This window comes from Mesorhizobium ciceri biovar biserrulae WSM1271 (assembly GCF_000185905.1).
Taxonomy (GTDB): Bacteria; Pseudomonadota; Alphaproteobacteria; order Rhizobiales; family Rhizobiaceae; genus Mesorhizobium; species Mesorhizobium ciceri.
The window spans coordinates 5,471,588-5,702,273 of sequence record NC_014923.1 but is presented as its reverse complement, the minus strand read 5'-3'; the positions used below and the strand labels follow the sequence as shown (position 1 = coordinate 5,702,273).

The 230,686-nt window shown below is 61.8% G+C and carries 203 protein-coding genes and 2 pseudogenes (2 of these 205 cut by a window edge); 107 read left to right on the top strand and 98 right to left on the bottom strand.

What is annotated here, in order from left to right:
• Nucleotides 1-1,342: the 5' portion of an oxygen-independent coproporphyrinogen III oxidase gene (gene hemN, locus MESCI_RS27600; protein WP_013533260.1), read on the bottom strand. Its footprint begins 5 nt before the window's first position; the window shows 1,342 of its 1,347 coding nt (coding positions 1-1,342); the start codon lies at nt 1,340-1,342; the stop codon falls past the left edge of the window.
• A gap of 155 nt (nt 1,343-1,497) precedes the next feature.
• Between hemN and MESCI_RS27595 the strand changes: the two genes are divergently transcribed.
• The 12 genes from MESCI_RS27595 to MESCI_RS27535 all read left to right on the top strand — a co-directional run bounded on the left by MESCI_RS27595 (nt 1,498) and on the right by MESCI_RS27535 (nt 13,498).
• On the top strand, nt 1,498-2,247 hold the full coding sequence (locus tag MESCI_RS27595) for a Crp/Fnr family transcriptional regulator (protein WP_013533259.1): 750 nt from the start codon (nt 1,498-1,500) through the stop codon (nt 2,245-2,247).
• Between the two features lie 443 nt (nt 2,248-2,690).
• Nucleotides 2,691-4,319, top strand: coding sequence for a cytochrome-c oxidase, cbb3-type subunit I (gene ccoN / locus MESCI_RS27590; protein WP_013533258.1), 1,629 nt, complete (start codon nt 2,691-2,693; stop codon nt 4,317-4,319).
• Nucleotides 4,310-5,041 (top strand): cytochrome-c oxidase, cbb3-type subunit II, encoded by a 732-nt coding sequence (ccoO, locus tag MESCI_RS27585; RefSeq protein ID WP_013533257.1) that lies wholly within the window; start codon nt 4,310-4,312, stop codon nt 5,039-5,041. The genes ccoN and ccoO overlap by 10 nt, the downstream gene beginning before the upstream one ends.
• Before the next feature lie 10 nt (nt 5,042-5,051).
• Nucleotides 5,052-5,201: a CcoQ/FixQ family Cbb3-type cytochrome c oxidase assembly chaperone gene (locus MESCI_RS27580; protein ID WP_013533256.1), complete on the top strand. Its 150-nt coding sequence runs from the start codon at nt 5,052-5,054 to the stop codon at nt 5,199-5,201.
• A 2-nt stretch (nt 5,202-5,203) separates the two neighbouring features.
• Nucleotides 5,204-6,067, top strand: a complete 864-nt coding sequence (gene ccoP / locus MESCI_RS27575) for a cytochrome-c oxidase, cbb3-type subunit III (protein WP_013533255.1) — start codon at nt 5,204-5,206, stop codon at nt 6,065-6,067.
• Between the two features lie 138 nt (nt 6,068-6,205).
• Nucleotides 6,206-7,765, top strand: a complete 1,560-nt coding sequence (gene ccoG, locus MESCI_RS27570) for a cytochrome c oxidase accessory protein CcoG (RefSeq protein ID WP_013533254.1) — start codon at nt 6,206-6,208, stop codon at nt 7,763-7,765.
• Entirely contained in the window at nt 7,762-8,259 is a 498-nt protein-coding gene (locus tag MESCI_RS27565; protein WP_013533253.1) for a FixH family protein, read from the top strand. The genes ccoG and MESCI_RS27565 overlap by 4 nt, the downstream gene beginning before the upstream one ends.
• On the top strand, nt 8,256-10,541 hold the full coding sequence (locus tag MESCI_RS27560) for a cation-translocating P-type ATPase (protein WP_013533252.1): 2,286 nt from the start codon (nt 8,256-8,258) through the stop codon (nt 10,539-10,541). Before MESCI_RS27565 ends, MESCI_RS27560 begins: the two co-directional genes overlap by 4 nt.
• Entirely contained in the window at nt 10,541-10,696 is a 156-nt protein-coding gene (gene ccoS, locus MESCI_RS27555) for a cbb3-type cytochrome oxidase assembly protein CcoS (protein WP_013533251.1), read from the top strand. The genes MESCI_RS27560 and ccoS overlap by 1 nt, the downstream gene beginning before the upstream one ends.
• A gap of 433 nt (nt 10,697-11,129) precedes the next feature.
• A complete protein-coding gene (locus MESCI_RS27550; protein ID WP_013533250.1) occupies nt 11,130-11,417 on the top strand; it encodes a hypothetical protein in 288 nt (95 codons plus the stop codon).
• Nucleotides 11,418-11,540: 123 nt separating this feature from the next.
• The gene (gene ubiM, locus MESCI_RS27545; RefSeq protein WP_013533249.1) at nt 11,541-12,728 is read left to right on the top strand and encodes a 5-demethoxyubiquinol-8 5-hydroxylase UbiM; all 1,188 of its coding nucleotides are present in this window, start codon (nt 11,541-11,543) and stop codon (nt 12,726-12,728) included.
• Nucleotides 12,729-13,291: 563 nt separating this feature from the next.
• Nucleotides 13,292-13,498 (top strand): hypothetical protein, encoded by a 207-nt coding sequence (locus tag MESCI_RS27535; RefSeq protein WP_013533248.1) that lies wholly within the window; start codon nt 13,292-13,294, stop codon nt 13,496-13,498.
• 419 nt (nt 13,499-13,917) lie between these two features.
• Here MESCI_RS27535 and MESCI_RS27530 read toward each other — a convergent pair whose 3' ends face one another.
• The 12 genes from MESCI_RS27530 to MESCI_RS27475 all read right to left on the bottom strand — a co-directional run bounded on the left by MESCI_RS27530 (nt 13,918) and on the right by MESCI_RS27475 (nt 21,574).
• Nucleotides 13,918-14,586, bottom strand: coding sequence for a uracil-DNA glycosylase (locus MESCI_RS27530; protein WP_013533247.1), 669 nt, complete (start codon nt 14,584-14,586; stop codon nt 13,918-13,920).
• On the bottom strand, nt 14,583-15,731 hold the full coding sequence (locus MESCI_RS27525; protein WP_013533246.1) for a nucleoside triphosphate pyrophosphohydrolase family protein: 1,149 nt from the start codon (nt 15,729-15,731) through the stop codon (nt 14,583-14,585). The genes MESCI_RS27530 and MESCI_RS27525 overlap by 4 nt, the downstream gene beginning before the upstream one ends.
• Nucleotides 15,732-15,894: 163 nt before the next feature.
• The gene (locus tag MESCI_RS27520) at nt 15,895-16,485 is read right to left on the bottom strand and encodes an Nmad2 family putative nucleotide modification protein (RefSeq protein WP_013533245.1); all 591 of its coding nucleotides are present in this window, start codon (nt 16,483-16,485) and stop codon (nt 15,895-15,897) included.
• 3 nt (nt 16,486-16,488) lie between these two features.
• The gene (locus MESCI_RS27515; RefSeq protein WP_013533244.1) at nt 16,489-16,905 is read right to left on the bottom strand and encodes a hypothetical protein; all 417 of its coding nucleotides are present in this window, start codon (nt 16,903-16,905) and stop codon (nt 16,489-16,491) included.
• Complete coding sequence (locus MESCI_RS27510; protein ID WP_013533243.1) at nt 16,906-17,571, bottom strand: dCTP deaminase; 666 nt, start codon at nt 17,569-17,571, stop codon at nt 16,906-16,908. It lies immediately after the preceding gene.
• Nucleotides 17,571-18,107, bottom strand: coding sequence for a hypothetical protein (locus MESCI_RS27505; RefSeq protein ID WP_013533242.1), 537 nt, complete (start codon nt 18,105-18,107; stop codon nt 17,571-17,573). Before MESCI_RS27505 ends, MESCI_RS27510 begins: the two co-directional genes overlap by 1 nt.
• Nucleotides 18,088-18,357 carry a cell division protein ZapA gene (zapA, locus tag MESCI_RS27500; RefSeq protein ID WP_013533241.1) on the bottom strand — a complete coding sequence of 90 codons (270 nt, stop codon included), beginning with the start codon at nt 18,355-18,357 and terminating at the stop codon, nt 18,088-18,090. Before zapA ends, MESCI_RS27505 begins: the two co-directional genes overlap by 20 nt.
• Nucleotides 18,358-18,449: 92 nt before the next feature.
• Nucleotides 18,450-19,226: a hypothetical protein gene (locus MESCI_RS27495; protein WP_013533240.1), complete on the bottom strand. Its 777-nt coding sequence runs from the start codon at nt 19,224-19,226 to the stop codon at nt 18,450-18,452.
• A complete protein-coding gene (locus MESCI_RS27490; RefSeq protein ID WP_013533239.1) occupies nt 19,219-19,890 on the bottom strand; it encodes a C1 family peptidase in 672 nt (223 codons plus the stop codon). Before MESCI_RS27490 ends, MESCI_RS27495 begins: the two co-directional genes overlap by 8 nt.
• The gene (locus MESCI_RS27485; RefSeq protein ID WP_245262908.1) at nt 19,890-20,876 is read right to left on the bottom strand and encodes an ImmA/IrrE family metallo-endopeptidase; all 987 of its coding nucleotides are present in this window, start codon (nt 20,874-20,876) and stop codon (nt 19,890-19,892) included. The genes MESCI_RS27490 and MESCI_RS27485 overlap by 1 nt, the downstream gene beginning before the upstream one ends.
• A gap of 31 nt (nt 20,877-20,907) precedes the next feature.
• Nucleotides 20,908-21,282, bottom strand: a complete 375-nt coding sequence (locus MESCI_RS27480; RefSeq protein WP_013533237.1) for a helix-turn-helix domain-containing protein — start codon at nt 21,280-21,282, stop codon at nt 20,908-20,910.
• 1 nt (nt 21,283) lies between these two features.
• Nucleotides 21,284-21,574, bottom strand: coding sequence for a hypothetical protein (locus tag MESCI_RS27475; protein ID WP_245262907.1), 291 nt, complete (start codon nt 21,572-21,574; stop codon nt 21,284-21,286).
• Nucleotides 21,575-22,474: 900 nt separating this feature from the next.
• Here MESCI_RS27475 and MESCI_RS27470 point away from each other — a divergent pair.
• The gene (locus tag MESCI_RS27470; protein ID WP_013533235.1) at nt 22,475-23,551 is read left to right on the top strand and encodes a helix-turn-helix transcriptional regulator; all 1,077 of its coding nucleotides are present in this window, start codon (nt 22,475-22,477) and stop codon (nt 23,549-23,551) included.
• 57 nt (nt 23,552-23,608) lie between these two features.
• Here the strand turns inward: MESCI_RS27470 and MESCI_RS27465 are convergent.
• Nucleotides 23,609-23,722: pseudogene (locus tag MESCI_RS27465) on the bottom strand (IS1595 family transposase); the annotation flags it as partial.
• A gap of 337 nt (nt 23,723-24,059) precedes the next feature.
• Between MESCI_RS27465 and MESCI_RS32440 the strand changes: the two are divergent.
• From MESCI_RS32440 to MESCI_RS27415, 10 genes are all read left to right on the top strand, one after another.
• Nucleotides 24,060-25,751, top strand: a complete 1,692-nt coding sequence (locus tag MESCI_RS32440; protein ID WP_210161354.1) for a helix-turn-helix transcriptional regulator — start codon at nt 24,060-24,062, stop codon at nt 25,749-25,751.
• A gap of 191 nt (nt 25,752-25,942) precedes the next feature.
• Complete coding sequence (locus MESCI_RS27455) at nt 25,943-26,731, top strand: hypothetical protein (protein ID WP_210161353.1); 789 nt, start codon at nt 25,943-25,945, stop codon at nt 26,729-26,731.
• A gap of 69 nt (nt 26,732-26,800) precedes the next feature.
• Nucleotides 26,801-28,096 carry a methyltransferase family protein gene (locus MESCI_RS27450; RefSeq protein ID WP_164919972.1) on the top strand — a complete coding sequence of 432 codons (1,296 nt, stop codon included), beginning with the start codon at nt 26,801-26,803 and terminating at the stop codon, nt 28,094-28,096.
• A 146-nt stretch (nt 28,097-28,242) separates the two neighbouring features.
• Nucleotides 28,243-35,655, top strand: a complete 7,413-nt coding sequence (locus MESCI_RS27445; protein ID WP_013533231.1) for a YncE family protein — start codon at nt 28,243-28,245, stop codon at nt 35,653-35,655.
• Nucleotides 35,656-35,687: 32 nt separating this feature from the next.
• Nucleotides 35,688-36,212, top strand: a complete 525-nt coding sequence (locus MESCI_RS27440) for a hypothetical protein (protein ID WP_013533230.1) — start codon at nt 35,688-35,690, stop codon at nt 36,210-36,212.
• The gene (locus tag MESCI_RS27435; protein ID WP_245268573.1) at nt 36,199-37,188 is read left to right on the top strand and encodes an OmpA family protein; all 990 of its coding nucleotides are present in this window, start codon (nt 36,199-36,201) and stop codon (nt 37,186-37,188) included. Before MESCI_RS27440 ends, MESCI_RS27435 begins: the two co-directional genes overlap by 14 nt.
• 12 nt (nt 37,189-37,200) lie before the next feature.
• Nucleotides 37,201-37,809 carry a hypothetical protein gene (locus MESCI_RS27430; protein WP_013533228.1) on the top strand — a complete coding sequence of 203 codons (609 nt, stop codon included), beginning with the start codon at nt 37,201-37,203 and terminating at the stop codon, nt 37,807-37,809.
• Nucleotides 37,810-37,959: 150 nt separating this feature from the next.
• On the top strand, nt 37,960-38,163 hold the full coding sequence (locus MESCI_RS27425; RefSeq protein ID WP_013533227.1) for a CsbD family protein: 204 nt from the start codon (nt 37,960-37,962) through the stop codon (nt 38,161-38,163).
• Between the two features lie 538 nt (nt 38,164-38,701).
• The gene (locus tag MESCI_RS27420; protein WP_013533226.1) at nt 38,702-39,025 is read left to right on the top strand and encodes a hypothetical protein; all 324 of its coding nucleotides are present in this window, start codon (nt 38,702-38,704) and stop codon (nt 39,023-39,025) included.
• A 70-nt stretch (nt 39,026-39,095) separates the two neighbouring features.
• On the top strand, nt 39,096-39,521 hold the full coding sequence (locus MESCI_RS27415) for a c-type cytochrome (protein WP_013533225.1): 426 nt from the start codon (nt 39,096-39,098) through the stop codon (nt 39,519-39,521).
• On the opposite strand, the gene MESCI_RS27410 is transcribed toward MESCI_RS27415, so the two are convergent.
• From MESCI_RS27410 to MESCI_RS27375, 9 genes are all read right to left on the bottom strand, one after another.
• The gene (locus MESCI_RS27410; protein ID WP_210161352.1) at nt 39,493-40,944 is read right to left on the bottom strand and encodes a c-type cytochrome; all 1,452 of its coding nucleotides are present in this window, start codon (nt 40,942-40,944) and stop codon (nt 39,493-39,495) included. The two genes, MESCI_RS27415 and MESCI_RS27410, sit on opposite strands and share 29 nt — an antisense overlap.
• Before the next feature lie 20 nt (nt 40,945-40,964).
• The gene (locus MESCI_RS32495) at nt 40,965-41,306 is read right to left on the bottom strand and encodes a hypothetical protein (protein ID WP_013533223.1); all 342 of its coding nucleotides are present in this window, start codon (nt 41,304-41,306) and stop codon (nt 40,965-40,967) included.
• A gap of 1 nt (nt 41,307) precedes the next feature.
• On the bottom strand, nt 41,308-41,910 hold the full coding sequence (locus tag MESCI_RS27405) for a cytochrome c oxidase subunit 3 (RefSeq protein ID WP_013533222.1): 603 nt from the start codon (nt 41,908-41,910) through the stop codon (nt 41,308-41,310).
• Nucleotides 41,907-43,847: a cytochrome c oxidase subunit I gene (gene ctaD / locus MESCI_RS27400; RefSeq protein WP_013533221.1), complete on the bottom strand. Its 1,941-nt coding sequence runs from the start codon at nt 43,845-43,847 to the stop codon at nt 41,907-41,909. The genes MESCI_RS27405 and ctaD overlap by 4 nt, the downstream gene beginning before the upstream one ends.
• Nucleotides 43,844-44,920 (bottom strand): cytochrome c oxidase subunit II, encoded by a 1,077-nt coding sequence (gene coxB, locus MESCI_RS27395; RefSeq protein ID WP_164920082.1) that lies wholly within the window; start codon nt 44,918-44,920, stop codon nt 43,844-43,846. Before coxB ends, ctaD begins: the two co-directional genes overlap by 4 nt.
• A 152-nt stretch (nt 44,921-45,072) precedes the next feature.
• Nucleotides 45,073-45,954: a cytochrome c oxidase assembly protein gene (locus tag MESCI_RS27390; protein WP_013533219.1), complete on the bottom strand. Its 882-nt coding sequence runs from the start codon at nt 45,952-45,954 to the stop codon at nt 45,073-45,075.
• Nucleotides 45,955-46,048: 94 nt separating this feature from the next.
• A complete protein-coding gene (locus MESCI_RS27385; protein ID WP_013533218.1) occupies nt 46,049-47,803 on the bottom strand; it encodes a thiamine pyrophosphate-dependent enzyme in 1,755 nt (584 codons plus the stop codon).
• A gap of 106 nt (nt 47,804-47,909) precedes the next feature.
• The gene (locus MESCI_RS27380; RefSeq protein ID WP_013533217.1) at nt 47,910-48,920 is read right to left on the bottom strand and encodes an ATP-dependent DNA ligase; all 1,011 of its coding nucleotides are present in this window, start codon (nt 48,918-48,920) and stop codon (nt 47,910-47,912) included.
• 22 nt (nt 48,921-48,942) lie between these two features.
• Entirely contained in the window at nt 48,943-49,098 is a 156-nt protein-coding gene (locus MESCI_RS27375) for a hypothetical protein (RefSeq protein ID WP_164919970.1), read from the bottom strand.
• Between MESCI_RS27375 and MESCI_RS27370 the strand changes: the two genes are divergently transcribed.
• The 3 genes from MESCI_RS27370 to MESCI_RS27360 all read left to right on the top strand — a co-directional run bounded on the left by MESCI_RS27370 (nt 49,067) and on the right by MESCI_RS27360 (nt 51,854).
• A complete protein-coding gene (locus MESCI_RS27370; RefSeq protein WP_245265305.1) occupies nt 49,067-49,732 on the top strand; it encodes a LysE family translocator in 666 nt (221 codons plus the stop codon). The two genes, MESCI_RS27375 and MESCI_RS27370, sit on opposite strands and share 32 nt — an antisense overlap.
• 244 nt (nt 49,733-49,976) lie before the next feature.
• The gene (locus MESCI_RS27365) at nt 49,977-51,272 is read left to right on the top strand and encodes an Nramp family divalent metal transporter (RefSeq protein ID WP_013533215.1); all 1,296 of its coding nucleotides are present in this window, start codon (nt 49,977-49,979) and stop codon (nt 51,270-51,272) included.
• Nucleotides 51,273-51,359: 87 nt separating this feature from the next.
• On the top strand, nt 51,360-51,854 hold the full coding sequence (locus MESCI_RS27360; RefSeq protein WP_013533214.1) for a hypothetical protein: 495 nt from the start codon (nt 51,360-51,362) through the stop codon (nt 51,852-51,854).
• A gap of 74 nt (nt 51,855-51,928) precedes the next feature.
• Here the strand turns inward: MESCI_RS27360 and katE are convergent, their stop codons facing one another.
• Nucleotides 51,929-54,040 (bottom strand): catalase, encoded by a 2,112-nt coding sequence (gene katE / locus MESCI_RS27355; RefSeq protein ID WP_013533213.1) that lies wholly within the window; start codon nt 54,038-54,040, stop codon nt 51,929-51,931.
• 291 nt (nt 54,041-54,331) lie between these two features.
• Here katE and MESCI_RS27345 point away from each other — a divergent pair, with 291 nt between their 5' ends.
• Nucleotides 54,332-54,895, top strand: a complete 564-nt coding sequence (locus MESCI_RS27345; protein WP_013533212.1) for a sigma-70 family RNA polymerase sigma factor — start codon at nt 54,332-54,334, stop codon at nt 54,893-54,895.
• Here the strand turns inward: MESCI_RS27345 and MESCI_RS32375 are convergent, their stop codons facing one another.
• From MESCI_RS32375 to MESCI_RS27300, 10 genes are all read right to left on the bottom strand, one after another.
• Nucleotides 54,896-55,072 (bottom strand): hypothetical protein, encoded by a 177-nt coding sequence (locus MESCI_RS32375; RefSeq protein ID WP_013533211.1) that lies wholly within the window; start codon nt 55,070-55,072, stop codon nt 54,896-54,898. It lies immediately after the preceding gene.
• 305 nt (nt 55,073-55,377) lie between these two features.
• Nucleotides 55,378-56,292 (bottom strand): class I SAM-dependent methyltransferase, encoded by a 915-nt coding sequence (locus MESCI_RS27340; protein WP_013533210.1) that lies wholly within the window; start codon nt 56,290-56,292, stop codon nt 55,378-55,380.
• Nucleotides 56,293-56,295: 3 nt separating this feature from the next.
• Nucleotides 56,296-57,282 carry a GNAT family N-acetyltransferase gene (locus MESCI_RS27335; RefSeq protein ID WP_013533209.1) on the bottom strand — a complete coding sequence of 329 codons (987 nt, stop codon included), beginning with the start codon at nt 57,280-57,282 and terminating at the stop codon, nt 56,296-56,298.
• On the bottom strand, nt 57,279-58,427 hold the full coding sequence (locus tag MESCI_RS27330) for a glycosyltransferase (protein ID WP_013533208.1): 1,149 nt from the start codon (nt 58,425-58,427) through the stop codon (nt 57,279-57,281). The genes MESCI_RS27335 and MESCI_RS27330 overlap by 4 nt, the downstream gene beginning before the upstream one ends.
• 7 nt (nt 58,428-58,434) lie before the next feature.
• Nucleotides 58,435-59,367 carry a glycoside hydrolase 5 family protein gene (locus tag MESCI_RS27325; protein ID WP_013533207.1) on the bottom strand — a complete coding sequence of 311 codons (933 nt, stop codon included), beginning with the start codon at nt 59,365-59,367 and terminating at the stop codon, nt 58,435-58,437.
• The gene (locus MESCI_RS27320; protein WP_013533206.1) at nt 59,360-60,121 is read right to left on the bottom strand and encodes a TIGR04290 family methyltransferase; all 762 of its coding nucleotides are present in this window, start codon (nt 60,119-60,121) and stop codon (nt 59,360-59,362) included. Before MESCI_RS27320 ends, MESCI_RS27325 begins: the two co-directional genes overlap by 8 nt.
• Before the next feature lie 2 nt (nt 60,122-60,123).
• On the bottom strand, nt 60,124-60,927 hold the full coding sequence (locus MESCI_RS27315) for a sugar phosphate nucleotidyltransferase (RefSeq protein WP_013533205.1): 804 nt from the start codon (nt 60,925-60,927) through the stop codon (nt 60,124-60,126).
• Complete coding sequence (locus tag MESCI_RS27310) at nt 60,927-62,027, bottom strand: CgeB family protein (protein ID WP_013533204.1); 1,101 nt, start codon at nt 62,025-62,027, stop codon at nt 60,927-60,929. The genes MESCI_RS27315 and MESCI_RS27310 overlap by 1 nt, the downstream gene beginning before the upstream one ends.
• 14 nt (nt 62,028-62,041) lie before the next feature.
• Nucleotides 62,042-62,638, bottom strand: a complete 597-nt coding sequence (locus MESCI_RS27305; protein ID WP_013533203.1) for a histidine phosphatase family protein — start codon at nt 62,636-62,638, stop codon at nt 62,042-62,044.
• Nucleotides 62,635-63,738: an inositol-3-phosphate synthase gene (locus MESCI_RS27300; RefSeq protein ID WP_013533202.1), complete on the bottom strand. Its 1,104-nt coding sequence runs from the start codon at nt 63,736-63,738 to the stop codon at nt 62,635-62,637. The genes MESCI_RS27305 and MESCI_RS27300 overlap by 4 nt, the downstream gene beginning before the upstream one ends.
• Nucleotides 63,739-63,893: 155 nt before the next feature.
• Here MESCI_RS27300 and MESCI_RS27295 point away from each other — a divergent pair, with 155 nt between their 5' ends.
• Entirely contained in the window at nt 63,894-65,636 is a 1,743-nt protein-coding gene (locus tag MESCI_RS27295; RefSeq protein WP_013533201.1) for a hypothetical protein, read from the top strand.
• Nucleotides 65,637-65,646: 10 nt separating this feature from the next.
• Here the strand turns inward: MESCI_RS27295 and MESCI_RS27290 are convergent, their stop codons facing one another.
• From MESCI_RS27290 to MESCI_RS27250, 9 genes are all read right to left on the bottom strand, one after another.
• Nucleotides 65,647-65,832: a hypothetical protein gene (locus MESCI_RS27290; protein ID WP_013533200.1), complete on the bottom strand. Its 186-nt coding sequence runs from the start codon at nt 65,830-65,832 to the stop codon at nt 65,647-65,649.
• A 93-nt stretch (nt 65,833-65,925) separates the two neighbouring features.
• Nucleotides 65,926-66,972: a UDP-glucuronic acid decarboxylase family protein gene (locus MESCI_RS27285; protein ID WP_013533199.1), complete on the bottom strand. Its 1,047-nt coding sequence runs from the start codon at nt 66,970-66,972 to the stop codon at nt 65,926-65,928.
• Between the two features lie 23 nt (nt 66,973-66,995).
• Nucleotides 66,996-68,099: a CgeB family protein gene (locus tag MESCI_RS27280; protein ID WP_013533198.1), complete on the bottom strand. Its 1,104-nt coding sequence runs from the start codon at nt 68,097-68,099 to the stop codon at nt 66,996-66,998.
• A complete protein-coding gene (locus tag MESCI_RS27275; protein ID WP_013533197.1) occupies nt 68,096-69,190 on the bottom strand; it encodes a CgeB family protein in 1,095 nt (364 codons plus the stop codon). Before MESCI_RS27275 ends, MESCI_RS27280 begins: the two co-directional genes overlap by 4 nt.
• The gene (locus MESCI_RS27270; protein WP_013533196.1) at nt 69,187-70,317 is read right to left on the bottom strand and encodes a CgeB family protein; all 1,131 of its coding nucleotides are present in this window, start codon (nt 70,315-70,317) and stop codon (nt 69,187-69,189) included. The genes MESCI_RS27275 and MESCI_RS27270 overlap by 4 nt, the downstream gene beginning before the upstream one ends.
• A 2-nt stretch (nt 70,318-70,319) precedes the next feature.
• Nucleotides 70,320-71,420, bottom strand: a complete 1,101-nt coding sequence (locus MESCI_RS27265) for a glycosyltransferase family 4 protein (RefSeq protein WP_013533195.1) — start codon at nt 71,418-71,420, stop codon at nt 70,320-70,322.
• On the bottom strand, nt 71,405-72,697 hold the full coding sequence (locus MESCI_RS27260) for a TIGR04295 family B12-binding domain-containing radical SAM protein (protein ID WP_013533194.1): 1,293 nt from the start codon (nt 72,695-72,697) through the stop codon (nt 71,405-71,407). Before MESCI_RS27260 ends, MESCI_RS27265 begins: the two co-directional genes overlap by 16 nt.
• Complete coding sequence (locus MESCI_RS27255; RefSeq protein ID WP_013533193.1) at nt 72,694-73,767, bottom strand: NAD-dependent epimerase/dehydratase family protein; 1,074 nt, start codon at nt 73,765-73,767, stop codon at nt 72,694-72,696. The genes MESCI_RS27260 and MESCI_RS27255 overlap by 4 nt, the downstream gene beginning before the upstream one ends.
• Entirely contained in the window at nt 73,764-74,870 is a 1,107-nt protein-coding gene (locus tag MESCI_RS27250; RefSeq protein ID WP_013533192.1) for an NAD-dependent epimerase/dehydratase family protein, read from the bottom strand. Before MESCI_RS27250 ends, MESCI_RS27255 begins: the two co-directional genes overlap by 4 nt.
• 204 nt (nt 74,871-75,074) lie before the next feature.
• Here MESCI_RS27250 and MESCI_RS27245 point away from each other — a divergent pair, with 204 nt between their 5' ends.
• The gene (locus tag MESCI_RS27245; RefSeq protein ID WP_013533191.1) at nt 75,075-75,347 is read left to right on the top strand and encodes a hypothetical protein; all 273 of its coding nucleotides are present in this window, start codon (nt 75,075-75,077) and stop codon (nt 75,345-75,347) included.
• Nucleotides 75,348-75,449: 102 nt separating this feature from the next.
• Here MESCI_RS27245 and MESCI_RS27240 read toward each other — a convergent pair whose 3' ends face one another.
• Complete coding sequence (locus MESCI_RS27240; protein WP_013533190.1) at nt 75,450-76,106, bottom strand: response regulator; 657 nt, start codon at nt 76,104-76,106, stop codon at nt 75,450-75,452.
• 271 nt (nt 76,107-76,377) lie between these two features.
• On the opposite strand from MESCI_RS27240, the gene MESCI_RS27235 reads away from it, so the two are divergent.
• From MESCI_RS27235 to MESCI_RS27220, 4 genes are all read left to right on the top strand, one after another.
• Nucleotides 76,378-79,488, top strand: coding sequence for a CheR family methyltransferase (locus MESCI_RS27235; protein WP_013533189.1), 3,111 nt, complete (start codon nt 76,378-76,380; stop codon nt 79,486-79,488).
• Entirely contained in the window at nt 79,485-79,862 is a 378-nt protein-coding gene (locus MESCI_RS27230; protein WP_013533188.1) for a response regulator, read from the top strand. The genes MESCI_RS27235 and MESCI_RS27230 overlap by 4 nt, the downstream gene beginning before the upstream one ends.
• A 299-nt stretch (nt 79,863-80,161) precedes the next feature.
• The gene (locus MESCI_RS27225; RefSeq protein WP_013533187.1) at nt 80,162-80,425 is read left to right on the top strand and encodes a hypothetical protein; all 264 of its coding nucleotides are present in this window, start codon (nt 80,162-80,164) and stop codon (nt 80,423-80,425) included.
• Nucleotides 80,422-80,640 carry a hypothetical protein gene (locus MESCI_RS27220; RefSeq protein WP_013533186.1) on the top strand — a complete coding sequence of 73 codons (219 nt, stop codon included), beginning with the start codon at nt 80,422-80,424 and terminating at the stop codon, nt 80,638-80,640. The genes MESCI_RS27225 and MESCI_RS27220 overlap by 4 nt, the downstream gene beginning before the upstream one ends.
• An 84-nt stretch (nt 80,641-80,724) precedes the next feature.
• On the opposite strand, the gene MESCI_RS27215 is transcribed toward MESCI_RS27220, so the two are convergent.
• Nucleotides 80,725-83,025, bottom strand: coding sequence for an FdhF/YdeP family oxidoreductase (locus MESCI_RS27215; RefSeq protein ID WP_013533185.1), 2,301 nt, complete (start codon nt 83,023-83,025; stop codon nt 80,725-80,727).
• A 218-nt stretch (nt 83,026-83,243) separates the two neighbouring features.
• Here MESCI_RS27215 and MESCI_RS27210 point away from each other — a divergent pair, with 218 nt between their 5' ends.
• The 6 genes from MESCI_RS27210 (at nt 83,244) to MESCI_RS27185 (ending at nt 86,287) form a co-directional block, all read left to right on the top strand.
• Complete coding sequence (locus MESCI_RS27210) at nt 83,244-83,462, top strand: hypothetical protein (protein ID WP_013533184.1); 219 nt, start codon at nt 83,244-83,246, stop codon at nt 83,460-83,462.
• Between the two features lie 84 nt (nt 83,463-83,546).
• On the top strand, nt 83,547-83,777 hold the full coding sequence (locus MESCI_RS27205) for a hypothetical protein (protein ID WP_013533183.1): 231 nt from the start codon (nt 83,547-83,549) through the stop codon (nt 83,775-83,777).
• Nucleotides 83,778-83,920: 143 nt separating this feature from the next.
• Complete coding sequence (locus tag MESCI_RS27200; RefSeq protein WP_013533182.1) at nt 83,921-84,376, top strand: hypothetical protein; 456 nt, start codon at nt 83,921-83,923, stop codon at nt 84,374-84,376.
• Nucleotides 84,373-85,593, top strand: coding sequence for an Nramp family divalent metal transporter (locus tag MESCI_RS27195; protein ID WP_013533181.1), 1,221 nt, complete (start codon nt 84,373-84,375; stop codon nt 85,591-85,593). Before MESCI_RS27200 ends, MESCI_RS27195 begins: the two co-directional genes overlap by 4 nt.
• Nucleotides 85,593-85,952, top strand: coding sequence for a hypothetical protein (locus tag MESCI_RS27190; protein ID WP_013533180.1), 360 nt, complete (start codon nt 85,593-85,595; stop codon nt 85,950-85,952). Before MESCI_RS27195 ends, MESCI_RS27190 begins: the two co-directional genes overlap by 1 nt.
• On the top strand, nt 85,952-86,287 hold the full coding sequence (locus MESCI_RS27185) for a hypothetical protein (RefSeq protein ID WP_244506918.1): 336 nt from the start codon (nt 85,952-85,954) through the stop codon (nt 86,285-86,287). Before MESCI_RS27190 ends, MESCI_RS27185 begins: the two co-directional genes overlap by 1 nt.
• A 30-nt stretch (nt 86,288-86,317) precedes the next feature.
• On the opposite strand, the gene MESCI_RS27180 is transcribed toward MESCI_RS27185, so the two are convergent.
• From MESCI_RS27180 to MESCI_RS27170, 3 genes are all read right to left on the bottom strand, one after another.
• On the bottom strand, nt 86,318-86,704 hold the full coding sequence (locus MESCI_RS27180; protein WP_420845283.1) for a hypothetical protein: 387 nt from the start codon (nt 86,702-86,704) through the stop codon (nt 86,318-86,320).
• Nucleotides 86,705-86,734: 30 nt separating this feature from the next.
• The gene (locus tag MESCI_RS27175) at nt 86,735-86,989 is read right to left on the bottom strand and encodes a DUF982 domain-containing protein (protein ID WP_013533177.1); all 255 of its coding nucleotides are present in this window, start codon (nt 86,987-86,989) and stop codon (nt 86,735-86,737) included.
• A gap of 152 nt (nt 86,990-87,141) precedes the next feature.
• Entirely contained in the window at nt 87,142-87,321 is a 180-nt protein-coding gene (locus MESCI_RS27170) for a hypothetical protein (protein ID WP_024502377.1), read from the bottom strand.
• Between the two features lie 163 nt (nt 87,322-87,484).
• On the opposite strand from MESCI_RS27170, the gene MESCI_RS27165 reads away from it, so the two are divergent.
• From MESCI_RS27165 to MESCI_RS33105, 16 genes and pseudogenes are all read left to right on the top strand, one after another.
• The gene (locus tag MESCI_RS27165; RefSeq protein ID WP_013533176.1) at nt 87,485-88,228 is read left to right on the top strand and encodes a DUF4142 domain-containing protein; all 744 of its coding nucleotides are present in this window, start codon (nt 87,485-87,487) and stop codon (nt 88,226-88,228) included.
• Nucleotides 88,229-88,248: 20 nt separating this feature from the next.
• Nucleotides 88,249-88,851, top strand: coding sequence for a general stress protein (locus MESCI_RS27160; RefSeq protein WP_013533175.1), 603 nt, complete (start codon nt 88,249-88,251; stop codon nt 88,849-88,851).
• 840 nt (nt 88,852-89,691) lie between these two features.
• Nucleotides 89,692-90,870: a VCBS domain-containing protein gene (locus MESCI_RS27155; RefSeq protein WP_164919968.1), complete on the top strand. Its 1,179-nt coding sequence runs from the start codon at nt 89,692-89,694 to the stop codon at nt 90,868-90,870.
• Nucleotides 90,867-95,129 (top strand): beta strand repeat-containing protein, encoded by a 4,263-nt coding sequence (locus tag MESCI_RS27150; protein WP_013533173.1) that lies wholly within the window; start codon nt 90,867-90,869, stop codon nt 95,127-95,129. The genes MESCI_RS27155 and MESCI_RS27150 overlap by 4 nt, the downstream gene beginning before the upstream one ends.
• A 63-nt stretch (nt 95,130-95,192) precedes the next feature.
• The gene (locus MESCI_RS27145) at nt 95,193-96,887 is read left to right on the top strand and encodes a type I secretion system permease/ATPase (protein ID WP_013533172.1); all 1,695 of its coding nucleotides are present in this window, start codon (nt 95,193-95,195) and stop codon (nt 96,885-96,887) included.
• A 19-nt stretch (nt 96,888-96,906) separates the two neighbouring features.
• Entirely contained in the window at nt 96,907-98,244 is a 1,338-nt protein-coding gene (locus tag MESCI_RS27140) for an HlyD family type I secretion periplasmic adaptor subunit (protein WP_013533171.1), read from the top strand.
• A 197-nt stretch (nt 98,245-98,441) separates the two neighbouring features.
• Nucleotides 98,442-98,690: pseudogene (locus MESCI_RS27135) on the top strand (IS481 family transposase); the annotation flags it as partial.
• A 296-nt stretch (nt 98,691-98,986) separates the two neighbouring features.
• Nucleotides 98,987-99,967, top strand: a complete 981-nt coding sequence (locus MESCI_RS27130) for an AraC-like ligand-binding domain-containing protein (protein ID WP_013533169.1) — start codon at nt 98,987-98,989, stop codon at nt 99,965-99,967.
• 102 nt (nt 99,968-100,069) lie between these two features.
• Nucleotides 100,070-102,097, top strand: coding sequence for a hydantoinase/oxoprolinase family protein (locus MESCI_RS27125; RefSeq protein ID WP_013533168.1), 2,028 nt, complete (start codon nt 100,070-100,072; stop codon nt 102,095-102,097).
• A 3-nt stretch (nt 102,098-102,100) separates the two neighbouring features.
• Nucleotides 102,101-104,068: a hydantoinase B/oxoprolinase family protein gene (locus tag MESCI_RS27120; RefSeq protein ID WP_013533167.1), complete on the top strand. Its 1,968-nt coding sequence runs from the start codon at nt 102,101-102,103 to the stop codon at nt 104,066-104,068.
• A 161-nt stretch (nt 104,069-104,229) separates the two neighbouring features.
• Entirely contained in the window at nt 104,230-105,087 is an 858-nt protein-coding gene (locus tag MESCI_RS27115) for an FAD binding domain-containing protein (protein WP_013533166.1), read from the top strand.
• The gene (locus tag MESCI_RS27110) at nt 105,078-105,575 is read left to right on the top strand and encodes a (2Fe-2S)-binding protein (protein ID WP_013533165.1); all 498 of its coding nucleotides are present in this window, start codon (nt 105,078-105,080) and stop codon (nt 105,573-105,575) included. The genes MESCI_RS27115 and MESCI_RS27110 overlap by 10 nt, the downstream gene beginning before the upstream one ends.
• Nucleotides 105,568-107,916 carry a xanthine dehydrogenase family protein molybdopterin-binding subunit gene (locus tag MESCI_RS27105; RefSeq protein WP_013533164.1) on the top strand — a complete coding sequence of 783 codons (2,349 nt, stop codon included), beginning with the start codon at nt 105,568-105,570 and terminating at the stop codon, nt 107,914-107,916. The genes MESCI_RS27110 and MESCI_RS27105 overlap by 8 nt, the downstream gene beginning before the upstream one ends.
• A gap of 12 nt (nt 107,917-107,928) precedes the next feature.
• On the top strand, nt 107,929-108,660 hold the full coding sequence (locus MESCI_RS27100) for a LamB/YcsF family protein (protein WP_013533163.1): 732 nt from the start codon (nt 107,929-107,931) through the stop codon (nt 108,658-108,660).
• Between the two features lie 96 nt (nt 108,661-108,756).
• Nucleotides 108,757-110,139 (top strand): aspartate aminotransferase family protein, encoded by a 1,383-nt coding sequence (locus tag MESCI_RS27095; protein ID WP_013533162.1) that lies wholly within the window; start codon nt 108,757-108,759, stop codon nt 110,137-110,139.
• Nucleotides 110,136-110,804, top strand: coding sequence for a nuclear transport factor 2 family protein (locus MESCI_RS33105; protein ID WP_013533161.1), 669 nt, complete (start codon nt 110,136-110,138; stop codon nt 110,802-110,804). The genes MESCI_RS27095 and MESCI_RS33105 overlap by 4 nt, the downstream gene beginning before the upstream one ends.
• A 114-nt stretch (nt 110,805-110,918) precedes the next feature.
• Here MESCI_RS33105 and MESCI_RS27085 read toward each other — a convergent pair whose 3' ends face one another.
• The 10 genes from MESCI_RS27085 to MESCI_RS27040 all read right to left on the bottom strand — a co-directional run bounded on the left by MESCI_RS27085 (nt 110,919) and on the right by MESCI_RS27040 (nt 120,121).
• On the bottom strand, nt 110,919-112,112 hold the full coding sequence (locus MESCI_RS27085; RefSeq protein ID WP_013533160.1) for an ABC transporter substrate-binding protein: 1,194 nt from the start codon (nt 112,110-112,112) through the stop codon (nt 110,919-110,921).
• Between the two features lie 42 nt (nt 112,113-112,154).
• Entirely contained in the window at nt 112,155-113,246 is a 1,092-nt protein-coding gene (locus tag MESCI_RS27080) for a branched-chain amino acid ABC transporter permease (RefSeq protein WP_013533159.1), read from the bottom strand.
• Nucleotides 113,247-113,250: 4 nt separating this feature from the next.
• The gene (locus MESCI_RS27075) at nt 113,251-114,156 is read right to left on the bottom strand and encodes a branched-chain amino acid ABC transporter permease (RefSeq protein ID WP_013533158.1); all 906 of its coding nucleotides are present in this window, start codon (nt 114,154-114,156) and stop codon (nt 113,251-113,253) included.
• A gap of 1 nt (nt 114,157) precedes the next feature.
• Nucleotides 114,158-114,892 carry an ABC transporter ATP-binding protein gene (locus MESCI_RS27070; protein ID WP_013533157.1) on the bottom strand — a complete coding sequence of 245 codons (735 nt, stop codon included), beginning with the start codon at nt 114,890-114,892 and terminating at the stop codon, nt 114,158-114,160.
• The gene (locus tag MESCI_RS27065; protein WP_013533156.1) at nt 114,889-115,641 is read right to left on the bottom strand and encodes an ABC transporter ATP-binding protein; all 753 of its coding nucleotides are present in this window, start codon (nt 115,639-115,641) and stop codon (nt 114,889-114,891) included. The genes MESCI_RS27070 and MESCI_RS27065 overlap by 4 nt, the downstream gene beginning before the upstream one ends.
• A gap of 247 nt (nt 115,642-115,888) precedes the next feature.
• A complete protein-coding gene (locus MESCI_RS27060) occupies nt 115,889-116,860 on the bottom strand; it encodes a 5-oxoprolinase subunit C family protein (RefSeq protein WP_013533155.1) in 972 nt (323 codons plus the stop codon).
• On the bottom strand, nt 116,850-117,725 hold the full coding sequence (locus MESCI_RS27055; protein ID WP_013533154.1) for a 5-oxoprolinase subunit B family protein: 876 nt from the start codon (nt 117,723-117,725) through the stop codon (nt 116,850-116,852). The genes MESCI_RS27060 and MESCI_RS27055 overlap by 11 nt, the downstream gene beginning before the upstream one ends.
• A gap of 9 nt (nt 117,726-117,734) precedes the next feature.
• Nucleotides 117,735-119,099 carry an acetyl-CoA carboxylase biotin carboxylase subunit gene (locus MESCI_RS27050; RefSeq protein WP_013533153.1) on the bottom strand — a complete coding sequence of 455 codons (1,365 nt, stop codon included), beginning with the start codon at nt 119,097-119,099 and terminating at the stop codon, nt 117,735-117,737.
• Nucleotides 119,099-119,332, bottom strand: coding sequence for an acetyl-CoA carboxylase (locus tag MESCI_RS27045; protein ID WP_013533152.1), 234 nt, complete (start codon nt 119,330-119,332; stop codon nt 119,099-119,101). The genes MESCI_RS27050 and MESCI_RS27045 overlap by 1 nt, the downstream gene beginning before the upstream one ends.
• A 66-nt stretch (nt 119,333-119,398) precedes the next feature.
• Nucleotides 119,399-120,121, bottom strand: coding sequence for a LamB/YcsF family protein (locus tag MESCI_RS27040; RefSeq protein ID WP_013533151.1), 723 nt, complete (start codon nt 120,119-120,121; stop codon nt 119,399-119,401).
• Between the two features lie 135 nt (nt 120,122-120,256).
• On the opposite strand from MESCI_RS27040, the gene MESCI_RS27035 reads away from it, so the two are divergent.
• Nucleotides 120,257-121,162, top strand: coding sequence for a LysR family transcriptional regulator (locus MESCI_RS27035; protein ID WP_013533150.1), 906 nt, complete (start codon nt 120,257-120,259; stop codon nt 121,160-121,162).
• 224 nt (nt 121,163-121,386) lie between these two features.
• Here MESCI_RS27035 and MESCI_RS27030 read toward each other — a convergent pair whose 3' ends face one another.
• On the bottom strand, nt 121,387-122,127 hold the full coding sequence (locus MESCI_RS27030) for an NADPH-dependent F420 reductase (RefSeq protein WP_013533148.1): 741 nt from the start codon (nt 122,125-122,127) through the stop codon (nt 121,387-121,389).
• Between the two features lie 353 nt (nt 122,128-122,480).
• On the opposite strand from MESCI_RS27030, the gene MESCI_RS27025 reads away from it, so the two are divergent.
• Complete coding sequence (locus MESCI_RS27025) at nt 122,481-123,080, top strand: TetR/AcrR family transcriptional regulator (protein WP_013533147.1); 600 nt, start codon at nt 122,481-122,483, stop codon at nt 123,078-123,080.
• A 253-nt stretch (nt 123,081-123,333) separates the two neighbouring features.
• Here MESCI_RS27025 and MESCI_RS27020 read toward each other — a convergent pair whose 3' ends face one another.
• From MESCI_RS27020 to MESCI_RS27010, 3 genes are all read right to left on the bottom strand, one after another.
• On the bottom strand, nt 123,334-124,473 hold the full coding sequence (locus MESCI_RS27020; RefSeq protein ID WP_013533146.1) for an alpha-hydroxy acid oxidase: 1,140 nt from the start codon (nt 124,471-124,473) through the stop codon (nt 123,334-123,336).
• Between the two features lie 101 nt (nt 124,474-124,574).
• Nucleotides 124,575-125,675 carry an isocitrate/isopropylmalate dehydrogenase family protein gene (locus tag MESCI_RS27015; RefSeq protein ID WP_013533145.1) on the bottom strand — a complete coding sequence of 367 codons (1,101 nt, stop codon included), beginning with the start codon at nt 125,673-125,675 and terminating at the stop codon, nt 124,575-124,577.
• A gap of 25 nt (nt 125,676-125,700) precedes the next feature.
• A complete protein-coding gene (locus tag MESCI_RS27010) occupies nt 125,701-126,444 on the bottom strand; it encodes a glucose 1-dehydrogenase (protein WP_013533144.1) in 744 nt (247 codons plus the stop codon).
• A gap of 141 nt (nt 126,445-126,585) precedes the next feature.
• Between MESCI_RS27010 and MESCI_RS27005 the strand changes: the two genes are divergently transcribed.
• On the top strand, nt 126,586-128,082 hold the full coding sequence (locus MESCI_RS27005; RefSeq protein WP_013533143.1) for an aldehyde dehydrogenase family protein: 1,497 nt from the start codon (nt 126,586-126,588) through the stop codon (nt 128,080-128,082).
• 100 nt (nt 128,083-128,182) lie between these two features.
• Here the strand turns inward: MESCI_RS27005 and MESCI_RS27000 are convergent, their stop codons facing one another.
• The 9 genes from MESCI_RS27000 to MESCI_RS26960 all read right to left on the bottom strand — a co-directional run bounded on the left by MESCI_RS27000 (nt 128,183) and on the right by MESCI_RS26960 (nt 139,885).
• A complete protein-coding gene (locus MESCI_RS27000; protein WP_013533142.1) occupies nt 128,183-129,079 on the bottom strand; it encodes a LysR family transcriptional regulator in 897 nt (298 codons plus the stop codon).
• 124 nt (nt 129,080-129,203) lie between these two features.
• Nucleotides 129,204-130,703: a sugar ABC transporter ATP-binding protein gene (locus tag MESCI_RS26995; RefSeq protein ID WP_013533141.1), complete on the bottom strand. Its 1,500-nt coding sequence runs from the start codon at nt 130,701-130,703 to the stop codon at nt 129,204-129,206.
• 3 nt (nt 130,704-130,706) lie between these two features.
• Complete coding sequence (locus MESCI_RS26990) at nt 130,707-131,801, bottom strand: NHL repeat-containing protein (protein WP_013533140.1); 1,095 nt, start codon at nt 131,799-131,801, stop codon at nt 130,707-130,709.
• Complete coding sequence (locus tag MESCI_RS26985) at nt 131,798-133,915, bottom strand: ABC transporter permease (RefSeq protein WP_013533139.1); 2,118 nt, start codon at nt 133,913-133,915, stop codon at nt 131,798-131,800. The genes MESCI_RS26990 and MESCI_RS26985 overlap by 4 nt, the downstream gene beginning before the upstream one ends.
• Nucleotides 133,916-133,927: 12 nt before the next feature.
• On the bottom strand, nt 133,928-134,944 hold the full coding sequence (locus tag MESCI_RS26980; RefSeq protein ID WP_013533138.1) for a sugar ABC transporter substrate-binding protein: 1,017 nt from the start codon (nt 134,942-134,944) through the stop codon (nt 133,928-133,930).
• 34 nt (nt 134,945-134,978) lie between these two features.
• The gene (locus MESCI_RS26975) at nt 134,979-135,932 is read right to left on the bottom strand and encodes an ABC transporter permease (protein WP_032809776.1); all 954 of its coding nucleotides are present in this window, start codon (nt 135,930-135,932) and stop codon (nt 134,979-134,981) included.
• A 393-nt stretch (nt 135,933-136,325) separates the two neighbouring features.
• Nucleotides 136,326-137,150: an alpha/beta hydrolase gene (locus MESCI_RS26970; RefSeq protein WP_063173599.1), complete on the bottom strand. Its 825-nt coding sequence runs from the start codon at nt 137,148-137,150 to the stop codon at nt 136,326-136,328.
• Between the two features lie 10 nt (nt 137,151-137,160).
• Complete coding sequence (locus MESCI_RS26965) at nt 137,161-138,642, bottom strand: NAD-dependent succinate-semialdehyde dehydrogenase (RefSeq protein ID WP_013533135.1); 1,482 nt, start codon at nt 138,640-138,642, stop codon at nt 137,161-137,163.
• Between the two features lie 16 nt (nt 138,643-138,658).
• Nucleotides 138,659-139,885 carry an iron-containing alcohol dehydrogenase gene (locus tag MESCI_RS26960; protein WP_013533134.1) on the bottom strand — a complete coding sequence of 409 codons (1,227 nt, stop codon included), beginning with the start codon at nt 139,883-139,885 and terminating at the stop codon, nt 138,659-138,661.
• A gap of 176 nt (nt 139,886-140,061) precedes the next feature.
• Here MESCI_RS26960 and MESCI_RS26955 point away from each other — a divergent pair, with 176 nt between their 5' ends.
• From MESCI_RS26955 to MESCI_RS26910, 10 genes are all read left to right on the top strand, one after another.
• A complete protein-coding gene (locus MESCI_RS26955) occupies nt 140,062-140,763 on the top strand; it encodes a GntR family transcriptional regulator (RefSeq protein WP_013533133.1) in 702 nt (233 codons plus the stop codon).
• An 11-nt stretch (nt 140,764-140,774) separates the two neighbouring features.
• A complete protein-coding gene (locus MESCI_RS26950) occupies nt 140,775-142,367 on the top strand; it encodes a sugar ABC transporter ATP-binding protein (protein ID WP_013533132.1) in 1,593 nt (530 codons plus the stop codon).
• Nucleotides 142,355-143,353 (top strand): ABC transporter permease, encoded by a 999-nt coding sequence (locus MESCI_RS26945; RefSeq protein ID WP_013533131.1) that lies wholly within the window; start codon nt 142,355-142,357, stop codon nt 143,351-143,353. The genes MESCI_RS26950 and MESCI_RS26945 overlap by 13 nt, the downstream gene beginning before the upstream one ends.
• Nucleotides 143,354-143,407: 54 nt before the next feature.
• The gene (locus MESCI_RS26940) at nt 143,408-144,358 is read left to right on the top strand and encodes a substrate-binding domain-containing protein (RefSeq protein WP_013533130.1); all 951 of its coding nucleotides are present in this window, start codon (nt 143,408-143,410) and stop codon (nt 144,356-144,358) included.
• Nucleotides 144,359-144,430: 72 nt separating this feature from the next.
• Nucleotides 144,431-145,024, top strand: a complete 594-nt coding sequence (locus MESCI_RS26935) for a DJ-1/PfpI family protein (protein WP_013533129.1) — start codon at nt 144,431-144,433, stop codon at nt 145,022-145,024.
• Between the two features lie 1,436 nt (nt 145,025-146,460).
• Entirely contained in the window at nt 146,461-149,055 is a 2,595-nt protein-coding gene (locus MESCI_RS26930) for a non-ribosomal peptide synthetase (RefSeq protein WP_013533126.1), read from the top strand.
• Nucleotides 149,052-150,035 carry an NAD(+) synthase gene (nadE, locus tag MESCI_RS26925; protein ID WP_164920078.1) on the top strand — a complete coding sequence of 328 codons (984 nt, stop codon included), beginning with the start codon at nt 149,052-149,054 and terminating at the stop codon, nt 150,033-150,035. Before MESCI_RS26930 ends, nadE begins: the two co-directional genes overlap by 4 nt.
• A gap of 3 nt (nt 150,036-150,038) precedes the next feature.
• Entirely contained in the window at nt 150,039-152,060 is a 2,022-nt protein-coding gene (gene asnB, locus MESCI_RS26920) for an asparagine synthase (glutamine-hydrolyzing) (RefSeq protein ID WP_013533124.1), read from the top strand.
• A complete protein-coding gene (locus MESCI_RS26915) occupies nt 152,057-153,610 on the top strand; it encodes a class I adenylate-forming enzyme family protein (protein ID WP_164919967.1) in 1,554 nt (517 codons plus the stop codon). The genes asnB (MESCI_RS26920) and MESCI_RS26915 overlap by 4 nt, the downstream gene beginning before the upstream one ends.
• A 39-nt stretch (nt 153,611-153,649) precedes the next feature.
• Nucleotides 153,650-153,916, top strand: coding sequence for an acyl carrier protein (locus MESCI_RS26910; RefSeq protein WP_013533122.1), 267 nt, complete (start codon nt 153,650-153,652; stop codon nt 153,914-153,916).
• A gap of 59 nt (nt 153,917-153,975) precedes the next feature.
• Here MESCI_RS26910 and MESCI_RS26905 read toward each other — a convergent pair whose 3' ends face one another.
• From MESCI_RS26905 to MESCI_RS26875, 7 genes are all read right to left on the bottom strand, one after another.
• On the bottom strand, nt 153,976-154,668 hold the full coding sequence (locus MESCI_RS26905) for a N5-glutamine methyltransferase family protein (RefSeq protein ID WP_164753432.1): 693 nt from the start codon (nt 154,666-154,668) through the stop codon (nt 153,976-153,978).
• Nucleotides 154,669-154,778: 110 nt separating this feature from the next.
• On the bottom strand, nt 154,779-156,041 hold the full coding sequence (locus tag MESCI_RS26900; RefSeq protein WP_013533120.1) for a polysaccharide biosynthesis/export family protein: 1,263 nt from the start codon (nt 156,039-156,041) through the stop codon (nt 154,779-154,781).
• A gap of 16 nt (nt 156,042-156,057) precedes the next feature.
• Nucleotides 156,058-157,287 carry a hypothetical protein gene (locus MESCI_RS26895; protein WP_013533119.1) on the bottom strand — a complete coding sequence of 410 codons (1,230 nt, stop codon included), beginning with the start codon at nt 157,285-157,287 and terminating at the stop codon, nt 156,058-156,060.
• Entirely contained in the window at nt 157,284-158,288 is a 1,005-nt protein-coding gene (locus MESCI_RS26890; RefSeq protein WP_013533118.1) for an SDR family NAD(P)-dependent oxidoreductase, read from the bottom strand. The genes MESCI_RS26895 and MESCI_RS26890 overlap by 4 nt, the downstream gene beginning before the upstream one ends.
• 87 nt (nt 158,289-158,375) lie before the next feature.
• Entirely contained in the window at nt 158,376-159,050 is a 675-nt protein-coding gene (locus MESCI_RS26885) for a sugar transferase (protein ID WP_013533117.1), read from the bottom strand.
• A complete protein-coding gene (locus MESCI_RS26880) occupies nt 159,047-160,183 on the bottom strand; it encodes a DegT/DnrJ/EryC1/StrS family aminotransferase (protein WP_013533116.1) in 1,137 nt (378 codons plus the stop codon). The genes MESCI_RS26885 and MESCI_RS26880 overlap by 4 nt, the downstream gene beginning before the upstream one ends.
• Nucleotides 160,184-160,222: 39 nt before the next feature.
• Nucleotides 160,223-160,945, bottom strand: a complete 723-nt coding sequence (locus tag MESCI_RS26875) for a nucleotidyltransferase family protein (RefSeq protein WP_013533115.1) — start codon at nt 160,943-160,945, stop codon at nt 160,223-160,225.
• 480 nt (nt 160,946-161,425) lie between these two features.
• On the opposite strand from MESCI_RS26875, the gene MESCI_RS26870 reads away from it, so the two are divergent.
• Nucleotides 161,426-162,100 carry a LuxR C-terminal-related transcriptional regulator gene (locus tag MESCI_RS26870; protein WP_013533114.1) on the top strand — a complete coding sequence of 225 codons (675 nt, stop codon included), beginning with the start codon at nt 161,426-161,428 and terminating at the stop codon, nt 162,098-162,100.
• On the opposite strand, the gene MESCI_RS26865 is transcribed toward MESCI_RS26870, so the two are convergent.
• A complete protein-coding gene (locus MESCI_RS26865) occupies nt 162,093-163,835 on the bottom strand; it encodes a PAS domain-containing protein (protein ID WP_013533113.1) in 1,743 nt (580 codons plus the stop codon). The genes MESCI_RS26870 and MESCI_RS26865 overlap by 8 nt on opposite strands.
• Before the next feature lie 213 nt (nt 163,836-164,048).
• Between MESCI_RS26865 and MESCI_RS26860 the strand changes: the two genes are divergently transcribed.
• Nucleotides 164,049-164,756 carry a helix-turn-helix transcriptional regulator gene (locus tag MESCI_RS26860; protein WP_013533112.1) on the top strand — a complete coding sequence of 236 codons (708 nt, stop codon included), beginning with the start codon at nt 164,049-164,051 and terminating at the stop codon, nt 164,754-164,756.
• Between the two features lie 81 nt (nt 164,757-164,837).
• On the opposite strand, the gene MESCI_RS26855 is transcribed toward MESCI_RS26860, so the two are convergent.
• From MESCI_RS26855 to MESCI_RS26820, 8 genes are all read right to left on the bottom strand, one after another.
• Nucleotides 164,838-165,878, bottom strand: coding sequence for a glycosyltransferase family 2 protein (locus MESCI_RS26855; RefSeq protein WP_013533111.1), 1,041 nt, complete (start codon nt 165,876-165,878; stop codon nt 164,838-164,840).
• Nucleotides 165,875-167,242: an oligosaccharide flippase family protein gene (locus tag MESCI_RS26850; protein WP_013533110.1), complete on the bottom strand. Its 1,368-nt coding sequence runs from the start codon at nt 167,240-167,242 to the stop codon at nt 165,875-165,877. Before MESCI_RS26850 ends, MESCI_RS26855 begins: the two co-directional genes overlap by 4 nt.
• Nucleotides 167,243-167,426: 184 nt before the next feature.
• Nucleotides 167,427-169,658 (bottom strand): GumC family protein, encoded by a 2,232-nt coding sequence (locus tag MESCI_RS26845; RefSeq protein ID WP_013533109.1) that lies wholly within the window; start codon nt 169,656-169,658, stop codon nt 167,427-167,429.
• Between the two features lies 1 nt (nt 169,659).
• Nucleotides 169,660-171,657 carry an asparagine synthase (glutamine-hydrolyzing) gene (gene asnB, locus MESCI_RS26840; protein WP_013533108.1) on the bottom strand — a complete coding sequence of 666 codons (1,998 nt, stop codon included), beginning with the start codon at nt 171,655-171,657 and terminating at the stop codon, nt 169,660-169,662.
• Nucleotides 171,658-172,917: an O-antigen ligase family protein gene (locus MESCI_RS26835; protein WP_013533107.1), complete on the bottom strand. Its 1,260-nt coding sequence runs from the start codon at nt 172,915-172,917 to the stop codon at nt 171,658-171,660.
• Nucleotides 172,914-174,122 (bottom strand): glycosyltransferase family 4 protein, encoded by a 1,209-nt coding sequence (locus MESCI_RS26830; protein WP_013533106.1) that lies wholly within the window; start codon nt 174,120-174,122, stop codon nt 172,914-172,916. The genes MESCI_RS26835 and MESCI_RS26830 overlap by 4 nt, the downstream gene beginning before the upstream one ends.
• Before the next feature lie 417 nt (nt 174,123-174,539).
• The gene (locus MESCI_RS26825; RefSeq protein WP_013533105.1) at nt 174,540-176,309 is read right to left on the bottom strand and encodes a calcium-binding protein; all 1,770 of its coding nucleotides are present in this window, start codon (nt 176,307-176,309) and stop codon (nt 174,540-174,542) included.
• Between the two features lie 327 nt (nt 176,310-176,636).
• Complete coding sequence (locus MESCI_RS26820) at nt 176,637-177,620, bottom strand: ATP-grasp fold amidoligase family protein (RefSeq protein WP_164745800.1); 984 nt, start codon at nt 177,618-177,620, stop codon at nt 176,637-176,639.
• Nucleotides 177,621-178,334: 714 nt separating this feature from the next.
• Between MESCI_RS26820 and MESCI_RS26815 the strand changes: the two genes are divergently transcribed.
• Together MESCI_RS26815 and MESCI_RS26810 are read left to right on the top strand one after the other, a co-directional pair.
• Nucleotides 178,335-180,086, top strand: a complete 1,752-nt coding sequence (locus MESCI_RS26815; RefSeq protein WP_063167497.1) for a type I secretion system permease/ATPase — start codon at nt 178,335-178,337, stop codon at nt 180,084-180,086.
• Complete coding sequence (locus tag MESCI_RS26810; RefSeq protein WP_013533102.1) at nt 180,079-181,455, top strand: HlyD family type I secretion periplasmic adaptor subunit; 1,377 nt, start codon at nt 180,079-180,081, stop codon at nt 181,453-181,455. The genes MESCI_RS26815 and MESCI_RS26810 overlap by 8 nt, the downstream gene beginning before the upstream one ends.
• Nucleotides 181,456-181,630: 175 nt before the next feature.
• On the opposite strand, the gene MESCI_RS26805 is transcribed toward MESCI_RS26810, so the two are convergent.
• Nucleotides 181,631-182,581: a LysR family transcriptional regulator gene (locus tag MESCI_RS26805; protein ID WP_013533101.1), complete on the bottom strand. Its 951-nt coding sequence runs from the start codon at nt 182,579-182,581 to the stop codon at nt 181,631-181,633.
• A 93-nt stretch (nt 182,582-182,674) separates the two neighbouring features.
• Between MESCI_RS26805 and MESCI_RS26800 the strand changes: the two genes are divergently transcribed.
• From MESCI_RS26800 to derI, 34 genes are all read left to right on the top strand, one after another.
• The gene (locus MESCI_RS26800) at nt 182,675-183,580 is read left to right on the top strand and encodes a dioxygenase family protein (protein WP_013533100.1); all 906 of its coding nucleotides are present in this window, start codon (nt 182,675-182,677) and stop codon (nt 183,578-183,580) included.
• 3 nt (nt 183,581-183,583) lie between these two features.
• Nucleotides 183,584-184,543 (top strand): VOC family protein, encoded by a 960-nt coding sequence (locus MESCI_RS26795; RefSeq protein ID WP_013533099.1) that lies wholly within the window; start codon nt 183,584-183,586, stop codon nt 184,541-184,543.
• On the top strand, nt 184,540-185,199 hold the full coding sequence (locus MESCI_RS26790; protein ID WP_013533098.1) for an alpha/beta hydrolase: 660 nt from the start codon (nt 184,540-184,542) through the stop codon (nt 185,197-185,199). Before MESCI_RS26795 ends, MESCI_RS26790 begins: the two co-directional genes overlap by 4 nt.
• Nucleotides 185,196-186,260, top strand: coding sequence for a maleylacetate reductase (locus tag MESCI_RS26785; protein WP_013533097.1), 1,065 nt, complete (start codon nt 185,196-185,198; stop codon nt 186,258-186,260). The genes MESCI_RS26790 and MESCI_RS26785 overlap by 4 nt, the downstream gene beginning before the upstream one ends.
• 27 nt (nt 186,261-186,287) lie before the next feature.
• On the top strand, nt 186,288-187,562 hold the full coding sequence (locus tag MESCI_RS26780) for an ABC transporter substrate-binding protein (protein WP_013533096.1): 1,275 nt from the start codon (nt 186,288-186,290) through the stop codon (nt 187,560-187,562).
• A 59-nt stretch (nt 187,563-187,621) separates the two neighbouring features.
• Nucleotides 187,622-188,338, top strand: a complete 717-nt coding sequence (locus tag MESCI_RS26775; protein WP_013533095.1) for an ABC transporter ATP-binding protein — start codon at nt 187,622-187,624, stop codon at nt 188,336-188,338.
• The gene (locus tag MESCI_RS26770) at nt 188,338-189,039 is read left to right on the top strand and encodes an ABC transporter ATP-binding protein (protein ID WP_013533094.1); all 702 of its coding nucleotides are present in this window, start codon (nt 188,338-188,340) and stop codon (nt 189,037-189,039) included. The genes MESCI_RS26775 and MESCI_RS26770 overlap by 1 nt, the downstream gene beginning before the upstream one ends.
• 67 nt (nt 189,040-189,106) lie before the next feature.
• The gene (locus MESCI_RS26765) at nt 189,107-189,970 is read left to right on the top strand and encodes a branched-chain amino acid ABC transporter permease (protein WP_013533093.1); all 864 of its coding nucleotides are present in this window, start codon (nt 189,107-189,109) and stop codon (nt 189,968-189,970) included.
• A gap of 10 nt (nt 189,971-189,980) precedes the next feature.
• Nucleotides 189,981-191,030: a branched-chain amino acid ABC transporter permease gene (locus tag MESCI_RS26760; RefSeq protein WP_013533092.1), complete on the top strand. Its 1,050-nt coding sequence runs from the start codon at nt 189,981-189,983 to the stop codon at nt 191,028-191,030.
• The gene (locus MESCI_RS26755) at nt 191,030-192,784 is read left to right on the top strand and encodes an FAD-dependent oxidoreductase (RefSeq protein WP_013533091.1); all 1,755 of its coding nucleotides are present in this window, start codon (nt 191,030-191,032) and stop codon (nt 192,782-192,784) included. Before MESCI_RS26760 ends, MESCI_RS26755 begins: the two co-directional genes overlap by 1 nt.
• Before the next feature lie 10 nt (nt 192,785-192,794).
• Nucleotides 192,795-193,685 (top strand): intradiol ring-cleavage dioxygenase, encoded by an 891-nt coding sequence (locus MESCI_RS26750; protein WP_013533090.1) that lies wholly within the window; start codon nt 192,795-192,797, stop codon nt 193,683-193,685.
• Nucleotides 193,685-194,503: an SDR family NAD(P)-dependent oxidoreductase gene (locus tag MESCI_RS26745; RefSeq protein ID WP_013533089.1), complete on the top strand. Its 819-nt coding sequence runs from the start codon at nt 193,685-193,687 to the stop codon at nt 194,501-194,503. Before MESCI_RS26750 ends, MESCI_RS26745 begins: the two co-directional genes overlap by 1 nt.
• A 63-nt stretch (nt 194,504-194,566) precedes the next feature.
• On the top strand, nt 194,567-195,874 hold the full coding sequence (locus MESCI_RS26740; protein ID WP_013533088.1) for an ABC transporter substrate-binding protein: 1,308 nt from the start codon (nt 194,567-194,569) through the stop codon (nt 195,872-195,874).
• 25 nt (nt 195,875-195,899) lie between these two features.
• Nucleotides 195,900-196,628 (top strand): ABC transporter ATP-binding protein, encoded by a 729-nt coding sequence (locus MESCI_RS26735; protein WP_013533087.1) that lies wholly within the window; start codon nt 195,900-195,902, stop codon nt 196,626-196,628.
• Entirely contained in the window at nt 196,625-197,353 is a 729-nt protein-coding gene (locus tag MESCI_RS26730; protein WP_013533086.1) for an ABC transporter ATP-binding protein, read from the top strand. Before MESCI_RS26735 ends, MESCI_RS26730 begins: the two co-directional genes overlap by 4 nt.
• Nucleotides 197,340-198,203 carry a branched-chain amino acid ABC transporter permease gene (locus MESCI_RS26725; protein ID WP_013533085.1) on the top strand — a complete coding sequence of 288 codons (864 nt, stop codon included), beginning with the start codon at nt 197,340-197,342 and terminating at the stop codon, nt 198,201-198,203. Before MESCI_RS26730 ends, MESCI_RS26725 begins: the two co-directional genes overlap by 14 nt.
• Complete coding sequence (locus MESCI_RS26720; RefSeq protein WP_013533084.1) at nt 198,200-199,246, top strand: branched-chain amino acid ABC transporter permease; 1,047 nt, start codon at nt 198,200-198,202, stop codon at nt 199,244-199,246. The genes MESCI_RS26725 and MESCI_RS26720 overlap by 4 nt, the downstream gene beginning before the upstream one ends.
• The gene (locus MESCI_RS26715; RefSeq protein ID WP_013533083.1) at nt 199,243-200,259 is read left to right on the top strand and encodes a zinc-dependent alcohol dehydrogenase; all 1,017 of its coding nucleotides are present in this window, start codon (nt 199,243-199,245) and stop codon (nt 200,257-200,259) included. Before MESCI_RS26720 ends, MESCI_RS26715 begins: the two co-directional genes overlap by 4 nt.
• A 12-nt stretch (nt 200,260-200,271) precedes the next feature.
• Entirely contained in the window at nt 200,272-201,060 is a 789-nt protein-coding gene (locus MESCI_RS26710; RefSeq protein ID WP_013533082.1) for an alpha/beta fold hydrolase, read from the top strand.
• Nucleotides 201,061-201,089: 29 nt separating this feature from the next.
• Nucleotides 201,090-202,310 (top strand): acyl-CoA dehydrogenase family protein, encoded by a 1,221-nt coding sequence (locus MESCI_RS26705; protein WP_013533081.1) that lies wholly within the window; start codon nt 201,090-201,092, stop codon nt 202,308-202,310.
• Nucleotides 202,311-202,371: 61 nt separating this feature from the next.
• On the top strand, nt 202,372-202,920 hold the full coding sequence (locus MESCI_RS26700) for a flavin reductase family protein (RefSeq protein ID WP_013533080.1): 549 nt from the start codon (nt 202,372-202,374) through the stop codon (nt 202,918-202,920).
• A gap of 363 nt (nt 202,921-203,283) precedes the next feature.
• On the top strand, nt 203,284-204,819 hold the full coding sequence (locus MESCI_RS26695; protein WP_013533079.1) for an FGGY-family carbohydrate kinase: 1,536 nt from the start codon (nt 203,284-203,286) through the stop codon (nt 204,817-204,819).
• Nucleotides 204,816-205,592: a DeoR/GlpR family DNA-binding transcription regulator gene (locus MESCI_RS26690; protein ID WP_013533078.1), complete on the top strand. Its 777-nt coding sequence runs from the start codon at nt 204,816-204,818 to the stop codon at nt 205,590-205,592. Before MESCI_RS26695 ends, MESCI_RS26690 begins: the two co-directional genes overlap by 4 nt.
• Nucleotides 205,589-207,301 carry a glycerol-3-phosphate dehydrogenase/oxidase gene (locus MESCI_RS26685; RefSeq protein ID WP_013533077.1) on the top strand — a complete coding sequence of 571 codons (1,713 nt, stop codon included), beginning with the start codon at nt 205,589-205,591 and terminating at the stop codon, nt 207,299-207,301. The genes MESCI_RS26690 and MESCI_RS26685 overlap by 4 nt, the downstream gene beginning before the upstream one ends.
• 423 nt (nt 207,302-207,724) lie before the next feature.
• Nucleotides 207,725-208,735, top strand: coding sequence for a sugar-binding transcriptional regulator (locus MESCI_RS26680; protein ID WP_013533076.1), 1,011 nt, complete (start codon nt 207,725-207,727; stop codon nt 208,733-208,735).
• A gap of 33 nt (nt 208,736-208,768) precedes the next feature.
• Nucleotides 208,769-209,425 (top strand): DUF2291 family protein, encoded by a 657-nt coding sequence (locus tag MESCI_RS26675; RefSeq protein ID WP_013533075.1) that lies wholly within the window; start codon nt 208,769-208,771, stop codon nt 209,423-209,425.
• Nucleotides 209,422-210,963 (top strand): sugar ABC transporter ATP-binding protein, encoded by a 1,542-nt coding sequence (locus MESCI_RS26670; RefSeq protein ID WP_013533074.1) that lies wholly within the window; start codon nt 209,422-209,424, stop codon nt 210,961-210,963. Before MESCI_RS26675 ends, MESCI_RS26670 begins: the two co-directional genes overlap by 4 nt.
• 26 nt (nt 210,964-210,989) lie before the next feature.
• Nucleotides 210,990-212,120 (top strand): ABC transporter permease, encoded by a 1,131-nt coding sequence (locus tag MESCI_RS26665; RefSeq protein WP_013533073.1) that lies wholly within the window; start codon nt 210,990-210,992, stop codon nt 212,118-212,120.
• A gap of 37 nt (nt 212,121-212,157) precedes the next feature.
• A complete protein-coding gene (locus MESCI_RS26660) occupies nt 212,158-213,099 on the top strand; it encodes a D-ribose ABC transporter substrate-binding protein (RefSeq protein ID WP_013533072.1) in 942 nt (313 codons plus the stop codon).
• A 96-nt stretch (nt 213,100-213,195) separates the two neighbouring features.
• Nucleotides 213,196-214,755: an FGGY-family carbohydrate kinase gene (locus tag MESCI_RS26655; protein WP_013533071.1), complete on the top strand. Its 1,560-nt coding sequence runs from the start codon at nt 213,196-213,198 to the stop codon at nt 214,753-214,755.
• Nucleotides 214,752-216,269 carry a glycerol-3-phosphate dehydrogenase gene (locus tag MESCI_RS26650; RefSeq protein WP_013533070.1) on the top strand — a complete coding sequence of 506 codons (1,518 nt, stop codon included), beginning with the start codon at nt 214,752-214,754 and terminating at the stop codon, nt 216,267-216,269. The genes MESCI_RS26655 and MESCI_RS26650 overlap by 4 nt, the downstream gene beginning before the upstream one ends.
• Entirely contained in the window at nt 216,269-217,207 is a 939-nt protein-coding gene (locus MESCI_RS26645; RefSeq protein ID WP_013533069.1) for a sugar phosphate isomerase/epimerase family protein, read from the top strand. Before MESCI_RS26650 ends, MESCI_RS26645 begins: the two co-directional genes overlap by 1 nt.
• 57 nt (nt 217,208-217,264) lie before the next feature.
• On the top strand, nt 217,265-218,032 hold the full coding sequence (locus tag MESCI_RS26640; protein WP_013533068.1) for a triose-phosphate isomerase: 768 nt from the start codon (nt 217,265-217,267) through the stop codon (nt 218,030-218,032).
• Nucleotides 218,033-218,127: 95 nt separating this feature from the next.
• A complete protein-coding gene (gene derI, locus MESCI_RS26635) occupies nt 218,128-218,565 on the top strand; it encodes a D-erythrulose-4-phosphate isomerase (protein ID WP_013533067.1) in 438 nt (145 codons plus the stop codon).
• A gap of 23 nt (nt 218,566-218,588) precedes the next feature.
• On the opposite strand, the gene dhaL is transcribed toward derI, so the two are convergent.
• From dhaL to oiaX, 4 genes are all read right to left on the bottom strand, one after another.
• Complete coding sequence (gene dhaL, locus MESCI_RS26630) at nt 218,589-219,230, bottom strand: dihydroxyacetone kinase subunit DhaL (protein WP_013533066.1); 642 nt, start codon at nt 219,228-219,230, stop codon at nt 218,589-218,591.
• A 26-nt stretch (nt 219,231-219,256) separates the two neighbouring features.
• A complete protein-coding gene (locus tag MESCI_RS26625; RefSeq protein ID WP_013533065.1) occupies nt 219,257-220,264 on the bottom strand; it encodes a dihydroxyacetone kinase subunit DhaK in 1,008 nt (335 codons plus the stop codon).
• Nucleotides 220,265-220,394: 130 nt separating this feature from the next.
• Nucleotides 220,395-221,729, bottom strand: coding sequence for a four-carbon acid sugar kinase family protein (locus tag MESCI_RS26620; RefSeq protein ID WP_013533064.1), 1,335 nt, complete (start codon nt 221,727-221,729; stop codon nt 220,395-220,397).
• A gap of 4 nt (nt 221,730-221,733) precedes the next feature.
• Complete coding sequence (gene oiaX / locus MESCI_RS26615) at nt 221,734-222,984, bottom strand: 3-oxo-isoapionate-4-phosphate decarboxylase OiaX (RefSeq protein WP_013533063.1); 1,251 nt, start codon at nt 222,982-222,984, stop codon at nt 221,734-221,736.
• Between the two features lie 174 nt (nt 222,985-223,158).
• Here oiaX and MESCI_RS26610 point away from each other — a divergent pair, with 174 nt between their 5' ends.
• On the top strand, nt 223,159-223,872 hold the full coding sequence (locus tag MESCI_RS26610) for a transcriptional regulator NanR (RefSeq protein ID WP_013533062.1): 714 nt from the start codon (nt 223,159-223,161) through the stop codon (nt 223,870-223,872).
• Nucleotides 223,873-223,874: 2 nt separating this feature from the next.
• On the opposite strand, the gene apnL is transcribed toward MESCI_RS26610, so the two are convergent.
• The 6 genes from apnL to MESCI_RS26580 all read right to left on the bottom strand — a co-directional run.
• Nucleotides 223,875-225,713, bottom strand: coding sequence for a D-apionate lactonase (gene apnL, locus MESCI_RS26605; protein WP_013533061.1), 1,839 nt, complete (start codon nt 225,711-225,713; stop codon nt 223,875-223,877).
• Nucleotides 225,710-226,744 carry a Gfo/Idh/MocA family protein gene (locus MESCI_RS26600; protein ID WP_013533060.1) on the bottom strand — a complete coding sequence of 345 codons (1,035 nt, stop codon included), beginning with the start codon at nt 226,742-226,744 and terminating at the stop codon, nt 225,710-225,712. Before MESCI_RS26600 ends, apnL begins: the two co-directional genes overlap by 4 nt.
• Before the next feature lie 2 nt (nt 226,745-226,746).
• A complete protein-coding gene (locus MESCI_RS26595) occupies nt 226,747-227,811 on the bottom strand; it encodes an ABC transporter permease (RefSeq protein ID WP_013533059.1) in 1,065 nt (354 codons plus the stop codon).
• A complete protein-coding gene (locus tag MESCI_RS26590; RefSeq protein WP_013533058.1) occupies nt 227,804-229,360 on the bottom strand; it encodes a sugar ABC transporter ATP-binding protein in 1,557 nt (518 codons plus the stop codon). The genes MESCI_RS26595 and MESCI_RS26590 overlap by 8 nt, the downstream gene beginning before the upstream one ends.
• The gene (locus tag MESCI_RS26585; protein ID WP_013533057.1) at nt 229,357-230,001 is read right to left on the bottom strand and encodes a DUF2291 family protein; all 645 of its coding nucleotides are present in this window, start codon (nt 229,999-230,001) and stop codon (nt 229,357-229,359) included. The genes MESCI_RS26590 and MESCI_RS26585 overlap by 4 nt, the downstream gene beginning before the upstream one ends.
• 93 nt (nt 230,002-230,094) lie before the next feature.
• Nucleotides 230,095-230,686: the 3' portion of a D-ribose ABC transporter substrate-binding protein gene (locus tag MESCI_RS26580; protein ID WP_013533056.1), read on the bottom strand. Its footprint extends 350 nt past the window's final position; only the last 592 of its 942 coding nucleotides appear in the window; its start codon lies off the right edge, out of view; its stop codon occupies nt 230,095-230,097.

Below are 230,686 nucleotides of genomic sequence, written 5' to 3'. Positions count from 1 at the left end.
CTCCCACGGAGTGCCTGGCCTTTCCCGTTTTGAGATATTTGTCGAACTTCGCAGCGACGCATCTGACAAAGGGACGACTTTCCAGCGGTACGACGAAACGATCGCCGTCGAGTTCAAGTCGGACCGACTTGTCGAGGGCCACGGTACTCGACCGAAGAAGGAGCTTCTGGCCGGCTTTGCCGAAGCGTTCCACCAAATCGACTGCCGAGAAGCCGAAATCGCACATCAGGCGCTCGATGACCCAGCCGCGGGCGCGGTCGTCGTTCGAGAAGGCAATCCCGCGGACCGAAGCCAGCCCACCGTCATCCACCATGCGGCCATACTCGGCGGTCGAAGGCATGTTCTGTACATAGCCTTGCCGGAATTGGCTGATGGATGACGGCCCGAGACCGATCAAGGTTTCGCAGCGATCCTCGGTATAGCCCTGAAAGTTGCGACGTAAAGTCCCCGCTCGCGCGGCAAGCGCCAGCGCATCGTCCGGTTTGGCGAAATGGTCGAGGCCGATTGGTTCGTATCCTTGGTCGAGTATGGCGCGTGCTGCCAGTTGCGATTGGGCAAGCCGCTCCTCCGGGCCTGGCAACCACGCCTGGTCGATCATGGTCTGATGTTTCTTGAACCATGGCACATGGGCATATCCAAAAAGGGCGATCCGGTCGGGCTCAAGCGTCAGCGCCTGCCTGACAGTGGACAAGACGATCTCCCTCGTCTGGTGCGGCAAGCCGTAGAGCAGGTCGAGGTTGACCGATTCGACGCCGCGCGATCGAACGCCGTCGACAACCGTTTTGGTCTGCAAGAAGGTCTGCTCGCGATTGATCGCCCTCTGTACCTTCTGATCGAGATCCTGGACCCCGAGGCTGGCCCTCGTCATGCCGATTTCGGCAAGTGCGTCGAGGCGGGCTTCGTCCATGTCGTTGGGTTCGATTTCGACGCTGATCCTGGTGCCGGGAAGAAATGAGAAGCTGTGGCGCAATGCGGTCCCGAGCGCCACCATGTCGTCGGGCCTGAGCATTGTCGGCGAACCGCCGCCCAAATGGACGGCACGCACCCGGCCCTTGCCTCCGGCGAGACCTGAAACGGTGGCGATCTCCGCATGCAATGATCCCAGATATCTGGTCACCGGTTCATAGTGGCGTGTCTGCTTGGTGTGGCAGGCACAGAACCAGCAAAGCCTGTCGCAGAAAGGGATGTGCACGTAGAGCGATATCTCATCGTCCTCGCTGAGCGCCTCCAGCCAGCCACGATAATCCGCAGCATCGACGCCCACGTGGAAATGCGGTGCGGTCGGATAGCTGGTATAGCGAGGGACGTTTTCGACAATCCGAGCAGCTACTTTCGACTGCATCTCGTAGTCACCATGTTTGCACCGCTGGAACTCTTGACTGGTTGGCCGGCCAATGCCCTGATTTCGATCAAGTGCAGCTCGGACAAACTGCCGCAAGGATTTTTCTACCCTGGATTGCTACCCTGTCGGTGCTTGGAAGAGGGTACAGCGAACGCATGACATTACGGCAGGACATTCACAGTTCCGGCATTCCCGTTCTTTGCCGCTCTTGCGAGGGAAGGCGTCGCGGTATTTGCGGCGCGCTCGATCCAGACCGTTTGGCTGCGCTTGCCAGGAGTTCATCGCGGCACAAGATCGAGCCAGGAGTCGAACTGGTCGGAGACTGCGAGGCCGTCAACAGCTATTCGAATGTGCTTTCAGGCGTGGTCAAGCTGACGAAGAGCCTTTCGGACGGGCGCCAGCAGATCGTAGGGCTCCAGTTTGCACCGGATTTTCTGGGGCGACCCTTCAAGGTCGAAAGCGAGATCAGTGCGGAAGCGGCAACCGTTGTCACGCTGTGTTCGTTCCCCAAGGCAGCCCTCGAACGGATGGTGAAGGAATCACCGGAACTCGAGCATCGCCTGCTCAAGCAGGCGCTGGACGAACTTGACGCAGCACGCGAATGGATGGTGACGCTCGGGCGCAAGACCGCATCGGAAAAGGTGGCGAGTTTTCTCGTCATGCTCGCCCTGAACATCGATACCAGTGTTGATTCGGCCGCCATATCGGCGTCCTTCGATCTGCCACTGACTCGTGCCGACATCTCTGATTTCCTTGGCCTGACGAATGAGACGGTGAGCCGCCAGCTGACTCGACTGCGAGCTGAAGGCGTGATCCGGATCGAGAACAAGCGCCATGTGAGGGTGGAGAGCGTCGGCCGGCTGGAGCAGCGTTGCGGCGGCCGAAGGCCGCGGCAGTTTGGATAAGCCCAGGCGGCGGGCGCTGCGCCGCCAACTCCGATCCGCGGCAGGACATGCTGCGTTCGAACACAATGTATTGCTGTAGCCTCGAGCGTCGCGGTAGCGTAGACCCAAGAGCATCCGCGACCCTTGTCGGATAGCGAGGCAGCCGGCAAGAGTTCCGGAAAGATCGCCGGTGAAGCATTGATCCTTGAGGTCCTCGTGCCCGCAAGGCTGGCGGCGATGTCACTGCGTCTTTCCCGAGCCATTCCAGGCGACCTTAGCAGCGCTACTTCCAACGTCGCGGAGGCCGCGCTTCGACACATCCGCCCGCCCCAACGTCCGCTCTTCGCGAACTCGATTCTACCGCACAAACCTGGCACCTGACATGGATCAGGGCGGGCAGAGGGCAGCTGCGCAATTGATGCCGAGCGGATTGGCGTCCGCCCGATTCGGGATCAGGATTTGCGATGAAATTCGGCACAGCGATCGTCGTGGTGGGCTTTTTTGCCTTTGCAGCCCTGGTGGCTGCTGGCTTCGGCATTGATGGACCTTTCCGCCAGCATATGGGGGTGCTGTCTTTTGCCCTTATTGCCTTTATCGGGATCTTGTTGCGCAACTCGGAGTTCAAGCCGGCCGCTCCGATCGGCCCGTCCGCCTATATGGACGGTCCGATCCGCTACGGCGCCATCGCCACCATGTTCTGGGGCGTCGTCGGCATGCTGGTCGGCGTCGTTATCGCGCTGCAGCTGGCCTACCCCGATCTCAACGTTCAGCCTTGGTTCAATTTCGGCCGCTTGCGGCCGCTGCACACGTCCGGGGTCGTCTTCGCCTTCGGCGGCAACGCGCTGCTGTGCACGTCATTGTACGTCGTGCAACGCACTTGCCGCGCTCGCCTGTTCGGCGGCGATCTCGCCTGGTTCGTCTTCTGGGGCTACCAGCTTTTCATCGTCATGGCGGCGACTGGCTACCTGCTCGGCATCACCGAAAGCCGCGAATACGCCGAACCCGAATGGTACGTGGACATCTGGCTGACCATCGTCTGGGTCGCCTACCTCATCCTGTTCCTTGGCACGATCCTGAAGCGCAAGGAGCCGCACATCTATGTCGCCAACTGGTTTTACCTCTCCTTCATCGTGACCATCGCGATGCTGCATGTGGTCAACAACCTTTCGATGCCGGTCTCTTTGCTCGGTTCCAAGAGTTACTCCGCCTTTTCCGGCGTCCAGGACGCGCTGACGCAGTGGTGGTACGGCCACAACGCCGTCGGCTTCTTCCTCACCGCCGGCTTCCTCGGCATGATGTATTATTTCGTGCCCAAGCAGGCGAACCGGCCAGTCTATTCCTACCGGCTCTCGATCATCCATTTCTGGGCACTGATCTTCCTGTACATCTGGGCCGGGCCGCACCACCTGCATTTCACCGCTCTGCCCGACTGGGCACAGACGCTCGGCATGGTGTTCTCGATCATGCTGTGGATGCCGTCCTGGGGCGGCATGATCAACGGCTTGATGACGCTGTCCGGAGCCTGGGACAAGTTGCGCACCGACCCGATCATCCGCATGATGGTGATGGCCGTCGCCTTCTATGGCATGTCGACCTTCGAAGGCCCGGTGATGGCTATCAAGGCGGTCAACTCGCTGTCCCATTATACCGACTGGACAATTGGTCACGTGCACTCCGGTGCACTCGGCTGGGTCGGCATGATCTCGTTCGGCGCGATCTACTACATGGTACCGAAGCTCTGGAACCGTAACCGGCTCTATTCGCTGCGGCTGGTTACCTGGCACTTCTGGCTGGCGACGCTCGGCATCGTCGTCTACGCCGCCGCCATGTGGGTGTCCGGCATCACGCAGGGCCTGATGTGGCGCGAATACGACGGGCAGGGCTTCCTGGTCTACTCCTTCGCCGAGACCGTCGCTGCCATGCGCCCCTACTACGTCATGCGCGCCATAGGCGGCGCCATGTATCTCTCGGGCGCCCTGATCATGGCCTGGAACATCGCGATGACAATCCTCGGCCATCAACGCGAGGAGAGGCCGATGTCGGGTGCCCCGCCTGTCCTTCAGCCTGCCAGGGAGCCAAACCAATGGGCTTGATCGACAAACATGCCATTATCGAGAAGAACGCCACGCTTCTTCTCGTAGGCTCCCTTCTTGTCGTGACTGTCGGCGGTATCGTCGAAATCGCGCCGCTCTTCTATCTCGACAACACGATCGAGAAGGTGGAAGGCATGCGTCCGTACTCGCCGCTCGAGCTCGTCGGGCGCAACATCTATGTGCGCGAGGGCTGCTACCTCTGCCACAGCCAGATGATCAGGCCGTTCCGCGACGAGGTCGAGCGCTACGGCCACTACAGCCTGGCCGCCGAGTCGATGTACGATCACCCCTTCCAATGGGGATCGAAGCGGACGGGGCCGGATCTGGCCCGGGTCGGTGACCGCTACTCGAACGCCTGGCATGTCGCGCATCTCTCCGATCCGCGTTCCGTTGTCCCGGAATCGATCATGCCGAGCTACGCGTTCCTGAAAGACACGCCGATCGAGGTGAAGGACTTCTCGACGCATCTGGTTGCCAACAGGCGCGTCGGTGTCCCCTACAGCGATGACATGGTCGCCAACGCCAACGCCGATCTGATGGCGCAGGCTGATCCCAACGCCGACACATCAGGTCTTGAGGCCCGTTATCCCAAGGCCAAGACCGGCGACTTCGACGGCAACCCGCAACAGGTCACCGAAATGGATGCGCTCGTTGCGTATCTGCAGATGCTCGGCACGCTGGTCGATTTTAAGAACTACGACGAAGGCGCCGGTTACCGCTGAGGAGTTTTCCATGAATTACAATCTTATGCGGGAGTTTGCCGACAGCTGGGGTCTGGTTGCCATGGCGCTTTTCTTTGCGGGGGCAAGTGTCTTCGTCCTGCGTCCCGGCAGCCGTAAGTTGGCGGACGAAGCTGCCCGAATTCCGCTTCAGGACGAGTGATCATGAGCGAGGAGCACATCGATGAAGTCTCTGGGGTCTCGACCACCAGCCACGAATGGGATGGCATCCGCGAGCTGAACAACCCGCTTCCGCGTTGGTGGATCACCATCTTCTACGTCACCATCGTGTGGGCGATCGGTTACACAATCGCCTATCCGGCATGGCCACTGCTGCATTCGGCGACGACGGGTGTTCTCGGCTATTCGAGCCGCAATGACGTCAAGAACGAACTGGCGGCTGCGGAAGCAGCGAAGAGCAAATACCTCGCGGCGGTGAAGTCGAAAAGTGTCTCGGAAATCGAATCGGATGATGCCTTGCGCGAATTCGCCATCGCCGCCGGCGGCGCCGCATTCAAAGTCAACTGCATGCAGTGCCACGGCTCCGGCGCCGAAGGATCCAAGGGCTTTCCCAACCTGAACGACGACGACTGGCTGTGGGGCGGCAAGGCCGAGCAGATCCAGCAGACAATCACGCATGGGATACGCTTCGCGGCCGATCCAGACACCCGACTCTCAGAAATGCCCGACTTCGGCGACATCATCACCGCCGACGAGATCCAGCAGGTTAGCGCATATGTCGTCAGCCTCTCCGGCAAGGTCGCCGATGCAAGTCTGATCCAACCCGGTGCCAAGGTCTTTTCCGACAATTGCGTCGCCTGTCATGGTGAGAACGCGGAGGGGAACAGGGAATTTGGGGCCCCCAATCTCACCGACGCCATTTGGCTGTATGGGGCCGGCGAGGCAGCGGTCGCAGCCCAGGTCCGCGGGCCAAAGGAAGGTGTCATGCCGGCCTGGCTCGGCCGTCTCGGCGAGATCAAAGTCAAGGAGCTTGCGGTTTATGTCCATTCGCTTGGCGGCGGAGAATAGGAAGGAAGCCCTATTCTCGGCCTCCCCCTGCCAAGCGACGAGGCCCGGCGCGAGCCGGGCCTCGACACCATTTCGGCTGCGTCGCTTATCGATGCGGCACGAATACCCCTTCTGACATCGGATGGGAGTGGCACGCACGTGCGCAATGATACGCGAACAGAACGGCTCGAAGGCTCGGCCCCAAATTCCTCGAATACCCGCCAGCCGCATTATGCCGGACGCAAGAAAATCTTCCCAAAGCGCGCCTCGGGCAACTTTCGCCGCTTCAAATGGCTGGTGATGGCGATCACGCTTGGCATCTACTACCTGACGCCGTGGCTGCGTTGGGATCGCGGTCCATTTGCCCCGGACCAGGCCGTGCTGCTCGACGTTGCCAATCGGCGTTTCTACTTCTTCTTCATCGAGATATGGCCCCAGGAATTCTTCTACGTGGCCGGTCTCCTGGTCATGGCCGGCGTTTGCCTTTTCCTGATCACGTCGACTGTCGGCCGTGCCTGGTGCGGCTATACATGCCCACAGACGGTGTGGGTCGATCTGTTCCTCGTCGTCGAACGCGCGATAGAGGGTGACCGCAACGCCCGCATGAAGCTCGATGTAAGTCCCTGGACCGCCCGCAAGCTGATGCTGCGCGTATCGAAGCACGCCGTCTGGTTGGTCATCGGTGCGGCGACCGGCGGCGCCTGGATTTTCTATTTCGCCGATGCACCGACACTTGTGGGCGAGCTTTTCACCGGTACCGCCGCGCCTGTCGCCTACATCACCATCGCCGTGTTGACGGCGACCACCTACACGTTCGGCGGGCTGATGCGCGAGCAGGTCTGCACCTATATGTGCCCATGGCCGCGCATCCAGGCGGCCATGCTCGACGAGAATTCGCTCACCGTCACCTACAATGACTGGCGCGGCGAACCGCGCTCGCGTCATGCGAAGAAGGTGCAAGCCTCGGGGCATTCCGTCGGCGACTGCGTCGACTGCAATGCCTGTGTCGCGGTCTGCCCGATGGGGATCGACATTCGCGACGGCCAGCAGCTCGAATGCATTACCTGCGCGCTGTGTATCGACGCCTGCGACGGTGTCATGGACAAGCTCGGCAAGGAGCGCGGGCTGATCGCCTATGCGACGCTGTCCGACTACAACGCCAACATGATGCTGGCGACCGCAGGCGGCTCCAGCCCAGTCAGTCCATCGCTCGTCAGGACCGCTGGCGGCACCTTCTCCGATCAGGTGGCGCATTTTCACATTCGCAAGATCTTCCGGCCGCGCACCTACGTCTACATGGGCCTGTGGTCGCTGATCGGGCTGGGCCTGCTCTATTCGCTGCTGACGCGCGATCTGCTCGAACTGAACGTGCTGCATGACCGCAATCCACAATTCGTCACGCTATCCGATGGCTCCATCCGCAACGGCTATACCGTCAAGCTGCTCAACATGATCCCCGAGCCGCGGACGCTCGTCGTCACCATGCAGGGCCTTGAAGGCGCCGACATGGTCGTCGTCGGCGACGACATCCCGGCACGCCGCTCTTTCGCCATTCCGGTGGAACCCGACCGCCTGAAAATGCTGAAGGTCTTTGTGCGCCAGCCGGCGGACCAGATCCGCGCGCCGGCGCAGACTTTCAAGTTCCGCGTCGAGGACAGAGCCAGCTTCGAGTCGAACGAGTACACCGCCACCTTCAACGCGCCGGAGGCCCCCAGATGACTGCCAATGTACAAAAGCCTCGTGAATTTACCGGCAGGCACATGCTGGCCATCATTCTCGCCTTTTTCGGCGTGGTCATCGCGGTCAATCTGACCATGGCGACGCTCGCCAGCACAAGCTGGACTGGCCTTGTCGTCGAAAACACCTATGTGGCGAGCCAGCAATTCAACAAGAAGGCCACGGAAGGACGGGCACAGGCAGCCCTTGGCTGGACCGGCAAGCTGACCATCGCATGGGGTGAAGTCCGCTACAGCCTCACCGATGCCGCTGGCAAGCCAGTTCCCCTGCACGGCGTCAAAATGCTGTTTCGTCATCCGGCTTACGAGAAAGAGGACGAGTCTGTCATGCTCGAGCTCGGCTCCGGCCAGGAATTCGCCGCGCAGCATATGCCCAAGGACGGCGTCTGGATCGTCGAGATCGACGCCGACGCCGGCCTGGATAAACCGTATCGCGACATCCGCCGGATCATGATCTCCCATGGAGCGCTACAATGAGCTGTTGTGCACCGGGCGCCGAAATGGCGCTGGACCTGGGCAGCGCGGCATCGGTGCTGCCATCCAGCCAGGAAATCAGGCTCGCGAGCCGCTCGCTTGGCGACGATCTTCGTCAGACCGATCTTTCAGTGCCGATGGTTCATTGCGCAGCCTGCATCCGGACGATCGAGACGGCGCTGGCGAAACTCGATAATGTCGAAGGCGCGCGTGTCAACCTGTCGACGAAGCGGGTCGCGGTCCGGTGGCGTGGAGACAAGGTGCCGCCTTTCGTCGCTTCACTGGGACGGCTGGGCTACGAGGCGCATCTGTTCGCCGCCGAGATCGATAAAAATGACAAGACGCTTGCCGAGCTGATCCGCGCCGTTGCTGTCGCGGGCTTTGCCGCAGGCAACATCATGCTGCTTTCGGTCTCGGTCTGGTCCGGCGCCGAAGGGGCTACCCGCGACCTGTTTCACTGGGTCTCGGCGCTGATTGCCATCCCGGCGCTCGCCTTCGCCGGCGGCATCTTCTTCCGTTCGGCCTGGAATGCACTGCGCCATGGCCGCATGAACATGGACGTGCCAATCGCGGTTGGGGTGTCGCTCGCTTACGCGATGAGCCTCTACGAGACGATCAACCATGGCGATCACGCCTATTTCGACGCGTCGGTATCACTGCTGTTCTTCCTTTTGATCGGCCGCACGCTGGATCACGTGATGCGCGAACGTGCCCGCACCGCGGTGAAAGGCCTGTCGCAGCTCGCCGCGCGTGGCGCCATGGTGCTGCGCGGCGACGGCGCGCGCCACTACCTCCCGGTCGGCGAGATCGAACCCGGCATGCGGTTGTTGATTGCAGCCGGTGAGAGGATCCCCGTCGACGGCAAGATCATTCAAGGGGCGTCGGATCTAGACTGCTCGCTGGCCTCAGGCGAAAGCACGCCGAAAAACGTGGCGCCGGGCGAAGTCGTGCAGGCCGGTGTGCTCAATCTTACCGGCCCGTTGACCATCGAGGCGATGGCTGCCGTAAAGGATTCGTTCCTGGCAGAAATGGTTCGGCTCATGGAGGCCGCCGAGGGCGGCCGCGCGCACTATCGCCGCATCGCTGATCGCGTTTCGGCGCTCTACGCGCCCATGGTTCATCTCACCGCCTTCGTGACATTCCTGGGCTGGATAGTGGCAACCGGCGACTGGCACCGGGCGACAACCATCGCCATTGCCGTTCTGATCATCACCTGCCCGTGCGCGCTCGGCCTCGCTGTGCCGATCGTGCAGGTGGTCGCCGCAAGGCGCCTGTTCGAGAACGGCATCATGGTCAAGGACGGCTCCGCCATGGAACGCCTGGCAAGTGTGGACATTGCAGTGTTCGACAAGACCGGAACGCTGACGCTTGGCCAGCCCCGGCTGGTCAATGCGGGCTCGATTGATCCGGGCATGCTGGCAGTCGCGGGAGGCATGGCCGCGCATTCCCGCCATCCGTTTTCAAAGGCCATAGCCGGCTTTGCCATTCCTGGCGGGCAGCTCAAATTCGATGCCGTCACCGAGCATCCGGGATTTGGAATCGAAGCCACTGACGCGGGAAGCACCTGGCGACTGGGCCGACGCGGATGGGCTGGCTGGAAGACTCGAACCGGCGGTGAAGGCAAACACGGCTACGGCGGAACGGTGCTGACGAGAAACGGGATGATCGCCGCATGCTTCGTTTTCGAGGATGCATTGCGCGCCGACGCCAGAGCGGCCATCGATCAATTGAGCGACGCCGGGGTTCCCGTGGAGATGCTGTCGGGCGATACCGCGGCAGCCTGTGCCGAGGTTGCGAAGTCACTCGGAGTCGACGACTTCGTTCCGTGCCTGCTGCCATCCGGCAAGCTCGAACGCATCGAGACCCTCGCGAAAGTTGGGCACAAGGTTCTGATGGTTGGCGACGGCCTCAACGATACGCCGGCGCTGAGCGCAGCGCATGTCTCGATCGCACCGGCCACCGCCGCCGATGTTGGCCGCAACGCGGCGGATTTCGTCTTCCTGCGCGAAAGCCTCCTGGCGGTGCCGCTCGCACTGGACATCTCGCGCAAAGCAGGAAATCTGATCCGGCAGAACATCGCAATCGCAATCGTCTACAATGCGGTGGCAGTCCCGATCGCTATCTCGGGGCACGTCACACCGTTGATCGCCGCAATCGCGATGTCCGCCTCGTCGCTGCTAGTCATCGGGAATGCATTGCGCCTGGAAGGCTTTGTTCGGCACACACCAGCGGAAACTGTTGCCGATGATAGACACTCCAACAATGGCGGATGGGCACAGCTGTAATGACGACGCTTGCCTATTTGATACCTGGGACCCTGCTCCTCGGCGCGCTTGGGCTGTCGGGCTTCCTATGGGCGTTGAAAAGCGGTCAATACGAGGATCTCGACGGGGCAGCAGAGCGTATCCTTCTCGACCATAACGACAAGCCAGAAGGCTGATTCAAGCCGCTCCGCAGACGACCGCGCGGAATGAGGTTGCATAGGGCAGCTTCACTGCCGCCGGTTGACGCTGATCTGTGAAAAGCCTGTGTCGCGGCAGGATTACGTCGCCCCTTCCGCCCAATATGCAGGCGTTGATCGTCTAACCGCGGTCGCCGGATTTCTCACGCCCATTGACCCAGATCAGGGTTATCTACTCATCGGTGTGGTTTCATGGGTCAGTCTTTCAAGGAGAAACCATGCCTAGGTCGACTAATCGCGCCGCCGAGCGCCTCGCGATCGGTCTGGATCAACACCCACACATCGAGCCTTTTGCCCGATTGTTCCACGGGTATGGCAGGGCGTCTCTTTCGGCTGAGCGAGCGTGGCGAAGTCGAGGTGGATGCTGAACATGGCATGCGTATGCCAACGTTTTGTTTGCAGGAGTGAATGGATGTCGCGATTTCGCCTATTGACAATCTTTATGTCGGGAATGCTGGGAACGGCGGCGTTGCCGGGTCCAGTCGCCTCGGCACCAGTCCTTAACCCCGCCAATCGCAATGCGCTGGTCGAGCAGAACGAATCACTGATGCTGGAGAACAGGCTGAGGCGGCAGCAATTTCAGCAGCAGCAGCACTTCCGTGCCCAGGATCGCGAGATCGCGCCGCTGCAACGGCGCGATCGTATGCTTATTTGCCAGCTTCAGCCGTCAAGCAACGGCTTTGTGAGCATCTGCCGCTGATGAGGCGGCTTGCCACCTATTTAGGCGGCCATAGCTCGCGCGCGTCGTGCTTAAACTAGCATCAAAGGCGTCTTTGATTTCGCAGTTCGTGCTTGGGCACTGGAGAGCCTACGCGATGGCGCCATGTTGATGGCCGAGTCCGATTACAGCTTCGACATCATTGTCGTTGGAGCGGGGCCGGTCGGACTTTCCTTCGCCGCGTCGCTTGCCCAGAGCAAACTCAAGGTGGCGCTTGTTGAAGCGCAGGCCCTGGAAAGACTGGCCAATCCGGCTTTCGACGGTCGCGAGATCGCGCTGACTCATGCCTCGATCAGAATCCTTCGGGAGCTCGGCGCCTGGGATATCATTCCCGCTTCGGACAAATCACCACTTCGAGGCGCGCGCGTGCTTAACGGTTCGAGCGGTTTCGCACTGCGTGTTGATGCTCCAAGGGCGTGTGGAGAACCACTCGGAATTTTGGTCCCGAACTGCCGCATTCGCGATGCGCTGTTCAAAATCGTTCGGATGCGTGATCAGCCAGAGCTCCTGTGCGGCCACTCGGTCATCGATGCAACGACCAGCCACAAAGGAGCCGTGGTAAGGCTTTCCGACGGCATGCAGTTGAGCGCCAGGCTTGTTGTTGCCGCGGACTCGCGCCTGTCCCCCACGCGTGATCTGCTCGGCATCGGCGCCGACATCAACCGGCTTGGCCACTCGATGCTGATCTGTCGGGTGCGGCACGAGCGCGACCATCACCATGTGGCAACCGAATGGTTCGATCATCATCAAACGATAGCGATGTTGCCTCTGGGGGAGGGGGTGTCCTCGCTGCTGCTCACTCTGCCCTCAAGCGACGTCGACAGACTGCTTGCCTTCAGCGACGAATTGTTCGTCAGGGAATTGACGAAGCGGTGTCGAGGCCGTCTCGGTGAAATGACATTGGCAAGCAACCGCCACACCTATCCACTGGTCACCACTTGGGCGCACGAATTCAGGGCTCCGAGCGCCGCACTCATCGGTGACGCTGCTATCGGAATGCACCCCGTGACGGCGCATGGCTTCAACATCGGCCTCAGCAGCCAAAAGCAACTCGCCGATGCAATCCTGACTGCAAGTCGGGACGGCCGTGACATTGCCGATCCCGACATGCTGCACGGATACGAAAGGCGGCTTCGCCTGTCCGCGGCGCCGCTCTACCATGGTACGAATATGCTCGTCCGACTCTACTCAAGCGAGCGACTGACGGCACGGCTTGCACGCCATGCGGCTCTTAGGTTCGCCCAACATTTTCCTCTTATCCGGCACGGCATTTCGGCCATGCTCAAACGCTGAAAGCAACCAGCAGCTCTGGAGCTCGTGGACTTGTTGCGACGACCGCTCGGCAAAGGTGGCATCACCGCCCAAATCATCAGTACCGCCGCGTCAGCGAACGCCTGTTCGGTGAGGTTGTGGTGAGACGAATGAGCGGTATTTCGGCGCGGATCATCGGCCGGCGGCGAGCTGAATGACCTCAATGGTCCGGGTTTGAATCGGATTCCACAAGGCTGATTCCTGGAAAACCACTGCGCAAGATCCCGTGCCGCTGCAACTGCAAAACAAGCGGACCCCGTGCGCTTGGGGCGGAGAATCCTTCGATGCGGCCTAGGAGCGCTCCGTCGGTTCAGGCAAGGACGTGACTGCGCGCGAACGGGCCGGGTGAGGGGAAAGGCTCCCCCGGTCCGAGCACAAAGCGCCCAGCGGGATGGCGGCGCGTTAAGGAGCAAACTTCCCTGACGCCGATGCTCTCGCGCCGCAAATTTGATCGGTGCCCAGGTGAACGGAACTTTTCTCAAGAACCATGGTTTCGCATCTGCGAAGCACGTATCTGCTCCCCGCATGTGCCAAGGAGATTCGCCATGAATGTTCGCGAGTTGCTGGACCAAATAAAGGACCTACCGCCTGAGACTTTGGTCTGTGTCGCCGAGATCGATGAGGCTTTTGCGGCCAATGCCGCCAATGTTGAAGCCGTTGAGAGCGCCAAAATCCAGAGCCGCAAGCAAGATGGCACCGAGGCTGTCGAACTCGCCAACGGGACTGAAAAAGTCGTCGTGATCCGCTGGTAATACCCGCGGTAGATGTACCAGCCTTTCGGCGGGCAGGTCTGGCTTCCTGCGCCGGCACGTGGTCGGCTTCGTGCAGTAGGAAGTGGCAACGAAACGATTGTCCCCGCCTTCGATGCGAACTCCCGGAACGATGCAGACTGCAGACGTCCTCTGTTTCCCTTCGGCCGGCTCGGGGAAAAACGCGGAACTGAGGCCTCAATTAGACAGCCTCACGCGAGCCACGCGTCGAGAATTCGCCTCCCCAGCATCGACGAGGCAGACCAACGTCATCAGGTCAATACTGCCGCGGTCAACGCTCCGAATGTTCTTCCGAGGTGAACTCTACTCTGAAAGTCCAGCCCTGCGCCAGGCGTGTTCTACACCCACATGGCGACGCACTTTGTTTCGGCCCCGGCACGCCGGTAGAGAGAACGAAACGGTTAGAGCAGATGTAGCTGGGTTTCCCGGGCGGGCTTAGAGCGGACGCAGTAGAATTCCTCAAGGCGGCCTATAAACTCGCTCTGCCCTCCATAGCTAGGGTGACGAACCGCAGTTGCCTCAAGGCCGAGGTCCACCAAAGCTGCTTGGGCATCGCGTCCAATGGCAACAAGATGTTTCGGCTGCAAGGTGTCGATCAGCGCTTCCAAAAAGGGTTTGCATGCCAATCGCTCGCTACGGGTATGACACCGATTTGTCATCGGCTCATTGGGGCCATGCGGATGAAACGGAAAGACGTTCCAGAGAAAGATCGGTTGTTCGATTGAGCGCAGCATCTGCCATACAACGGTGGCGGTGCGCTCGGCCACGGGGGGGCCTTTAGTCGCTCTCATGAGTGGTTCAGTACCGAGAAGTTCTGAGTGCCAATCAAGATGCGCCTCGTCAGTTAATGCCAGGCCCGTTCGGCGACCGCCCCGATAGCCAAGATCTCGAGCAATCCAGAAGGAATCAACTCCTCTCTCGATTGCTGCACTTAAGACGGCTTCCAGGTTCCGCCGACGGACTCCTGGCGCATCTTCGGCGTCAAATTCTGGGCACGCATCGGCGTAGGGATTGAACGCGTTGGCAAACTGGTAGGACGCGAGTTCTTCGACAAAGTCAGCTGGTTTCATGGCGCAAGCTCTTCCACCATCATATCACGTTTGTCCAGATCAAGGATGAGGCGCCCACGTCGATGCTGTCGCAAAAAGCGATAGGCGGCGTTTCCTTTCAGGATCGCTTCTTCCCAAAGCCACAGCGGGCACTGCTCCGCTTCAAAACCCTGGACGAAACTCCTGACCGTCTTCAGCAGGTTGAAATCAACCTCATCGCGTCCCTCGAAGAACTGATGTTCTTTGGCTCTCGCGAAAACGTAGGCCGCAACACCTTCTTCGAGAATAATCGCGCGGGCACCGTCCTCGCCGTCATCGACTTTGGTCTTGCTCTTCCGTTTGAGCTTCAATAGGGCCCGCGTTACCGGCGACCAACCAAGGATGGCTGCATAGGCATAGTGAAAAGCGTCGTGAAAGCGATAGAAGTCTTCCACGACACTATTGTCGGTGAGGCGGTCCCCGATATTGACGCCGTTGCAGCGCTGATAAACGTATTGTTTGGGGCCAGAATTGCGCTCGAAAATCTCAATCGCGAGTTTTCGAGGCAGCTGCTCCTCAGAGGGGAATTCCAGATCAAACAGCGGAGGGGGAATGCGGTCCGTTGGCCAGCGATCCTGCGCCTTCCGCAGATTGTGAACCGCCGCGTCCCCCAAGGTCACGCCTGCCTCGTTGGCCGCGTGCACCAAATTGCGGAAAATCATTTTTAGCTTTTGTGCAAAAGCGATTGGGTCGCAGTCTGACAGAGCTTCACCGTCGCTATTGGTAAGATTGCCTACCGAATTGGCCAGTTTCAGAAGCGTTCGTGCGAATTCCGTCGTGGGAGCTGCGAGGTTAAGCGTTTGTTGCGGTTGCAGATTCACGAAGCGAAGCGCCTCGTTAGGACCGAACTCGAATTCCTCTGCAATATCAGCTAGCCGGATATTTGCATGGGCTGCAATGACCGCCAGGTACCAAAGCGCATCGCCGAATTCCTCGATCACACCGCTTTCGTACGAGTCGTAGGCTTTGGAGTCCCGCTGCTTCTTTTTCACCTCGCTAAGTAAACTGCCGGTTTCACCAAACAATCCAAGGATTGGCAGGCTCAAATTTCTGGATTTCAGGCCTGTTCGATCCGTCTTGAGCGCTAAATCTTGATATTCGTTTAGTGATAGAGTCGATCCATCCATCGCGAATCCCCCACCAGGGCAGATTGCCAGATGATCACGATATAAGGAATCGCAGCGGCTGAACTTCCTCCCGCTGTTGCTCGTCGGCAACAGGTAATTCGGGGCAAAACGCTCGGTTGATCAGAGAACTGCAGCTGCGCTGAAGGCGCCAAACGCTTCAGCGTCACCAATGTCCAGGTTCACCGACATACCCGCGTTCGGGCAACGTCTTCAGCCAACCCTCAATAGCGGCCCGCTGCCCGTCGGGAAAACGGCATTTGTGGCTTGGCCCTTTTTTGATCAGAAAACGCAGGTGTCCAGGGATAACCGGAGCCGATTTTCCGAAGTATGCGAAGTCGGTCGCAAGCATGACTTTTTCCGTGTTACCGGTATCGCGTTTCCGATTTCTGACACTCAGAGTACCATCGTCTTCACTATGGAAAGAGTCGATCTGCTGGAATGTGCCGTCGTGCGCCGTGTGGTAGATGTTGTCGCCGTAGCGATGCATCATGCTGCCGTTCATGTTTGGCTTTTTGCGCGCGAAGCGCGGGTCTGACCAATAGCCATCGAAGGAGGTGATTTCCGATATTCGCATCCAGTAGACGAGGTAGCCGGTAGCCCGCAGGTCAGCCGAACCTGTTCCGATTATGAGGTCGCCTGCGCTAGCGAATTTTCGGATTATCGGTTTGCAGTTTGCTAGCGTACATACACCCCAGAACGGGTTCGGTGCAAAGCCAAGGTCATGTTCGACGACGTAGGAGTAGATTCGGCTCACGGCTCAACACTTGTTGCGTTTGGTGTGAGGCTTTGGTCTTTTCTCCCCGCCTGGTTGTTCCCAGACATCGGTCTCGCCCTTTAGAGTCGGCATCAAGACTTCAGAATCGCGGTCAACTGTGGTAGCGTATTTCCCGATCGAAGCGGGAACACCGCCTGTGCCCTCCTGGTCCGTGTGCAGCCAAATCGCCACGACCCGAATGCCAGCACCGGCAAACGCCATCGTTCGCGCATCTATGGTGCCGAGATCTCCTGGGACTGCTGGGAGCCCGACGACGCCGATGTCAGTGTCCGGGTCGACTGAGGACATGTCACTCGGAACATCGTATCGTGGATTGAAACCTGCCCCTTGCAGGATCGTCTCGATTGTAGCACGGTCGCCACCGTTGAAATGTTCATTAAGAATGAAAGCGTCTGCCATTCACGGTCCTCCTAAGGCTTTAAAAGCCATGCTCGCAATGACGCCGGCAACCGCAGCAACCGCAACACCGCCAGCAAGTGTCATTATACCGAATGCGTAGGAAATGCGTCGCTCGATTTGATCCATCCTTTTGTTGATGGAGTTCAGCGATGCGGTCTCGGCGGGGAGTAATCCCATCAAAGTCGTGTCGATCTCCCGAAATCCCGGTTTTTGCCGGGCGTATTGTTCCGTCGCGCCTTCGAGACGCGCAAACCAGATCAGGAATGCGTCCTGATTGCACCGCACCGTCACTGTCTGCGGTCCTGCGTTGAAGACAGCGAACAGAAGCTTTCCTTTGTAGCCCGGATCGACGTGAAATCCGCTTACATTCACAAGACCGCTGTTTTTTAGCGTACTCTTCATGTTGATGAAGCCGAGAAGGTCATTCGGGAGCGTTACGAACTCTCGCGTGGTCAAATAGGCGAACTGCCCGGGCGGTATTACGATAGCCGCCTTGTGCCCTAAGCGTTGAACCAGGCCCGGCTTGCGGGTGTCTCGACCTTCCGGGCTGATGAAAGCTTCGTCACCGATCCGCAGTGTATAGGCTGCGCAATCGACCCGCTGCGGGGCGAATGGTGCGATCCAGCCGCCGCCATGTTCAGCGATGAGCTTACCCGATAGAAACATTAAGTCTCCTGAGCGTAAACCTGCCTGCGCGCAAGCTGTCGTCGACGATCGTCCACGAGAGCGTCGAGATCAAAATCAGCCGCTTTTGCGCTGTGAACGATCCACTCTGAAAGCGCGGCGTTTGCAGCAAGGGCGATCGCACGGAATTCCTCGAGATGATCGATCTTCTCGCATGCATCGGCAAAACGTCCGGCGTGGTCGGTAAAGGCGAGGTCGGAGGTCGCACCACCGACCAATCCCCCGGTTCCTACATCCGGCAATCGTTGGTTCAGCGCATTTGCAGCGCTCAGCACAACGAGAAACGCGTCGACGAGCGTTTCGCTTCTGGTTTTGACTTCGGCATCACCCCGGGCAAACCGTCCCGCGTATTTCGCGAAATGTAAGCCGTAATGCTTCAGGCGATCCGCGCGCGACAGCGACAATATGTCCAAGTGATTGTGCAGATCGTGCTCATACTGTGCTCGCTGTCGCGACCGCATCGAAATGCGGGGCTTCTCCGGGCTCGCCTTTCGATTCTTAGCTGTGATCGGCGCCATTGTTATAGCCCGCCTCCGCCTGCTCAAGTTGCTCATATGCCAAGATGCCGGCCATCAGCATCGCCTGGATCGGCTCGATTTCCGCGGAGACCGCTTTAGTCACTTCGCCAGCGTCAATTTCAAAGCGTTTGGCAAGCCGAAGAGCCTTTTCTTGTTCTCCCTCGATGCATCCGATAACGATGCGTTGGCCGAGAAAGTCCACCTCGATCTGTCCGATATCCTCAAAGGCGGGGAGCTTTGCGTCGTTCATAAAATCATTCCTTTGATTGCAGCCCCTAAATTTCGTATACGGGCGCAGATTTATCGAGCGCCAACCCGATGTTGCATACTGCTACGGCTCGACTAGGCCGCCAGGCCTGTTGGACCGTCGCAAGCTGTTATCAACTCGAAAATCTCGCCGCGTTGCAGGTCTGGATCGAGACACGCATGCGTGGACTGGATTGTCAGCGTCCCAATCTCAAAACCCGTTTCGTTGGCGATGAACTGCAGCAGGCGGCCGAGGCCAATGAGATTACCAAGCGTACGCTGGACGTAATAGTGGTTGCGATAGACGGCCATCATGCTGAGCCGCCAGATATTTCCCTGGCGCTCGGGCTTTAGCTCGATGAAGCTCAAGCATTGCCGGTTCATTTTCTTTCGCAGATCGCGAGCCGGATCGAAGAGGGCGATCTCTGTCACGTTGCCGAAGAACTTTGCTTCTCCGCTTCTCATCGCCCGCAGCGTCTCGATATTCGCGGAAAGCTGATTGACGGTTCCCGCACCCCTTCCGCCGCCGTTCGGCCAGGCGACCATACGCTGAAAATAGCGACCCCACTCGCCCTGACGATGCATGCGGCGCTCGTAGACCTGCATGTAACGCTTCGTCAGCGCGTCGATGCCGTCGCCTCTATCAAGGGCGGCAGGGAAGATCGTATTGGCGACCGTGCTGACGCAGCATCTGTCATGATCGCGCAGAAACGCGTCGACCTGACACACAATCTCGTCCTCTCCTGGCGAAAATCCGGTCGGATTTTCGATATGGAGCATAAGCCCGTGTTGATCACCGTCGGCCTTGAGCCGGCGGGCTGCCCTAACCCATGCGGAGACGGGGGTGGGTGCGGGCGTCATAGGATTATACATCGTCGGATGCTCCATGTTGGATGACGAAGGCGCCAGCAAAGCGGCGGGTGAGGTAGGTTTCGGAAAACCAGGCGTAGCCCGCCCATCCCCATCTCAGTCCCCAGGAGTTGCGGACCAGAAAATGCGATGCGCCGTTAACGTAGCCGTATCCGGCTAGGACGACCGCGTGCGCCAGTGTAGGATCGATTGGAATATGATCTTCCGCCATCAGCGCCTCCGGTCCGATGAACCGTGCTGGCTGGTAAAATGCGGACGAAATGAACAATGTGATGACGACAGGTGACCCCGAGTCGATCTCAGAGCGCCAGCGATCAGAATCGCTGCTTCGTTGACCGGTATCACAGCGGACGACGACTGGGCGTTGCCCGGCCGGTTGATAGGGATTGAGGCAAACTTCGCGATCTTGATAAGGCCAGAACTCCTCATCTGGTTGGCCGTCATTCAAGATCGCTGTACACGTCGCTTCAATCGTCGAGCCTTGGTCCGGCTGCAACCCATCACGTCGCGTTGCGTGGTAATAAAGCCATTCAGGAGACAACTGGGTCGGGTGCTTATGCGCCGCTCGGTGGGTCGCGCTCGCCGCGAAAGACAGGCAGGTTGGGCGGCGACCTTGATCGCGAGCCGGCTCAAGCTGGTTTCTGAGATCGGCGACGACATTCAACATCAGCGCGCAACGCCCGCGTGTCTGAACGAGGGGCGAAACAATCCTGCATCGTGCGAATAGACAGGTCTGTAATCGAACGACCATCGTTTAGGATTGTCGTCCGGAGCCCACTGCCGGCGCTCCCACAAAGTATAGACTCCGTGCACGGTCGCATCTGAAGCCCGCGCGAGCACATGCCGGATCGCGGGAGCCCCAACCACCCCTTCGGTGACCTGTTCGCGGCCATCTTTCAGTATCGCGAAGCCGGCCATTTCCAGTTCGTCGAAATTCCAGACGTAACCGGCGTTGCTATCTTCGCGCAGCTTGACCACGAACAAGTCGTCTCGGCCGGCTTCGATCACCGTACCCTCGTCTCGCTCCGTCAGGTGCCACACATCGATGTTTTGCGTGGACCCAATTGGATAGTCGGGCACGAGTGCACGCTTGATCGTCGCTGGTTGCGCTTTGACAAGCTGCGTCCGGATTCCGGCCCCAATAACCCTGTTGCGCACTAGCGCGTAGAGTGTCGCGCGATAGCTTGCGCCAACGCGCAAAGCCAATTGGTAGACGACGTCTGCCTTCTGAAGATGCTGCGGCGTCCAATGGTGACGCTGCATGAGTGCCGTAATCAGCCAGTCAGGCACGAGGAAGTATGACGCGAAAGCATCGGCTTCTTGCTCGGCGGGTGGAAGGTTGATGTAGTCCCGAGCATGATCCGGCGACCGGCGCAGAATACTATCATCATCCGCATGGGGATCGTGGTTCAGCACATGGTGGCCAAGCTCGTGCGCAGCAGTGAAGCGCTGTTGGCCAAGCGGACGGCGCGTCGTCAGAATGATCCCTGGATTGCCGCCCTCGCGCAGATAAGCCCCCAAGAGCGGTTCAAGCTTCCGGAAAAGCAAGGGGACGTTCTGTCGGTAGATCGAACCGAATACGTCCACGCGATGCCCTCGCGCGGCGCCTTGATCCAGGCCGAGGTCGCGCTGCAGGCGAAGCGCTGCCCGCATGCCTTTCAGGACTGCGTCGCGCGTGGGCGCCCTAGCCATTCTTGTTCACCTTCGAACGGGAGCGCAGGAATTCCGCAAAGCTTGCCAGCTCACCCCTGTCGTTCTCTGACAGATCGCTTACTGTGCGCGCCAGAAATGCGACGTCTTCGGGCACGTGCAGCTGCTCGGATTCGCCGGTAAACCAGGATGTCGGCCGCTCGTACAGAACGGCTAGGCTTTTCATTTCGAGGGCGCCGACCCCCCTCTTGCCCGCCTCCATTTCCGAAATTGCCGAGCGGCGGACTTTCAGGTGGTTTGCCGCTTCTTCTTGTGTGATGCCCACATATTCACGCGCGTCCTTGAGGCGCTTGCCGAGCCGAACGGCCTCCGGGTTTGGACCTGCGAATCCAACAGGGGTCCGTGCCATATTACACCTCCTCGGTTTCGGGCTGGCTCACTCTCCACGCTTCACGACATGTCTCCATGACGGTCACGACGCAGTGTTCGACACTACGGAAGCCACCAGCTGGCATTACGTCGTCCGGAAGGTCGAGTGCGAACTCTTCCTCGATGCGCAAAACAACCCGGACCATCACGAGCGAGTCGACCGCAGGCTCCCATGCCGCACGTGGAGCAGGACGGTCATTGATGGCCGTACTGATTTCATTTCGGATTGCGTCTTCAAACGCTTGAGCAGGGAACATGATGATACCTCGCATGTCCATTTATCCGACTCGAATCTAGCACATGTCTGAAAAACAGACAACGGGGGCTCTGCGTGGCGCGGTTTATCTAAAGTTTGCTGCGACCCTAGAGCAGCGGTGATAGCAGCTTTTCTGGTTTGGGCCGAAGGAGACCGAATTGGGCATTACCCCGCCGGCCGGATTCAAATGACTGCAACCTGCGGGATCGCAACCAATGTCGTTGCGGCCAATGGGGTGCCAGCGGAATGGCCTTTCTGGCTAGTTCGTCCCAGGACCGGCTCGTCCGCTTGCGGCACCAATGCGGTCATTCGCCAACAGGCTGCGAATAGTCCAAAGCTCGTATACAGTCGAATTGTAGGAAATTCGTCGGTGCTCCGTGGGCCAAACGGATGCGAAACCAAGCAGCCGTTGTCCAGTCTCGGTTTGCATACCGGGTCCGATGGATCCGCCGAAATGGCGTCCACGCGCCTTTCTGTTTGGCGCTGCGAAGGCGCTACCGGAAATGATGCAGTCAAAAGGATGCATGCTGCGACAGCGACTACATTGTTGTAGCGTTTTCAACAGCGTAAGAATCCGACGGTATTTGGGACGGTATTATAGAATTTCGGAAAAAAATTGGGTAGCAAAATCAGTGTGTTGAAATTCCGGTTGATCATCGAGTGGGAGTAGGGGGATTAGGCGGCAACAACGTGGTTTCGGCTGGCCTCGCCCTATAGGATGCCGTCGGTTCGATCATCAGGCGGATTCTCCCAAGCCGAATGCGAAACTACTTCAAGGCAGCAGCTTATGATCCGGATGGAGCCAGATGTGTTCCAAATCTGCAAGTTTCGCTGCCGGAGACTTCAAATTTGGCTGGATTTATGTTAGTGTAAGTGCAATGTAGCACAAGACATACGCTGCCTGAAGATATGGCACATGCTCACGGAAATTGTCGACTCGCTTTATGAAGCAGCGTTCATTTCAGAAAAATGGCCCGCCGTTCTCGAGGGGGTCACCGGTGCTGCGGCGTCGAAGGGTGGGGCACTCTTTGTTTTCGCCGATGGATTGCCTGTCCGTGGCAAGGCGGTTCCGTCCCTGCAGGGCCTGATGAAGGAAGTCACGGCAGACGAGACGTTGCGGCTTTCCACCGCCGCCACGCGCATGAGCGAACTGCGGCCGGCAAGCTTCATCGATGTCGACAGCTTCATGACCCCACAGGAAATTCGGGACGATCCAGTGCGTATCCGGTTGCGCACACTGGGGCTCGGGGCAAATACCTGCGCGGCGATCCCGATGCCTAGCGGCGAGCTCGTTATGTTCGTATTCCAGCGCGGTCTGGAAGATGGCGCCTATGCACCGGAGCATCTTGGATTGCTCGACCGCTTGCGGCCCGACATGGCGCGCGCCAGCCTTGCCGCCACGCGCCTTGGCCTGGAGCGCGCCCGCGGCACGGTGAATGCCTTGGCCACGATCGGACTTCCGGCGGCCGTCCTCGCCAGCAATGGTCGCGTCAGGGCAACGAACACGCTGTTCGATCAGGAAAAGACGCTCTTCGTGGCGACGGCGTTCGGCGGTATCGCCCTTGCCAATCCGGAAAGCAACCGTTTGTTCCAGATGGCCGTGCAGGCTCGCGACGGCGAACCCGTTTCGCGCTCCATTCCGCTGCGCAGCGCCTTGCCTCCGCCGGTCGTGGTGCATGTCCTGCCGCTCAAGCGGGACGCGCATGATCTCTTTGGCGGCTGCGATCTGCTCATTGTCGCCACCGCGATCAGCGCCAGCGCGCTGGTGCCTTCGCCGACCATATTGACCGGCCTGTTCGACCTGACGGCGGCGGAAGTTCGGCTCGCCACCGCGCTGGCCAAGGGCCTTAACCTGCAGGTGGCGGCGGCTGAAGCCGGCCTGCAATTCTCGACCGTGCGCACTTATTTGAACCGTATCTTTCGCAAGACGGGAACGAATCAACAAAGCCAGCTTGTTGCGCTTTTGAAATCGGCACATCCATTCCAGCAATGAGTTATCGGATCTAGGCGATTGCACGTGATGTCCGACTTGCACGGCGCGGCCCGGAGGCGGGCACACCACACCTTCCAGGAGCCGCCGGCAATGCTCTTCATCCCGGAAGGCGACGATCATTTCCTCAACCGTCCGAATGTTGGAAAGCGTTGCCAGCAGCATTTCAGACATCAAGCTCTCCTTTTCCACGCCCCAAGAACCGCATAAAAAGCACAGATTGCAATGCGGAGAACATCCACACACCACCCCTGTTTGCGCCGGAAGACGGCGAATGGAAGATCTATGGGCTTTCGGTGAACGTGAGCAGAGCGTGCCGCCAGCGCCAAGCGGTCAGGAAGAAAAGCCCGCAAAGCCCGTCACGCCAGCGCCTCCGCCCAAGCTTCCATCCACGTCGGCAAAAGCCGGCAAGCGTCAATGGGAACCCCTAAGGCCAGAGCCGGGGGGCACCTTCATTTTTGCTAATTGACGATGGGCCGGAAACGAGGGCGGCATCCCAGGCTCAGCACCAGTGCAACTTGCGCGAGAGCTTCCATGTGTTAGGCTTCTTCACGAAAACGTGAGCATTCGAAGGATCGAAGGGCCCCCCATGGCTGACGTCACCACCGAAGCGGTATCCGCCGTTGTTGGCAGGGTCTACGAAGCCGCCTACGACCAGGAACGATGGTTCGACGCGGTCACCAGCCTGCGTGACCTGTTCGGCGGTTCGCGCGCGTGCATCCTGCACGTCAGCCCGCGGACGGCCAAGGCGGTCGCATCCGACCTCGACCCGGAATTAAGTTCGCAAAAGGCCATCGACACGTTGATGCGCGATCCTCTGACAGCGGCGTCGGCGGCCTTGCCCGTCGGCAAAGTCTATCGTTGGCCGCCGCCACCTGATGAGCCGGCGTTCCGCCGCAGCGAACTCTGGCAGGACTGGCTAAGGCCGCGTGACATCTATAAGGGGCTCGCCTGCAACCTGATCGCCGCCAACGGGTCGCACTGGATTTTGAGTGTCGATCGCGGTCCGAGGCAGGACGCGTTTGGCAAGGAAGACATCGAGCTGTTGCAGAAGATCGTGCCGCATGTCCTGCGCGCCGGGCAGATCGGCCGGCGGCTTGAAAACACCTCGGCGCTGGCATCGGCGTTCGCGCGTCTGCCCTTCGGCGTCCTTCTGGTCAACGGTCACTGCCAGATCGCGCAGATGAACGAGGCCGCCGAAGCGATACTGGCACGGCGGGACAGTCCGTTGACTCTCAAGGACGGCACGATTGTCGCCACCGGTGTGCAGGATACGCAGGAGCTGCAGCGGCTGGTCGTGGATGCTTGCTCGTTGGTGGACGGTGTCATGCGGGGAACCGGCGGGACGCTGCTAGTGCCATCGGATCGCCAACGATCCGACTTGGCACGGCTGGTGCTGTCGGTGGCGTCTTTCGTCGATGCCCGCGCCTACAGCCTGGCATCCGAGCGCTGCGCGATGATCATGATGACAGAGGTTGCCTGCCGCATTCCCGAGGGCTTCGAAATGCATGTTCACGGCCTGGAAGACGGCGCCCACGAACCGGAGCATTTTGCGTTGCTCGACCGCCTGCGACCCGACATGGCGCGCGCCAGCCTCGCGGCCACGCGCCTGGGCCTGGAGCGCGCCCGCGGCACGGTGAATGCCTTGGCCACGATCGGACTTCCGGCGGCCGTCCTCGCCGGCAATGGTCGCGTCAGGGCAACGAACACGCTGTTCGATCAGGAAAAGACGCTCTTCGTGGCGACGGCGTTCGGCGGTATCGCCCTTGCCAATCCGGAAAGCAACCGTTTGTTCCAGGTGGCCGTGCAGGCTCGCGACGGCGAACCCGTTTCGCGCTCCATTCCGCTGCGCAGCGCCTTGCCTCCGCCGGTCGTGGTGCATGTCCTGCCGCTCAAGCAGGACGCGGACGCGCATGACCTCTTTGGCGGCTGCGATCTGCTCATTGTCGCCACCGCGATCAGTGCCAGCACTCTGGTGCCCTCGCCGACCATATTGACCGGCCTGTTCGACCTGACGGCGGCGGAAGTGCGGCTTGCCACCGCGCTGGCCAAGGGCCTTAATCTGCAGGCGGCGGCGGCTGAAGCCGGCCTGCAATTCTCGACCGTGCGCACTTATTTGAACCGTATCTTTCGCAAGACGGGAACGAATCAACAAAGCCAGCTTGTTGCGCTTTTGAAATCGGCACATCCATTCCAGCAATGAGCTATCGGATCTAGGCGATTGCGCGTGATGTCCGACTTGCACGGGCTTTCCGCAAGCGCGATCGCGGCCCCGACTCCGAGTCATTTTAGCATCATATGGTGACTAGGCGGCTCGCACTCTTCCCGGCAATGTTCTGCATTGGAGTTGACCGGTGTGGTTCCCGGATGGGCCCGGACCTCTTCCACCGAAATATGGCCAAAGAGGCGTTCATGAAGACGGCGATCTATTTCATCGGAGTGGCGGCGGCCGCGGCCGTGGCGATCGTGGGCTTTCCGCAATTCATAGCGACAGCGAAGACAACCTATGATCGCTGCCCAGGCACCCTGGAGCATGGAAGGTGCGGAGGTTCACGCTTTTTTGTGCTCGTCACGGATTCGGGAAAACACAAAAAGCTCCGTTCCTCCTCCAGCTCGTCTGGACACTCGAGCTCAGGCATATGGGGTACCTCCGGACAGAGCCCACGCTCTTCCGGGCAGGGCGGCAACACCAGTGGCGGCACGTCGGGCGGTACGTCCGGCGGCACATCGGGCACTTCCGGACAGAGTTCCGGTACGTCAGGCAACACCAGTGGCGGCACATCGGGCGGCACGTCGGGCACTTCCGGACAGAGTTCCGGTACGTCCGGCAACACCAGTGGTGGTACGTCCGGCGGCACCAGTGGTGGTACGTCCGGCAACACCAGTGGTGGCACGTCCGGCAACACCAGTGGTGGTACGTCCGGCAACACCAGTGGTGGCACGTCCGGCAACACCAGTGGTGGTACGTCCGGCAACACCAGTGGTGGCACGTCCGGCAACACCAGCGGTGGTACGTCCGGCAACACCAGTGGTGGTACGTCCGGCAACACCAGTGGTGGCACGTCCGGCAACACCAGTGGTGGCACGTCCGGCAACACCAGTGGTGGCACGTCCGGCAACACCAGTGGTGGTACGTCCGGCAACACCAGCGGCGGCACATCGGGTGGATTGGGCGGCGGATAATCCAGCTCAGTCAGCTCGGCAGGACTTGATCGAATGGACGTCCGGCGGCAGACGTGTATGGATGTTCCAGTGGACCAGAGTGTCCATGCCCAAGGCGGCGAAAAGAACCCTGCCGCCCCGGTCCCGGCATGTCCCCGCTCGGCCAGCGGCCAGTGGACCGGTATGGCAGGCGTGCTCATGGCCCTCGCAAACGTATGGCTTTTGCGCGACTGGACTGAAGCTGCCCATCTCAAGACGCTCGCCGTGTTGGTCTTGTCGGCCGCCGTCATGCTGGCCGTGGACTTGCTCGTCCACCGTGTCCAGCTCAATCCCACCACGGAACTGGCGCGGGACGCGATCCGGCCTGTCGATCCGCTGCGGCTTGTTCACAAGCTCGTCGGCTTCTGGATGACCATTGGGTGCATTGCGGGGCTATACGCCCTCCTGCCGGAATATGGCGACGCCTTCTATCAGCCGTTCAAGGACGCCGCTCTGTATCTGCTGCCGGGCCTCATTGTCGCTTCGCCTTTCTACATTCTCCATGTCGACCGCCGGCAGCGCGATCCCTTCGATGCCTACGCGCAGCTTCCTCTGCTGCTCGCCGGGAACCGTCCGGCGAACTGGAGCATGCTGGCCGCCCACGCGCGGGGTTGGCTCGTGAAGGCTTTCTTCCTGCCCTTGATGTTCGTCTATGCCAATAACGATCTCGGCGCGCTGTGGTCGGCGCCGCTGTTCCCGCAGTGGGACTTCCGGGATGTCTTCGCCCGGCTCATCGATGTCTTCTACCTTCTGGATGTGCTCTTGGCGGTGATTGCCTATACGCTGACGTTGCGGGTGATCGACAGTCACATAAGGAGCACCGAGCCGACGATTGGTGGTTGGGCCATCTGCCTCATCTGCTACCGGCCGTTTGTGGACGCGCAAGGGCACTACATTCAATATGAACTGGACGAGCTCCATTGGGACAAGGTCCTGGCGCCCTATCCCTGGCTCTATGTACTATGGGGCAGCGCCATTCTGCTCTTGGTTTTCATCTATGTCTGGTCGACGGCGGCCTTCGGCCTGCGATTCTCCAACCTCACCCATCGTGGAATCATCACCAACGGCCCCTATCGCTGGGTGAAACATCCGGCCTATCTGAGCAAGAATCTTTGCTGGTGGCTGATCTCGGTGCCGTTCGTCGCTGGTGCGGGCTGGCTCACGGCAGTTCAATCCTGCCTGATGCTGGGCGCCGCCAATCTTGTCTATTACCTGCGCGCCAGGACCGAGGAACGGCATTTGAGCGCCGACCCGATCTATCGGGACTACCAGGCCTTTATCGCCGAGCATGGCCTCGTGGCCCGCGTGCTGAAGTTGGTGCAGCCCCCTGCCTCGCGCTCATTTTAGCATCATATGATGACTAGGCGACCCTGGCTTTTAACGGCATTTTTCAGCTCGGCTCTGGATCGATGCCGTGCCTTGCGGGGGAGAGGCGACACTCCTCGCGGTTGATCCGGAAGAGCAAGGACAGTCGCTAAGTCGGGGTCTCGGCAATGCCGAAAGCATTACCTTTCGCGCGCTCCTTCCTCATCCTTGGGTTTTGGCTGGCGATTGCATCGCTTGTCGGCACAGTGGCATTGCTGTCGATGCCCCCCGCCTCTCGTGCCGAGGACACCCAGACGGCCGAGGACACCCAGACGCAGAATGTTTTGAAGCCGGGCGATATCGCGGCCTCCGGCTTTGCCGGGGTCAGGCTTCAGGTCGAGGGGCTGCCGCCAGGCGTGGATCCCCTCTCCAAGACCGTCATCGATCCCGACGGGGTCACGCTGCGCATCTATGACGGAAGCCTCGTTGCCGCGCCGCTGGCCGGCCAGCAGCTTGATCTGCCTCTGCGCAAGGACTTCAAGGCCGGGAATATCGGCCATGTATTCGGGCTGGTTTTCGACACGCTCCCGGCCGACGAGCGCGGCACGCCCGGCCTCTATGCGGCAGCCACGTCCGCCTTTGGCCTCTATATTGTCGGCCCCGACAAGGATGGCGACGGACAGCCCGACCGGCTGACGAGAGGGGCTCCCGGCGCCCAGTTCATGGAGGGTCTGTTCGGCAAGGCCCCCTTTGGCGGCGCCGGGGCGATCTGGAAGATAGACAGCGCGACGGGCGAGGCCAGCCTCTATACGGAGCTCTCCAAGGAAGGCGCGATCAACAGCGGGCCCGGCATCGGCGGCCTTGCCTTCGATCCCGCGAGCCGTTCGCTCTATGTTTCCGACCTTGACACCGGGCTAGTTCATCAACTCAAGGGCCCGACTGCCGGCACCGATGCCGGCCAGTTCGATCATGGACTGCAGGGCGGGCCGCTGGCGGGCAAGGAGGCCGTCGCCGATGATGCAAAGCAGCTCGACGTCACGTCTCCGGACTTCGACGCGGCCAATCCGTCGACCTGGGGTTTTACGCAGAATGCGCGCCGGATCGACGGCATGGCGGTGCACGGGAAGCGGCTCTATTACGCTGTCGCGGAAGGTCCTGAAATCTGGTCCGTCGGCCTCGCCGAGGATGGCTCCTTCATGCAGGATGCCCGCATCGAGGTCGGCGTCGACGCCTCGCAGCCCGGCACGGTCACAGCGATAGTCTTCGACAACAGCGGCGACATGGTCCTGGCGCTGCGCAATGCGGTGCAGAATGCAGGTGATTTTGCGGCACTTGTCAGTGGCGGCCCCACCGATGTGATCCGCTATGCGCCCGAAGCCCCGGACGATCCGCAAACAGCATCGGCCTGGCAACTGGATACGCTCACCTATCCCGTTGGTCAGTCCATCGAGCGGCGCGATGCCAGCGGCGGCGTGGCGCTGCAATATGCCTACAAGCCCGACGGCAGCCTCGACCTCACCGCCTGCGGCGGAACGCTGCTTGCTTCCGGCGATGTCCTGGATCGGCAAAAGCCTGTCCATGGTCTGCAGATTGGTGCGGCAAGCCAGTTTCAGGCTGCTGCCGGCGCAGACGTTCCAACTGCCTTCGTTGCCCTTGATCCGGCTCAGGATGATGCGGCGGCGCGCGGCCATGCCGGCGGCGTTGCCGTTCTCTCGCAATGCGAAGGCGGCAGCGGATTCCCAGCCGTAGCCTCGGACGAACAGTTTCCCGGTATACCGGGAGGCGGCCAAACTGGCTTTCCCGGTGTCGAGGGCGGCGGCGGCCAGCCCGGCTTTCCAGGCGTTGACGGCGGCGGCGGGACCGGCTTTCCGGATGTCGACGGCGGCGGCGGCGGGACCGGCTTTCCCGATGTTGAAGGTGACGGCGGCCAGACCCGCGGCAAGCTCACGCTGACCAAGACGGGCACCGTGCCGAAATGCTCCCCCAAGGGCGGGTGCGCCTTCAACATCGAAGTCAGCAACGACGGGCCAGAAGTTCCAGGTCCCATCACGATCAACGAGCAGATCGAGGCGCCCCAGGCGACGCTGACCGGCGAACCCAACGCACCTTGGCAATGCAGCAAGGCGGCGCCCTTCACCTGTACGCATCCGGGGCCGGTGCCCGCCAACGGCAAGCTCGATATGCGCCTTGTCTTCGCGCCGAATACCCCGCCGGAAACGAAAGAGGTCAGGAATTGCGCGGTCCTCGCCGGCGGGACGCCGCCTCCCGGCAATCAGCAGAAAGCGAACAATCAACAGCCGGCCGCGCTGCCGCCGCCGACGGCCAGCAACGCGAACGGTCTTGCGGTGCAGGCCTCGGGCGTGCCGGCGAGCTGCTCGCCCAAGGCTGGGACCTGCGAGTTCGAGGTCAAGGTCACCAACACCAGCGCCAATGCAGTCACTGGACCCTTCCGGGTCATACAGACCCTGTCGGTCGGAACTCAGAGCCAGGCGAAGAATTCCCCTACCAGCCTGAATGTGCCGGCCGGCCTGCAATGCAAGCCCGATGGGCGGGAGCTCGATTGCCAACAGCCGGAGCTCACCTTGGCTCCCGGCGAAAGCCGCTCCATGAAGATCGCCTTTACCATCGACACGACCGAAGGTGGCGAAGCCGATTTCGTGCAGAGCAAGGCCGCTGTCACCTTTGGACCGCTGGCCGGCGAGGCGACGGCCGCGATTGCCTTCGACGAACCCCTCAACAACAAGCTGCCAGAGCCTGGCGCGCCAGAGGCGGGCGGCAACCCGCCGGACGGAGACGCCGGCGGACAGCCGGCGGCGCCGGCCTGCGCCACCTTGCCGCTCGATCCGGACATGCCGGTGCAGACCGGGCCGGTGGTGATTTCGAAGAAAGGCCCGGCAAGCTGCCCGCTCAAAGGACCGTGCACCTTCGAGATCACGCTCACCAACACCACCGATGCGCCGGTGCCCGGTCCGATACCCTTCACCGACACGATCGATGTCGCGGGCGCCAAGCTTTCCGACGATGCTCTGCCCCCACCCTTCGCCTGCGAGAAGGGTGGCCCGCCGGTCAAATGTTCGTTCGGCAATGCGGCCACGGCGCTCGGGCCGAAGGAATCAAGAAGCGTTTCGCTGCGCTTCGACCTCGAACTGCCAGCCGGCACCAGGACGGTGAAGAATTGCGCGATGACGTCCCCGGCCGCGGTGCCGCAGAAGAAGGCCGAGCTTACGGGACCGATGAGCCGGCGCCCGCTGATTACTTATGCGGCCTTCCGATCAGCATCGCTCGCCGACGGCAAGGGCCTTCTGCATTTCATCGACAATCCCGGCGGCAATATCGGCGGCGTGTCGAGCGTTACGAAAGACTGTACGAAATGGGGGATGAAGAAGAACGGCTTCGTCGTCATGCAAAGCAACGGCTTGCAGATTTCATTTAACCATATGGAAGTCGATCCGAACGGCAATGCCATCGGCCAGGCCTCTTTTTTCCCAAAGGATGGTGGCGGTGCCATTAGCGGCGTGGTCAGGGGCACCATATCCGGCACCAGGTTCACTTTGAACGTGACCTGGAACACCGGCGACACCGGTCTCTATAAAGGCGACATCACCGCTGACGGGAGCGTCCAGGGCGATCACATCAATCGAGCAGGTGTCATCGACACGTTTCGGAACGACGGCAGTTGGTGGACCTGCAAAGCGAGCCGGTTTTGCGAAGGCTATGCCGGCATGGCCATGTTGTCGGCAAAGACACTCGGCGAGGAGGGATGCAGGCCGACTGGTCCCGAAATTCGCTGGTCGATGGACAACCAGAAACATATCGATTTTTGCATGGCGCGCGCCAGCACGGCTGATCCCATGCTTGAGGCGGAGAACAAGGCTCGCTTCGACAGGCATGTGGAATGTGCCCGCGAAAAGCAGGTGAGACTGACTTGCCCCACTCTCGTCAAAAGCACGGTGGCCCTGAATGACCAGATGAAGGCTCTGAACTGCAAGAACGCCATTTCCTTCACCCCCAAGACCGTGATGGATATGTGCGTCCGTTCACCTTTGGTCGTGGTTGCTGTCGAACGAAGCTTTCAGAACAAGCTCGCCGCCTGCAAAGCTGAGCTTGCCGCCAACGGGAATGCGGGTGCCGGCGGAGCCGATCCCGGCGCGGGCGGAGCCGATGCCGGCGGCGCGGACGAGGGCGATGGCGTCGGTGGCGGTGGCAAGGTGCGGGAGCCGGCACCGGAACAATGCGCTGTGGTCAACATCGAGGAGGTCGATCCGCCGGGCGGCGGCGGCCAGGTCGATCCGCAAGCCTCGACCGCGGGGCCGCTCAGCCTGGTGAAGACATTCACCACCTGCGTCGAAAACCGCTGCGTTTTCAACGTCACGATTTCCAACACAAGCGATGCCGAGGTCAAGGGACCGGTCGAATTCACCGACGACGTGACCGGCGACGGCGCCGTCTTCAACAGCGCCACCGTCTCGGCCGCCTCCGATCCCAAATTCAACTGCGCCAGGCAGGGGCAGGGTTTCATCTGCTCCAACCCGGCGGTCACGCTCGCGGCGAAAAGCTCCGTCAGCATCACTCTCACCGCCGATCTGGGCAAGGGCATCGGCGCGGTCAAGGAAATGAAGAACTGCGCCACGCTGAAAGGCGCGGCTGCACCGTCCTGCGCCACCGCCCGGCTGCTGCAGCCCGCGCCGCAGCCCGAACAGCCCAAGAACCTCGCGCTGGCGCACAATCCGGCGGTGGCGCAATGCTCGGACATAGGCGGCGGATGCGTCTTCACGACATCAGTCAGCAATCCCGCCGACGCGCCGGAGTTCAATGGGCCGCTCTCCTTCACCGTCCATCTATCGCAGCCGGACGGCAGCGCCTTCCCCAACATCGCGATGGAGGGCGGCGGCGAGGCAGCAAGTGTCCCCGGTGTGACCGCGCCGATCTCCTGCAAGAAGGACGGCAATGACGTAACCTGCACCTCCGCGGTGACGGCGAAAATTCCGCCCGGCAAGACTGTGCCCGTGTCGATGACGTTCAAGCCCGGCAGCGGAACGAATGCGACTGCGATCAAGACCTGCGCTTCGTTCGCGGGCGGCGAACAGACATGCGCCAGCATTCCGCTGGTCAAAGGCCCGCTGCTCAGGGCCCAGAAATTCACCGCGGCCACCTCTTGCGTGCCGAGTTGCGCCTTCGGAATTTTGCTGAAGAATGTCGGAACTGACGCTGCTTCCGGCCCCTTTGTCATCAAGGAGGATTTCAAGCCCATCACCGACACCACGATCGAGACCGTCGATGGCGACTTCGCGTGCTCGACCACCAATGGCACCGTCGGATGCATCTCGACCAACAAGGGCACGAATGTTCTGAAACCCGGCGAAACGCTCAGCGGCCGGGTGCTGGTCAAAACCTCGAGGGTTTCTCCGACCTACACGAACTGCATCGACTATAATCCGGCCGCCAACGCCAAGCCCAGTCCGTTCGACAGGGATTTCGCCGGCCGCTGCGTCACCATCAAGGACGAGGTGCATAAGGGCGCTAATCTGATGGTCGAGGTCCTCCCTCCCAACGGCAAACCGAACGGCGTTGGCGAATGTGGCATCAACGAAGTGTGCCGCTTCAGAGTCAGCGTGAAGAGCAATGGGTCGGATACGGTCGTCGGCCCGCCGCCATTCAACGCCAAGGTCCGGAATGGCATCGTTCAGTTCATCAATGCCGGTCTCACAGTAAAAGGCACCGGCGCCTGCAGCAAGAAGGATGGCGACACCCAGACTGTCGCGTGTCAGAGCGCCGTGTCGATGCCCCCGGAAACATTCCTCGATGCCGATGCCGTGGTGATCGCCGGGGCGACATGGAAGAAGAACGATACGCTCACCTTATGCGCGACAGTACCGCCGGTTGACAGCAATCCGAATGACAATGAAGGCTGCGCGTCGGTCAAGCTCGACCCCTTCAGCGTCAAGGTCACCAAGACCGGCGATCAATCCTGCACCCTGGGCGGCGATTGCCACTTCGCCCTCAGGCTGTTCAATCCGGGGCCGATCGACCACAACGCGCCGGTCACCATTTCCGACAAACTGACGGGGCTTGCCTCGGCGCAGATCGTCTCGATCACGCCGCCACTGCCCTGCGCGACGCAGCCGACGCAGATCCCGTTCTCCTGCACATCGCCCGGCCCCGTGCGCCTCGATCTCGATGCCCCCGAAGGCAGCGAGTTCGGCCCGCGCAACTTCAACATGGTCGTGCGCCTGCCGAGCGATGCCTCGGCAGCCCGGTTCTCGAATTGCGCCGACGTCTCGGACGGAACGCCCGGCATCAATGATCAGTCCTGCAAGACGGTTTCCCTGACCCCGCCCGTGCAGACCTGTCAAGGCGGCATGGTGCTCGCCAATGGCATCTGTGCCTGTCCGCCCAACACCAGATGGGATGGCAAGAGCTGCAGCGGAACCGGCGGCGCTTCCACCTCGAAGCCGATCACGCCCGAGGCGGCGCCGGTCCTCGCCGTCCCGTCCGCCACCTGCAAGTTCGGCATGATCCTCGCCGGCAATGGCCTGTGCGCCTGCCCCGCCAACACCAAATGGACCGGCAAGGCCTGCGAGGCCGCCGGCCCAGGAAGCGGCGGAATTGGCTTGATCAAGCAGGCTCCGCAGGTGCAGGCCAGGGTCTGCCCCGCCGATCGGCCGATGGGGGCGTACCCCAATTGCTGTCCGCAAGGTACGGAATATCGTAATGGCAAATGCCGTTCTCAGAAGACGGCACCCATAGAGGTCAAGTGCGGCAGCGGCCTTGTGAAGGATGCAAGGACCGGACGGTGCATCGCCTGCAAACGCGGCAGCCATGCCGAGGGCAATGCCTGCGTGCTCAACAGGATCAAGCAGCAGCCAGGAATCTGTCCCGCGGATCGGCCGGTTGGTGCCTATCCCAATTGCTGTCCGCAAGGGACCGAGTACCGCAATGGCAAATGCCGTTCCCCGCAGCCGGCCCAGGTAAAGTGCCGCCGGAGTCAGGTGCTTGATGCCGCGACCGGCGTCTGCGTCGATCGCGCAAGGCAACGGTTCTGTCCCGCTGACCGCCCTGTCGGGGCCTATCCGAATTGCTGCCCAGAGGGCTACCAGTTTGGACGCGGAAAGTGCCGTCCGATGCGCGATCAACAGCAGGAACAGCAATCTTGTCCCGCCAACCGGCCCGTTGGGGTCTATCCGAATTGCTGTCCGGAAGGATACCAATTTGGGCGTGGCAGGTGCCGCCCGGTGCGCGATCAACATCAGGAACAGCAATCTTGTCCCGCCAACCGGCCCGTCGGGGTCTATCCGAACTGCTGCCCGGAGGGATATCAATTTGGGCGCGGCAGGTGCCGCATGATCCGCGACCAGAATCAGCAGCCACAACAGCCGGATCAGGGCACCAGGCCTGTCCGCAAGAAGACCTGTCCGGATGGCACGGTCGTCTATGGCCGGTATAGCAAGTGCCCGAACGACAACCCCGCGCCACAACCACAACCACAACCGCAACCGCAACAACAGCAATGCAGAGGCGACCAGGTCAGCACGTCGTCCGGCTGCGTGTGTCCGACCGGCACGCGGGAATCCAGTGGCCAGTGCATCGATCGCGTCAATTGAGCCAAGTGAAATGACATCGGGAGATTGCATCCGTGAAACCCTCGTTCTTCGCGACACTGGCGGGCATGGTGGCCATGGCGGGTGTTTCGATCTTTCACCCCACTGAACTCCATGCCGGAGCCCCGCTGACCGACGTCTGCTATGAAGCGCCTTGCTCCGTCCAGAAAGCGGAAAGCAAAAACGGCAAGCTCGATCAGGCGCCGCAGATGCTCGCCTTCGAGATAAAGATAAGGTTCGGATGCCCGGACGGCTTTCGCAAGGAAGACGGCGAATGTGTGCGCGACCGAAGAGGCAAGAAGAGAAGGTTTGAATGCCCCGACGGCTTCCATCGGCAGGACGGTGAATGCGTGCGCGACCGAAGGGGCAAGAAGAACCAGGCGAGAGGTTGCCCGGAAGGCACGGAGTTCCGCCGCGGCAAATGCCGCGAGAGCGAGTTCCCCCCTGTGGAGCAAGAGGAGGAGCAGACCTGCTCGCATAATGATCACTTGGAGAACGGCCGGTGCGTGCCGTGCCGACAAGGCCAGCATGTCGAAGGAGACGAATGTGTACCGGACTAGAATTCTTCGGATAGGCCTGACGGCTCTTGGCCTGGCGCTCTCCTCTTTGCTGGCGCAGGCCGAAGATGTCGAAGGCTGCACCGACAATCCGTTCGTCGGACGTTTCCAGGGCGCGACGATCGCCTATTGCAAGGCGAAGGATTTCGATGAGCTGGTGTTCCTGCAGTCACCGCATGATTATGGCGCGCTGCTGGAGCGCAATGCCATGAAGGACAGGTCGGGGCCGGAATGGCTCAAGCAGCAGGGAAGAGCCAGCGAGTTGCGCTATGAATTGCCGCCCGGCAGTTCTTCGCTGGAGGTCGCGAGCAGCTATGAGGCCGATCTCAAGGCGAAAGGCTTCAGCATCCTTTTCTCCTGCGCCGATCAGGAGTGCCTGGTCGGCAATCTGCGCGACCTCTACCTGCTGGGCGAACAGCTCGATCCGACCAATGGCATATCGACCGCCTATGCCGACCATGTCCGCTACCTCCTGGCCAAGCTCGAGCGGCCGGAAGGTGCCATCTATGTGAGCGCCATGGCCGGCGAGGACAAGGACAGGGCCGTCGTCTTCGTGCGCGTGCTGGAAGCCAAGGGCATGGATCCCGCAAAGGTGGCGACGGCGGCTCCCGAGGATCTGTCGGATTCACTCGCTTCGCAAGGCAGCGTCAATCTCTATGGCATCCTGTTCGATTACAACCAGGACGCCGTGAAGCCGGAATCGAAGCCGGCTTTGGACGAGATCGCCAAGGTGCTGACCGACAAGCCGGCGCTGCGCCTCAAGATCATTGGCCATACCGACAATGCGGGCAGCGCCGCCTATAATCTCGATCTCTCTACCCGCCGCGCCGCCAATGTGTCCGCGGCCTTGGTGGGCGGCTACGGCATCGATCCCGCCCGGCTCTCATTCGAAGGGGCGGGCCTGTCACGCCCGATCGAATCCAACGACACCGACGAAGGGCGCGCCAAGAACCGCCGCGTCGAGCTTGTCGTGCAATAGCCGGTTCGGATCATGAAGCCTGTGCACGACTTCAAAAGATTTGGCCACACCGGGCTGTGCGCGCTCATGGCGCTGGCCTGCGCTTCCCGCATCGCCGACGCCGCATCCATCACCATCGACTGCGCGCGCGAAGACAAGTTGGTCGTGGGCTGGACCGCACCGCTCGCCCTTTCATATCCCGGCGGGGCCAGCGGCGACCTGGCGCTGACGTCGGAACATATCACATTCACTTTGCCCGCCGCGCAAACCCTGACGACCGGCGTCGTCGACGGGACCGATGTGACGGCAACCTCCATATACGGTTCAGGCGAAACATCTTCAGTGATGCCCGACCCGGCGGCGCTCATGGCGTGCGTGGAGAATTCACTGCAGCCGGAGCTCAAGGATGATGCGGATGCGCAGGCCCTTGCGCTGCTCGGCTGCGCGCCCAAGGTGGCAATGAGCACGTCTCCGATTGCCGTCCACGCAAGCGTGTCGGTTGGTCTCTTTCCGGGAAACGAGCCGACGGTGCCGGACGTGAACGTCGAGATCAGACGCAGCTATAGGAACGCGAAAACCCCGGCGGGCGATGCCATCACCATCGAAACCTATCCCAGCAACTGCAAGCTTGCTGGGCAATGAGCAGCGACCCATCGCTTTCCGGGGACCGCAAGGGGCGATAACTCTGGCAACCGATTCGGCATCGGGCAGCGCGTTGGCTGTTTCCAGGAACATCCTTGACTGGATTGCGTTTCCTATTCCGGACCTTTCCAAAACAGGGAGAACGGTGTCATGGACTGGAACCGCGTGGAAGGAAACTGGAAACAGGTGAAAGGCAAGGTCAAGGAGCAGTGGGGCAAACTCACCGATGACGACCTTGACCGCATCGCCGGCAAGCGCGATCAACTCGAAGGCAAGATCCAGGAGCGTTACGGCATCGAAAAGGACCGCGTGCGGCGCGATGTCGACGATTGGTACGGGCGGCAGGGTTGGTAGGCATGTGAGCCCGGCTGTGGCCATTCCAGGACGCGGCCCAACAGTCCGGCAGGACCATGCGGGCGCTGAGCCTTGTCGTCGGTTGAGTTTTGCAGCAAGGATTTCGTACTGTGGCTGAAAATATCTCTCGCAAGCAGGAGCAACGGGGGACAAGAAGAATTGTCACGTGGGCGATCGCAGTTATCGCCGTGATTTTTCTTGCTCTACTGGCTATATTCGTGTTCGGCCCGTTGCTATGACTTTCATGGCGATGATTGAGCTGTCTCCGATCCGGGGATGATCGGGCATTGGTCGGGGACGCGGGCAGCGGCCACCAGTGAGCAACTATGCTTCAGGCGAGGGCATGCGGCCAGCGCTGCTTCCGCGGCCGGACGACGCCAAGGCGGCGCACCTATATCGACCGCCGTCGCGCGGCTAGCCGGTCTGCAGTGCCGGCACAAAAACCTGTTTCACAAGAATCTTGCTGAACACGATTTCGCCGGGAACATATCAGGAAACGATTGGTTTGGTGGCGGTACACCCAACCAGGAGATCCACCATGATCGTCAAACTTCTGTCCGCCGCTGTGCTCGCGCTCACATTGGCCACATCGGCAGTGGCACAGTCGAACAGTTCCGGCTCCAACAGCGGTTCGGGCTCGAACGACGGCACCGGCGCTACGTCTGGAAATACCGGCGGCAACAGCGGCACCGGCTCTGGAACGTCCGTGAATCCTTCCGATCCGAGCACTACAAATTCGACAAATTCCACAACGAAATCAGGTGGCATGACTGACCGCTGCAAAGATTCGGCAGGCAACGACATCGACAACAACACCGCGACCGGCACGACAACATCGAATGTGCAGAACTGTAATAAATGAGCCGGCTCCTCAATCCGTTGCCGGACCAGTGCTTCGGCAGCGCATTGAGCGCTGAGAGCGGTAAGCGCAGATGAACCGGCAGGCCGCCAAGCAAGCGCCGCCCCGATTCTGGTGGTTGGCAGGAGCATCGGCGGCTGTCGTCATCGGTTTTGCCGTCTTCGCCAGCGGATCGGTTCGCAGCAACAGTCTGCGAGAAACCACGCTTGTGCAGGCGATCGGCGGCGACCCTCAACGAGCCGTCCCGGCCATGATCCGCAACGGCTGTGGCGGATGTCACGAAATCCCGGGGGTGCCCGGCGCCCGTGGTACCGTCGGTCCCTCCCTGCAGGGCGTCGTCGAAAGAGGATATATCGGGGCATCGCGAGCCAGCCCGGATGCGATGATGCGCTGGATCAGCAGAGCGCGGGACGTAGACCCGAACACGGCCATGCCCAATACAAATCTGTCGCCTCAAGAGGCGCGCGACATCACCGCCTATCTCTATGCGCGGACATGAGGCGCACTGAACTGGTCCGACGGCGCAGGCGCCTTGCCAGCAGAAGCAGCAGCCCAGGCATCAACACGGCGGCGCACGCCACAAGTGATTGAGCCGCCAGAACCATGATTGTCTGGCCTGTTGTCGAGCCGGCCCGCATCTGGCGTATATCGGCCGCGGTAACGCTGACGTCGGGATTTCCGAACCGAGCGGTGACGTAATTTGCAAGGGCTGCCACCTGGCCATCGTCCAGCCAGCCGCCGAAGGCCGCCATCGATTTACGCCCCGCCACGTCGCCAGCTTTGACGCCTTCAAGGATGGTCATGGCGACATCCTCGGGCGTGGCCGCGCCGGGGGTGCTGTTGTGGGTCAAGGACGGATAGGATCCGTCTGACGATCCGCCTCCGTTCGCCCCATGGCACGTCGAACAGAGCGATCGATAGAGATCATCGCCGGCTGCGGTCCCGCTGCCTTGCGTCATCCCTTCGGTTCCAGCATCGCCGTCGACCGTGGCCGCGTTACCCCATGAGAACCGCGGCTGCTTTTCGTCTCCCGATTGGGCGGGCACGTCCCTGAGATAAGCGACGATGGCCTGGATATCGTCATCGGAAAGATGTTGCAGGCTGTTCATGACCGTTTCCGCCATCGGCCCGCCCGCATAAGCCTTCCCGGGAACGGCGCCGGTTTTGAGAAATCGAGACAGCTCTTCGTTGCTCCAGCCGCCGACGCCTGCGATCTTGTCGCTGGTGATGTTGAAGGCCTGCCAGATGCCGGCGGTGCCGCCGGCAAGCTTGTGGTCTTCATCCATGCCGAACGTCGCATTCCTTGGCGTGTGGCAGGCACCGCAGTGGCCGAGCACCTCGACCAGGTAGGCTCCCCTGTTCCATGCGGCGGTCCGGTTCCGATCGGGCGTGAAACTGCCGGTATGCAGGTTCGCGAGCTTCCACAGCGCAACTGTCCAGCGCTGGTTGAATGGAAAAGGCAGGATGTTTCGCGGCTGCGGCTGCGAGATCGGCGGCTGCGCCAGGAGGTAGGTCCGGATCGCAAGCACGTCCTCGCGGCTCATCGCGGCGAAGCTGTCATAGGGCATGGCGGGATAGAGATCGGCTCCGTCGCGCCTGACACCTTTCTGCACGGCCCGCACGAACTCGTCCGCGGAGTAGCGTCCAATGCCCGTGTCAGGATCAGGTGTGATGTTGGTCGAGTATACGTCGCCGAAGGGTGTCGGCACGCGATAGCCTCCAGCGAACGGGCGGCTCGGATTGGACGTGTGGCAGCCGATGCAGTCGGCCGCTCGGGTAAGGTATTCACCCTTCTGGATTTCGCTCGCCCGCAGCTCAGTGCAAAGCGCCAACGATGCCAAGACGAGCGCGACCGCCCGGGAGGTGACGGCCGGGAATGGAATTCCCGCGGCAGGCCAAGGCGGGCACCGGCGGACGGCCAATCTCCGGGTCTTTGACCTCGTCACAGTTCGCACCCGCTGAAGATCAGCCCTGCCATCAGCTGCGCCAGCAAGATGAGCGTGAACAGCGCCCCGATGCCCACGGAAGTCCTGGCAAGGAATGCGCGCGTGCACGCCTTCCGGGGCGGAACCGTACCATGTCCGCGGTCATGAACGGCGTGCCATGACAGCAGCGCGCCTGCCAGGGCGACAGCGGCGCCTGTCAACGAGAACAAGGCAGTGGGACGAAAGCCGGCGTGGCATTGCCAGGATGCAATCGAATAATCGAGCTGCAGCGTTATTGCCCACGCAACTGGTCCGCTGACCAGGCCTGCCCAGGAAACGCCGGTACGGATCGCCTGCATCTCACATCCTCGGAGCCCAATAGATAACAAGATAGAGCACGACCCATGAGACGACGACGAAGTCCCAGTAGAAGGCGTTGTCCGAGACGTCGCTGAAGCGGCGGCCTGCCTTGCCTTTTTGCGTGAACATGAGAACCGCCAGGACGATCGTGTCGCCGACATCGGTAAGGAGATGCGTCGTATGCAGCCCGAGCAGGAACCAGACGATCGATCCGTAAGCGTTCTGATCCCAGGAAATCCGCAGAGCCGGAAATTCCCAGATGCGAACGATCAGCGGAAGAATGCCGACGATCGACATGACGACCATGCCAAGGCGAACTTTCGCCAGGTCCTGGCGACGTGCCCAAACCTCGATCATGTGGTTGGGCACGACGCTCGCAACCAGAATAACCAGTACTGCCGTCCCCGGCAGCAGATCTGGCGCAGGGGCCCCAATGGGCCAATGCCGGGCCAGCACGGCCAGATAGAAGTAAGTGCCTATCGCCAAGGCAAAACCGGTTGCCTCGAGGGCAATGAAGGCAAGGGTTCCCCACCACATCGGGCTCGCTGACCCGAAATCGTATGTGGGCAGGTGACTGACGTCGGCGACGGGGCGGTGCCTCATTCCTCGTCCTCCGGTTCGCCTTTCGGCCAGAACCAGCAGATGAAGCCGATCGAAACCGGGATCGCTCCCCAGACCACCGCCCACGGCGTGTATATCGAACCGAGAAATGCGCCGCCGACTGCGATGGCCGACAGCAACGGCCAGATCGAGTTGTCAGCCGATGGTACCCTTACTTGCGGCATCGCATCGGCGACCGTGCCGGCGAGCACCTCGCGGGCGTCGACACGCAGACCTTCGACCACTGGGAGCACATCGGGCTCGGCCCAAAGCGGTTCGCGGTGAGTTACCACGGGCAGCCGCGAAAAATCGTAGGAGGGCGGCGGCGACGTCGTCGCCCATTCGAGCGTGCTCGCGCCCCAGGGATTGCCTCCTGCAATGCGGCCGTTGCGGAGGCTGAGAAAGAGATTCAGGAAGAAAAGCGCGAAGCCCGCGAACACCACCAGCGAAGAGAGGCTGATGAAGAGGTTCATCTCGCCCCAGCCGCTCGCCGGCGGATACGTATAAACGCGGCGCGGCATGCCTTGCAGACCGAGAATATGCATGGGGAAGAAGGTGAGATTGAACCCGAGGAAGACCAGCCAGAAATTCCAGCGGCCGAGCCTCTCGGACAGCATGCGTCCGGTGATCTTGGGAAACCAGTAATAAACGGCGCCGAGCAGGGGGAAGACGGCGCCCCCGACCAGCACATAATGGAAATGGGCAACCACGAAATAGGTGTCGTGCACCTGCAGGTCGAGCGGCACCGAGGCGACCATGACGCCGGTCAGGCCGCCGATCACAAAGGTGAAGATGAAGCCGAGAACGAAAAGCATGGGCGTGGCGAAGATCGGCCGGCCGCCCCAGATCGTCGCAATCCAGCAGAAGATCTGAACGCCGCTCGGAATGGCGATCATCATCGAGGAAGCGGTGAAGAAGCTCTCGCCGAGTTGCGGCAGGCCGGTAGCGAACATGTGGTGCACCCACAGGCCGAAGGAAAGAAAACCGATCGCGATCAACGACAGCACGATCCCGAGATAGCCGAACACCGGGCGGCGAACGAAGGTCGGCAGGATCGCGGAAACGAAGCCGGTCGCCGGAATGAAGATGATATAGACCTCGGGATGGCCGAAGAACCAGAACAGATGCTGCCACAGCAGTGCATCGCCGCCTGCTGCGGGGTCGAAAAATTTTGTGCCGACCAGGCGGTCGAGGATCAGCATTGTGCTCGAGACCATCACGGCCGGCATGGCGAACAGGATGACGAAAGCCGTAACGAGGACGGACCAGACATAGAGCGGGATGCGGTCGAGCGACATGCCGGGGGCACGTTGTTTGAAAACTGTCGCGATGATCTCGACCGCTACCGCGAGGGCGGACACTTCGGTGTAGGTCACCATCTGCGCCCAGAAATCGGGGCGCTTGCCGATGCCATATTCGGGTCCGGCGAGCGGCACATAGGAAAACCAGCCGGCATCCGCACCGGTTTCGAAGGCGAAGGCGATCCAGATCATCAGCCCGCCGGAAAGATAGACCCAGTAGCTGAATGCATTGAGCCGCGGAAAGGCGACATTGCGAGTGCCGATCATCAGCGGCACCAGGTAAATGGCGAAAGCTTCCATCACCGGCACGGCAAACAGAAACATCATCGTCGTGCCGTGCATGGTGAACAGCTGGTTGTAGAGATCGGGACCGATATGGCCGGCCTCAGGCTGGGCAAGCTGGAAGCGCATGGCGAGCGCTGACAGACCCGCAAGGATGAGAAACAGGAAAGCCGTCACGATATAGCGCCGTCCGATCAGCTTGTGATCGACCGTGACCAGCCAGCCGTAGAAGCCTTTCGGCGTTCGCCAGGCATGCGCCAGAAAGGCGCGCAGTCTCACCTCTTCGAGACCGGTGTCACGGATGCCTTTCAGGGCCTCCTGAGTGTGCTCGGCCGGCTTTCCCGCAAGGCCACTCATTCGAGGCTTCCGAGATAGGTGACGACCGCGTTGAGATCGTCGGCGCTAAGGGCAATGCGCGGCATCTTGGCGCCGGGCTTTATCGACTGTGGATCGGCGATCCAGGCGGCGAGCGCGCCAGGGGTCATGGCGAGCGTATCCGCGGCCAGTGCGCGTCGGCTGGCGAGATGAGTTAGGTCAGGTCCCACCGTTCCGCTGGCAGGCGTGCCTCTTATCGTGTGGCAGAGCGCACAGCCGGTGGACAGAAATGCCTGTTGGCCGCGGCGCTCTTCGTCGCCGCCAGGCGCGGATGCGACGGCGTTTTGCCTGGATTGCCATGCTTCGAACGCTTCGTGGCTTTCCGCGATGACGGTGATGGCCATATGGGCGTGCTGATAGCCGCAGAATTCGGCACACTGGCCACGATAGATGCCGGGCTTATCGGCGATGAGTGTGAGCTCACTCGGCCGGCCCGGAATGAGATCGCGCTTGCCGGCAAGGTTCGGCACCCAGAAGCTATGAATGACATCGAGCGAATCGAGTTCGACCTTGACCGGTTCGCCAACCGGCACATGGATTTCATTTGCCGTGACGATCGATTGGGACCGATCATCTCCGGGATACCGAACCTCCCACCACCATTGGTGCCCGGTGATGCGCACGGCAAGCGTTTCCGTTCCGCTCAGCGAAGCAATGGATTTGCCAGCGAAAAAACTCGCTATCGTCATCATGACGAGCACCAGAACGGTCAACGCAATGGCGCTGCCGACAGCGCGGGCAAATCGGCGCTCCTGACGAGAATCGATCTCGAGCGGCGAGCGCGTTGTCTCGGACAGGCGACGACGCAAAAGCGCTGCCGCCAGGATCAACATGACAAGCAGCCACGTGGCCACTGCGATTGCGCTGAAAGACCAGATCAGATCAAGGATTCTCCGGGCATTCGCACCGTGTGCATGGAGGGCCGATTGCTTGTCGCCGCATCCTGCCAAGGCCAATATCGGCGCTGCGCTGATCGCCCTCAAACGCCGTTGCGCGGCCGTTCCCTGAACGGTGCCAGGCAAGATTTGCCTAGGACATGTGGGGGCAAGCGACATTCGCGGTCGTGTCAGCCTGCGAGAGCTGGCCAACGGACTCATGCACCTCGCCATGAAGGATCCACCATCGTTGCCAAGGCCATAACGCGGCTGACTGAAAAAGGATGCTTGGCAACACCGCCCGGCTGAAAACCGACGCGAAGCGGTGCGGGTTAGACGATGCGCAACTGCTGGAAAGCCTGTTGCTGCCGACTGCTCGTTTGAATCCAGAAAGCGACCAGGAGCAGTGCGGCTCCGCCATAGATCAGGCCGGCGGGAATCCACATGATCAAGCCTGCAAGTTGCTGGTCCTCGAGCGGGTTGAGCCCCCATAAATCCGAGCCGATCGCATTATCCGGATACCACAGCCTGGGCGAGACGACGAGCAACACCCCGAGCAGCCCGGTGTGGAGGGAGGTGAAGAAAAGATGCATCACGGCATTGCCGCAAGCCTGCTCGCGGCCAAGGCGAGGCAGCAGCACCCACCAGAACAAAAGCCCGGTACCGAGGAAACTCGCGTGCTGGGCATAATGCAGGAAGCCCTGCTGGAGGGCAGCCTCGAACAGCGCCGGGACATGCCAGATCCATATCGCGGCTCCGTGCAGGACGGTCGCGACCACAGGACGGCTGATGAACGCCCAGACCGCCCGAAGCGCATTTGCATGTCCGGCCGCTCCGAATATCTGGCGCAGCTGTACCGGCAGGGCCCACATCATCGCCGCCGTCGGGCGGGAGGCAACCAGCAGAGGCGCTGCGACCGCCATCAGCAATTCGTGCTCGATCATGTGCGCCGCAAACACATGTTCGCCCAATGCATGGATCGGGCTTACAAGGGCGAACGCCAGGACGGACCAGCCGGCAGCAAACAGCAAGGCCTGCCGGGATCGCAAGCGACGTCCACGTCCGCTCCGTCGCCACAGCCGGCCAGCGCCGGCAACATACAGCAAAAGGATTGCCGCCAGTGGCAATGTGATGGGTAGCGCCAGAGTCCAACCAGCCTGCGGAGCGCCGTTGCCATAGCAAATCGAGGTCGAAAAGAGCGCGTCGAAGCTCATGATCCGCATCCGTCACCCGGAAGAGCGCGGGTTCATCTGGAAAGATTCAGAATGAAGCCACTGAGGCGCGCTGTTCCACCTCCCTGCGCCGCCTCTAGGCATCCATCATCGATTTCGCCGGCTCACGGGCGATATTTTCTTCTATGCGTTCGTGTCCCGGCGTCCGCGGCAGGGCCTGGCGGAAGTTCTTGGCGTAGTCTGCCGGCATTTTGGGCGGCATCAGCGGCTCATAGGCATCTACCAGCGCTTCGATCACGACAGGGCTTTGCGTGGCGAAAGCCTGGTCGAGAACCGTCTCGATCTGATCGGGCCGCTCGATGCGAAAACCCTTTGCGCCCATTGCTTCTGCCGCCTTGGCAAAATCGATCGGCTGCAATTCGCAACCGAATTGCGGGTTGCCCAGAAACATCATCTGCTCCCAGGCGATCTGATTGAGCATGTTGTTCTTGATCACCAGAACCTTGAGCGGGATCTTGTAGCGCACCGCCGTCGAGAATTCGCCGAGCTGCATGGCAAAGCCGCCATCGCCGACGATGGCGGCAATCGGTCGACCGGGAAACGCTATGCCGGCAGCGATGGCGTAGGCCAGACCGCAAGCCATCGACGCCAGTGATCCGGACACCCCAAATGCCTGGCCGCTGCGAAGATCGACATGGCGGGCGGCCAGCTCCGTATTCTGACCGGAATCCGTGGCCAGCACTGTGTCGTCGGCCAATCTTTGTCCGAAAGCCCGGGCAATAGCTTGTGGCTTCAATGGTTGCGCCTGCATGTCTTCCGACTGCCGCATCATCTCGCGCCATTTTCTCATGGTCTCCTGGGAACGGCGCAGGAATTCATCCGAGGGCTTTTGCGTCAGGCGCTGGTTGAGCGCGCGCAATGTCTCGGCCGCGTCGCCGACGAGGCCGGCCTCGACCGGAAAGCGCAAGCCGATCCGTTGCGCATCGCAGTCGATCTGGACGCCACGGGCCTGTCCGGGCTGCGGGTAGTATTCGATGTAGGGGAAGGTCGAACCGACAATCAGCACCGCGTCACAGCTCTCCATCGCTTCTTGCGAAGCCAGGGTTCCAAGAATGCCGATCCCGCCGGTGGTGTAGGGATGGTCGTCCGGCAGCACCGCCTTGCCCAGCAAGGCCTTCGCGACAGGCGCCTGCAGCAGGCGCGCCGTATGTTCGAGTTCGGCTGCCGCGCCGATGGCGCCGCGTCCGGCCAGGATCGCAACCCGCGAAGCGTCATTGAGAATGGCGGCGGCTTTGTCGAGCTCAACGTCCAGCGGTACGCTGTGACCGGCGAACATATCCTGCGGCGTGTGCGCCGGGCGATTGCGCTTGGAGCGCTTCGACGGATCACGCTCCTGCTCCTGGATGTCGCTGGCAATCGAAAGATGGGCGACGCCCTTGCGCGCCAGCGCGGTTCGACAGGCAAGGCTGGCGACGTTTTCCATATGCGCGGCGTCGGCAACATGGGCGTTATAAACGGAGACATCGTTGAACACGCGCGTCAGATCGACATCCTGTTGCGTGAACGTCTCGATCAGATCGTGGAACTGCATGCCCGTAATCGCCAGCACTGGAGCCTGGTCGAGCTTGGCGTCGTAGAGGCCGGTCAGAAGATGTGTTCCGCCGGGGCCGGACGTCGCAAGGCACACGCCCAGCTTTCCTGTCCACTTGGCATATGCACATGCCATGAAGGCAGCCGACTCTTCATGCCGGACCTGAACGAAGGCAATTTTGTCGCGCCGCGTCCGCAACGCTTCCATGACCCCGTTTATGCCGTCTCCCGGCAAGCCGAACACCACCTCCACGTCCCAGGCGACGAGTGTGTCGATCAGAATTTCTGCTGCATTCGGCATATCAGGGTAGCTCCGGGTGGATGGTGTCCGAACCGGTGAATCCCGAGTTGGTTCCTTCGTCGCAATAAATCGTGACAGGTTTCTGGGGCGATCTTCCTGGGGCGGTCTATTCGATCTGCTCGAACGTGCATTGCCGTGGCGCCTTGTCGGGGCGCCAGCGCAGCAGTTTGGTGCCATGGCGAAACCGATTGCCGGTGACGTGGTCGAAGCGGACCTCCACCACCAGTTCAGGTTCCAAAGGCTCCCATTGTCCGCTGCGCTCCGTGCTCCAGCGGCTCGGGCCGCCGGGCGCCTTGCCAGTGAATCCGGGCTCTGACCGCAGCCCTTCCAGCCGGCGCGTGAGCGCTCCTCTGTCGGTCCTGGCGATGGTCGACGTGAAGCCGACGTGATCGAGCTTGCCGTCGTCATTGTAGAGGCCGAGGAGCAGTGAGCCGACCTCACGGCTACCCGCGAGATAGCGGAAACCGCCGACAACGCAATCGGCGGTGCGCCTCGGCTTTACCTTCACCATCGCACGTTCGCCGCACAGATAGTGCTCGTCGAGCACTTTGGCCACGATGCCGTCGGTCGATGCATGGCCGGCCCCGTTCAGCCATCGAGCCGCCGTCGCTGCATCATAAGTGCACTTCGACAGGCGAAGATCCGGACTGTTCGAGGAGGTCACGAAGTCCTCGATCGCTCGCCGCCTTTCGACAAGTGGTTTGCCCGTGATGACCTCGCCGCCCGGCCTGGCAAGCATGTCGAAGAGGATCAGACTGGCAGGCGTCTGCGAACTCAGTTTGCGGATTCTGCTTTGTGCCGGGTGAAGACGCATCTGCAGCGCCTCGAAGGAAAGCTCACCGTCCACCTCGATGACAATCTCGCCGTCGATGACGAAATGCCCGCGCTTGAGGTCACGCAGGATCTCCGTGATTTCCGGAAAATAGCGGCCGAGCGGCTTGCCGGATTTGGCGCGCAGGTCAACGGTGTCGTCGCTCTTGAAAGCAAGGCAGCGGAATCCGTCCCATTTAGGCTCGTACTGCCAGCGGTTCCCATCCCTTGGGATTGCATCGGCAAGCCTGGCCTCCATCGGAGACGTATCCAGCGGGAGCGGGAAGGCGTTTGTCGGTTCATGCACGGATCAGGCCTCCAAAACCGGTTCAGGAACGGCTCCGGCTTTTCAACTTCCAGGACTGCACCGCGTTCCATCTGACGGTTTCATGGAGGTTCTTCACGATGGCATTTTCATTTGCCGCCGGAACCCGGTGACGGCTGGCCGCTTTGATGTCATCGGCGGCGCGAAAGGAGATGCCCATCGACCTCTCATTGTGGACAGCTTTTGTCGGAACCGTCATTCTGATGCAGGTGCCGCCAGGCCCCGACAGCATGCTGGTGATGGCCCGCGGCATCGGACACGGGCGCGGCGTGGCGTTGTTCACGGTACTCGGCATGACGCTGGGCGCCGGACTGGTGCAGCTTCCGCTGATTGCATTCGGCCTGTCTTCGCTTGTCCACGCCTCGCCGGTGGCGTTCAATCTGCTTCGATGGGCCGGGGCGGCCTATATCATGTGGCTGGGTTTCCGGCTGCTGCTTTCAGCCTCGGCAACCATTCCCACAGGTGACATCAAGGCCCTGCGGCCGCTCGCCGCCGCCCGGGAAGGAATGATCGCCAATCTGAGCAATCCCTGGCCTTTGATGTTCATGGTTGCGTTCCTGCCGCAATTTGTCGACCCGCATAGGGGCTCCGTCACGTTGCAACTGGTGCTGCTCGGCGCAACACAGAAGATAACCGGTGTGCTGGTGCTGGGAGCCTACGCCTTGGCATCGGGCGCGGTCGGCGCATGGGTCATGCGGCATCCTCGCGCAAGGCTTTGGCAGCAGCGGCTCGCCGGCTGTCTCATCATCGGCCTCGGCGTGCGGATGGTGATCGGCGGCAGTACGAGCCGCTGACTTCAAGAAATAGCTTTTGTGCCTGAAGGACTGGCTTTGACACATGCATTCTCTTCTTCAGGCAAACGGAGCATTCGCTTTGACGTCGGCTCCGCCGCCGTCGCGGGCCGGGACCGTGTCCAGGAACAAAAAACCTGACCGGAGGTTCGAACCTCGATCTCAATGCAGCTGCAACGCTTCATCGCCATCCGATTGGAATGTTCGTCATGATTTCTTGCGTGGCCTCGGTAAAGACGCGCCTTCAATGAACAAGCCGCCTGAGAATGCTGGCCAAAGGGAAAGCAGGCGAAAAGGGGGCGGCGTCGTTCGGGCGCTTGGGCTTGGCCTGATCACCGGCGCGGCCGATGACGACTGCTCGGCCATCGGTACCTACGCAAGCGCCGGAGCGCGGTTCGGCCCCGACCTGCTGTGGACGGCACCTGTCACGCTGCCGATGATGTATCTCGTCGTCTACCTTTCATCCAAACTTGGCCAGGTTTCGGGTCGCGGGCTTTTCCAGGTCATATCGGACTTCTATCCGCGTTGGCTGCTATGGTTCGTGCTGGTGGGCGTGCTGATCGGCAACACGATCGAGGCAGCCGCCGACCTTGGCGCCATGTCGGCGGCTATTGTGCTGTTCGTTCCGCTGCCTGCTCCGTTGGTCGTCACTGCCGTTGCGGTCGTCATTTTTGCCCTGCAGGTGCTCGGGTCGTACAAATTGATCCGAAATGTGTTCCGGTGGCTGGCTCTGGCTCTGCTTGCCTATGTGGTCTCCGCAGTGCTTGCCAAACCGGATGCCGCTTCCGTCCTGCGTGGCACGCTGTTGCCACAAATCGAGTTCAGCCGAGAGTACCTGTCCATCCTCGTCGCCATCGTCGGGACCACTCTCTCCGCATACCTTTACACGTGGCAGTCCAATCAGGAGGTGGAGGAGGAGATCGCCAAGGGTCGAACGAGCCTCGAAGAGCGCAAAGGCGCCACCGAGGGTGAACTGCGCCGATCCCGCCGCGATATCCTGATCGGCATGACGTTCTCCAATCTGATCATGTATTTTATCATCCTTTCGACCGGGTCGACGCTCTACAAGGCCGGACACACGCAGATCGAGACAGCGGCACAGGCGGCCGAAGCGCTGCGGCCGCTTGCCGGCGACGCTGCCGGCATTCTCTTTGCGGCCGGTGTAATTGGCGTCGGCTTCCTGGCCGTGCCGATCATGACCGCTGGCGCTGCTTTCGATTTCGCCCAGGCGATGGGATGGAAGAATAGCCTGCATGCCAAACCCCGGCAGGCTCCCAAATTCTACATCGCGATCGGGGTCATAACGCTGGTGGCGGTGGGTCTCAATTTCTTCGGCTTCAACCCGATGAAAGCTCTCGTCTGGTCCGGCATCGTGCAAGGATTTTCAACGCCGCCGCTGCTGCTTCTCATCCTCATCATGACCAACAATCGCAAGATCATGGGCGACAAGGTCAACAGCACAAGCACGAACATCCTGGGCGGCGTGACGACCTTGGCGATTTTTGCGGCGTCGGCGGGATTGGTGGCAAGCTGGTTCTTGTAGCTCGCATGGCATGACAGATGTTCAGGCACGGTGGAACATCGGCGGTCAAATCCCGTTGAGACGCTTGTGGGAGAAAGGAGGTTGTCCATGTCAAAGTTGCAGGCCGCAACTCCGGACCGTTTAAGGCAACTCAGGCTTGAAGCTTCAGCACATTTCGCTCCGTTGATGCTGAACGAAGCCCTATTGCGCCTTTCCCATGCCTGCGGAGGCGACAGCCTCGACCGCTTCGAGAAAGCCATGGTTGATCAAATCGAGGCTGCCAAGGACGATCGGGCCGATTTCGAAACGATCAAGGAACTCGCGATCGAGCAGCTTTACGCCCTGGTCCGGAACGCCAACGATTCGCCGAAAAAGAAACAGTCGCTGGAGAAGATCGACACGCGCAGAACGCCCGGCCGGTCCGAAGAACCACGCACGCTCGAGGACCAACTGCAGGCGGGGTTGGAGGATTCCTTTCCGGCGAGCGATCCGCCTTCGGTGGTGTCCACGACCATTTCAGGCGGAGCAAAGAAGCTGGTCGGGACCGACGAGGTCCTGGAGAAGCAGCGGCGACAAGCGTCCAGCAAGGAAGATCGCTCGTAGACCGCGGTGCCGGCTGGGTTGGCGGCAAACCAAAGAGTGCGGACGCGCCAACGGAAACAGCTGACGCCATCGCATCAAAGTTTGACAGCCGCCTCCCGCGCCCAGAGCCGCAGTTTGCGGCATGACTGCACAAACGCAGCTACCGAAGCTGCCGAATCCAGCCGCCTCAGCCCCTCATCGGCATCGGGAGCGACGCCTGCTTTGATCAGGAGCGGCTCGGCCCCGGAGGTGAAGCCGATGAACTTGCAATGCGCAAACGCATCAGACACGAAATCCTTCGCAGCGGCCTCCTTGACCAGTAGCCCGGCGCCCGCCTCGGAGAGGAGCAGCACTACCGCGTCGAACAAAACGGATGGACCGCCGTCGATCATGTGCCTTGCTTCGATGTGGGTGCCGTCGGCGGCTTCGACGCCGCCCACCTTGGGCGCAACCACCTCCATCACCGCGCCTTCCGCTTCGATGGCGGAACGAAGTTCCTCGAACAGCGCGACATCGGCTCCATCGCTGAGCATGACACCGACTTTGCGGCCTTCGAAACTGTCGGGCCCGTTTTGGATGATGCTGAGCGCCGGCGACGGCGGCAAGTCATCGCGCGGTGGAACGGCGGCTTCGGCAGGTTCGGGCATGTCACGGATGCCGAGCTTGTCGGCGACCGTGGTCGCCAGCGTTTCATCGATGTTCAACAAATGCGAAACCATGCGTTCGCGGATCGCCGGGGCCTGGACCTTGCTCAGTTCAAACGTCAGCGCCATTGCGATGTGACGCTGCTCCGGTGGTGTCTGGCTGTTGAAGAATTGCCGGGCCTGGCTGTAGTGATCGGCGAAGCTCTCCGCGCGCAGACGTACTTTCTGCCCTTCTTCGGCATCGGAGAAAGAACGGAAGCCACGCTGCGGATCCTCGCGCGGTCCCAGTCCCCATGAGTTCGGTTCATAGTTGGCGCGACCGGCCGGATTGCGCATGGCCATGTGCCCGTCCTGTTGAAAATGGGCGAACGGGCACTTCGGTGCATTGATCGGCAGATGGGTAAAGTTCGGGCTGCCCAGTCGTTTCAATTGGGTATCGAGATAGGAGAAGTTGCGGCCCTGCAGAAGCGGATCGTTGGAGAAATCGATTCCGGGCGGCACATTCTGCGTCATGAATGCAACCTGCTCGGTCTCGGCGAAGAAATTATCCGGCATCCGGTCGAGCACCAGCCGACCGACCGGAATTGGTTCGAGAACCTCTTCGGGAATGATCTTCGTTGCGTCCAGGATATCGAAGTCAAAACTGTCGGCAAACGCCTGATCGAACAGTTGCACCGTCAACTCCCATTCCGGGAAATTGCCGGCCTGTATGGCCTCCCACAGATCGCGGCGATGGAAGTCGGGATCGGCGCCGTTGATCTTGACCGCCTCGTTCCAGACCACCGATTGCATGCCGAGCTTGGGTTTCCAGATGAACTTGACGAAGGTGGATTCGTCCTTGGCGTTGACGAGGCGGAACGTGTGCACACCAAAGCCTTGCATGAAGCGGAAGGAACGCGGGATGGCGCGATCCGACATGATCCACATCACCATGTGCATCGATTCCGGCATCAGGCTGATGAAGTCCCAGAAATTGTCGTGCGCCGTCTGTGCCTGCGGAAAAGCACGGTCGGGCTCCTGTTTGGCGGCGTGGATCAGATCGGGAAACTTGATGGCGTCCTGGATGAAGAAGACCGGAATGTTGTTGCCGACCAAATCCCAATTGCCTTCCTTGGTGTAGAGCTTGACCGCAAAGCCGCGCACGTCGCGGGCGAGATCGAACGAGCCCTTGTTGCCGGCAACCGTCGAGAAACGAACGAATGCCGGCGTCTTTTCACCAGCTCGCTGGAAAATGTCGGCACGTGTGTATTTGGCCAGTGAGTCGTAGGTCTCGAAATAACCATGCGCGCCATAGCCGCGGGCATGGACGACCCGTTCCGGGATGCGTTCGTGGTCGAAGTGGAAAATCTTCTCGCGAAAGTGAAAGTCTTCGATCAGCGATGGTCCGCGTTCACCGATCCGCAATGTGTTTTGGTCGTCGGAGACAGGCGTTCCGAGCGCCGTGGTAAGGACAGGCGTGTCGTCTCCCGCGATCTGGTGCAACTCGCCGCCATTTCCGCGCGCGCTATTCTGATCCAGTCCACTTGCCGATTGGCGAGCGGAGGGGCGAGCGGATTTGGCCATGACAGGTCCTCGATCGATACTGGAAGGTTGAAGTGGCAAGCCATCAAACTGCCGGTGAACGGCTTTGTTCCCGTAAAAAAGCGGACGCTGTTAGATACCACTGTCGAAGGAGGCGTCGCTGCTGCGGCGATGGTATGCGCCGATCGCATGACAGACATCTCCGCCCGCGAAGAATTGTGAAGAGTTGTCTCCAGCAAGAGGAACGAACCAAACTTCCATGCATTTAGCTGAGGCTGCGTTCACACACTCTTTCTGCTGGGAGCTGGACCATTGTCATCCGGAGGCTGCCTTTTGGCCGACCAGGAAACCAATGAAGTTTCCATCGTTGACCTGATACCCGCCCTGCGGGCATTCGCCCGCACCTTCTGCCGCGTCCCCGACGATGCTGACGATCTCGTGCAGGAGACACTGACCAAGGGTCTCGCCAACATCGACAAGTTCGAACCCGGTACGCGAATGAAGTCGTGGCTCTTCACCATCATGCGCAACACCTATTATACCCGGGTCAAGATCGCTGCCCGGGAGGCGCCAGGCCTGCTCGACTGCGCCTCTTCGAGACCAATTTCGGAAGCCACCCAGGAATGGACTGTTCAGAGCAGGGAAGTTCACGGCGCCATTCAAAGACTGCCTGAACACCAACGCGAGGTGCTGATGCTGATCGGCGTTTTGGGAGTGAGCTACGAGGAAACCGCCGATATATGCGGTTGCGCGGTCGGGACGGTCAAAAGCCGCCTGAACCGTGCGCGCGCCAACATCCTTGAACTCCTAGGGGAGAGTTCGCTGGAGACATTGATGGAGAGGAGAAACCAGCTGTCGGACGGTCAGCTCGACGTCGAGGTCGACAGCCGCAGATAGTCAGTTGTTCGCGTCGCGCCGACGTTTCTCGACGAGCGCGTTCTGCAATTCGATCGCCAGCTTGGTGAGGCGGTCCGGAATCTTTTCCTGCTCTATGGCTGCCAGCAGGGAGGCAATCTCCCGATCCACCGCCATCTCGACATGCGGATCCGCGGTATCGTCGCTCGAACGAGACATCACATTCTCTTGATAGCGGTCCCTTGATCGTAGTGTGGTGATAAGCGCCCGGCATTACAAGCCTGTGTCCACCGCCGAGAAGCTGACCGGCGGACCCTTGCACAGGTTTATTTCCTTGCTCCTTGGTCGCCCCGCGGACCACAGGCCCGCGCGGTGGCGTTCAGTCCTTCGGCAATCGATTAGCGGCGTAATCCTTCGGACTTGATCCGATTGCCGTCCAGCCCGCGCTCCTCCTTCGAATCGAGGACACTCGTTGGTGCCCTTTGCTCGACGTCCGAACTGGCATCGTGCTGTAATGTTCCGTCTCACCGAGCGAGCAAAAAAGCGTTGCCATCCCATGATCGAAACGGCTTCTCACCGTCGATGAGGACCCGCAATTGATGAGCTTGCGCCAGACGGCCGATATCGTCGCGGTCTGAGAAAAGCGATCCGCGATAGGAATAGTTCAGCAAGGCGAGCCAGCCCGGCCGTTTCAGAACGCGCGCAATTTCTTCGAAATGCCGCTCTGCCATGCCGGCCAGAACCAGATAGGGAAAGCTGTCGACCGCCAGCACGCAATCGAAACTGGCATCGTCGAAATCGGCCAGATCGAGACCGGAGGTTGGTCGTAACTCGACATTGCCGAGTGCGGCGCATTGCTCTGAGGCGATGGAGATCATTCGCGACGATATATCGATACCGACCATCCGCTTGAAGGATCTGCACAGCGCACGCTCGAAACGGCCGATGCCGCAACCGATGTCGAGAATGCTCCGTTCCCTTCCGGTGAATTCTCGGGCTTCCAGCCATGCGACGATTTCGTTGGTCGTGGCTGTGAGCCTTTCCACATCGCCGAGGGATGCCAGTTGGACACTCGCGGCTCCCGAAATCGCTGCCGCGGCATCGAAGCTGGACGCCAGCCGCATGACGACATCGGCATTCGTCTCGTCCTCATTGCGCTCATGGCGAACGGCGCCGCCCGTCGCTCGCAACATGGCAAAGACGTCTGGTTTGCAGCGCAGCAGTCCGGCGACCTTCCGCAATCTTGCCGCGTCGCCGGTATCCGCCGGACGGACTTTCAGCACGACCTCCGCCAATTCCGCTGCCCCAATTGTGGGCGGCAGGTGGAGCGCCAGCCTGACGAGAACACCTTCGGCGCAAATACCGTCGGCCATGCAGTCTTCAACCGCCAGCCTGACCGATGTCCGGCGCTGGGCGCCTTTCGGTGCGGTTACACTCATGGGTCAACTCCGCGTCCAGACCCTGCGCATCGTCCACCTGTCGGCGGCGCCCCAGCCATATTTGTAGGCCTCCTGGCCGCGCAGGAAATCGAACTCGCGCGCATCTTCGCGGATCGACTCCACGATTGCGTGGCCAATCAGGATCGCGCCCGGGCTCTCCTCGGCATAAGCAGGGTCGAACCCACCCAGATAAGCGTAGGCACGGCCGCGGTGGTGAAATCCGTAATAGGCACCGATGGTCCTGTCATCGATCGCGAGCAGCCAGCATCGCACCAGACCATGAGCATCGAGCAAGGGAAGCGAGAGCCGATGGAATTGCTCGACGGCGGGGTTGGCCAACACACCCCCTCCGTGTTCGGCCCATCGCACATTGTGCAGGCGGATCAATTGATCGAGGAAGGTTTGCGGACTGCCGTTTGCCGATGACAGCGCAATCCGGCCGCATCTTGATGCCGCCTGGCGCGCCCGACGCAACTGGCGTCTGCGTCTTGCGGGGACGCAGCCTGCCAGCGTTTCGTCGCCGGCGATGGCGAGCACGGGGCAGGCGGCATGGGCGGTCGGCCGATCCATCTCGGGATGCTTCATCGCAAGGGCGACGCTGTCCTGTGGCAAGTCCGACAAGATCCATTGCGCCCACCCGATCGTGAAGATCGACTCGGTGATAATGCCGACAACCTCGGCTTCGATACCAGGGACAGCCAGGATGTCCAGATAATCGCTGAGCGAAATGCCGACCGGAAGCAGCTTCGAACCAGCCGTCCCATGCTCCAGGTAACACGGCGCCAGCCCGACCAGATCCCCGCCGTGCCAGACCGCGACTGTCGCCAGTTCACCGGGTGCGAATGCGTGCCACCATGGCACCAGCCAGGCGGGAGATTGAAACGGCGTCGCCGAGGGACTCTGCTGCCACAGTTTCCACCAGTGCGGCGTCAAGGCGTCGAACTGCGCGGGGTCACCGATGATTTCGCAGCGCAGCACCGCTTTGCTCACGGCGTCGCAGCCAAGCGCCGGCGACCAGTGCCAAGCTGTGCCAGCGCCTGATAAGCGTCCATGTAAGACGAGATCATCCGTTCCAGCGAAAACCGCCGTCGCGCCTCCGCCCTGCATGTCTCGGCATCCAAGCTGGGCGCCGCAAGAATGGCTTGGGCCATCTCGTCGACCGTGTCGACGAGAAAGCCCGTCCTGCCGTGCTCTACGACATCGGGAAGCGCACCATTTGGAAAGGCGACTACCGGGGCACCGCAGGCGAGGGCCTCCATGGCCACAAGCGAGCTGGTCTCGGCTGCGAGGCTCGGAATGACCAGACAGCGCGCTGCGTTGAGAAAGCGTCGCTTGGCGGTGAAGCCGAGCGGACCAAGGAAGCGGCGGCGGCCATCGAGGCGAGATTGGACCTCGTCGCGAAAGTACCGCGTATGTGTTTCGTAGGGATAGACCTTACCGCCGACGACCAGCGGAACGCCTGCTAGTTTGGCTGCATCGAGCGCCAGGTGAATGCCCTTCTCCGGGCAAACCCGGCTCAGAACCAGGGCAAAGTCGCGCTTCGGCTGCGGCAGGTTCAGTGCTTGGATGTCGACGCCGTTCGGAATCGGTGCCGTCAGCCTGGCGCCTGATGGCGCGGTTTTCTGCTGGCTGGGTGAGACCGCATGAAGCCAGAGGTCGCCACGCGTCGGGCGCAATGCCGCGGCCGGATACCAATCCAACGGCAGGTGGAGGGTCACCAAGGTCGGACCATCGTCGGGCAGATAAGCGTCGAAATCGATGCCGTGCAGATGAACCACATCGATGGGCCATCGGGCGCGGGCAGCGGCGATCGCTTTGCGATGGGCCTCTTGCGCGCGGCGCTTCGCCGCCTCGTCGAGCATGCCGTTTTCGGCCGGTATTTCCACAAGCGTGCCGCTCGTGCTGGAGCCACGGCAAGCAATGACGATAGATCGATGGCCGGCGTGAACCAATGCCCGATCGAGCATCGACAGAACCTGTTCGGCACCGCCGACAGCGTCGGGTCCGACGGGCGCGAGAGGGTAGGCGACATTGAGGACGGTGAGTGTCGCGGCCGGTTGCGTCCCGGTGCCCTGCGCCGCATCCCCACCTGTCAGTGGTGTTGCGAAGTCCGGCATCTGATGCATGGGCAGCATGACGATTTCACGCGGCCGAGGCCCGCCGCGTGGGGAGCGAGGCGGATGTCATGCCAGGCGCATAGCGGCGGATCATGGTTGAGCAGAATTCCGCGAACTCCTCCGGCACCAGTGGCGGGCTGGTGTGGTGGGGCATCATTCCGCGATGCTGAGGTGTGAAGCAGAAGGTGACCGTCACGTCGAAATCGGCGAGTGCTTCCATCTGCCGGTCGAACCAGTCCAGCGCATTCGGCCGAAAACTGTCCGCCCAGGAAAGCCCGGTACGCATATAGGTGACACCCAGCCGCTTCATCCAGGCGACAGCGTCGTCCAGCCGCGGATCTTCGAAATGAAACCACTGCACCAGTCCCATTGCGGGTGTATAGCGCAGGAATTCCTCCAGCGCGGGCTTTGGCGTGCCGTCCTGGCGCAGCAGCCCCATATGGAAATGACGGTAATAAGAGGAGCCTTCGGCTTCGCGGTGACGCGTCGTTGCTTCCCATTCACGCGGAAGATCGTAGAGGCTGTACCACTGGACGCGTGGTGCATTGCCGAGCAGCAATTCAGCTGTTCGCTTGAGCCCCCAGACCTGGATTTCCTCGGCGCCGAAGGTCGATACGCCGACTTCGCTGACCCAGATGGGAAGGTCGGTGACGGTCGCGATCTCGCCGATCTTCTGCGGCCATTCCTGGATTTGCCACAGGTTCCAGTCGAGCGGAAAGCCGTGCACGGCGACGGCGTCGACATGATCCAGCACGCCGAATTCCTTCATGCGGGTGATGAATCCCGGGTCTATCGGCGAGATGCCACCGAGCACTTTGGTCAAAGCCGGGTTTTCAGATGCGATTGCGTCCGCCGCCAGGATTGCCATCCTGGCGAAGCGGCTCCAGTCGGGGTCGAGCTCGGGATCCCAATGCGATTTGTTGTTGGGCTCGTTCCAGATCATCGCGGCTTCAATCATGGCGCTGTCCTTTCGAGGGGTAGACGGGACCGCCACTGGCCGGGTCGCCTGCGGCCCGGCAGAAATAGACCTCCTGCTCAGGGTGCAGAACGATCTCGAAACCGGCGCTGCGCAGCATCGCTTCGGTGCAGGCTCGATTGGGTATCCACCAGTTGGTCGGGTCGTCGGCATAGCGGTGCTCGATGAAATGGAGCTTGGGAAATTCCGGCCGGTCGAACAGGTCATGCGTCCAGAAATGATAGTTCTCTTCCATCTCGGGAAGATCGGTGCTGCCGCGCTGCATGGACTGAAAGATCATCAGATCACCGGCGACATGCTCACGGATAAGGTCGAGCGCAAGCAACGGGTGGCGCAAGTGATAAAGCACCCCCATGAACAGCACGATATCGAATGTTTCGCGCAGGGCGCCGACGTCGTAGACCGACAGTTTCTGGAATTCGATCTCGCAATTGGCGATCTCGGCGGCAAAGCGGGCCTGCGCCAGATAAGCCTCATCGAAATCAATGCCGAGGACACGGGCAGCACCTCGCCGTTTCATCTCGATGGAATAGAAGCCGGCATTGCAGCCGATATCCAACACCGTCTTGCCTGTCAGATCCGCGGGAATGGCCTCGGCGAATTTGCGCCATTTGATCAGCGGGTAATTGCCGAGAAAATGGTTGGGAGCGGTTTCGACACCGGCCAGTTCCATGTTGTGGAACCATGGGCCGAGAGCATCGATACGGCGGCGGATTTCGGCATGGGAATGCAGCATGGTCAGGCTCCTTCGCCGGGAACGACAGGCACATGCGGGTGTGCTCCACCCACAAGCATGGCGGTTTGGCGTTGTTCGGATGCGACGCCCTCTTCGAGCAGCCGAAGAGCCGTGCGATAGCCGTTGAAGGTGCCGACATCGACGTAGGAGACTCCGGCCCTGACACCGTAGGCTTCACCGCCGGCAGCCAGATAGGCATTGATCAGGGTGCCGATATATTCGTCACGCCGGTCCCGTTCACGCCAGAGTGCAGCGAGCTGGTGCAAGATCCGGCCCGGCATCTTGAACGCCCCCCAGATCCAGTTCGTGGCAGCGTCTTGCCGCTTGACCTGAATTTCCTTTACCCGATCTCCCTCGTCGAGAACCACGGCATCGAAAAATTCCGGGCGGTCCACCGGGAAGAGCAGAAACGATAGGGAACTATCCGGCAGGCAGGAGAAGCCGTCCTCGGGGAACCAGATCGTATCGGGCAAACCAATCAAAACCGTCTCCTCGGGCGCGACGAGAGGCGCTGCCCGAAAAATCGCATCGCAAAGTCCAACAGGGTTGGGCTGCACCACGAACAGAGCGGCAGCGTCACCATAGCCGGCGGCGTAATATTCGAGAATGTCGGATTTGCCCGATCCGATGATGAAACAGATCTTGTCGACGCCGGCGCGCACCATCCGCCGCACCAGGTACTCGCTCACCGCGCAGGGACGCTCCGTCTGTCCATCGATCCGACTGCCTACCGGCAGCAGCTCTTTCGAGAAGCCGAGCGGTTGAATGCGGCTGCCGCGCCCGGCAGCGGGCACGATGCCCAACATCAGACTGCTTCCATCATCGGTTCGCGGGGAGATCTTTGAAAGGCGTCGTTTAGAATGTGGTCCAGCTCCGCCGCGCGCCGGGCAGAAGTGTGTTCGTCCAGAACCCGTTCGCGCGCACGGGTTTTGATGGCATCGAGTTCATCTGCCGGCAAGGCGAGCGCCGCGACCACGTCATCGGTGTCGTGGGCCAGCAGGATCTCGCTGCCGGGTTCGAAGAAGCTGCTCAGGCCAGGCCAGGTGTCGGTTATGATCGGCACCCCGCATGCCGCCGCTTCGAACAACCGGCCCGAAGGACACCAGCCTTTTTGCACCATCGCCTCGCGGGTGACATTCAGCGTCAGTCGGGAGGATGAGAAAAACGCCGGATGATCGGCCGGTGGCAGATGCCTGACGAAGAAGATGTTGTCGCCCCACGGGAATTCCTGCGGATACTGTGCGCCGCCGATGATGAAGCGTTGATCCGGTAGACGCGCGGCGGTGCGGACCAGAAGCTTTTCGACGCCGGCCTGGCGATCCGCCGCGTAGGTCCCGAGATAGGACAGATCACCGGCGAATTCGGCCCGCTTCTCTGCCGGCCGGTGTTGGTCGGGATCGACGTGCCCATAGAGCGGCACCACATGGCGCGCACCCAGAACCGTCTTCAGCGCGTCGACCGCCGAGCCGCCGGTGTAACTCAGGACGAGGTCGAAATCGGCAAGACCCTCAGGGCCGAAATAGGGTGGACGCTCACCTTGTTCGATGCGGGCAAGCGTGACCGGAGTGTCCAGATCGTAGAACACACGCAGTCCGCGGCCTGCCTGCTGCGCCAGCCGCGAGGCGTCCACGGCGTCGGGACAATAAGAGGTGACGATAATGACATCCGATTGCTTGACCGTTTGCTCCGCGACCCGGCGGATGTCCTCCCAGTCCGGGTAGAGCACGACGTTGCCGCCGTCCAGGCGATCAAGATCGCGCGCTCCGGCATAGTAGGGCGTGTCGCGTTCGAAGAAGGTAACGGACCAGCCGCGCCGGGCGAGGGCTCGGATCAGTCCCCTCCATAAGGTGGCATGGCCGTTGCCCCATGAAGACGTGACGGTAAGACCGAAAATGACCATCTGCATCCGGCAAATCCTCGTCAGGCAACTTCGTTCAATCGGATCAGCTTCGCCCCCCAGTCCCCCGACACGATCGTCGTGATCGAAGCGGGATCGATGTCGAAGCGAAAGCAGTCGCCGGCCGGCAAGCCAAGGACCTTGCAGACGGCGGCCTTGATCACATCGGCGTGGCTGACCAGGGCGACACACTGATTCGGATGCTGCTCGTGGACAGCATTCATCACCGCGACGACGCGCTGCTGGACATCGTGCATGGTCTCGCCACTCGGTGTCCTTGCCACTTGCCGCTGATCATTCCAGGCTCGCCAGCTGGCGTCGCCATTCAGCTCATCGAAAGTCTTTCCCGACCAGTCGCCGAAGTCGATCTCGTCAAGTTCGGCGCAGATCGCGATTTCTCCGACACCGCAGGCGAGCGCAACTGGCAGCGCCGTCTCTCGGGTACGCTCGCGCGGGCTGCACAAGATCGCGACGATGGGCTCCCGGGCCATGCGGCAGCCAAGCTGCGTTGCCTGCGCCTTACCGGCATCGCCGAGGCAAACGCCGTCCATACGGCCTGCCAGATAGGAGCCGACATTTTCGTGTGCCGCATGGCGGATCAGAAAGAAGGTCGTCGTCATTCTGCGGCATCGAGCAAAGGCTCGTCCTTGCCTGCGATAAAAGCGAGCGTGCGCTGCCGCGCTTCGGCGTCGGTGAACTGTTCGGGAGGCGACTTCATGAAATAACTGCAGGGACCGGTCAGCGCGCCGGCTATGCCGCGATCGAGCGCCAGCTTGGCGCAGCGTACCGCATCGATCACCACGCCGGCCGAGTTGGGCGAATCCCAGACCTCCAGCTTGAGCTCGGCATTGAGCGGCACGCCGCCGAAGGTCGTGCCTTCGACCCTTATATAGGCCCACTTGCGATCGGTGAGCCAAGGCACATGGTCGCTCGGGCCGACATGGATGTTGCCCGGCTCCAGGGGAACATCGAACTGGCTGGCCACGGACTGTGTCTTGGAGATTTTCTTCGATTCCAGCCGCTCGCGTTCCAGCATGTTGAGAAAATCGGTGTTGCCGCCGAAATTCAGTTGATAGGTGCGGTCGATGCGTACGCCGCGTTCACGGAAGAGATTGGCTAGCAACCGATGCACGATGGTCGCGCCGACCTGGCTCTTGATGTCGTCGCCGACCAGCGGCAGCCCGCGCTGCTCAAAGCGCCGTCGCCATTCCGGACGTGAGGCGATAAAGACCGGTATGCAATTGACGAAGGCGCAGCCGGCCTCGAGTGCGCATTCGGCATAGAAGCAGGTCGCCTCCTCGGAACCCACCGGCAGGTAGGAAACCAGCACGTCAGCGCTGCTGTCACGCAGGATCTCGGTGACATTGGCAACCGGCTCGGGAGCTTCTTCAATCTCGTCGCGCAAATATTTGCCGATCCCGTCCAGCGTCGGTCCGCGCTCGACGCGAACGCCGGTTGTCATGGCGTCGGCAAAGCGGAACGTGTTGTTGGGGGCGGCGTAGATCGCTTCCGCGACGTCGAGGCCAACCTTGCTCTTGGCGACATCGAATGCGCAGACAATCTCGATGTCGTCGACATGGTAACCGCCGAGGTCGGCATGCATCAGCCCAGGGATTGGTTCGTTGCTTTTAGCGTGACGATAGAACGAGAGGCCCTGCACCAGGGAGGATGCGCAATTGCCGACCCCAACGATACCAACACGAACCTTTTTCGATCCCACGAAACCGCCACCCTATGTTGTTCAAAGGTAAGTTCCTGGCGCCGAACCATCAGCTTGCCGGAATGTTCCTCCGCCCATCGAAAAATTGCGCGAGACAGCATGGATCGAAGCCGCATCCGATGCGTTCCCGCACGGCAAGCATTGGAAACCGATCGATGATCGTCTACGGCGACCACAAGCGGACGCAGGACGCACAACAGCTTCGCGAAGCAGCAGGCGAAATGGCCGTAAGACTTGATCGGATGTCTCATGGCATCCGACGCCATGCTGCATTGGTCGGACTGTTCATCAGCGTGTCGGAGCTGGTTCAGGCGCTTGCCGACGTCGATTTCGAAACCTGCGGCATCGACATTTTTTCGCCACGGCAACAGCAAGGCGCCAGGCTGCTGGTCGGGCTTGCCGCCGAGGTAGCGAAGTCGTGGCGAAGCGGTTTCAACGTTGGCGGTGGCATCGATCCGGGACTTCTCAAGCTGCTGGCCGGGCTCGACTGTCAGGCCGAGGTTCTGACCGGCTCCGCTGAGGGTTATGCGCATTATGCGCTTTATCCCGAAAGCTATTTGGACGCGGCGCAGAAGTCGGGGCTCGATGCGAACACATGCGTTATCGGTGTCCGCAGCATTGGCCTTGGGCTCGCAGCTATGGTGGCGGCCTCGATTGGCGCGCCTGCGCCATTCAGCGTTCGTCCGATCGGCCATCCCTTCCACAGGCACATCAACGCCGATCCGCGGTCGATCACCGCTTGGAAGAACAATCCATCGGCGCGTTTCGCCGTTGTCGACGAGGGTCCCGGCCTGTCCGGCAGTTCGATGCATGCCGTTGTCGTTTGGCTGCGTGAACTGGATGTCGATACGGACCGCATTCACCTGTTTCCCAGCCATTCAGGCGGCCCGGGCAGCGAAGCGTCGCCGGAGGCTCGGGAAACGTGGTCGCGCTGTCCGAAACATGTGGCGACGGCGTTTGAATGCACCTTCTCCGAAAACTCGAAAATTCCCACGCTGCGCGATTGGGTGGCCGAGGCTGTCGGCAGGCCGGAATTAAACCTGACCGAACTATCTGGTGGCGAGTGGCGGGCCGCCCACTATGCCGACGAAGGACGCTGGCCGCCGAGCCCACGCGGTACCGAGCGGCGTAAATTCCTGGCGTCCGCAGGGCGTGACCGCTGGCTCGTCAAATTCGCCGGCCTCGGCGAAACCGGACTCCGCAAGAAACGAGCCGCGGCGATGTTGCATGAAGCCGGGTTCGGATCGCAAGTTGTCGCGCTTTGCCATGGCTTTCTGGTTGAACGGTGGATTGATGGCAGCACGATGGATCAGGCGCCGCTGCCCAGGGAAAAACTGATCGCGGAGCTCACAAACTACCTGACCTGGCGTGCGCTCAATCTTCGAACTTGCGAACCGGGTGCATCATTGCTTGCGCTCGCGGAGATGGCTGTTTCCAATGCGTCGGAAGCCTTGGATGAGAAACGCGCAGCGACGTTGCGCGGTTGGCTCTCGAAACGGACCTCCGCGCATGTGCTGCAGCGCGTTGAAATCGACGGAAAGCTTCAACCGTGGGAGTTTCTCGTTCGTGCAGATGGCACGGTGCTCAAGACAGATGCTGTTGACCACTGCCGGGCACATGATTTGATCGGCTGCCAACCGATTGAGTGGGACATTGCCGGCGCCCGCGTCGAGTATGGACTGTCCGACAGCGATGTGAGGACCTTGGTCGAGGGAATGGAACTTGCCATCGACCATGACCACATCGGCTTTTTCGAACCATGCTATTTGGCATTCCAACTCGGGCTCTGGAGCACGGCTGCGCAATCCGAAAACGGCGGGGAAAAAACAAGGCTGGCCGAGATGGCAGACCGATATAGGATGCCGCTGATACGGTTCCTGGACGAATGCCGGATATGATCGTTTCCGATCAGTCCAGCCTTCGCAGCATGTCTGCTTCCTGCTCGAGAATAGTGGCCACTTCCTCGCGCTGCAGATGCGTCATCATCAGGCTGACGCAGCACTCGAGATAGGTAATCGAGGCGCGCCGCAGATAGGCAGCGGTCTCGCGTTCGGCCATCTGGTCGATATCCCTCGAGGGGCGCTTGGGTTGCATGAGGGTAATCCTCCGTATCGGGTCCTCCTGCCAAACCACAAGCCTGGGCGGATGTTCCGCACGATTTCGGGAAAGGTTCGGCGCCATCTCGCATCACGCCGGAAGGTTCTGCAGCCCTCCGGGTGCGGGCCTCGCTCTTTTGGCAAAGCCCGTCATCTGATCGCCGATGCGGCTGCCTTCGAGAGCTGCGAAATAATCGATCGTCAGCTTGAGCCCTTCGTTAAGGGGCACCTTCGGCGTCCAGCCGAGCAGCGCTTTTGCACGCGAAATATCGGGCTGCCTGCGCCGAGGATCGTCTTGCGGCAGCGGTAGAAATCTCAGATCCGATTTGGTACCCGTCATCGCCTTCACCAACGCAGCCAGTCGCACGATGGTGAATTCTCCGGGATTGCCCAGATTGACCGGCTTGCCTGGATTGGGATCGATATCCATCAGGCGCCTCAATCCATCGATCTGATCGGAGACATAGCAGAAGGATCGCGTCTGCAAGCCGTCGCCGAAGATCGTCAGGGGACGTTTCTCGAGCGCCTGCATGATCAGGTTCGAGACGATGCGGCCGTCCGCCGGATCCATTCTCGGGCCGTAGGTGTTAAAGATGCGCGCGACGCGCACGTCGGCTTTGCCGGCTCTCAGATAGTCGAAGCAAAGCGTTTCGGCGGTGCGTTTGCCCTCGTCGTAGCAGGCGCGCGGACCGGTGCAGTTCACATGGCCAACATAATCCTCCCTCTGGGGATGCTGTTCCGGATCGCCATACACTTCGCTCGTCGAGGCCTGTAGCAGCCGCGCGTCATATCGGACAGCGAGTTCGAGCAGGTTGAGCGTTCCAATCACGCAGGTTCGCGTGGTGTGGATAGGGTCGGCCTGGTAACGCGGCGGCGAGGCAGCGCATGCCAGGTTGAAGATACGCTCCACGGGCTCGCCGAGATCCAATGGCCGGCAGATATCCTGCTCGATCAACCGGAAACCCGGATGGTCCATGATCGAGATGATGTTCTCCATGCGCCCAGTCAGAAAATTGTCGGCGCAGATCACGCGCCAGCCGTTGCGGAGCAATGTTTCGCAAAGATGCGAACCGAGGAATCCCGCACCGCCGGCAACAAGCACTGCCTTTGCCCTTCGCGCGTTTCGTGTTTGTCGCATCGCCGTTTTCTCCTGTCTGCTGGTCATGCTGCGCTTCCGATGTCGAAATCGAGGGCCGCCGCCCTTGGCTGTGTCAACGCCGCCACGAATTCGCGGGCCCTGGCCGCACCGGTGTGGGATGCGAGGACGCGTTCGCGGGCCCGGCGGGCCATGGCGAGGCGTGTGCGCTCGGACTCGCCGAAAAGGATCTCGACGACATCGTCCGTTTCCCCGGCGGTGTGGATCGCGGAAGCGGGAAAGAAGCTGTCGAGCCCTGGCCAGCGATCGCTGATGATGGGCGTGCCGCAAGCAGCCGCTTCGAACAGGCGCACACTGGGCGACCATCCCGCGGCGATCATGGAACTGCGTGTGACGTTCAGCGTGTAGCGCTGACGGTTGTAGAACGCGGCATGATCGGCGGGCGGCAGATGTTCGATACGTTCGACATTGTCCGGCCAGATGATGTCGGATGGGTATTGCGAACCGGCCACGACGAAACGCCGGTCCCGCATATGCCGTGCGGGCTCGAGCAGCAGCGCGTTCAGCATTGCCTGCCGGTCGGCACTGTAGGTGCCGAGATAGCCGAGATCCCAGCGGATCGGATCGCCGGTCCGGTGGTGCCGTTCCGGGTCGACCGAGCAGTAGAGCGGTTCGGCGCGGCGCGCGCCGAAGTCCTCCACCAGACGGCCAAGCATCGGCCCGCCGGTGAACGAGAAGTAGACGTCGAAGTAAGGAATCTGCCGCCAGCTCAGATAATCGCAATCGTCGGCTGAAAGCTGCGCCACGGTCACCGGCGTGTCGATGTCGTAAAAGCAGAAGCGCCCTTTGCAAAGTGAAGCGACGATGTCGATGACCACGCGCCCTTCCGGCACGAACGAGCCGATGACGACGATGTCGGCCTGCTCCAGGCACCGGGCGTAGTCGCGTTGTAACTCCGCGGTGGTTTCGTAGTAGCGCAAGGCGCAGAAATCCGGATCGCGCAGATCGCGGTGGTTTGCGTACCACGGCACCTCGCGCTCCAGAAAGGTCACGCCGTGGCCGAGTTCGTGCAGACCTTTCAGCAGGCCTCGAAACGTCGTGGCGTGGCCGTTTCCCCAGGATGAGGACAGCGACAGGCCAAGAAAGACGATGTCCAATTGCTTGGTCATTCCGCTGCCTCCACGGTCCCCTGCTCGAAGTGACGTTTGAAGACTGCATCGGCCACGTCCGCCCGCAACGCGTAGGTGTGATCGGCCAGCACGCGGCAAAGTGCGGCCTGGCCGATTGCCTTTGCCCGACTGGAGGTCAGCGAGCACATGATCTCGGCGACATCGCCGCCGTCGCGCGCCACCAGGATCTCCTCGCCTGGTTTCAGGAACAGTTCCACGCCCAGCCACGCATCGGTGATGAGGCAGGCGCCGGCGCCCGCCGCCTCGAAGACACGCGTGGCCGGTGAAAAACCGTTTACGGCCATGCTGTCGCGGCTGATGTTCAGAACCGCCTTGGGTGTGACGTTGAAGGCATTGTGATCGCGGGTGCCGACGTGACCGAGCCAGCCGACATTGGCGGGAAGCGGCTTGTCCCCCCAGCCCGATCCACCGAGCAGAAAACGCTGTTTCGGCAGCTGGCATGCGGGATCGAGGAAAAACGCTTCGACCCGTGCCTCACGATCCGGCAGCCTGTTGCCAAGGAACGCCAGATCGCAAGCGAAACGCGCATTGCTGGTGACCGGATAATGCGTTTGGGGATCGAGCGCATTGTAGATCGGCACGCATTCGTTCGCCCCCATGGCACGGTAGGCCCATACCACGGGGTCGCCGCCTCCATAGGTCAGCACAAGGTCGATTTCTTGCAGGGCGCTATGGAGCGGATGGTCCGGTTCGTCGCGCAACTGGGCAAGGGTTGCCGGAGCGTCCACGTCCCAGAATACCACCAGCGCGTCGCTGCGGGCGTGGTCGAGAACGGCGCGCAGCAGCGCCTCGTCCTCGAAACCGACGCCACTCGCCTTGACGACGATGTCGGCGCTGGCGGCACGTGCCGCGACCTGCATCAGCGCGTGCTGGGTCGCTTCATAAACGACGACAGTGCACCAGTCAGGCGCCTCGATGTCGCGATTCTTCTGCCGGTCGTAGACGTCGGGTTCATAGAAGGTGATTTCGTAGCCCAATTGGGAAAGCGCCTTCAGCAACCCGCGATAGTAAGTCGCGGCACCGTTCCAGTAGGACGACAAAAGACTCGATCCGTAGAATGCCATCTTCATGCGGCGGCTTCCTTTGCGGTGGTGTTGTTGATGGTATGTTCGGTCGTGAATGCCGTGAGCACGCGGAACAGCTCGTCAACGCGGTGCTGGCAGGTATGCCGGGAGCGAATGGTCTCGAGGCCCGAAGTCACCAGGGAAGCCGCGAAATCCGCATCGGCCAATACCGCCCGCAAGTGTTGCCGCATCTGAGAGCCGTTCTCCGCAAACAGGAAGTCGACGCCGGGCCTGAACAACTGCTCGACATCGGACCAGGGTGCTGAAATCAGCGGAATGCCGCAGGCGAGCGCCTCGAACATCCGGATCGTCGGAATTCCAGGCAATCCCTCACGATAGGGGCGCCGTGGGATGTGAACGGTGACACGATGCGCGGCGAACGCCTTCGGCACATCGGCATTGGCGATCCACCCATCATAGCGCAGTCCGGCGGCGGCCAGGTCCGCAAGTGCGGGCTTGGGATAGCGTACGCCGTGAACAGTGGCCTCGAGACCGAGATCGTGTACTGGCTCGATCAGAAATTCCTTGAGTTCGGCAGTCCGCTCATCGTCGCCCCAGTTTCCAATCCAGACCAGATCGGACATGGGATGGATCTCTGGGTGCGGCTTGAACAGGCGATCGTCCGCGGCTTCATGCCAGGTGAAGACGCGCTTGCCCCAGCCGGCGCGCAGATAGCTCTCGCGCAAGGCCTCGCCAAAGGCGAGGACGCCGTCATAGTGCTCCAACCGTAGCGCCGAGATTGCCTCGGTTGCCGATACGGCCCGGTGATGGGTGTCATGAAACAGAAGGATGAAGTTGCCGCCAGCGGCCCGGGCATGACCGATGCGTGCGACAAGCTCCGGATCCGTCCACTCATGAACGATCACAACGTCGGCCTCGGCGATCCAGGCCTCGTGATCGAACCCGGCATCGTAGGTCACCGGCATCAACTCTGGGAAATCCTTGCGGAAGCGTTCGATGGCGAAGGATCCCTTCTCGGCCAACAGGTTCGAACGGCTCCAGCCGTCGGACGGCTCCAGCGCGACTGCCTGGTGCTGGCGCGCGATCAGATCCCGCATGATACCGCGCAGGAAATGGGCATTGCCGTGGTTCCAGTCGGATACGACCGAGTGGGTGTAGAACAAAAAGCGCATGGTCAACGCCCCGCCATAGCCAGGGCCGCCTTGTCGTAGACGCCTCGCATGGCTGCCGCTTGCCTGGCCAGTGTAAACCGGCGGCTCCGCCGCATCGCTGCCTGGCCGAGCTCTCGCCTGAGTTCGGCATCGCTGGAAAGACGATTGAGGCCGGCAGCGAGGTCGTGCGGATTGCGCGCGTCAAAGAACATCGCGGCCCCGTCCCATAGTTCGCGATAGGTTGCGATGTCGGAAAGCACCAGGGGCGTCGCCGACATGGCAGCTTCTAGCGCGGCCAGACCGAATGGCTCATAGATCGACGGCGACACGAAAATGCCGGCGCGCGCCATCAAGGAGCGCACCTCGTGAGACGGCAGTGCTCCCAGGGGAACAGCATAGCTGAAGCTGGTACGCCCGCCGTTCGGACCGTGCATCGAACCGGCGGCAAAGACGGGCCATTGCGTCAGCGACGCGGCCTGGTCGATCACCGCCGCATTCTTCCCCTCGTCCCACCAGCGGGCAGCGGCGAAGACGAGCGGTTGGCGCTTTTCGGCCTTCGGCACCGGACTGGCACTATTTCCCACCACACTCAGACGCGCGATCGGGCCGTAGCAGGTCTCAAGCATGTCGGCGTGGCTGCGGCTCGGCACGATGACTGCGTCGGCCCGATTGAAGCCACGCCTGTTGCGCTCCTTCTGCCAGGCCCATGCGCCATCCACTGCCTGTTTCCTGACGGCATGGAACCATGTCGTCACGCAGGAATGGGAGACCGCCACGGCTGGGCACGGCGCATCGAATCCCGCCGCCTGCGTCGGCGCGTTGAAATGGACTAGGTCGATGGCGTGGTCGCGCATGGGCGCAAGCAATTCTCGCGGTAGCGCATCCAGGTCGCCGCCGTTGCGGGTCATCCAATCCGGCGGCGTGTTCAACCAGATCAGCGTGGTGAAAGCCTCTGCCTCCGCAGCCTGCTGCCTCGTCGGCTGGGGACCGAGCCCGGCAAGCACCACACTGTCGCCGCCGTTCACAAGTTCCCTTGCCAGATCAAGCGCATAGCGCCATACGCCGCCCACGGCATCGACGGTCATCAGGATGCGCCACGAGCGCGGCGTCAGTGTCCGCAACATGTCGCCTCCAGTTCCGCCAGCGGCCGGGGCCGCTTCTCCTGGATGTCACTGAATTTCTGGAAGGATGCGAGATAGTGGTCATGGGCGCGCTCCCAGGCAAGGTCGTCGGGTTCGCCCCAAAGCTCGCGATAGCTGGGCGAACTCGGATACGGATAAAGCGGAACAGGTTCATTGGCCCATACGCCGTGGTCGATCAGGTGGGTTCGCCAGTGCTCGACCAGGGCGGGATCATCCTCGACCACGCCGATCAGATTGGCTTGAACGAATGGAACGTGACGTCTAGCATCGACGAGCAGCGCGGCAAGTTCCTCGGTGCCCAGCCGGCAGCGCTTGGCCAGCATCGCCCGGCCTTCAACCGTCAGGCTTTCGAGCCCTGCTTCAATGGAGACGCAGCCTGCGGCGCCCAGCAATTCCAGCAGCTCGGGCTTCCACAGATCGATGCGGGTCTGTACGCCGAATTTCACATTGCGATCGACCAAGGCTTCCAGCAACGCTTTTTGCGGCAGGAAGATTTCGTCGATGAAGTAGATGTAGCCGACACCTTGGGCAATCAGCCGATCGATCTCCGCGACCACCGCTTCGTGGTTTCGACGGCGATAGGCATCACGGAAATCGATCTTGGCGCAGAAGCTGCAATTGTAGGGACAGCCGCGCGATGCCTCGACTTCCGCGCCGAACCCGACCTGATTGTCATCGAACCTGTGATGGTGGTGCGAATGGGCTGCGATCCAGTCCGCAGGCCATTCGAGGGGTGGATGATCGACAAACGAGCTGGCGTGGACGCCGCCGTTCGAAACCACCCTGGCATCCCGCAGATAAGCGGTTGAGGGCACTGCGCTCCAATCGTCGCGCCGGGCAAGTTGCTCGACGACTTCTTCGCATTCGCCGCGCACGACGATGTCGACGCCGAGCTTGCGCAAGGTTGGCGCCGGCGTGGCCGAGCCGTGCGGCCCGACGGCGACCGTGCGTCCACCGCGCCCGGCGAGAAGGTTGAGGAAATCGGCCGGCACGCGCAATTCCGGCGGTGCGCAGCGCCAAAACAGATAGGTCGGCGCGGTACTGACGACAGTCATTGCCGGGGCGAAATCGGCCACCCGCTCGCAAAGACCGGAATTGTCGAGCTTCTGCAACTGACCATCCAGCATCAGCACCTCATGTCCGGCGGCTTCGAGCAGGGCCTTCGAATAGCCGAGTTCCAGCGGCAGATGTGGTTGGCGGCAGCCGAAATAGATGCTGTCATCGTAGGTCCAGAATGGGTTTACCAGAGCGATTTTCATGCGACGTACCTCACGGCTTCGGGGTGAGGCTCGAGCCGGTGGCGCTGCAGCCAGTCGGCCAGGTCGCGGACGCCTTCGCGCCATGAAACCTGGGCCATCCAGCCAAGCGCGGTTTTGATCTTGCGGGTGTCGGCGACGAAGAAGGGCTGGTCGCCGGTGCGTTCGCCATCATGGCGGATTGAAAGCTCATGGCCGGTCAGGCCACGGATCTCGCTCAACAGCGTGCGCAGGCTGAGCGCATTTTCCGGGCCGCCGCCAAGATTGAATGCCTGGCCTTTGGTCGTCTCGATGCGGTCGAGTACGGCCCTGTAGGCGGCGACGGCATCGGAAACATGCAGGATATCGCGCACTTGCCTGCCGTCACCGTAAATGGTGATGGGGCGTCCCGTCAGCGCGCTGAGCAGGAAGTGCGCGACCCAGCCCTGGTCCTCGGTTCCGAACTGGCGCGGTCCATAGATGCAGCTCATCCGCAGCACCGCCGTCGGCATGCCGTAGGATTTGGCGTAGTCGAGCACATACTGGTCCGCCGCGCCCTTGGAGCAACCGTAGGGCGTGCAGAAGTCCAGGCCCCGAGCCTCATCGATGCCGTTCGCCTGGATGACGCTGTCGCAAGGCACATAGCGGTCGCCGTCCTCGCGGACCGCGACGTCGGGCAGGCTGCCATAGACCTTGTTGGTGCTGGCGAAGACAACAGGAATACGCTCACCGCTCAGTCGCGCCGCCTCCAGTACGTTGAATGTTCCGCGAAGGTTGATGTCGAAATCCTCGCGCGGCTGGACCAGGCTTGTGGTGACGGCGGTTTGCGCGGCCAGATGGAAAATTGCCTTTGAACCCGTCAGAGCCGGCGCCAAGGCGTTGGCGTCCCGCACGTCGATGGTCTCCACCGTGAGGCGACTGGCGTGTTTTTGTGCCAGCCATTCAAGGTTCTGCTGGACGCCCGGACGGCTGAGATTGTCGATCACCAGCACCGGTTCGCCATCCGACAACAGGCTGTCGGCGAGGTTCGATCCTATGAAGCCGCTGCCGCCGACGATGGCGACCGGCGCGTCGCGTCGATTGCGTGTGTTCATGACACCAGCCCGCGTTCTTCGAGCTCGCGTTTCATGTCGGCGCCGCGGTCGACGGCGGACGTGTTACGCACCCAGGAAACGAAATCGCCGAGCGAATTCTCCAGTTGCCGCACCGGCTCGAAACCGAGCAGCTCACGGGCCTTGGAAATATCGGCGAAGCAGTTGCGGATATCGCCGGAGCGCGCTTTGCCGAGCAGTTCGGGCGAGCGGTTCGGTGTCCCCATGGCCTCGGCCAGCAATCGTGCGACTTCGCTGATCGCGTAGGCTCGGCCGCTGCCGATGTTGATGACATGACCCTTTGCCTGGCGTTGCTGCAGTGCAAGGCGAAAGGCGCGGGCGACGTCATGCACATGGACGAAATCGCGCTTCTGTTCGCCATCCTCGAAGATCATTGGCCGTTGGCCGTTGGCGAGACGCGAAGCGAAGTTGGCCAGCACGCCGGTATAGGGGTTCGACAATGCCTGGCCGGCGCCGAAGACATTGAACAGGCGCAACGCGACAGCATCGATGCCATAGGCCTCGCCGAAGATCAGCACAGCGCGTTCTTGTGCGTATTTTGTCAGCGCATAGATTGAGGCGAGATCGACCGGCTTTTCTTCGTCCGTCGGCAGCGGCGAGAGGGGGGCTCCCTCTGGCGACAGCGGATTCCATTGCCCGCTTTTGATGTCGCTCGCCTTGCGCCGGGCATTGTCGATGCGCCGGCCGTCTGGCGTTGCATAGAGCCCTTCGCCATAGACGCTCATCGACGAGGCGACGACGATCCGTTCGACCGGGTGCTTGATCAGTGCTTCAAGTAGCGTTGCGGTGCCGAGATCATTGGCGCTGACATAGCGCGCGATCTCGTACATCGATTGTCCGACGCCGACTTCCGCCGCCAGATGAATGACCGCGTCAACACCTTCCAGCGCACTGGCGACCGCCTCCCGGTCTCGGACATCACCCTTGATCAGTTCGGTCCCGGCGGGAAGCGCAACGGCTTCGCCCGAATGCACCTGCTCCAGCAGCGCATCGAGGATGCGAACCGAATAATCCTGCTCGACGAGTTCCTGTGCGACATGCCGGCCGATGAAGCCGCAGCCTCCTGTAACCAATATGCGTTTCACGACGACTCCTCAGACAAGTAACCTCGGCGCCCCGAACTTTTCGGCAAAAGGTTTGTTCCCTTGCTTCAACAAAGTTCCTTTGGCGGACTTCGTTGGGCCGGCATCGCGATCACGGCGCGGTGCTGGAACATTGACGCCCTTGTGCTGTTAGGACGCCCGACAGCCCGCGTGTCCATGGGGCAACGCCGATCAAAGGAGATTTCAATGTCTCAGTCGCAAACGACCACCGACCACGACGAAATTCGCAAGTGGGCCGAGGAGCGGGACGGCCGGCCGGCAGTGGTGCGCACAAAAGGCGAGGGCGGCATCCTGCGGATCGACTTCGGTGAGCCTGAGGAAGCATTCGAGCCCATCGAATGGGACGAGTTCTTCCGGATATTCGACGAGAACGATCTGGCCTTTCTGTATCAGGCCAAGACCGGGGAGGGGAAAGCCAGCCGTTTCAACAAATTCGTCGAGCGCGATCAGAAGGACTGATGACACAAGCCAAGCGGCTGATCTGTACGGCCCAGTTTTCGAGATGTGGTCAACAATGACGGCCCCGCGGCTTACCACTTCAGCCTGAGAGGGAGGGTAAAACTAATGCATCAGGTTTGCGCCGCGGGTTTTCGCCATCTCTCGCATGATGCCGTTGAGCCAGTTTTCAGTGGATTGACCAAGCTGTCTGCGGTCGACATCCCGGATCGCTTGCTCGAGCGTCCTCTCGACGAGCCGATCCGATGCGTCGACGTCTCCCAGCAAAAGGCGAGCCGCAAGTCGCAGTTTAGGCAAAAGCGCGAAGACATCGTCGCACGGGTCCGGCATGGAACTCGCCCGCCCCGGTGCCTGCGGGGGAAAAAGTGCGTTGAACACCGCCTGGCTGCCCGAGGATTTCCGCAAATTGCTGGCGTAGCGGAGATGATCGGGAATGGCGATGTCGTCATCGCCACTGAAGAACACGAAGGGGATACCCCGGCGCATCAACTCATCGGCGATTGGAAACACACGTCGGCCATTGAGATTGACATCGAGGATTGCAGCTTCGGCCGTTTCGGTATGTTTGGATGCCTGTTCGACGGTTGCGGCGGGCCCGAGAATGATGGCGCCCATATTGCTGAAGAACCGCGCAAGATCTCCCGCCAGCGTCCATTCGTCTTCGACTATCAGAATATGCAGCCCCCGCAGGTCGCGCACATCGTCATCCTTTCTTGCAACGGAGGTTAGCATGCAGCGCATTCGCTTCCCGAATTCTGTCATCCAAGGCCGCCTGCAACCGCTTCGCAAGCATCAGCATGCGATCCGGGACGGGCCCCGCATCGGAATCTGCTAGCGATCCAGGCGCCCCTGACACCACTGGCGCTCGGAGTTTTATGTCAGCAGAGCGTTTCGTCATTGAACCACCATTGATATCGGGTTCAACGTCATCCCTGACGTCTTGTTCCATACGTCTTGCGCGCTATATGGTTGTGTCCTGTTCGATCCGGCCTTGAGGAGACTTCATGTCGGGTCGGCGAAAGGGGGACATGCCGTGACTGCCCGATCGACTAGATTTCCCATCGTTGGCATCGGCGCGTCCGCGGGTGGCATTCCCGCGATGGAAGGCTTGTTCAAAGGCGTTACCAGCCAGCCCGGCATGGCGTTCATCATCATCACGCATCTCAGCCCGAAGCGAGAAAGTCTGTTGCATGAAGTTGTCAGCCGCTACACCGAGATGCCTGTCGTTGTGGCCGAAGATGGCATAGCTGTTGTACCTGACCACGTCTACGTGATGCCACAAAACGTCACTCTGGCGATCGCCAACGGTGTGCTGCGCCTGCGGCGGCCCAACGGGCTTACCCAAGAGCGCAAACCCGTCGACATTTTCTTTAGTGCGCTCGCTGAAGACCAGGGCGAATATGCCGTGGGCGTCATTCTGTCGGGCGGTGATTCCGATGGAACGCTGGGCGCCAAGGCGATCAAGGAGCGGGGTGGCCTCACTGTCGCGCAAGCGCACGACGGCTACGGGCCGCGCAATCCCGACATGCCACAGAGCGCTATTGCCAGCGGGCTCGTCGACGTCGCTGTGCCCGCCGAGGAGATCGGGGCGAAGCTGGAGGCTTTCGCCCGCGGCTTCGACACGCTGAAAGGGCTGGCGGAAGAAGATGGCGACCATACGGCCGACATCGATAAGGTGCGAGAACAGATATACGCCATTCTGCGCAGCCACTCCGGCCACGACTTCTCGGGCTACAAGACCAAGACGTTCCTGCGCCGCGTGAAGCGACGCATGCAGATCGCCCAGGTCCATTCCATCAGCGCCTATATAGACTGGCTGAAGAAAGATGCTCGCGAGGTGATGAACCTTTTTCGCGATCTGCTGATCAATGTCACCAACTTCTTTCGCGACCCCGATGCCTTCGAGTTGCTCGAGCGAAAGATCATACCGCAGTTGTTCGAAGGCAAGACCGCCAGTGACACCGTCAGGGTCTGGGTTCCCGGATGCGCCACCGGCGAGGAGGTGTTCTCCATCGGCATCCTGCTGCGCGAACACATGGAGACGCTTACGGTCGTTCCGCGCGTCCAGATATTTGCCACCGACATAGACGAGCCTGCGCTGGCGGTGGCCCGGGCGGCACGCTATCCCGAAGCCTTGCTGCAAGGGCTTTCACCCGAACGCCGACAGCGGTTCTTCAACGGCGACGGAGAGAGCTATGTCATTAGCAACGAGATACGGGAACTGTGCATCTTCTCGCCGCACAGCGTCATTCGCGATCCGCCTTTCTCGCGCATGGATCTGGTCTCCTGCCGCAATCTGCTGATCTATTTCGGCCCGAGCATCCAGAGCCGTGTCATCCCTGTCTTTCACTATGCATTGAAACCCGGCGGTTACCTGTTCCTCGGCACCTCCGAAAGCGTTGGGCAGCACGACAATCTGTTTGCCACTGTCGACAAGAAACATCGTCTCTTCCAGGCGCGCGAGCATGCCTCGCCGCATATCAGGCTGCCCGCCTTGATCGGTGAGAGCCGTTCCGGCGTCTTTCCCTCTGAAAGCGCCGGCTTAAGGAAGGGAGCCGCCGGTTATCCGCTGCGCCAGGCTGTCGAGGCGCAGGTACTGGAGCGCTTCGCTCCGCCGCATGTCCTGGTCAACGCTGAGGGCGATGTCGTCTATTATTCGGCCAGGACCGGCAGATATCTCGAAGCGCCGCAAGGGATTCCCAGCCGGCAGTTGCTGACGATGGCTAGGCGTGGGCTGCGACTGGACCTCCGCGCCGCGTTGCGGGAAGCGACGACGACGCGCCGCACAGTGGTGCGGGAAAACCTCATCGTAGAGGAAGACGACGAACGGGTCCAGCCGATCAAGCTCACGATCGAACCGCTCACCGAACGTGGCAATGGCGAGCCGCTTTATCTCGTCCTGTTCGAACCGTCGGGGCCGACCCAGGCCCGCTCAGAGGAAGACGGCGGCGGCCGTGACAGTGACAGCACCGCCGATCTCGAGCGGGAGCTGCGCGACACCAGGGAGCGCCTGCAATCGACGATCGAGGAATACGAGACCGCGCTGGAGGAGGTCAAATCGTCGAACGAGGAACTCGTCTCCGTCAATGAGGAGGCGCAGTCCACCAATGAGGAACTCGAAGCCTCGAAGGAGGAGATGCAGTCGCTCAACGAGGAGCTCAACACGATCAACGCCGAGTTGACGGCCAAGATAGAGGAGCTCGACCACGTCAACGGCGATCTGCGCAACCTGTTCGAAAGCACCGACATCGCGACCATTTTCCTCGACCGCAGCCTTGTGGTCCGTACCTTCACGCCGGCGGCGTCATCCTTCTTCAGCCTGCGTCCCTCCGATGTCGGCCGGCCGCTGACGGATCTGTCTAGCCAGCTCGACTACCCCGAGTTGAAGCAGCACATCGACAAGGTCTTCGAGACAGGCGAGATCCTGAATCACCATCTGGCACGCGATGCCAGGGGCCTGTTCCACATGGTCCGCATCAATCCCTATCGCGACAAGGGCAACAGGATCCAGGGCGTGGTGGTGACACTTGTCGATGTCACCACTCTGGCACAGGCGGAAGAGCATCAGCAGGTGCTCATCTCGGAACTCAACCATAGGGTCAAGAACATGCTTGCGGTGATCGCCAGCATTGCAAGCCGCACGCGGGAAAGTTCTGATACGAAGGAGGAGTTCGCGGATGCGCTGATCGGCCGCCTGCATGCCATGTCGCGGGCCTACGGCCTGCTGACCCGGGAGAGATGGAAGGAAGCCTCGGTCAGGGAAATGCTCCAGCAGGAGCTCGAACCATTCGGCATCGATCGGATCGAACTCGATGGCAAGGATGTCAAACTAGGTCCGCAACAGGGGCTCTCCCTGAGTATGGCCATCCATGAACTGGCCACCAACGCGGCCAAGTATGGCGCTTTGTCAAAAACCGACGGCAAGGTCAGTGTGCAATGGTCGATCGACGATGACAGTTTCACATTTGGCTGGCGAGAAAAGGACGGCCCTCCTGTCAAGGCGCCGTTGGACAATGGCTTTGGGCTGACCTTGTTGCAGGGTGAAATTGATTACAGGCTGGGCGGCCATGTCGAGACCGCGTTCCACAAAGACGGCCTCAGCGTCCAGATTGCGTTTCCGGCAAACCACAAGGAGGCGCCGTGAGCGACAGGCCGCGCGTTCTGGTGGTCGAGGACGAATGGCTGATCGCCGAAGACGTCGCGTCTCGCCTGCGTGCGGCGGGTTATCCCGTGATCGGCCCGGTCTCGTCGGTCGCCGCGGCTCGTCAACTTATCGATGCAGGCAAAGTCGACGTGGCGCTGCTCGACATTCAATTGAACGGTGAAACGAGTCTGCCCGTAGCCGAAACATTGCTGGCTCGCGGCGTCCCCTTCGCCTTCATGACCGGATTTGGGCCGCGTGATGTTCCCCAACCCTTCCGAAGCTGCAAATTCGTGCCAAAGCCGGCAGGCGACGCTGCCCTTCTCAACACCCTGGCCGACCTGGCATTGCTTCGTCCCGACACGCACTCGTCGTGATTTCAGGCAGTGCTGGCCTCGATCGATCCGGTGACTCCGGCCCGCCCGATTTAGGGTTCATTCGACTGTGAACACCTCAGGGACCGCGAAGTGGAACAACTCAAGTCCGTGCGAGTTCGGTAGCCGTGCAGCGTCATCGCTCCCCTCGTTTGATGCTGGACGATCGGGTCCCCCTCAGCCTGACCCGCTCGCGCTTTCTGTTGGAAAGCGCGAGCCTTTAATGATCTCGACGATCATGTTTTTGGACCGGGGTGGGAACAACGTACCGGTTCGGCAGTTCGGCGTGCAGGAGGAACAAAATGCAATTCGCCGAAGAAATCGCGCTCAGGCGCGTAAAAATGCTGGTCGAACAATATGTTGTCGCCAGGAGCAGGAGATATGATTTCGTCTCGACGGAACTTGCCTGCAAAGCCATCCGCCAGGTCGTACGAAGTCCGATTGAAGATGCCGAACTGGACCATCTGCTGGCCAGAAGCGCCGTCAAGCAAGGGCTTTCGGTGCGGTTCGACCGAATAGGTCATTGGCAGGCGGCTTCGCCCGAACTCCAGGAGAAGTCAGCATGAGAGCAGTGCTATTGATGTCGGCGGCATTGCTCGCCTTGGCGGGGTGCAACGATAATGCCGATCCAGCCAAGTCCAAGACGGATACTACGAACAGCCAACCGGTCGACAAGAATCCCACGACCGACACCAACCCGACACCGCAGACCAGCACCGGCGGCGAGCAGCAAGGTACGCAGCCAACCCAGCCGGCATCTCCAAAGCCAAGTGGCGGCTAGGCCAAGTGGCGGCTACGGTCGCTTCTGTGCCCAACGGCGGGGTCGCCGGACACGTCTCTCCGGCCGGAACCGAGGCCTCCGGCCTCAGCAAACAATTCTTACGGGAACGGACTTGACGGCCGGAACGTGGGCCTCCTTGGCGCGATGCCATAGGGGCACCAGGGGATTGAGTTCCGGATAATAGCCGGCGCAGTTGCCTTGCCGCACGGAATAGGGTGTCACGCGAAGGCCGCGCACACGCCGCTCCACACCGTCATCGGCATGCGTTTCGAGATCGATCTGTTGCCCCGCGGTCAGTCCGAACCGCTGGATGTCGGCCTCATTCATCAGCAACACCATGCGTGTACCGTGGATGCCGCGCAACCTGTCATCATAACCGTAGACGGTCGTGTTGAACTGGTCGTTGGATCGCACTGTGATCAGCGTCAGCACCTTTTGGCCCGAGACATCGATATCGGGATCTGTCTCCAGCGTGGTGGGCGGCTTGAAATTGGCCTTCTTGTTCGGCGTCTCCCAAATTCGCTTCGATGCCTTGATGTCACGATGGAAGCCTCCGGGTGTCAGGAACCGCTTGTTGAACTGGCGGAAATGCTGTGGAAAGCAGCGCTCGATCTCATCACGGATGCGAGAATAGTCGGCAATCCACTTGTCCCACGGGATCGAACTCATGTCTGGCACGGTGGCCTTGGCCAACTCCGCGACGATCTTCGGTTCCGAAAGCAGGTTTGGCGAAACCGGCGGGCGCGATCCAAAGGACCCATGGATGCAGGCGGTCGAATCCTCCATGGAAACGGTCTGATCGCCGCTTGCCTGGCGATCTCTTTCCAACCGGGACAGACAGGGCAACAGATAGGTCACTGCCCCCGGCAGGAGATGACTTCGGTTGAGCTTGGTCGCGATTTCGACATGCAGGCCAAGTCTGCGCCAGGCTTTCTCAACGAGGCCGGTTTCGGGCACGGCGCGGACGAAATTACCACCCAGGCCGATAAAGCCTTTCACCGAGCCGGCGATGACGCCTTCGCAAGTCTCGACCGTATCGAGACCCTTCTCGCGCGGGGGCTCGAATGCATAGAACTCGGCGAATTTGTCGAGCGGAACGAGTTCAGGTTTTTCGGATATGCCGACGGTGCGCTGGCCCTGGACGTTGGAATGACCTCGCAGGGGCGAAATGCCGGCGCCGGGTTTTCCCATATTGCCGCGCATCAGCAGCAGATTGCACAACATCTGCACGTTTTCGGTGCCATGCCTGTGCTGTGTCAGACCCATGCCATAGTTGCCGATCACCGCATTGGACCGGCTGTAGACTTCGGCGACATGCTCCAGATCCGGTCGCGCAATGCCCGACCGGGCGACGATGTCATCCCACGCGGCAGCGCGCAGATAGGCCTCGAATTCGGCGAAACCATGCGTATGTTCCGCGATAAACCCGATATCGAGGATACGCGAGCTTCCCTGCTCGCGGGCCGCATCGTCGAGCGCGAGCACAGCCTTGGCGATGCCGGTCATGGCGGCGATATCGCCGCCGCCGCGGACCTGGAAGAAGTCGCTGGACATTTTCGTGCCGGGCCCCGGCGACAGCATGTCAACGGGATTCTGCGGGTTCTTGAAGCGCTTGAGCCCTCGCTCCGGCAAGGGGTTGAAGGTGAACACCGGCACATTGCGTTCACGGGCCTCCTGCAGCGGGTGCAACAGCCGCGGCGCCGTCACCCCGGTGTTGTGGCCGAAGAAGAACATCATGTCGCATTGCGAAAAGTCTTCGAGTTGTACGGTTCCAACCGGCGAGCCGATTGATCTGGGAAGCCCGACCGAGGTCGATTCGTGACACATGTTGGAAGAATCGGGCAGGTTCGACGAACCGTAGATGCGCGCGAACAGCTGATACATGAAGGAAGCCTCCAAAGAGGCCCGGCCGGACGTATAGAAAACCACCGATTTCGGATCGAGGCGCCGAAGTTCCATGCCGATCTCGGCGAAGGCTTCATTCCAGGACACCGGCTCGTAGCGGTCGGTGACGGCATTGTAGCGCAACGGATCGGTCAGCCGGCCCTGCTTTTCCAGCTCGCAATCCGGCCAATCGAGCAGTTCGGTGACGGAATGTCGTGCAAAGAAATCGGGGCCGCAGCGCAGCTTCGTCTGATCCCACAGCGTGGCCTTGGCGCCATTTTCGCAAAACTCGAAAGGCCGCGGCTCTGCCGGCTTGGCCCATGAGCATGAAACGCACATATAGCCGTCTGCCTTGTTCTGCTTGAGCAGAGTGCTCCATATCCCAGACATCAGAAGGCCTTCGCCATAGGCTTTACGGATCAAGGAAGACAGGGATCCCCACCCGCCCGTCGGGTGGTCGTATTTCTTGATTTCGACATGATCGGTAACGGCAGGTTTCATGGCAGAACCTCGCAAGTGCGACTACCAAACCTCGCCGCTCGTTGATTGTTCCCCGCTGCCGGGATGGGAACGTCGCTGGTTCAATCCAATCCCGCCAATCCCGGATCGCCCCACCGCTGGAGGCCAGGCCGGCAAGCGCCAGACCCGGTCCTCACTGAGGGCGCTTGCCTGTGGAACTATTTCCGTCATGGGCTGTTCGGCGATGGAAGGAGCCGCAAATGGAGCGACGCAACGCAATAATCTCGCTGGTGATAGCGGCGGTCATCATTGTCGGTTTCGTCGTCGGCTTCTTCTACGTTGACATGGGATGGCAGACCTCGCCGCTGAAACGCGCGCCGGAGCAGAACCAGGGCGGCAATGCCCCGGCGGATACCGCCCCGGCTGCCGGCGTCCAGAAAAATCCCAGGGAAAACACGGAAATGCCGGGGCAACAGTGATCGATGGCTGGCAGCAACAGGGGAGGGTGACCTGGCAGTAACGCTGTCGAACTGAGATCAACACAGCACCGATCTGGAGTGCGGATGATGGGCATCCTTTCCGACCTCGACAAGAAGCTGACGGACAATATGTACGAGCATGGCAGCGAACTCACCGATGCGGTTTCGGATCTGCCGGAAGCAGTTGTGGAAGCGGTCGAGCGGCTGATGTTTTTCATCCAGCCCGACGCGCGCGACACAGTCAGAAGTCAGGTTCTCGGCCTCATTCACGAATACGGAATCCAAGACGCTTCGAGCGGGGATCGCCCCGATTGACGTTCAGCACCCCACTAGCAACCGAAACCCGATTGAGACCGCCTCGTGCTCCGGATCGGGAGCCGCGGTTGTTGACGGACTCGTCGAGCGCTCTAGATCAGATTCACGCCGGCCGCGGTTTGTTGGGTCGGGGAGACTATTCTGTGGCGCACCAAACGCCTGATTTGATCGTTAGCCGCCGCTATCTCAGGCTCGATTGCCTGTGCCTGCTTTTGCTGATGCTCTCGGCATGCTCATCTTCCGATCAGATCGAGCAGCAATCACGAACCGTGGCGTCCGCATCGCAGACCGTGTTGATGGCGCTGGACGCCTGGGCGGCAGGGGCGGCGCCGACCGCATACACGGTGGACACGCTGCAATCGATCGGCAAGACGCTTGCAGATACGGGAGCGCAAATCCGGTCCGCCGAAACCAGTGAACCCACCGAGCAAGCTTCTCTGACAAAAGCAGTCAATGATTTGTCGGTCGCGGTGACGCGTGCCGAGGCCGGACTGCAGGCAGATGACCGGCTGAAGGTCCAAGACGCGCAACAGGATTTACGGCTGGCGTCGCGTGCGCTCGCTACCGCCTACGCCAAATATTTCGCGCCGAAGCCATGAAAAAGCTCCTCGAAATATCCCTCGGCGTCGTCACCAGCGTCGGCGGCTTTCTCGAAGTTGGGTCCATGGCGACGGCGGCGCAGGCAGGCGCGATGTTTGGCTTCCAGTTGATCTGGGCGGTGGTGCTTGGCACCGTCTGCATCATCTTCCTTGTCGAAATGTCCGGCCGGTTCGCGGCCGTGAGCCATCACACGATCTCCGACGGCATCCGCGAAAGGTTCGGTTTCAACGTCTTTCTATGGCCGTTGCTTGCCGCCTTGCTGGTCAATTTCCTGGTGCTGTCCGCCGAGATCGGCGGCGTTGCCATTGCGCTCGAACTTGCCACGGGCATAGGCTTCCAGTGGTGGGCACTGCCGGTGGCTTTGCTGGCGTGGCTGCTGCTCTGGAAAGGCACGTTCGGCGTCATCGAGAAGGGCGTGTCGTTTCTCGGTCTGGTGACGCTGTGTTTCGTCGTCGGAGCGGTGATGCTGAGACCTGATTGGACGGCAGTCGCAAGGGGCGCCGTGCCTTCGCTGCCGGTCCACGATGCCGCCAATTACTGGTTCATGGCGGTCAGCATTCTGGGCGCCTCGATATCGCCCTACCTGTTCATGTTCTATTCCTCGGGGGCCATCGAGGACCGGTGGGACAAAAGCTATCTCGGCGCCAATCGGGCGATAGCGGGGTTGGGCATGACCTTCGGGGGCACCATCTCGATCGGCGTGTTGATCGTGGCCGCTCTCGTGCTCGCCACGCATGGCGTCACCCAGGTGGACGACTATCACCAATTGCCGTTGATGCTGATCCCCATATTCGGCTTCTGGGGCTTCGTGCTGTTTGTTGCTTCTCTCGCCATCGCCTGCTTCGGCGCCGCACTCGAGGTCGGGTTGCAACAGGCCTATCTTGTGGCCCAAGGGTTCGGCTGGAATTGGGGCGAGGATCGCAAGCCGCGCGACGATCCGGGTTTCAGCGCCACCTACACGATATCATTGCTGTTGGCGGCTATTCCCATCGCGCTTGGTCTTGACCCGCTGAGGCTCACCATCTTTTCCATGGCGCTGACGGCTGCCAGCCTTCCGCTGACCGTCGTTCCGTTCCTGTTTCTGCTGAACGACAAACGTTATGTCGGCGAGCATCGCAACGGCATTTTGTCAAATGCCGCCGTCATCTTCATCATCGCGCTTGGCTTCGTACTGGCGGTGGTGACCATCCCGCTGCAGATATTCGGAGGCACATGATGAAGTTGCTGCGTGATCTCCTGGACAAGCAGGTGGTCGACCGCGAGCAGGTCAAGGTCGGTAAGGTCGACGGTTTGGTGGCGCAGTTGCGGCCTGGCAAGCCGCCTCGGATCATTGCCATCGAACTCGGCTCCATCACCCTGGCGCGTCGCCTCGGCGCACGGCCCGGGCGCTGGATGGCGCGGCTCGCGGTCAAGCTGGGTGGCACGCAGCATGGCGAACCTCATCGGATCGCCTGGCGCAAGGTGAAAGATATCGGCATCGATATCGAGTTCGACATCGATGTGCGAGAAACGTCGATCTTCGCCTGGCAGGACTGGTTGCGCGACCATATTATCGGGCGCATTCCGGGAGCTTGATGATGATCACGGTCAATCTCGAGCATCTGGCGGGGCGGCGCGTACTCTCGCAGCGCGGCAAGAATGTCGGTTATATCGAGGAGATCCGCGCCGAACGGGATGGTGACGATTTCGTCGTCACCGAATTCCACGTCGGGGTCTACGCTGCTTTCGAGCGTCTTTCGGCTTCGGCCATAGGCGTGGCGGTGCTGGATCTTTTCCGATTGCGCCGCCGCGACGGTCTATACCGCATTCCTTGGGACAAGCTCGACATCTCCGATCCCGCGCGACCGCGGCTGCTGTGCCCAATGACCGAACTCTCAGGCATGAAGGACGCGCCGGACCTCCAGGAATAGGTCGTGGGTGCTGCATCGTCGGGATTATTCTCATCGCAGCATGCTTGCCGCCAGGAAGACCACGGCTGCTGTCAAAACGACAGCTGCAATCACCAACACCGGCCAGTTGCCGCCAGGCCGCAGTTCCGGCTCGCCTTCGACCGGACGCATGGCATTGGCAAAGCTGGCATCGTTTTCGAATTTTGGACGAGTGCGCAGCGGACTTGTCTTAGCGACCGGATTTTGTGTGTCCGCGGCCTCTGCGTCTGTCTCAAGCGGGGCAATGGCGGGATCGAACCCCGGCGTCTTGTCGTGCGTTGCTCCTGCCTGAACTTCGCCTCTGGCCGCGGCAGGCGTGAGACCTGAAACCTTAGCCATAATCTCTCCCCTTCGAACCAATCTCGGCAGTATCGCACTTGCAGGCGCCAGCGGAACCAAGCTTGCATGCACTGAGGCGACCCGCCACGGTCAGACTTGCTCGCTCAGCAGAATCCTGGCGTCCTTGGCCGCAACGATGAACGCCTGTCGTGCCGCCCTTGTCGGCTTTTCGCCTCGCATGACGGCAAGGCACGCTCTGATCGCGGCAAGACGCCGCTCGGATGTCGGCTTTGGCCAGTCCCGCAGCAGCACTTCGGCTGCGTCCGACACCGAAACCACAACCCTGTCGCGGTCTATCCGGCCAGGTTGAATGACAATCGGCTTTCTGAAATGTCCAGTACGCACATGCCTCTCCAGCGGGATGCACTCTATTCGACACGCGACTGCAAGACTGCGCGTCGCGACGCGCTTTAACTCCGCAACCGTCGATTTGTTCCAGAGCACCTGGCGTTTGAAACAACTAGCCGATGGCCATCCGTGCGCGCCCGTCCCAAGACTTACAACAGGTCCTTGCGAAGGAAGATGCGTGCGTGCCCTGGAATTCCGAATTCGACTTTGCCGAATTCCTCGAACCCATGCTGCATGTAGAATAGCGGCGCCTGGAAACTGCTTGTCTCGACCACGGCTTTTTTGCAGCCACGCTGGTTCATGGTGCCGGCGTTCCTGTCGCCTGTCACTTCTCCACATTTTCCGTCGATGTGGCAGATCTCACGCGAGATAATTCGGCAGCCTCATGCGTGGATCGTGGTGCTGCCGGGCCTGCAGGCATGTCGTCTGGGTATCGGAACAAAGCGCATCTTGGCCTGTTAGGGCGACGCATCCCAGGCAAGGACAAAGCCGATGAAAACACGACAATTTTTCGCATCGCTCGCCGCTGCTTCCATTCTTCTCGCCGTGCCTGCTTTTGCTGCCGACAGCGCCCAGGCCTTCGTCGACAAGGCTGCCATCGGCGGCAAGTTCGAAGTCGACTCGAGCCAGATTGCCTTGGGCAAGGTTCAGGACCAGAGCATCAAGGACTTCGCCCAGATGATGATCCGCGATCACGGCGCGGCCAATGCCAAGCTGGCAACCGTGGCCGGCGAACAAAAATTGAAAGTGCCGTCGGCGCTTGATGCCCAGCACCAGGGCGATCTCGACAAGCTCAAGAATGCGCAGGCACCGATCGATCCAGCCTATGTCGACATGCAGCGCAAGGCGCATGCCGACGCCGTCAAGCTGTTTGAAACCTATGCCAGCGGCGGCGACAACGCCGGGCTCAAGACATTCGCCCAGCAAACGGTCGATACGCTGAAGACGCACCAGCAGATGATCGAAAAGATCGCAGCCGGGCAGGACGCTATCACGGGAGCGACAACACCGGCGGTGAAGACCGACAATACCCCCAATGCTGCCGCTCTCGTTCCCGGCGCAAACAGCTTCACCGAAGCCCAGGCCAAGAGCCGCATCGAGGGTGCAGGCTATACCAACGTGTCGAAGCTTACCAAGGACGACCAGGGCATCTGGCGGGGCCATGCCACCAAGGCAGGCGAAAGCCTCGCCGTCGGCCTGGACTATCAGGGCAACGTCGTTGCCGCCAGCAAGTGAGCACGGATCAGGAGAAATCAATGAAAACGGTAACTGGACTGTTCGACAACTATGACGACGCGGCCGACGCGGTCCGCGAACTTGAAGCCACGGGCGTCCCGCATGCGAACATCAGCATCGTCGCCAACAACTCGGATGACTGGTACGAGGGCGACCGTTCGGAGGCTGCCGAGGATGCCGGGGCTGGCGCGGGGATTGGAGCCGTGATCGGCGGTGCCGGCGGATTGCTGACAGGGCTGGGGGTCATGGCCATCCCGGGCGTCGGACCTGTGGTCGCGGCGGGTTGGCTCGCCGCCACCGCGACAGGTGTCGTTGCCGGGGCGGTGGCAGGCGGTGCGGTCGGAGGCATTGTCGGCGGTCTGACGGAGTCCGGCGTGCCCGAGAACGATGCCCACGTGTATGCGGAGGGCGTACGCCGCGGCGGCACGTTGGTCACGGCCAGGGTGGACGATGAACTCATTGCAAATGCCGAGGAAATTCTGGGGCAATCCAGATCGGTCGATCTTGCCGAACGCCGCAGGGCTTACGAGGCTGGCGGCTGGACCGGCTTCGATGCCAATGCCGGCGAATATATCCCTGACGAGACCGATCGCGACAGCGCTCGGACGATCAATCGGCCTTGAACGAGGAGGTGTGGTCGCACGTACCGAACGACGAGCTTTCACGAAGTGCTACGGAGCGTGTGGGACAGATGTTCGAGTTGCCCGGCTTCAAGATCTCCGTGATCAAGGGCATGAAGCTTCCCGGCTGTCCGGCGCGTTAAGTGACCGTTCAAGCGAACTGGCTGGCTGTCGGGTTGGCGTGCTGCACGAAAAGTACTCAGCGATCAAGGTGCGGTGTTGGTATGGTGGTGCGCTGGCGGGCTCTGGTCACGCTGAGCCGCACGTCTGCCGCCTGGCTCATATCGGGCGTGCGCCTGTTCGATCTCACAACTCGATTCTAGTGACTGTGGCTCCCCTTATGTTCGACTATTAACTGTTCGGCCAAGTTGGGCGTTGACGCTTCCTCTCTATAAGAGTTAATAATCTCCTAATATAAGAGGCATCTAAAGTTCGTGGTCGAAAGCCACGAGTTTGACGATGTAGGTTGGGTAGGGAACGTAGCGTGACGACCAGTCGTCACGTCCAGCAGCATCGGGTCAATATCCGTCCGTGAATGGCCAGCTTGAGGCGGCTGTTCCAAGCGCGGCGGTGTGCCTGGATGAGGGCGAAAATTCATGCCTGCCTGGATTCGCGCGGTTTTTCTTCGGCTGGAAGCAGCCGGTCGTTCAGTACTGTCGATAAAACAGATGAGGCGTCTGTTCTTAAAAGGGGGGTTGAAAAATGGCTACTCAGGTCACCGGTGCCGGCGGCACCACGACGTCTTTCTCCAACACGCCGCAGGCGAAGGATGACCTGTTCAATCTCACCGAGGATACGGTCGTCCTCGCGTCAGGTTCGCAAACCATCATAGTTCTCGATGTGATGGCGAACGATCTGGGTGGAAACGCAAAGTCCCTTTTTTCGGTGGACGACGGGATTTCCGCGTCGACGGCCACGAAGCAATACGCGCCGATCGACCTGACGAACCAGGACGTCCAGTCAACAGGCATTTCAAACTGGGAAAGCATCGGCGACGGCGTTTTGATTCGCATCAACAACGGCAAGGTCGAAATGGACCTCAGCGGGTATCTGGCGGCGCATGGTTTCGCGAACCTGCAAGCCATGGGTGCGGGCGACCAGATCAACGAGACTTTCACCTATGCGATCAAGCTTGGTGGCGGAACGCTGAGCTGGGCCAGCGTGTCGGTCAACATTCAGGGAACCAATGACGGCGCAATCATAACCGCCGTCCCCGGCGCAGACCTGGCTGTGGTGGAGGCCGGCGGTGTTGCCAATGGCACGCTGAATGATCCCAACGCCAGTGGACAGCTGATCATCACCGACCCCGATGTCGGCCAGAATCATTTCCAGACTCCAACTTCCTCAAGCCTGCAGGGCACTTACGGCGCCTTCACCTTCGATACGACAACTGGTGTGTGGGCCTATACGCTCAATCAGGCACTTGCGGATCCATTGACGCAGGGCCAGCATGTCACCGACACTCTGACGGTAAAATCGGCGGATGGAAGCGCCAGCTACAATATCGTTGTCAATATTACCGGTACCAACGACGCCGCCGTTCTGTCGGCCGATGTGCGCGACCTGACCGAAGCCGATACCGCAGCGGCGATCTCGACCTCGGGTACGCTGACCATCTCCGACGTCGACAGCGATCCCCACTTCGTGCCCCAGGTGGCTGCCGCAGGCAGCTACGGCACCTTCGACCTCGATGCCAACGGCAACTGGACCTACACGGCATCCTCGGCCCATGACGAGTTCGCCGCCGGCACCACCTACACCGACACCTTCAATGCCGTCAGCGCCGACGGCACCGCCACAACGGTGACCATCCACATCCTGGGCACCAATGACGCAGCCGTGATCACCGGCGTCAGCACCGCCGCGCTGACCGAGACCAATGCGGCGCAGAGCACCGGCGGCACCCTGGTCGCCACCGATCCCGACAGCTCGAACGCCTTTGTCGTGCAGACCAACGCGGCCGGCAGCAATGGCTTCGGCACCTTCTCGATCGACGCGGCGGGGTCTGGACCTACACCATGAACAACGCCCACGACGAGTTCGTCGGCGGCACCGACTACACCGACAGCATCACGGTTGCGACCGCCGACGGCACGAGCCAGCTCATCACCGTCACCATCCACGGCACCGACGACGCCACCGTGATCACCGGCACCAGCACCGCCGCGCTGACCGAGACCAATGCCGCGCAGAGCACCGGCGGCACCCTGGTCGCCACCGATCCCGACAGCTCGAACGCCTTTGTCGTGCAGACCAACGCGGCCGGCAGCAACGGCTTCGGCACCTTCTCGATCGACGCGGGCGGGGTCTGGACCTACACCATGAACAACGCCCACGACGAGTTCGTCGGCGGCACCGACTACACCGACAGCATCACGGTTGCGACCGCCGATGGCACGAGCCAGCTCATCACCGTCACCATCCACGGCACCGACGACGCCACCGTGATCACCGGCGTCAGCACCGCCGCGCTGACCGAGACCAATGCGGCGCAGAGCACCGGCGGCACCCTGGTCGCCACCGATCCCGACAGCTCGAACGCCTTTGTCGTGCAGACCAACGCGGCCGGCAGCAATGGCTTCGGCACCTTCTCGATCGACGCGGGCGGGGTCTGGACCTACACCATGAACAACGCCCACGACGAGTTCGTCGGCGGCACCGACTACACCGACAGCATCACGGTTGCGACCGCCGACGGCACGAGCCAGCTCATCACCGTCACCCTCCACGGCACCGACGACGCCACCGTGATCACCGGCACCAGCACCGCCGAGCTGACCGAGACCAATGCGGCGCAGAGCACCGGCGGCACCCTGGTCGCCACCGATCCCGACAGCTCGAACGCCTTTGTCGTGCAGACCAACGCGGCCGGCAGCAATGGCTTCGGCACCTTCTCGATCGACGCGGGCGGGGTCTGGACCTACACCATGAACAACGCCCACGACGAGTTCGTCGGCGGCACCGACTACACCGACAGCATCACGGTTGCGACCGCCGATGGCACGAGCCAGCTCATCACCGTCACCATCCACGGCACCGACGACGCCACCGTGATCACCGGCACCAGCACCGCCGCGCTGACCGAGACCAATGCCGCGCAGAGCACCGGCGGCACCCTGGTCGCCACCGATCCCGACAGCTCGAACGCCTTTGTCGTGCAGACCAACGCGGCCGGCAGCAATGGCTTCGGCACCTTCTCGATCGACGCGGGCGGGGTCTGGACCTACACCATGAACAACGCCCACGACGAGTTCGTCGGCGGCACCGACTACACCGACAGCATCACGGTTGCGACCGCCGATGGCACGAGCCAGCTCATCACCGTCACCATCCACGGCACCGACGACGCTCCGATCGCTGCCAACGACACCAGCGCCAATCTCGGTGCTGTCGCCGCAACCGAGAAGAGCGGCACGCTGAACGGATCCGGCGGCAACAATGGCTCCGGCAACGTGCTGACCAATGACACCGATGTCGACAGCGCCAGCCTGACCGTGAGTGCGATCCGCACCGGTGGCGCCGAAGGGGCCGGCACGGGCGGTTCGCTGGGTGTCGGCCTGGTTGGCGCGCACGGCACACTCACCATCGCCGCCAACGGCAGCTACACCTACGTGGTCAACGAGAACGACTTGACGGTGCAGGCGCTCAACACCGGCGGCTCGACCACCGATACGTTCAACTACACGGTCAGCGATGGCAGCCTGACCGACACGGCAGTACTCACCGTTACCATCAATGGTGCAAATGACGCGCCTGTCGGTGCAAATGACACCAGCGCCAGCGCGGGTGCGATTGCCGCAACTGAGAAGAGCGGCACGCTAAACGGATCCGGCGGCAACAATGGTTCCGGCAACGTGCTGACCAACGACAGCGATGTCGACAGCGCCAGCCTGACGGTGAGCGCCATCCGCACCGGTGGCGTGGAAGGGGCTGGCTCGGTCGGCTCTGTGGGCGTCGGCCTGGTCGGCGCGCACGGCACGCTGACGCTTAACAGCAACGGCAGCTACACCTACGTGGTCAACGAGAACGATGCCACGGTGCAGGCGCTCAATACAGGCGGTTCGACAACCGACACCTTCAACTACACAGTCAGCGACGGCAGCCTAACCGACACTGCTGTGCTCACTGTCACCATCAACGGTGCCAACGATGCCGCGGCGATTTCAGGCACCAAGACCGGAACGGTGGTCGAGGCTGCCGCAAGCAATGGGTCGGGTACACCAACCGCCACCGGCACATTGACTGACACGGATGTCGACAACACGCCCAACACGTTCATAGCCTCCTCAGGGACAACGGGGCACGGCAGTTATACGATGACAGCAGCCGGCGTATGGACCTACACGCTCAACAACGCGGACCTGACAGTAAATGCCCTCAATACAGGTCAGAGTCTGCCGGATGTGTTCACCGTAACGACGGTGGACGGCACGCAACAAGTAGTCAACATTACCATCCAAGGAACTAGTGACGCCCAGCTTATCAGCTCTGTAGTAAATTCGAGGCAGGGCGATGCAAATACGCCGACCATTGTCACTATACAGTTTAGTGCGACTGGTGTTACGCAAACATTTGCGAACGTTAGTGATCCTTCAAGCGTCGTAACGCTGAGCAATCCGTCTAAAGGGACGCTATCGCTGGTTGCGAATTCAGGTGTGTTTGACGCGGCACATGGTACGTATAGTTTTCAAGTCGATAAAGTCGGCGGGAACAACGGCAGCAGCTTCGACGTTTCGATTGCCGCAGGGGCGTTCAAAGACGCAAGCGGAAACACGAATTCGATCGCAACGGGCATCGGCCTCAAACCCGCAGGCACTTCCGGCGAGCCCATCAACCTCGCTCTCACCGATCCCTCGCATGAAGGTGCGCTCATCACCGTCACGGTGAAGGACGTACCTTCGGGCTGGACCATCGACGGCGCGACGCATAACGCCGATGGAAGCTGGACGACACAGACCAACGACCTGCACGGGCTGACCGTCACCACACCGGTCAGTTTCACCGGGGCAGCCGTGCTCGACGTTCAGATGACCTGGACCAATGCCGACGGCACCTTGGGCAGCGCGTCGATCGCCGACAATGTCGAGGCCTACGCTCCGGGTTCGCCGATCTTCGCCTGGTCCGGCGACGACGTGCTGACCGGCTCCAGCGGCAACGATCTCTTCGTCTTCTCGCAGCCGATCGGTGCCGATACGGTGCATAATTTCGACGCCGCGGCCGACCAGATCGACCTTATCGGCTACAACGGACTGGCGGACTTTGCCGACCTGCAGACCCATATCGCCGACGATGCCCACGGCAACGCGGTGATCACGCTGGGCGATGGGCAGTCGATCACGCTGGATGGCGTGCACTCGGGCGCGCTGACGGCAGGCAATTTCGTCTTCGACCAGACGCCGGTGGTCAACAATGCCGGCACCATGACGATCGGCGACGGCGCCTTGCTGCCGCTGAGCGGCATGATCAACAATAGCGGCCTCATCTCGCTGGACTCGACCGGCGGTGAAACGCTGCTGCAAATCATCCAGCATGGCGTGACCCTGCAGGGCGGCGGGCAGATACTGTTGTCCGACAGCGCCGCCAACGTGATCTCCGGCACGGGGCCGGACGTCACTCTGGTCAATGTCGACAACACGATATCGGGCGCCGGCCAGTTGGGCGGCGGGATGCTGAGCCTCGACAACCAGGGCACCATTATCGCCTCCGGCGCGAATGCGCTGGTCATCGATACGGGGGGCAGCGTCGTCACCAACTCCGGAACATTGGAGGCGACCGGTTCAGGTGGACTGACGATCACCGGCGGGCTGGCGAATTCCGGCATGCTGTTGGCCAATGGCGGCGACATCGTCATCCATGGCCAGGTCACCGGCGACGGCGATGCCACGATCGGCAACCTGTCGAAGCTTGAGTTCGGCAGCGCCTCGTCGACGGATGTCACCTTCGCGCACGATGCGGCCGGCACGCTGCAGCTCGACGATTCCTTCGATTTCAGCGGGCGGATCGGCGGCATCACCAATGACGACAGGCTGGAGCTAGAGGACATCCTGTTCGGTGCGGGAACGACGGCCGTCTACCAGGCAAACCAGGATGGCAGCGGCGGAACGCTGACCGTTTCGGACGGGACCCACGGCACCGCGCTGCATCTGGTCGGCAGCTACGATGCAAACGGCTTCAAGCTCGCCGATGACGGCCAAGGCCATACCGCCGTTTCGTACAATCCGGCGGAATTCACGCTGACGGGCGTTGGCAATGGAGCAATTTCAAGCGACTTCGTGGTGTGAACCAAAAGGCCGCCGCCAGCGGCGGCCCACCTGGCCTGACGCGTATCGAGTGGGGTTCTGGACGTGGATAGCAAATCTCGAATTGTGAAGGATGCGCTTCGGGCCTGCCGCCGCTATTTCCTGGTAGCGGCGGCGTTCAGCCTGGCGATCAATCTGCTCTATCTCGCGTCCCCACTCTACATGCTGCAGATCTACGACAGGGTCGTCACCAGCGGCAGCGAAACCACGCTGGTGATGTTGACCTTGGTGTTGCTGGCGGCCTTTCTTTCATTGGCCGGCCTCGACCTGGTGCGCGCCTCCATCCTGACGCGTGCCAGCGCGCGGCTCGACCGGCTGCTGTCGGCAAAAGTCCTGGCCGCGTCGGTCGAGACCCCATCGCCCGGCTCGTCGCCGAGCCAGCCCATCCGAGACTTCGACACGTTCAGGCAGGTCATCACCGGCAGCGGCATCCACGCTTTGTTCGACCTGCCATGGTCGCCCATCTACATCGGCATCATCTTCCTGCTGCATCCCTGGCTCGGCTTCTTCGCGCTGGGCTGCTCGCTGCTTCTGGTCGCCATGGCGGTGCTAAACGAATATATCGTGCGTTCGCCGCTGAAGCAGGCCAACGACCTGGCGACGACCAACTATAATTTCACCGAGATGAGCCTCAGAAACGCTGAAGTCGTTCGCGCCATGGGGATGATCGACGGCCTCATCCGCCGCTGGGGACGCGACCGCAATTTGGCGCTGCGGCGCCAGGCGGAGGCAAGCGATCGCGCCGCACTGATGTCGGGTCTGATCCGTTTTCTGCGGCTCACCATGCAGTCGCTGATCCTCGGCCTCGGCGCCTATCTGGTGATCGAACGGCAGATCACCGGCGGCACCATGTTCGCCGCGAGCCTCTTGCTGGGCCGGGGGCTACAGCCGGTCGAGCAGATCGTCGGCCTTTGGCGCAGCCTGATCCTGGGGCGGGCGGCGTTGGCAAGGGTCGAGAAGCTGGTCGACGGGGGCGCGCAGAGCGAAAGATCGTTCAACCTGCCCAAGCCCACCGGCAAGATTTCGGTTGAGCAGGTCAGCTTTGCAATTGCAAGCCAGCAGAAAGTGCTTCTGCGGGACGTATCGTTCCGGCTGGAAGCAGGCGAGACGCTGGGAATCGTCGGCCCTTCCGGCGCCGGCAAGTCGACGCTGGCGCGTCATCTCGCGGGCGTCATGCAACCCAGCCGTGGTACCGTCAGGCTGGACGGCGCCGACCTGTCGCAATGGGGACACGACGCGCTCGGCGACCACATCGGCTATCTGCCGCAGGATATAGAACTCTTCTCCGATACCGTCGCCGCCAACATCGGCCGCTTCAAGACCAATGTCGACCAGGAGGTCATCGAGGCCGCGCGGCTCGCCGGCGTGCATGAGATGATCATCCGCCTGCCGCAGGGCTATGAGACCCAGATCGGCGAAGGTGGCGCAGTGCTGTCGGGAGGATATCGCCAACGGATTGCTCTTGCCCGCGCAGTGTTCGGAACGCCGAACCTGATCATTCTCGACGAGCCCAGCTCCAATCTCGATGCCGATGGCGACCGCGCGCTGAGCGACTGCGCGATCGAACTCAAGCGCCGCGGCAGTACGGTGATCATCGTCTCTCACCGGCCCTCGACCCTGGCGAATGTCGACAAGATCCTCCTGTTGCGCGATGGCGCCGTCGAGGCCTTTGGCATGAGAAACGAGATCGTGGCGCTCCTCAACCAGCGCGCGGCTCCAATGGCGGTGGCAACGCAATGAGCCGTGTTTGGAGAGAGCGATGAGCGACGGCGCCCTTACCTACCGGAGCCTGCCTGGCGACGCCGGTATTCTGGCCCCGGATTCGATCCGGGTGCCGGCCTATATAGGTCTGCTGATCATCGTTGCTTTCTTTGGCATCTTTGGCGGCTGGGCGGCCTTTGCCCCGCTGAACGGCGCCGTGCTTGCCGACGCCATCGTCAAGGTGGATGGCAATCGCAAAAGCGTACAGCACTTCGACGGCGGTACGGTGAAGGAGATCCGCGTCAAGGATGGCGACGTCGTCAGGAAGGGCGACATAATGCTGAAGCTGGACGACACCAGGATTCGGTCCGAGTTCAATCTTTATGCCCAGCAATATGCGCTGTTGCGCGCAACCGATGCCAGGATCCGAGCCGAACTGGACGGCAGCGAGGTTGTTGCCTTTCCCAAGGACATTCTCAAAGAGCACGAAGACTACCTTAGGGATGCAATGGCAAACCAGATCGCCGATCTGGAAAGCCAACGCGCCTCGATGGCCGGCGCCAGGCAGATCCTCGAGCGGCGCATTGCCGAACTCGAGGAGCAGATCCAGGGCAAGCAGTCTCGGGTCGAATCTTACCATGCCCAGTTGCAATCGACGATCAACGAGAAGGCCAGCCTGTCGAAGCTGCTCAAGGCCGGATTGACGACCCGCCCACGCATCCTGGAGCTGGAAAGATCCGCCTCGGATCTGCAGGGCCTGATCGATGAGAACCTCGGCGCGATCGGCGGCAGCCAACAGAGCAAAGCCGAACTCGAAAGCCAGATCGCACAATTGACAAATGAGCGCCGAGCCAAGCTGTCGGCCATGCTGATCGATACGCAATCGAGCCTTTCCGACCTCGTGCCCAAGATGTTTGCCGCCCAGGCTGCCATGGACCGAGCCGAGGTGCGCGCGCCGTATGACGGCCAGGTGATAGATCTCAGCGTCTTCTCGATAGGCGCGATCGTTTCGCCGGGCCAGACCATCCTCGATATCGTGCCGACCGAAAATTCGCTGATCGTCCAGGCCCAGATTCGCGTCGAGGACATATCGAACCTGCGACCCGATATGGCTGCCGAAGTTCGTTTCACATCCTACAAGCAGCGCTCAATACCCATAATTCATGGCCGCGTCTCCCGCATTTCGGCGGATCGCATTACCGACAGCAAGACTGGGTTTCCCTACTATCTTGCCGACGTAGCGGTCGATCCGGTGGAATTGGCAGCAGCCCCACAGATTGCGCTTTATCCGGGCATGCCAGCGTCAGTCATGATCGTCACCGAGGAACGCACCGCGCTCGACTACATTCTGGGCCCGCTGGTTGTGTCGTTCCACTCCGCCTTTCGCCAGAAATGACGGATTAGCCAAGCGACTTCGCTTTTGAGGCGATTCTGACGCAGAGCAGTCGGAGACAAGCCGACAACCAGTCGCTCATGGTCTGCATGTTCCCTGCCGACAGCCCCTCCGTTTCTTTGGTGCTGGATCTGATCATCCTAGATGTTTGATCCCGGGCCTTATGGAGCATCCTTGTCTCCCGAATCAAAGGATGCGCTATGGGCCAAGTTCTGCATGGGAGCGCCAAAACGACAGAGGCGGTCCGTCGAGCGATACAGCATAGTCAAGAGAGCCTGAGGGGGCTGGCCAAGCGCTACGGGATCAACCGGAAGACGGTTGCGAAGTGGAAGAGGCGAGCTTCGGTCGCCGATCTATCGACTGGTCCGAAGGAACCGAGATCGACGGTGCTCTCGATTGAGGACGAGGCGGACATTGTCGCTTCCCGCCGCTACACGCTGCTGCCACTCTTCCGTGCGGTGCGCACGGAACTGCAGGACATCATTTCCGCCCACATCTGGAAGCCGACAACTTTTCCTGAATGAGTGTGCGAACAGAATGCATGGTTCCAAATCGGCTGGCGGTTTGCGCGCCAAGGCTGGTTTGATCAGCTGCACACTGATCGTGACGACAACTGCAACCGTCGCGAGCTCCGGTCCTGGGCCGACCGCATAAGTTTATTCGTTTTTGACCAATACGCGCCGGTGAATTCCTGTAATCTTCGGAACAACACCGGGACAACCGGGTCAACCAGAAAGGTCGGGGAATGAAATACGTCGTCGATACGATCGGCGGTCCCGCAGGCGGTGATGCCTGGCAAGCCGCTGTTACCGAAGCCTATTTTCCGCTCGACACCGAGTATCGGAACCGTCGCGAATTTTCAGGCACGCTGGAAACCTTCTCGCTTGGGCTCGTCAGCGTGTCTAAAATGCGCTGCGATGCCGTAAGCTATCGTCGCCACCGCCGCCACTTCCTCAACGAGCGTGACGCCAGCCTGCTCATCACGATCCCGGAGATGTCGGAGGTGAATTTCTCGCAAGGGTCGAGAACCGTCAATTGCAGGCCGGGGGGCTTTCTCGTCGAGCGGGGAGATGCGCCTTACGAATTCTGGCACGGCAAGCCAAACGCGCTGTGGGTCCTCAAGGTACCATCATCGAGCGTTCGGGCACGGATCGGATCCGCCGAACGGCTCAGTGCGCTCAGTTTCGACGCGACCCAAGGCATCGCCGCGCTCTTCCTCGACACGGTGCGAACCACGATCGGCCATCTCGATGAGATCACTGAAGTCGCTCGTGAGATGATGGGCAGGCACATCCTGGAAATGCTGTGCCTGTCGATCGTGAGCGACGATCGCGTGCTGGACAGCAGCATCTCGTCGATCCGGGCCGGCCATTTGCATCGTGCCGAGCAGTATATTCGCGACAATCTGAAGAATTCCGACCTCGGCCCGCAGGCGGTGGCTGATGCCTGCGGCATCTCCCTGCGTTACCTGCAGGTCCTTTTTCAGGACAGCAACCAGTCGATCAACGGCTTCATCCGCGACGCCCGGCTTGAACTTTGCGCCGAGGAGCTGATGTCGGTGACCAACATCAGCAGCGTAGCCGAGATTGCTTACCGCTGGGGCTTCGCCGACCAGTCCCAGTTCTGCAAGCACTACCGGACGCGGTTCGGCTGCGCACCGACGGATACCCGTCGCGAAGCAGCGAACCGGGCGGGCGGCTCTTCGGCCTCGCGAGAGCGCCACTAGTCCCGACGAAATCCGGGCCAATTCCACCATTCATGCAACGTCTCCCCGGCAAGGGGCGACGAAGGCGGGGCTTTGCCCGCAAGACCTAGCGAAGGAACTGTCATGAGCCGAATCAGAGTTGCCGTCGACGTCGGAGGGACTTTCACCGACATCTGCATCATGGACGAAGACAATGGAGCGATCCGCATCGAAAAAACCGCCTCCACGCCTGACGATCCCATGCAGGCCATCATGAATGGCGTGGAGCAGGGGCGCATCGATCTTTCGGAGGTAACGATGTTCTCTCATGGTACGACGGTCGCCACCAATGCGCTGATCACCCGCCGTCTGCCGCGCACCGCAATGGTCTGCAGCGAGGGTTTTCGTGACGTTGTAGAGATCCGTCGCGCCAACAAGGAAGATCTCTGGGACACCTACAAAGATGTCGCCAAGCCCTATATCCCGCGCCGCGACCGGCTGACCGTCCGGGAACGGGTCAGTGCCGAGGGCACGATCCTGGAAGCGTTGGACGAAGAGGCCGCGCGCCGTGTCGCGGAGATTCTCAAGAAACGGCAGGTCAAGTCCATCGCCGTCTGCTTCATGAACTCCTATGTCAACGGCGCCAACGAGCGCCGCATGCGTGAGATCCTGAAGGAGGCAATGCCGGATCTGCCGGTCTCGATCTCCTCGGAGGTGATGCCGGAAATCTTCGAGCACGAACGTTTTTCCACCACCATGGCGAACGCCGTCTGCGCCCCGGTCGTCGTCGACTACGTGTCGCGTCTCGGAGAAAAGCTTGCCGACGCCGGATACAAGCGAGATCTCCTGTTGCTGCACAGCGGTGGCGGGGTCATGACGCCCGCGAGCGTCAAGGATTTCTCAGCCCGGCTCGCGGGATCCGGCATCGCCGCCGGAGCGATCGCAAGCCGCTTCATCGGAAATCTCTGTGGCTACCCGAACTCGATCGGCTTCGACATGGGCGGCACCAGCACCGACGTCTCGCTGGCCTGGAACGGGGAGTCGCGCATCACAAAGGACTGGTACATCGAATTCGGATATCCGATCCGCTTCCCCTCCATCGAGGTATTGACCATCGGTGCGGGCGGCGGGTCGTTGGCATGGCAGGACGAGGGCGGCAGCTTGCGCAACGGACCGCAGTCCGCTGGCGCCTTTCCAGGTCCGGCCTGCTACAAGAATGGCAACCGCATTGCCACCAACACCGATGCCAATGTGGTGCTCGGCCGTCTCGGCACCAGCCTTGCGGGCGGCAAGATCACGCTCGACCCCGCTCTGGCCGCCGAGGCGGTTCAGGAGACGGTGGCGGAACCCTTCGGCATGGAACTCCACCAGGCGGCCGAGGCGATCATCGCCGTCGCCAACGCCAATATGGGCAATGCCGTCCGGCTTCTCTCCATCAGCCGAGGCTACGACCCGCGCGACTTTGCGCTGGTCGCATTCGGCGGTGCTGGCGCTTTGCACGGAGCGGCTGTGGCCAAGGAGCTTTCGATTCCAACCGTGATCGTACCGCCCAATCCCGGCGTTACCTCCGCGCTCGGTTGCCTTCTCGTCGACGTGCAGCACGATTTCTCCGAAAGCTTCATGGCCGATGCTTCGACTGTCTCGCCCGCCGAGATGCAGGCAGCCTTTGTTCTGATGGAAAAACAGGCGGTTGAGCGTCTGGGCCATGAGGGCGTGGCGCAGGAAGACATGGCGCTGCAGCGCACGGTCGAGATGATGTACCAGGGCCAGTGGCGCTCGCTCGCGGTGTCAGCCCCGGCGCGCATCGAGAGCATCTGCCCGCTGATCGAGGCATTCCACAACGAACACGAACGCGAGTTCAACTACCGCCGCGAAGACGCGCCGGTATCGATCTTCCGCATCGCGGTCAAGGCGATCGGCATCGTCCCGAAAGCCGAGATACCGCGACACGGAGTCTTGCCTCATGTGCCCGAGCCGCTCGGCCGCCGCGGCGTCTGGTTCGACGGCGTATCTCATGATGCGGCTGTCTATGAACGCGATCAACTCAGCGCCGGCGCTGCCTTTGCGGGACCCGCCATCGTCGAACAGTTCGATTCCACCACCGTGGTTCCGCCGGGAATGAGCGCGACCGTCGATGGCTTCCTGAACATTCTCATCGTGACGAAAGGCTGAAACATGACAAAGCTGATTGAAACGAGCCCTGGCCTCGATCCGGTAACGTTCGAGGTGCTGAAGAACTCCTTCATCACCACCGTCGACCAGATGGCCGAACAGATGCTTCGCACCTGCTATTCCTTCGTCATCTACAACCGAGACTTTTCGAATGCCCTGCACGACGCCGATGGCAACTCCGTCGCCCAGGGCAACTACGACATCGCGGTCCATGTCGGCACATTGCACAACACGTGTAAGGAAGTGATCCGGGTCTTCGAAGGCGATATGGCACCCGGCGATGTCTACGCAATCAACGATCCTTATGCCGGCGGTACGCATTTCAGCGACGTTCGGCTCGTCCGGCCGATCTTCGATGAAGACAAACTGATCGGCTTCTCCCAGTCGAACGGACACTGGTCGGATCTCGGCGGCTCGGTGCCGGGCTCCTTCGACGTCACCGCCCGCGACATGTTCCGCGAAGGGCTGCGGATAACGCCGCTGCGCCTTTTCCAGCGCGGCCGCTTCTGCTCCGATGTTGCCAACATGATCGCGGCCAACACGCGCGATCCCGCATCGATCATTGGCGACATCCATTCCCAGGCGCAAGCGACGCAGGCGGCCGAGCGCGAACTGCTGCGGCTGGTCAAGAAGTACGGACGCGGCCAGGTCATGCGCGGTATGGAGGAGGTTCAGGACTACGTCGAACGTGCCGTGCGAAAGCGTCTGGCGGAGCTGCCCGACGGCACCTGGGAGACGGTCGACTACATCGACCGGGATCTCGGTGCCGGCGAGGGCATGATCCCGATCCGCATCAAGATGACGATCAAGGGCGACACGATCCACTACGATTTTACGGGAAGCCACTCGACCATTGCCTCGATGTATAATTCCGCACCGGGCGCAACCTTCTCGGCCGTGGTCGCCGGCATGAAAACCTTCTTTCCGGACCTCCCGCTCAACAGCGGGTTTTACCGGATGATCGAGGTGACCGCGCCGAAGAATAGCATCGTCAGCGCGGAATGGCCGGTGGCGGTGACCGGGTTCCTGATGCCGTTTGAAAAGATCATGAACGCGATCTTCGAGATGTGGTCGAAGATCATGCCCGAACGCGCTATCGCCTGCGCCTTCAACCTCGAATATCTGCTGGCCGGGGGACGGGATGCGCGCAAACCCGAAAAGCCGATCTTCATGTTTTACGAATGGCTGCCTGGCGGCTGGGGCGGGCGCAACGGCAAGGATGGTGCCGATGTCACAACCGCCTGCTTCGGAACCGGGCTGATGTCGCAGCCGAACGAAGGCAACGAGCGGGTCAATCCCACTCGGACGCTCGAGTTCCAGATCAAGCAGGATTCAGCCGGGCCCGGCAAGTGGCGGGGCGGCGTCGGCGTGCAGAAGACCTCATTGCTGCTTGAGGCTGAAAATGCCGTCATGTCCTATATTTGCGACCGCGAGCGTGCTGTCGTCTGGGGTGTCGAAGGAGGCCTGCCGTCGATGCCCCACGGCTTGACCATGAAGCGCGCCGGAGAAGAGACCGAGATCTGGCTCGGCTCCGTATTCTCCGATTACTCCGTCCACACAGGCGACCAGTTCGCTCGTCCGACGGCCGGCGGCGGTGGTTTCGGCGATCCACTGCAGCGCGAGCCCCGCAAGGTGATGGAGGACGTGATCGACGACTACGTTTCCCTGGAGCGTGCCAGGACTGACTACGGTGTGGTGATCCGCGAAATCGACCGCGACCTGTGCCAGTACGAAATCGACGAGATGGCGACCGAAGCCTGCCGTGCCGACATCCGGGCGAAACGGAAGGGCTGGGCACGCATGGATCCCGAGGAGGTCGCGCGCAAATATCGCTCCGGCGAGATCGATACGCTCGATGCGGTTCGGCACTATGCCGTGATCCTCGACTGGGAGACTGGCGAACTACTTCCCAAAACCACCGCCCAGTTCCGGGAGAGTTTTGAGAAACGGACCGTCACCCACTGGGTTTGAGCGCCAGCGAGCGCGCCGCAATCTTGCGGGCGCTCGCGGGATGCCAGAGTTATCTGTTTTTTCGATACCATATTCAAAGAATTACTATTTCACAGGAACCTAAAGCTGGAGCAACAATGTCGCAGCGCCGCGAAGGTTGGCTGCTCCGAGGGGTATGACAGATGGCACCAGGCGTGGGACGATCGTTCACCGCGGCCAGCACACTTGAAGAGGCAATGGCCGCACGCCGGCAGGGCGCGGTGGTGCTTGCAGGCGGCACCTGGATGATGCGTGATCCCCAACGCGGGGTCGACCTTCCCGACGCTGTGGTCGCACTCGACCGAATACCGGCCTTGTCCAAGGTCGAAATCGACTCGGACCATGTCGTGATAGGTGCAGCTGTTACCCACGCAGTCCTTGGCCGCGCGTTGCATGGGGCAGCGGGCTTCGAAGGTCTGGTTGCCGCGGCGGAGAACGCGGCCAATCCCGGTATCCGAAGGGTCGCCACCGTGGGCGGCAACATTTGTGCCCTCGACTTTGCCGCCGCCGATCTCGCCCCTGCGCTTCTCGTCTGTGAGGCGACGGTGGAGCTGGAGACGTTCGAAGGCCCAAAACTCATCGGTATTTCGGATTTCCTCAAAGACAGGCATGCGCTGCTGGCAGAGGCGATTGTGACGAGAATTCATCTGCGCCGCGACCTTGTCGCAAGCGCGCATATCCGCCTGCCGCTTCGGAAGGCTGGCGACTATCCGGTCGCCGTCGTCTCGCTTGCGGTGGACAAGGACAAACGATGTCGCATCGCCGTCGGCTCGGTGGAGCCGGTAGCGCGGCGCTGGACGGCGCTCGAACAGGCGATGAGGGCAAGCCAGGCCTCCGCGCTCGATCCGGAGCGCGCTGCCGGGCTTGCACTGGAGCACAATGATTTTCAGGGCCGCGACGGCAGGGAAGCGGAGGGTTGGTACCGGCGCCAGGTTCTTCCGCCGCTGGTCAAGCGCGGTGTTGCCGCACTTCTCAAGACCGAGGGCCTGGCATGGTTGTGACATTCCAGCTGAATGGCGAGGACTGCAGCTTTCACGGCGATCCGATGACGCCGCTCGTCGACATCTTGCGGCGGGAACGATTCCTGACGGGGACCAAAGCCGTGTGCCGCGAAGGCTTCTGCGGCGCCTGCACGGTGCATGTCGACGACGAAGCGGTGCCGTCCTGCCTGAAGCCGATTGGCCTGGTCCAGGGATGCGCGGTCACGACCATCGAGGGATTGAGTTCCGGAAACCAGGCGCTGCATCCGCTCCAGGCCAATCTAGAGGCCGCCGATGCCGTGCAATGCGGCATGTGTTGTCCGGGAATAGTTATGAGCCTTTCGGCGTTCGTGCGTGACAATCCGCATGCGAGCCGTCCCGAAATCAAGGCCGCGATGGTCGGCAACATCTGCCGCTGCACCGGATATGAGCGGATCGTCGACGCCGTGGCCGACTGCCTTGACCAAGCGCGGAAGGCTGGCCAGTCGGTGGGAGGCCTCCATGTCTGAGCTGTCCGCCACCGTGATGAATCTTCCCCGCCGCGATGCGCAGGACAAGCTGCGCGGGCGGACGAAATACACCAACGACCGGGTTCGCCCCGACATGTTGCATGCCGTGCTGCTGCGGTCGACCGTTTCCGCGGGGCGTATCCGCAAGCTCGACCTTTCGGCGGCACTTCGCTGTCCTGGCGTGCGCGCGGTGGCGACCGGCGCCGACGCGCCAGGCCTCTACGGCATCGGCATTGCCGACCATCCGCTCCTGGCCATCGACACCATCCGCTATCATGGCGAGCCAATCGCCGTCGTTGCCGCCGAAACGGAGAAGCAGGCGCGGGCGGCGCTTGCCGCCATCGTGCTTGAGATCGAGCCGCTGGCACCGGTGTCCACCATGGCCGAAGCGCTCCAGCCCGCAGCCCGTCTCGTCCACGAGGGCTGGCGCGGCTATGAGGTGATCACCGAGGGCGGCGCACGTGCCGGCAACATCGCATGGGAGGCAAAATCCAGCCGCGGCGACGTCGATGCGGCCTTCGCCCGTCCCGACATACGCATAGTCGAGAGCAGCTTTACCGTCGGCCGGCAGAGCCATGTGCCTTTCGAACCGCGCGTTGCCATCGGCTCCTGGGAGGACGGCCGGGCTCACATCCAGACCTCGACGCAGGTGCCTTGGACAGTTCGCAACGTCACCGGAAGGGTCATGCAGCTTGCGCCCGGGCGTGTGCGGGTCACCGTGCCGCCTGTCGGAGGCGGGTTCGGCCTGAAATTCGATGCGTCCATCGAGCCGATCACGGCACTTCTGGCGCGGATGACCGGGCGCACGGTGGTCCTGGAAAACACCCGGCAGGAAGAGATGGCAACTTGCCTCTGCCGCGAGAATGCGGAAATCCGCATCCGGTCCGCTGTCACTGCCGAAGGATACATCGCCGGACGCGAGGCGGTCGTGCTGATGGACTGCGGCGCGTATGGCGGCGAACAGGTTTTCCTGACAACGATGACGGCGCACACGCTGGGCGGCAATTACAGGGTTGGCGCAACGCGGCTCGTCAGCCGCGCCGTATACACCAACACACCACCCAACGGCGCTTTCCGAGCTTGCAACGGCGTCTACAACACCTTCGCGTTGGAGCGACACACCGACGAAATCTGCGATGCGCTAGGCTTCGACCCAATGGAGTTCCGGAAGAAAAATGTCCTGGGAGATGGCGATCTCGGTGCCACGGGGCAGGTTTTCGAGGCCGACGTGCTGGGTCCGATGCTCGATCGCATGGAGACACTGCGCGCCAGCACCGGTACATCAGAGGCCAAGGCCGACAGCAGGCTCTATGGAATTGCGACCACGGTCGGCACATGGTTCGTTTTCGTCGGGCCTTCGGCGGCGACGGTGAATTTGAACGCCGACGGCAGCGCAACGCTGGTCACCTCGGGTGTGGAGATCGGATCCGGCACGATGGTGCAATCCCTGCCGCAGATCGTGGCTGGGCAGCTCGGGCTTGCTCCCGACCAGGTGATCGTGCGCGAAGCCGATACGGATGCCGCCGGTCTCGATGTCGGCGTTGGCGGTGGGCGCACCACCGTGTCCATTGGTGCCGCGAGCATCGCCGCCTGCGCGGAGGTGCGGGAGAAGCTGCTTCGGACCGCCGGCGAGATGCTCCAGACCCGACCGGAAGACCTGGTGCTGCGGGACGGTCGTGTCGAGATCACGGGACGTCCCGGTTCCGGCATGTCGATCCCCGCTGTCGTCGCCCATGCACAGGCAACCACTGGCCCGATCACCGGAAGCGGGGCCTTTGCCGCCAGGAACACTCCGGCAATGTCCGGCTGCGCGATGGGGCATTTCATCGATGCGCTCGACATTCCCGTCTTCGTCGTTCACGAGGCCGAGGTGGCGGTTGATCCGGACACCGGCCATGTCGAGGTGCTGGCCTATCGCGTAGTTCAAGATGTCGGCCGCGCGCTCAACCCGCGCGCCATCCTGGGCCAGATACAGGGCGGCGTGGTACAGGGGCTCGGCTATGCGTTGCACGAGGAGGTGACGCTCACCGCCGACGGACGCATCGCGCAGGACGATTTCGAGACTTATCGCCTGCCGCTGGCGCAGGATGTGGTTCCGGTCGCCGCCGACCTTTACGAGGGCGCGCCGTCGATGGGGCCTCTAGGCACCAAGGGTGCGGGCGAGGTCCCGATCCTGGCAGTGGGCGCGGCAATCGGCTGCGCTGTGGCACGCGCCATCGGCAAGCCGGTACGGCAGCTGCCACTGACGCCGCCACGCGTGCTTCGACTGCTGCATGAGCGCGAACCACCGCCGGAATTCCCGCACGTCGCCCCCGGCTGGGCGTTGAACACTCTGGGCTGAGGCAAGTAAACCATGGTCACCCTGAACTGCGACATGGGCGAAAGCTACGGCAACTGGCGCTTCGGTGACGATGCCGGCATCATGCCTCATATCGATTGCGCCAACATCGCCTGCGGCTTCCACGCCTCCGATCCATGGACGATGCTGAAGACCGTGCGGCTCGCCCTTTCGCATGGCAAGCGGGTCGGCGCGCATCCCTCCCTTCCCGATCGTGAGGGGTTCGGCCGGCGCGAAATGAGACTTCAGCCGGAGGAACTGACAGCTGCCTTCCTCTACCAAATCGGTGCTCTGACAGGGATGCTGGCCGCCGAGGGCGGGCAACTCAGCCATGTCAAGCCGCATGGCATCATTTACGGCATGGCCGCGCACGACGTCGACACTGCCCTGGCAATTGCCGCGGCGGTCAAGCCGTTCGGCGTCCCTCTCTTCGGCATGGCGGGAACCTGTCACGAGACGGCGGCAGCCGAACTCGGCGTTGCCTTCGTGGGCGAGTTCTTTCCCGATCTTGCCTACGCTCCCGGCGGCAGCCTGATCATCCCGCGCGTCCAGTCGGCCATCGACCTGACGCTTGCCGAGCACCGCATGGTGGGAGCGCTTACCCGACGCGAACTCGTCACGACAGACGGCACGATCCGCCCGGTCGACTTCGACACCGTCTGCATCCACTCCGATCCGCCGAATGCGCGCGACGTCGCCGCGCTGATGCGGCGGATCATCGACACTCATTCCAACGGCCTGCCATGATTCATTCTCCCGAATCGTGAAAGCTCCACGCAAGGGACTCGAGGACTATCTCGAACTCACTGCCCGAACCATTTCTCCAAGCCGCTGAGGACTTCCATGGATGCGCTTTCCAACTCTCTCGCCGCCGCCGACATCGCCACCACCATGCACCCCTACACCAACCTGCGTCAGCACGAAGAAACCGGGCCGCTGATCATCAGCCGCGGCGACGGCATCCGTGTGTATGACGAACGCGGCAAGGAATACATCGAAGGGCTGGCCGGGCTCTGGTCGGTGGGCGTCGGCTTTTCGGAAAAGCGGTTGGCCGACGCTGCCTATCAGCAAATGCTGAAGCTGCCCTACTACCACACCTTCTCCTCCAAGGCGCATGAGCCATCCATCCGGCTCGCGGAGAAACTCGTGGAGATGACGCCGGAAAACCTGACGCGTGTCTTCTTCACGTCGTCGGGCTCGGAAGCCAACGACACCATCGTCAAGATGATGTGGTTCATGAACAACGCGCTGGGCCGGCCAAAAAAGAAGAAATTCCTGGCACGGACCAAGGGCTATCACGGCATCACCGTCGCCTCCGGCAGCCTGACAGGCTTGCCGGTCAACCATCGCGACTTCGATCTGCCGGCCATTCCCGTTCGCCACCTGACCTGCCCGCACTTCTATCGCTTCGGCATGGCAGGCGAAGACGAAGCCGCCTTCACGGCGCGCCTGCTCGCCGAGCTGGAAGCGGTGATCGCGGAAGAAGGGGCCGACACCATCGCAGCCTTCATAGGAGAGCCGCTCATGGCAGCCGGCGGCGTTCTGCCACCGCCGGTCGGGTACTGGGAAGGCGTGGAGAAAATCTGCCGGGCTCATGATATCATTCTAGTAGCGGACGAGGTGATCTGTGGTTTCGGGCGGCTTGGTACGCCCTTCGGCGCTCAGAAATACGGCTTCACGCCTGATATCATGACGGTCTCCAAGCAAATCACGTCGTCTTATATGCCGCTTGCCGCCGTCATTTTCTCCGATGCGATCTATCAGGCGATCGCCGACAACACCGCCACGATTGGCAATTTCGGCCACGGCTTCACGGCGTCAGGTCATCCGGTCGCGACGGCAGTGGGTCTCGAAAACCTGGCCATCTTCGAGGAGCGGGACCTGATCGGAAACGCGGCCCGCCTCGAGACGTCGTTCCAGGCCGGCATCCGCTCATTTGCCGATCACCCGCTTGTCGGCGAAGCGCGGGGCACCGGTCTTATCGGCGCCGTTGAGCTGGTGGCAGACAAGGCGACGAAACGCCCCTTCGCCAAGGTTGGGCGCGCAGGGGGTATCGCAGCAGGGATCGGCCACGAGGAAGGCCTCATCTTCCGCGCCATCGGCGATCAGCTCGCGCTCTGCCCGCCGATGATCTCGACAGAAGACGATGTGAAAGAAATCATGACGCGCATGGGCCGGACGCTTGAGCGCCTGACCGGTGCGGTTGCCAAGGAGGGACTCGAATGACCCGCATGAAAGCCGAACCGGTCGTCCATATCGACGACGAACGCTTTCGGGTCACCGAATGGCGCTTTGCCACCGGGGCCGAGACCGGCTGGCACATCCACGGACATGACTACGTCATCGTGCCGCTTACGGACGGCAAGCTCGGTCTCGAAGGTCCGGACGGCGCGCAGGCGCAAGCCGCTCTCACCCAAGGGGTGCCCTATTCGCGGCGGACGGGTGTGGCCCATAACGTCATCAATGCCGGCGATGCGCCGCTGGCCTTCCTGGAGGTCGAGGTCGTTGAGGCCGGCGACCTCGCAGCCAGGCGGCTCGCCGTGCTCGACCGGTTCCTCGCAGCCTGGAACGCCCGCGACGTGGGCGCGCTGATGGACTGCATGGCTGAGAATTGCGCTTTCCACGGCTCGGCTGGACCCGATGCCGAAGGGCGCAAGCATATGGGGCGTGACGCCGTGCGCGCCGCCTATGCAGCGCTGTTCGATGCTTTCCCGAAGGCCGCGTGGACCAGGGGACGGCACGTCGTGACGGGCGACACCGGGCTTTCATCATGGCGCTTCGTCGGCACCACGGCAGCGGGGCAGCAAATCGAAGTCGACGGCTGCGATATCTTCGCTTTCTCGGGGGAGCTCATAGCGCTCAAGGATTCCTACCGCAAAGCGCGAGGGTAGCGAAAATCTGAATTCATCGGGCGACGAGGGCGGTCCAAGCGGGCCGCCCTCGTTTTTTGTCCAAAGGCAAGATCCTCAAAAGATGAAAGGGCCGGGCTTACCCGGCCCATCTTCTTACTTGAGCAAGGCTTCCATCGGTACCGGCTCGGAAATCGTCCAGTTGCCTACAACACCCGGCTTGCCGGCCTTGGTCTCGACGATCAGGTACCGCGTCTGGTTCTGGTGATGCAGTTCCGGCGTGAAGGTACGAGGCCCGAACAGCGTCGGCTCGTTCTTCATCTTCTCCAGTTCCGCGACGACGGCGTCGGCATCGGTCGTGCCTGCACGCTCCACCGCCTTGGCCCAGACGTCGACCATGACGTAACCCGGAAAGACATACTGGCTCGAGGGATCGGCGCCTGTCTTCGCCTTGTAGGTGGCATTGAACTTCAGCACTTCCGGATTGGGATCGTCGCCATAGATCGATCCCTGAACGGGGACGTAGAAGTTCGTCAGATCGGGCACAGCGGATAGCCAATAGCTACCGTCGACGCCCGAGCCATTCAGGATCATGGAGTTGATGCCCGCGGCACGAAGCTGCTTGATGGCCGAGACAGCGCCCGGCATCATTGTGCAAAGCATGATCGCATCCGGCTCCTTCGGCAGAGACTTGATGCGAGTGATCTGCGCGGCGATGGAGGCGTCCTCGTTCTTGAAGGTGTCTTCACCGACAAGCTTCGCGCCTTGGGCTTCGAGCTTCGGCATCATCCAGTCGAAGCCGTCGCAGATGCCCTTGTTGTAGGCCGTCCAGGTATCGAGCAGACGGTAGAAGTCCTTTGCGCCTTTTTCCTTGAATGCCCACTCGGCCATGGTCGCGCCCTGCACGGGCGCCAGCACCGACGCGGAGAAGCTGTGCGGGCCGACACCCTGGATACCGGCCTTGACCGATTCCGCGCACAGGAAGAAGGAGATACGGCCCGCGTCCTCGGCCGCGAGCGCAGCCGGCGATCCGAAGTCGTAGTCGCACGAGACGACCACGAGATCCGCGCCCTGGTCGAGCACGGAGAGGCCCGCCTTGGCGCCTTCGGCCCGGTCGGACTTGGTGTCGGCCTTGACGACCTTGATCTGCTTTCCAAGCAGACCGCCAGCCGCATTGATCTCGTCGATGCGGATCAAGGCCGCCTCCTGCGCAGGCTTGTCATAGGCTTCCATGAAGCCCGACTCCGCAGTGGCGAAGCCGATGACGATGGTCTTGTCATCGGCCAGGGCCGGGTATGCGATGGACATCGAGGCCAGAGCGGTTGCGACAATTCTCATTTTGTATGTCATGCACGTCTCCTTTTTGTTTTCCGGTCGGGCTTGTGCCGCCGGTCACTTGTTGCGACTGCTGCGGGGTAAGGTGATCTCGCGGTTGCCCATGAGTCCGGATGGGCGAAGCGCGAGGATCACGATCATGATGACGCCGAGGGCTATTTCCTGAACCCCTTTCGGGAGGGCGAAAGTGGACTCGCCGAGCGATACGCCTGCCTCCAGCCAGCGCAGCGCCTGGATGAGGGCGGACAGCAGGACGACACCCACCACACCCCCCGACAGGCTGCCCATGCCGCCGACAACGAGCATGGAAAGGGTGATGAAGGTGAGACCGAGATAGAATGTGTCGGGTGTGACCACGCCGATGGAATGAGCCATGAGCGCACCGCCCAGCCCCATCACCGCGCCTGATATGACGAATGCCACCAATCTTTCCCTGGGAATGTCGATACCGGAAGCCGCGGCGGCGGTGGGCTCGTCGCGGGCAGCACGAAGGGCCAGGCCGGACCGGGAGATCGCGTGCGCCCAGGCGATGAAGATCGCGACCACGGCGCCGATGAGATACGGCCAGATCACGCGTACGATCGGAATGCCGACGACCGATGAGGTCGCTCCGGTCACGCTCTCCCAGTTGGAATAAATTGTGTTGATCATGGCGAGCATCGCGAAGGTCGCGATCGAAGCCGCGATGCCCGATAATCGCATCAGCACCCGCCCGAAGATGAGAGCGGCGAGGGCGGCGAACAATGCTGCCAGCGTAGCCGATTGCCAGTACGGCAATCGGGTCGCCAGCAGCCATTCGGGCAGTCCCGGCAGCGAACCGCGTTTCATCATCGGATTGATGGTGAGCCACGCGGCCGCGTAGGCGCCAAGGCAGGTGAAGCCGATATGCCCGAAGCTGAGAACGCCCGAATTCCCGATAAAGATGTATAGGCCCACGACGAGGATGACACGGACGAATACGTCGATCACCGTCTGGTTGAAGGGCCGCGATCCGGTCATCACCGTGATCAGCGCGATGGCCAGCAGCAGCAGAGAAAGCAGGACCGGTGTCAGGATTGTGCGGCGGGCAAGCGCGAAGCGGGCGGGCTTTCGCTCGGCAGCCGGGGCACCGGCAGCGGTAGAGTTGGTGAGGGAGGCGGCGACACCCATGAAATCAGATCCTTTCCTTGGTGCCGCGCGCGGCAATAAGACCCTGTGGGCGGAAGAGGAGGACGAGGATGACCGCTCCATAGACAAAGGCATCGCGGAATGGCCGGGCGTCGATGGGCAGCATGACTTGCATGATCACCGAGGCGGCACCCAGCAGGAAGCCGGCGAGCACGGCTCCCCCGAGGCTGCCGAGGCCGCCAATGACGGTGGCGATGAAGGCCATCAACATGATCGAGGCGCCCATCTGGATGTCCAGCGTGCCTGTCTGGGCGCCAAAGATCAGTGCAATGGCGGCGGCCAACGCGCCGGAGAGGGCGAACGCGCCCATGATAACCCGGTTCGCACGCACACCCAGCATTCGGGCCATCGAGAAGTTCTCGGCCGCCGCCCGCATCTCCAGGCCGAAGCGGGTTTGACGCAGGAACAGTGTCAGGCCGATCAGGATGACCATCGTGGCCACGATCGTTATGAGCTGGAGGAGGGGAAGCCTGGCACCAAGGATCTCCACCGGCTGGGACAGTTCGGGCAGCAGCGAGATCGATTTCGGCCGACTGGAGAAAAGCATGAGCAGGAAGTAGCGAATGACGAAACCGAGCGCGAAGGAGGCGATCATCATGGTTGCCGGATTTGCCTGACGGAACCGCCTGAAGACGACGATTTCGCACAGCACCGACAGCCCGGCCCCGCAGAGGAGCACGAATGGCAACAGCAGGTACCACGGCAATTGGCCGGCGAAGACGATGGCCATTGCGTCCGTAGACGGCCATAACAGGGCGAAGACGCAGAAGGCGATGACGTCGCCATGCGCGAAGTTCACGAGCCGCATGACGCCGAAGATGAGGGCAATGCCGAGCGCCCCGAGCGCATAGAGCGAACCAAGCGAGAGTGCGTCGAACAGGATCTGAAGCATCTCAATTGTCCTCGTAGCCGAAATAGGCAGCCTGGATCGCCTCGCCATTGCCGAGCGTCCGCGCGTCGCCATCGAGCACGATCTGTCCGCCACGCATCAGGATCATCCGCCCGCCCACCATCATCGCCCGGGCCGAGCTCTGCTCAACGATCAGGAGCGTGAGCTGGCGCTGCGCACGCAGCGCGATCAGCCGCTCGTAGACCTGGTCGTTGATGTTGGGGGCGAGGCCCAGTGAAGGCTCGTCGATGGCTACAAGCCGCGGATTGGTCATCAGCGCGCGGCCGATGACCAGCATTTGCTGCTGCCCGCCGGACAGCAATCCCGCCTGCCCGTGCCGCCTCTCTTTCAGCATCGGGAAGGTTGCGTAGACGGCTTCGAGTTCGTCGGCCGCTCGGCTGCGCCAGCCGCGTTCGCGGGCATGCATGCCGGTTCCGACCAGAAGGTTCTCTTCGGTCGTCAGCGAGCCGAAGACATCGCGCCCCTCCGGCACCATGGAGAATCCGAGCCGGGCGATGTTCTCCGGCGCCTGGCCGGTGATCTCATGACCTGCAAGGTCGATCCGGCCGCCCGCCACCGGCGTAACACCGGCGATCGCGCGCAGCAGCGAAGACTTCCCGGCTCCGTTCGGGCCGGTGATGAACAGGATTTCTCCCTCGTCCATGGAGAAGGAGACATTGCGGACCGCCGTGAGACGGCTGTAGCGGATGGTGATGTCGGAAAGGGCGAGCAGGCTCATTCCATCGCCTCCAGCACAGGCAGGTCGGTGTTCGCGGCCGTGCCCATATAGGCGTGGCGCACCTTCTCGCTGTCGCGGATCGCGGCAGGCGGTCCTTCCTCGATGATCGCTCCGGAATCGAGCACGACGATATGCTGGCAAAGGCCGAGCACCAGCCCGACATTGTGCTCGATGAGCAGGACACCACAGCCGAGATCGCTGGCGATGTGTCTTATCAGGGCGGAAAGCTCCCGCGCCTCCAGTGCGCTCATGCCAGCCGCGGGCTCGTCGAGCAGGATGTATGCGGGCCGTCCCATCAGGGCGCGGCCAATGGCGACGCGGCGCTCGTCCGTGTATGGCAACGTTCCGGCGATGCGGGTACCCAGCGCACCGATGCCTATCCAGTCGAGCATCGCTTCCGCTTCGGCGATGGCAGCGCGCCGGCTCATTCCCAGGCCAACGCCGGTCACTTCCAAATTGTCCAGCACAGGCAGGTCGCGGAAGAGCCGCCCACCCTGGAAGGTGCGGGCGATGCCGCGCCGCCGGACCTGATGCGGCTTGAGACCCGTGAGTGCTTCCCCGTCGAGCTTGATGGTGCCTTCCGTCGGTGCCTGGAAGCCGGTCAGCACGTTGACGAGCGTGGTCTTGCCAGCGCCATTCGGGCCGATGAGGCCACTGATGCGGCCGGGCGTAATTTGGAGGTCTACCGATGACAGGGCCTTCAGCCCCGCAAACGATACCGAGACGTTCTCCGCGCTCAGATGACTCATGGCCCTTTCCTTCTTTCTACCGACGGAAAGGCGCGAAGCATCCGGCCTTGCGGCCAGCCACGTTGCAAATGTCTTCCCCTGTCGGTTCCGGCGGTCTCTAGCGGACTGCTCGGGTGCCAAATTCACGCCGTTGCCCGGCGTCGTCTTGTCGTTTCGCGCACCGGATTTTGTCTTCCGCCACGCGCGGTCGGTTTTGGCCGGCCGATCTCCTCGCCTCCGGCTCCTCCGCCGGCATTCCCGGCTGACGTCAGCCGGCCAGATGCCCTTCAGCACGCGCCAGCGCGGCGCGCTGTTCGGTTCGCGCGGCAAGCGCGTCTTCCAGCGTCACCGGGACGAAGCGCGCCGGGGTGTGCGGCTGGAGCTGGGCGATAAGGTCCATGTCGGCCGATATCACCACGCCCAGCATCATGTACCCGCCACCCGAAACCGCGTCCCGGTGAAGAACGATCGGCTCCGTGCCACTCGGCACTTGGACAGATCCGTAGGGATAGCAGGCATCGACGATGTTCGAGGGGTCGGAGCCCGCACCGAAAGGCTGCTCGCGCTCGACGAATTCCAGCGGCGTTCCGCCGCGGAAGCGATAGCCGATGCGGTCGGCTTCGGGCGCGACCTTCCAGGTTTCCTCAAAGAACCGATTGCCGGCAGCCTCAGTGATCCGATGCCAGTATATGCCGGGAAGCATTCTGAGTTCCGCCGGGCTATTGCGCGCGCGGCGCAGATTTGCAGGCAGTGAAAGACCGGCTTTGCCGGAACTTTCGCCGAGGGGAAGCTCATCGCCCGCCTTCAGCGTGCGGCCCTGATGGCCGCCGAGTGCGCCCAGAATGTAGGTCGAGCGCGAACCGAGAACCACGGGTACGTCGATGCCGCCGGAGACGGCCAGATAAGCGCGCGCGCCGCCCTTGAGGAAGCCGAAGGAAAGCCGGTCACCGGCCTTCACCGGAAAACTTTCCCACGTCGACCGTTCCTCGCCATTGAGTTTGGGTGGGAGCTCTCCACCTGTGACGGCGACGACCGCGGATTGGGTGAATTCGAGTTCGGGACCCATGAAAGTGGCTTCGAGCACCGCGGCACCCGGATCGTTGCCGACAAGCAGGTTTGCGATGCGTGTCGCAAAGCGGTCCATGCCGCCGCCTTCTGGAATGCCGACATGATAGTGGCCGGGTCGGCCAAGGTCCTGCACGGAAGTGGAGAGGCCGGGAGAGATTACCTTAACGGCCATTGATAAGCTCCATCAGCTTTGCATTGGTGCCGTAAATGTCGCTGTTGAAATCCTTCAGGCTGAAGGTGCACTCGCGAACCGTCGGCTGCCACCGATTGGCTTCGATTTCCTCAAGCGTGGCGTCGTAGTCATCGCGGCCAATGGCCTTGAACTTGACGATATCGCCTGGCTTGAACAGGCACATGTCATCGGCGAGGTAGCGCACCTTCCTGGTCGGGTCGTAGATCGGGGCCGGGGTTATGCCATACATCTGGTAGCCGCCAGCGCCGCGTACCGAATAGATCGCTGCAAAGCAGCCGCCATGGCCAATGGTGAGCTTGGGAGTGTCGGTGCGTGGACGCAAGTATTTCGGCGCCTGAATCTGTTTCTTGCGCTCAACCATCTGGTACAGGAAGGGCAGTCCGGCGACGAAGCCGACCATCGATACGAACCAGGGCTGGCCGGAATAGGCCTCGATAAACTCTTCCACCGTGGCGTAGCCGTTGATGCGTGCCGAATATTCAAGATCGGTGGAGGAGGGGTCCTGATGGCGCTCGCGGAAGCGCAGGCAGGTTTCACGCGTCCATGGATCCTGGAAATAAACCGGCAGTTCGATGATCCGGGTCTTCAGCACCGGGTCCGACTTCGAGGCCGCCTCTTCCATCGACTTCAGTTCGCTGAGCAAATCCTGCGGCTTGACGATGTCGGGGTTGAAGCGAATCTGGAAGCTGGCGTTGGCTGGGCAGATCTCGGTGACGCCTCGGATGCCTGCCGTACGCACCGCATTGGTCATCGAAAGGCCGGTAAAGAAGGAGGTGAGCGACATTTCTTCGGACACCTCGCCGAAGATATGTTCGTCACCGCCGAAGTTGAATCGTATCGACATCGGTCCTCCTTAACCCGCCAATGCTGCGGCGTTTTCGATGAGCCAGCCTTCCAGCCAGCGGGTATGCACGTCTCCCGCCCGCATCGCCGGATCGGCGGCCAGCGCAAGAAACAGCGGCTTGGTGGTCTTGAGCCCGCCGATCTTCAACTCGTTGAGCGCGCGGATCAGGCGCACTATCGCCGCCTCGCGCGTCTCTGCATGCACGATCAGCTTGGCAAGCAGCGAGTCATAAAAGGGCGGCACCTGATAGCCTTGATAGAGCATCGAATCGAAGCGTACGCCCGGACCGCCGGGAATGCGAAGCTCGGCCACCTGCCCGGGGAATGGAGCGAACTCCTTCGCCGGGTCTTCGGCATTGAGCCGGACTTCGATCGCATGCCCTTTGACGGAGACATCGCTTTGCCGGATCCGCAGCTTCTCGCCGCCGGCGATGCGAAGCATCTCCGCAACGAGGTCGATGCCGGTGATCGCTTCGGTGACCGGGTGCTCGACCTGGATACGGGTGTTCATCTCGATGAAGTAAAAGCGGTCTGCTTCATCGTCGTAAAGATACTCTACCGTGCCGGCACCAGAGTATTTGACCGCCTTGGCCAAGGCGACCGCTGAAGCGCAGAGCTCTTCGCGCAGCCTGTCTGAAAGTGCGCGCGACGGCGCCTCCTCCCAAACCTTCTGGCGTCGCCGCTGCAGCGAGCACTCCCGCTCGTAGCAGTGGATGGCATCGCTTCCGTCTGCCAGCACCTGCACCTCGATATGGCGGGCCTTGCCGATCACCTTTTCCATGTAGAGACCACCATCGCCAAAGGCGGCGAGGGCTTCTGCTTCGGCCTGAGGAAAGGCTTGTTCGAACTCGGCAAGCGAGTTCGCGATGCGGATGCCCCGCCCGCCGCCGCCTGCCGCCGCCTTGATCATCACCGGAAAACCGGTTGCGGTCAGCACCTCGTGGCCAGCCTCGAGGCCCTCGACCCGGCCAGCCGAGCCTGGCACGACGGGGACACCTGCAGCGGCAGCGGCCGATCGCGCCGAGACCTTGTCTCCCATCATCCGGATCGCATCTCCCGACGGGCCGACGAAGACCAATGCAGCGCCTGTGACCGCGTCGGAAAACGCGGCATTCTCGGCAAGGAACCCATAGCCTGGATGAACACTGTCGCAACCGGTGTCGCGGGCAGCCTTCAGAATTGCTTCGACATTGAGATAGGACTTCTTTGCAGCTGGTGGGCCGATGTTGACCGCTTCATCCGCAAGCTGGACGTGGAGCGACTCGGCGTCTGCGGCCGAATACACCGCCACGGTGGCGATCCCCAGATCTTGCGCGGCCCGGATGATCCTGACCGCTATCTCGCCCCGGTTGGCAACCAGAAGCTTTTTCAGCATCAGTCGAGATCCGCAATAGGTGCGCCGGCCATGATGGGATCCTCATTGTCGGCAATGAAGCGGATGTTCGTACCGGCCGTCTCGGCCCTCACTTCGTGGAACGACTTCATCACTTCGATGAGACCGATTACGTCTCCGGCGGACACCGCGTCGCCATCCGCCTTGTATGGCGGCTGGTCTGGCGAAGCGCTGCGATAAAAAGTGCCGGGAAGAGGTGAAAGAATCTGGGCCATAAAAAGCTCCGGAAAACTGCGGACAGACTAATCTGGAACCGCCCGCGCGGGCGGGTTCGGTCGAGTTCAGTGCCAGGGGGCGATTGCGGTGCGCACGGCCCGGGCTATTTCGATGGCGTTCGGCGTATCGGAATGCACGCAGATGGTTTCGCAGCGTACAGGGAAGAAACTGCCGTCCTCTGCCGTGCCCTCGCCCTCCCTGATGGCGCGTACGCACCGCTCGGCCATCTCTGCGGGGTCCTTGGCGTCATGAACGCGTGTCAAGATCAGCTTGCCGGAGGCATCGTAGTCGAGATCGGCATAGAACTCAGCGACAAATGGGATACCGCGCTCTTGATAGATCTTCTCATGCAGGGTGCCCGTCATGCCGAAGAGGGGTACGCCGAAAATCTCTGCCGCGTCGCACACGCCATGGGCTATTGCCTCCTGCTGCATGGCCATGAAGTAGAGGCTGCCATGCGGCTTGATGTGGTGGAGTTCCACACCCTCGGCCTTGAGGAAGCCGGCAAGCGCTCCCACCTGGTAAATGATGGTGTTCCTGACTTCTTCGCGGGTCATCCGCATCTCGCGCCGGCCGAAACCCTGAATGTCGGGCAAGCCTGGATGGGCGCCGATCTTTACGCCACTCGCCTTGGCGCTGCGGACGGCGGCGTGCATGTGATCCGGATCGGAAGCGTGAAAACCACAGGCGACATTGGCAACGTCGATGATGGGCATCATGCCCATATCATCGCCAACCTTGTAGAGGCCAAAGCTTTCGCCCATGTCGCAGTTTAGCGTCACCGCCATCGCATTGTTACCCCTCGAAGCTGCCGTCTTTGCGGCGTTGCAGCATTTTTTGCGCATGCGAGGGCATTTGTGAAATAGTAGTTTATTGATTGTCATATCAAAAAAACAGATAATGGTTCTGGGCCAGGGCGCACCATGACCATCACCTTGAAACAGCTGGATTATTTTATCGCGACCGCCGAGAGCGGACAGGTCAGTCATGCCGCGGTGGAACTCAACATCTCGCAATCGGCGGTCACTGCGGCGATAAAGACGCTTGAGGCTGACCTGGGCGTACGGCTTTTGGAGCGTAACCACGCTGGCGTAAGACTGACGATGGAGGGCGCGCGGTTTCTTGAACATGCGCGTGTTATCACCGGGGCCGTCGCTGCCGCCGTCCGAAGCCCGTTGCGCGATAGGAAAGGCCTGGCGGGCAAGCTGCGGCTGGGCATGACCTACACGGTCGTCGGCTACTACATGTCGCGCCACTACGCGCGGTTTCGAAAGACCTATCCCGAGATCGAGGTCGAGGTGCTGGAACTGCCCCGAGACGCTCTCGAAAGCGGGTTGATGTGCGGGGACATCGACATGGCCGTGATGCTGGTGTCGAACCTGGAGCACACCAAGGAGTTGGCGCAGGAGGTCTTGATGCGGTCGAACCGCCGGCTCTGGCTTTCGGCTGATCATCATCTGCTCGCGCGGCAGGAGATCAGCCTCGCCGATGTGGCGGCGGAAGATTATGTCATGCTGACGGTGGACGAGGCACGCACGACGGCCGCCCGTTACTGGGATGCCGCGGGCCTTTCGCTCCGCGCCGTCCTTACCACCAGTTCGGTCGAGGCCGTGCGGTCGCTCGTGGCTGCCGGCATGGGGGTCACTGTCCTGTCCGACATGGTTTACCGCCCCTGGTCCTTGGAGGGGCAGCGCATCGAAGTGCGCGGGCTTGTCGAGCCCATCCCCACTATGGACGTTGGCCTTGCCTGGTCGCGTGACAGATCAATCGAACCGGCGGCTGCGGCCTTCCGGGCCTTTATGTCCGTAACCATGGGCGGCGGCGGCTAATCTCCTGCCGCCAGTCAGGCGCTATGGCTCAGGCTCGCTGGTTGAGCAGCGGAGCATGCCGCGCTCAGGAGCTGATGCCTCGCATCCTCAAGGGGATTTCAAGGGGGATTTCACCTTTGTCGCAAATTACCTCGTCATCGTCGTCCCTCAGGTTGCTCCCGACAAACAGAAGGAATTCTTGGACAGTCTTATTGGTCACCTCGGACCGGAACCGGAGAAGTTTCTCATCGGAGGGCGGTGACTTCACGGTTGCGGGCTACGATCTGCTCGTGGCGGAGGGGAGGCGTCGCCTCGATGAAGCCCTTGATCAGCGCGTCGCGCATTCCGGGTGCGCGCGCCTTTTCCGCCGTGGACAGCGCATCCTGAAGATCAGGCAACGTCAGTTCCGTGCAGTAGGCGGGCGTGCCCGGTTGCTGGCGCCAGGAATTCGCGAGATCGCCGGCATCAAGTGCGTCGAAACCGGTCTCGTTCACCAGTTCGCGTGCGATCGCTTTGGCATGCACATCATCGCCTGCGACGGGGATCGCGATGCGTCTGGTCATTCCGGCCGCTGCGCCACTTTCTGCGAGCGTTTGGGCGAGGACTGCATTGAATGCCTTGACCACTGGCCGGCCGAGTTGTTCGCTGGACCACACGCTTTCCGGCTTGCCATCGTCAACCTCCGCGATATTCCCGTCGCGCATGGGATAATAATTGGAGGTGTCGATCACGACCACGTTGGCTGGTACATCGGCAAAGAGGCCGGCGACATCGGGGATCTTCGCAAATGGGATCGATAGAACGATCGCCTCGACATCCCTGGCTGCTTCGTGCGCGGCAACCGGGATCGCACCAACCTCCGTCGCTTTCTCGCCGATGTCCTCAGGCCCCTTCGAGCCCGCCAGCTTCACCGCGTGTCCGGCGGCTGACAGCTTTCGTGCAAGGGTGGTGCCGATATTTCCCGCGCCGATAATGCCGATCTTCATGCCGATTTCCTTCCAGATAATTGTGATTATGAGCTCAGCGCATGGTGCGCGGATCTATTCCGTATTGAGCGGACATCCAGAGGGTCGCGCAGGGCGGTGCTGCCGACGGAGCAGCCCGCCTCGAAACTCGTATAGCTCGCGGCATCTGCTGACGGCGCGCGCCAGGCGCCAGGCAGGTTGCGGTACCCGTTGCCCGGATGCATGCCGGTATCATCTGCCTGATCATCGTGTCCTCGTTTCGCTCGCTGATGCCGACCTGCTAGAATAGTCGACCGGGGGCTATATGGAGACTCTCTCCGATTCGGCTTTTAGATACGGAGAGTGTCTCCGGTATTCAAGGGTTCAAGGTCAGTATGTCGCAATTGTCGGTCGCGTCAGCCCTGCGCAGGGACGCGCAGCATAATCGGGCGCACATTCTCGAGGTGGCGCGACAAGCGTTCGGCAACGATAGTGTTGACGTTTCGATGGATTCTATTGCGAAGCTGGCGGGCGTGGGAGCAGGGACGCTCTACCGCCATTTTCCAAACAAAGACGCCCTGCTGGCTGCGCTGTTAGTTCTTCATTATGAAGGCCTCGAGCATCGTCGCGTTGAAATCGAAGCCGGGGAGAGCGATGCAGGCCGCGCACTCGAACTCTGGGTTGAAGCTCTCGGCGACTGGATGCTGGCTTATGAGGGCTTGCCTGAACCGTTACGGGCGGCTTGCCGAGTAGAATCCCCGCTGACGCCGACCTGCCATGCTGTCATCGCGACGACGGAGCGAATCCTGAAGGCTGCACAGGACGAAGGGCTTGCACGACGGACGATGACCGGGCGCGACATCTTTTTCGGGGCACTGGCGATCGCTTGGGCGAGCGGCGCAACGGCAGCGGGCGAAGACACCCGCAACGTGCTTCGCGACATTCTGAAGAACGGGTGGATGGAACCGAAAACAGCACCGGGCGGCCGACCTTAGTCTGCCTATCCGACTGCGCAGCCTCTCGAATTTAATCACGCCCGCCGCTAGCGGGTGTGCATCAAACAAGTGCTCTCTGACAGGCGGCCGTTGGGCTTGGGAAGGAGCGGCGTGTGAGGGCGGCAATTGGTCGGCCGCCCGCAGCCGCTTGCACAACCGCGATAGCAAAACCTTGGCATGATGAGGAAGAAGAATATTGGACGAGCGGGGGTTTTCTGTACCTCTTGACCAAGCGTGAGCACTCGTCTTGGCGCTATGCTATCATTTCTGATCCCGCTTCCTGAAAACGGGGGATCCCGCAGAGCCTGAGGCAAGTCACCACTTCGTCCAGGATGATATCCAGTGCCTTGGCCACGCCGGGCTCGCCAGCCACGGCGCCGAACAGGGCGGCCCGGCCGATCGCCGCGACGGTGGCGCCGCGTGCCTTGGCCTTGACGATGTCCGTGCCCGTGCGGATACCGGAATCGATGAGGATCGGGATTTGGGCGCCAAGTGCCTGACGGATAGCGGGCAGGGCGTCGATGCTCGATACAGCACCGTCGAGCTGGCGGCCTCCATGGTTGGACACCCAGATGCCATCGGCACCAGCCGCCACCAGTCGCGACGCATCGCCCGGGTGCAGGACGCCCTTGACCAGCAGCCGGCCTTTCCACCAGTCGCGGATCTGGCGGAAATCGTCCCAGTCGAAACCTGCATGGAGGCTGCCGCCAACACGCGCGGCGATCGTCAGGCCGGCGCTGTTGTCATCGAGATAGCCGCGGACGTTCTCGAACTGGGGCAGACCGCCGCGCAGCAGGCGCAGCGACCAGCCAGGATGAAGCATGCCTTCCCAGAGATGCCGGGCCGAAGGCCGCAGTGGGATAGATATGCCGTTCCTAAGATCCTTTTCGCGCTTGCCACCGGCTTGCAGATCAACGGTCACCACCAGCGTCGAATAGCCAAATTCTTCCGCTCGCCTCACCAACTGGCGATTGAAGTCGAAATCCTTGAGCACATAAAGCTGGAACCACAGCGGCCCCTGTACGGCTCGCGCCATGCCTTCGATGCTGGCCGTAGCCATGGTGGAGAGCGTGTAGGGGATGCTGCGAGCGGTTGCCGCCCTCGCGATGGCAATGTCGGCTCCGGGCCTGATCAGCGCGCAGGAGCCCATCGGGCTGATCACCAGCGGTGTTGGCAAGGTCTCGGACCAGAGCGTCGTGGAAACGTTCGGATGCGAAACATCGGTAAGCACGCGCGGCAAAAGTCTGATCTTTTCGAAATCGCTTCGATTGGCTTTGAGGGTGAGTTCTTGCCCCGCCCCGCCATCGATGAATTCGAAGACGGATTTCGGCAGACGACGACGGGCAAGCGTGCGAAAGTCCTCGACCGAAATCTGGCGATCGAGAGCGCCCATCTCAGGTCTGGACCCTGTGCCGGCCGGCGATGAATATCCGGCGCATGAGCGTCTGGCCGACCTTGCCAGGTCCAACAAGATTTATCCTTGGCTTGGTCATATCAGTCGCGCCCGGCAGCGAGCCGGTCGCAGACCGAACGGGTTATCTCGCTGGTCGACGCCCTGCCTTTCAGATCGGCGCTCAGAAGCCCGTTGGCCAGGCAGTCCTCGGTCACGCGACGGATGCGCGCTGCGGCCTGGTTGAGTCTCTCGTCGCCATGCTTGTGGCCGAGCCAGTCGAGCATCGAGGCTGCCGACAGGATCGTCCCATACGGATTGGCGATACCCTGGCCGGCAATGTCGGGCGCCGAGCCGTGCGCGGCCTGGAAGAAGCCGTTGGCCGCGCCGATCTCGGCTGAAGGCGCCATGCCCATCCCGCCCACCGTCGCGGCGGCGAGGTCGGACAGGATGTCGCCGAACATGTTCTCGCTGACGATGACGTTGAAATGACCCGGTTTCACCACGAGATACATCGCCATGGCGTCGACCAGCGCGTGCTCGGTCGCGATATCGGGATAGTCCTTCGCCACTTCGTCGAAGACGGAGCGAAAGAAGGCATAGCTGCGCAGCACGTTGGCCTTGTCGCAGCAGGTCACCCGGCGCACGCCGTCACGGGGCGCGCCGCCCGACTGGCGCGCCAGTTCGAAGGCCTTGCGTGCGATGCGCTCGATGCCGGAGCGGGTCTGCACCAGCGTGTCGACCGCCACTTCGCCGCGCAACAGCGCGCCCGATCCCCGCGCGGCGTAAAGCCCTTCGCTGTTCTCGCGCAAGATGATGTAGTCGATATCGCCGGCCTTCACTCCGCTCAACGGGCTCGGCACGCCCTCGAAAAGCCTGACGGGGCGGATATTGGCATAGAGATCGAGTTCGAAGCGCAGCCTCAGCGTGAAATCCAGGCCTGCTTCGGTCCCATCGGGATGGATGACGCCCGGCAAGCCGCCCGCACCATGCAGGATGGCGTCCGCCTCGCGGCAGGCCTGGAAGGTCGGCTCGGGAAAGCTCTGGCCGGTCTTCAGGAAATGCTCGGCTCCGGCCGGGTATTCGCTGAAGTGCAAGGGGCTGCCGGGACCGAGCGCTGCTTTCACCACTTGAACCGCTGCGGCGCAGACTTCCGGGCCGATGCCGTCGCCATGCACCACGGCGATTTCGTAGACAGGCTTCATCGCCAACTCCCAAATGGTCTAACGCTCAGATGCACTTGCCGCCATCGACGTTGAGGTCGACGCCGGTGATCATGCTGGCCTCGTCGGAGCACAGGAATGCCGCGGCGTTGCCCATGTCCGCCGGCGTAGACAGCCTGCCGATCGGAATGGTGGCGACGACGCGGGCGCGGTTCTCCTCGCCGGAGCCGATGAAAGTGGACAGAAGTGGCGTGTCGCCGGCAACCGGATTGATGGCGTTGACGCGGATGCCGAAGGGGGCGAGTTCCACGGCCATGGCCCGGGTGGCGGCAATCGCCCAGCCTTTGGAAGCATTGTACCACGTCAAATTCGGGCGCGGCGAGACGCCCCCGGTGGAGGCGACGTTGAGGATGGCGCCTGATTTGATGGATTTGAAATGCGCAACGACCGCACGGGCGCCATTGTAGATGGATCGCATGTTGACGTTGGCGATCCGGTCGAACATCTCTTCGTCCATCGTCTCGAGCGCCAAGGGCGGCTGGGCCACGCCGGCATTGTTGACCAGTATGTCGAGACCGCCAAAGGCCGAGCGGGCCAGGTCTGCCGCCGCTTCGAAGCTTCCGAGTGTCGAGACGTCGCCAGTGATTGGCCGCACATTTTCGCCGGCTTCGGCAGCAACGCGGGCCGCGGCGGCCTCATCACGGTCCATCAAAACGACCAGCGCACCTTCGGTGACGAATTTCCTGACGATGCCTTCGCCAAATCCCGAACCGCCGCCCGTGACGATAGCGACCTTGCCAGCAAGTCTCATATCTGTTCCTCCGTTGCCGGCACCATCGGGGAAGTCGCGTGCATTGCACAGTCCGATTATCTGAACGCCCTTTTAGCTTTCCTTGTTTGAGGTCGACCGGCGTGGGAGTCATAGTCGCCACGGAATTGTGAGGAGGAAGAGATGACGCTGAATTTCGACCCGCGGGCGAAGGCCACGGCGCTCTACCATGGCGAATTCCGGCCGATGTTCGTCGGCGGCAAGTGGGTTTCGGCACAATCCGGCCAGGAGATGCAGGCGCTCAACCCGGCGACTGGCGAAGTGCTGGCCACGGTGCCGCGTGGCTCGGCGGCCGACATCGATGCGGCGGTGGCCGCTGCGCGCACGGCCTTCGAAGGGCCGTGGTCAAAATTCTCGCCCTACGAGCGGCAGTGCGTGCTTCTGCGCATCGCCGATCTCTTCGAGACCCATTGGGAAGAACTCAGCGTTTCCGACACTCTCGACATGGGACTGCCGATCACGCGCACGCTCGCCAACCGGCGGCGCGTCATCGGCATGCTGCGCTTCTATGCGGGCATGGCGACCGCGCTGCATGGCGAATCCATAGACAATTCGATCCCCGGCGAGATCGTCTCGTTCACAAGGCGCGAGCCGGTAGGCGTTGTCGGCGCGATCATCCCCTGGAACGCTCCGACTGCGGCGTCGATCTGGAAGATCGCGCCGGCGCTCGCCACCGGCTGCACCATCGTGCTGAAGCCCTCGGAGGATGCTTCGTTGACGCCGCTGCTGATCGCCAGGCTGATGCAGGAGGCCGGCGTTCCCGACGGCGTCGTCAACGTCGTCACCGGCACCGGGACAGAGGCCGGGGCGCGGCTCGCTGAACATCCCGACGTCAACAAGATCGTCTTCACCGGCTCGACGCTGACCGGCCAGGCCATCGCGCGGGCGGGCGTGACCAACCTCAAGCGCGTTTCCCTGGAGCTCGGCGGCAAATCACCGATCATCGTCTGCCGCGATGCCGACATCGACAAGGCGGTTCCGGTCGCCGCGATGGCTGTGTTCGTGCATTCGGGCCAGATCTGCATCGCCGGTTCGCGGCTTTTCGTGGCCCGCGAAATCCATGACGAATTCGTGCGCCGGGTCGCCGAGTTTGCCGGCAGGCTTCGCATCGGCCATGGCATCGAGGCGGAAACCGAAATCGGCCCGCTCATCAATGCCAGGCAGGCCGGCAAGGTGGTGGGCTATATCAAGGCCGGCCGCGACGAAGGCGCGGAACTGATGGCGGGCGGCTCGCGACTGACCGGCGGGCCCTACGACGGCGGCAATTTCATCGCGCCGACTGTCTTCGGTGCGGTGTCGGACAAGATGACCATCGCGCGTGAAGAGATCTTTGGTCCGGTGATTTCGGCGATGCCGTTCGACACGCTCGACGAAGCCGTGGCGCGGGCCAATGCGACGCCCTATGGCCTGGCGGCCGGCATTTTCACCAGTCATCTTGGCACCGCCCACAAGCTCGCCCGCCGCATCAAGGCCGGCTCGGTATGGGTCAACATGTACCACGCCATCGACCCGGCGGTGCCGTTCGGCGGCATGAAGATGTCCGGCTACGGCCGCGAGGGCGGCATCGAACATCTGCATGAATATCTGGAGACCAAGTCGATCTGGATCCAGACCGACTGAGGGTGCGCTGATATTCAGGAGAGGCCGGGCTGCCAATGGCGGCGTTCCCAACGCACCATTCTCGGCGCTCGTGCAAGGTGCCTGTCCGAAGGCGCGACGCTCAGTTTGCCAGTTCGCGCAAATTGGTGCGGATGAGGTTCATCAGCTGTTCGGAGAAGGAGTGGTGCACATAGCCCCGCGCGGTGATGATGCCGACCGAGCGGTGGGCGTCGCGATGGTCGATCGGCACCACCCGCATACGCTCGTCATTGCGCGAAATGGCGATGCCGGGCACCACGCAGACGCCAAGTCCCGAACACACCAGCGCCACCGCCGTCTGTGCGCTTTCGACCTCGTATTGCGGCTTGAACTCGATGCCTTCCGCCGCCGTCAGCCGATCGACAAGGCCGCGCACGGCGGTCTTGCGGCTGAGCAGGATGAGCGGATAGCGCAGCAGGTCCGAGAGCAGCAGCTTCTTTTCGCCACCGTATATTTCCGTGGGGATGCAGGCCATCAGCGGATCGTCGAGGATGGACTCGAACTGGAAGTCCGTCAGGTTTGGCAGTTCGGGGCCGATGTAGAACTCGACCTCCTGCTGTTGCAAAAGGCCAAGCGCGGCCTGCGGCGGGCTCTCGATGACCTCGACGATGCTGCGTGGATAGCGCAACTTGAATGTCGCCAGGATATCGCCCAGCCGGCTTGCCGCGAGCGTCGGGGCGCAGGCGATCTGCACTTTGCCCTTGCGCCGAGCGGCGACCTCCGTCAGGCGGTCGAGGCTGGTCTGCACCTGAGACATCACGTTGGCGATCTCCTCGAACAGGATCTGGCCTTCCGGCGTCAGGCTGGCACGCTGTGCGGTGCGGATGAACAGCGAGATACCGATCTGCTCCTCAAGGTCGCGAATCTGCATCGAGACCGCCGATGGCGAACGGTTGCTCTCCTCGGCAGCACGTCGGAAGCTGCCGTTTTCGGCGGCAAGCAGGAACGTCTGCAGAAGTTTGAGGTTGACGCTGGGCATATCCGCTCGGGCAGGGTGATCTGACCCCTGACCTATTCAGACGCGGAACCGATTGCAAGGCAATAGGGCAGGCCAGACATTGGTCCTGGCTTGGCCGGCAAAAGTGTCTCTCTTGTCGAGCCGCTCAATGAACCGCGGCGAACATGACGCGTTCCTCGGTGGCCTCCGAAAGCATCATCTCCTCGACAACGCGGCCGCGCTTGACCACCAGAATGCGATCCGAAACGGCGAGAATTTCAGGCAGGTAGGACGAGATGACAACGACGGCCATGCCTTGCTCGGCGAGATCGCTGATGAGCTGGTGGATCTCGACGATGGCGCCGACGTCGACCCCGCGTGTCGGCTCGTCGAAGATCACCAGCCTCGGCTTCTGAATCAGCGATTTGGCGATCACGACCTTTTGCTGGTTACCGCCGGAGAGCTCGATCATCCGGGCTCGGTCGCTGGTCTGCCGCAGGCTCAGACGTTCGCCCCATTCGCGGGCAAGTTGCCTGGCTCGCGCCAGCGACACCATGGAGACGGGATTGGCGCCCTCGGTCAGTTCACCCATTTGCAGGTTCTCGCCCGCGGTCATGGTTTCGAAGAAACCGTCGACCTTGCGATCCTCGGTGACATAGACGATGCCGTCGCGCACCGCAGGCCTGGGCACCCGATAGCGCACCGACTTGCCGAGCAGGCGGATCTCGCCGCCGTGGAAGATGTTGCGCTTCAACAGTCCGGCGACGACCTTGGCCATTTCGGTGCGGCCGGCGCCGACAAGGCCGAACATGCCGGTGACCTGGCCCGAAAACACCGAGAAGGAAGAGTTGCGCACCAGGCCGGCGCAGGACAGATTCTCGACCGAAAGCACCTTGTCGCCGTAGGGGCGCGCCGTGCGCTTGACCTCGCCATGCAGCGTTTCGGTGAGCGTGCGGCCGACCATGGCCTGCACGATCGAGGCGCGGGTGAAGCCCTTGGCCTCGCCGGACGCGACGATCTCGCCATCGCGCATGACCGTGATGCGGTCAGCGACGGCAAGCGCCTCTTCCAGCGCATGGGTGATGAAGATGACGGCGATGCCCTCCTTCACCAGCCGCTGCAAAAGTTTGAAGAAGTGGCTCTTCTCTTCAGGCGTCAGCGTCGCGGTCGGCTCGTCGAAGATGATGACGCGGGCCTTGTGGTGGACGGCGCGCGCGATCTCCACCATCTGCTTGTGCGCCGCGCCCAGCGTGCTGACCTGCGCGGACGGGTCGACCTGGAAGCCCATGCCGGCGAGGAACTGCCGCGCCTGAATGTAGAGGCCGCGCAACCGGTTGAACATCTTCTCTTCGCCGAGATAGAGATTCTGCGCTACGGTCATGGCCGGCACCAGGTTGGTTTCCTGGAACACCATGGCGATTCCGGCGCGCAGCGCTTCGGCGGGCGTGGCGAAGGACACATCCTTGCCGTCGAAGGTCATCTTGCCCTCGGTCAGCTTGAAGACACCGGCCATGACCTTGGTCAGCGTCGACTTGCCGGCGCCGTTTTCCCCGAGCAGCGCGTGGATTTCGCCTTTGCGCAGGTCGAAATTGACATTCTTGAAGGCCGGAATGCGCGCGAATGCCTTGGCGGCATCCCTGAGTTCAATGATGTTGGCGTCCGACATCGCTTAGCCTCGCTTGCCGCTGGCGGCGCTCGCCACGCGCACGATCCTCGATCCGCCGCGCGAGGCGACCAGCAGATCATCGCCCAGCTCGCAGGCGCTCAGCGTCCCGTGCACCTTGCCGTCTGCGCGCGAATGGAAACTCGACAGCGGCTTCATGTTCTGGTCGCAAAGAACCACCAGCCCGTAGGACCTTGTCACCGCGTATGGCTTCAGCACGTTCATCTGCTTCAACTGGCTGCCTTGCATGGGCTCGCGATAGTCGCGCCATGAGCCGAGCGACGGCGCCATCCAGTAGGCCTCCGGGACTTCCGCCAGCATGCGGGTGCGGTAGGTCTCCTCGCGCAGGATGAACTCCACCAGTTGGTTGCGCACGGAATAGAAGGTCAGCCAATAGCCGGCGTTGAAGGCCGGGGCGATGCGGGCGGGGTAGGCCGGCAGATGCTCCAGCACGGGCAGCGTCGCCGTGGTGGCAAGGTCGATCGCCAGCACGCGGTGGCGCCAGGCCTCCGAAACGTAGATGCGGTTGGAGCCGGTGGTGGCGATGCCGGCCGGCCAGGCCAAGCCGTCCCTGACAAGCTCCAGCCGGCCGTTTTTTAGATCGAGCCGCCAGACCGAACCGGACACGCTCTTCTGCATCAGGTCGCGACGCCAACCGCTCGCCGGCACTGAGGCCGAACCGTTGGCCACCAGCAAGGTGTTGCTGTCGAGGAAGGTGAGAGCGGTGATGCAGGAGAGGCGCCGAGCCTCCTCACCCGTCGCCTCGCGCCCGTCATGCAGGCCGCCGTGGACGACGACGCCCTTGCCGTCGATGGCCATCGCGGTCATGCCGCGGGCATGGGCGAGTGCGGTGATCTCGCCCGGAAATTCCTGCAAGGTTTCGGCATGGCCGTCGGCGCTAAAGCGCATCAGCCGGTTGGCGCTGCTTGCCAGAATGCCCTTTTCGGTGCGTACGAGATTGTCGGCCTCGGCGAGGCCGGCGAACGGCTCGGCTTCCTCCAGTCCTTGGTTGGGCAGCAACGGCCCGTCGAGCGTCGGCACGGTCACTGCCCACTCGCCACGGCCGAGAAAGCGGTCAAGAAGCTGGCTCAAACCGCTCATGGCTTTTTGCCCCAGTAGGAATCCGAGCTGAACCAGTCGGGATCGACGCCTTTCAAGGGCAAGGTGCCCATGCGGTTGTTGAAGATGCCGCAGAGATAGAGGATGCCCTTGTGCTCGCGCATCGAGGTGATCATCGGATGCTTCTCGCCGGCCTGGTCCCACAGGCTTTCGAGAATCTGGCCGTTCTCGTCGAAGCGCAGCACGCAGCCGGTGTTGAGATTGGGCATCAGCCACGCGTCTTCCGATACGCGCCGCGCCATGCGACGGCGGAAGCTCGGCATTTCAAGCGAGAGATCCAAGGCCGGCGTGCGCATGCCCATCAGGGCCAGCCAGTAGGTACCGTCGGAGGCGCGGTTGATGTTGTCGGGATAGCCGGGCAAGCCCTCGATGACGCGCTCGACCTGGCCCTTCTTCGGGCCATCGAAATAATAGCGGCTGATGCGGCAGGCCCAGCTTTCGGCGAACAGCACCGACTGGCCGTCGAAGGCCGTGCAAATGCCGTTGGGGAAGACGAGGTTCGACAGCAGTGTGCGTGTCGAACCGGATTTGGGATCATGGACGATGATGCGTCCGTTGCCGCGGCTTTCCAGCGCGTCGGCATACCAGTCATGCATTTCGAAGCGCACGGTGGCTTCCGAAAAGACGATGCGGCCGTCCGGAAGAATGTCGCAGTCGTCGGCGAGCTTCATGGTCGAGTCGTCGACCACCGAGGTCAGTGAGCGGTTGGTTTCGGCGGTCAGCAGCTTTACGTCGCCGGCCGGCGAGACCTGATAGAGGCCCATGCCGGCGACGCAGATGACGAGATTGTCGTCGCGGTCGAAAGCCATGCCGAGCGGCGAGCCGCCAATATGTGCGAACACTTCGCTATCGGTATAATGGGGCGGCTGGAAGCGCAGGATCTCGCCCTGGCGGCTGCCGGTGTAGAGACGGTCCTGCCGGTCGAAGATCACATCCTCCGCGCCGTCGAGAACGCCGAGGCCGATGACGCCGACGTCCTTCAACCGGTCATTCACCGCCATTGGCGCGCCGGGCGCGGTCGAGATCGCCTGCGGCATCTTGGCGAAGGTTGGCGAGATGTAGACGCTGCGCAGGATCTTGTGGCGGTTCTTCACCCAGCGAACGTCGAGAAGCACCGACAAAAGCAGCACGATGCCGAGGATCAGGAAATTGACCGGGCCGGGCACGGCCAGCGCAAGCAGACTGTTCGACAGGACAAGCACGAAGACGGTGCCCATCAGCGCCTTGGCGACCGAGCCGCGCCCGCCGCCTAGCGAGATGCCGCCGAGCACGGTCGCGGTCAACACCTGCAGTTCGAGACCGGTGCCGATGTCGGAAGCGGCACTGCCGATGCGGGCCGAGAAGAAGAAGCCGGAGAGCGCCACCAGTACCGAGCACAAGACATAGGCGCTGAACAAGATGAAGCGCACATTGATGCCGGCATTGTAGGCAGAGCGGCGCGCGCCGCCGACCGCGAACAGCCGCCAGCCATAGCGGGCGCGCGACATCACGAGATGGATGATCAGCGCGATGACGACGAAGACCACAAAGGACGTCGGCACGCCCCGGATCGTACCGAAACCAAGAAAATCATAGGCCGGCGAATCCGGACCGCTGGTGACGATCCGGGTCGAGACCTGGGGAAAGACGATGTCGAAGGTCGAGCGGTAGATGATGAGCGTCACCAGCGTGGTGAGAAACGCCCGCATGCGCAGGAAGCCAACCAGGAAGCCGTTGATGGCGCCGCAAACGACGCCGAGGCCCAGGCACGCCAACAGGCCGGTACCAAAGCTCCACTGCTCGACATTCATCCCATAGAGCGTGACCAGCACGGCGAGCGCGAAGGTCGACCCGACAGACAGATCGATGCCGCCTGACACCATGACGATGGTCATGCCGAGCACCACAAGGCCAAGCTCGGCGGTCTGGCCGCTGAGATTGGTCAGCGTCGCCAGATCGAAGAAGCCTGGCACGATCGAGCCGAAGATCGCGCACAAAATGACCAGCGCCGTGAAGGGGATGACGCTGTCGATCCACTTCTTGGTCAGAATCTCCCCGACCACGTGGTCGGGGAGCAGGCGGTAGCGCCAGCGCACAAGGCTTTCAGCCATGCTCATCAAGGAAGTCCGTTACTTGAGCTCGTCCAGCTTCCAGCAATTCCTGCCGGTCGCATTGGCCTTGTCGACGCGGGTGATCGGACCGAAGAAGATGGTCTTCTCGCTACCCGCCTGCCGGCCGGACTGCTGCAGCAGCTCGGAAATCTGTTGTGCTGCGATCTCGGCCTGGATGGGGGCATTAAAGTTGAAGATCACATCGAGCAGCCCGTTCTTGATGCTCTCGCAGCCCGTGGCGCTGCCCGCGCCATTGGTAACGATCGTCACCTGGTCCTGCTTGCCGGCGGCCACGACGGCGGCGCCGGCGCCGACCTCGGCATTATCCCAGATGCCCATGATGCCGCACAGGTCCGGATGTTGCTGGAGCACCGTCTCGGTGATCTGGCGGGCCTTTTCGCTCATGTAATCGGCCGGCTGGTCGGAGACGAGCTGCAGCTCGGGATTGGCCTTCAGCACCTCGTCGATGCCGGTGCGCATGTAGATGTTGGCGGCACCCGTCTGGACGCCGGCGAGCCAGACCACCTTGTGCGAGACGGCATTGGGCCCGGTGCAGTGCTTGGCCAGTTCGCCCATTTCGAGACGGCCCATTTCGATCCAGTCGTTGCCGACATAACTGTCCGTCTGGGTGGCCGACTGCATGTTGACTTGCAGCACCTTGATGCCGGCCGCCTGCGCCTGTTTCAACAGGCGTGCGTAGGTCTGGACGTCGGGGTTCTGCACGATGATCAGGTCCGGCTTCTCGGCGATGGCGCCCTGCATGGCGCGAATGCCGGCATTGGTGTCGCCGGAGGGATCGCGCACTTCGAGGCTGAAGCCGTAGCGAGCGGCGTGACGCTGCCACACCACCACCCAGGCCTGGTTGAGGTCCATGCCCTGCGAGATTGGCACGAAGATGACCTTCTTGCCCTTGAGCGCCTCGAGATAGGTGGAGCGGCCGACCTGATCGGTTTCCTGCGCCGTGGTGATTTTCGCCGCGCCCAGCAGCGCCAGCGCTGTCATGCCCGCGAGCAGGCAATTCTTGAACAACTTCATGGTATCCTCCCAGATTTATGTCTCGGTTCTTGTTTCAGATGTCGCCGCTTTGCGAGGTCTGCTCGTCGCGCGGATTGATGATGGCGTCGATCGCCAGCGCGCCCAGCAGGATCACGCTCTTGATCAGGTTCTGGCTGGTGTAGCTGAAGTTCAGGATCGTCATGCCGTTGGTCAGGATGCCGACCAGGATGGTGCCGACGATGACGTTGCGTACGCCGCCCTGGCCACCGGAGAGGCCGATGCCGCCCAGCACGACGACCAGCAGCACGTCGTAGATCAGGCTGGAATTGTAGAGGCGCGTGTCGATGCCGGTGACCAGCCCCAGCATGATGATGCCGGCGATATAGGCAATGAGGGCGCTGATGACATATTGCGTCACGATGATCGGGCGCGTCGGCAGCCCGGTCGTGCGGGCCGCGTTCGGGTTGTCGCCAGTAGCATAGACCAGCCGGCCGAAGCGGGTCTTCCTCAGGAAAAAGCCCATGAGCGCGGCCACCGCCGCGAAGATGATCACCGACATCGGGATGCCGAGGATGGTTCCGTTGCCGACGAATTTCAGCCAGCCGATATCGGAGGGGGCATAGAGCACGTCGGACGCAAAGACGATGCGGCCAGAGCCGTAGACCGAGGACGCGATGGCAAGGGTGGCGAAGATCGGCGGAATTTCGGCCACCGCCACCATGACGCCGGTGAACAGGCCGATGGCCGCGACCAGGATGGCCCCGAAGACGACGGCCAGCGTGAAGTCGACGCCCCAGGTGGAGATCCAAATACTGAAGGCGACGCCGACGACCATCACCGCCACCATGGTCAGGTCGATGCCGCGCCCAACGACGATGAGCCCCATGCCGACGGCCAGCGTGCCCAGGATCGAGACATTCTTGAGAATGGCAAGGATGTTGCCTTGGCTCAGGAAATTGTTGAGCGTCGCCGAGAACACCAGGAAGAGGACGGCCGAGATCGCGCCGACGACGAGTTCCTGGGACATTTTGATGCCCAAGCGCGCGGTGTCGGATTTGCCCGAACCAGCCAAGTCAGTTCCTCCCTCGCTGCCGGTTTGAACCAGCGGCGTGCCAAAGCGGCCTTGCCCCAGGGCTTTGCCGCGACGACGTTCCTCCACAGCCCTAAGCCGGCTGCTTGCGTAAAGACCATCGCGGCTCAGGGCGGCAGGGGCAATTTCGATTTTCTGATGCGCTGTGCAGTTCGTCAGTGTGGAAAAAGAGGATGAGGAATCGTCGGTTGTGTGCTCTGCCGGATTTCACCTGTCGCAAAGCTCAGCCCGATGCCGGCAGCGTGCCGCGATCCCCGTGACGGTACTTTCCTGAGTGACGGGAGCGTCAAGTAAGGCACAAGCGGGCCCTGCTCTCCCTGGGTTTCCGTCCTACAGGCCGTTTCCATCGATCATCGCCATCAGGCAATCGCCAGCTTGTGTGCCGCTGATGCCCAGATCACGCACGCTGTTCATGTGGTTTCGGTCATTCAGGCGGAGGTCGCTGACAGGGTGCCCCTGCGCGCGCAAGCGCTTTCCGAAGTCGGCGGCCTGCTGGTGAAAAGGTGACGTTTCCTGATCTCCGACGAGAATGGTCGCTGCCGTCTCCGGGTCATGCCACCGCGTCATTGGGGTGAAGGCAGCTGCCTCCTCATCGGTGATGCCGATTAACGGCTGGAGGAAGGAGGTCTGAAGGGGCTTCAGGTCGTAAAGGCCGCCTAGCAGCAGCGCCGCACGTATGCGCGACGGCATTGGCGCCTTTTCGAACAGGAATGTGGCCAGGTGCGCACCCGCCGAATGACCACTTACGCTTAGCCGGGCAGGGTCGCCGCCATGGGCGGCTATATTGTCCAGCACCCATTGTTTGGCACGCCGGATCTGGTCGACGATTGCCGCCATCCTGAATTCGGGCATCAGCGCATAATCGACGATGACCGCGATCGCCCCAGCTTTGGTGACTGTGTTCGCTACATAAGAATAGTCGCTTCTGGAGAACATGCGCCAGTAGCCACCATGGATGAAGATGTGCACGGGAAGATCCCTGCGCACGCCGGGCGGAAAGAACAGGTCCAACCTTTCGGCCTCGCCCTCGCCATAGGCGATACCCGCCGACATCGGCAGGGTCGCCCGGGTTTCGGCGCTGCGAGTCACTATGTCGGTCACGATATCGTCAAAATCGGCCACATGGTCGCGCGTGCGGAAAGGGTCCTTTGACATGACTGCCGGTTCAGAAGGTGACGGCAATATATTTAGCCTCCATGAACTCGGCGATGCCGTGGTGCTGGCCGCCTTCGCGGCCAAGGCCGCTCTGCTTGACGCCTCCGAATGGTGCGGCCGGATCCGACATCAGTCCCCGGTTGAGGCCGATCATGCCGGCCTCGATCCCCGACGCCACCCGCATGCCGCGCCCAACATCGCGTGTGTATATATAAGCGGCCAGGCCATATTCCGTGTTGTTGGCATGCGCGATGGCCTGGGCCTCGGTGTCGAAGCGTGTGATAGGTGCCACCGGGCCGAAAATCTCCTCGTGCGCCATCTCCGCATCGGGCGGCACATCGGACAGCACTGTGGGCGGATAGAAGAATCCTTCTTCCTCCGAAATCGCCCCGCCGCAAAGCACCTTGGCTCCCCGGCCCACCGCGTCCTTGACCAGGCGGTCGATCTTGTCGACAGCCTTTCTGGTGATCATCGGCCCGCACTCGGTGTCGGCATTCGGGCCCGCCCCCACCTTAAGTGCCGCCATGCGCTTGCGGAGCCCGTCGGCAAAAGCATCATAGATTCCCGATTGCACATAGAGGCGATTGGCGGCGGTGCAGGCTTCGCCGGCGTTGCGCATCTTGGCGATCATCGCGCCATCGAGGGCGGCGTCGAGATCGGCATCGTCGAAGACGACGAACGGGGCATTGCCGCCGAGTTCCATCGAACACGAAATGACATGCTTTGAAGCCTCGCCGAGCAAGGTTCGGCCGACACCCGTCGATCCCGTGAAGGACAGCTTCCTGACCCGCGGATCGGCAAGCATGGCCGAAGTCAGCGGCCCAGGACTGGTCGTGGTCAGCACGTTGACGACGCCGGCAGGCACGCCGGCTTCGCTGTAGAGTGCCGCCAGCGCATAGGCCGTCAGCGGTGTTTCGCTGGCCGGCTTTAGGACGACAGTGCAGCCTGCCGCCAGCGCCGGCGCGATCTTGCGGGTCGCCATCGCGGCCGGAAAATTCCACGGTGTGATCAGCACGCAAATTCCGATCGGCTCATAATCGACCACGATCCGGTTGGTGCCGGATGGCGCGGTGCCGAATTCACCGGTGATCCGGACCGCCTCTTCGGCATTCCAGCGGAAGAACTCGGCGGCATAAGCCACTTCGCCGCGCGCGTCGCGCAGCGCCTTGCCGTTCTCCAGCGAGATCAGCATGGCGAGCGTTTCGGAGCGTTCGACCATCAGTTCGAAACAGCGCCTGAGGATTTCCGAGCGTTTGCGCGGCGCAGTTTCCCGCCATCTCCTAGCTGCTTTGGCCGCCGCCTCGACGGCGGCGGTGGCGTCCTCGACCGTCGCATCGGGAACCGCCGCGATCACCGCCCCGGAGGAGGGATCGACGACATCGATGAGCCGACCGTCGGAGGACGACCGCCAAGTGCCGTCGATGTAGAGTCCGTGCGAAAAACCGCGCACGTCATAGCCATCCTGGTCGAGTTGCTGAGCGTTCAAATTCATCGCTTTGTTCCGTTTCTCACATAACGCAGGCGGCGAGGTCGCCGTCATGGGCGGCCTGGACGAGGCGTCGCATCGTGCCGAGATCGAACGCACGCGGATTGTTCTTGATCAGGCGGTCGATGCCGAGCGCTTGCTCTGCGGTCCAGTCAAGCTTATCGGCAGGGAGGCCCAGATCCGCCAATGTTGGCGTAATACCGATCGCCGCGAACAATCGCCTGATCTCCTCGATCGTGGCGGCTGCCATCTCGTCGGCGGTTCGCGCCTTGGCCTCCAAGCCAAGTGCCGCGCCGATCTCTGCCATCTCGTGAGCGGCGACGCGGCTGTTATAGGTCATCACGTAAGGCATCATTGTGGCCACGCCCAAACCATGGGCGGTGTGGGTGAGGGCGCCTGCCGGGTATTGCACGGCATGCGCCGCCGCCGTGCCGGCGGTGCCGAACGCGCAGCCCGCCGCCAGAGCGCCCATCATGACATCGGCACGCGCGTCGGCATCCGTGCCGTCGCTGCAGGCTTTCTCCAGACTCCGGCCAAGCAGCTTTATCGCGAGCAACGCGAAATGGTCTGTCAGCGCAGTCTTGCCGATGAAGACATGCTGTTGCGGGAGATTGGGGTCTTCACCGCGCCGCATGGCGGTGAAGGCCTCAATCGCATGGGTCAAAGCGTCGGCGCCGGCGATCGCGGTCAGGCCAGGCGGACAGGTCATTGTCAGCTCGGGATCGCACAGAGCGACCGCGGCGATAAGGTGAGGGCTCGATATGCCGACCTTGAGCGTCCGGTCCGGGTCGGAAATCACCGCGACCGGCGTCACCTCGGAGCCGGTGCCGGCCGTGGTGGGTACGGCGATCAGCGGCAGTGTCTGACCCGGCACCTTGAACTCCCCGTAATAGTCCTGGAGCTTGCCGCCATGGCTGAGCAGCAGGGTGGCGCATTTGGCGAAATCGAGACAGCTGCCGCCGCCGATGCCGATCACCATATCCGGCCCGAACCCCTTCGCTTCCTCGACGCAGACGCCGACCGTATCGCGTGGCACGTCGGGCAGAACACGATCATGCACCAGGACCTCGATCGAGGCTGACTGAAGGGACTTGATGATGTCGGCGAATACCGTTGTGCCCGCGAAACGCTCGTCGGTGCAGACCAGCGCGCGTCGGCCGAACCGGGCGGCGACCGTCGGCAGCACATGGCGTTGCCCCTTCCCGAACAGGATTTCACGCGGCAACCGCAGGGCGGCGAAGAGGGTCATGATTGGTCCTTTGACGGCTGCTGACTGGAAACGGAGGCATTGAACTCGGTCTGGATCGGACGGTTTAAGAGTGTGTCTCTCGCACTTAAAAGATATCCGCTTTAAAATCGTATAGGATATAGGATTGCATCCGCGGAACCATCGTGTTAGCAGTCCTCACTGTCAAGAGGCAAAATATGCAGACCGCAAACTTACCCGACCCAAGCGACGCCAGCATTGGAGCTGGTCGCATCCAGCGCGCCAACAGTCTCGTCGAAGATGTCTATGAAGCCATCTTCGCGCAGTTGATGGCGCTGAAGATCCCCCCCGGCTCGCGCATCACAGTCGACAGCTTGGTCAAGGAATTCAACGTCTCGCACACGCCGATCCGGGAAGCCCTCGGACGGCTCGAAGGCGAAGGCCTGGTGCTCAAGACGCATCTGATTGGTTATCGTGCCGCGCCCCAGATCACCCGGCGCCGTTTCGACGAATTATACGAGATGCGTCTGCTGCTCGAGCCGCATGGCGCCGCAAAGGCCGCCGCAACGATGGACGACGCCAAGCTCGATCTGTTGCTCGAAGCTGCCGGCGTGATGTCACGCCGCGAAGGCAAGGATGATCGCGTGCGCTATTCGAATTTCGCCAGGCAGGATGCGATCTTCCACGACAAGATCATGGAGTTTTCTCAAAACGAACTCATCCGCGAGACGTTGAGCCACCAGCACACGCACTTCCACATCTTCCGCCTGATGTTCCATGCACGCGTGACCGAGGAGGCGCTTGACGAACACGAGGCGATCCTTGCCGCGTTCGGCTCGGCCGATCCCGATGCCGCCGAAAAGGCGATGCGCATCCATATAGAGCACTCGCGCGATCGCCTGCTCCCGGCATTCGATTGAGGTCGGAACGGATGTCCATTGCCGCGAATATCGCCGGGGAGGGCGGGAGCACGTTGTCCAGCGAAGCGCCTGGTTCGCTTGAACCGGTGCTGCGCGCCCAGGAATTGTCCAAGCAATACGGCCCAGTGACGGTGCTGTCGGACGTCACCCTGGACGTCCTGCCGGGAGAGATCCACGCCATCATTGGCGAGAACGGTGCCGGCAAGTCGACGTTGATGCGGCTGCTGTCCGGCTATGTCGAGCCAAGCCACGGCACGTTGTCGATGAACGGACACGCGGTGAAATTTGCCAAGCCTGCCCAAGCACAGGATGCCGGTATCGCTTTGGTTCATCAGGAGATCCTGCTCGCCGAGGGGCTCACGGTCACCGACAATCTGTTTCTCGGGCGAGAGCTTTCGCGTGGCCATGTCGTGGATGACCGCACCATGCGCCGGCTGGCAACCGAGAAACTGGCGCAGATCGGCTGCGCGGTCTCGCCAAGGGCACTGGTGCGCGACGTTTCGCTGGCAGACCGGCAGATGGTGCAGATCGCTCGCGCCCTGCTTGACGACCACAAGGTGGTTATCTTCGACGAGCCGACCGCCGTTCTGACCGGTGGCGAGGTCGAGCGCCTGCTGGAGATCGTCCTGCAACTGAAGGCTCACGGCACCGCCGTGCTCTATATCAGCCACCGGTTGGATGAGGTGCAGCGGGTCGCAGACAAAGTGACCGTTCTGCGCGACGGCAAGATGGTCGGCACCTATCCCGGCAAGACGCTGAGCCAGATGGACATGGCGCGGCTGATGGTCGGGCGCGAACTGGCAGCGCTCTATCCTGAGAGAACCGCAGCGCCTTCGGATGTACCGATGCTGAGCGTGAGGAACGCCTCCGTTCCCGGCTATGTGGAGGACGTGTCGTTCACGGTCCACAAGGGCGAGATCCTGGGGTTCGCCGGTATGGTCGGCGCAGGCCGAACCGAACTCTTCGAGGGCATTATCGGCTTGCGCCCGGCAGTTGCCAAGATCGAACTTGAGGGCAAGTCGGTCCATTTCCAATCGCCGCGCGCGGCGATCGACGCCGGCGTCGGTTACCTGACCGAGGATCGCAAGGGCAAGGGACTGCTGCTGCAAGAGCACCTGGCGCCTAACCTGACGCTGTCGGCGCTCGATGTGTTTCATCCCGGCCTCTCGATGGGTCGGCGCCGCGAAGCGCAAGCCCTGGAACAGGCCGTGGAGACATATGACATCAGGCTGAAGAGCCTCGGCGCCAAAGCGGCCCAGCTTTCCGGGGGCAATCAGCAGAAGCTGCTGCTGGCGAAGGTGCTGCTGACCGATCCTTCGGTGGTCATTATCGACGAGCCCACGCGTGGCATCGACATCGCCAACAAGGCGCAGATCTATGCCTTCATCCAGGAGCTTGTGGCCAAGGGCAAGGCCTGCATCGTCATCTCTTCGGAGATGCAGGAATTGATCGGCATCTGCGACCGCATCCTGGTGATGCGCGAAGGCCGCATCACCGGCGAGGTCAGTGGCGCCGAAATGACCGAAAGCAATGTGGCGGTACTGGCGACCAGTGGCCCCAAGCAAGGGCCAAAAGCCAAGGGAGGCACAAAATGGCTGTCATGAGCGAATCCGCATCCAGGCGTCGCCCCCTCGATCTCAACATCAGTTGGACCGATATCGGGCCTTTTCTTGCGCTGGCAGCTCTGCTGGTGGTCGGTTACCTCATCAACCCCGATTTCCTGTCCGCCACCAACCTCGCCAACGTCATCACCCGCAGCGCCTTCATTGCTATTATCGCGGTCGGCGCGACATTTGTGATCTCGTCGGGGGGGCTCGATCTTTCCGTCGGCTCGATGGCCGCCTTCATCACCGGCATCACCATCATGTTCATGAACGCGGTGGCGCCGCATGCCGGCATCTGGGCTATTCCCGCCGGTATGGCGGTTGCGATCCTGGTCGGCCTGGTGTGCGGGCTTGCCAACGGGCTCATCGTCACGGTCGGCAGGATCGAACCGTTTATCGCCACGCTGGGCACGATGGGGATTTTCCGGGCGCTGATAACCTATCTGACCGATGGCGGCACGATACCGATCGACAGGTCGTTGCGCGAGGCCTACCGGCCTGTCTATTTCGGCACGGTCGGCGGGATCCCGGTTCCAATCCTCATATCCATCGCAGTCGCCGCGGTCGCATCCTTCATCCTTTACAAGATGAAATATGGGCGCAAATGTGCGGCGGTCGGCGCCAATGAGGATGTCGCCCGTTATTCCGGCATCTCGGTGATCAGGACACGGACCGTGGCCTATATCGTCCAGGGTGTCTGTGTGGCGATTGCCGCGATCTGCTACGTGCCGCGCCTGGGCGCCGCAACGCCGACAACCGGACAGCTTTGGGAACTGCAGGTCATCACCGCCGTGGTGATTGGCGGCACCGCATTGCGCGGCGGCAAGGGCCATGTGTGGGGGACAGTCGCCGGCGCCGTCATCCTGGAACTCATCGCCAATCTCATGGTGCTCTCGGACTTCGTCTCCGAATACCTCGTTGCCGCTGTTCAGGGCGTCATCATCATCATCGCCATGCTCATCCAGCGGTTTTCGAATTCGAAATAGCGCCGCGTCCGGACCACGCGGATTAACGTTCTTGTAGGTCCAAGGGAGAAGACAATGTTCAGTAGAAAATGGATTGCGGCAGCGACACTTGGCGCGCTGCTGCTGGCCGGCCAGGCCATGGCGCAAGACAAGAAGGTCATCGCGGTGTCGATACCGGCCGCTGACCACGGTTGGACAGCGGGCATCGTCTACCACGCACAAGCGGCGGCCAAGGAAATCAACGCCGCGTTCCCGAACGTCGAAGTGGTCGTGAAGACGTCGCCGTCCGCGGCGGAGCAGGTCAGCGCGCTTGAGGACCTGTCGGCCAGCCGCAAGCTGGATGCTCTGGTGATCCTGCCTTACAGCTCGGAAGAGCTGACCCAGCCGGTCAAGGCTATCAAGGACATGGGCACGTTCATCACCGTCGTCGATCGCGGTCTGACTGACGCCTCCGTCCAGGATCTCTACCTCGCCGGCGACAATATCGCGGTTGGCACCAACACCGCCAAGTTCATGATCGACAAGCTTGGCGGCAAGGGCGACGTCGTTGTGTTGCGCGGCATTCCGACCGTCATCGACGACGAGCGCATCAAGGGCTTCCAGGACACGATCAAAGGCACTGATCTGAAAGTCCTCGACATCCAGTACGCGCATTGGAACAGCGACGAAGCCTTCAAGCTGATGCAGGACTATCTGGCCAAGTACCCGCATATCGATGCGGTGTGGGCCAATGACGACGACATGCTGCTTGGCGTGCTCGAGGCGGTCAAGCAGTCGGGGCGGACCGACATCAAGCTTGCGCTCGGTGGCAACGGCATGAAGGACATCGTCAAGAAAGTGATCGACGGCGACGCCATGACGCCGGTCGAGACGCCATACCCGCCGTCGATGATCAAGACCGCGATCTACATGACAGTCGCCAACCTGATCGGCCAGGCACCCGTCCGTGGCACCGTCAAGCTCGACGCGCCGTTGATCACCCAGGCCAACGCCAAGGAATATTACTTTCCGGATTCGCCATTCTGACCCTATCCGATTTCACAGAAAGGCAGGCGCAGTCTGCGCCTTGCCTAGCTCAAAACACTGAGAGGAAGAACCATGCCAGGCAAAAAGATACTGATGCTGACCGGTGAGTTCACCGAAGAATACGAAATCTTTGTCTATCAGCAAGCGATGGAAGCCGTCGGTCACACCATCCACGTGGTATGCCCGGACAAGAACGCCGGAGATCTGATCAAGACCTCGCTGCACGACTTCGAGGGCGACCAGACCTACACCGAAAAGCTCGGCCATTATGCGCTGATCAACAAGACTTTCTCGGAAGCCGAGAGACAGCTCGATCAATATCATGCCGTTTACTGCGCGGGCGGCCGCGGCCCGGAATACATCCGCACCGACAAGCGCGTGCAGGCGATCGTGCGCCATTTCCACGAGGCCAAGAAGCCAATCTTCACCATCTGCCACGGCGTGCAGATCCTGATCGCTGTCGACGGCGTGGTGCGCGGCAAGAAGGTCGCGGCACTCGGCGCCTGCGAGCCGGAGGTGACACTGGCGGGTGGCACCTATATCGACCTGTCGCCGACCGAGGCCTATGTGGACGGGACAATGGTTTCGGCCAAAGGTTGGACGGCGCTTGCTGCGTTCATCCGCGAATGTCTGAAGGTGCTGGGAACGGAAATCCGCCACGCATAAACTTCTGGAACCGACGCATTCGCCAAGGGATGCGTCGGTTCCCTTCAACAGCGCTTCCATATCCATCAACTCGGTCGGGATCGCGGCTCCCGAGCTACGATATAGGCGAGACACTTAAGTATTGCCGCCTGTTCCGCCGCTTTTCATCCTGCCTGTTCCACTGGTGCTGTTCGACAGGGTCGGCGCGCGGCGTTGTTTCAGCATCCGGATAGGCCGTGTCGTCGACCGTGCGGCCCCGTCGTCCCCCCGAGGCCACCTCGCTCCGGGCTTGCTTATTCGGATTGCAAGCTGCTGACATCAGTCAACGCCTGCAACGGCGCTACGCCACCGGAAATCGGGGTGCGCTTGAGTTCAGGCCCGCGTCAGTAAATCTGGCATCGCGGACAATCCAATAATCTCCCGGCGTCCGGGGCTGGTCATCGGCCTGACGAAAAGAACGGCGTCCAGGAACGATTTCGGCCGGCTGTCGTTGCCTAACATTAGGTATCCCTTATGGACTTTGCGAAATGCCGCTGTGTCAGAATCTATGCCCTCTTGAAATGACGTTCAAATGTCCTCGCTGCGGATTGGCTTTGCTGAAACCCGGGCGCTGGTTCCAGGTTGCGTCCAAATATCGCTGCGAGGGCTGTCACAGCGAAATCCGGATTACGTATCCCGACAAGATTGCACTTTTCCAGAAGTATGCGGATTCGCAGGGCGAGGTCCATCTCCCCCAAAGCATAGCTCAGTCCTGACCAGTCGTTCAGCGGCTAGGCCACGGTCCTGCCAGGAGGGCAGGCGATCTGAAGGCTGACTTCCGGCGGTAGGGTTGCCTGTAGCATGGAACGAAATCCGTTCCCTGCGGTTGGAGTTGTCCAGCTACACGCGATTGAACCGGCCTTGCCCCACAGTCAGGAGCAGTGATGCAAACATACCTGGTGGAACAAATGGAGGGGGATGACGTGGTCGCGGCGAGTAACGTCAATGCGTCCAGCCCGTTCACGGCGGCGACTATGTCAACGGGACGCCAGGTTACCCTGCGGACTTGGGAAAACAATTGGGTTCGTGTAACGGATGAGCTTGGAGGGGAAGTGTTCGCATACTGCTTCGTTTCAAGCACTGGCAAAGCGGATAGCAGCGCGCAGCCCGACACCTCTGTAAGGTAAGGTAGTCCCGCAGCCCGGGCGGGCGCAGGCTGGCCTCTTCATCTTCGAATAATTCAAGCGATTAAGACCGTCTCACGCATCATCCGAATGATTGATGAAAAGATCATGCCGCGGAGCGATAAGCGGCAACAATCCTAGCGTGGGGCCCTTATGTCTCTGGCGCATTTAGAATCTTCGAGGGCGATTCAAACGGTGCAGGCTGACTACCAAGCGGTGGTCCCTTGCCGATGGCTAAAAGCTCCCGATCATGCTCTTGACCATGGCGGGCCTGTTCTACGTCTGCATCAACGGATGGGAACTGGCTTCGCCGACGTTCCTGTCTTTGATCACCTGAGGGAGATCGCCGGGCGTTATTCCGAAAAATTAGCCGCCAGCGACGGCACCAATCGACTGACCTATTTCGAGCTTTTTCGGGCGGTCGAGGCATTGGCCGGCTGGATTGAAGCCGTCGTTCCCGACGGAAATGCGGTTGGAATACTTCAGGCCAACTCGGTCTGGTACACCGTTGCGATGCTGGCCAGCATGGCATCCGGTCGGCCGTCAGTGCCGCTTAACGTGCGAGATCCGGACTCGCGCATCAACGAAATCGTCGCCGACGCGAGGCTCTCCGCCATAATTGGCGACAAAGGCCTCCACGGCCTTGATCTGCCCCAGCACGTTGCCTGGATCGATATGGCGCAATCATTGCAGGCAACGCCCCATCCAGCCGCACACCGTGTGGTTTCTGTCGATGCACCGGCAATCGTGCTTTATACCTCCGGCAGCACGGGCCGCCCCAAGGGGATTGTCAACAGCCAGCGGAACTTGCTGTGCCGAGTGCAGCAATATGTCGATGCGTGCCACATCAATGCACAGGATGTATTCCTGCCTCTGACCGGCCCGGCAACCATCGCCGGCTGTCGGGAAATTCTTGCCGCTCTTCTCACGGGTGCCACGTTGCAGCTTGTGGAGGTTGAAGCCGTCGGCCTGCGCGCGGTTCGCGGCCGCATGCAATCCGAAGGCGTGACGATCACCTATCTGGTGCCGGCATTGCTTCGCGCTCTCTTGGCGGATGAACCCGCGGACGCCTTTGGTTCGCTCAGAGTTGCCCGAATTGGAGGCGAGAAGGTATCTTCGGCCGACATCCGCCTCGTGCGCAAGGCTGTCCCGCCAAATTGCCTGGTGCAGATCGGGTATTCATCGACGGAAACGACGGGATCGCAGTGGTTCTTGCCGCACGATTGGCCGGAATTCGATTCTTCGGCTCCCGTCGGCTGGCTGCTTCCGGGAATCAGCTTCGCAGTGGTCGATGAAGAGGGTTACCCGGTTCAGCCCGGCAAGATCGGAGAACTGTTGATCAGAAGCCCGTATGTCGCGCTTGGACATTGGGAAAACGGGGCCGTTGTTCCGTTTGAAGTAGACCCCGACGACCAGAAGCTTCGCATCTTTGCGACGGGCGATCTTGTGCAAATCGGGAGTGACGGCCTGCTGCGGGTCATAGGCCGCAAAGGGCGCCAGATAAAGGTCAATGGGCGGCGCGTTGAGCCGGCCGAACTCGAACGGGTTCTGCGTGGCGCGCCGTCGGTGAAGGATGCCGTGGTTATCGTCACCCCGGCGAATGAACTGGTTGCATTCGCCGTACCGCACAGCGGAGCAGGAGCCAGTTTTTGCGACGAGCTGCGCCAACTTGCCAGGACAAAATTGCCGCCGGCGCTTTGCCCGTTGCGACTCCATGCAAGCGCCGAGATACCGCGACTGCCCGGCGGAAAGATCGATATGACAACGCTGGCTGCAATTGACCTTTCGGTTCGGGAAACCACGCCCCCACCGCAAATACCCCATGCGGGACATGAAGTTCCTGCTCATCAGATCGTACGGCGTGCCTGGACCAAGGTCCTCAAGACGCGGGTCGCCCTGGGCTGTTGGGATGAAGCGGGGGGAGATTCGCTGAAGCTGCTGCACTGCGTCATGGAAATCGAAAGCGCGATCGGGCAGGAGCTCGGATTGGAAGCCTTCACGGTTGGAATGAGCTTCGATGAGATGGTTGCAGCGGTCATTTCTGCTCAAGGAGGCGGCGAGCACGCGCCCGCTTGGAAACACGAGCCTCCGCTGCTTTTCCTTTTCCCCGGGTCGGTCGGCTATGGTCCGAGCCTTGCTTCGTTCGCATCGGCGATAAGCAAGGTCGCCAGGGTGTCTCCCATCAGATATCCGGCCCTGGGCATGATCCTGCGAGGTCAGAACACCGTCGCCGCAATGGTCGAAGCTGCAATCGATCATATCAACCGCGTACAGCCGACCGGCTGTGTTCGCCTGCTTGGTCACTCGCTCGGAGGAGCGGTCGCTTTTGAGGTTGCCGCGCGTCTGCTTGATCAAGGGCGAGCTGTAGCGTTCACGGGCATTCTGGATACCAGCCTGGTTGGCGAACGCAGCAAGCGTTGGGAGACGATTACCCGGACATTTCACCGGATCCGAACCAATCGTATATCGGCTAGTCGAGTCGCATGCCGCGCGCTTGCCAAGGTCGCGGTCAAAATGCACTGCGAATCCCGGCTTGCCAGCTTCCTCGACCGCTATGCCGAGGGTCAGTTCAACCCGACGAGCTTCAGAACCAAACTGGAACTGCAGGAAGTTCTGCGCGCGCGCGCCTTCTTCCAGTGGCTCACAGAACCCAGGCCGATACTGCCGATCACCGGCACCTTGTTCCGTTGCGCGCGGCCCGGAATGCCGCTTGCACTTGGGTGGGATCGGGCATTCGTCCATCTGGACGTCATTCCGATCGCCGGCACTCACATCGACATGGTCGTGGAGCCCCATCTGACCATCAATCGCCCGCTCATCGAAAACGCTGTGACTGAGACCTACTCTTCAATCGAGTCACAGAAACGGGAGGCAGTGTCATCGACCTGACCGGGGAATTCAGCAGCGATGTGCTGGCGCTCGATGCCCGGCTGGAGATCGATCGCATCGTCGAGACCTTGCGCGAACAGGTTCTCGGCACACAACGGCGCCGCGGAGTGGTTGTCGGGCTCTCCGGAGGCATCGACAGTTCGGTCGTCGCAACGGTCTGCGCACGCGCGTTCGGCAGGGACAAGGTACTGGGCCTGTTCATGCCGGAGCGCGATTCATCCGGCGACTCGTTGAGGCTTGGCCGCAGCGTCGCCGGGCAGCTTGGCATCGACACAATCCTTGAGGATATCCAGCCGGCGCTCGAGGGCATCGGTGCCTACGCCCGACAGACGGAGGCCATCCGAACTGCCGTCCCTGGATATGGCGAAGGCTGGAAATGCAAGCTGGTCATGGCATCGGTGCTGGAGAGCAGCGGCCTTAATATCACGCGCCTCACCGTCGAGGATCCGGACGGAAAGATCGACACCGTGCGTCTTTCGCCGGCGGCTTACCTGCAGATCGTCGCTGCAACCAACTACAAGCAGCGGGTTCGCAAGATGACTGAATACTATCATGCGGACCGCCTCAACTATGCAGTGGCAGGCACGCCAAACCGGCTCGAATATGACCAAGGCTTCTTCGTCAAGCAGGGCGACGGCGTCGCCGACGTGATGCCGATCGTCCATCTCTACAAGACCCAGGTTTATCAGCTGGCGGAATATCTCGGGATTGACGAGGAGGTCCGAACGAGGCCGCCGACCACGGACACGTTTTCCATGGCGCAAACCCAGGAGGAGTTCTACTTCGCCTTGCCCTATCAGCTGATGGATTTGTGCCTCTACGGCATGAATCACGGAATTTCGGCCGGCGTGGTTGCCGCCGCCGCCGGCCTGACGGCCGAGCAGGTCGAGAAGGTCTATAAGGATATCGTCAGCAAACGCCGCGCCGCCCGCTACCTTCACGCACGGCCGCAGCTGTCCGCTGCGATGGACAGGGATTGACCCATGTGCGGCATCGCCGGAATTGTGGCGCTGAACGCGGCTGCGGAGCCTCCTTCACGAGCCGCGCTTCTACGAATGGCAGCCGCGCTCTCCCATCGAGGCCCGGATGAGAGCGGCGTTTACCGCGACAGGCGGGCGGGGCTGGCGCATACCCGTCTGTCGGTCATCGATCTCTCGACCGGACAGCAGCCCCTCGCGGACACCGGCGATACCACCTGGATCGTGTTCAACGGCGAGATCTTCAACTACGTCGAGCTGCGTGAACAACTCATGGCGCTGGGGCATCGTTTCCGCACCCGCAGCGATACCGAGGTCATCGTGCACGCCTACCGCGCCTGGGGCGTGGCCGCATTCGAGAGGCTAAACGGGCAGTGGGCACTCGCCATCTGGGATTCGCTGACAGGCCGTCTCGTCCTGTCGCGCGACCGGTTCGGCATCTGCCCGCTGCATTTGTGCGAACATGCTGGCCGCCTTCACTTCGCCAGCGAAGTGAAGGCCATTTTCGCAGCCGACCCGGCGATACCGCGGGCCTTTGATCCGGCGGGGATAGACCAGACTTTCACGCTGTGGACGGTCGTACCGCCGCAAGGCGTATTTCAGGGAGTGAAGGAACTTACCCCCGGCCATGTACGCATCTACGACAATGGCAGCGTTCGTGAGCACGCTTTCTGGAAACCTTGCTATCCCGAGATCGCGGACCAGGCCCATGGCACCTTCACCGGCTCACTGGACGATGCGGTGGACGAAGTGCGTAGCGCCTTGCAGGCCGCGACGGCGCTTAGAATGGTCAAGGCGGATGTGCCGGTTGGCTGCTACCTTTCCGGCGGGCTCGACAGCTCACTTGTCGCCATGCTCGGGAGGCGCTTCGCCGGCGCGCCATTCCAGACCTTCTCGTTGCGTTTTGCTGACGCCGAATATGATGAAACCCGTTACCAGCGGCTGGTTGCAAGTGCGAGCGGCGGCGAGCACCACGAGGTGATGGTTTCGCGCGGTGATATTGCCGAGGTTTTCCCAGATGTGATCCGTCACGCCGAGCGTCCGATTCTCAGGACCGCGCCGGCGCCGTTGTTCCTTCTCTCGAGGCTGGTGCGCGAACATGGCATCAAGGTCGTCCTGACCGGCGAGGGCGCCGACGAGATGTTTGCCGGCTACGACCTGTTCCGTGAAGGCAAGGTCCGCCGTTTCTGGGGGCGGCAGCCCGCATCCGCCCGACGCGCGCGACTGCTGGAACGCCTCTACCCCTATCTAAGCCGGTCGCCGGTCAAGCAGCAGGCGATGGCGCGCCAGTTCTTTGGACTCGGTATCCATGCATTTGGCGCGCCCGGCTTCGCGCATGACACCCGCTGGCGCACCACCAGCGCGATCAAACGGCTGTTCTCGGCCGGCATGCATGCCGAAGCGGCGCGTCACGACGTGGTGGCGGACCTGCTTGGCCGCCTGCCCGAAGAGTTTCCACGATGGGGTCCTCTCGCGCAGGACCAGTATCTTGAGATCAGGACACTGATGTCCGGCTACCTGCTCTCCTCGCAGGGTGACAGGATGCTGATGGCCCATTCTGTCGAGGGGCGCTTCCCGTTCCTGGACGACAGGCTCGTGGCGTTGGCGAATTCGCTTCCGCCCGACTACAAGCTGCGCATTCTGGATGAGAAACACGTGCTGAAGCGTGTGGCGAAATCGATCGTGCCCGCGGAAGTCGTGGCCCGCAAGAAGCAACCCTACCGCGCGCCCAACGCACTTTGCTTCACGGGCGATGGCGCACCCGCCTATGTCCGCGAAGCACTCTCCGAGACTGCCCTGCGCGCGGCGAATGTCTTTGATCCGAACTCGGTCGCGCGCCTGCTGGACAAATGCGCTGCCAAGACCGGCGATGGGGATCTGTCCAACTCGGACAACATGGCGTTGGTCGGCGTGCTGTCGACGCAGCTCCTCCATCAGCAGTTTGTCGCAAGCCGCCCATCGAGCGCGCATGCGGTCGATCTCAGGATAGATGTCGATCACCTGCACAGGGAAGAGGTGCTGGTATGATGCATGGCGCCGTACCTCTGCTGGACGATTACCTCAGTCATTCGGCCGAGCGGCTCGGTGGCAAGATAGCGCTGGTGTGCGGCGAGCACCGGCTCACCTATGACGAGCTTGAGACACGCTCCAGCGCGGTCGCCCGTCATCTCGTCACGTCCGGGGTCGCTCCCGGTGACCGCGTTATGATCTTCGCCGACAACACCGTCGAGACCGTGGTCAGCTTCTGGGCGGTTCTCAAGGCGAGCGCCGTTGTGTGCGTCGTCAATCCGCTCACCAAGAGCGACAAGCTGGGGTATTTGCTCAACGATTGCCTTCCGGCAGCATTGATCACCGACAAACATTTGCAGCCGGTCTTTGCTGAGCCGGCGCGTAACTGTCCGTCGCTGCGGCGGCTCATCGTCTCCGGTCAGGTGGACGACGCCGAGCTCCGGGGATTGCCACATGCCGTGCGCTGGGATGAGGCGGCTGCCGGCCACGGCAAAGCGCCGGCCCGCCGCCGCATCGATATCGATCTCGCAGCCATCATCTACACGTCGGGCTCGACCGGCGAACCCAAAGGCGTGATGCTGACACACAGGAACATGATGGCAGCCTGCACGTCTATCGCCTCGTACCTTGAGCTTGGCGAAGACGACGTGATCCTCAATGTCTTGCCCCTGGCCTTCGACTACGGCCTCTATCAGATGATAATGGCATTCCGTACCGGGGCGCGGTTGGTCCTCGAGCGCTCGTTTGCCTTCCCCGCACAGATACTTGCGATCATCGAAAGGGAGAGAGTTACAGGCTTTCCCGGCGTGCCGACCATCTTTGCCGCGCTGTCGGATCTCAGGACGCTGAAGGCAAATGATTTTGCAAGCATAAGGTATGTCACGAACACGGCGGCAGCCCTGCCGCTTAAGCACATTCGCCTGCTCCAGGAACTGTTTGCCGCCGCCCGCATCTATTCGATGTACGGCCTGACCGAATGCAAACGCTGCACCTATCTTCCGCCGGACGATCTTGCCCGAAAACCGTTGAGCGTGGGGATCGCCATCCCGAACACCGAAATGTGGATTGTCGATGAGGATGACCGAAGGGTTGGTCCCAATGTCGTCGGCCAGTTGGTCATCCGCGGGGCAACGGTCATGAAGGGCTACTGGGGTAAGCCGGAGGCTACCGCGAAGAAGCTCAAGCCAGGTCCTTTGCCCGGCGAGCAGGTTCTGTACACCGGCGACTACTGCCGAATGGACGAGGAAGGCTACCTCTATTTTGTCGGCCGCAGCGATGAGATCATAAAATCGCGGGGAGAAAAGGTGGCGCCTAGGGAAGTCGAAAACGTGCTGATGGAAATCCCGGGAGTACGGGAAGCCGCGGTTGTCGGAGTACCTGACGACCTGCTGGGGCAAGCAGTGAAAGCGTTTGTCGTCATGGAGCAAGGAACGATCATGGGCGAAAAGCAGCTGCGGATGGAATGTCAGAAGCGATTGGAAAACTTCATGATTCCGAAGTCCATCCAAATTGTGTCCAGTCTGCCGATGACGGACACGGGCAAGCTCAAGAAAATGGCGCTGTCATAAAGCAATTTACGGAAATTATTTGGATCGGAGGCCAATTCAATGCTGAGCACGAACAACAGAATTGACACCTACAGCGATCAAATCCGCGCCTTTCTGGCGTCAAACTTCTACGTAGCCGACCCGCGTGCGCTGGAAGTTGAAACGTCGTTGCTCGATCAGGGCATCATAGACTCGACTGGAGTGCTTGAAGTTATCGGATTCGTCGAGGAGACATTCGGCATCACTGTCGAGGACAGTGAACTTCTGCCGGAGAATTTCGATTCCATCCAGGGAATTGCACGTTACGTGGTCAGCAAGGAAAACTGATCGCCGGGCTACCGCTTGAGGGCGTCGTCCCAACCGAGCGCGCAAACCCATGGCGCGGCTCACGCTGACGCTTTGGCCCGTGCACAAACCACCCTGGCTTCACCGGCTTTGTTCGCAACCGTGCGAATGCTCTCATAGGCTTTGGAACGCTCAACCAAACTCATGACCTGCCGGTCCTGGCCAAGCCCGACCTCGAAAAGCAGCATGCCACCTTGCCGCAGGTAGTGCTGCGCCTCCTTGATCACCCGCATATGAATGCTCAGGCCGTAAGGCCCGGCAGCGAACGCCTCACGGGGTTCAAGTTCCATCAGATGCGCGCGGTCGTTTTCGAGCCGCTTCTCCGAGATGTAAGGCGGGTTGCAGACGACCAGATCGATCGTACCTTCGAGTTCCAGACCCGAGAAGGAATTGAAGAGGTCGCCCTGTAGCACCGAAATGCGTCCGGCCAGGCCAAGATGGGCAACGTTCCGGCAGGTGGTTTCGACGCAGCTGTCAGTGAGATCGCTCGCCCAGACGCGCGCGGTGGGGACCTTGTATCCAATGGCGCAGGCGAGATTGCCCGCCCCGCAGCACATGTCCACGACACGCGGTACCGGCCTGTTAAGTTCACGAAGGACATTGAGGGCGGTGCTGCCGAGCAGTTCCGTCTCCGGGCGAGGGACGAGCACGCCGGGCGCGACAACCAACTTCAGCCCCATGAAGTCGGTGCGGCCGGTGCTGTAGGCGCTGGCGACATCTATTTCACCAATCACGGCAAACCCGCTTTCTTGATTTCCCCATGTTGATTTCTCAGGCGCCCGGTCTTCATGCCGTGGGCGAGCCATCAGCAACGTCGTTCCCGGCTCGGTTCACGTCCGCGCAACTACTGGATCGCCGCGCTCTGCAGTTCGCTGCTGAACCTCACCTCGATGGTGTCTCCAGGCGCAACCTCGGTGTCCTGGTCGACCGGTCGACCTCTCGACGCGTCGCCGGCCCCGCCGGTTATTGTGATCCGCGCCTGAAAGGTTTCGCCGGCGACGGGCAGTGGAAGCGCGGACGCCCCTGATGGCTGAAGCTTCTGGCTGGCTGCGTGGAGCCTTGCAGTGGTCTCGGCGAGGCGAAGGTCGGTGTCCCTCAATTCGTTCAGAAGGCCGATCCTTCTTTGATTTTCATTGCGTTCCTGCTGCCTGACGGAGTCTTCCTGCTGGCGCCGCGTTCTCATCAGTTCGACCGAGGTCTCGAGCGCCCGGCTCGACGACATCAGCACGGCACGTCTGACGTCGGCGAGCCTGCTGTTGGTCAGGTTGCCCGATTCGAACGATTTGGTGACCCGCGCAAGATCGTCTTCATCCTGTTTCACCGCGGCCGCTTCCGTCTGCTCGCGCTTGAGCAGAACCTCGACCTGAGCCTCGGCATCCTTGGCGGTCTTGTCGAGATAGCTTTGCTCCTGCTGAAAATTGTTCAGCGAAATCTTGAGGCCCTCCGCTTCCGCCTGCGCGACCGCCGATATCAATGCATTCGACAGGGGCGAGCCTTGCGGCGGTTGCATGTCAAATTCTGCCTGGTTCTGAAGTTCGGCGCGGATGCGCGCGCCATGAAAGTAGTCTCTGATGTAGTCCCCCCAGATCGACTCGTAGTCGCGTCGCAGATCAACGGGATCAGGTCCGCTTTGGCTTGCCCGAGACCGCAGGAGACTAAAACCGCCGGCGACGGCAATTGCCTGTCGGACAGTCATGAGTGGCCGGTAAGTCTGCTGCCCTGGTGTCAGCACATCGCCAGTCACATAGATCGGACGGTACTCCGCGATCACGGCCGTGACGTCGCTCGGCTTGATGACGATCATTTGCTCCCGTCCATCAGGCAGGCGCTGATGGACTATCTTGGTTGGCAGCACCGCCTCCATGCGCGTCTGCAATTCGGCCGGCGTCAGCCCGCCAACCGGGATCATCCCGAACTCGGGCAGCGCGATCGAGCCATCCATTTGCACGATCGCGCGTTGCGTTCGCTCCGCTATGGAGGCTATTCCTATCTCCACCGTATCGCCGGGCGACAGCTTATAGGCCACCGGCGCTTCAGCCGCGGCTGCGATATCCAGGGCCAGGCAGCCGGCAAGGGCTGCAAAGAGAATTCGGCTAACGAAGGCCATCGATGGCAATCTCCCTTTAATTCAGGCCCGGCTGCTGCGGCCAATCGAGATGGGCGACGAATTCGTAGACCGGCCCACCAGGCACCCCCCAATTGCTCGACCAGATCACTTGCGACCCATCAGGGGACGGTGAGGCATGTGTCTCGCTCCAATAGTCGAACGGAGCGTTTCGCGTCTGCACGATGCGTCGGACCTCCTGACGACCGTCGACACGCAGCGCGATAACTTCGCGCGTGTATGGCGCCCAGTCCGGGTGGCTCCGAACCTCATCGGGATTGCCCCCGTAACTTATAAATGCCCATTCGGGCCTGTCCAAAGCACGCAGCGACGTATGCTCGGCCTCACCGTACTTCGTGAGCGACGTGACCTTTCCATCGGACAGCCGTCGCTTGATCACCTGATATTTGTCCGGAGCGGATTTGCTGGTTCCGACGTAAATTTCGCTGCCATCCGCATCGAGAGTCAAATCGCCATGGCCGGGCCGATGATGATCCTTCCACATTTGGCGCAGGGTGCCGTCGACTGCGAAAATGGCTCGCTGTTCGGTGCCGTCGACCAGATTTTGGAAACACAGGATGTTCTCTCCGAGCGGAGAAATGGTGCAGGAACTGGTCGTTCCGGCAACCTGGGCGAGATCGATGTCCGGGTATTTCAGACGCCGGTCGATGTCGTATGCGAAAACGACAGCAGCTCCATCATTGCGGGTCGCGCGTACGGCAATGCGGTTGCCGTCACGACTAGGATTTCCCTTGGACGGGCCGAATTCGAGATCCCGATATTTCGTTGCGGAATACACTATGTCCTCACGATTGGTGCGGGGCGCCCAGATCGAAATCTTTTGACCATCGACACAGATCATCATCTCCGCGTTTCGAGGGCGCCATTCGCACTCACCCGACTTGTTGCGATGAAACAAAGGGAGGTAGGTTTTCCCGTCGAGGAAACACATGCCGTTGCAGCCGTTCATGAGGACGAGGAGGCTCTGATCCGCATTCCAGGCTTGCGCGCTCGAGTAGCGATGACTGCAATATATTTTGCCGCAGACAATTCCGCTGCCAAGCGCTCCGGGCTGGGTGATCCGAGTAAAGCGGATCCCTGTCGCCGGATCAGTTGCAGGTTTCAGATAAGCGGGCAGATCCATTGCCGGCTCCGTGCCTGCCGCACCGCTCGGCCGGTTTCCGGCTGTGTGCAGCGCCAGCAGAGCGGCCATCAACAGCAAAGCTGGTATGAGCCGCGGAAAGGTCATGTCATGTAGCTCATTTCGCGTCGGACGCGGCCTTCGCTGAGGCGCGAGCGCCACCACTCGATGGTCTTTTCCAGACCATCACGCAAGCTCGTATGTGCCCGCCATCCGACTTTACTTTCAAGGTTCGAGGAATCGGCGAGCAACGCGCGAACCTCGGAGTTTTGCGGCCGCATCCGGCTTTCATCTCGACGAACTGGTTTCCTGGTGCCACTCAACTCGAGCACCAACTCCAAAACGTCCGAGACACTGACGGCGCGCTGGCTGCCTGCATTGTAGGCATGGCCAAATTCAAGCTCGGCCGCCCCTGCCGCCACAAATGCCGCCGCAGTGTCCTCCACAAAGGTAAGGTCGCGGATAGGGCTGGTGTCGCCGACCATGATCGCCGGACAGTTCTCGTCCAGAGCCTGCCTTATGATGGTCGGCACGATGGCGCGCTCGCTCTGGCGCGGCCCGTATGTATTGAACGGTCGCAGGATGACCACCGGCACATCGAAGGACCTGGCATAGGACGCCGCCATCATGTCTGCGCCGATCTTGGACGCAGAGTAGGGGGACTGTCCCTGCAGTGGGTGGGATTCGTCGATCGGCATGGTCAGAGCGGTGCCATAAACCTCGCTCGTGGACGTATGCACAATGCGTTCGGTTTCCCAGTGGCGTGCCGCTTCGAGGACATTCACGGTGCCCAGCACATTGGTTTCCACATAGGATTGGGCAGCCGCGTAGGAGTAGGGAATCGCAATCAGCGCAGCCAGGTGAAACACCGCCGCCTGGCCGCGCACGATCCGGTTGATGAACGCGCTGTCACGAACATCCCCGCGAATGCATTGCAGCTGGCCTCGAACGTGGTCGGGTAAATCGTCCAGCCAGCCATGGCTGTCGAACGAGTTGTAGAGGGCCAGTGCCGTTACATCGGCGCCTTCGTGCACCAGCGCTTCCGTGAGGTGGGATCCGATAAATCCATCCGCACCCGTGACCAGGACCTTCCTGCCGCGATAGCTCACGACTGCGCACTCCTTTGATCGTGTGAGCTGTCAAACTGGCGAACGAACAACAATCCATTCATGCCAAACTCTCCTCACCTTCCAACTCTACCCACTCGCCGCGGGAGGCAGGGACACGCCGAAAACCGCCCTGAAGCCTCGCATTATCCAGACGAGGTCCGATGCAATCGTGCGCCGCGGATAGTAGGCGAGGTCGATCGTTGCCTTGGCCGGGAACAGGACCTCTCGATAAAACAGGAGCGGATCAAGGGAGGGCGGGTAAAAACAGGCTTCGTGACGGAAGAGAACCTGGGTCGGGCCGAGCAGGCCGGGCTTCCACTGCAGGACGGCTTCATTGCCGCCGCGGAAACAATCGGCGAAGGCAAGGCTTTCCGGCCGCGGGCCGACAATTGCCATGTCTCCCGTAAAAACGTTCCACAGTTGCGGCAACTCATCAAGTTTCGTTGCCGCGAGAAAACGGCCTATCCGCGTCATCCGGCTGTCATCGTTCATGGTCAGCGCAAGGCCGAAAGGATCGGCTGTTGTCTTGAATTTGCGGAACTTGTACATGCGAAACGGTTTTGCGCCGGCACCCAGGCGCGTCTGTGCGAAAAGCACGGGCCAACCACCCTCGACAAAGAGTGCAACAGCAATCAGTAGCATCAGCGGAGCGAGTGCCATTCCCGCTGCTGCGGCGAGGATGATATCCATCGCGCGCCTGGCAATTCCGTGGCTGGTGCCAGCTACGGCGGGCCGATGCATCGTCACGTCGAGTGCGTTCATGCCGCGGCTCCCGCGCGCCCGCTGCTTTCAATCGCGGTGGCCAACGCAACAACCACCGACTCGATCGCACTTGCCGTAATTTGCGGGTGTAGTGGAATCGTCAACTCCCGCTGCGCGAAATCCTCGGTCTTCGGCAGATGGATTTCAGTGAACATTTGGCGATAGAGCGTCATCTGGTGCACGGGCGTATAGTGGATTGTGGTCTGTATTCCCTTCGTTCGCAGATGGTCGATCACCGTTTGCCGGTCGACGTCATGTGGCAGGAGGACAGGCATGATGTGATAGGCCGAGGTCCGCGGTTTGCAGAACGGAACTGTCACAGCCGAGCAATAGTCTGCGATCAGACGTCGATAGAGGACGACCAATATGCGCCGGATTTCATTCCATTCCTGCAGGTTCTGAAGCTGGACCAAGCCAATAGCGGCGCGCAATTCATCCATGCGGTAATTGAACCCGAGCATCGTCACATCGTATTGCGGCGTGCGGCTGTTCAGCCGCTGATGTGTGCCGCTGGTCATCCCATGTCCGCGAGCCTGGCGGATCGCTTCACGGAGCTGTGCATCCCGGGCGATTACGGCCCCACCTTCCGCGGTGGTCATGTTCTTGTTGCCGTAGAAGCTAAAGGCCGCGGCCGCACCGTAAGTCCCCACCTCCTTAAGGCCGGGAGCATGCGCGGCATCCTCGACGATATGCAGTCCTCGCACACGGGCAAATCTCTGCCATTCTTCCCGGTCGGCGAGGTAGCCGGCAAAGTGGACGAGAATGACGGCCTTGGTGCGTCCGGTGCACTTGGCTTCCGCGTCGCTTAGGGACATCAGTGGCACTTCGGCCGACTCTATGTCGACGAATACCGGTGTTGCTCCTACGTAGAGCACTGCATTCGCGGTCGCCACGAAGGTCAGCGAGGGAACCAGAACTTCGTCTCCGGGACCGATCCCAAGTGCATGGAGAATGAGATGCAGGGCGGCGGTGCAAGAGCTGACGGCAACGCAATCGACCGCATCATGCACGGCCGCGAAGGCCTCTTCAAAGGCTCGTACCTGATCCCCCATCGTCAGCCAGCCACTGTCGACAACTTTGGCCAAGGCCGCCTTTTCCGGAAAGCCAAGAATAGGAGCGCTGACCAAGAGCATTACGACCTCCTCATGTTGGCGTGGTCGAGCGTTCAGCCCTCAAGCGGCCGCTGCCGAGACCTCGATCGATGCGGACTGCTCTTCCCAGGCAATGGTCTGTGCGTTTTGAAAATCTTCAACGCGTCCGATATCCAGCCAAAGCCCGTCATGTTTGTAGACGTGCACATTCGTGCCGTTTTGCATCATCTGCAGCATGAGATCGTCGAATCCGAAGGCGATGCCGTCAGGTATAAAACGAAAAACGTCTGGATTCATACAATATATTCCCATACTTACCAGATGGGATAGCGTCGGCTTTTCACGAAATACTTGAACGGTGTTGTCGACCTCGTCGATGACGCCGAAGTCCATCTTGATGACGCGGGATGCGGTGGCTATGGTGACTGGATCCGTGTGTGTGCGGTGTGATGCCACAAACCGGCTGAGACTGAGATCGGTAAGTACGTCCCCATTGAGAACAATGAACGGCTCGTCCAGTTCCTCCCTGATCAGGGAGAGCGGGCCAATGGTGCCGAGAGGTTCCAGTTCCTGGGTGTAGCGTATCCTTAGATTCCACTGGGATCCGTCCCCGCATACGGTGCGGATCAAGTGCCCCAGATAGCCGGTCGTGACGTAGACTTCCTGAATGCCGTTCCGCCGCAGCCACTTCAAAAGCAATTCAAGAACCGGTCGAGCACCGATCGGCATGAGAGGCTTGGGCAATATGGATGTGAAAGGCCGAAGGCGTGTTCCCATTCCACCGCACTGAATGACCGCTTTCATCTCGTCCTCCTATTGATACGACTGTCGCGGTGTGATGGGTCCAACCCACCCGGCCGGAAGGTACGCCAGTGTTGGTTTTGCCTCTCCGGAGTGCAGCGATGGTAAGTGGCGCTTGAGAAGGCGTCGTCGTGCATTTGAATGGCACTTTCCCGGCCTTTTGATTCAATATTCCCGTTGGCAGCGCATGGGCGCGGCAGGGCGATCAGAGCTGGGAACTGTTCACATGTCCGGCGCCGGCAACGACCTTCTCGGAAGGGCATCGCTACCGTTCGTACGAAAAAAACACTTCAACATCTGGCCCTGAAATGTGTGCGATTGTAAGCTATATTAGAAGGTTGAAATGTGCCGATGGGCGGCGGCGAGCGTCGACATACGGGGGATCAGCGGGCGGCTGATCTGTGTTGGGTCACCGTACAGTCCATCCAAAGGGAGGTTTCGGCAGCTAGGGACACATGCGGGCTGCCAAAAGGTGGGTGGTTCATGTATCGTATTATCATCGCCGATGATCACGGCTTGTATCGTCGTGGGCTGCGACTGGCTTTGATGGCCGGCATTCCAGACTTGGAAATATTCGAAGCGGCGTGTTTTGATACCGTCATAAGCTTGCTTGAAGATCAGGCGCCTGTTGATCTCGCCATCATCGACCTGAACATGCCGGGACTGTCCGGTCAGGACGACCTTCGCGACGTCTTACCGGCTCATCCCGACACACGGTTTGCAATTGTCTCAGGGACCGATTCACGCGCCGAGATTCTAACTGCCCTCTCGATTGGACTTCATGGCTATATCGTAAAGTCCCAAACGGACGAGGAGGTGGTCCTGGCGGTGAACGAAATCCTGGCTGGCCGCATTTACGTTCCGGCACTTCTTTCACAAAGGTCCAAGGAGTCGGTGCGCCTTCCATCCGAGGCTCCCACGCAAATGCCCCACAGGACCATCAGCGTCAACAATCTGGGCAGGCTTACGTCCAGACAGAAGGAAGTCCTCAGGTTGATGGCTGAAGGTTACTCGAACAAAGAGATTGCCCGCTCTCTTGAAATTGCAGAAGCGACGACGAAGATTCATGCTGCTGCCGTCCTGCGCGAACTTGGGGCACGAAACCGGACGGAAGCCGCGGTTTTGCTGAAGACATGGGCCGCCAGGGACATCAACTAGCGCCGATTGCTTTTGGCGGCAGCCGGACCGAATATTTCAGTCCGTGATCCAGCATCTCAAGCTTGGAAGAGTGGCCCACGATAGGCTCACCGCCGGCTCCGATAATCAACGACCCAAAACCACGCCGAGCCGAGGTGGAGACCCGGCGCTCTCCCGATTCCGACCATTCAAACACTATGTCGGCGCCGGGCTCCTGGGCCACGAATTGCCACACGACCTCGATCCGTCCTGCCGGAGTGCCGAGAGCCCCATGCTTCACGGAATTGGTCGTAAGCTCGTGAACGATCATTGCGAAGCTCTCAGCCGAACCCTCAGCCATTTTTATTTCGGGTCCACTGATCGAAATGTCATGCGTCCCCATATAGGGCTGCAACTCCTGAACGATGAGGTCACGCAGGGAAGCCGACAGGCTGCCATCGCGTGAAAGAAGCAGATGCGTCGCCTGGAGTGCGCCGATCTTTTCGATCAGTGTCTGCTTATAGCTAGCGATATCATTGTCGGGGGCACCAACCATATTCACAAGCGCCGTGATCACCGGAAACAGATTGTTGAGCCTATGGCGCTGTTCAAGCATGGCCCGCTCTCGCTTCTTCGCCGCAGCCCGCAGCAGAATGGTTATGCGCCGATCGGTGAGATCCGCGGCGACTCCTATTCGCTGTGCACGACCGTCGCGCAATTCGTCCCGTCCCCGAAGAGCAATCCAGCGGATATGCCCGCCAGTTCGCCTGATGCGGATCTCAGCGTCATAGTCGGCACCTGATGCAAGCTCTCCCGGGGCCATCAGATTAGGCAAGTCGGCCGGGTGAACGACCGCAGTCAATTCCTGCAATGGACGGCTCGGCGCGGGTACCAGTCCCATCATTTCCCAGAACGCGGCTGAGCCCTTCACGGACCCGCTCTCGAAATCTATGCGCCATGTTCCCAACCGGCTTGACGATAGCGCCAGGTCCAACCATTCCTTCTGAGCCCGGAGTGCCTCGCGGGCGGTTCGCTCTCCCGATATGTCGTCCACCACTACAAAAATGCTTTGAGGGAGAGCATCGGCTGGCACGGCCAAAGACAGGGCCAATCTTGTCCACAAAATCGTGCCGTCTCTTCTCAGGAGACGGATCTCCGAGCCGAACGAAGTCGTGTCTTTCAGGCGAGTCAACGCTTCCGCCAAGGTGTGGTTGTCGTCGGGGTGGACCAGTGCGCTGAGCGGCAGACTTGAAAGCTCCTCCTCGACATACCCTGTCATCTCACAAAGACGCTTGTTGGACCGTTGCAACTCTCCGTTCTCACTCATGTTGGCAAAGCCAATGGCGGCACGTTCGAATGCCCAGCGATACCTGTTTTCGGTTGCTTCCAAGGCCGCGAGTCTAGCCTCCGCAACCTGCAAAAGGGTGCGGTAGTCCTGCCTCTGCCGGTGGAAAGTCAGGGCGATCATCCCCCCTGCAACCAGCAGCAGAATGGCTTGAACCCATAGGCCGACATGCATTGGATGGTGCAGGACATCCCGCGTCAACAAGCCGACGGCAACCATCACAAATGTTGCCGCAAGAGCGATCATGCGATCTTCGAGATATGAGATGGCAATAATGGCGGGAACAAACTCAAAAAAGCCGATGTCGTATGCCATAGAGGTCGGCAGCGCTGTCTCGACTGCAAGTGTCGCTATCAGGAGCGACATCGAGGCAAGGCGGGTCAGCAACTTGCCTGAGCTGTTCGGATGCAAACTGAGCGAATGCAAACGCATGTGCCAGACTATAACCTTCTGACTAGTCCGTCGAGATTAGACCGAAAAGCGTACAGACTAGTCCGACCGCAGGATTGTTCCCCGGGATTGTAGCGCGCATTTTGTCCGATGTCGGGGGCGGATCGGACCGCTACTCTCCAAGCGACCTGACTGACATGTTTAAGGCACTTCCTTTTGACTGGGAGGCGTTGCCGTTTTGCGGGAGGTAAGAAAATGGCACTGGTTGGTAGGCAAGATGATGGAATTCTTGGTCGCCAATATGGAAGTTTCGGGGGAAAGCCTGTCTCCGCCTTGAGAACGCAAGGTGAGCATGCTTCCGCTTGGCATCAAGCACCACAACGGTTCGACAGCGTTGCTGTCGAGCCACGGCAGAGCAGCCTTGCATCTGTTGTGAGAATGCTTGATCGCATCGGTTGTGGCTACCTGATCCTGAACAGCGACAGGAAGGTCATGGAGTGGAATTCAGCCGCTCAAAACACCTTGGAGCGCGAAGGCGAGGCAGCCGATACGGCCAGCAAGGTATTTGCTGCGCTGAGACGGCTGATCGCAAACGTGCCGGGCAATTTTTCTCCTGGCACGCTTTCATGGGTGGTGATCCGAGGCATGGGCGACAGGCCCCTGATATTGAACGAGAAGGGCATAGCAACGCCTGACGCGACAAGCATCGTGGCGCTGCTGGATCGTGAAAACAGGTCCGGGCCAAATCCCCAGACGCTGCAAAGAATGTTTGGTCTGACGAGTGCCGAAACGCAGCTCGCACTGCGCTTGGCGCAGGGCGATGCCCCTTTGGAAATAGCCCGCAAGCGGCGCTTGAGCCGGACCACGATAAGGTCGCAGCTGGCGTCGCTGTTCGCCAAGACCGAAACACGGCGACAGGCGGAACTGGTAGCTCTTCTTGGGCGCATATGCGTTTTGCCGTGAGGCAAACGCCTTTACCATGCGCGCGCACAACAGGCTTGTGCGCGCAATCTGTCGCTGATGTGCTTGTCGGCCAGCCTCACCTTACCGCCGTCGCGTGCGCACCCGGCCCAATCTTGGGCGGATTGCAAACACGTGATTAAGCACGTGCCAGCCCGCCACCTTCATGACGGAAGGCCGGAAGATCTGAATCCCATCCAGGAACGTAGTCAACCAGGACTGCTGGTGGAACCGCATGGGAATACGAGCAACCCGCAGCGCCCGCAGCAATGTCTCGGGAGGCGGGAGATGGTTGCGGTCTTTGATGAGATTCCAGTTAAGCTGCTTGACGGCGAGAGTCACTTCGTCGACCTCGCGGAAACTCTTTGACGTGGTAATGCTTGGATGGCTCGTTGCATCATAAAAGGTAAGCGGATCGCTTATCGCCACCATGTCCCCATGGCTGGCTAGATCGACGAAGAACAGTTGATCCACTCCGGCCGGAATCTCTTTGTGCGTGCGCATCAAGCAGCCGGCACGAATGACGTCGCTGTTGATCAGCAATGTGGATGGAATGATCCCCAGGCAGCGTGTCGCGCGCACCAGATAGAGGTCCATCAGGCACTGCTGGCTGGAATAAAGCGAGATCGCTTCCTGCTCCTTGGGGACTTGGCGAAATCTCACTCGCTTGTCCTCGATTATGTTTGCGGCAGACGTCATGAAGGCAACCGAGGGGTGCTGTTTGGCAACTTCGGCGAATGTCCTGAGTGCACCTGGCGCAAGCCAGTCATCGTCGTGCAGCAACTTGATCCATCGTCCAGAGCAAGCCAGCATGGCGTTGTTGGTGTTCTCCACCTGACCGCGACCTCGGCTGTTCTCGATGATGCGGATGCGAGGTTCGCTTCGTGCATAGTCAATCACGATAGCCCAGGTCTCGCCCTCCGGTCCCTCGTCGTCGCTCACGACCAACTCCCAATCGGAGTAATCCTGGCCCAGGACGCTGTCGATCGCTCTGCGGATCGTATCGGGCCGGCGAAAGGTTGGTATCCCGACAGAGATAAAAGGGCGTGACCATGAGACATTGGCACGATCATGCTGGGTGACCGCAACTGCCGCTTGAAGATTGTCAACCGACGACGAATTCATGGTGTTTTTTCCTCGAGACATTCATGTTGGATGCACGTTGCAGCGCCTGCTGGTTGAGGGTCGTGGGTCAACAAATACAGCGATGCTGCCATTTTCAGAGCGAAACCCGACGCGCCGCCGGCGGCCATGAAATAGATGACGGTGACTGGCTGCCAGCCCGCCTGGGCGCCGGCGAGCAGCGGGCCAAACACGAGAACTGCTCGTGCGAGGTCGATGACCAGTCTTGTTCCTTGCCGCCGTAGCAGAGCGGGAACGTCGCTAAGCGGAGTCGACAACGCTTGTGCCGCGCCCATCAGCGCCAGTGCGGTCATGATTTCCGCAGTGGGCATCCAAGGCTCGCCCAGGAGCGGAACGACCACATAGGGCGCGGCGAGTCCAAGCAGCAATATCGGCACCGCGGTAAAGCCGGCAGCCAGCAGGAGAAGCCCGCGTGCCACACCAAGCAGGTGTCCACGATTGTTGTTCTGGTTTGCTTCGGCGACAAAAACATTGCTGAGCGGTGAAGCGATCAGCGTCACTGGACCGGTAACCAGGCGCGTTGCTACGCCCAAATATCCGGCAAATGCGGTGCCGAACAGCCCACCGACAAGAACTGCCGGAAGATTGTTGATCGCTATGCTCGCGAGTGTTGCGGGGATATCGAACAGAGGAAATTTGTATTCCCGCCGGGCCTTTTCGAACACCGCACGCCAGGGTGCCCGGGCGATGCCGCGCAAATCCTCCCAGCTCGTCACCCGATAACCGATATACCCGATAAAGACGAACTGGCTCAAAATATGGGCATGGATCATCGCTTCGCCGCCAAGGTTGGCAATGCCGAAAACCAATTGCAGTGCAGCCATGCTCGCCGGCAGGATCAGCCGCCCAAGGGCAAAGTCGCGCAAAAGCCCAGCACGCAGGCTCCAGCAGTTCATGGCTTCGACCAGACCTGCGCCTCCCATTCCGATCGGAATGAGCCAGGCAAGCGAGCCGAGGCGGTTGGGAGCAAGGTTCGACAGCATCTGTCCGGCCGAAAAGGCCAGGACGGTGGTCACGAACACAGCCAAAAGGATAAGCTTGACCGTCACATAGGCCTGGGCGCTCCCCTTAACCCCATAGAGTGACGCCTCGAAGCGCAATGCTGCGACCCCGGCGAGTATGTTCACAATCGACAGATAAATCGTAAAGATGCCGAAATCCGCAGGCGAATAGAGCCGCGCCAAGACCGGAATCGCAGCAAGAAGGGTGAGTTGGCCGACAATTGCCATCGCCGACACTTCACCAGCTGCACGAATGATCGAACCGATCGTGCTCGGCCGAACAGCGATGATGGCTGTGTCGGCCGCGGGAACCATCTTGGGTCTCAGAAGGTCGCTCAGTGCCATCGGTTCGCGCTTCCGAGGGAGGCAAATATCGGGGATTGCCGCAGCCTACGATGCACACCGAACCTTGCCATCATTCACCTGAATGACGCGCTCTGCGGACAGGCTGCACCCTGAATCGTCCGGGCCGCTCCCTGGATGAACCGCCCCCGGATCGTCCGCGGCCCAAGGACGAGCCTGTGCTTGGTCATGCTATCTGCTCGCGCAAGAGGTCGGCGCTATCCTCGAGCCGATATCCGGCATGTTTTTTCAAGTTCACTTGCGTGAGGACGCTGCCGACGGGTACCGCAAGAGAACCGTTGCCCTGAAGGAGTTCCAGCACCCCGCGAGCGAGGGTACGTGGCGTTTTCCTCCATCGGACGGCAAAAAGCACCGCATCAGCCCATCCAGCCAGAAATTTGGCTTCCGGCCGCCCGAGCGCCGACGGCAGGTTTATGATGACGATGCGATAGGTCAAGTGCAGATCCGCCATCACTTTGCCCCCATCCTCGCAGGACAACACCGCCAGCAGATCGTCCGACGGAGCAGCGGTCATCACGTCGATGCCGATTTCATGCAGACTGGCCACGGCGTTTTCCAGGTTGCTGCGATTGCAGACATAGTCAGCGAAGGAATGGCGGCTCTTGCGCTCGCTGAACTGATGCAGGAACTCGAGCGTGAGTTGAACGCCCTTGCGTTCAAGATCGATCAAGAGAACACGACCGCCCATCCGCGTGCCGGCCAGCGCCAGACTCCATGCGAGCTCGGTCCCCCCATCCTCCGGGACGCTGGAGGTGACAAGCGCCGTGTACGACGAACGAGCCCTCAGCGCATTGGGCGCCGCAGCAATCAGCAACGACGTCACGGCGCGGCTATAGGCGGAGCTGCGCTCGCCCAGGACAAGGGTTCGCAGTCGTTTGGCATGCACCCTGCCTGCTTCGGGAATCTGCCCCATACATGGAACCTTGAGCACCGCTTCCGCCTCGGTCTCACCGCGGAAAGTCCGATCGAAGTGATTGCGCATCGTGACGAAAATCGCGCCCAGTATAGCGAACACAATCATCCCGGGCGGAACAAGGAAGATGGCGGGCAAGGTCTGCGGGATGGTCGGCGGCCATGCCGCCGATAGAATGGAAATTCCAGCCGAGGGAACTCCGATACGCCGCGTCAAATCCTGTTGCCGGCCAAGAAGTTCGTTGTATCGCTGGGTCAGCAAACTGACCTGCGGCTCGAGAACCCGCAACCCGGAAAGCCGGCTGGCGGTGTCGGCCATGACCGCATCCAAAATGGCCTTCCGGCTCTCAAGAGTGGCGATCTGGGCACGGAAGATGTTTGCGTCCGCAGCAATCTTGTCGATGCCTTGTTCGACCTTGCTTTCGGTCAGGTTTCTGAGTTCTTGGTCCGCAGGCGCGCGAGCCTGTCGAGCCGCGAGATCGGCAAGTTCAGGCCCGCCAATGGCTTCGGCCACGGAGACGAAAGAAGCCCCCTGCGCTCGAAGCTCCTGAACATGTCGCAGCCGAGTTTCCACAGCGGCGAGATCTGCGTTTGACATCGACAATTGCTGGCTGAGGTCGGCCCGTTCCCTGGCTGCATTGTCCGCCGAGCCTTGGTCGATGGCTCCGTGGCTCAACCGATATTTCTCAAGGCGGTCGGCCGCTGCCTGCAGATCGTTTTGCAGCCTGGGCAGGCTGGTGGTGATCGCATCGAGTTCTTGCTGGTCGGATGCCTGCCTTCTCCTTATCAGATTGTCGACATAGACCTGAGCGAATGTGTTGGCCACGAGCGCCGCCCGCGCGGGACTGTCATCGGCGAAAGCGACGGAGACTACTCTCGATCGCAGCTCCTGCCCGACCCGCATTCCTTGCCGCAAGGCTCTCAATTCGGAGGCATCCTCGGCTTGTGAATCACTGATTGTTTTGTCTGCTCCTGGCCACAGTCGGTCCAGTAGACCACCGGCAAGCGAGCGTGTCCTCGGGGCAGGGATGGCAGACGGCTCAAGCCGGGAATTCCCGCTAGCGGAATTGTCCTGTCCGGTTTCAGCCGCACCTGTCTTGCGCAGTGCCGCCATGACGCGGCGCAGATGGTCTTGCGACGATAGCATCGTGATGTGGTCATCTATGCTTGAATCGACGAGGTCCTGCGAAGACGGGGCGCCGACGGGCAGTGAACCGCGCGATGGGGCGTCGATGATAAGCTGAGTAGTTGCTTCGTAGAGAACCGGGCGAAGACTTCCCACCAACCCCGCCAGCAGCCCGCCCAACACAGCGAAGGCAACAATAGACCATTTTCGCCTTGCCAGAATCACGAAGAGTTGGTGCGACGCGGTGGGCGGCTCGACATATTCGCGCAATGACCGCACGTGCACTCTGCCTTCGAGAACCGGTGCTGGTGGTTGATTGATCCGTGGCAGCTGGATCGGGCTGATTGCGGAACCTACCATTTTATACTCCTGCCAGATCGGGTTCATGAATTGGGCCGGTTTGCTGTGCTTGCCGGTTGGCCTTGCTCCGCCAGGCCTGGAACATCAATGCGGACCACAATTCGCGCGAGCGGTTCTGGCCATCAATGTGATCGCGCCAGCAGGCGTCGATCTTCGCAGCGTCCAATACGTCACTGCTTTCTGCTCGCATGTCGGCGAGAAGATCGCCGGCCCAGTTGCGCAGCGGACCCCGCAGCCATGCTGCGATAGGGACATCGAAGCCCTGTTTCGGACGCTCGATCAGGTGCTGCGGGAGATAGCGGCGTAGCAATTGACGAAGAATCCATTTGCCGGCGCCATCACGAACTTTCATGTTGGATGGCAGCCGCCAGGAGAATTCGACAACGCGGTGGTCAAGCAGAGGACACCGGCCCTCAAGGCTGTTGGCCATAGTGGCACGGTCCAGCTTCACCAAGATATCGCCAGGCAAGTATCCCGCCATGTCATCGCACAAAAGACGGGAGAGCAGGTCGTCAAGCGGCGGACCGCCGTGACAGTAGATTGGTTCGGTGGGCCGCTGACGTCCCAGGTTTTCAGCCTGTGGCCGCGCCAGCCGCTGAAACAATTCGTCTTCATTCGATGCCGCGAGCAGCCGGGCGAGACGTTCCATCCGGTCGCTCCGGATAAAATGCCTCGCGCTCGCAGAGAGTGGCAGTTTGCCGATGACATCGTCGCGTCCGGCGCGTGCGAAAAAACCTGCCCCTGCCGCCAAGGTTCGGCGCAGTTGTCGGGGCAGGCGCAGGTGTCGTTTCAACCGCTCCGCCATGAAGTGGCGGCCGTATCCTGCGAAGCATTCGTCACCGCCGTCGCCCGACAGCGCTACGGTGACGTGCTGACGGGCGAGCCTGGCAACGAGCAAGGTCGGTATCTGCGATTCATCGGCGAAGGGTTCATCCCAGACCTGCGGCAACTCGGGAATGACGTCACGTGCGCCGCTGGGCGAGAGGTGAAGTTCGGAGTGGTCGGTGCCCAGATGACGGGCAACGGCCGCTGCGTATGGAGCTTCATCAAAGCCGCCCTCTGCGAACGAGATCGTGAAGCTGCGAACCGGCTTGCAGGATTGAGCCTGCATCAGGGCGATCACGGCTGAGCTGTCGATCCCGCCCGACAGGAAGCCGCCCAGAGGGACGTCGGCGATCATGCGTTCCCGCACGGCCAGCCGAAGCCGGTTGTCCAGTTCGTCAACCAGATCGTCGTCGGTGCCGGTAGCGGGGTTCCGTCGCCCATCGGCTGCAACGTCAGCCAGTGACCACCAGCGGTGAACGCGTTGCGAAAGACGGTCCGCGCTGCGGTCTTCGGCATAATTCGCCGCGGTGACGGAAAGGACGGAACCAGGCGGCAGTTTGAACACGCCTCGCCAGATACAGAGATGGTCCGGCACCCATCCCGTTGAAAGCATTGCCGCCGCGGCATCAAGATCAAGGTCGGGAGAGAAGCCCGGAAAGGTGTTGATCGCCTTCAGCTCAGAGGCGAAGACCAATGCGTCTCGGGTCGAAGCAACATAGAGGGGCTTTTTGCCCATCCTGTCACGGGCCAGATGCAGGCTTCTTGTCTTCAGATCCCACAATGCGAACACGAACATTCCGGCAAAGCGTGTGAGGGCGGTTTCAAGCCCCCAATGCTCGATTGCGCTGAGCATCACTTCGGTGTCGCTGGCGCCTTGAAAGGTTTGGCCCGCACCCTCGAGTTCGCAACGCAAATCGCGAAAATTGTATATCTCACCGTTGAAGGTGATCACGTATCGGCCGCCGGCGGAATGCATCGGCTGGTGCCCGGCGGCTGACAGGTCGACAATTGCCAATCGCCTGTGGCCCAATGCGATTCCAGCCTCGCGATCGGCCCAGAGCCCTTCGCCATCCGGGCCCCGGTGACGCAGCGATGCGGTCATCCGCCCGATCGCTTGGAGCGGCTTTATGTCTGTGGCATCGGAAGCCAATAGAATTCCGGCGATCCCACACATTTAGGGCACCCTGGGCTCGGCAAGTTGCCGCCGAAGTGCGGTCGGATTTCCGGCAACGAGGCAGAAAGCCAGCGAAAACCACACGATCGGATGGCGGATGATCAGGTGAGGCATGCTGAAGATTATCGTCGACGCACCGAGCACCAGCAGCGCGTCGAATCCCGCTCGCCAGGCAAGCGACATTGCGGCTCCCACGATCCAGACCAATGCCATCACCGCAAGCAATCCGCCCTGCAGGTAAAGGTCAAGAACGGTATTATGGGCCTCGAAAGGTCGCTGCAGAAATTGACGGTCGGCGACGGGCGGGCGCTCGAGGTGAGGCCCAGGGCCCAATCCCAGCGACCCGGATTTCAACCCCGTTTCCACCGCGTCCTGCCACAGATAGAGCCGGAGTTCGAACGTTTCGAGTGTCGCTTCCCCACCCTGGTCCTTGGTAAGGCTCTTGGCAAAATGGGCGACGCTGGCCTCTTCGGTGAGCGCGTAGGGCGTCATCGCCAGCGCTAAAGGCAAGGAACCCGCCAACAGCACAATTGCTGACAAGCGGGGCAGGCTGGCGCGACCGCTTGTTGCGATCCATGCACGAAGCCGCAATCCGAGAAAGACGAGGCAGCTCAGGATACTGGTGTAGAGATAGGTGTCGCTCTTCGTCAGCCGGCCGACATAAAAGGTCAGGATCAGGCTGGAGAATGCGAGCAAACGGCGCCATGGGTTACGGGTGGTCGTGGCAAGGTGCAAAGCCAGGGGGCCAAAAAGCGCGCAATAGAGCGCAAGTTGGTTCGGGTTCTCGGACCAGCCACGGAATCTGTCCCAGAACCAGGGGTCGACGCCGGGCTGGTGGGCTACCCCAAATGCCAATCCCAGCTGAATTACGAAGCTTCCATTGGCGATGGCGATCACCCACCAGGCACTGCGGCGAAGGTGACGATCGGCGTCGGGCTCCGCGGCCGCCAGGCATGTGAAGCCGGCCAGCAGCATGTAGGCCATCAGGTCATGTACCAGCCCGGTCAAGTAAAGGACGGTGGTCAGGTAGCCGACGATCGTGCCGATTCCCAAAGCCAGCGACAAGATCAGCCAGAAGCTCGCCAGTTGGACAAAAGCGGGTGTGACCTGGAGACGACCCCCGGCGAATATTCGTCCAATCGCCAGAACGATCCAGATCGCGATGAACAATTCGCCATAGCCGAGCGGCAATCCCGGAACGGCCAGTTGCGTCGCGTAGGACATCGCAACTCCCAGGGCGAGCAAGGCGTCCCGGATCATTGACGTGCTCCGCCCCGGTGATCTGCGAGGCTGCCCTCAAGTGCGACAGCAGGGAGCGGTCGCGGAAGCCCCGCGCGGAGTGTGTTTTCGTACAGGTCGCAGTACTGATCGACCACCAACGGCAGGGCAAATCGCTCCCGCACAAGTTCAGCGGAACGGACGCCCATTGCCTTTGCCCCAGCGCGGTCGGACAGCAAGTCTATTGTTCGCGAGGCAAGGGCATCGGCGTCATGCGGTGCAACCAGGTAGCCATTCCACCCGTCTTCGACGACGTCTCTGCAGCCTGGCATCCTGGAAGCCACGATTGGCAGTCCCGAAAGCCCCGCTTCCAGCAACACACGCGGTACTCCTTCGCGATACTGGGTGGGAAAGGCGAATACATCGGCCATGCCAAGGAGATCAGCGACATCACGTCGTGGACCCAAGGCCAGCACATGAGATGCGTGCCGGTCGATCTCGGACTTGTCGATTGCGAATGAGCCTTCGGATTCTCGCGGGCCGACAAGCACAAATCGTGCTGCTGGTCTTTCGGCCACGACGCGAGGAACCGCCTCGAGGAGGGTTCCCACACCCTTCTGACGGGTCAAGCGGCCGACAAAGATCACCACTTCGGCGGACTGGAGGCCGAGTTCCCTACGCATCTTCGTTGCCGAGGACCCGAGATGGCGCACCGTTGCGAACGCATCGACATCGATTCCGGAACTGCGTATCAGTCGCGAGCTTCCGCGACCGGTCAGCCGAAAGCGCTCGAAGAACAGTTGGTCATCACGATTTTGGAAAACGGTCGCCGCCGTCCACGAAGACGCGAGCCATTGCAGCGCGCAATAGACCGGACGCAGGGCCAAAGCGCGAGGCGCCAGAGATGAGAACGTCCAGCCCAGCCCGTTGATGGTGCGAATAACCGGAACTGTTCCCCGCATGGAAAGGGGCGTCAACAGATTTGGCTTGGTGTCGAAACTCTGGATGATGTCGGGCTGAAGCTCCCGCATCAATCGGCGCATCGTTCCGAGAGCACGCCATTCCCCGCCGCCAGATGCAAACCGGTCGAAGGAGAACCTGTGATGCGAAATGTCATGCCTTAAAAACGGTACGGGAGAACCGCTCGAGACCGCCGTAACGCGAAAGCCTTTCTCTCGCAGCGCGATGAGGAAGGGAACTCTCAAGGCGTGATCCTCGCCTCCCACGCAGACCAGATGTGGGTTCATCTGCCTCTCCCCAGCGCACACGGCGGGCAATCGAGTAACTGACGCTCTCGATGCTGCCACGGCCCGGTTTCATCACCTATGAGCGCATCCCGCCCGAGTGCACGCTATGGGGAGGCCGGGTTCCTGTCCTCGTCCGTTTGAATGACACCATGATGTTTGGAAAGGGGTAGGACCAGTGAGGCGAGATTCCCTCGCAGTGGGGAGCGCTAATGTCCCCTCCTGTCTTGCCGACGCAGTCTCACCGGGACGCGCCCACGGCATTGCCTGAAGTGGGCACGATGAGTGGCTGGAGTAAGGCGTGGCGGACCTGAACTCTGCGGCTCGCTGATGGGCGCGAAGTTCGGACGCTCGGCCCAAACGACTGTCGGCGAGGCCCCAAGACCTCGCCGACCTTTTAAGGCATTCGTCGCTGGAGCGTCAGGTGACCAGGAAAGACGATGCAGTAATCGACAGATGCGGAGAGAGGCTCGCGAAATGGATCTGGTTTGCGCCTCCGACGCCGTCGCTGTCGAAAGAAAGAGCTCCGGTCGAACTGTTGTAGATAATGTGATCGGAACTGTCATGCGCCGCTTTGCCGGCAAAGAAAGCGTCCGACGAGAGGCCCCCCTGATCGAGACCGGCAAAGATGGAATGGTCGAGGTGGATCTTGTCCTGGGCTTTGTTGAAATCAGTGATCGTGTCGACGTTTCCAGAACCAAGGGCGGTACTGAACACGAAGGCATCTCTGCCCCCGTGCCCGGTCAACGTATCGGCCCCGCCGCCACCGTCGATCTTGTTGTTACCGGCATTGCCGTGAATGGTCTGTCCGAATTCGTTGCCGGTCAGATTGATGGCGGCCTTGCCGGACGCCTTGGTGGTTGCGAGTTGCTCGATGTGCGAGCCAGCCGAAAGAGCGAAGCTCACCGAGGCAAGAACCTTGTCGAGGCCGCTTCCTCTCTGCTCCACCACCTTGTCGTGGGCATTGTCGACGTAATAGGTGTCATTGCCGCCATAGCCGGTCATCTTGTCGGCGCCACCGCCGCCATTGATCTTGTTGGCACCGCCATTTCCATAGATGGCTTGACCGAATTCGTTGCCGGTCAGGTTGATGGACGCCCTGCCACCGGAATTGGCGGTGGAGAGCTGCTCGACATGTGATCCCGCCGTAAGAGCGTAACTCACCGAGGCCGCGACCTTGTCGAAGCCCCCGTTTGGCGCTTCCATGACCTTGTCATGAGCATTGTTGACGAGATATTTGTCATTGCCCCTGGTTGCGTGGAAAACGTCTGCGCCGCGCGTGCCATGGAAGACATGATCGCTGCCCGACGGGGCCGGCGCGGTGGGAGCAGGCGTGCCGACGTGAGTAGGAGGCGTGGTCGGTGTGCCGACCGGATCACTGACCGGGGGCGTGGCAGGATCACTAACCGGGGGCGAGACCGGGGCATGGGTGCCCTCGAGATTGTGCTGGAGGAAAAAGGCTTTCAGTTCCGAGGCGCTTTCAAGCGCGGTGTCGCCATTCTGCGTTCCCCATTTATAGGTATAGTCAAAGGCCGGCGACGGAACCAGTGCGGCCCAACGATCAATCATGGCCTGCTCCTGGGCAGCGGTGGGCATGACAAACTTGCCGCCAGCGCTGGTTTCCCAGTTGCCACCACCGAACGCCTGGTAAAGCGGGACGATCTTGTCAATCGGGATGCCCGCTTCACCGGCAGCCGCAACCATCTTGTCGATATGGGTGTAGTCGGGAGCCGAAGTGTTGTTGATGGGGTAATAGCCGATACCGTAGAAATCGATGCCCGTATTCGCCGGATTGTAAGCGGCGTGGGCCGGGTCGTTCGGGTTCATGTAGCTCGGGGAGCCATCCGTGCCCAAGTTCATCATCGTGATGAAGGTCTTGGCGCCGGGAACATGAGAATGAATCCAGTCGGATTCCGCCTTTAGATTTGCAGCGGTTGCGTAGCTGCCCCACTTGCCTGTCGGATCAGGCTCGTCGCTAAGGTAAAACCCGAACACATTTGGATTACCTATGAAGGGAGTGACTTTATCAATGAAAGACGAAGTTACTCCGTCGTGCTCACCGAGATAAACCAAGCCTTTCATGCCATCCGGCAAGGCATTGACTTGCGAAACGTACTGAACATCAGCCAGATTGAATCCGGCGGTTGCGATCTCGGCGGCTGATCCACCGGACGCGTAGTGGAGTGTCATCCAAAAATCCTTTGGTTGATTCGGTTATGCCCCACGTCTGCTTAGTTGACGGCGCATATTAGGCCCAAATCAAATACGACACCCGCTGGATAGAATCTTTGATCGCCGACAGGATTGCTGCATAGCAGGAGATGTTCCGCTTCGGGTCAACCGAAGTCTTTTAAAACAGTGCCGCAACAACAACATAAGCCCCTCTCATCCGGCTCATTGTTGAGCCGCGTGATTGGGAAATATCCGCCTTTCCCGACCGGGTTATCCCCAACTAGGGGAAAGCCAATTGGGGTGCCTCGGCACATGAACCGAGGCTTGCGCTGACGCGCTCGCGGCTCACCCGCCAACTTGACGGTCGAAAGATCGTGCCGCTTGCGGCGTGAAGCGGCCACCTATCGCTGCTTTAGGAGCACTTTCTGCTTTGATCCTATTTAAAAAATCGATGGCCCAACTCTCGTTTGAAATATGATCCGATCCAGCGCATGGAGAAAAAGTCATCTCTCCAAAATATATGTCACCATTAATGCTGTACAAATCGACCCTGACAAACTCAACATCCCTAGATATCGTTTCCGCGATCTCGATCATTTTTTCGAGATTTTCCGGCCTTTCTACGTTTTCTGGTAGGTCATAACCATACATGACATCAATCTGCTTAAAATCCGGAAGAGAAAAGACAGCCCTTTTATGATCAACAAATCTACCGACGTCGACCTGAAGATAAATTGCCTTGCCGCGAACGCAAAAGAATTTGTAGTCACTTAATTCGCCGCCAGTAGAAATGTTGTCTTCGACAATTAATTTCTTTTCCATTTTATAATATTGTGTCTCTCGTCCAATATTAAAGTACGATCTCTTAGAGAAATTTAAGAATTCCTCTAGAGTTTTCCTATTGAGCGGTTTGTCGAGGAATATAATTTTTCCAGAGGAATGGGTCGGCTTCATCACGAAATGACGTCCGAGGAAAGGCTGGATCCAAAGTAAAATGTCATCTGCCGTCGTATTTCTATCTATCTTGAATACAGAGATCGTCTTTGGGATTTTAAGGCCTGCGATTCCACTAGCTATGTATTTAGCATAATGCTTATCAACGCAAATCTTCTCCAGGTATCCCCATCTATTTCGTATCATTCTGTCAAATATAAAATCATTTATCGTAGCCGATTGACTGGAAACCCGTCTTGGGAACCTATTGTTCCCGTTAAAGAATCCCGCTGCTGCTATGGGGTAGTTCAGAACGTAGAAATTCGGGGTTATCAAGCTGACCCTATATATCGTTTCCCAGACAGCTCTTCTTAATTTCCGATACTTCTTTTCCACGCAACACCCCACTACGCGGATAACGCACCGGCTAACGCGGCGTCCGCTCTGATAACGACGATGGCGAAGGCGCGATCCGCCTCCTTGGGCAGGTTGGCAGCCGTCACAGATGGGGCCGGTCGAACCCGTCGGCCAGCGCCCCGAGGTGAACGAGCCCTCCAGTCGCCATCCCTGCGCATGCGTTAAACCACAATACGTCAGGCTCGATCACCGTCCTCCTCCGTTTGAATGACGATCCGGCGTGCCGGCCTGACGGTCGTCAATTTGCCGCCTCTGAAAGTCTGGGAGACTGATGGTCTGCTCGAGTGATTGGTGTATCGGGACGAGATCAAATACAGAATACAGAACGACAAAAGGTTTGATTGATCTAAGTTGTTGCTCCGCATCAGGTATTTTGTGTCAACGACCGTGGCGTCTTTGAAAGTGTGTGGAAGCAAGGACATAAGCCCCTTTTGCGTGTTCCATTCTGGACTGCGTTACTAGCGTGAATTGCCGTTTTTTGGGGGAGTTATCCCCAGCCTGTGCACGCTGCGGGTCGCGTTTCGTTGGTCCTGCGCCACGAATCCGCTGCATTTTCCTCAAAGTCGACGTATGTAAGCAGAGCGTAATAAGGGGGGCGACGGATAGCGGCTGCTATGCGCACCAAGAAAGGTTTGAGCCATCACAATTTACGGAAGTAACGGCGCGGCAGTGTCGCGCGAACGACCGCTGGTCATGAAAACATCGGGGGCCGGTTCTCCCGAGCTGCGTTCCGCCATTCTCGCCTGCATGCCTGGGCTGCTTGGCGTGGCGCTGTTCTCGGCAGTGATAAACATTCTCGCCCTGACCGGTTCGGTCTATATGTTGCAGATCTACGATCGCGTTCTGCCGTCGCAGAGCGTTCCAACCCTGGTGGGGTTCACGATCGGCATGCTGGGCTTGTATGCGGTCTACGGGCTCCTGGATTTCGTGCGGCTTCGCGTGCTGGTCCGCATCGGCAGTCTTCTCTATAGAAATTTGCAGCAAAAGGTGTTCTCCATCTCCCTGTCCTTGCCGCTCAAGGCAGGACGTGATGCGGGCCGCTTGCAGCCTTTGCACGATCTTGACCGACTGCGCGGCTTTCTTTCCGGAACGGGACCGACGGTCATCTTCGACGCTCCGTGGATCCCTTTTTATCTGGTGATCATTTATTTGCTCCATCCTTTGCTCGGCTTGTTGGCAACCGTCGGCGCGATCGCCGTGGTCCTCCTCACGGCGGTTGCGGAAGTCTTTAGCCGTGGTCCGGCCGCGCGCGCCTCCGAAGACTTGTCGTCGCAACGGGCGCTTGCCGACTCCGCCCGGCGCAACGCCGAGGTTGTTCATGCAATGGGGCTTTCTGGTCGACTGGCTCGACGCTGGAGCGACGTCAGCCGTGCATATCTTGGTCAGCAGGAGCGCCTCTCGGATGTCGTCGGTGGCGCCAGTTCCTTCTCGAAGGCGCTTCGCATGGGTCTGCAATCCGGCGTTCTGGGGCTCGGTGCCTACCTGGTCATCGGCGGTGAAGCTTCTCCTGGGGTGATTATCGCATCTTCCATATTGCTCGGCCGGGCCTTGGCCCCAGTTGACGCGGCGATTGCAAACTGGAGAGGTTTTCTATCGACCCGGCGCAGCTATAGCGAGCTGGCAGCTGTCATGGCTGCATTTGGCAGTCAGGACGATCCGATGGAATTGCCTCGTCCACAGGCACGATTTGCCGTCGAGCAACTGACAGTCGCGCCGCCCGGCCTGACAAGACCGACCGTTGTAAATGTAAGCTTCCACCTGTCGAGGGGGGCTGGAATGGCCGTCGTCGGCCCGAGCGGCTCCGGCAAGACGACGCTGGCCCGTTCGTTGGTCGGGGTGTGGAAGCCGCTCCATGGCTCGGTGAGATTGGACGGCGCCTCTCTCGATCAATGGAACTCGGAACATCTCGGCGCCCATATCGGCTACATGCCGCAGGATGTGGAGTTGTTTGACGGCACGGTAGCAGACAACATTTCGAGGTTCCGAGGCAAGACGGATCCAAAAGGCGTCCTTGCGGCGGCAAGAGCCGCCGGCGTCGAGAAAATGATCATGCAACTCCCTCAGGGATTTCAGACCCGCATCGGGGAGGGGGGAGCAGCCCTGTCGGCAGGGCAGAGGCAACTCGTGGGTCTCGCCCGAGCACTTTATGGCGAGCCGTTCCTTGTCGTGCTCGACGAACCGAACTCGAACCTCGACGTGGATGGGGACGCTGCCCTGGCCGGCGCCATACGGGCAGTGCGTCAGCGCGGGGGCATCGTCATTGTCGTTGCGCATCGTCCCTCGGCACTCGCCAACATCGATCAGGTGCTGGTTATGTCGAACGGGACGGTTCATGCCTTTGGCTCGCGCGAGGAGGTCTTGGCGAACGTGCTCCGACCTTCACCGCCTGTTTCACCTCGGCCATCTTCTTTGGCGCCGATACCGGGGGTTGCCGGGCATGCATGAGGCTCTGCTCGAAACATTCGTCACCTTCTCGTCCTATGCCCGGACCCTTCGTGGCAGCAAAGGACCTGCCGTGAGCTCGCCAGATCTGCCGGACGGTATACGGGCCAACCTGATATTCGGCTTGGTGATTACAGGTCTGCTGGTCCTCGGCGGCGGCCTGTGGCTGGGATTGACCAAGATCGCCGGCGCCGTGGTTGCACCGGCCACCGTGGTGGTAGAAAGCAACGTCAAGAAGGTCCAGCATCAAACCGGAGGAACAGTGGGCGGGATCTTCGCGCAGGACGGAGATCATGTGCGAGCCGGCGACGTGCTGGTCAGGCTGGATGACACGCTGACACGCGCGAACCTGCAAATCATCAGCGAGGATCTCGATCGCGCGACCGTTCGCCTCGCCCGGCTGGAGGCCGAGCGCACGGGCTTGGCGGAAATGCAGCTGCCGGTCGGCCTGAAAGCGCGAATGAACCAACCGGAGCTGGCTGCGCTCGTCAACGGCGAACGCGCTCTCTTTGAAACGCGCTCTTCGGCTTTGGCTGGACAGAAGGCACAGCTGAGAAGCCAATCCCAGCAACTTGAACGTCAGATCGACGGTCTTAAAGCGCAACAGAGCGCGGTGGATGAATCGGTTGCCCTGCTGAGCAAGGATTTCGCCGACGTTGATTCCCTCTACGCCAAAAAACTCGTCTCCAAGGAGAGGGTAAGCAACATCAAGTTGGATGCCACCCGGGCCAGGGGAGAATCGGGTCGCCTCGCTGCAGCAGTAGCGGAAGCCCAGGCGCGCATCAGCGAAACGGGGTTGCAGATGCTGCAGCTGGATGACCAAAGGCGCACCGACGTGACGACCGAACTCCGCGAGACGGAAGCCAAGCAGACCGAACTCAACGAACGGAGGATTGTGGCGCAGGATGAACTGACCAAGACAACGATCCGCGCGCCACAGTCCGGAACGATACAGGAATCGGCTGTCCATACCGTCGGCGGCGTTATCGCGCCTGGCGAGATGCTTATGACCATCGTACCTGATACCGACGATCTTGTGGTGGACGCGCTGATCCCTCCGTCGCGGGTCGACGATGTCCGGCCTGGGCAGCCGGTGTCGATCCGTTTTCCGGCGTTCGACGTGGGAACCACTCCGGTCTGCCAAGGGTCAGTGAAACACATCTCGGCAGATCTGATTAAAGACCCGCAACGTCAGCTTTCCTATTTTTCGGCGCGTATCAAGGTTGAAAGCAAATCGAGCTGCCTGACCGAAGCGAAGGTGCTGAGGCCAGGTATGCCCGCCGAGGTTCATATCCGCACCGACGAACGCAATGTCTGGTCTTATCTGTTGAAACCCTTTGCGGATCAGATGTCCAAAGCGTTTACGCAGTGATGGCGAGGTGGAGGAGGGCGTGACCAATAGGATATCGGGATTTCTGGCGGCCCGACGGCTTTTGGGGGCGGGCGGCCGTCGAGCCTAACCGGCGACGCGGGGATGAAGCGCCTCCGGCTGGAGGAAACATGCGCGTTGTGTGACGCTACCGCATCATTCGAATAGCGAGGCTGGTTTACCGTCCCCAGACAACGGCATTCTCATGCCGTTTGATGATGTGCTTCAGGTTTTCGAAGGCGGTCGTGACGTGGCCGGCGAAGCGCTCTGCCGCCGGTGAGCGTGGTCCGCTGACCCGGCGAAGGATACCGAGTGAGCGGCTGGGCTGCGGGATTTCGTAGGGCAGCACCGTAACCCGGCTCTCCTTGCGCTGCGCGAAGACCACGGAGAATGGCAGCACGGCCAACGCATCGGTTTCGGCAAGGAAGTTGATCACGCTCATCAGCGAGCCTCCCGAATAGCGGATGTTCAGGTCCGACATGCCGATGCTCATCAGGATCATCTGCAGGTCCGACATCAGCGGAGAGCCGGGCAGGGGAGCCACCCAGGGAAAGCTGGTCAGGTCATGCGCCCTGAGGCGGCGATTTCGCAGCAGGGGATGATCGGGCCGGCAAGCCACGACATTGCGTCCGGGCAGGATTTCGGTGAATTCGAAGCCGGGACCAAGGTCGAGCACGCCGATCGGCACGATGCCGAGGTCGATCTGGTTGCTGTCCAGTGCCGCGACCATCTCGGGCAGGTTCATATAGCTCTGCTGAACGGTGACCTCGGGTTCGAGCTTCTGGAACTCTCCGATCATCCGGCTGATCATCGCGTCCATGAAGAACGGCACGCCGCCGACACGCACGACGCCCTTCGTTCCTTTCATGAAACCCTGCACCGCATCCGACGCCTTGCGGGACGCGGTGATGATCGTGCGGCCCTGCGCCGCCAGCTGGAAGCCGAGCGGCGTCGCCTGCAGCGGCCGGCGGCCCTTGAGGAACAGCGGCTCACCCACCCGCGCCTCCAGCATGGCCAGTGATCGGCTGACCGCCGGCTGGGTCAAGCCCAGCATGGCGGCTCCTTCCGACACGCCGCCGGCATCCAGCACCGCGGCGAGCTGCATGAGGTGGCGCTCGTTCAGCTTCATAGCAAAACGCTATACAAGGGACGTCACATCTCATCAAGCATCGCGTCGGGCCGTGCTATCCCGCTTGGCAAGGGGAAGGGAGGCCCCGGCGGAATGCACGGCCAGCACGACCCGAAGCGGGATGAGTCCCCCAAGGCGATATCGACGCAGGCCGAGGAATTCTCGCGGCGCCTGACGGCAATGGGCCAGTCCCGCCTGGCGGCGGCGGCGCAGGCAGCCGTGGATGGTTTGCACGCGCTGATCGTGGAGTTGCGGCCCTCCGGCGAGGAATTCCGCCAGGCGATCGATTTTCTGACCGAGGTTGGCCACTACGCCGATGCGCGGCGCCAGGAATGGGTGCTGTTCGCCGACGTCCTGGGCGTGTCTTCGCTGATCGAGGATCAGAACAGCCCGCGCCCCGCCGGAGCGACACCAAACACCCTGGCCGGGCCCTTCTACCGGGCCGACGTGCCGGAGATGCCACCCGGCGCGAACATCTCGCGCGATCACAAGGGCGAGCCGCTGGAGGTCGCGGGCCGCATCGTCGCGCTCGACGGCGCGGGGGTCAGCGATGCGACGGTCGAGATCTGGCAGGCCAATGCCGAGGGTCTCTACGAGAACCAGGAACCCGACCGGCAGCCGGAATTCAATCTGCGCGGACGCTTCCGTACCGATCCGCAGGGACGGTTCCGCTTCACGACGGTGAAGCCGAAGGGCTATACGCTGCCGTCGGACGGACCGGTCGGTCAATTGATGTCAGCGCTCGGCCTTGGCCTCGAGCGGCCGGCCCATATCCATTTTCGCGTCTCGGCGGAGGACTTCGAGACGCTGACGACCCACATCTTCGACCGGTCGGACCCTGCGATCGGCCGGGATGCCATCTTCGGGGTCAAACCCGAACTCATGGCCGAGTTCCGCGCGCTGCCGCCCAATGGAGGAAAACGCAAGCACGCGCTCGACCTCAACCTCGTGCTCTGCCCGCAGCGGCGGAGCGATACCGAAACCTCTGGGAGGAGATGACCGATGGCACGTATCAGCGGCTACCACCATTTGACGCTCTCGACCGACAGCGCTCAGGAAGATTTTGATTTCTATACCAAGGCGCTCGGCCTGCATTCGGTGAAGCGCACCGTCTTGTTCGACGGCGTCATCCCGGTCTACCACCTCTATTACGGCTCGCCCAATGGCGATGCGTCGACGATCATCACCACCTTCCCGTTCCGCAAGCCGGGCGTCTATGGCCGCCGCGGGTCCAATCAGTCGCGCACCATCATGCAGTCGATCCCCAGGGGCGCCGCGGATTTCTGGGTCGACCGGTTGAATGCGCGCGGCATCGAGGCCATCAAGATCACCCGTTTTGGCGCCGACCGTGCGGCTTTCGCACATCCCTGCGGCATCCCGCATGAGCTGGTGGAAAGCGACAGGGATCCCCGCGCGCCCATCACCAACGAGGCGCAGGGCATCGGCAAGGCCCACGGCATCAAGGGAATCTACGGCGCCGTGGTGGCGGTGATGGACCGCACCGCCATGGACGACTTCCTGACCATCGCATTGCCGATGGAGAAAGAGGCCGACGACCACGAGGGGCTCGTGTTCCGCGTGCCGGATGCGGCCGGCGTCGCACAGCGCGTGGAGGTCATTGTCGACCGCGACAGCCCGCAGGGCACCTGGACTCTGGCGGGAGGCACGATCCACCACCTCGCCCTCAACACCGGCGACGAAGAGAACCAGTTGAAGCTGCGCGCTCATATCGAGGGCCTCGGCTTCACGGACATATCGGAGCAGAAGGACCGCAACTACTTCAAGTCCTGTTATGTCCGCTCGCCCGGCGGCGCGCTGTTCGAAATTGCCTGGACCACGCCGGAAGGCTGGGCCAAGGACGAGCCTCCGGGCCAGATCGGCAAGACGCTGGTCTTCCCGCCTTGGTTCAAGGACCGCGAGAGCGAATTGCAGGCCGGCCTGGAACAGGCGGATTTCGCGTGAGTTCAGGCAGCGGTCCGCTCCGGCTTGGGCCAAGAGGCCCGGAGGCTAAGGCGATTTGCGTCTTCGTCCACGGCCGCGGCCAATCGCCCGAAGAGATGCAGTCCCATGTGCTGTCGCGGCTTTCCGCGTCGGCCGTGGCCTTCATCCTGCCGCGCGCGCCGCACGGCATGTGGTGGGAGGCGCGTGCCGTCGACCCGTTGACGTCGGTCGCCCGCGCGCAGCTCTCTGACGCGCTCGACCACCTTGCGGCCGCAATGGTTGCGGCGCGTGCCGAACTGCCCGGACTGCCGCTGCTTCTCGCGGGCTTCTCGCAAGGGGCGTGTCTCTCGATCGAATATCTCTGTGCGGGGCTGCCGCCGCCGGACGCTTTGGCGGCCTTCACGGGCTGCCGTGTCGGCGTTCCGGCGGACGAAAGATCCGAGGCGGCGCCGGCCGGAATGCCGATTTATCTTTCCGGTGGTGATGCCGATCCGTGGATACCGGTCTCGGCGTTTGCCGATGCCGCGCAATCGCTGGGCCGGATTGGCGCGAGCCTGCGGGCCGATCTGTTCCCGGGCCGCGGCCATGAGGTCTCGGACGCCGAGATTGCCATGCTGGGCACTATCCTCGACGACCTCGCGGCCGGGCGTGGCCCGCGCATGGAGGCGGCGCGATGATGGACAGCTTCACCTTTCCGGGCCTGACGACACGGGTGGTCTTCGGTGCCGGCACCATGGCTCGCGTCGAGGAGGAAGTCCGGCGGCTCGGCCATGAAAAGGTGATGGTGCTTTCGACGCCGCATCAGAAGGGCGATGCGGAAAGGCTGGCCGCAAGCCTTGGTGGCCTCGCCGCCGGGATCTTTGCCGGCGCGGTCATGCATACCCCTGTCGAGGTCACGGAAAAGGCCATCGATACCTTCCGCGGCAGTGGCGCTTCGGCGGTCGTCAGCCTCGGCGGCGGCTCGACCACTGGGCTCGGCAAGGCCATTGCCGTGCGCACGGGCGCCGACCAGGTGGTCATTCCCACCACCTATGCCGGCTCGGAAATGACCGACATACTCGGCGAGACGGCAGCCGGCGAGAAGACCACCCGCCGCTCGCCGGACATTCGCCCAGAGACGGTGATCTACGACGTCGATCTGACACTGAGCTTGCCGGTAAATCTCACCGTAACCTCGGCGATGAACGCGATCGCTCATGCGATGGAAGCCTTGTATGCCCCCGATCGCAATCCGGTCATCGTGCTGATGTGCAGGGATGCCATGGTTGCCTTCCGGGAAGGCATTCCAAGGTTGATCGGCAATCCGCAGGATCGCGCGGCCCGGACGCAGGCGCTCTATGCGGCGTGGTGCTGCTCGACCGCACTCGGCTATGTCTCGATGGCGCTGCATCACAAGCTGGCGCACGTCTTCGGCGGCTCGTTCGACACGCCGCACGCCGAAACCCACGCCATCCTGCTGCCCTACACGACCGCCTTCAACGAAGCGGCGGTGCCCGATCTGCTGCGCCCGATCGCTGAGGCATTCGGTGGTGGTTCGGCGGGCGGCGGGCTCTGGGATTTCGCACAGTCGGTCGGCTCTCCGCTGAGCCTGAAGGCGATCGGCATCGAGGAGGCCGATCTCGACCGCGCGGCGGCAATCGCGGTGAAGAATGCCTATGCGAATCCAAGGCCGATTGATCCGGGATCGATAAGGGAACTCCTTCAGGCGGCGTGGGAGGGACGCCGTCCGGGGGACTGAGAACAAAACAAGAGGGAGGAACCAAACATGATCACAAGACGCAGCCTACTGAAAGCCTCGGCGGCGACAGGCCTGGCGCTCGCCGGTTCGCGCCTGGCGACGCCGGCCATCGCGCAAGGCGCCAAGATCCGCCTGGGCTATGTTTCGCCGCAGACGGGGCCGCTCGCCGGCTTCGCGGAAAGCGATGACTACAACATCAAGGCCTTCCTCGCTTCCGAGGCGGGCAAGAACTTCGAGGTCATCGTCAAGGACAGCCAGTCGAACCCCAATCGCGCGGCCGAGGTGGCCAAGAGCCTGATCGTCGATGACGAGATCAACCTGATGCTCGTCGGCTCGACGCCCGAGAACACCAATCCGGTGGCCACCACCTGCGAGGCGGAGGGCGTGCCGGTGATCTCGACGATGGCGCCGTGGCAGCCCTGGTTCATCGGCCAGCAGGGCAATCCGGCCGATCCGTCCTCGTGGAAGCCTTTCAACTTTGCCTATCATTATTTCTGGGGTCTCGAAGACATCATCGCCGTCTACACCGGTATGTGGAAGCAGCTTTCCACCAACGGCAAGGTGGGCGGGCTGTTCCCCAACGATGCCGACGGCAATGCCTGGGGTGATCCGAAGAACGGCTTGAAGCCGGGCCTCGATGCCGCCGGTTTCAGCCTTGCCGATCCCGGCCGCTATCAGAACCTGTCGGACGATTTCACCGCGCAGGTCAACGCCTTCAAGGCGGCCAATGCCGAGATCGTCACCGGTGTGGTCATTCCGCCGGACTTCACCACCTTCTGGAACCAGGCCCGCCAGCAGGGCTTCAAGCCCAAGGCGATAACGGTGGCCAAAGCGATCCTCTTTCCGCAATCGGTCGAGACGCTGGGCGATGCTGGCCACAACCTCTCATCCGAGGTCTGGTGGTCGGCCTCGCATCCGTTCAAATCGTCCGTGACGGGCGAGAGCTCGGCGGAAATCGCGGCGGATTTCACCGCCAAGACCGGGCGTCCCTGGACGCAGCCGATCGGTTTTGTCCATTCGCTGTTCGAGGTGGCGGCCAATGTCATGGGGCGCGTTTCGGATCCGACCAATGCCGAGGCGATCGCGGCGGCCATAGCCGCCACCGACATGACGACGGTGGTGGGGAAAGTGGCATGGAGCGGTGCGGGACTGCCGCCTTTCGCCGCGAAGAACGTCTGCAAGACGCCGCTCGTTGGCGGCCAGTGGCGGAAGAAGGCCGGTGGCGGGTTCGATCTGGTGATCGTCGAGAACGCCGGCGCTACCGAGATTCCCACCGCTGGCAAGATGGAAGCCCTGGCCTGACGCTGCCGGGGGCGGCTGATACCGCCGCCCTCGTTCGGCGCGACCCAAGGATGACTGTGATGATACTCAGGCTGGAAAACGTTTCGAAGTCCTTCGGCGCCCTGAAGGTTGCGGATTCCGTGACCGTCAGCGTGCCGCGCGGCGAAGCGCTGGGCATTATCGGCCCGAACGGCGCGGGAAAATCGACGCTCTTCAACCTGATCACCGGCAATCTGTTTGCAAATGAGGGTCGCATCGAATTCCTCGGCCGCGACGTGACCCGCGCTCCGGCCATGGAGCGGGTGCGCATGGGCGTCGGCCGCAGCTTCCAGATTCCGCAGCCTTTCGAGGGGCTGACCGTGTTCGAAAATCTCTTGACCGCCGCCGCCTTCGGCCGCGGCGGACGCGAGGCCGAGATGGTCGAGGATTGCGCTGGTATCCTCGAGGCGACGGAGCTTCTCAGGAAAGCCAATTTCGTGGCCGGCTCGTTGAGCCTTCTCGACCGCAAGCGCCTGGAACTCGCCCGCGCCTTGGCGACAGGCCCCGAACTTCTGCTTCTGGACGAGATCGCGGGCGGTCTGACGGAGGGCGAATGCAAGGCCCTGGTCGCGACGATCAGAGCCATCCACGCGAGGGGGACCACCATCATCTGGATCGAGCATGTGCTGCATGCCCTGAATTCGGTGGTCGAGCGGCTCCTCGTGCTGAATTTCGGGCGCGTGATCGGGATCGGCGCGCCTGATGAGATCATGGCCTCGAAGGCGGTTCGCGAAATCTATCTGGGGCTCGAGGTCTGATGCTGGAAACGCGCGGCCTCACCGCGGATTACGGCCAGTTCCGGGCGCTGTTCGGTGTGGATATCACCGTGGCCGCGGGCGAATGCGTGGCGATCATCGGCGCCAACGGCGCCGGCAAATCCACGCTGATGCGCTCGATCACCGGCGTGATCGGCAACGCGCCCGGCATGGTGCTGCACAGGGACGAGCCGATCGGCGCGCTGTCTTCGGCCGAGATCATGAAGCGCGGCATCGCCATGGTGCCGGAGGGGCGCCGGCTGTTCCCTTCGCTGACCGTCGAGGAAAACCTGCTGGTCGGCGGGCAGGCGCGTAAGGTGCAGGGGCCGTGGAGCCTCGACGCGGTCCATGACCTTTTCCCGATCTTGGGCGAGCGGCGCAAGAGCCCCGGTACCGCGCTCTCGGGTGGCCAGCAGCAGATGGTGGCGATCGGCCGGGCGCTGATGTCGAACCCCGAATTGCTGCTTTGCGACGAGATCAGCCTTGGCCTCGCGCCCGTCGTTATCCGCGATATCTACGCAGCACTTCCCAGGATCCGCCAAGGCGGCGCCGCGATCGTGCTGGTGGAGCAAGATATCGGCAAGGCGCTGGCAGTGGCCGACCGCGTCTACTGCATGATGGAGGGTCGCGTCACGCTGGCCGCCAGGGCGGCCGAGGTCACGCGCGAAGATATCCACTCTGCCTATTTCGGAGTGGCGGCATGACGCGGGAACCAAGGCTCGGTCGTCTGCTCGCACAGCACCCTTGTGGCCTGATCGAGGTGGCGCGGCGATGATCTGGCTGGACACCCTCGTGCAAGGGATTCTGCTGGGCGGGCTCTATGCCCTGTTTGCAGCAGGGTTGAGCCTCGTCTTCGGCATCATGCGGCTGGTGAACCTAGCCCATGGCGACCTCATCATTCTTGCCGCTTATCTGGTTTTGATGGGCGTCACGCTGCTCGGCTTGTCGCCCTGGATCGCTGCCCTGATTGCCATGCCCGTGATGTTCGGGCTCGGCTGGCTGCTGCAGGCCGCCGTCCTGAACCGCGTGCTGGGCAAGGACATCCTGCCGCCGCTTCTGGTCACGTTCGGCCTGTCGGTCGCCTTGCAGAACGGCCTGCTCGAGGCCTTCTCCGCCGACAGCCGCCGCATTCCGGTGGGCGCGTTGGAAGGGGCATCGCTCGATCTAGGGCTGGTCACGGTTGGGATCATGCCGTTGATGACCTTTGCCTCGGCGATCGTGACGATCATTGCGCTCAACGCGCTCTTTTACCACACCGCCCTCGGCCGTGCCTTCCGCGCCACCTCGGACGACGCCGTGACGGCGGGGCTGATGGGAATAGAGCCGAAACGGATTTTCGCGATCGCCACCGGGATCGCCATGGTCGTGGTGACGCTGGCGGCGCTCTATCTCGGCATGCGCGCGAACTTCGATCCTTCGATCGGACCGGCGCGGCTGATCTATGCCTTCGAGGCGGTGATCATCGGCGGCCTCGGCAGCCTGTGGGGAACGCTTGCCGGCGGGATCATCATCGGCGTGGCGCAAACGTTTGGCGCCGCGCTCAATCCGGAATGGCAGATACTGGCCGGCCACATCGCCTTCCTGGCCGTGATGCTGCTCAGGCCGCGCGGACTTTTTCCGCGCGCAGTGGATTGAGGGGGGCGGCATGTATCGACTGACAACCCGCACCCGCGCCGGAACCGTGACCGCGATCATTGTGCCGCTCTTCCTCGTCGCCGCGCTCGCGCTGCCTGCCGTGGCCTCGCGTGGTGTCATACAGGATCTGTTCTTCATCCTCACCATGCTGACGCTGGCGCAGATCTGGAACCTGCTGGCGGGCTATGGCGGCCTGGTCTCGGTGGGCCAGCAGGCTTTCGTCGGCATCGGCGCCTACGCGATGTTCGCCGGCGTGATCCTGCTCGGCTGGAATCCGGTCCTGGCGATCCCGCTGGGCGCCCTTGCGGCGCTGGTGCTGGCAGTTCCGACGGCCTTTTTCGCGTTCCGCTTGCAGGGCGCGTATTTCGCCATCGGCACCTGGGTGATCGCCGAAGTGACGCGCCTGCTGGTTGCGCAGTGGAAGGCACTTGGCGGCGGCACCGGCACGTCGCTGCCGCGCGAGGCGACGAGCAGCATCCTGGGCACCGATGCGGTCCGGGCGCTGTTCGGCGTCCGCGAGGCCGCGGCACGCGATATCATGGCCTACTGGCTGGCTTTGGTGCTGGTCGTGGCCGTGACGGGCGGGATCTACTGGCTGCTGCGCAGCCGCCTCGGGCTGGCGCTGGCGGCCGTGCGCGACAATGTCGACGCGGCGCAATCGGTGGGCGTCGATACCGCCCGGCTCAGATGGGCGGTCTTTCTGATCGCCGCGGCCGCCACCGGGCTGACCGGCGCGCTGATTTTCCTGCAGACGGCCCGCATCTCGCCGAGCGCGGCCTTTGCCGTCACCGACTGGACCGCCAACGTCATCTTCATTGTCGTCATCGGCGGCATCGGCACCATCGAGGGGCCGATCCTCGGTGTGCTGGTCTTCTTTGCGCTGCGCTCGGCGCTGGCCGACTACGGCAGTTGGTACTTGATGACGCTCGGCCTCATCGCCGTTGTCGTGATGCTTTTTGCGCCAAAGGGGCTGTGGGGCCTGATCGCGTCCCGCAAGGGCCTGCACCTGTTTCCGGTCCGCCGCAGGCTGACCGGTCCGAAGATCGAGGGAGGAATTTGATGGCGGATATCGAAACCGACGTGCTGATCGTCGGCACTGGCCCGGCCGGCTCGGCCACCGCCGCGCTGCTGTCGAGCTACGGCGTGGCCAACATGATCGTCAATCGCTATCGCTGGTTGTCGAACACGCCGCGTGCCCACATCACCAACCAGCGCACCATGGAAGTGCTGCGCGACCTCGGTCCGGATGTCGAGGCAGAGGCCATGATGCACGCCTCGCCGCAGGAACTGATGGGCGAGAACGTGTTCTGCGAAAGCCTGGCCGGCGAGGAGATCGGCCGCATGAAGAGCTGGGGTACAGCGCCGCTCTCCAAGGCCGAACATCTGCTGTCGTCTCCCTGTTTCATGAACGATCTGCCCCAGACCTTCATGGAGCCGATCCTGTTCAAGTCGGCCTGCGCCCGCGGGACGCAGGCACGCATGAGCACGGAATATGTCGGCCATGTCCAGGATGAGGACGGCGTGACCACGACCTGCCGCGATCGGCTGTCGGGTAAGGATTTCACCGTGCGGTCGAAGTTCCTCGTCGGTGCCGACGGCGGCAACTCGCTGGTGGCCGAGCATCTGGGCCTGCCGCTCGACGGGAAGATGGGCGTCGGCGGCTCGATGAACATCCTGTTCAGGGCCGATCTGTCGAAATACGTCGCGCACCGGCCGAGCGTCCTCTACTGGGTCATGCAGCCCGGCGCCGACGTCGGCGGCATCGGCATGGGTCTGGTTCGCATGGTGCGGCCGTGGGACGAGTGGCTGATCGTCTGGGGCTACGACATCAACCAGCCGCCGCCGGAGGTAACGCCGGAACTGGCCACCGAGGTCGCGCGTCAATTGGTCGGAGATCCCGCGCTCGAGATCAAGCTCCTGGGCGCCAACACCTGGACGGTGAACAACTGCTTCGCCACGCACATGCAGAAGGGGCGGGTGTTCATCATGGGCGACGCCGCGCACCGGCATCCGCCCTCGAACGGGCTCGGCTCGAACACATCGATCCAGGATGGGTTCAATCTGGCCTGGAAGCTTGCCAAGGTCGTCAAGGGGCAGGCGGCCATCGGGCTTCTGGATAGCTACTCTGCCGAGCGCGCGCCGATCGCGCGCCAGATCGTGACGCGGGCGAACCAGTCCATCGCCGAATTCGGACCGATCTTCGAGGCGCTCGGCATGGATGGCGGCGTCGATCACGACAAGATCCAGAGGAACATGGAGGCCCGCGCCGACGCGACGCCCGCCGCCGAAGCGCAGCGCGAGGCGCTCCGCAAGGCTATCGCCTTCAAGAAGTACGAGTTCGACGCCCATGGCGTCGAGATGAACCAGCGCTATGCGTCCGGCGCGGTGGTGACCGACGGCCAGCGCGAGCCGGCATTCGAGAAGGATCGCGAGCTGCACTATGCGCCAACGACGTGGCCGGGCGCGCGCTTGCCGCATGTCTGGGTGTTCGAGCGCTCGGGCAGGAAGGTCTCGACGCTCGATCTTTGCGGGCATGGCGAGTTCACGCTTTTGACCGGTATTGGCGGCGAGGCGTGGGTCGCCGCGGCGGAGACGGTGGGCGCGGAGCTCGGTCTGCCGATCCGCAGCCATGTGATCGGCCCGCGCCGCACGATCGAGGATCATACCGGCGACTGGGCCGGCGCGCGGGAGATCCGCGACACCGGCTGCCTGGTCGTCCGTCCCGACCACCACGTCGCCTGGCGTTCCGAAACGCTCGCGGCCGATCCGGCGGCCGAACTGCGCCGGGTCTTCAAATCCGTTCTGGCGCGCTGAGGAGTATCCCATGATCGACGAACACGAATCCGGCTATTTCACCGAGGCGAACTCGGCCGAGGTCGTCGTGGCGCGCAACAGGAACGCCAAAGACGAGCGGCTCAAAGAGGTGATGGAGGTCATCACCCGCAAGCTGCACGAGGCGGTGAAGGAGATCGAGCCGACGCAGGAGGAATGGTTCGGCGCGATCATGTTCCTGACGCAGACGGGCCAGATCTGCAACGAGTGGCGGCAGGAGTACATCCTGCTGTCGGATGTTCTCGGCGTCTCGATGCTGGTCGATGCGATCAACAACCGCAAGCCGTCGGGTGCCTCGGAATCCACGGTGCTCGGGCCTTTCCACGTCGCCGACGCGCCCGAATTGCCAATGGGATCGAACATCTGCCTCGACCAGAAGGGCGAGCCGATGTTCGTGCATGGCCGCATCCTCAATACCGAGGGTAACCCGATCGCAGGCGCCAAGATCGACGTCTGGCAGGCCAATGACGAGGGTTTCTACGACGTGCAGCAGAAGGGCATCCAGCCCGACTTCAATCTGCGCGGGGTGTTCCGCACCGGTGCGGACGGACGTTACTGGTTCCGCGGCGTGAAGCCCAAATACTACCCGATCCCGGATGACGGTCCGGTCGGCAAGCTGCTGGGCGCGCTAGGCCGCCACCCCAATCGTCCGGCGCATCTCCACTACATTGTCGAGGCCGAGGGCTTCGACGCGCTGACCACGCACATCTTCGATCCGGACGATCCGTACATCGATTCAGATGCCGTCTTCGGCGTGAAGAAAAGCCTGCTCGCCGAATTCCGCAAGGTCGAGGACGCCGAAGCCGCGGCCAGGGTCGAGGTCGCGGCGCCGTTCTACGACGTAGAGTTCGATTTCGTGCTGTCGCGCAAGGGAGGAAACTGATGGCCGCACTTGAGAAGATGTTCGATGTCAGAGGCAAGTCGGTGATCGTCACCGGCGGCGCCAGCGGCATCGGGCAGGCCTATTCCGAGATCATGGCCGAGCACGGGGCGAAGGTCTGCATCTTCGACCTGAACCCTGCCGGGCTGGAGAAGACCGTGGCGGCGATCAGGGCGGCGGGTGGCGATGTCTGGGGCCAGGTCGTCGATGTCGGCGACCGTGCGGCCATGGCGGCCGCCTTCGACAAGGTGGCCGAGAAGGCCGGCTCGATCGACGTCGTGTTCGCCAATGCCGGGATCGACGCCGGGCCGGGCTTCAACACCCCGACGGGCGAAAGGAACCCCGAGGGCGCCATCGAGAACCTGCCCGACGAGCACTGGGACAAGGTGATCGAGATAAACCTGACCTCGGTCTACACCACGATCAAGCATGCCGTGCGGCACATGAAGCCGAATGGCGGCGGCCAGATCATCGTCACGTCGTCCATCGCCTCGCTGATCAACGAGAGCATCGTGGGTACACCCTACATGCCCGCCAAGGCCGCGGTGAACCATCTCGTTCGCCACATGGCGATGGAACTCGGCGCCTACAACATCCGCATCAACGCAATCCTGCCCGGGCCGTTCATCACCAACATCGCCGGCGGCCGGCTGCGCAATCCGGCGGATCGCAAGGCCTTCGAGGCCCAGTCGCTCATCGGCCGGATCGGTGACCCTGAAGAGATCAAGGGCCTGGCGCTTTATCTGGCGTCGCCGGCCGCGTCCTACGTGACGGGCTCGCTGATCGTCATCGATGGCGGCTCGCTGCTGAGGATGACCTGAACAAGCTTTGAACTGAGACCGGTCCCGTGGGCCGGAGAAACTTAACCCAGGGAGGAACCGACAATGACCTACTACAACAAACTGGTGAAATCGGGCTTGCGGCCCAGCCGCCGAAGCGTCCTGAAGGGGATTGGAGCCGGCGTTGCCGCCAGCACGCTGGGCATGCCGACCTATCTGCGCGCCGCGACGGCGGGGAAGATCAAGCTCGGCTATCTCAGCCCCACGACTGGGCCGCTCGCCCTGTTTGGTGAAACGGATGGCTACACCTTGCAGAAAATCCGCGCCCTGCTCGGCGGCCAGCTGCAATGTGCCGACGGCAATACTTACGAGATCGAGATCCTCGATCGCGACAGCCAGTCCAATCCGAACAAGGCATCGGAAATCGCCGGCAACCTCATCCTGAACGACGAGGTGCATCTGCTCGTGCCGGCCTCGACCACCGACACGATCCTGCCCGCGGCCGAGCAGGCCGAGCTTTATGAGACCCCCTGCATTTCCTCCGGTGCTCCCTGGCAAGCGGTGATCATGCCGCGCGGCGGCGGCAAGCAGACCTTCGACTGGACCTATCATTTCTTCTGGGGCCTCGACGAGGCGCTGAACACCTTCGTCGGACTCTGGAACCATCTGGAGACCAACAAGAAGGTCGGCATGCTGTTTCCGCAGAACATCGACGGCGAGACCTGGGGCAACGACGAATATGGCTTGCCAGCGCCGACCCGCAAGGCCGGCTACGAGGTCGTGGTGCCCGGCTATTTCCAGCCCCGCACCAATGATTTTTCCGCACAGATCGCCGAGTTCAAGAAGCAGGGCTGCGAGATCATCGGCGGCATTACCTATCCGGACGATCTGAAGACCTTCGTCACCCAGTGCAACCAGCAGGGCTTCAAGCCGAAGGCGGTCACGGTGGCGGCGGCACTCCTGTTCCCGGGGGGTGTCGAGGCCATGGGTCCTCTAGGCAACGGCATGTCCTCGGAGGTCTGGTGGACACCGGCCTTCCCGTTCAAGTCGTCGCTGACCGGGCAGGTCAGCAGCGACATCGCCAGCCAATGGGAAGTCGATTCGAAGCGGCAGTGGACGCAGCCGCTGGGCTATTCGCATGCCTTGCTCGAGGTCGCGCTCGACATCCTGAAGCGCTCTTCCAATCCGCTCGATCGCACAGCCAACCGAGACGCCCTGGTCGCTACCGATCTGCAGACGCTGGTCGGTCATATCAAGTTCGACGGCGCGCCCCACAAGAACATCTGCAAGACGCCGATCTTCGGCGGCCAGTGGGTGAAGGGCGAGAAATGGCCCTATGACCTGAAGATCGTCGACAACACGGTCAATCAGCTCTTCGCGCCGCAGCAGGCTATTCAGCCGATCGCCTGGTGACATGAGCGGGGACGCGGGCAGAGCCATGGGTAGGGAAATCCTGCTGAAAGCGCACGGGGTGTCGAAGTCCTTCGGCGCTGTCCGCGTCCTGCATGACGTGACTTTCGACGTGCATCGGGGCGAGGTGCTGGGCATCCTCGGCCCGAATGGGGCGGGCAAAACGACGCTGTTCAACATGATCAGCGGCGACTTGAAGACGTCCGGCGGCGAGATCCAGCTCGGCGACACCGCGCTTCGCGGCGAGCCGCCCTTCCGCCGCTGCCAGATGGGGATCGGGCGGACCTATCAGATCCCGCGTCCCTATTCCGGCATGACCACCTTCGAAAACCTGCTGGTCGCCGCCGCTTTCGGCGGCGGCCGGTCCGAGAAGCAGAGCTATGCTTTCTGCGCCCAGGTCCTGCGCGAGTGCGAACTCTCCGACAAGGCCAATGTCTCGGCCGGCGCTCTCACTCTGCTCGACCGCAAGCGACTGGAGCTGGCGCGCGCGCTGGCGTCGGATCCGAAGCTGCTGCTGCTGGACGAGATCGCGGGCGGGCTGACCGACGATGAATCGAAGGCGCTGGTGGCGCTGGTGCGCCGCATCCGCGACCGCGGCATCACCATCGTGTGGATCGAGCATGTGCTGAACGCGCTGCTGGCGGTGGCCGACCGGCTGTTGGTGCTGAATTTCGGCGAGAAGATCGCCGAAGGCGTGTCCGCCGACGTGATCGCGCTGCCCGAGGTCCAGCGCGTCTACATGGGGATCGAGGGATGACGGCCGTTCTTTCCACCCACGGGCTGTTGGCCCGCTATGGCGACTTCCAGGCGCTCTACGGCGTCGACATCGAGCTGCACCAGGGTGAGGCCGTGGCCTTGATCGGCGCCAACGGGGCCGGAAAATCCACCCTGCTGCGTTCGATCATGGGCCTGCTTCCGGTTGGGCGGGAGATGGTGCTGCTGCACGGTGAGCCGGTCGGCGGCACCGCCACCGACCGCATGGTGCAGAAGGGCGTCGCCATCGTGCCGGAGGGCCGCCGCCTCTTCACCGGCATGTCGGTCGAGGACAATCTGCGCGTCGCCATCGACCAGGCCGCGCGCATGGGCGCCAAGGGCGGATGGACGCTGCCGCGTCTGCACCAGCTGTTCCCGATCCTCAAGGAGAAGGCTCGCACCCAGGTGCAAAGCCTCTCGGGCGGGCAGCAGCAGATGGTGGCGATCGGCCGCGCGCTGCTCTGCCAGCCGCGCGTGCTGCTCTGCGATGAGATCAGCCTTGGTCTCGCGCCCAAGGTGATCCGCGAAATCTATGCCGCCTTGCCCGAAATCCGCGCCACCGGAACGGCGATGATCGTGGTCGAGCAGGATGTCGGCCTCGCCCGGACCGCCACGGACCGCCTCTACTGCATGCTGGAGGGCCGCGTGACCCTGACCGGCAGGTCCGCCGAAATCACGCGCGAGCAGATCGGCAAAGCCTATTTTGGAGCGGGCCATGGAGTGGTTTGACGCCTTGGTGCAGGGGGTCCTGCTGGGCGGCATGTATGCCCAGTATGCACTCGGCATGGCGCTGATGTTCGGCGTCATGCGGATCGTCAACATCAGCCATGGCGATCTGGTGATCCTTTTGTCGCTGATCGGCATCTCGATCGCCACGGCTTGGGGTCTGGGACCGCTGCCGGTGCTGATCGTGCTGGTGCCGCTCGCGGTGCTGATGGGCTGGGTGCTGCAGAAGGCCGTGCTGAACCGCGTGGTGGGCAGCGATCCGCTGCCCTCGCTGATCGCGACCTTCGGACTGTCGATCGCGCTGCAGAACCTGATGCTCCAGATATGGTCCGCGAACAGCCGATCGCTGCCCGGCCATGGGATCGAGAGCCAGTCCATCGAGATCGGCGGCATCTATGTCGGTCTCCTGCCGCTGATCGTGCTGGCCGTTGCCACGGGCCTGACAGGAGGCCTCGACCTGACGCTGAAGCGCACGCGCTTCGGTCGCGCGCTCCGCGCCGCGTCGGCCGATGTCGAGGCAGCGGCGATGACCGGCATCAACCCGCGCGCCGTCTATGCGATGGCGACAGCGGCGGCGGTCGGCATTCTCGGTTTTGCAGCCGTCTTCCAGGCGCTGCGGTCGACTGTTGCTCCGGCCGATGGGCCTGCCCAGCTGATCTACGCGTTCGAAGCGGTGATCATCGGCGGCATGGGGACGGTATGGGGCGCCTTCGTCGGCTCGATGGTGCTCGGCATCTCGCAGGCCATCGGCTTCCGCATCGATCCGGGCTTCGGCGTGCTTGCCGGACATATCGTCTTCCTGGTCGTGCTGGCGACCCGCCCACAGGGCCTGTTCGGAAAGGCATTGTCATGAGTGCGATTCCCTATGTGGCAACAACCGAGGTGCCCGAAGTCGTGGTCCAGCGCCAGACCCGGTCCGGTCGCATTGCGATGACGCTGGCGGTGCTGGCCATGATCGCTGTCGCTGTCATGCCGTGGTGGGCTTCGACCGGCACGATCCGGTCGGTTCTGGTGCTGTGCTGCTATATCGCCGTCGCGCAGATGTGGAACCTGCTCGCCGGCTATGCCGGCCTCGTCTCCGTGGGCCAGCACGCCTTCATGGGCGCCGCCGGCTATGCGCTTTTCGTGCTGGCGCAGACCTACGGCATCAATCCGTTTGTGGCGGTCTTCCTGTCGCTCCTGGTGCCGGCCGCGCTGGCCGTGCCGATCTACCTGCTGCTGCATCGCCTGGATGGCCCCTATTTTTCGATCGGCACATGGGTGGTGGCCGAGGTCTTCCGGCTGACCGCCTCGAACCTGCCGCTCGTCAATTCCGGCGCGGGCATGTCGCTTCGCGTGATGAAGGACTATTCGGCCTTCGAGCGGAATGTCGCTATGTCGCTGCTCTGCGCGGGGATGCTGCTCGTCACGCTGGGCGGCAGCTATTGGCTGCTTCGCTCGCGCTTCGGCCTTGCGCTGATCGCCATGCGCGACAATCCGGTTGCAGCTGCCAGCCAGGGCGTGAATGTCGTGAAGCTACGCTTCCTGATCTATGTCGCGTCGGCGGTCGGCTGCGGTCTCGCGGGCGCGATCTATTTCATGGCGCAGCTGCGCATCACCCCCGGTTCGGCCTTTGACCCGATGTGGGCGAACGTCGCGATCTTCATCGTCATGGTCGGCGGGATCGGGTCCATCGAGGGCGTTCTGATCGGATCGCTGATCTTCTTCATCGCGGACCGCTGGTTCGGCGAATATGGCGCAACCTATTTCGTCGTCCTCGGCCTGATGACGCTTCTGGTGGCGCTCTACGCCCGGACGGGCATCTGGGGCCTGATCTCGAAGCGGTGGGATGCACCATGGTTCCCGATCCGACGCAAGCTCGTCGACCCCGAACCGCTGACGAGGAGGATTTCATGAAAGCCGCCATCTTCGATAAGGTCGGCGTCCCACTGCGGATCGGCACGGTGCCGGACCCGACGCCAGCACCGGACGAGGTCGTCTTGCGTGTCGCCGCTTGCGGCATCTGCGGCAGCGATCTGCACATCACCGAGGATCCGGTGCCTTTCGGCATCGAGGCAGGCTTTGTGCTCGGCCATGAATTCTCCGGTGACATCGTCGCGGTCGGATCGGAGGCAACGGGCCTTCGGATCGGTGACCGGGTCGCTGTCGTGCCGATGCGCGGTTGCGGACACTGCGAGGCCTGCGAGCGCGGCGATCCGGCGCGCTGTCACGAGATGGAGCTGATCGGCGGCGGCTATGCGCAATACGCGACCGTGGCCGCACGCCAATGTCATATCCTGTCCGACGATGTAGCACTCGAGGATGGTGCGTTGGCCGAGCCACTGTCGGTCGCCCTGCATTGCATCGTCCGTTCGGGCATGAAGCCGGGGGATCGGGTCGCCATACTGGGTGCCGGGCCGATCGGACTGCTCGTCGCCTTCTGGGCGCGGCGCATGGGGGCATCGCGTGTCGTGGTGGCCGACATCCACGGCCATCAGCGCGAGCGTGCGCTTGCTCTCGGCGCGACCGGCTTCGCGCTTTCCGGCGAAAAGCTGAGCGAGAACCTCACCGATCTCTGCGGCGGCGCGCCCGACATCGTCTTCGAATGCGTTGGCAAGCGTGGCCTCATCGGCGCGGCGGTCGAGGCGGTCCGGCTGCAGGGCACGGTGGTCGGGGTCGGCCTCTGCATTGGCGGAGACCAGTGGGACCCGTTCGTTGCGCTGACGAAGGAAGTGAACCTGCTGTTTTCGGTCTTCTTCCATCAGCGCAACGAATTCGGCGTCGCCCTCGATGCGCTTCGAGGCGGACCTTTCGCACCGCAAGCTCTGGTCACCGACCGGATCGACCTCTCGCCGGTTCCGCAGATATTCGAGAGCCTTCGCCGCCGCACCACGCAATGCAAAGTGCTGATCCAGCCGGACCTTGTTTGAGGAGAGTGAAAAATGGCCGTTCAATTCGAAACGCTCGAATACGATATCGATGGCACGAAAACGGTGGTGATGGCCATCGGTAGAGGCAAGCCCGTGCTGTTCCTGCACGGCGCCTCGACGCTTGAAGGCTTCGACTTTGCCGAGGGCCTCGCGGACCGTTTCCGCGTGCTCTGCCCGAGCCATCCGGGCTTCGGCTTTTCTGGCCCGGCGCCGCATGTCGCTACGATGTCCGACATGGTTTTACACTATCTGAATCTGCTCGATGTTCTCCGTCTGCCGGAGAAGCCTCATCTCATCGGCTTTTCCATGGGCGGCTGGATGGCGACCGAACTCGCTGGCCTTGCGCGCGAGCGTTTCGACAAGGTGGTGCTGATCGCGCCGGCAGGGCTCAACGACCCCGCATATCCGGCCACTGATCTCGGCGCGGTCGCGCCGCAGGAGTTGCCGGCCTATCTGGCGCAAGACGTCTCGGTGGCGCTGCGCTACTTCCCGGATGGTTCCGACGCCGCCTTTGCCGAGGCCTTCGGCGCCGATCGCGCCCGCGAAGGCGAGACGCTCGGCCGGCTGCTGGCGCCGTTCGGCATGGGGCATCCGAACCTGCGGCGCTTTCTGGCGCGCATCGCCAATCCGACACTGGTCGTCTGGGGCACCAGGGACCGTATGCTGCCGGCGGGACAGGCTCCGCTCTTCGTCGAGGCGCTGCCCGACGCACGCCTGATCCTCGTCGAGGAGGCCGGCCATTTCGTCATGCAGGAGAAACCCGAAACGCTCAGGAAGATCGGCGATTTCTTCGCCGGCTGATCGCATTTGAAAAGGAGGAGGAGAACACGATGAACAAACCCATCAAGCACAGCTCGTGGGGGACGACCACCGACTATCGCGACTTGCTCAGGAAGATCGCGGAGATCGGACCGGCCCTGGAAGCCAACGCCACCGCCGATGAGGAGAATGGCGAACTGACTGCGCCCACGTTCGAGCTGCTGAAGCCGCTGCGCATGTCGCATATCTTTGCCGCGGAGAGCCTCGGCGGTGCGCAGTTGCGACCCACCGAGGGTCTCGAACTGCTGGCGGCGATCACCTGGCACTCCGGGGCGGCCGGCTGGGTTTCCATGGTGCATTGCTGCATCGGCGCGATGTCGGCTGCCTTTCTGCCGGACAGCGCGGTCGAGCGGCTGTTCGCGCCGGGCTCCGACAACCGTTTCTCGGGACAGGGGGCGCCGCTCGGCATGCTGAAGAAGGTCGACGGTGGCTACCGGCTGAACGGCAAGTGGAGCTATGGCAGCGGCTTCAGCCACGCCACCTATAGCCACAGTGCCGCCTTTGTCGACGACGGCACCGGCAAGCCCGCCAAGGACGATAGGGGCAATGTGATCATCATGTGCGCCCATGCGCCGATCTCCCAGCACAAGCAGCTCGGCAATTGGGACGTTCTGGGCCTCGGCGGAACCGGCAGCATCGACTATGCGGCCGAGGATGTCTTCATCGCCGACGATCTCGTCTTCCCGATCCTGACCGCGCCGCCACTGCGCCAGAAGGAGTTCTTCAGTCTCGGTGTCGTCGGCCTCGCCGCCATCGGTCATACCGGCTGGGCACTCGGCACCGGGCGGCGGATGCTGGACGAGATCGCCAAGTTCGCCCGCAGCAAGTCAGGCCGCGCCGGGTTGATCGGCGAGAGTGAGAAATTCTGGCACGACTATGGCCGCGCCGAAGCCCGCTATCGCGCTGCCCGCGCCTTTGTCTTCGAAGTCTGGCGCGACATCGAGGCGACGGTCGAAGCCGGCAACAGCGTATCGACGCGGCAGATCAGCCTTGTCCATCTGGCCAAATCCGAGATTCATGAGGTTGGCGTCGATATCTGCAACTTCGCCTATCGCGCGGGCGGCGGCGCGTCGCTGCGCGCCGGTGTGATCCAGCGCACCTTCCGCGAGATGATGGTGGCGGCCAACCATTTCACGATCGCGCCGTCGATCGTCACCTCGGCCGGCCGCGACATCGGCGGGCTGTGGAGCGATCGCACCTGGCAGTTCTACGATCTGATCGAGAAGAAGTAGTCGCAAGGGCCGGACGGCGGACCCATCCGGCCCCATTTCATGCTGCAGAAGAGAGACGTCGATGAGCTTCCCGCATCCGATGACCAACGCCTTCCGCGAAGCCTTTCGCCACCACCCGGCCGGTGTTGCCGTGATCACGGCCGATCCCGGCGACAGACCGGTGGCGATGACCGTGTCCTCGCTGATCTCTGTAAGTGCTGCGCCACCGGTCGTCGCCTTCTCGCTGTCGATGAAATCGACCTCGTCCGAACCCTTGCTACGGGCGCAGACCATGGTGATCCACCTGCTGCGCTACACCGATATCGACCTGGCGCAACTCTGCGCGTCGAGCGGCGCGGAACGCTTCCCGCCGGGAGGCGCCTGGGCTCGGCTGCCCACGGGCGAACCGCGCTATACCGGCGTCTCGACCTGGTTCCGCGCCCGCCGGCTCGGCGTCCTGCCGATCGAGGGCGCGACACTGGTGGCGGCCGAACTCCTTGACGGCGAGGTGCAGCCGGACGAGATCCCCCCTGAGGCGCATTCGCTGGTCTACCTCGACCGTCGCTGGCATCGCCTGCACAAGGAACTGGACGGCGTGGCTGAACTTCTTGAGTCGTCGCGTTTTCTTTGAACGGTGCCGGCTGTCCGGCCGCTGCGCACGGAATTCGCTAAGCCAGTCAAACGCGTTTCGAGCGTCAGTCGCACCGTCCCCGCCTGGCTCGCCGTGCAGGGTTGAGGGCCATCCAGCCAGTTGGGCACTGGTCGGAGCTTCGTCCCGCATCGGATGCATGTCTCAGCTTACGTTAGACATTTCTACAAAATATATCACATGTTGACGTTAATTTAACAGGCTGCTATGGTCTGTTTGCCGCATCGGATGCGGCGCTTTGGTATCACCGTTGCTCGTTGATTGTCGTCATGTCCGTCATCTTTATCCCAACCTGCAGGATTGCCTTGCAGCGCCCTTCACCAGTTGCTGAAAACGGCGGCGCCCATGCCCAGTTTGCTCGGAATCGATAATGGTCTCACGGTCACCAAGGCGGTGATCTTCGATGCCGATGGCACGCAGTTGTCGGTGGCGCGTCGGCGGGTTCCGCAATCGATGCCCCATGCGCGCTGGGTGGAGCGCGACATGGCCGGCCTCTGGCAAGCGACCGCCGACGCAATCAAGGAGGCGATCGCGCTATGTGGCCGCCCGGCGGACGACATCAGGGCGGTGGCGGCAACCGCGCATGGCGACGGTCTCTATTTGCTCGACAAGGATCGTCGGCCGCTGGGGCCTGGAATCCTGTCGCTCGATAGCCGCGCCGGCAAGATTGTCGAGCGATGGTCGGCGGACCGGGTCTTCGAAGAGGCGCTAGCGCGAACAGGCCAGGCGCCCCACGTCTCGGCGCCGTCGGCGCTGCTCGCCTGGATCAGGGAGCACGAACCGGCCCGCTATGGGCGTATCGGGCATATACTGGCCTGCAAGGACTGGCTGCGCTTTTGCCTGACCGGCACGGTCGGCACCGACCGTACCGAGGCCAGCACCTCATTCACGGATTTCAGCACGCAGGATTACGCGCCGGAAGCGATGCGCATCTTCGGGCTGGACGATGTTTTCGACGCGCTGCCGCCGATGGCGCACTCCGCCGCGATCGTCGGCCATGTCACCGCCGAGGCAGCAGAAATGACCGGCCTTGCCAAGGGAACACCGGTCGCGTGCGGACTGCATGACGTGACTGCCTCCGCACTTGGCATGGGCGGCCATGAGGAGGGCGTGCTCGCCGTCGTCGCCGGAACCTATTCCATCAACGAAGTCGTCTCTTCGCAACCACGCGTCGACCCGCGTTGGCTCTGTCGCAACGCCATCGACGCAGGCCGCTGGAACAACATGGCGATCTCGCCGGCGTCGACCGCGAACTACGACTGGTTTCTCGACACGTTCTGTCGCTCGGAGCAGGAAAAGGCATCGGTCGATGGTGGCTCGATCCACGAGCTTCTGGCAGCAGAGATCGACGCGGCGCTGAAGAAGCCCTCGACCATCCTGTTTCACCCCTATCTATTCGGCTCCCCTTTTGGCGATGTCGCCAGCGGCAGCTTTGTCGGCCTGCACGGCTGGCATGATCGCGGCGATATACTCAAGGCGGTTCTGGAGGGCATTGCCTTCAATCATCGCACCCATGTCGAAGCCTTGCGCGACGGCTTTGCCGTCAGCGAGATCCGCCTGACCGGCGGCGGTTCGCGCAATCCGGCCTTCGTTCAGATGTTTGCCGACGTGCTGAACGCCCCGGTCATCGTCACCTCGACCGACGAGGCCGCGGCCTTTGGCGCTGCCCTTTGCGCGGGGGCGGCGGTTGGCATCTTCGCGACGCCGCAACAGGGCGCCAGGCAGGTCGGGATGACGGCCCGCCAATACGAGCCTGACCAAGCCTCGAGTGCTGTGTTCAACGAGCGCTTTTCCCTCTATGGCCGCATAGCCGGTGCGCTCGAACCGCATTGGCCCGACATCGAGAAGCTGGGCCGGCCAGACACTGGGGGAACCGCATGATCAAGGCCGACGAACGACGCGAAGAGATCGCCGACTATGTGATCAAGCTCGGCCAGGTGCGCATCGACGATCTGGTCGAGCATTTCGGCGTGTCGCGCATGACCATCCACCGGCACATCGACCGGCTGGCGCAGCAGGGCGTGCTGCGCAAGCTGCACGGTGCGGTGACGGTTCAGCCTTCCGGCCTCTACGAAAGCGCCTTCCGCTACCGTGTGACGGTCAACCGGGCCGAGAAGGATGCGCTGGCGCGGGCAGCGCTCGATTATGTCGAAGCCGGCCAGGTGGTGATGCTGGACGATTCCTCGACGGCAAACGCCGTCGCGGCACTGCTGCTCGACGTCAAGCCGCTGACCGTCATCACCAACTCCGTAGCGACGGCATCACTGCTGATCAATGTCGACGAACTCGACTTCATCTGTCTCGGCGGCCAGTACCACGGCACCTACAACGCCTATATCGGTATCGTCTGCGAGAACGCCGTGGCGCAGCTGCGCGCCAATGTGCTGATCTGTTCGGCTTCGGCTATCACCGGAACCACGGCCTTCATCCAGGATCCCAATGTCGTGCGGGTCAAGCAGGCGATGATGGCCGCATCGGTCAAGCGTATCCTTCTGATCGACCATGCCAAGTTCGACAGGATCGCGCTGCATGTCTTCGACGATCTGACCAACTTCGATGTCGTGCTGGCGACCGAAGGCCTGGGCGATGCGCGGGCGCAAGCCCTCGAACGGGCCGGCGTGAAGCTGCGCATCGTCAAGACGAAAGCGTCATGAGCTCAAGCGAAGCAAAATTTACGGAAAATCCAGCCGGGCGTCTGGCCGCCATGGCCGGAACCGGGGAGGTAGACGTCGTCATCCTTGGCGCCGGCATCAACGGGGCAGGGCTGTTTCGCGATCTGTGCGCGCAAGGCGTCAGCTGCCTGATCGTCGACAAGGCGGATTTCGGCTCGGGCACCAGTGCCGCGCCATCGCGGCTCATTCACGGTGGCCTGAAATATCTCGAAACCGGCGAGTTCGGGCTGGTCGCACAGTCGACACTTGAACGCAATCTGCTTTTGAAGAACGCGCCGCACTATGTCAGCCCGCTGCCGACCGTCATTCCGATCTTTTCCTGGAGCAAGGGCATGCTGGCGGCGCTGCGGACGCTGTTCGGCTCGACCAGCGCACCGCGCAGCCGCGGTGCCGTCCTGATCAAGATCGGCCTGATGATCTATGATTTCTACGGCTCGCGAAACCAGGTCATGCCGCGCCACCGCATGGTCGGGCGGCGCCAGGCGCTCAGCGGGATGCCGGCGCTCAATCCTTCGATCGTCGCCACCGGCACCTACTACGACGCCAAGATAAGCCACCCCGAAAGGCTCGTGCTTGAACTGATCCTCGATGGGCGGCAGGCAAACGCGGCCTCGGCCAGCGCGAACTATACGGCGCTGGTCAAGTCCGCCGATGGGGTACTGACCTTCCAGCCGGAAAACGGCGCGGCCTTTTCGGTGCGGCCGAAGCTGGTGGTCAACGCCGCCGGTCCGTGGATCGACGATGTCAACGAATTGCTTGGCGCGCCGTCGAAGATGATCGGCGGCACCAAGGGCTCGCACGTCCTGCTCAAGCATGACGAACTGGTCAAAAGCCTGGCCGGGCGCATGCTCTATTTCGAAGCCGATGACGGCCGCATCTGCCTCATCTACGATTATCTCGGCCTGGCGCTGGTCGGCTCCACCGACATCAAGGCGGACAATCCCGACGCGGTGCGCTGCGAGCCCGACGAAGTCGAGTACCTGCTCGACAGCGTGCGGACTCTGCTGCCGGGGATGGCGTTCGAGCGCGGCCAGATCGTCTATGCCTATAGCGGCATCAGGCCGCTGCCGGCCTCCGATGCATCGCTGCCCGGGCTGATCAGCCGTGACCACTCCGCGCCGGTCACTGAGCCGGATCGGAACAGACCTTTCGCGGTCATCTCGCTGGTCGGCGGCAAGTGGACGACCTTTCGCGGTTTCGCCGAGGAAGTCGCCGACACCGTGCTCGGCCGCCTGCAGCGCAGCCGCAAGGTGACGACGCAAGCCATGCCGATCGGCGGCGGCAGGGATTTCCCGACCAATGCCGCAGCGCGAGCAAGTTGGCTGGCTCTGGCTCACTCGAAGACGGGCGCTGAGGAACGGCGTCTCGATGCGCTGCTGTCGCGATACGGCACCAGAGCCACGCAGATCGCCACGCATGGGTCGGGCGATGAGGGTCGGCTGCCGGATTCAGAAAGCTACAGCAAATCGGAAATCGACTACATCGTCCGCAACGAGTTCGTCGAACATCTGGCCGATATCGTCATGCGCCGCAGCACCTTGGCGATATCAGCCTCCCTGACAGGCCGCGACCTGCAGGCGATCGCGGCGATTGCCGGACAGGCGCTGGGCTGGAGCGCCGGGCGCCTTGCAAGGGAAGTCGAGGCCGCAATTGTGGAACTCGAGGACCGGAACCTGATGCGGCTGGGCTGATCAGTCCGTCACCGATGCTCTTCACAAGGCAATCCGGTCGGTTTGCCCATGGATGCGCCGCATCCGCAAATCGCCCAACTCACAGGCGGATTGGGATTTTGCCGATATTAGATATTATCCCTGAAAAACAGCTAGTTAGAAAAAAACCTGGATAGCCGATGGCCATGCAATTCTGCTGGCTTAGGCGTGAGGTAACATAGATTGACGTTAAATTAACACAACTGTATGATCGAGTAACATGCTCACCTCCTAATAGGTCGATGTTGCCCGCCGAATGCCGGCAGACCGGCGTTTCGGGAAGGGCGAGACCTGTGAATTCCCCGTATGTGCATGCGCCCAACCCGGCGGGGGATTGACAGCGATGCAGGGATGTGAAAATTTTTGCACACAAAGATAATAATATCATCTCAGGGAGGAGATGGCTTGAAATCCGGCGGAGCCGCTAACCGCGATCATGAGTCCAGCCTCGCCACCCGCGCGGCCTGGCTTCACTATGCCGGGGGTCTGACGCAGGCCCAGGTGGCCAAGCGGCTCGGCCTGACCAGCCTCAAGGCGCATCGGCTCATCACGCGGGCCACCCAGGATGGCCTGGTCAGGGTGATCATCGACGGCGACGTCGGCGAATGCATCGACCTCGAGCAGCAGCTGATCAATGCTTACGGGCTCGATTACTGCGAGGTCGTTCCGGATCTCGATCAGGACGAGCTGCCACTGAAGGCGCTTGGCATCGCCGGCGCTCAGTTTCTGAAGCGGGAGATCGATCGCGGCGAGGACATGCTGATCGGCGTCGGCCACGGCCGTACCCTTGCCGCAAGCGTCGAGTATCTGACGCGCACCGCCGCCGCCCATATCCGTTTCGTCTCGCTGCTTGGCGGTGTGACGCGCAAGTTCGCGGCCAACCCGCACGACGTCATGCATCGGCTGGCCGAGCGGACCGGCGCGCAGGCCTATGTGATGCCGGTGCCTTTTGTCGCCAACACCGCGGAGGACCGTGAGGTGCTGCTTGGGCAGCGCGGCATCAGCGATGTCTTCGACCTCGCAAGCCGGTCCGACCTGATGTTCGTCGGCATAGGGACCGCCGAGCGGGAAGCTTCGCTGGTCGCCACCGGCATGATCGAACATTCCGAAATCGATGAGGTCAAACGCGATGGCGGCGTCGGCGAGCTGCTCGCCCACTTCTTCGACGACCAGGGACGCCCAGTGGAAACGGCGCTGTCGGAAAGAATCCTGGCACTCCCGCGGGACCAGTTGAAGGGCCGCCGGATCGTCGCCGTCGCCGGCGGCAAAGTGAAAATACGCGCTATCAAAGCGGTGCTCGAAAGCCGCTATCTGAGCGGCCTGATCACCGACGAATCCACCGCTCGTGCCCTTGTCGAACAGAACAAACCCAATGGCGCGAAGCGCCATATGAACGGAGGATCGCCAAATGCGTGACAAGCGCGGATCAGCCTTGCTGGCGGTTGCGTCATGAGCGCGAAAGCCGCCACCGCATCGACCAGGCCTGCCTCGCCCGCCCTGCGTCGGGCACTTGCCAGCGCCGCGGTTGTCGTCCTGCTCGGCGCCATGGCGCTCGATACCAAGGTGGTCAGGATAGGGTCGGCAGGCGACGTTCGCAGCGCCGTGTTTTCCGCCGCTGACTACGGCAAGTCGGAATTTCCCAAGGTGCAGGCCGATGTCGAGGCACGAGCCGCCGACGCGGTGACGGTGGCGACGGCGATTGCCAAGGACAGGGCAACGGCGGAAAAGGAATACGGTGTGCCTGCGGGCGTCGGACCGGTCATTTCAGTCAAGTTCACCGGCGTCGTCGGCGAAGGAAAATCTGGCATCTACAAGGTCGCCGTCGACGGCGTGCCAGATACGTTGATGATCCGCGTGCAGACGGGACCGGCGATCAACGGGACGGAACTGCGTGACGCCACGGGCAAGATCACATTCGGCCAGTTCACCAACCAGATTGAGTACCAGGACGCCGGTTCGGCGCTGAACAATGAGATGAAGAAGGAAGTCCTGGCCAAGGTCGATACGAGCACCTTGACCGGCAAGACCATATCGGTGGTCGGCGCATTCAAGCTGGTCAACCCGAAGAGCTGGCTCGTCACCCCCGTGAGGCTGGACGTCAAATGAAACCGGCTGCCGACACCGGACCCGCGACTGGCGACGCCGTGCTTTCGGCGCGCAACATCGTCATGTCGTATGGCGGCGTCCACGCGCTCAAGGGCGTCAATTTCGACATCCATCGCGGCAAGGTCACCACGCTGTTCGGAGAGAATGGCGCCGGCAAGTCGACGCTGATGAAGATCCTCTCCGGCGTGGTCACGCCGACATCCGGCGACATCGTGCTCGACGGCAATCTCGTCAGCTTTTCTTCGTCCTCGGACGCGCGCGATCGCGGCATCTCGATCATCCACCAGGAACTCAGCCTGGCGCCCAACCTCAGCGTTCGCGACAACATCTTCATGGGCCGCGAACTGCGCACCAGGACCGGCCTCGACTTCGCCGAGGAGCAACGCCAGGCGCGCGCTCTGATGGCTGATCTCGAAGAGGACATCGATCCGATGACCCTGGTCGAGGATCTGCGCCTCGGCCAACAGCAGATCGTCGAGATCGCCCGGGCACTGTCGGTCGATTCGCGCATCCTCATCATGGACGAGCCGACCTCCGCGCTCAGCGCAACCGAGGTGGAAGTTCTGTTCAAGGTGATCCGCGATCTGACCAGCCGCGGCGTCTCCATCGTCTACATATCGCATCACCTCGAAGAGGCGCTGCAGATCACCGACTATGCCGTTGTCCTGCGCGATGGCGCGATTACCGCGACGGCCGAAGCCCGGGATATCGATCTCGAATGGATCGTGCGCAACATGGTCGGCGAGAATTTCGATCTCGGCTCGCCGCCGACCGGCCATGAATTCGGCGAAGTCGCCCTATCGATCGAGGATGTCAGCGTCGTCGACACTTCGGGCTCAGGTTATTCCGTCGTGGATCACCTGTCGCTGGACGTGCGAGCAGGCGAGATCGTCTGCATCTACGGGCTGATGGGTGCCGGGCGCACGGAATTGCTGGAGGCCGTCGCCGGACGAGTGCCGATGGCGGGCGGGCGGGCGCTGCTGGAAGGCGAGGACGTCTCGGGGCTGAGCATTGCCCAGCGTATCTCCAGAGGGCTTGTGCTGGTCCCCGAGGACCGGCAGCGCGACGGGCTGGTGCAAACGATGACCGTCGGTCGTAATCTTTCGCTCGCCAGCATCGAAGCGTTCGCCAGGGGCCTGTTTCTGTCTCGTTCCAGAGAGCGAGAGCTGGTCGAAGACTCGATCCGCAAGGTGACCGTCAAGACCGCTGGCGGCAATGCCATGATCGGATCGCTGTCGGGCGGCAATCAGCAGAAGGTGGTCATTGGCAAGATGCTGACGACCAATCCCAAGGTTATCCTTCTCGACGAGCCGAGCCGCGGCATCGATGTCGGCGCCAAGGCCGAAGTCTTCCGCTTGCTGAGCGAACGCGCTGCGCAGGGCCTTGCCGTCGTCTTCTCGACCTCTGAGGTCAACGAATGCCTCAGCATTGCCCACCGCATCGTCGTCATGCGCCGCGGCAGGATTTCAGCCGAATTCGGCGCCAATGCCACCAAAGAGCAGATCATGGCCGCCTCGGGCGAAGCCGTGGTCGCCTGATCACCAGGAATTTCGGAGCCCACACCATGACCGATGTCAGCCAGGCCAGAAAACAGTCCAGTCCAAGCGCGAGCGAAGGCTTCGATCTCGCCAAGCTGCTGCTCGAGGGCCGCGCTTTCTTTGCCCTGATCGTCATCATCGTCGTCTTTTCGATCCTGTCGCCCTACTACCTCTCAGTGGCGAACTTCCTGACCATGGCCTCGCATGTCGCCATCTTCGGCATCCTCGCGATCGGCATGCTGCTTGTCATCCTCAATGGCGGCATCGATCTGTCGGTGGGGTCGACGCTGGGCTTGGCCGGCGTCGTTGCCGGCTTCCTGATGCAAGGGGTGACGCTGAGCTGGCTGGGCGTCGTTCTCTATCCGCCGGTGTGGGTGGTCGCGGTGCTGGCCTGCATGCTGGGCGCCGTCGTCGGGCTGATCAACGGCGTGCTCATCGCGCGCTTCAAGGTTCCGGCGTTCGTGGCCACGCTCGGCGTCATGTACATGGCGCGCGGCCTGGCGCTGCTGATGACCAGCGGCCTGACCTACAACAATCTCGGCGGCAAGCCGGAGCTCGGAAACACCGGCTTCGATGCGCTTGGCTTCAACCGCTTGTTCGGCGTGCCGACGGGCGTCGTGGTTCTCGTGGTCATCGCGCTCATTGGCAGCATCGTCCTGAACCGCACCGCTTTCGGGCGCTGGCTCTACGCCTCGGGCGGTAATGAACGCGCGGCCGAACTCTCCGGCGTTCCGGTCAAGACAGTGCAGATTTCCGTCTATGTGCTGTCAGGCATCTGTGCCGCCATTGCCGGCCTGATCCTGTCCTCGCAGTTGACGTCGGCTGGACCGACCGCCGGCACCACCTACGAACTGACGGCCATTGCGGCCGTCGTCATCGGCGGCGCGGCACTGACCGGCGGCCGCGGCAACATCCGCGGAACCCTGCTCGGGGCCTTCGTCATCGGCTTCCTGTCCGACGGTCTGGTGATCATCGGCATCTCATCCTACTGGCAGACAGTGTTCACCGGCGCGGTCATCGTGCTCGCCGTGCTCCTCAATGCCGTTCAGTATCGCCGCCGCAGCAAGCTCCCAAGCGCGACAGGTGGCCAACCGACTTCTCAGAAACGGGGGAAGGCCGAACCGGCCAATCCTGCCCAAGGGAAGACTGCCAGGTGAACTGGCAGCAACACGCGTAATCATTGGAGGAATGTACATGAAAACCATGCTGAAAAGTCTGCTCGCGGCCGCGATGGTCGTTGGGTTCACGGCCGCCGCGTCAGCCGCGGGCCTGATCTCGATCATCGTCAACGATCCGGCCAATCCCTACTGGCTGACCGAGGGCAACGTCGCCAAGGCCGAGGCCGAGAAGCTTGGCTATACGGCCAATGTCGGCGCCCACAAGGGCGATACCAATACGGAAAGCAATTTGATCGACACCGCCATCACCAACAAGTCGGTGGCGATCATTCTCGATCCGGCCAACGCCGACGGCTCTGTCGGTGCGGTGAAGAAGGCGATTGCAGCCAACATCCCGGTGTTCCTCGTCAATGCCGAGATCAACCAGGAAGGCCTCGCCAAGGGGCAGCTCGTTTCCAACAACGCGCAGGGCGCTGCTCTCGGTGCCCAGCAGTGGGTGCAGGCCGTCGGTGAAAAGGGCAAATATGTCGAACTGCTCGGCGCCCCGTCGGACAACAATGCCGCCACGCGCTCGAACGGGTACGCGACTGTGCTGAGCCAGTACCCGGATCTCGAAAAGGCTGCTTCGCAGGTCGCCAACTGGGATCGTACCCAGGGCCACGACAAGATGCAGAGCATGCTGCAAGCCAATCCCGACATCATCGCCGTGATCAGCGGCAATGACGAAATGGCTCTCGGCGCGGTTGCGGCGCTGAAGGAAGCTGGCAAGCTCGCCGGCATCAAGGTCGGTGGCTTCGACGGCTCCCCGGACGCGGTTGCGGCGATCAAGTCCGGTGAACTGCAGTACACCGTGCTTCAGCCGGTCGCCATCTTCTCGGCCAAGGCCGTGCAGCAGGCGGACTCGTTTATCAAGACGGGTGCCACCGGTGCGGCGACCGAGAAGCAGCTGTTCGATTGCCTTCTCATCACCAAGGACAATGTCGACAAGTACACCGCACCCTTCGTGCTGTCTGAGTAATACCTGCACAGGGGGTGTCCTTGCGGACACCCCCTGCCTCTTCTACGAAATGACTGCCCTCGTGAACTGCCTTCGCAACCAATCGGAATTTGCGGCATGAAAGACCTGCTGATCGGCATCGACGCGGGAACGTCGGTGATCAAATCGATCGCTTTCGATCTGTCCGGGCGGCAGCTCGCCATGACGTCGGTGCCCAATAGCTTCGTCACGCTGGAAGGCGGCGGCGCCGAGCAGGACCTCGACCAGACCTGGCGCGACATGGCGCGGACCGTTCGCGATCTCGCGGCCAAGATTCCCGACCTCGCGCAACGAATCGCGGCGGTGGCCATCACCGGGCAAGGCGACGGAACCTGGCTGATCGATAGCGACGGCATGCCTGTCTCGCGCGCCTGGCTGTGGCTCGATGCCCGCGCCGGACATTTGGTGGACGAGATGCGCGCCGATCCCCGGGATCGCAGGCGGTTCGAACTGACCGGCACGGGGCTGAATTCCTGCCAGCAAGGCGCCCAGCTTGCCTTCATGAAAAAGAACCATCCCGACATGCTGGAGCGGGCGGCCACCGCACTGCATTGCAAGGATTGGCTCTACTTCAAGATGACGGGCGAACGCGCCACCGATCCCTCCGAGGGAACCTTCACCTTCGGCGATTTTCGGTCGCGCACCTATTCCGACGAAGCCCTCGACATCCTGGATCTGACGACGCATCGCCGCCTGTTGCCTCCCATGCTCGAAGGCAGCACCGACCATCATCCGCTATCGCGATCGGCGGCGGCGGAGACCGGCCTGCTCGAAGGCACGCCGGTGGTGCTGGGCTACGTCGACATGGTCATGACGGCGCTCGGAGCCGGCCTCTATGATCCCTCGGGCAATGTCGGCTGCACGGTCATCGGCTCGACCGGCATACACACGCGCTTCGCAGCCACTCCCGACGATGTCGTGCTGAACGCAGATGGCTCCGGCTACACGATCGCCATGCCTATTCCGGGCGCCTTTGCACAATTGCAATCCAACATGGCGGCGACGCTCAACATAGACTGGGTGCTTGGCCTTGCGCGCGACGTGCTCGCCACGGCTGGCGGCAAACCTTCTCATGACGAGTTGCTGAAGGCGCTCGACGCTTGGATGGAAGCATCGGAGCCGGGATCGCTGATCTACCAGCCTTACATATCGCTAGCCGGCGAAAGAGGGCCGTTCGTCGACCCTGACGCACGCGCCGGCTTCATCGGCCTTTCGGTCAAGCATGGCTTTGGCGATCTGGCACGCGGCGTGCTCGAGGGGTTGGCCTTCGCCGCTCGCGATTGCTACCAGGCGATGGGCGCCGTGCCGAGTGAGATCCGCCTGTCGGGCGGCGCAGCGCGCAGTCCGTCTCTACGCCGCATCGTCGCGGCGGCGACAAGGGCGCAGGTGCGCACCAGCAGCCGCCAGGAAGCCGGCGCGGCGGGTGCCGCGATGATGGCCGCGGTCGGGCTCGGCGTCTACGGCTCCATGGAAGACTGCGCCGCCGAATGGGTGACGCCGCTTCTCGGCGACTGCGATGCCTATGACGAGGCGCTTTCGCAAACATACGATGCGCTCTTCCCTTCCTTCGTTGCGGCGCGCCAGGCGCTTCGGCCGGTGTGGAAGGGCATGGCGCACCGCACAGGAGCAAGATCTTGAGCAATACAACAGATGTCGTCGATCTCTTCGTGATCGGCGGCGGCGTCAATGGAGCCGGCATAGCGCGTGATGCTGCAGGTCGTGGCCTGTCCGTCATCCTGTGCGAAAAAGACGATCTCGCGCAAGGCACCAGTTCGCGCTCCGGCAAGCTGGTGCATGGCGGCCTGCGCTACCTCGAATATTATGAATTCAGGCTGGTTCGCGAAGCGCTGATCGAACGCGAGGTGCTGCTCGAGGCGGCGCCGCACATCATCTGGCCGATGCGCTTCGTTCTACCGCATAGCCCGCAGGATAGGCCGGCATGGCTGGTCCGGCTCGGGCTGTTTCTCTACGACCACCTTGGCGGCCGCAAACGGCTGCCTGGGACAAGAACGCTGAACCTGAGGACCTCGCCTGAAGGCGCGCCGATCAAGGACGAATTCAAGCGCGGTTTCGAATATTCCGACTGCTGGGTCGACGATGCGCGCCTGGTGCTGCTCAATGCGCTCGATGCAAGGCAGCGAGGCGCCAGAGTGCTCACGCGCACCGCCTGTGTCGCGGCGCGCCGTGAAGGCGGACTGTGGTCGATCGACATGCAGGATGGCCGCACGGGCGCCGTCACGAAAGTCCGCGCGCGCGCTCTGATCAACGCAGCAGGTCCCTGGGTCAACGACATTGTCAGCCGCGTCGCCGGGCAGAATTCGACGCGCAATGTCCGGCTTGTAAAAGGCAGCCATATCGTCGTGCCCAAATTCTGGGAGGGGCGGCAGGCCTATCTCATCCAGAACAACGACAAGCGGGTGATCTTCGTCAACCCGTACGAGAACGATCTGGCGCTGATCGGCACGACCGACATTCCCTACGAAGGCAGGCCCGAGGAAGTGGTCGCCGAGGCCAGCGAAGTCGACTACCTGATCAGGGTGGTCAATCGCTATTTCAAGCGGCAGCTGACGCCACAGGACGTGGTCTACAGCTTCTCCGGTGTGCGTCCGCTCTATGACGACAATGCCGACAATCCAAGCGCGGTGACGCGCGACTATATTTTCGAACTCGACGCCTCCAACGGCAACGCACCGCTGCTTTCGGTGTTCGGCGGCAAGATCACCACCTTCCGCAAGCTGTCGGAACACGCGCTGGAAAAGATCCAGCCATTCTTTCCGACGATGAAGAAAGCCTGGACGGCCAAAGTTCCCTTGCCGGGGGGCGACCTGCCCAATGCGGACTTCGAGCAGTTTCTGAGCGATCTGCATGTCGAATTTTCATGGCTCAGCCCGTCGTTGGTGAAGCACTACGCTCGAAGCTACGGCACCCGCGCCAGGCAATTGCTCGCCGGCGCGCAAAGCGAGGCTGATCTCGGCCGACGCTTCGGTCCCGATCTGTATGAACGGGAGGCAAAGTTCCTGGTCGAGACCGAATGGGCTGGCACATCAGCCGATATACTGGAACGCCGCACAAAGCATGGCCTGCATATCAATGCGGCCGAGCGGAAAGCATTCGAAGATTGGTTCGGTAACATCATGGCGACGGCGGACTGATGGCCTTCACGCTTTCCCTCAACACCAATCCTCTGGTCAATCGCTTCGCCGATCCAGACGATTTGATCGACGCGATTGCTTATGGCATTGGCATTCGCGACGTGCAGTTGACGCATGAATTCGTCAATCCGGGCTGGCCGGCGGCCACGATTGCCAAATTCCTGCGCCTGTTCAACAGCGCGCTTTCGCGGACCGGTGTCAGGATCACCTCCGGCATGACCGGACCTTATGGCCGGCTCAACCATTTCGGCCACCCGGACGCCGACGTCCGGCGCTACTATGTCGACTGGTTCAAGACCTTCGCCGACATTTCCGCCGAACTCGGCGCGCCAGGCATGGGCACGCAGTTCGCCATCTTCACCTACAAGGACTTTGACGATCCGCAACGGCGGGCAGCACTTCTCGATATCGCGCTCGAATGCTGGCGCGAGGTTGCCGAACACGCCAGGGCGGCGGGGCTGACATACCTGTTCTGGGAGCCGATGTCGGTCGGCCGCGAGTTCGGCCACACGATCGAAAGCTGCGTCACGCTGCAAGGCGCCATCGACGCAGCGAAGCTGCCCATACCGATGAAGATGATGGTCGATATCGACCATGGCGACGTGACCTCACCCAACCCTGCCGACACCGACCCCTACGCCTGGGCGAAAGCGTTTCCATTGCAATCTCCGATCATCCACATCAAGCAGTCTTCCATGAACAAGGGCGGCCATTGGCCGTTTACCGCCGCCTACAACAAGGATGGCCGCATAGTGCCGCAGAAGTTGCTGGACGCGGTTCGGCAGGGTGGTGGAACCGACAATGAAATTTGCCTTGAACTTTCCTTCAGGGAGAGGGAACCAGTCGACCATCAGGTTATCGAGATGATCCGCGAGTCGGTGGATTTCTGGGCGCCTTACGTCGACAGTGGCCGCGACAGTCTCAAGCCTCGGACTTGAGCGAATACGTCGCCCGGAAGCCGGCTTCGGCCGCAAAAGTATCGAAGGAGAAAAACAATGGCCCCATATTGGGTCGGCACGAGCTGGAAGATGAACAAGACGCTTGCCGAGGCGTTGCTGTTCGCCGATGCGTTGGCCGCCTTCGTGCCTGGTTTCGATCAGGCGATACAGCCTTTCGTCATTCCGCCGTTCACCGCCGCGCGCCAGGTCAAGGCGGCACTGGCCAACACCCGCGTGAAGGTAGGTGCCCAGAACATGCATTGGGCCGATGCCGGTGCCTGGACGGGAGAGATTTCGCCAGTGATGTTGAAAGACTGCGGGCTGGATGTAATCGAACTCGGCCATAGCGAGCGCCGCGAGCATTTCGGCGAGACGGATGCGACTGTCGGACTGAAAACGGCGGCTGCTGTCAGGCACGGTTTTGTGCCACTGATCTGCGTCGGCGAGACGCTGGACGAGCGTGAATCAGGCCGCGCCGAGGCGGTGCTGACGGCACAGGTTCTCGGTGCGCTGCAGGAGCTGAGCGGCGATCAACCGAAGGCGGAAATCCTCTTTGCCTACGAGCCTGTCTGGGCGATCGGGGAGAAGGGCATTCCCGCAAGCGCCGACTATGCCGACAAGCAGCAAGCGCTGATCAAGCAGGTAGCCGCTGACCGGCTGCCGGCTGCCCCGCCTGTGCTTTACGGCGGCAGCGTCAACCCCGGCAACGCGGCCGAACTTATCGGCCAGCCGCATATTGATGGCCTGTTCATCGGCCGCTCGGCGTGGCAAGCGGAAGGCTATATCGACATTCTGAAAAAGGCGTCGGCCGCCATCGCGCGCTAACCGCGCGAGCAATTCCGGGAAAGTGTGAAGCGGTTTTCCGTCCGGAATTGCGTCAAATCAAAGAGACAGAGACAAAAGCAAAGGAGTTCATCATCATGAAGATCGCACTCGGAGCCGACAGCGCCGGCAAGCCGCTGCTCGATGTCATCGCCAAGCATCTCGCCACCAAGCCGGAGTTGCAGGTCGTCGACCTCAGCCAGGCCGGCTTCTACGCCGATATCGCCGCCTCGGTCGGCCACGAAATTCTCGACGGCAACTACGACCGGGCCATCCTGTTTTGTGGCACCGGCATCGGCGTCAGCATCTCTGCCAACAAGGTGCCGGGCATTCGCGCCGCGTTGACCCACGATACCTATTCCGCGGAGCGCGCCGCCAAGTCCAACAACGCCCAGATCATCACCATGGGCGCCCGCGTCATCGGTCCCGAACTGGCGAAATCGATCGCCGACGCATGGCTTGCCTCCGAGTTTGATCCGAATGGCCCCTCCGCCACAAACGTGCAGGCCATCGACAAGCTCGACGCCAAGCGCTGAAAGACGCGGCAGTGCGCTGCTGATCAGTCGGTTAGGGCGACCCGCATCGCCTCGATCACGGTCACGGCGGAGGCGGCGCCCGGGTCCATGTGGCCAAGCGAGCGTTCGCCGAGGCGCGATGCCCGGCCCTTGGTGGCGACCATCGACTTGGTCGCTTCCGCGCCTGCCTTTGCAGCCTGGGCGGCGGCCTTGAGACTGGCGGCCAGATCCTTGCCTGAGGCCAGCGCTTCGCCCGCCGCTTGCCCCGCCGGCGCCCATGCATCGATCATCGTCTTTTCGCCAAGCTCTGCCTTGCCGCGATCCTGAATGCCCTTGGCCATGGCCTGGAACAGGGCGACCACATCCGCGTCGTCGAGCGCCGTCTTGCCCTTGACGGCTGCCGCGGCGCGCATGAGCGCGGTCGCATAGAGCGGACCGGAGGAGGCGCCGACCGCATTCAGGAACGACTTTGCCGCCGTGTTCAGCAAGGTGGTCGGATCGGTCGCCGCGGTGTCCAGTCCGGCCACCGCATCGCGCGCAGCGGAAAATCCAAGCTCCATCGCGATGCCGTGGTCGGCGTCACCGATAACCCCGTCAAGCGCGCACAGCCTGTCCCTGTCTGCTGACATGGAGTTTGCGATCGCTGCGAACATCGTGACAAGGCGGGCAGTATCGATTGTCGTCATGTCTTAGTCCTTGCCACAGAGTGGGTTTAGCCGGCGCGAAACATGGCGCAGTCGCAGGGGTGGTCCAGCATCGTCTGCAACTCGCCGTCCAGCCGATGCAGCGTGATCGAGGCCCCGGCCATTTCGAGCGAGGTGCAGTAATTGCCGACCCAGCTTGCGTGGATGGACACACCGATCTCATCGAGCCTCTGCTTCACGCGCCGGTTCATGATGTAGAGTTCCATCAGCGGCGTTGAGCCCAGCGAATTGACGAGCACCGCGACCTTGTCGCCGCGCGCCGGCGCCATCTCGTCGAGGATCCTGTCCAGCATCTCGTTGGTGATCTCATCGGCTGTTTTCAACTTTTCGCGTGCGATGCCGGGCTCGCCGTGGATGCCCATGCCGATCTCCATCTCGTCCGGCCCGATCTCGAAATTCGGCCGGCGGGTCTGCGGCAGCGAACAGGGCGACAGCGCCACGCCCATGGTGAAGGTGTGGTCGTTGGCCTTGCCGGCGATGCGCTCGCATTCGTCGAACGACAACATCCGGTCGCAGGCGGCGCCGGCCGCCTTGAAGATGAAGAAATTGCCGGCGACGCCGCGCCTCTTGTGCCGCTGGTCGCGCGGTGCCGAGGCGACGTCGTCGGTGCTCAGCACCGTGCGCACCTCGATGTCGTCCATCGCCGCCATCTCGGCCGCCATGTCGAAATTCATCACGTCGCCGGCATAATTGCCGTACATGAACAGCACGCCGGCGCCGCCGCTGACCGCCTTGGCGCATTCGAGGATCGGATCTGGAGGCGGCGAGGCAAAGACATTGCCGATGGCCGCAGCGTCAGCCAAGCCCTTGCCGACGAAGCCGAGAAAGCTCGGCTCGTGGCCCGAGCCGCCGCCGATGACCAGGCCCACCTTGCCCTGGCGCGGCCCGTCGCGGGCGACGATGGAGCGTGGACTGCCGTCCACGCTTTTGAGATGGCGGGGATGCGCTGCCAGGATGCCTTCCAGCATCTCGTCGACGGCGCGGTTGCCATCGTTGATGATCTTCTTGGTCTGCACCCGGCATCCTCCCGATTTCGGTATTTTCGCAGATAATACCGGGTGTTACCGGGATTTCCACCCGGCAAGGCGTATTTCGCGCGCTGAGATGTTCCCACCGGCCAACACCTGGACGCAGGCGCTGGCTGTTTCAACCGCCGAGGCCGTCGCGGATGGCTGAGAAATAGCGATCGGTCCCGACCTGGCCGCCCTTGAGCGCGACCTCCAGTCCGTCGATCGCCTTGACGCGCGAATGGGCAACGCAAAGCGGGGAACCCGGCGAAGCGGGCAGCGGCATGCGAATTGTCAGGGCATCGACGCCCATCTCGCCGAGTGCGTGGCTCGACGTGTCGCCGCCTGCAATGACCACGCGACGCAGGCTCTGTTCCACCGTCAGGTTGCGAAGGATTTCTCCGAGGCCGCGGCCAAGCCTGTGGCGGGCGCCTTCCTCCCGGTCGATTTCGGCGCCCCTGTCGGCAGTGGGGCCAAGCGCGGTGTAGAGGATGACGCTGCGCCCGGCTTGCAGACTGGCACGGCCGCTTGCCGTTGCGCGCGTGATCGCCTGCTGCGAGGCCTCCGAAACCAGTTCGACCGGATCGACCTCGATGCCGTCGAAACCGTCGGTCAGGGCATGCCGGATCTGTCGTTCGGTGGTCGGCGAGCAACTGCCCGACACGACGGCTATCCGCTCGGCTGCGCCCGGTAGCGTGAAGCCATGTCCGGCGCTGACGATGCCATTCGACGCCCATTCGGCCAGCAATGCATACTCGATCCCGGATGAGCCGACGACAAAAGAACCGCCGGGCTTGCGAACGCGCCATAGCTCCTTGCCGGCAAGGGCCTGCGTTTCCAGATTGTCGACATCGACAAGCACGATGGGGGTGCCGTTTCCGGTCAGGCGATCGAACGCCGCCGACCGCGATGCCGACTGCAGCGTCGCAAGATCGACCAGCCCGGAGCTCAGCGCCGTCTGCCGCGACAGATGGATCAGCAGATCGGACTCATCCATTGGCGTCGTCGGGTGACGGCTCATCACCGGGTGGCGATCAATGCGGAAATATTGGTCGCGATAGGCCGCGAACAGATGGCCGAAAGCGGTATAGCGCTTGAGCTGCGGCGCGCCGACCAGCAGTGGCACGCTATCCTGCGCGAACACCGAGCGGCCGACCTCGATGGCTCGGCCGATGCTGCCGATCGTCGGGCTGGAATCGAAGGTCGAGCAGACCTTGTAGTGGCAAATCTCGGCGTTAAGCGTCTTCAGCCAGGCGAAGGCATCGCGCAGATGCGTGTCCATCCATTGCGGCGTCTCACTGCGGCTGGTGCCGGCCAGCCCTATCGCCCGGCAACGGCCAAACCGGGACAGCAGGGCCGCGTCCGGCTGGCGCATGAACAGCACGGTCGGCACGCCACCGAGCTCGAGCGCCTCCATGACATCGGTCGAGCCGGTCAGGTCGTCGCCATAATAGCTGAGAAGCAGGTCCTGCATCGTCTCAGGCTGCCTTGCCGTCGCCGAATTTTTCGATCGACCGCGCCAGTTCGGGATGGTTCAAGGCGAAGTCGGCCAGCGGAATGCCGTCGACCGCCGCTTGCCAGGCTTGCTGCACGGCACGTACGCCGGCGCCCGGTCCGTCCGGATGGCTGACGATGCCGCCGCCGCAGAGATAGAGAAGATCCACGGTCCGGCCGGTCCGTGCATATGTCTCGGGCGCCTGACCGCCCCACTGGCCGGAACCTGCCACCGGTAATGCGCAGTCCCCAGGCGAAAAGATCGGCGTCGTCACCGCCTTGAAGGATTCGACGAAAGAGTCATCCGGCTCCCAGTATTTCGAGGCGATGCCGTTGATCTGGAACTGGTCGACGCCGAGCAGTCGCCAGAATTGCTGCCAGACCTTGAAGTCCATGCCGAGGCCGGGGTGACGGGTGAGGATGTCCCAGCCGTTGCGATGAGCATGCAGCACCAGGCCGGAGCGTTTTCTCAGGAATGCCATGCCGCCAAAGCCGATCGAATTGATGTTGATAACAGCACAATTGCCGCCGGCCTTCGCCACCAGATCGTGGTTGCGCATCATCTCGTCCGGATCGGCGTGCGAAATGCCGAAGGCATACATGACCTTCTTGCCGGTCTTCTGCTCGTGATCGAGGATCAGCGGCATGATTGCCTTCACCCGTTCCGACAGGGGCGAATAGGCCGGGCTCATCAGCTTCTCGTCATCCTTGATGAAGTCGACGCCGGCGGCGATCAGTTCCGCCACCATTGCCGCCGTCTCGTGCGGCCGCAATCCTAGCGCCGGCTTGACGATCGTGCCGATGATCGGGCGGTCAGTCACATTGGTCAGCCGGCGGCTGCCGGCGACACCGAACTGTGGGCCGGGATGTGCCCCGCGATACTCCTCCGGCAATTTCATGTCGACGACGCGAATCCCGGTAAGGCCCTTGATCGAATAGGTGCCGCCGATGGCAATCGTCATCAGCGCCGAAAGGTCGGTGCCGATGGCATCGAACGGAAAGGCGATGTCGACATCGGCGCGCCTGAACGGCCCCTTACCGTCATTTGGAAGCGACGGCCGCTCGGCATCGGGCAGAGGCCGAATCGCCAGCACACGTGCCGCCACCCGGGCCTTCAGTTCCTCGGTCTCGCCGGGCAGCGCTACGAAGGTGCCGGTCGACTGATCGCTGGCGATCTTGGCCGCCAGCGCTTCGATGCTTCCAGGCGTTTCGATGCGGTAGGTGAGGGTGATCATGGTCCGCTGTCTCAAGCCGAGGCGTTCGAAAAAGGTTCACTGGTGTTTCAAATCTGGTATAATGAGTACATAAGTATTGCAAGTCATATCCGGCAGCGGGATCGACAGACGGCAATTCCGGGAATTGTGGCGGCAGTGTTAGATAGGGCCGGGTCAAGGGAGTGATTCGCGGCGATGAACCGTTCGGAACCGATTGTCCGGCGCAAGCTTTCCGATGAGGTCTTCTTGCGGCTGAAGCGGCTGATCACCAGCGGCGAGCTGATGCCAGGCGACGACATGCCCTCGGAGCGCGAGCTGATGGAGCGCTTCGAGGTCGGCCGCCCCGCGATCCGCGAGGCGATGCAGGCGCTGAGCAATATGGGGCTGGTTGCGATCTCGCATGGCGAACGCGCCAAGGTGCTGCAACTCACCGCCAAGTCGATCATCAAGCAGGTCGACGGCGCCGCCAAGATCATCCTGTCGTCATCGAAAGACACGCTGGAGCACCTGAAGACCGCGCGCATCTTCTTCGAGCGTGGTATGGTCAGGGAAGCCGCCGAAAAGGCCACCGCCGAGGATGTGCTGCGGCTGCGGGCCACCGTTGCCGAACAGCGCGGCTTTCGCGGCGCTTCCGAAGCCTTCATCTCCGCCGACATGAAGTTCCATACACAGATCGCCGCGATCTCCGGCAACCCGATCTATGTCGCCGTCAGCGAGGCGATGCTCGGCTGGCTGAAGGAATACCACACCGAAATGCTGATCTGGACCGGCAAGGAAAAGTTCACGCTCACCGAGCACGAAGAGATCATAGGCCGCATTGAACTGAAGGATGCAGACGGCGCCGAGAAGGCGATGATCAAGCATCTAGAACGCTCGCGCGCGCTCTATGTGATGAACTCCGAAAAATAACGTCAGTCGATCCGGAGGATCTCGTAAGGCGTCATCACGAGATGGCCTCGGCCAAAAGCTGAAATGTCGACCTGCACGTCGTCCGCCGTCAGGTTCGCCAGCCACACGACAGTGTCGCCCGAGGCCGAGCGTCCAGCCAGCGCCAGCACCTTGGTCTCATCGCTCGTCCCTGCCGCCACATGCGCAAGGCCGGCCAGTTCGCAAAGCCCCTTGATGGCTCTGAAGAGCGGCCGGGGCGATCCTTCCGCGACGGGTTCTCCGGATGACGCCAGCACGCCGAACGGTCCGGTGAAGCTGGAGAGCGTGAGCTGTTCCAGCCCAGCGGCTGCGACGCGCGCGGCATAGCCGATCGTCCAAGCCGCCGCGAACTGGCCGGCATGGCGCGGATCGCTGTCGGCCATGGCAATGCGCTGTCCCCCGGGATTGGGTTTGGTCGCTCCGCCATAAGGGTTCTGCCGCATGGCAATCGTCGATGGTCCGATCCGGTAGGGTTTTGCCCCGAAGATCGCCCGTGCCGATTGGGTGATGAAAGGCAGCGCCTCCAGCGACTGCATGATGCTGAGATCGTCGGCGGCATGCACGATCGGGCAAGTGCAGTGGGTGACGAAATCGAGCTGGTCTGCCGGCACGCGCTTGCGGTTGAGCTCGGTGAAATAGCTGAACATGCCGCCGCCGAGGCGGATATAGGGGAATGCCCGCCGCGCTGCCGCATAAACGTCGTCGAGCGGCGGGCATTCCGGCCACGCGCTGCCCGGCGGCGTCGACTGCCGATCGACCGACGGCGACACGGCAATGGCCGAGAGTTTCAGCCCGGCCCGGCGAACCAGGTCGGCGACGCCGGACAGCTCGGCGTCAAGATCGCCAGCGCAGGCAACTATGCATTCGAGGGTTGTTTCGGCTGCGTAGGCAGTTGCGAGCCGGGCGAAAGCGCGCAAGGCATCGAGGCCGTGGCCGCGCGTCGGATCGTAGTGAAACAGCAGCTGTTGTGGGCCGAGTGCCGCCAGCGTGGAGAGGTTCGCCAGCGCCGTCTCGACATCCTCGGGATAGATGATCACGCCGACATCGGGCAGCCTTGCTCCCGCCTCGCCGAGTTCGACCCTGACCGGTTCGCTGGCCACTGCGGCAGCCGGCGCTTTGCCTTCACCTGCGATGCGCAGGTTGATCGTCTGGCTCAGGGGCTGGCCGGCAGGCAGCACATACGGCCACGGCAGCACCAGCGGCCGCACATAGGTCTTGTAGGAGGCGTCCGACCAGTTGCGCTGGTCCTCCATTTCGAAAGTATCGCCTTCCATCCGGCACTCAGCGGTGACACCAGGCCGAACCTGATGGGAGATGGCGCGGATATCCTTGAAAGGCTGCCAGGGGTCGATCAGCTGGGGAAGTTTCGTCGCCACCACGCTGCCGTCTGTGTGCTCGACCATGACCGGGCTACCGGCGAGGTCGGCGATCGGGTGCAGGATACAGAAGCCGCAGCGGTTGGTTTCGAAATCGTTTTCGGGAAGGGCGCTGACGTCGAAGACCAGACGGCCGTCGGCAGAGCCTTTGATGGTGGCGCGGAAGCCGAGCCGGTTTCCATCGGGGGCCAGGCAGCTTGCCGAATAGCTGACCGAAAAAGCGTCGGCACCCTGCTCGATCACCAGGTCCGTCAAATTTGGCTCATAGGTGCCCCAGTCGCGGTCACGCACGATATAGGCGATGGCGCGCAGCACTTCGGTGCCGCCATGGCGGATGGTGCGCAGATTGCCGTTGACGAAGTCGGCGCTGAGCGAGCCTGCGCTGAGCCTGACCGGCTCGGCCTCGACCACGCGCGTGCCGTAAAGGAGGAAGGTATCGGCGGTCATTTCAGCGAGGCGTCGAGTTGCACCGGTTGCCGGCTCGCGGCCCCAGCATAGGCGGCCTCGACCAGCGCGAACGTCTTGAGATTGTCCGCGCCCGAGGTCGCCGGTTGTACGCCCTTTGCCAGGCAGTCGACCCAGTGCTGCTGGATGGCGACGACGCTTTCCTGGATGTTGTGCCAGGGCCGCGACGCCCAGGCCAGCAGCGGCGGCGAGACGTCGGTGACGGCCGTGCCGCTCTTGCCGGTGACGGTCAGCCGGTATCCCTGCGCCAGCCGGATCGTGCCGTCGCTGCCATCGATCTCGATCAGCGTTTCGGGAAACGGCTCGGTGGCGAGCTTCGTCGCGTAGCTGCAGTCGACCACGGAGGTTGCGCCGCTCTTGTGGTCCATCAGCATGGTCGCCACATCCTCGCCGGCAATGGCGGGATTGATGCGGGCGATTCGTGTCGTGATGGTCGAGACGTCGCCGAGCAGGAAACGGGCGATATCGAGGATATGGATACCGAGGTCCTCGATGATGAAGCGCTTTCCCGTTGCCAGATAGGGCTGACCGGAAAACACGTCATAGGCCGAGCGGAAGGAGATACGCCCGAAGAAGGGCGTGCCGATCTCGCCGCTATCGAGCACGGTCCGCACCGCCTGGATAGGTGACTGCCAGCGAAAATTCTCATGCACCATCAGCGGAACGCCGGCTTCCGCGCATGCCTTGACCATCGCCTTTGCGTCGGCAAGCGTCGGCGCGAACGGCTTTTGGCAGATCACCGGAACGCGGTGGGCGGCCGCCATTTCGACAAGCGGACGATGGCTGGGCGCGGTGGTGGCGATATCGACGAAGTCCAGGCTTTCGCCGGCAAATAGTTCCGCCGCATCGGTATAGCGCTTCGCAATGCCGAACTGGTCACCGACGATCCGCAACCGTTCCGGGTCACGGTCGCAGATGGCGATGATCGAGGCACCCGCTATGTCGCGCCAGGCATGCATCTGGTTGACGGCAAAGAAGCCGCAGCCGATCAGCGCTCCCCGCAGTTCCGCCATGCTCAGCCTGCCTTTGCCATCTGCATCAAGGTGACACGTTGCTGAAGCCGGCGCTGTGCCTGGTCGACGACGACAGCGACGATGATGACGAGGCCCTTGATCACCATCTGCCAGAACGAACTCACGCCCATCATCACCAACCCGTCCGAAAGAATGCCGATGACGAAGGCGCCCACGATGGTGCCGCCGATCGTACCGCGGCCGCCCGACATCGAAGTGCCGCCAAGCACCGCCGCCGCAATGGCGTTGAGCTCGAAGCTTTCGCCCGTCGCCGGATGCGAGGCCATCAACTCGGACGAGATGATCAGGCCGACGATCGCCGCGCAGAAACCGGAGAACATATAGACGAACATCTTGACCATGTTGACCCGGACGCCCGAAATCCGCGACGCCCGTTCATTGCCGCCGACGGCGAAGATATGGCGACCGAGTGGCGTGTACTTGGCGAGATAGGCGGCTCCCAATGCAACGACGATGAGGATCCAGATCGCCACCGGCAGGCCAAGCAGCCGACCGGCCCCGAGGAAGCCGAAGCCGGTGGTGCCAAGCTCCGGCTTGCCGACGAGGTTGGGAAAGGTGCGGCCATCCGACGACAGCAGCGCCAGGCCGCGCGCGACATAGAGCACGCCGAGCGTGGCGATGAACGGCGCGACGTTTAGCCTGGTGATCAGCAAGCCGTTGACGGCGCCGATCAATATGCCGACGGCAAGCGTGATCAGCGCGATCTCAAAGACGTTGAAATAGATGGTGTAGCCGATCTGCAGGTCGATGCCGTTGAGCACGAGATACCCGGCCACCATACCGCACAGGCCGACGATCGAACCGACCGAAAGGTCGATGCCGCCGGTGATAATGACGAAGGTCATGCCCATCGCCAGGAACGCATTCAGCGCCACGTGCTTCGACATCAGGATCAGATTGGCGGTCGACAGGAAATTCGGCGCCGCGATCGAGAAGAAGATCAGCACGGCGATCAGCGCAATGAAGGTCCTGAGCTTCATAACTGTCAGCAGCACCGAGCCGCTGGAAGCGGAGGGAGCGGCCGCTTTGGCTGGGATGTCAGGCATGGGCGGTGCTCTCCGTATGTGGGGCTGGTCCGTGGCCAAGCGCCGATGCGGCGACGAGTGCCGCCTCCGTCGCCTCAGTGCGGTCGAACATGCCGGTCAGTTTTCCATTGCTCATCACTGCGATGCGGTCCGACAGCGCCATCACCTCATCGAGATCGGAGGTGGCGAACAAAATCCCCAAACCGTCGCGGGACAGTTTGCGCATCGTGCGGAAGACGTCGGCCTTGGCGCCGACATCGATGCCTCGGCTGGGCTCGTCCATCAACAGCACCTTGGGCCCGGTGAGCAGCGCCTTGCCGATCACCACCTTCTGCTGGTTGCCGCCCGACAGCGACGACACCTCTTGCGCCGGGTCGGCGACCCTGATCGCCAACTCCCGCACCACCTGCGTCACCGCCTGCCTTTCGTCGGCGCCACGGATGTGGAACAGGCGGGCAAAGCGCGACAGGCTGGCCAGCGTCAAATTGCTGGCGACCGAAAGGATCGAGACAAGCCCTTCGCGCTGGCGATCCTCGGGGATTAGCGCTAGCCCGCGCCGGATGCGCCGCGTCGTATCGCGCTCCTTGACCTTTCTACCGCCAATGAAGATGTCGCCGGTCGAATGGCCGTGGCGGCCCATGATGCAGTCGAACAGTTCGCTGCGCCCGGCGCCCATCAAGCCGTATATGCCGAGGATCTCGCCGGCACGCAGCGACAACGAGACATGGTCGACGGCAAGTCCGCCGGTGGCACGAGGCAGGCAGATCTCCTCGGCACGAAAAATCTCTTCGCCCGGAAGATGGCCGTCGGCCTTGGCGAAGTCCTTGGCGTCGGAGCCGATCATCTGGCGAACGATCCACTGCGTGTCGACGTTCTTCATCTCTTCCTGGCCGGTGATGCGGCCGTCACGCAGCACGGTGATGTAGTCGCCGATGCGGATCAGCTCTTCGAGCCGGTGCGAAATGTAGACGATGGCCACGCCGCGCGCCTTGAGGTCGGCGATCACCTTGAACAGGATCTCGACTTCCGCTGCACTCAGCGCCGAGGTCGGCTCGTCCATGATCAGGATGCGTGCATCGAGCGAAACCGCCTTGGCGATCTCGACCAGCTGCTGCTGGCCGATGCGCAGATCCTCGACCAACATGTCGGGCCGGATGCCGGCCTGTAGGCGTTCCAGAAATTCCGCAGCGCGGTTTTCCTGTTGCGCGTGGTCGATTTTGCCGAAGCGGTTGGTGATTTCCCGGGTGGCGAAAATATTCTCGGCGACGCTCATATTGCCGAACAGGTTCAGCTCCTGGAACACCATGCCGATGCCACGGTTCACCGCATCACCGGATGACGAGAAGGAAACCTCTTCGCCTTCCAGCAGGATGCGGCCGGCGGTCGGCCGTTCGACGCCGGCGATGATCTTCATCAGCGTCGACTTGCCGGCGCCGTTTTCGCCGACCAGCACGTTGACCGCGCCCTTGCGCACCTCGAAATTGGCGCGCTTGACCGCAACGGTGCCGGAATAGACCTTGGAGACGTCCTCGAGCTTCAGGATGATTTCGCGCTCCGCGATCGCGCTCATGGCTTCGGTCCGATCTCTGCCTCCGCCGGCGTCACCAGCGGCAGGTCCTGGCCGCTCCCCAGCGTATAGGCGCCGAGCACCTTGGCGCTGCGGCCTTCCAGCGCCTCGCGCGGCAGCTTGGACAGCACCGTCTTGTCGGCATAAGCGTTGAACGCCTTGCCGAACTGGGCGAAGTCGATCTGGTTGGTGAAGTCGTTGAACTGGATGAAGTCCAGGCTGTCGCGCAGCGCGGTACCGCGCACCGCCGGTCCGATCTGCACCCGTGCATCGGCTTTGCCGTCGCCGTCGACATCGACGTCGACCGTTGCCGCACGCGACTGTGTGTTGGCCGCGATAATCTTGCCTTCCAGCCGAACCGCGAAAGTCCAAGGCGAATTCGCCTGCTTGTTCGGATTGCCGTATTTGGCGCCGGCAGCCGCTGGGTCGGTTGTCGCCAGGGTGTGAACCTGCGCAAACGCTCCGGCTTTCTGCTGGAGATAGGGCACGACCTTTGCCGCCCATATCTCTTCGACCATCTGGTCTGGATTGAAGGTGGCAGCGTTGTTGCCGTCGTCCGATTTCGTCGGCAGGATCTTGCAGCCGGTCAGGCTGATGCCGACCATCACAGTAAGGATCGGCCAGTTCGGCTTGGTGTTCAGCATGGCGGCCTGTCGTTCAGCATCGTGGGCGGCCCACGGAAAATGGCAACGAGGGGCGATCCTGGGTTCGCCCCTCGCTATTCAAATCACGCTGGCTCAGTTCGTCAGCGCGAAGGTCTCCAGCTTGGCGGCATTGTCGCCATTGACCAGAACGCAGTCCATCAATTGCTTTTCCTTGGCCGGCGACTTCTTGTTCTTGATGAAGTCGTTGGCCTGCTCGACCGCCATCTGCGCCTGCGCGAAGGCGGGCTGCAGCACCGTTGCCTTGATGCCGCCCGAGGTGATGGAGTCGCGAACATCGTTCGATCCGTCGAAGCCGACGACGATGACATCCTTGCGGTTCGCCGCGGCAAGTGCCGCATAGGCGCCCATCGCCATCGTATCGTTGCCGGAGATCACGCCCTTGATGTCGGGGTTGGCCTGCAGGATCGATTCCATCTTGGAATAGGCTTCCGTCTGGCTCCAGTTGGCCGACTGCTGGGCGACCATCTTCAGGTCCGGATAGTCGTCGATGACGTCGTGATAACCCTTGGAACGAATGCCGGCATTGGTGTCGGATTCCTTGCCGACCAGCTCGACGAAATTGCCCTTCTCGCCCATCAGCTTGACGAATTCCTGCGCGCCGAGCTGGGCGCCCTGGTAGTTGTTGGAGACGATCTGCGCGACGGCGACGCCGGTGGCGTTGACC

Bases quoted from the DNA above. Each gene is read 5' to 3' on its own strand.
- MESCI_RS27595 (WP_013533259.1), top strand. From the start codon at position 1,498: ATGACATTACGGCAGGACATTCACAGTTCCGGCATTCCCGTTCTTTGC.
- ccoN (WP_013533258.1), top strand. From the start codon at position 2,691: ATGAAATTCGGCACAGCGATCGTCGTGGTGGGCTTTTTTGCCTTTGCA.
- ccoO (WP_013533257.1), top strand. From the start codon at position 4,310: ATGGGCTTGATCGACAAACATGCCATTATCGAGAAGAACGCCACGCTT.
- MESCI_RS27580 (WP_013533256.1), top strand. From the start codon at position 5,052: ATGAATTACAATCTTATGCGGGAGTTTGCCGACAGCTGGGGTCTGGTT.
- ccoP (WP_013533255.1), top strand. From the start codon at position 5,204: ATGAGCGAGGAGCACATCGATGAAGTCTCTGGGGTCTCGACCACCAGC.
- MESCI_RS27565 (WP_013533253.1), top strand. From the start codon at position 7,762: ATGACTGCCAATGTACAAAAGCCTCGTGAATTTACCGGCAGGCACATG.
- MESCI_RS27560 (WP_013533252.1), top strand. From the start codon at position 8,256: ATGAGCTGTTGTGCACCGGGCGCCGAAATGGCGCTGGACCTGGGCAGC.
- ccoS (WP_013533251.1), top strand. From the start codon at position 10,541: ATGACGACGCTTGCCTATTTGATACCTGGGACCCTGCTCCTCGGCGCG.
- MESCI_RS27550 (WP_013533250.1), top strand. From the start codon at position 11,130: ATGTCGCGATTTCGCCTATTGACAATCTTTATGTCGGGAATGCTGGGA.
- ubiM (WP_013533249.1), top strand. From the start codon at position 11,541: ATGTTGATGGCCGAGTCCGATTACAGCTTCGACATCATTGTCGTTGGA.
- MESCI_RS27535 (WP_013533248.1), top strand. From the start codon at position 13,292: ATGAATGTTCGCGAGTTGCTGGACCAAATAAAGGACCTACCGCCTGAG.
- MESCI_RS27530 (WP_013533247.1), bottom strand. From the start codon at position 14,586: ATGAAACCAGCTGACTTTGTCGAAGAACTCGCGTCCTACCAGTTTGCC.
- MESCI_RS27525 (WP_013533246.1), bottom strand. From the start codon at position 15,731: ATGGATGGATCGACTCTATCACTAAACGAATATCAAGATTTAGCGCTC.
- MESCI_RS27515 (WP_013533244.1), bottom strand. From the start codon at position 16,905: ATGGCAGACGCTTTCATTCTTAATGAACATTTCAACGGTGGCGACCGT.
- MESCI_RS27510 (WP_013533243.1), bottom strand. From the start codon at position 17,571: ATGTTTCTATCGGGTAAGCTCATCGCTGAACATGGCGGCGGCTGGATC.
- MESCI_RS27505 (WP_013533242.1), bottom strand. From the start codon at position 18,107: ATGGCGCCGATCACAGCTAAGAATCGAAAGGCGAGCCCGGAGAAGCCC.
- zapA (WP_013533241.1), bottom strand. From the start codon at position 18,357: ATGAACGACGCAAAGCTCCCCGCCTTTGAGGATATCGGACAGATCGAG.
- MESCI_RS27495 (WP_013533240.1), bottom strand. From the start codon at position 19,226: ATGTATAATCCTATGACGCCCGCACCCACCCCCGTCTCCGCATGGGTT.
- MESCI_RS27490 (WP_013533239.1), bottom strand. From the start codon at position 19,890: ATGTTGAATGTCGTCGCCGATCTCAGAAACCAGCTTGAGCCGGCTCGC.
- MESCI_RS27485 (WP_245262908.1), bottom strand. From the start codon at position 20,876: ATGCGGGCAGCGCTTCGCCTGCAGCGCGACCTCGGCCTGGATCAAGGC.
- MESCI_RS27480 (WP_013533237.1), bottom strand. From the start codon at position 21,282: ATGGCACGGACCCCTGTTGGATTCGCAGGTCCAAACCCGGAGGCCGTT.
- MESCI_RS27475 (WP_245262907.1), bottom strand. From the start codon at position 21,574: ATGCGAGGTATCATCATGTTCCCTGCTCAAGCGTTTGAAGACGCAATC.
- MESCI_RS27470 (WP_013533235.1), top strand. From the start codon at position 22,475: ATGCTCACGGAAATTGTCGACTCGCTTTATGAAGCAGCGTTCATTTCA.
- MESCI_RS27455 (WP_210161353.1), top strand. From the start codon at position 25,943: ATGGCCAAAGAGGCGTTCATGAAGACGGCGATCTATTTCATCGGAGTG.
- MESCI_RS27445 (WP_013533231.1), top strand. From the start codon at position 28,243: ATGCCGAAAGCATTACCTTTCGCGCGCTCCTTCCTCATCCTTGGGTTT.
- MESCI_RS27430 (WP_013533228.1), top strand. From the start codon at position 37,201: ATGAAGCCTGTGCACGACTTCAAAAGATTTGGCCACACCGGGCTGTGC.
- MESCI_RS27425 (WP_013533227.1), top strand. From the start codon at position 37,960: ATGGACTGGAACCGCGTGGAAGGAAACTGGAAACAGGTGAAAGGCAAG.
- MESCI_RS27420 (WP_013533226.1), top strand. From the start codon at position 38,702: ATGATCGTCAAACTTCTGTCCGCCGCTGTGCTCGCGCTCACATTGGCC.
- MESCI_RS27415 (WP_013533225.1), top strand. From the start codon at position 39,096: ATGAACCGGCAGGCCGCCAAGCAAGCGCCGCCCCGATTCTGGTGGTTG.
- MESCI_RS32495 (WP_013533223.1), bottom strand. From the start codon at position 41,306: ATGCAGGCGATCCGTACCGGCGTTTCCTGGGCAGGCCTGGTCAGCGGA.
- MESCI_RS27405 (WP_013533222.1), bottom strand. From the start codon at position 41,910: ATGAGGCACCGCCCCGTCGCCGACGTCAGTCACCTGCCCACATACGAT.
- ctaD (WP_013533221.1), bottom strand. From the start codon at position 43,847: ATGAGTGGCCTTGCGGGAAAGCCGGCCGAGCACACTCAGGAGGCCCTG.
- coxB (WP_164920082.1), bottom strand. From the start codon at position 44,920: ATGTCGCTTGCCCCCACATGTCCTAGGCAAATCTTGCCTGGCACCGTT.
- MESCI_RS27390 (WP_013533219.1), bottom strand. From the start codon at position 45,954: ATGAGCTTCGACGCGCTCTTTTCGACCTCGATTTGCTATGGCAACGGC.
- MESCI_RS27385 (WP_013533218.1), bottom strand. From the start codon at position 47,803: ATGCCGAATGCAGCAGAAATTCTGATCGACACACTCGTCGCCTGGGAC.
- MESCI_RS27370 (WP_245265305.1), top strand. From the start codon at position 49,067: ATGTCATCGGCGGCGCGAAAGGAGATGCCCATCGACCTCTCATTGTGG.
- MESCI_RS27375 (WP_164919970.1), bottom strand. From the start codon at position 49,098: ATGGGCATCTCCTTTCGCGCCGCCGATGACATCAAAGCGGCCAGCCGT.
- MESCI_RS27365 (WP_013533215.1), top strand. From the start codon at position 49,977: ATGAACAAGCCGCCTGAGAATGCTGGCCAAAGGGAAAGCAGGCGAAAA.
- MESCI_RS27360 (WP_013533214.1), top strand. From the start codon at position 51,360: ATGTCAAAGTTGCAGGCCGCAACTCCGGACCGTTTAAGGCAACTCAGG.
- katE (WP_013533213.1), bottom strand. From the start codon at position 54,040: ATGGCCAAATCCGCTCGCCCCTCCGCTCGCCAATCGGCAAGTGGACTG.
- MESCI_RS32375 (WP_013533211.1), bottom strand. From the start codon at position 55,072: ATGTCTCGTTCGAGCGACGATACCGCGGATCCGCATGTCGAGATGGCG.
- MESCI_RS27340 (WP_013533210.1), bottom strand. From the start codon at position 56,292: ATGAGTGTAACCGCACCGAAAGGCGCCCAGCGCCGGACATCGGTCAGG.
- MESCI_RS27330 (WP_013533208.1), bottom strand. From the start codon at position 58,427: ATGCTGCCCATGCATCAGATGCCGGACTTCGCAACACCACTGACAGGT.
- MESCI_RS27325 (WP_013533207.1), bottom strand. From the start codon at position 59,367: ATGATTGAAGCCGCGATGATCTGGAACGAGCCCAACAACAAATCGCAT.
- MESCI_RS27320 (WP_013533206.1), bottom strand. From the start codon at position 60,121: ATGCTGCATTCCCATGCCGAAATCCGCCGCCGTATCGATGCTCTCGGC.
- MESCI_RS27315 (WP_013533205.1), bottom strand. From the start codon at position 60,927: ATGTTGGGCATCGTGCCCGCTGCCGGGCGCGGCAGCCGCATTCAACCG.
- MESCI_RS27310 (WP_013533204.1), bottom strand. From the start codon at position 62,027: ATGCAGATGGTCATTTTCGGTCTTACCGTCACGTCTTCATGGGGCAAC.
- MESCI_RS27305 (WP_013533203.1), bottom strand. From the start codon at position 62,638: ATGACGACGACCTTCTTTCTGATCCGCCATGCGGCACACGAAAATGTC.
- MESCI_RS27295 (WP_013533201.1), top strand. From the start codon at position 63,894: ATGATCGTCTACGGCGACCACAAGCGGACGCAGGACGCACAACAGCTT.
- MESCI_RS27290 (WP_013533200.1), bottom strand. From the start codon at position 65,832: ATGCAACCCAAGCGCCCCTCGAGGGATATCGACCAGATGGCCGAACGC.
- MESCI_RS27285 (WP_013533199.1), bottom strand. From the start codon at position 66,972: ATGCGACAAACACGAAACGCGCGAAGGGCAAAGGCAGTGCTTGTTGCC.
- MESCI_RS27280 (WP_013533198.1), bottom strand. From the start codon at position 68,099: ATGACCAAGCAATTGGACATCGTCTTTCTTGGCCTGTCGCTGTCCTCA.
- MESCI_RS27275 (WP_013533197.1), bottom strand. From the start codon at position 69,190: ATGAAGATGGCATTCTACGGATCGAGTCTTTTGTCGTCCTACTGGAAC.
- MESCI_RS27270 (WP_013533196.1), bottom strand. From the start codon at position 70,317: ATGCGCTTTTTGTTCTACACCCACTCGGTCGTATCCGACTGGAACCAC.
- MESCI_RS27265 (WP_013533195.1), bottom strand. From the start codon at position 71,420: ATGTTGCGGACACTGACGCCGCGCTCGTGGCGCATCCTGATGACCGTC.
- MESCI_RS27260 (WP_013533194.1), bottom strand. From the start codon at position 72,697: ATGAAAATCGCTCTGGTAAACCCATTCTGGACCTACGATGACAGCATC.
- MESCI_RS27255 (WP_013533193.1), bottom strand. From the start codon at position 73,767: ATGAACACACGCAATCGACGCGACGCGCCGGTCGCCATCGTCGGCGGC.
- MESCI_RS27245 (WP_013533191.1), top strand. From the start codon at position 75,075: ATGTCTCAGTCGCAAACGACCACCGACCACGACGAAATTCGCAAGTGG.
- MESCI_RS27240 (WP_013533190.1), bottom strand. From the start codon at position 76,106: ATGACAGAATTCGGGAAGCGAATGCGCTGCATGCTAACCTCCGTTGCA.
- MESCI_RS27225 (WP_013533187.1), top strand. From the start codon at position 80,162: ATGCAATTCGCCGAAGAAATCGCGCTCAGGCGCGTAAAAATGCTGGTC.
- MESCI_RS27220 (WP_013533186.1), top strand. From the start codon at position 80,422: ATGAGAGCAGTGCTATTGATGTCGGCGGCATTGCTCGCCTTGGCGGGG.
- MESCI_RS27215 (WP_013533185.1), bottom strand. From the start codon at position 83,025: ATGAAACCTGCCGTTACCGATCATGTCGAAATCAAGAAATACGACCAC.
- MESCI_RS27210 (WP_013533184.1), top strand. From the start codon at position 83,244: ATGGAGCGACGCAACGCAATAATCTCGCTGGTGATAGCGGCGGTCATC.
- MESCI_RS27205 (WP_013533183.1), top strand. From the start codon at position 83,547: ATGATGGGCATCCTTTCCGACCTCGACAAGAAGCTGACGGACAATATG.
- MESCI_RS27195 (WP_013533181.1), top strand. From the start codon at position 84,373: ATGAAAAAGCTCCTCGAAATATCCCTCGGCGTCGTCACCAGCGTCGGC.
- MESCI_RS27190 (WP_013533180.1), top strand. From the start codon at position 85,593: ATGAAGTTGCTGCGTGATCTCCTGGACAAGCAGGTGGTCGACCGCGAG.
- MESCI_RS27185 (WP_244506918.1), top strand. From the start codon at position 85,952: ATGATGATCACGGTCAATCTCGAGCATCTGGCGGGGCGGCGCGTACTC.
- MESCI_RS27165 (WP_013533176.1), top strand. From the start codon at position 87,485: ATGAAAACACGACAATTTTTCGCATCGCTCGCCGCTGCTTCCATTCTT.
- MESCI_RS27160 (WP_013533175.1), top strand. From the start codon at position 88,249: ATGAAAACGGTAACTGGACTGTTCGACAACTATGACGACGCGGCCGAC.
- MESCI_RS27155 (WP_164919968.1), top strand. From the start codon at position 89,692: ATGGCGAACGATCTGGGTGGAAACGCAAAGTCCCTTTTTTCGGTGGAC.
- MESCI_RS27150 (WP_013533173.1), top strand. From the start codon at position 90,867: ATGAACAACGCCCACGACGAGTTCGTCGGCGGCACCGACTACACCGAC.
- MESCI_RS27140 (WP_013533171.1), top strand. From the start codon at position 96,907: ATGAGCGACGGCGCCCTTACCTACCGGAGCCTGCCTGGCGACGCCGGT.
- MESCI_RS27130 (WP_013533169.1), top strand. From the start codon at position 98,987: ATGAAATACGTCGTCGATACGATCGGCGGTCCCGCAGGCGGTGATGCC.
- MESCI_RS27125 (WP_013533168.1), top strand. From the start codon at position 100,070: ATGAGCCGAATCAGAGTTGCCGTCGACGTCGGAGGGACTTTCACCGAC.
- MESCI_RS27120 (WP_013533167.1), top strand. From the start codon at position 102,101: ATGACAAAGCTGATTGAAACGAGCCCTGGCCTCGATCCGGTAACGTTC.
- MESCI_RS27115 (WP_013533166.1), top strand. From the start codon at position 104,230: ATGGCACCAGGCGTGGGACGATCGTTCACCGCGGCCAGCACACTTGAA.
- MESCI_RS27110 (WP_013533165.1), top strand. From the start codon at position 105,078: ATGGTTGTGACATTCCAGCTGAATGGCGAGGACTGCAGCTTTCACGGC.
- MESCI_RS27105 (WP_013533164.1), top strand. From the start codon at position 105,568: ATGTCTGAGCTGTCCGCCACCGTGATGAATCTTCCCCGCCGCGATGCG.
- MESCI_RS27100 (WP_013533163.1), top strand. From the start codon at position 107,929: ATGGTCACCCTGAACTGCGACATGGGCGAAAGCTACGGCAACTGGCGC.
- MESCI_RS27095 (WP_013533162.1), top strand. From the start codon at position 108,757: ATGGATGCGCTTTCCAACTCTCTCGCCGCCGCCGACATCGCCACCACC.
- MESCI_RS33105 (WP_013533161.1), top strand. From the start codon at position 110,136: ATGACCCGCATGAAAGCCGAACCGGTCGTCCATATCGACGACGAACGC.
- MESCI_RS27085 (WP_013533160.1), bottom strand. From the start codon at position 112,112: ATGACATACAAAATGAGAATTGTCGCAACCGCTCTGGCCTCGATGTCC.
- MESCI_RS27080 (WP_013533159.1), bottom strand. From the start codon at position 113,246: ATGGGTGTCGCCGCCTCCCTCACCAACTCTACCGCTGCCGGTGCCCCG.
- MESCI_RS27075 (WP_013533158.1), bottom strand. From the start codon at position 114,156: ATGCTTCAGATCCTGTTCGACGCACTCTCGCTTGGTTCGCTCTATGCG.
- MESCI_RS27070 (WP_013533157.1), bottom strand. From the start codon at position 114,892: ATGAGCCTGCTCGCCCTTTCCGACATCACCATCCGCTACAGCCGTCTC.
- MESCI_RS27065 (WP_013533156.1), bottom strand. From the start codon at position 115,641: ATGAGTCATCTGAGCGCGGAGAACGTCTCGGTATCGTTTGCGGGGCTG.
- MESCI_RS27060 (WP_013533155.1), bottom strand. From the start codon at position 116,860: ATGGCCGTTAAGGTAATCTCTCCCGGCCTCTCCACTTCCGTGCAGGAC.
- MESCI_RS27055 (WP_013533154.1), bottom strand. From the start codon at position 117,725: ATGTCGATACGATTCAACTTCGGCGGTGACGAACATATCTTCGGCGAG.
- MESCI_RS27050 (WP_013533153.1), bottom strand. From the start codon at position 119,099: ATGCTGAAAAAGCTTCTGGTTGCCAACCGGGGCGAGATAGCGGTCAGG.
- MESCI_RS27045 (WP_013533152.1), bottom strand. From the start codon at position 119,332: ATGGCCCAGATTCTTTCACCTCTTCCCGGCACTTTTTATCGCAGCGCT.
- MESCI_RS27040 (WP_013533151.1), bottom strand. From the start codon at position 120,121: ATGGCGGTGACGCTAAACTGCGACATGGGCGAAAGCTTTGGCCTCTAC.
- MESCI_RS27035 (WP_013533150.1), top strand. From the start codon at position 120,257: ATGACCATCACCTTGAAACAGCTGGATTATTTTATCGCGACCGCCGAG.
- MESCI_RS27030 (WP_013533148.1), bottom strand. From the start codon at position 122,127: ATGAAGATCGGCATTATCGGCGCGGGAAATATCGGCACCACCCTTGCA.
- MESCI_RS27025 (WP_013533147.1), top strand. From the start codon at position 122,481: ATGTCGCAATTGTCGGTCGCGTCAGCCCTGCGCAGGGACGCGCAGCAT.
- MESCI_RS27020 (WP_013533146.1), bottom strand. From the start codon at position 124,473: ATGGGCGCTCTCGATCGCCAGATTTCGGTCGAGGACTTTCGCACGCTT.
- MESCI_RS27015 (WP_013533145.1), bottom strand. From the start codon at position 125,675: ATGAAGCCTGTCTACGAAATCGCCGTGGTGCATGGCGACGGCATCGGC.
- MESCI_RS27010 (WP_013533144.1), bottom strand. From the start codon at position 126,444: ATGAGACTTGCTGGCAAGGTCGCTATCGTCACGGGCGGCGGTTCGGGA.
- MESCI_RS27005 (WP_013533143.1), top strand. From the start codon at position 126,586: ATGACGCTGAATTTCGACCCGCGGGCGAAGGCCACGGCGCTCTACCAT.
- MESCI_RS27000 (WP_013533142.1), bottom strand. From the start codon at position 129,079: ATGCCCAGCGTCAACCTCAAACTTCTGCAGACGTTCCTGCTTGCCGCC.
- MESCI_RS26995 (WP_013533141.1), bottom strand. From the start codon at position 130,703: ATGTCGGACGCCAACATCATTGAACTCAGGGATGCCGCCAAGGCATTC.
- MESCI_RS26990 (WP_013533140.1), bottom strand. From the start codon at position 131,801: ATGAGCGGTTTGAGCCAGCTTCTTGACCGCTTTCTCGGCCGTGGCGAG.
- MESCI_RS26985 (WP_013533139.1), bottom strand. From the start codon at position 133,915: ATGAGCATGGCTGAAAGCCTTGTGCGCTGGCGCTACCGCCTGCTCCCC.
- MESCI_RS26980 (WP_013533138.1), bottom strand. From the start codon at position 134,944: ATGAAGTTGTTCAAGAATTGCCTGCTCGCGGGCATGACAGCGCTGGCG.
- MESCI_RS26975 (WP_032809776.1), bottom strand. From the start codon at position 135,932: ATGTCCCAGGAACTCGTCGTCGGCGCGATCTCGGCCGTCCTCTTCCTG.
- MESCI_RS26970 (WP_063173599.1), bottom strand. From the start codon at position 137,150: ATGTCAAAGGACCCTTTCCGCACGCGCGACCATGTGGCCGATTTTGAC.
- MESCI_RS26965 (WP_013533135.1), bottom strand. From the start codon at position 138,642: ATGAATTTGAACGCTCAGCAACTCGACCAGGATGGCTATGACGTGCGC.
- MESCI_RS26960 (WP_013533134.1), bottom strand. From the start codon at position 139,885: ATGACCCTCTTCGCCGCCCTGCGGTTGCCGCGTGAAATCCTGTTCGGG.
- MESCI_RS26955 (WP_013533133.1), top strand. From the start codon at position 140,062: ATGCAGACCGCAAACTTACCCGACCCAAGCGACGCCAGCATTGGAGCT.
- MESCI_RS26950 (WP_013533132.1), top strand. From the start codon at position 140,775: ATGTCCATTGCCGCGAATATCGCCGGGGAGGGCGGGAGCACGTTGTCC.
- MESCI_RS26945 (WP_013533131.1), top strand. From the start codon at position 142,355: ATGGCTGTCATGAGCGAATCCGCATCCAGGCGTCGCCCCCTCGATCTC.
- MESCI_RS26940 (WP_013533130.1), top strand. From the start codon at position 143,408: ATGTTCAGTAGAAAATGGATTGCGGCAGCGACACTTGGCGCGCTGCTG.
- MESCI_RS26935 (WP_013533129.1), top strand. From the start codon at position 144,431: ATGCCAGGCAAAAAGATACTGATGCTGACCGGTGAGTTCACCGAAGAA.
- MESCI_RS26930 (WP_013533126.1), top strand. From the start codon at position 146,461: ATGGGAACTGGCTTCGCCGACGTTCCTGTCTTTGATCACCTGAGGGAG.
- asnB (WP_013533124.1), top strand. From the start codon at position 150,039: ATGTGCGGCATCGCCGGAATTGTGGCGCTGAACGCGGCTGCGGAGCCT.
- MESCI_RS26915 (WP_164919967.1), top strand. From the start codon at position 152,057: ATGATGCATGGCGCCGTACCTCTGCTGGACGATTACCTCAGTCATTCG.
- MESCI_RS26910 (WP_013533122.1), top strand. From the start codon at position 153,650: ATGCTGAGCACGAACAACAGAATTGACACCTACAGCGATCAAATCCGC.
- MESCI_RS26900 (WP_013533120.1), bottom strand. From the start codon at position 156,041: ATGGCCTTCGTTAGCCGAATTCTCTTTGCAGCCCTTGCCGGCTGCCTG.
- MESCI_RS26895 (WP_013533119.1), bottom strand. From the start codon at position 157,287: ATGACCTTTCCGCGGCTCATACCAGCTTTGCTGTTGATGGCCGCTCTG.
- MESCI_RS26885 (WP_013533117.1), bottom strand. From the start codon at position 159,050: ATGAACGCACTCGACGTGACGATGCATCGGCCCGCCGTAGCTGGCACC.
- MESCI_RS26880 (WP_013533116.1), bottom strand. From the start codon at position 160,183: ATGCTCTTGGTCAGCGCTCCTATTCTTGGCTTTCCGGAAAAGGCGGCC.
- MESCI_RS26875 (WP_013533115.1), bottom strand. From the start codon at position 160,945: ATGAAAGCGGTCATTCAGTGCGGTGGAATGGGAACACGCCTTCGGCCT.
- MESCI_RS26870 (WP_013533114.1), top strand. From the start codon at position 161,426: ATGTATCGTATTATCATCGCCGATGATCACGGCTTGTATCGTCGTGGG.
- MESCI_RS26865 (WP_013533113.1), bottom strand. From the start codon at position 163,835: ATGCGTTTGCATTCGCTCAGTTTGCATCCGAACAGCTCAGGCAAGTTG.
- MESCI_RS26860 (WP_013533112.1), top strand. From the start codon at position 164,049: ATGGCACTGGTTGGTAGGCAAGATGATGGAATTCTTGGTCGCCAATAT.
- MESCI_RS26855 (WP_013533111.1), bottom strand. From the start codon at position 165,878: ATGAATTCGTCGTCGGTTGACAATCTTCAAGCGGCAGTTGCGGTCACC.
- MESCI_RS26850 (WP_013533110.1), bottom strand. From the start codon at position 167,242: ATGGCACTGAGCGACCTTCTGAGACCCAAGATGGTTCCCGCGGCCGAC.
- MESCI_RS26845 (WP_013533109.1), bottom strand. From the start codon at position 169,658: ATGGTAGGTTCCGCAATCAGCCCGATCCAGCTGCCACGGATCAATCAA.
- asnB (WP_013533108.1), bottom strand. From the start codon at position 171,657: ATGTGTGGGATCGCCGGAATTCTATTGGCTTCCGATGCCACAGACATA.
- MESCI_RS26835 (WP_013533107.1), bottom strand. From the start codon at position 172,917: ATGATCCGGGACGCCTTGCTCGCCCTGGGAGTTGCGATGTCCTACGCG.
- MESCI_RS26830 (WP_013533106.1), bottom strand. From the start codon at position 174,122: ATGAACCCACATCTGGTCTGCGTGGGAGGCGAGGATCACGCCTTGAGA.
- MESCI_RS26825 (WP_013533105.1), bottom strand. From the start codon at position 176,309: ATGACACTCCACTACGCGTCCGGTGGATCAGCCGCCGAGATCGCAACC.
- MESCI_RS26815 (WP_063167497.1), top strand. From the start codon at position 178,335: ATGAAAACATCGGGGGCCGGTTCTCCCGAGCTGCGTTCCGCCATTCTC.
- MESCI_RS26810 (WP_013533102.1), top strand. From the start codon at position 180,079: ATGCATGAGGCTCTGCTCGAAACATTCGTCACCTTCTCGTCCTATGCC.
- MESCI_RS26805 (WP_013533101.1), bottom strand. From the start codon at position 182,581: ATGAAGCTGAACGAGCGCCACCTCATGCAGCTCGCCGCGGTGCTGGAT.
- MESCI_RS26800 (WP_013533100.1), top strand. From the start codon at position 182,675: ATGCACGGCCAGCACGACCCGAAGCGGGATGAGTCCCCCAAGGCGATA.
- MESCI_RS26795 (WP_013533099.1), top strand. From the start codon at position 183,584: ATGGCACGTATCAGCGGCTACCACCATTTGACGCTCTCGACCGACAGC.
- MESCI_RS26785 (WP_013533097.1), top strand. From the start codon at position 185,196: ATGATGGACAGCTTCACCTTTCCGGGCCTGACGACACGGGTGGTCTTC.
- MESCI_RS26780 (WP_013533096.1), top strand. From the start codon at position 186,288: ATGATCACAAGACGCAGCCTACTGAAAGCCTCGGCGGCGACAGGCCTG.
- MESCI_RS26775 (WP_013533095.1), top strand. From the start codon at position 187,622: ATGATACTCAGGCTGGAAAACGTTTCGAAGTCCTTCGGCGCCCTGAAG.
- MESCI_RS26770 (WP_013533094.1), top strand. From the start codon at position 188,338: ATGCTGGAAACGCGCGGCCTCACCGCGGATTACGGCCAGTTCCGGGCG.
- MESCI_RS26765 (WP_013533093.1), top strand. From the start codon at position 189,107: ATGATCTGGCTGGACACCCTCGTGCAAGGGATTCTGCTGGGCGGGCTC.
- MESCI_RS26760 (WP_013533092.1), top strand. From the start codon at position 189,981: ATGTATCGACTGACAACCCGCACCCGCGCCGGAACCGTGACCGCGATC.
- MESCI_RS26755 (WP_013533091.1), top strand. From the start codon at position 191,030: ATGGCGGATATCGAAACCGACGTGCTGATCGTCGGCACTGGCCCGGCC.
- MESCI_RS26750 (WP_013533090.1), top strand. From the start codon at position 192,795: ATGATCGACGAACACGAATCCGGCTATTTCACCGAGGCGAACTCGGCC.
- MESCI_RS26745 (WP_013533089.1), top strand. From the start codon at position 193,685: ATGGCCGCACTTGAGAAGATGTTCGATGTCAGAGGCAAGTCGGTGATC.
- MESCI_RS26740 (WP_013533088.1), top strand. From the start codon at position 194,567: ATGACCTACTACAACAAACTGGTGAAATCGGGCTTGCGGCCCAGCCGC.
- MESCI_RS26735 (WP_013533087.1), top strand. From the start codon at position 195,900: ATGGGTAGGGAAATCCTGCTGAAAGCGCACGGGGTGTCGAAGTCCTTC.
- MESCI_RS26730 (WP_013533086.1), top strand. From the start codon at position 196,625: ATGACGGCCGTTCTTTCCACCCACGGGCTGTTGGCCCGCTATGGCGAC.
- MESCI_RS26725 (WP_013533085.1), top strand. From the start codon at position 197,340: ATGGAGTGGTTTGACGCCTTGGTGCAGGGGGTCCTGCTGGGCGGCATG.
- MESCI_RS26720 (WP_013533084.1), top strand. From the start codon at position 198,200: ATGAGTGCGATTCCCTATGTGGCAACAACCGAGGTGCCCGAAGTCGTG.
- MESCI_RS26715 (WP_013533083.1), top strand. From the start codon at position 199,243: ATGAAAGCCGCCATCTTCGATAAGGTCGGCGTCCCACTGCGGATCGGC.
- MESCI_RS26710 (WP_013533082.1), top strand. From the start codon at position 200,272: ATGGCCGTTCAATTCGAAACGCTCGAATACGATATCGATGGCACGAAA.
- MESCI_RS26705 (WP_013533081.1), top strand. From the start codon at position 201,090: ATGAACAAACCCATCAAGCACAGCTCGTGGGGGACGACCACCGACTAT.
- MESCI_RS26700 (WP_013533080.1), top strand. From the start codon at position 202,372: ATGAGCTTCCCGCATCCGATGACCAACGCCTTCCGCGAAGCCTTTCGC.
- MESCI_RS26695 (WP_013533079.1), top strand. From the start codon at position 203,284: ATGCCCAGTTTGCTCGGAATCGATAATGGTCTCACGGTCACCAAGGCG.
- MESCI_RS26690 (WP_013533078.1), top strand. From the start codon at position 204,816: ATGATCAAGGCCGACGAACGACGCGAAGAGATCGCCGACTATGTGATC.
- MESCI_RS26685 (WP_013533077.1), top strand. From the start codon at position 205,589: ATGAGCTCAAGCGAAGCAAAATTTACGGAAAATCCAGCCGGGCGTCTG.
- MESCI_RS26675 (WP_013533075.1), top strand. From the start codon at position 208,769: ATGAGCGCGAAAGCCGCCACCGCATCGACCAGGCCTGCCTCGCCCGCC.
- MESCI_RS26670 (WP_013533074.1), top strand. From the start codon at position 209,422: ATGAAACCGGCTGCCGACACCGGACCCGCGACTGGCGACGCCGTGCTT.
- MESCI_RS26665 (WP_013533073.1), top strand. From the start codon at position 210,990: ATGACCGATGTCAGCCAGGCCAGAAAACAGTCCAGTCCAAGCGCGAGC.
- MESCI_RS26660 (WP_013533072.1), top strand. From the start codon at position 212,158: ATGAAAACCATGCTGAAAAGTCTGCTCGCGGCCGCGATGGTCGTTGGG.
- MESCI_RS26655 (WP_013533071.1), top strand. From the start codon at position 213,196: ATGAAAGACCTGCTGATCGGCATCGACGCGGGAACGTCGGTGATCAAA.
- MESCI_RS26645 (WP_013533069.1), top strand. From the start codon at position 216,269: ATGGCCTTCACGCTTTCCCTCAACACCAATCCTCTGGTCAATCGCTTC.
- MESCI_RS26640 (WP_013533068.1), top strand. From the start codon at position 217,265: ATGGCCCCATATTGGGTCGGCACGAGCTGGAAGATGAACAAGACGCTT.
- derI (WP_013533067.1), top strand. From the start codon at position 218,128: ATGAAGATCGCACTCGGAGCCGACAGCGCCGGCAAGCCGCTGCTCGAT.
- dhaL (WP_013533066.1), bottom strand. From the start codon at position 219,230: ATGACGACAATCGATACTGCCCGCCTTGTCACGATGTTCGCAGCGATC.
- MESCI_RS26620 (WP_013533064.1), bottom strand. From the start codon at position 221,729: ATGCAGGACCTGCTTCTCAGCTATTATGGCGACGACCTGACCGGCTCG.
- oiaX (WP_013533063.1), bottom strand. From the start codon at position 222,984: ATGATCACCCTCACCTACCGCATCGAAACGCCTGGAAGCATCGAAGCG.
- MESCI_RS26610 (WP_013533062.1), top strand. From the start codon at position 223,159: ATGAACCGTTCGGAACCGATTGTCCGGCGCAAGCTTTCCGATGAGGTC.
- apnL (WP_013533061.1), bottom strand. From the start codon at position 225,713: ATGACCGCCGATACCTTCCTCCTTTACGGCACGCGCGTGGTCGAGGCC.
- MESCI_RS26600 (WP_013533060.1), bottom strand. From the start codon at position 226,744: ATGGCGGAACTGCGGGGAGCGCTGATCGGCTGCGGCTTCTTTGCCGTC.
- MESCI_RS26595 (WP_013533059.1), bottom strand. From the start codon at position 227,811: ATGCCTGACATCCCAGCCAAAGCGGCCGCTCCCTCCGCTTCCAGCGGC.
- MESCI_RS26590 (WP_013533058.1), bottom strand. From the start codon at position 229,360: ATGAGCGCGATCGCGGAGCGCGAAATCATCCTGAAGCTCGAGGACGTC.
- MESCI_RS26585 (WP_013533057.1), bottom strand. From the start codon at position 230,001: ATGCTGAACACCAAGCCGAACTGGCCGATCCTTACTGTGATGGTCGGC.